Annotated in this window: 207 protein-coding genes, 9 tRNA genes and 1 other RNA gene (2 of these 217 only partly in view); 128 read left to right on the top strand and 89 right to left on the bottom strand. The window is 68.8% G+C overall.

The genetic code is table 11. From position 1 onward, the window contains the following. The 4 genes from LYSHEL_RS02230 to LYSHEL_RS02215 form a co-directional block, all read left to right on the top strand. Positions 1-824, top strand: the 3' portion of a protein-coding gene (locus LYSHEL_RS02230; protein WP_213435414.1) for a formimidoylglutamate deiminase. It extends 520 nt beyond the left edge of the window; the window shows 824 of its 1,344 coding nt (coding positions 521-1,344); its start codon lies off the left edge, out of view; the stop codon is at positions 822-824. Further along, positions 821-2,026 (top strand): App1 family protein phosphatidate phosphatase, encoded by a 1,206-nt coding sequence (locus tag LYSHEL_RS02225; RefSeq protein ID WP_213435413.1) that lies wholly within the window; start codon positions 821-823, stop codon positions 2,024-2,026. The genes LYSHEL_RS02230 and LYSHEL_RS02225 overlap by 4 nt, the downstream gene beginning before the upstream one ends. A 71-nt stretch (positions 2,027-2,097) precedes the next feature. Continuing rightward, complete coding sequence (locus LYSHEL_RS02220) at positions 2,098-2,754, top strand: dioxygenase family protein (RefSeq protein WP_213435412.1); 657 nt, start codon at positions 2,098-2,100, stop codon at positions 2,752-2,754. Positions 2,755-2,783: 29 nt separating this feature from the next. Continuing rightward, positions 2,784-3,008 carry a hypothetical protein gene (locus LYSHEL_RS02215; RefSeq protein WP_213435411.1) on the top strand — a complete coding sequence of 75 codons (225 nt, stop codon included), beginning with the start codon at positions 2,784-2,786 and terminating at the stop codon, positions 3,006-3,008. 7 nt (positions 3,009-3,015) lie between these two features. On the opposite strand, the gene LYSHEL_RS02210 is transcribed toward LYSHEL_RS02215, so the two are convergent. The 5 genes from LYSHEL_RS02210 to LYSHEL_RS02190 all read right to left on the bottom strand — a co-directional run bounded on the left by LYSHEL_RS02210 (position 3,016) and on the right by LYSHEL_RS02190 (position 7,975). Continuing rightward, positions 3,016-3,873, bottom strand: coding sequence for a PA4780 family RIO1-like protein kinase (locus LYSHEL_RS02210; protein WP_213435410.1), 858 nt, complete (start codon positions 3,871-3,873; stop codon positions 3,016-3,018). Positions 3,874-3,987: 114 nt separating this feature from the next. Next, positions 3,988-4,446 (bottom strand): YybH family protein, encoded by a 459-nt coding sequence (locus LYSHEL_RS02205; protein ID WP_213435409.1) that lies wholly within the window; start codon positions 4,444-4,446, stop codon positions 3,988-3,990. 97 nt (positions 4,447-4,543) lie between these two features. After that, on the bottom strand, positions 4,544-5,677 hold the full coding sequence (locus tag LYSHEL_RS02200; RefSeq protein WP_213435408.1) for an AAA family ATPase: 1,134 nt from the start codon (positions 5,675-5,677) through the stop codon (positions 4,544-4,546). Between the two features lie 14 nt (positions 5,678-5,691). Then, positions 5,692-7,356, bottom strand: coding sequence for a urocanate hydratase (gene hutU / locus LYSHEL_RS02195; RefSeq protein WP_213435407.1), 1,665 nt, complete (start codon positions 7,354-7,356; stop codon positions 5,692-5,694). A gap of 52 nt (positions 7,357-7,408) precedes the next feature. Beyond that, the gene (locus LYSHEL_RS02190; RefSeq protein ID WP_213435406.1) at positions 7,409-7,975 is read right to left on the bottom strand and encodes a DUF4440 domain-containing protein; all 567 of its coding nucleotides are present in this window, start codon (positions 7,973-7,975) and stop codon (positions 7,409-7,411) included. A 94-nt stretch (positions 7,976-8,069) separates the two neighbouring features. Between LYSHEL_RS02190 and LYSHEL_RS02185 the strand changes: the two genes are divergently transcribed. Beyond that, positions 8,070-9,308: an alkaline phosphatase family protein gene (locus LYSHEL_RS02185; RefSeq protein WP_213435405.1), complete on the top strand. Its 1,239-nt coding sequence runs from the start codon at positions 8,070-8,072 to the stop codon at positions 9,306-9,308. Between the two features lies 1 nt (position 9,309). Here the strand turns inward: LYSHEL_RS02185 and LYSHEL_RS02180 are convergent, their stop codons facing one another. Beyond that, positions 9,310-9,849 (bottom strand): EF-hand domain-containing protein, encoded by a 540-nt coding sequence (locus LYSHEL_RS02180; protein WP_213435404.1) that lies wholly within the window; start codon positions 9,847-9,849, stop codon positions 9,310-9,312. Positions 9,850-10,024: 175 nt separating this feature from the next. Between LYSHEL_RS02180 and LYSHEL_RS02175 the strand changes: the two genes are divergently transcribed. Both LYSHEL_RS02175 and LYSHEL_RS02170 read left to right on the top strand, forming a co-directional pair. Then, the gene (locus LYSHEL_RS02175; RefSeq protein WP_213435403.1) at positions 10,025-11,170 is read left to right on the top strand and encodes a serine hydrolase domain-containing protein; all 1,146 of its coding nucleotides are present in this window, start codon (positions 10,025-10,027) and stop codon (positions 11,168-11,170) included. Positions 11,171-11,366: 196 nt separating this feature from the next. Further along, entirely contained in the window at positions 11,367-11,597 is a 231-nt protein-coding gene (locus LYSHEL_RS02170; protein ID WP_213435402.1) for a hypothetical protein, read from the top strand. A gap of 3 nt (positions 11,598-11,600) precedes the next feature. On the opposite strand, the gene LYSHEL_RS02165 is transcribed toward LYSHEL_RS02170, so the two are convergent. Continuing rightward, entirely contained in the window at positions 11,601-12,911 is a 1,311-nt protein-coding gene (locus LYSHEL_RS02165) for an aminotransferase class V-fold PLP-dependent enzyme (protein WP_213435401.1), read from the bottom strand. A 154-nt stretch (positions 12,912-13,065) separates the two neighbouring features. On the opposite strand from LYSHEL_RS02165, the gene LYSHEL_RS02160 reads away from it, so the two are divergent. Together LYSHEL_RS02160 and LYSHEL_RS02155 are read left to right on the top strand one after the other, a co-directional pair. After that, positions 13,066-14,184, top strand: a complete 1,119-nt coding sequence (locus LYSHEL_RS02160; protein ID WP_213435400.1) for a COG3904 family protein — start codon at positions 13,066-13,068, stop codon at positions 14,182-14,184. A 104-nt stretch (positions 14,185-14,288) separates the two neighbouring features. After that, positions 14,289-15,758, top strand: a complete 1,470-nt coding sequence (locus tag LYSHEL_RS02155; RefSeq protein WP_213435399.1) for a hypothetical protein — start codon at positions 14,289-14,291, stop codon at positions 15,756-15,758. 1 nt (position 15,759) lies between these two features. Here the strand turns inward: LYSHEL_RS02155 and LYSHEL_RS02150 are convergent, their stop codons facing one another. Continuing rightward, the gene (locus LYSHEL_RS02150; protein ID WP_213435398.1) at positions 15,760-15,978 is read right to left on the bottom strand and encodes an RNA-binding S4 domain-containing protein; all 219 of its coding nucleotides are present in this window, start codon (positions 15,976-15,978) and stop codon (positions 15,760-15,762) included. Positions 15,979-16,068: 90 nt separating this feature from the next. Between LYSHEL_RS02150 and LYSHEL_RS02145 the strand changes: the two genes are divergently transcribed. After that, the gene (locus LYSHEL_RS02145) at positions 16,069-17,901 is read left to right on the top strand and encodes a DEAD/DEAH box helicase (protein ID WP_213435397.1); all 1,833 of its coding nucleotides are present in this window, start codon (positions 16,069-16,071) and stop codon (positions 17,899-17,901) included. A gap of 80 nt (positions 17,902-17,981) precedes the next feature. Here the strand turns inward: LYSHEL_RS02145 and LYSHEL_RS02140 are convergent, their stop codons facing one another. The 3 genes from LYSHEL_RS02140 to LYSHEL_RS02130 are packed head-to-tail and all read right to left on the bottom strand — an operon-like array spanning position 17,982 to position 21,575. Then, complete coding sequence (locus tag LYSHEL_RS02140; RefSeq protein WP_213435396.1) at positions 17,982-18,956, bottom strand: hypothetical protein; 975 nt, start codon at positions 18,954-18,956, stop codon at positions 17,982-17,984. Positions 18,957-18,964: 8 nt separating this feature from the next. Beyond that, positions 18,965-21,172 carry a M1 family metallopeptidase gene (locus tag LYSHEL_RS02135; RefSeq protein ID WP_213435395.1) on the bottom strand — a complete coding sequence of 736 codons (2,208 nt, stop codon included), beginning with the start codon at positions 21,170-21,172 and terminating at the stop codon, positions 18,965-18,967. 7 nt (positions 21,173-21,179) lie between these two features. Beyond that, positions 21,180-21,575 (bottom strand): DoxX family protein, encoded by a 396-nt coding sequence (locus LYSHEL_RS02130; RefSeq protein WP_213435394.1) that lies wholly within the window; start codon positions 21,573-21,575, stop codon positions 21,180-21,182. A 313-nt stretch (positions 21,576-21,888) separates the two neighbouring features. On the opposite strand from LYSHEL_RS02130, the gene LYSHEL_RS02125 reads away from it, so the two are divergent. Continuing rightward, positions 21,889-24,027 (top strand): M36 family metallopeptidase, encoded by a 2,139-nt coding sequence (locus tag LYSHEL_RS02125; RefSeq protein ID WP_213435393.1) that lies wholly within the window; start codon positions 21,889-21,891, stop codon positions 24,025-24,027. Between the two features lie 52 nt (positions 24,028-24,079). Here LYSHEL_RS02125 and LYSHEL_RS02120 read toward each other — a convergent pair whose 3' ends face one another. The 6 genes from LYSHEL_RS02120 to LYSHEL_RS02095 form a co-directional block, all read right to left on the bottom strand. Then, the gene (locus tag LYSHEL_RS02120) at positions 24,080-24,718 is read right to left on the bottom strand and encodes a dihydrofolate reductase family protein (protein ID WP_213435392.1); all 639 of its coding nucleotides are present in this window, start codon (positions 24,716-24,718) and stop codon (positions 24,080-24,082) included. A gap of 13 nt (positions 24,719-24,731) precedes the next feature. After that, positions 24,732-25,226 (bottom strand): nuclear transport factor 2 family protein, encoded by a 495-nt coding sequence (locus LYSHEL_RS02115; RefSeq protein ID WP_244858631.1) that lies wholly within the window; start codon positions 25,224-25,226, stop codon positions 24,732-24,734. An 85-nt stretch (positions 25,227-25,311) separates the two neighbouring features. Continuing rightward, complete coding sequence (locus tag LYSHEL_RS02110) at positions 25,312-25,644, bottom strand: hypothetical protein (RefSeq protein ID WP_213435391.1); 333 nt, start codon at positions 25,642-25,644, stop codon at positions 25,312-25,314. Next, on the bottom strand, positions 25,641-26,324 hold the full coding sequence (locus tag LYSHEL_RS02105; RefSeq protein WP_213435390.1) for a general secretion pathway protein GspB: 684 nt from the start codon (positions 26,322-26,324) through the stop codon (positions 25,641-25,643). The genes LYSHEL_RS02110 and LYSHEL_RS02105 overlap by 4 nt, the downstream gene beginning before the upstream one ends. A gap of 10 nt (positions 26,325-26,334) precedes the next feature. Next, positions 26,335-27,951, bottom strand: coding sequence for an ExeA family protein (locus LYSHEL_RS02100; protein ID WP_213435389.1), 1,617 nt, complete (start codon positions 27,949-27,951; stop codon positions 26,335-26,337). A 25-nt stretch (positions 27,952-27,976) separates the two neighbouring features. Further along, positions 27,977-28,915 carry a DMT family transporter gene (locus LYSHEL_RS02095; RefSeq protein ID WP_213435388.1) on the bottom strand — a complete coding sequence of 313 codons (939 nt, stop codon included), beginning with the start codon at positions 28,913-28,915 and terminating at the stop codon, positions 27,977-27,979. A 40-nt stretch (positions 28,916-28,955) separates the two neighbouring features. Between LYSHEL_RS02095 and LYSHEL_RS02090 the strand changes: the two genes are divergently transcribed. Further along, on the top strand, positions 28,956-29,324 hold the full coding sequence (locus tag LYSHEL_RS02090) for a TfoX/Sxy family protein (protein ID WP_213435387.1): 369 nt from the start codon (positions 28,956-28,958) through the stop codon (positions 29,322-29,324). Here LYSHEL_RS02090 and LYSHEL_RS02085 read toward each other — a convergent pair. Beyond that, positions 29,311-30,195, bottom strand: a complete 885-nt coding sequence (locus LYSHEL_RS02085; protein ID WP_213435386.1) for a LysR substrate-binding domain-containing protein — start codon at positions 30,193-30,195, stop codon at positions 29,311-29,313. The genes LYSHEL_RS02090 and LYSHEL_RS02085 overlap by 14 nt on opposite strands. 111 nt (positions 30,196-30,306) lie before the next feature. Between LYSHEL_RS02085 and LYSHEL_RS02080 the strand changes: the two genes are divergently transcribed. Beyond that, positions 30,307-31,200 (top strand): DMT family transporter, encoded by an 894-nt coding sequence (locus LYSHEL_RS02080; RefSeq protein ID WP_213435385.1) that lies wholly within the window; start codon positions 30,307-30,309, stop codon positions 31,198-31,200. Here the strand turns inward: LYSHEL_RS02080 and LYSHEL_RS02075 are convergent, their stop codons facing one another. The 3 genes from LYSHEL_RS02075 to LYSHEL_RS02065 all read right to left on the bottom strand — a co-directional run bounded on the left by LYSHEL_RS02075 (position 31,201) and on the right by LYSHEL_RS02065 (position 36,139). After that, positions 31,201-32,565 (bottom strand): DUF3999 domain-containing protein, encoded by a 1,365-nt coding sequence (locus LYSHEL_RS02075; RefSeq protein WP_213435384.1) that lies wholly within the window; start codon positions 32,563-32,565, stop codon positions 31,201-31,203. Next, positions 32,562-35,210, bottom strand: a complete 2,649-nt coding sequence (locus LYSHEL_RS02070) for a DUF2339 domain-containing protein (protein WP_213435383.1) — start codon at positions 35,208-35,210, stop codon at positions 32,562-32,564. Before LYSHEL_RS02070 ends, LYSHEL_RS02075 begins: the two co-directional genes overlap by 4 nt. Positions 35,211-35,290: 80 nt before the next feature. Then, on the bottom strand, positions 35,291-36,139 hold the full coding sequence (locus LYSHEL_RS02065; RefSeq protein ID WP_213435382.1) for a DUF72 domain-containing protein: 849 nt from the start codon (positions 36,137-36,139) through the stop codon (positions 35,291-35,293). A gap of 94 nt (positions 36,140-36,233) precedes the next feature. On the opposite strand from LYSHEL_RS02065, the gene LYSHEL_RS02060 reads away from it, so the two are divergent. Both LYSHEL_RS02060 and LYSHEL_RS02055 read left to right on the top strand, forming a co-directional pair. Continuing rightward, positions 36,234-37,847 (top strand): serine hydrolase, encoded by a 1,614-nt coding sequence (locus LYSHEL_RS02060; protein WP_213435381.1) that lies wholly within the window; start codon positions 36,234-36,236, stop codon positions 37,845-37,847. 18 nt (positions 37,848-37,865) lie between these two features. Beyond that, the gene (locus tag LYSHEL_RS02055) at positions 37,866-38,855 is read left to right on the top strand and encodes a polysaccharide deacetylase family protein (RefSeq protein ID WP_341868565.1); all 990 of its coding nucleotides are present in this window, start codon (positions 37,866-37,868) and stop codon (positions 38,853-38,855) included. 16 nt (positions 38,856-38,871) lie between these two features. On the opposite strand, the gene LYSHEL_RS02050 is transcribed toward LYSHEL_RS02055, so the two are convergent. After that, on the bottom strand, positions 38,872-40,704 hold the full coding sequence (locus tag LYSHEL_RS02050; protein ID WP_213435380.1) for a DUF885 domain-containing protein: 1,833 nt from the start codon (positions 40,702-40,704) through the stop codon (positions 38,872-38,874). 102 nt (positions 40,705-40,806) lie between these two features. Between LYSHEL_RS02050 and LYSHEL_RS02045 the strand changes: the two genes are divergently transcribed. Further along, positions 40,807-41,700 (top strand): DUF2785 domain-containing protein, encoded by an 894-nt coding sequence (locus tag LYSHEL_RS02045; RefSeq protein ID WP_213435379.1) that lies wholly within the window; start codon positions 40,807-40,809, stop codon positions 41,698-41,700. Between the two features lie 3 nt (positions 41,701-41,703). On the opposite strand, the gene LYSHEL_RS02040 is transcribed toward LYSHEL_RS02045, so the two are convergent. Both LYSHEL_RS02040 and LYSHEL_RS02035 read right to left on the bottom strand, forming a co-directional pair. Further along, positions 41,704-42,000 carry a hypothetical protein gene (locus LYSHEL_RS02040; protein WP_213435378.1) on the bottom strand — a complete coding sequence of 99 codons (297 nt, stop codon included), beginning with the start codon at positions 41,998-42,000 and terminating at the stop codon, positions 41,704-41,706. Between the two features lie 74 nt (positions 42,001-42,074). After that, positions 42,075-42,998, bottom strand: coding sequence for a peptidylprolyl isomerase (locus LYSHEL_RS02035; RefSeq protein WP_213435377.1), 924 nt, complete (start codon positions 42,996-42,998; stop codon positions 42,075-42,077). A 137-nt stretch (positions 42,999-43,135) separates the two neighbouring features. Here LYSHEL_RS02035 and LYSHEL_RS02030 point away from each other — a divergent pair, with 137 nt between their 5' ends. Together LYSHEL_RS02030 and LYSHEL_RS02025 are read left to right on the top strand one after the other, a co-directional pair. After that, entirely contained in the window at positions 43,136-43,507 is a 372-nt protein-coding gene (locus LYSHEL_RS02030; protein WP_213435376.1) for a PadR family transcriptional regulator, read from the top strand. Further along, entirely contained in the window at positions 43,504-44,415 is a 912-nt protein-coding gene (locus LYSHEL_RS02025; protein ID WP_213435375.1) for a sensor domain-containing protein, read from the top strand. Before LYSHEL_RS02030 ends, LYSHEL_RS02025 begins: the two co-directional genes overlap by 4 nt. A 21-nt stretch (positions 44,416-44,436) precedes the next feature. Here the strand turns inward: LYSHEL_RS02025 and LYSHEL_RS02020 are convergent, their stop codons facing one another. Continuing rightward, positions 44,437-44,856: a CopD family protein gene (locus LYSHEL_RS02020; protein ID WP_213435374.1), complete on the bottom strand. Its 420-nt coding sequence runs from the start codon at positions 44,854-44,856 to the stop codon at positions 44,437-44,439. 41 nt (positions 44,857-44,897) lie between these two features. Between LYSHEL_RS02020 and LYSHEL_RS02015 the strand changes: the two genes are divergently transcribed. Beyond that, a complete protein-coding gene (locus LYSHEL_RS02015) occupies positions 44,898-45,488 on the top strand; it encodes a class I SAM-dependent DNA methyltransferase (RefSeq protein WP_213435373.1) in 591 nt (196 codons plus the stop codon). Between the two features lies 1 nt (position 45,489). Here the strand turns inward: LYSHEL_RS02015 and LYSHEL_RS02010 are convergent, their stop codons facing one another. After that, positions 45,490-47,151: an alkaline phosphatase family protein gene (locus LYSHEL_RS02010; RefSeq protein WP_213435372.1), complete on the bottom strand. Its 1,662-nt coding sequence runs from the start codon at positions 47,149-47,151 to the stop codon at positions 45,490-45,492. A gap of 176 nt (positions 47,152-47,327) precedes the next feature. On the opposite strand from LYSHEL_RS02010, the gene LYSHEL_RS02005 reads away from it, so the two are divergent. Both LYSHEL_RS02005 and LYSHEL_RS02000 read left to right on the top strand, forming a co-directional pair. Continuing rightward, positions 47,328-48,653 carry a dicarboxylate/amino acid:cation symporter gene (locus LYSHEL_RS02005; RefSeq protein ID WP_213435371.1) on the top strand — a complete coding sequence of 442 codons (1,326 nt, stop codon included), beginning with the start codon at positions 47,328-47,330 and terminating at the stop codon, positions 48,651-48,653. 71 nt (positions 48,654-48,724) lie between these two features. Continuing rightward, positions 48,725-49,108: a GNAT family N-acetyltransferase gene (locus LYSHEL_RS02000; RefSeq protein ID WP_213437509.1), complete on the top strand. Its 384-nt coding sequence runs from the start codon at positions 48,725-48,727 to the stop codon at positions 49,106-49,108. On the opposite strand, the gene bla is transcribed toward LYSHEL_RS02000, so the two are convergent. The 3 genes from bla to LYSHEL_RS01985 all read right to left on the bottom strand — a co-directional run bounded on the left by bla (position 49,102) and on the right by LYSHEL_RS01985 (position 51,488). Continuing rightward, positions 49,102-49,986 carry a subclass B3 metallo-beta-lactamase gene (bla, locus tag LYSHEL_RS01995; RefSeq protein WP_213435370.1) on the bottom strand — a complete coding sequence of 295 codons (885 nt, stop codon included), beginning with the start codon at positions 49,984-49,986 and terminating at the stop codon, positions 49,102-49,104. The two genes, LYSHEL_RS02000 and bla, sit on opposite strands and share 7 nt — an antisense overlap. Before the next feature lie 120 nt (positions 49,987-50,106). Then, the gene (locus LYSHEL_RS15950) at positions 50,107-50,772 is read right to left on the bottom strand and encodes a C40 family peptidase (protein WP_244858629.1); all 666 of its coding nucleotides are present in this window, start codon (positions 50,770-50,772) and stop codon (positions 50,107-50,109) included. A gap of 155 nt (positions 50,773-50,927) precedes the next feature. Beyond that, on the bottom strand, positions 50,928-51,488 hold the full coding sequence (locus tag LYSHEL_RS01985; protein ID WP_213435369.1) for a C40 family peptidase: 561 nt from the start codon (positions 51,486-51,488) through the stop codon (positions 50,928-50,930). An 83-nt stretch (positions 51,489-51,571) separates the two neighbouring features. Here LYSHEL_RS01985 and LYSHEL_RS01980 point away from each other — a divergent pair, with 83 nt between their 5' ends. Together LYSHEL_RS01980 and LYSHEL_RS01975 are read left to right on the top strand one after the other, a co-directional pair. Beyond that, positions 51,572-52,066: an FKBP-type peptidyl-prolyl cis-trans isomerase gene (locus LYSHEL_RS01980; RefSeq protein WP_213435368.1), complete on the top strand. Its 495-nt coding sequence runs from the start codon at positions 51,572-51,574 to the stop codon at positions 52,064-52,066. 176 nt (positions 52,067-52,242) lie between these two features. After that, complete coding sequence (locus tag LYSHEL_RS01975; RefSeq protein WP_213435367.1) at positions 52,243-53,709, top strand: DUF418 domain-containing protein; 1,467 nt, start codon at positions 52,243-52,245, stop codon at positions 53,707-53,709. A 69-nt stretch (positions 53,710-53,778) separates the two neighbouring features. Here the strand turns inward: LYSHEL_RS01975 and LYSHEL_RS01970 are convergent, their stop codons facing one another. Next, positions 53,779-55,386 carry a M4 family metallopeptidase gene (locus tag LYSHEL_RS01970; protein ID WP_213435366.1) on the bottom strand — a complete coding sequence of 536 codons (1,608 nt, stop codon included), beginning with the start codon at positions 55,384-55,386 and terminating at the stop codon, positions 53,779-53,781. A 310-nt stretch (positions 55,387-55,696) separates the two neighbouring features. On the opposite strand from LYSHEL_RS01970, the gene LYSHEL_RS01965 reads away from it, so the two are divergent. Together LYSHEL_RS01965 and hutG are read left to right on the top strand one after the other, a co-directional pair. Continuing rightward, positions 55,697-56,968, top strand: a complete 1,272-nt coding sequence (locus LYSHEL_RS01965; RefSeq protein ID WP_213435365.1) for an NAD(P)/FAD-dependent oxidoreductase — start codon at positions 55,697-55,699, stop codon at positions 56,966-56,968. Between the two features lie 15 nt (positions 56,969-56,983). Further along, positions 56,984-57,766, top strand: coding sequence for an N-formylglutamate deformylase (gene hutG, locus LYSHEL_RS01960; RefSeq protein WP_213435364.1), 783 nt, complete (start codon positions 56,984-56,986; stop codon positions 57,764-57,766). Between the two features lie 72 nt (positions 57,767-57,838). Here hutG and LYSHEL_RS01955 read toward each other — a convergent pair whose 3' ends face one another. From LYSHEL_RS01955 to LYSHEL_RS01945, 3 genes are all read right to left on the bottom strand, one after another. Then, a complete protein-coding gene (locus tag LYSHEL_RS01955; protein ID WP_213435363.1) occupies positions 57,839-59,830 on the bottom strand; it encodes an alpha/beta hydrolase family protein in 1,992 nt (663 codons plus the stop codon). A 183-nt stretch (positions 59,831-60,013) separates the two neighbouring features. Further along, positions 60,014-61,912 (bottom strand): DNA topoisomerase IV subunit B, encoded by a 1,899-nt coding sequence (gene parE / locus LYSHEL_RS01950; RefSeq protein ID WP_213435362.1) that lies wholly within the window; start codon positions 61,910-61,912, stop codon positions 60,014-60,016. 75 nt (positions 61,913-61,987) lie between these two features. Continuing rightward, positions 61,988-62,725, bottom strand: coding sequence for a hypothetical protein (locus LYSHEL_RS01945; RefSeq protein ID WP_213435361.1), 738 nt, complete (start codon positions 62,723-62,725; stop codon positions 61,988-61,990). Positions 62,726-62,845: 120 nt separating this feature from the next. Between LYSHEL_RS01945 and pyrG the strand changes: the two genes are divergently transcribed. Genes pyrG through truD form a run of 7 tightly spaced genes read left to right on the top strand, consistent with a single transcriptional unit; the run spans position 62,846 to position 69,235 of the window. After that, positions 62,846-64,540 (top strand): CTP synthase, encoded by a 1,695-nt coding sequence (gene pyrG / locus LYSHEL_RS01940; protein WP_213435360.1) that lies wholly within the window; start codon positions 62,846-62,848, stop codon positions 64,538-64,540. Next, positions 64,537-65,376 (top strand): 3-deoxy-8-phosphooctulonate synthase, encoded by an 840-nt coding sequence (kdsA, locus tag LYSHEL_RS01935; protein WP_213435359.1) that lies wholly within the window; start codon positions 64,537-64,539, stop codon positions 65,374-65,376. Before pyrG ends, kdsA begins: the two co-directional genes overlap by 4 nt. After that, positions 65,373-66,656 (top strand): phosphopyruvate hydratase, encoded by a 1,284-nt coding sequence (gene eno, locus LYSHEL_RS01930; protein ID WP_213435358.1) that lies wholly within the window; start codon positions 65,373-65,375, stop codon positions 66,654-66,656. The genes kdsA and eno overlap by 4 nt, the downstream gene beginning before the upstream one ends. Before the next feature lie 17 nt (positions 66,657-66,673). Beyond that, the gene (gene ftsB / locus LYSHEL_RS01925; RefSeq protein ID WP_213437505.1) at positions 66,674-67,021 is read left to right on the top strand and encodes a cell division protein FtsB; all 348 of its coding nucleotides are present in this window, start codon (positions 66,674-66,676) and stop codon (positions 67,019-67,021) included. Then, complete coding sequence (gene ispD / locus LYSHEL_RS01920) at positions 67,018-67,731, top strand: 2-C-methyl-D-erythritol 4-phosphate cytidylyltransferase (RefSeq protein WP_244858627.1); 714 nt, start codon at positions 67,018-67,020, stop codon at positions 67,729-67,731. Before ftsB ends, ispD begins: the two co-directional genes overlap by 4 nt. Beyond that, positions 67,728-68,207, top strand: a complete 480-nt coding sequence (gene ispF / locus LYSHEL_RS01915; RefSeq protein WP_244858625.1) for a 2-C-methyl-D-erythritol 2,4-cyclodiphosphate synthase — start codon at positions 67,728-67,730, stop codon at positions 68,205-68,207. Before ispD ends, ispF begins: the two co-directional genes overlap by 4 nt. A gap of 14 nt (positions 68,208-68,221) precedes the next feature. Further along, complete coding sequence (gene truD / locus LYSHEL_RS01910) at positions 68,222-69,235, top strand: tRNA pseudouridine(13) synthase TruD (RefSeq protein WP_213437493.1); 1,014 nt, start codon at positions 68,222-68,224, stop codon at positions 69,233-69,235. On the opposite strand, the gene LYSHEL_RS01905 is transcribed toward truD, so the two are convergent. Then, positions 69,232-69,798, bottom strand: a complete 567-nt coding sequence (locus LYSHEL_RS01905; RefSeq protein WP_213435357.1) for a Smr/MutS family protein — start codon at positions 69,796-69,798, stop codon at positions 69,232-69,234. The two genes, truD and LYSHEL_RS01905, sit on opposite strands and share 4 nt — an antisense overlap. 113 nt (positions 69,799-69,911) lie before the next feature. Between LYSHEL_RS01905 and surE the strand changes: the two genes are divergently transcribed. The 4 genes from surE to LYSHEL_RS01885 are packed head-to-tail and all read left to right on the top strand — an operon-like array spanning position 69,912 to position 72,766. After that, the gene (surE, locus tag LYSHEL_RS01900; protein WP_213435356.1) at positions 69,912-70,691 is read left to right on the top strand and encodes a 5'/3'-nucleotidase SurE; all 780 of its coding nucleotides are present in this window, start codon (positions 69,912-69,914) and stop codon (positions 70,689-70,691) included. Then, positions 70,688-71,371, top strand: coding sequence for a protein-L-isoaspartate(D-aspartate) O-methyltransferase (locus LYSHEL_RS01895; protein ID WP_213435355.1), 684 nt, complete (start codon positions 70,688-70,690; stop codon positions 71,369-71,371). The genes surE and LYSHEL_RS01895 overlap by 4 nt, the downstream gene beginning before the upstream one ends. A 4-nt stretch (positions 71,372-71,375) precedes the next feature. Continuing rightward, a complete protein-coding gene (locus tag LYSHEL_RS01890; RefSeq protein ID WP_213435354.1) occupies positions 71,376-71,990 on the top strand; it encodes a YqaA family protein in 615 nt (204 codons plus the stop codon). Beyond that, positions 71,990-72,766 carry a peptidoglycan DD-metalloendopeptidase family protein gene (locus LYSHEL_RS01885; RefSeq protein ID WP_213435353.1) on the top strand — a complete coding sequence of 259 codons (777 nt, stop codon included), beginning with the start codon at positions 71,990-71,992 and terminating at the stop codon, positions 72,764-72,766. Before LYSHEL_RS01890 ends, LYSHEL_RS01885 begins: the two co-directional genes overlap by 1 nt. A 1-nt stretch (position 72,767) precedes the next feature. Here the strand turns inward: LYSHEL_RS01885 and LYSHEL_RS01880 are convergent, their stop codons facing one another. Both LYSHEL_RS01880 and yhbY read right to left on the bottom strand, forming a co-directional pair. After that, positions 72,768-73,145, bottom strand: coding sequence for an MTH938/NDUFAF3 family protein (locus tag LYSHEL_RS01880; protein WP_213435352.1), 378 nt, complete (start codon positions 73,143-73,145; stop codon positions 72,768-72,770). Between the two features lie 18 nt (positions 73,146-73,163). After that, positions 73,164-73,475 (bottom strand): ribosome assembly RNA-binding protein YhbY, encoded by a 312-nt coding sequence (gene yhbY / locus LYSHEL_RS01875; RefSeq protein WP_213435351.1) that lies wholly within the window; start codon positions 73,473-73,475, stop codon positions 73,164-73,166. A 77-nt stretch (positions 73,476-73,552) separates the two neighbouring features. Here yhbY and rlmE point away from each other — a divergent pair, with 77 nt between their 5' ends. From rlmE to uvrA, 16 genes are all read left to right on the top strand, one after another. Further along, the gene (gene rlmE, locus LYSHEL_RS01870; protein ID WP_213435350.1) at positions 73,553-74,197 is read left to right on the top strand and encodes a 23S rRNA (uridine(2552)-2'-O)-methyltransferase RlmE; all 645 of its coding nucleotides are present in this window, start codon (positions 73,553-73,555) and stop codon (positions 74,195-74,197) included. 22 nt (positions 74,198-74,219) lie between these two features. Next, positions 74,220-76,115: an ATP-dependent zinc metalloprotease FtsH gene (gene ftsH / locus LYSHEL_RS01865; protein ID WP_213435349.1), complete on the top strand. Its 1,896-nt coding sequence runs from the start codon at positions 74,220-74,222 to the stop codon at positions 76,113-76,115. 94 nt (positions 76,116-76,209) lie between these two features. Continuing rightward, positions 76,210-77,853, top strand: coding sequence for a tetratricopeptide repeat protein (locus LYSHEL_RS01860; protein ID WP_213435348.1), 1,644 nt, complete (start codon positions 76,210-76,212; stop codon positions 77,851-77,853). A 17-nt stretch (positions 77,854-77,870) separates the two neighbouring features. After that, complete coding sequence (locus LYSHEL_RS01855; RefSeq protein ID WP_213435347.1) at positions 77,871-78,524, top strand: HEAT repeat domain-containing protein; 654 nt, start codon at positions 77,871-77,873, stop codon at positions 78,522-78,524. A gap of 27 nt (positions 78,525-78,551) precedes the next feature. Beyond that, entirely contained in the window at positions 78,552-79,451 is a 900-nt protein-coding gene (gene folP, locus LYSHEL_RS01850) for a dihydropteroate synthase (protein ID WP_213435346.1), read from the top strand. A gap of 136 nt (positions 79,452-79,587) precedes the next feature. Next, positions 79,588-81,618, top strand: a complete 2,031-nt coding sequence (locus tag LYSHEL_RS01845) for a tetratricopeptide repeat-containing sulfotransferase family protein (RefSeq protein ID WP_213435345.1) — start codon at positions 79,588-79,590, stop codon at positions 81,616-81,618. Positions 81,619-81,651: 33 nt separating this feature from the next. After that, the gene (locus LYSHEL_RS01840; protein WP_213435344.1) at positions 81,652-84,189 is read left to right on the top strand and encodes a TonB-dependent receptor; all 2,538 of its coding nucleotides are present in this window, start codon (positions 81,652-81,654) and stop codon (positions 84,187-84,189) included. A gap of 99 nt (positions 84,190-84,288) precedes the next feature. Next, complete coding sequence (gene putP / locus LYSHEL_RS01835) at positions 84,289-85,782, top strand: sodium/proline symporter PutP (RefSeq protein ID WP_213435343.1); 1,494 nt, start codon at positions 84,289-84,291, stop codon at positions 85,780-85,782. Positions 85,783-85,789: 7 nt separating this feature from the next. Next, positions 85,790-86,746 (top strand): tRNA (adenosine(37)-N6)-dimethylallyltransferase MiaA, encoded by a 957-nt coding sequence (gene miaA / locus LYSHEL_RS01830; RefSeq protein ID WP_213435342.1) that lies wholly within the window; start codon positions 85,790-85,792, stop codon positions 86,744-86,746. Between the two features lie 156 nt (positions 86,747-86,902). After that, the gene (hfq, locus tag LYSHEL_RS01825) at positions 86,903-87,190 is read left to right on the top strand and encodes an RNA chaperone Hfq (protein WP_213435341.1); all 288 of its coding nucleotides are present in this window, start codon (positions 86,903-86,905) and stop codon (positions 87,188-87,190) included. 171 nt (positions 87,191-87,361) lie between these two features. After that, complete coding sequence (gene hflX, locus LYSHEL_RS01820) at positions 87,362-88,690, top strand: ribosome rescue GTPase HflX (protein WP_213435340.1); 1,329 nt, start codon at positions 87,362-87,364, stop codon at positions 88,688-88,690. A 73-nt stretch (positions 88,691-88,763) separates the two neighbouring features. Next, positions 88,764-89,855, top strand: coding sequence for an FtsH protease activity modulator HflK (hflK, locus tag LYSHEL_RS01815; RefSeq protein ID WP_213435339.1), 1,092 nt, complete (start codon positions 88,764-88,766; stop codon positions 89,853-89,855). Continuing rightward, on the top strand, positions 89,852-90,715 hold the full coding sequence (gene hflC, locus LYSHEL_RS01810; RefSeq protein WP_213435338.1) for a protease modulator HflC: 864 nt from the start codon (positions 89,852-89,854) through the stop codon (positions 90,713-90,715). The genes hflK and hflC overlap by 4 nt, the downstream gene beginning before the upstream one ends. Positions 90,716-90,839: 124 nt before the next feature. Continuing rightward, entirely contained in the window at positions 90,840-92,132 is a 1,293-nt protein-coding gene (locus LYSHEL_RS01805; protein WP_213435337.1) for an adenylosuccinate synthase, read from the top strand. A gap of 42 nt (positions 92,133-92,174) precedes the next feature. Then, positions 92,175-93,389 carry an NAD(P)/FAD-dependent oxidoreductase gene (locus LYSHEL_RS01800; RefSeq protein ID WP_213435336.1) on the top strand — a complete coding sequence of 405 codons (1,215 nt, stop codon included), beginning with the start codon at positions 92,175-92,177 and terminating at the stop codon, positions 93,387-93,389. A 10-nt stretch (positions 93,390-93,399) separates the two neighbouring features. After that, positions 93,400-95,913, top strand: a complete 2,514-nt coding sequence (gene uvrA / locus LYSHEL_RS01795) for an excinuclease ABC subunit UvrA (protein WP_213435335.1) — start codon at positions 93,400-93,402, stop codon at positions 95,911-95,913. Positions 95,914-95,917: 4 nt separating this feature from the next. Here the strand turns inward: uvrA and LYSHEL_RS01790 are convergent, their stop codons facing one another. Further along, positions 95,918-97,543 carry a hybrid sensor histidine kinase/response regulator gene (locus tag LYSHEL_RS01790; RefSeq protein ID WP_213435334.1) on the bottom strand — a complete coding sequence of 542 codons (1,626 nt, stop codon included), beginning with the start codon at positions 97,541-97,543 and terminating at the stop codon, positions 95,918-95,920. Then, positions 97,540-99,054, bottom strand: a complete 1,515-nt coding sequence (locus tag LYSHEL_RS01785; protein WP_213435333.1) for an ATPase domain-containing protein — start codon at positions 99,052-99,054, stop codon at positions 97,540-97,542. Before LYSHEL_RS01785 ends, LYSHEL_RS01790 begins: the two co-directional genes overlap by 4 nt. Before the next feature lie 170 nt (positions 99,055-99,224). Between LYSHEL_RS01785 and LYSHEL_RS01780 the strand changes: the two genes are divergently transcribed. The 3 genes from LYSHEL_RS01780 (at position 99,225) to LYSHEL_RS01770 (ending at position 107,381) form a co-directional block, all read left to right on the top strand. After that, positions 99,225-101,894, top strand: a complete 2,670-nt coding sequence (locus LYSHEL_RS01780; protein ID WP_213435332.1) for a M1 family metallopeptidase — start codon at positions 99,225-99,227, stop codon at positions 101,892-101,894. 169 nt (positions 101,895-102,063) lie between these two features. Further along, complete coding sequence (locus tag LYSHEL_RS01775) at positions 102,064-104,181, top strand: mechanosensitive ion channel domain-containing protein (RefSeq protein WP_213435331.1); 2,118 nt, start codon at positions 102,064-102,066, stop codon at positions 104,179-104,181. A 62-nt stretch (positions 104,182-104,243) separates the two neighbouring features. Next, positions 104,244-107,381: an AfsR/SARP family transcriptional regulator gene (locus tag LYSHEL_RS01770; protein WP_213435330.1), complete on the top strand. Its 3,138-nt coding sequence runs from the start codon at positions 104,244-104,246 to the stop codon at positions 107,379-107,381. 4 nt (positions 107,382-107,385) lie between these two features. Here LYSHEL_RS01770 and LYSHEL_RS01765 read toward each other — a convergent pair whose 3' ends face one another. Further along, entirely contained in the window at positions 107,386-108,732 is a 1,347-nt protein-coding gene (locus LYSHEL_RS01765; protein ID WP_213435329.1) for a choice-of-anchor Q domain-containing protein, read from the bottom strand. Between the two features lie 222 nt (positions 108,733-108,954). Between LYSHEL_RS01765 and LYSHEL_RS01760 the strand changes: the two genes are divergently transcribed. The 4 genes from LYSHEL_RS01760 (at position 108,955) to LYSHEL_RS01745 (ending at position 114,792) form a co-directional block, all read left to right on the top strand. Then, positions 108,955-109,152 (top strand): hypothetical protein, encoded by a 198-nt coding sequence (locus LYSHEL_RS01760; protein WP_213435328.1) that lies wholly within the window; start codon positions 108,955-108,957, stop codon positions 109,150-109,152. Between the two features lie 37 nt (positions 109,153-109,189). Beyond that, the gene (locus tag LYSHEL_RS01755) at positions 109,190-110,254 is read left to right on the top strand and encodes an efflux RND transporter periplasmic adaptor subunit (protein ID WP_213435327.1); all 1,065 of its coding nucleotides are present in this window, start codon (positions 109,190-109,192) and stop codon (positions 110,252-110,254) included. Continuing rightward, positions 110,251-113,391, top strand: a complete 3,141-nt coding sequence (locus tag LYSHEL_RS01750) for an efflux RND transporter permease subunit (RefSeq protein WP_279640400.1) — start codon at positions 110,251-110,253, stop codon at positions 113,389-113,391. The genes LYSHEL_RS01755 and LYSHEL_RS01750 overlap by 4 nt, the downstream gene beginning before the upstream one ends. Positions 113,392-113,520: 129 nt before the next feature. Next, complete coding sequence (locus LYSHEL_RS01745) at positions 113,521-114,792, top strand: multidrug effflux MFS transporter (RefSeq protein WP_213435326.1); 1,272 nt, start codon at positions 113,521-113,523, stop codon at positions 114,790-114,792. Here LYSHEL_RS01745 and LYSHEL_RS01740 read toward each other — a convergent pair. The 3 genes from LYSHEL_RS01740 to LYSHEL_RS01730 are packed head-to-tail and all read right to left on the bottom strand — an operon-like array spanning position 114,789 to position 117,531. Next, on the bottom strand, positions 114,789-115,076 hold the full coding sequence (locus LYSHEL_RS01740) for a hypothetical protein (protein WP_213435325.1): 288 nt from the start codon (positions 115,074-115,076) through the stop codon (positions 114,789-114,791). The two genes, LYSHEL_RS01745 and LYSHEL_RS01740, sit on opposite strands and share 4 nt — an antisense overlap. 50 nt (positions 115,077-115,126) lie before the next feature. Beyond that, entirely contained in the window at positions 115,127-116,428 is a 1,302-nt protein-coding gene (locus LYSHEL_RS01735; protein ID WP_244858623.1) for an amino acid permease, read from the bottom strand. Further along, on the bottom strand, positions 116,425-117,531 hold the full coding sequence (locus tag LYSHEL_RS01730) for an aromatic ring-hydroxylating oxygenase subunit alpha (protein WP_213435324.1): 1,107 nt from the start codon (positions 117,529-117,531) through the stop codon (positions 116,425-116,427). The genes LYSHEL_RS01735 and LYSHEL_RS01730 overlap by 4 nt, the downstream gene beginning before the upstream one ends. Positions 117,532-117,628: 97 nt before the next feature. On the opposite strand from LYSHEL_RS01730, the gene LYSHEL_RS01725 reads away from it, so the two are divergent. Beyond that, positions 117,629-118,291, top strand: a complete 663-nt coding sequence (locus tag LYSHEL_RS01725) for a protein-L-isoaspartate(D-aspartate) O-methyltransferase (RefSeq protein ID WP_213435323.1) — start codon at positions 117,629-117,631, stop codon at positions 118,289-118,291. 66 nt (positions 118,292-118,357) lie between these two features. Here LYSHEL_RS01725 and LYSHEL_RS01720 read toward each other — a convergent pair whose 3' ends face one another. From LYSHEL_RS01720 to LYSHEL_RS01695, 6 genes are all read right to left on the bottom strand, one after another. Further along, positions 118,358-120,358 carry a M2 family metallopeptidase gene (locus tag LYSHEL_RS01720; protein WP_213435322.1) on the bottom strand — a complete coding sequence of 667 codons (2,001 nt, stop codon included), beginning with the start codon at positions 120,356-120,358 and terminating at the stop codon, positions 118,358-118,360. A gap of 843 nt (positions 120,359-121,201) precedes the next feature. Next, on the bottom strand, positions 121,202-121,690 hold the full coding sequence (locus tag LYSHEL_RS01715; protein ID WP_244858621.1) for a hypothetical protein: 489 nt from the start codon (positions 121,688-121,690) through the stop codon (positions 121,202-121,204). 1 nt (position 121,691) lies between these two features. After that, entirely contained in the window at positions 121,692-121,955 is a 264-nt protein-coding gene (gene minE / locus LYSHEL_RS01710) for a cell division topological specificity factor MinE (RefSeq protein WP_213435321.1), read from the bottom strand. Between the two features lie 3 nt (positions 121,956-121,958). Continuing rightward, positions 121,959-122,768: a septum site-determining protein MinD gene (gene minD, locus LYSHEL_RS01705; protein ID WP_213435320.1), complete on the bottom strand. Its 810-nt coding sequence runs from the start codon at positions 122,766-122,768 to the stop codon at positions 121,959-121,961. A gap of 37 nt (positions 122,769-122,805) precedes the next feature. Next, positions 122,806-123,582: a septum site-determining protein MinC gene (gene minC, locus LYSHEL_RS01700; protein ID WP_213435319.1), complete on the bottom strand. Its 777-nt coding sequence runs from the start codon at positions 123,580-123,582 to the stop codon at positions 122,806-122,808. Continuing rightward, positions 123,579-124,178, bottom strand: a complete 600-nt coding sequence (locus LYSHEL_RS01695) for a GNAT family N-acetyltransferase (protein ID WP_213435318.1) — start codon at positions 124,176-124,178, stop codon at positions 123,579-123,581. Before LYSHEL_RS01695 ends, minC begins: the two co-directional genes overlap by 4 nt. Positions 124,179-124,331: 153 nt before the next feature. Between LYSHEL_RS01695 and LYSHEL_RS01690 the strand changes: the two genes are divergently transcribed. From LYSHEL_RS01690 to LYSHEL_RS01665, 6 genes are all read left to right on the top strand, one after another. Further along, complete coding sequence (locus LYSHEL_RS01690) at positions 124,332-125,597, top strand: sensor histidine kinase (protein ID WP_213435317.1); 1,266 nt, start codon at positions 124,332-124,334, stop codon at positions 125,595-125,597. After that, entirely contained in the window at positions 125,597-126,250 is a 654-nt protein-coding gene (locus LYSHEL_RS01685; protein WP_213435316.1) for a response regulator, read from the top strand. Before LYSHEL_RS01690 ends, LYSHEL_RS01685 begins: the two co-directional genes overlap by 1 nt. 112 nt (positions 126,251-126,362) lie before the next feature. Then, positions 126,363-127,436, top strand: a complete 1,074-nt coding sequence (locus tag LYSHEL_RS01680) for an SRPBCC family protein (RefSeq protein WP_213435315.1) — start codon at positions 126,363-126,365, stop codon at positions 127,434-127,436. Between the two features lie 9 nt (positions 127,437-127,445). After that, complete coding sequence (locus tag LYSHEL_RS01675; RefSeq protein ID WP_213435314.1) at positions 127,446-127,838, top strand: DUF423 domain-containing protein; 393 nt, start codon at positions 127,446-127,448, stop codon at positions 127,836-127,838. Positions 127,839-127,848: 10 nt separating this feature from the next. After that, positions 127,849-128,535 (top strand): DNA-3-methyladenine glycosylase family protein, encoded by a 687-nt coding sequence (locus tag LYSHEL_RS01670; RefSeq protein ID WP_213435313.1) that lies wholly within the window; start codon positions 127,849-127,851, stop codon positions 128,533-128,535. Next, complete coding sequence (locus LYSHEL_RS01665; protein WP_213435312.1) at positions 128,532-129,392, top strand: hypothetical protein; 861 nt, start codon at positions 128,532-128,534, stop codon at positions 129,390-129,392. Before LYSHEL_RS01670 ends, LYSHEL_RS01665 begins: the two co-directional genes overlap by 4 nt. A 3-nt stretch (positions 129,393-129,395) precedes the next feature. On the opposite strand, the gene LYSHEL_RS01660 is transcribed toward LYSHEL_RS01665, so the two are convergent. From LYSHEL_RS01660 to LYSHEL_RS01630, 7 genes are all read right to left on the bottom strand, one after another. Then, complete coding sequence (locus tag LYSHEL_RS01660; protein ID WP_213435311.1) at positions 129,396-130,457, bottom strand: acyltransferase family protein; 1,062 nt, start codon at positions 130,455-130,457, stop codon at positions 129,396-129,398. After that, positions 130,447-131,250, bottom strand: a complete 804-nt coding sequence (locus LYSHEL_RS01655; RefSeq protein ID WP_213435310.1) for a M15 family metallopeptidase — start codon at positions 131,248-131,250, stop codon at positions 130,447-130,449. Before LYSHEL_RS01655 ends, LYSHEL_RS01660 begins: the two co-directional genes overlap by 11 nt. A 21-nt stretch (positions 131,251-131,271) precedes the next feature. After that, complete coding sequence (locus LYSHEL_RS01650; RefSeq protein WP_213435309.1) at positions 131,272-131,466, bottom strand: hypothetical protein; 195 nt, start codon at positions 131,464-131,466, stop codon at positions 131,272-131,274. Between the two features lie 30 nt (positions 131,467-131,496). After that, positions 131,497-131,673: a DUF4177 domain-containing protein gene (locus LYSHEL_RS01645; RefSeq protein ID WP_213435308.1), complete on the bottom strand. Its 177-nt coding sequence runs from the start codon at positions 131,671-131,673 to the stop codon at positions 131,497-131,499. Then, the gene (locus LYSHEL_RS01640) at positions 131,663-131,848 is read right to left on the bottom strand and encodes a type II toxin-antitoxin system antitoxin (protein ID WP_213435307.1); all 186 of its coding nucleotides are present in this window, start codon (positions 131,846-131,848) and stop codon (positions 131,663-131,665) included. Before LYSHEL_RS01640 ends, LYSHEL_RS01645 begins: the two co-directional genes overlap by 11 nt. Positions 131,849-131,939: 91 nt before the next feature. Continuing rightward, entirely contained in the window at positions 131,940-132,803 is an 864-nt protein-coding gene (locus LYSHEL_RS01635; RefSeq protein WP_213435306.1) for an SPFH domain-containing protein, read from the bottom strand. 92 nt (positions 132,804-132,895) lie between these two features. Next, positions 132,896-133,801, bottom strand: a complete 906-nt coding sequence (locus LYSHEL_RS01630) for a hypothetical protein (RefSeq protein WP_213435305.1) — start codon at positions 133,799-133,801, stop codon at positions 132,896-132,898. Between the two features lie 65 nt (positions 133,802-133,866). Between LYSHEL_RS01630 and purT the strand changes: the two genes are divergently transcribed. Both purT and LYSHEL_RS01620 read left to right on the top strand, forming a co-directional pair. Continuing rightward, complete coding sequence (gene purT, locus LYSHEL_RS01625; RefSeq protein ID WP_213435304.1) at positions 133,867-135,066, top strand: formate-dependent phosphoribosylglycinamide formyltransferase; 1,200 nt, start codon at positions 133,867-133,869, stop codon at positions 135,064-135,066. Positions 135,067-135,073: 7 nt separating this feature from the next. Further along, the gene (locus LYSHEL_RS01620) at positions 135,074-135,499 is read left to right on the top strand and encodes a hypothetical protein (RefSeq protein WP_213435303.1); all 426 of its coding nucleotides are present in this window, start codon (positions 135,074-135,076) and stop codon (positions 135,497-135,499) included. Here the strand turns inward: LYSHEL_RS01620 and LYSHEL_RS01615 are convergent. From LYSHEL_RS01615 to LYSHEL_RS01595, 5 genes are all read right to left on the bottom strand, one after another. Further along, positions 135,496-136,245 (bottom strand): arginyltransferase, encoded by a 750-nt coding sequence (locus tag LYSHEL_RS01615; protein WP_213435302.1) that lies wholly within the window; start codon positions 136,243-136,245, stop codon positions 135,496-135,498. The two genes, LYSHEL_RS01620 and LYSHEL_RS01615, sit on opposite strands and share 4 nt — an antisense overlap. A gap of 71 nt (positions 136,246-136,316) precedes the next feature. Further along, positions 136,317-137,468 (bottom strand): RNA polymerase sigma factor, encoded by a 1,152-nt coding sequence (locus LYSHEL_RS01610; RefSeq protein ID WP_213435301.1) that lies wholly within the window; start codon positions 137,466-137,468, stop codon positions 136,317-136,319. A 35-nt stretch (positions 137,469-137,503) separates the two neighbouring features. Beyond that, entirely contained in the window at positions 137,504-138,376 is an 873-nt protein-coding gene (locus tag LYSHEL_RS01605; protein ID WP_213435300.1) for a hypothetical protein, read from the bottom strand. Position 138,377: 1 nt separating this feature from the next. After that, complete coding sequence (gene tesB, locus LYSHEL_RS01600) at positions 138,378-139,256, bottom strand: acyl-CoA thioesterase II (protein WP_213435299.1); 879 nt, start codon at positions 139,254-139,256, stop codon at positions 138,378-138,380. A gap of 10 nt (positions 139,257-139,266) precedes the next feature. Beyond that, positions 139,267-139,824, bottom strand: a complete 558-nt coding sequence (locus tag LYSHEL_RS01595) for an N-acetylmuramoyl-L-alanine amidase (RefSeq protein ID WP_244858619.1) — start codon at positions 139,822-139,824, stop codon at positions 139,267-139,269. An 89-nt stretch (positions 139,825-139,913) separates the two neighbouring features. On the opposite strand from LYSHEL_RS01595, the gene LYSHEL_RS01590 reads away from it, so the two are divergent. The 5 genes from LYSHEL_RS01590 (at position 139,914) to LYSHEL_RS01570 (ending at position 144,638) form a co-directional block, all read left to right on the top strand. Beyond that, entirely contained in the window at positions 139,914-140,432 is a 519-nt protein-coding gene (locus LYSHEL_RS01590) for an MOSC domain-containing protein (protein ID WP_213435297.1), read from the top strand. Beyond that, complete coding sequence (locus LYSHEL_RS01585) at positions 140,429-140,956, top strand: alpha/beta fold hydrolase (protein WP_213435296.1); 528 nt, start codon at positions 140,429-140,431, stop codon at positions 140,954-140,956. The genes LYSHEL_RS01590 and LYSHEL_RS01585 overlap by 4 nt, the downstream gene beginning before the upstream one ends. Before the next feature lies 1 nt (position 140,957). Continuing rightward, a complete protein-coding gene (gene rlmKL / locus LYSHEL_RS01580; RefSeq protein ID WP_213435295.1) occupies positions 140,958-143,105 on the top strand; it encodes a bifunctional 23S rRNA (guanine(2069)-N(7))-methyltransferase RlmK/23S rRNA (guanine(2445)-N(2))-methyltransferase RlmL in 2,148 nt (715 codons plus the stop codon). Further along, entirely contained in the window at positions 143,105-143,698 is a 594-nt protein-coding gene (locus tag LYSHEL_RS01575; protein ID WP_213435294.1) for a class I SAM-dependent methyltransferase, read from the top strand. Before rlmKL ends, LYSHEL_RS01575 begins: the two co-directional genes overlap by 1 nt. Before the next feature lie 79 nt (positions 143,699-143,777). Then, a complete protein-coding gene (locus LYSHEL_RS01570) occupies positions 143,778-144,638 on the top strand; it encodes a pirin family protein (protein ID WP_213435293.1) in 861 nt (286 codons plus the stop codon). On the opposite strand, the gene LYSHEL_RS01565 is transcribed toward LYSHEL_RS01570, so the two are convergent. The 6 genes from LYSHEL_RS01565 to LYSHEL_RS01540 all read right to left on the bottom strand — a co-directional run bounded on the left by LYSHEL_RS01565 (position 144,635) and on the right by LYSHEL_RS01540 (position 151,300). Beyond that, positions 144,635-145,495 (bottom strand): pirin family protein, encoded by an 861-nt coding sequence (locus LYSHEL_RS01565; protein ID WP_213435292.1) that lies wholly within the window; start codon positions 145,493-145,495, stop codon positions 144,635-144,637. The genes LYSHEL_RS01570 and LYSHEL_RS01565 overlap by 4 nt on opposite strands. After that, positions 145,492-145,797: a hypothetical protein gene (locus LYSHEL_RS01560; RefSeq protein WP_213435291.1), complete on the bottom strand. Its 306-nt coding sequence runs from the start codon at positions 145,795-145,797 to the stop codon at positions 145,492-145,494. The genes LYSHEL_RS01565 and LYSHEL_RS01560 overlap by 4 nt, the downstream gene beginning before the upstream one ends. 136 nt (positions 145,798-145,933) lie before the next feature. Further along, the gene (locus LYSHEL_RS01555) at positions 145,934-146,620 is read right to left on the bottom strand and encodes an endonuclease V (RefSeq protein ID WP_213435290.1); all 687 of its coding nucleotides are present in this window, start codon (positions 146,618-146,620) and stop codon (positions 145,934-145,936) included. 4 nt (positions 146,621-146,624) lie between these two features. Beyond that, complete coding sequence (locus LYSHEL_RS01550; protein ID WP_213435289.1) at positions 146,625-147,074, bottom strand: DUF3592 domain-containing protein; 450 nt, start codon at positions 147,072-147,074, stop codon at positions 146,625-146,627. A 79-nt stretch (positions 147,075-147,153) separates the two neighbouring features. Next, positions 147,154-150,630 carry a transcription-repair coupling factor gene (gene mfd / locus LYSHEL_RS01545; protein WP_213435288.1) on the bottom strand — a complete coding sequence of 1,159 codons (3,477 nt, stop codon included), beginning with the start codon at positions 150,628-150,630 and terminating at the stop codon, positions 147,154-147,156. A gap of 94 nt (positions 150,631-150,724) precedes the next feature. Further along, positions 150,725-151,300 (bottom strand): GNAT family N-acetyltransferase, encoded by a 576-nt coding sequence (locus LYSHEL_RS01540; RefSeq protein ID WP_213435287.1) that lies wholly within the window; start codon positions 151,298-151,300, stop codon positions 150,725-150,727. Positions 151,301-151,420: 120 nt separating this feature from the next. On the opposite strand from LYSHEL_RS01540, the gene LYSHEL_RS01535 reads away from it, so the two are divergent. Then, on the top strand, positions 151,421-152,374 hold the full coding sequence (locus LYSHEL_RS01535; RefSeq protein WP_213435286.1) for a cation diffusion facilitator family transporter: 954 nt from the start codon (positions 151,421-151,423) through the stop codon (positions 152,372-152,374). 4 nt (positions 152,375-152,378) lie between these two features. Here LYSHEL_RS01535 and LYSHEL_RS01530 read toward each other — a convergent pair whose 3' ends face one another. Next, positions 152,379-153,251, bottom strand: coding sequence for a 23S rRNA (adenine(2030)-N(6))-methyltransferase RlmJ (locus LYSHEL_RS01530; protein WP_213435285.1), 873 nt, complete (start codon positions 153,249-153,251; stop codon positions 152,379-152,381). A gap of 38 nt (positions 153,252-153,289) precedes the next feature. Here LYSHEL_RS01530 and creB point away from each other — a divergent pair, with 38 nt between their 5' ends. The 3 genes from creB (at position 153,290) to creD (ending at position 156,911) form a co-directional block, all read left to right on the top strand. Continuing rightward, on the top strand, positions 153,290-153,958 hold the full coding sequence (gene creB / locus LYSHEL_RS01525; RefSeq protein ID WP_213435284.1) for a two-component system response regulator CreB: 669 nt from the start codon (positions 153,290-153,292) through the stop codon (positions 153,956-153,958). 3 nt (positions 153,959-153,961) lie between these two features. Beyond that, positions 153,962-155,389, top strand: a complete 1,428-nt coding sequence (gene creC, locus LYSHEL_RS01520; protein WP_213435283.1) for a two-component system sensor histidine kinase CreC — start codon at positions 153,962-153,964, stop codon at positions 155,387-155,389. Positions 155,390-155,525: 136 nt separating this feature from the next. Beyond that, positions 155,526-156,911: a cell envelope integrity protein CreD gene (gene creD, locus LYSHEL_RS01515; RefSeq protein WP_213435282.1), complete on the top strand. Its 1,386-nt coding sequence runs from the start codon at positions 155,526-155,528 to the stop codon at positions 156,909-156,911. 55 nt (positions 156,912-156,966) lie between these two features. On the opposite strand, the gene LYSHEL_RS01510 is transcribed toward creD, so the two are convergent. Together LYSHEL_RS01510 and LYSHEL_RS01505 are read right to left on the bottom strand one after the other, a co-directional pair. Then, positions 156,967-157,509 carry a phosphatase PAP2 family protein gene (locus LYSHEL_RS01510; protein WP_213435281.1) on the bottom strand — a complete coding sequence of 181 codons (543 nt, stop codon included), beginning with the start codon at positions 157,507-157,509 and terminating at the stop codon, positions 156,967-156,969. Beyond that, positions 157,487-158,629, bottom strand: a complete 1,143-nt coding sequence (locus LYSHEL_RS01505) for a glycosyltransferase family 4 protein (protein ID WP_213435280.1) — start codon at positions 158,627-158,629, stop codon at positions 157,487-157,489. The genes LYSHEL_RS01510 and LYSHEL_RS01505 overlap by 23 nt, the downstream gene beginning before the upstream one ends. A 192-nt stretch (positions 158,630-158,821) precedes the next feature. On the opposite strand from LYSHEL_RS01505, the gene LYSHEL_RS01500 reads away from it, so the two are divergent. From LYSHEL_RS01500 to LYSHEL_RS01485, 4 genes are read left to right on the top strand one after another with little or no spacing between them, the layout of a single operon-like run. Beyond that, positions 158,822-159,232, top strand: a complete 411-nt coding sequence (locus tag LYSHEL_RS01500) for a GntR family transcriptional regulator (RefSeq protein ID WP_213435279.1) — start codon at positions 158,822-158,824, stop codon at positions 159,230-159,232. Between the two features lie 3 nt (positions 159,233-159,235). Next, entirely contained in the window at positions 159,236-160,156 is a 921-nt protein-coding gene (locus LYSHEL_RS01495) for an ABC transporter ATP-binding protein (protein WP_213435278.1), read from the top strand. A gap of 31 nt (positions 160,157-160,187) precedes the next feature. Further along, the gene (locus LYSHEL_RS01490) at positions 160,188-162,005 is read left to right on the top strand and encodes a hypothetical protein (protein ID WP_213435277.1); all 1,818 of its coding nucleotides are present in this window, start codon (positions 160,188-160,190) and stop codon (positions 162,003-162,005) included. Between the two features lie 27 nt (positions 162,006-162,032). Next, positions 162,033-164,117, top strand: coding sequence for a S9 family peptidase (locus LYSHEL_RS01485; RefSeq protein WP_213435276.1), 2,085 nt, complete (start codon positions 162,033-162,035; stop codon positions 164,115-164,117). Positions 164,118-164,738: 621 nt separating this feature from the next. On the opposite strand, the gene LYSHEL_RS01480 is transcribed toward LYSHEL_RS01485, so the two are convergent. The 5 genes from LYSHEL_RS01480 to LYSHEL_RS01460 form a co-directional block, all read right to left on the bottom strand. Beyond that, positions 164,739-166,181, bottom strand: coding sequence for a Ppx/GppA phosphatase family protein (locus LYSHEL_RS01480; protein WP_244858711.1), 1,443 nt, complete (start codon positions 166,179-166,181; stop codon positions 164,739-164,741). A gap of 107 nt (positions 166,182-166,288) precedes the next feature. Continuing rightward, on the bottom strand, positions 166,289-168,436 hold the full coding sequence (ppk1, locus tag LYSHEL_RS01475; RefSeq protein ID WP_213435275.1) for a polyphosphate kinase 1: 2,148 nt from the start codon (positions 168,434-168,436) through the stop codon (positions 166,289-166,291). Further along, on the bottom strand, positions 168,433-169,797 hold the full coding sequence (gene phoR / locus LYSHEL_RS01470; RefSeq protein WP_213435274.1) for a phosphate regulon sensor histidine kinase PhoR: 1,365 nt from the start codon (positions 169,795-169,797) through the stop codon (positions 168,433-168,435). Before phoR ends, ppk1 begins: the two co-directional genes overlap by 4 nt. Positions 169,798-169,807: 10 nt before the next feature. Next, a complete protein-coding gene (gene phoB / locus LYSHEL_RS01465) occupies positions 169,808-170,497 on the bottom strand; it encodes a phosphate regulon transcriptional regulator PhoB (protein WP_213435273.1) in 690 nt (229 codons plus the stop codon). An 81-nt stretch (positions 170,498-170,578) separates the two neighbouring features. Next, positions 170,579-172,153, bottom strand: coding sequence for a M48 family metalloprotease (locus LYSHEL_RS01460; RefSeq protein ID WP_244858710.1), 1,575 nt, complete (start codon positions 172,151-172,153; stop codon positions 170,579-170,581). 169 nt (positions 172,154-172,322) lie between these two features. Between LYSHEL_RS01460 and grxC the strand changes: the two genes are divergently transcribed. From grxC to LYSHEL_RS01445, 3 genes are all read left to right on the top strand, one after another. Beyond that, positions 172,323-172,643: a glutaredoxin 3 gene (gene grxC / locus LYSHEL_RS01455; RefSeq protein ID WP_213435272.1), complete on the top strand. Its 321-nt coding sequence runs from the start codon at positions 172,323-172,325 to the stop codon at positions 172,641-172,643. Then, on the top strand, positions 172,640-173,038 hold the full coding sequence (locus tag LYSHEL_RS01450) for a carboxymuconolactone decarboxylase family protein (protein ID WP_213435271.1): 399 nt from the start codon (positions 172,640-172,642) through the stop codon (positions 173,036-173,038). Before grxC ends, LYSHEL_RS01450 begins: the two co-directional genes overlap by 4 nt. A gap of 116 nt (positions 173,039-173,154) precedes the next feature. Beyond that, positions 173,155-174,177 (top strand): isocitrate dehydrogenase, encoded by a 1,023-nt coding sequence (locus LYSHEL_RS01445; RefSeq protein WP_213435270.1) that lies wholly within the window; start codon positions 173,155-173,157, stop codon positions 174,175-174,177. 66 nt (positions 174,178-174,243) lie between these two features. On the opposite strand, the gene LYSHEL_RS01440 is transcribed toward LYSHEL_RS01445, so the two are convergent. Continuing rightward, the gene (locus LYSHEL_RS01440; RefSeq protein WP_213435269.1) at positions 174,244-175,005 is read right to left on the bottom strand and encodes a Bax inhibitor-1/YccA family protein; all 762 of its coding nucleotides are present in this window, start codon (positions 175,003-175,005) and stop codon (positions 174,244-174,246) included. A 102-nt stretch (positions 175,006-175,107) separates the two neighbouring features. On the opposite strand from LYSHEL_RS01440, the gene LYSHEL_RS01435 reads away from it, so the two are divergent. The 3 genes from LYSHEL_RS01435 to LYSHEL_RS01425 all read left to right on the top strand — a co-directional run bounded on the left by LYSHEL_RS01435 (position 175,108) and on the right by LYSHEL_RS01425 (position 177,581). Beyond that, a tRNA-Pro gene (locus tag LYSHEL_RS01435) sits at positions 175,108-175,184 on the top strand. Positions 175,185-175,216: 32 nt separating this feature from the next. After that, positions 175,217-175,293: transfer RNA gene (locus LYSHEL_RS01430), tRNA-Arg, on the top strand. A 1,838-nt stretch (positions 175,294-177,131) separates the two neighbouring features. Next, the gene (locus LYSHEL_RS01425; protein ID WP_213435268.1) at positions 177,132-177,581 is read left to right on the top strand and encodes a hypothetical protein; all 450 of its coding nucleotides are present in this window, start codon (positions 177,132-177,134) and stop codon (positions 177,579-177,581) included. A 532-nt stretch (positions 177,582-178,113) separates the two neighbouring features. On the opposite strand, the gene LYSHEL_RS01420 is transcribed toward LYSHEL_RS01425, so the two are convergent. Continuing rightward, positions 178,114-178,383 carry a hypothetical protein gene (locus tag LYSHEL_RS01420; protein ID WP_213435267.1) on the bottom strand — a complete coding sequence of 90 codons (270 nt, stop codon included), beginning with the start codon at positions 178,381-178,383 and terminating at the stop codon, positions 178,114-178,116. 85 nt (positions 178,384-178,468) lie between these two features. Beyond that, positions 178,469-179,641 carry an alpha/beta hydrolase gene (locus LYSHEL_RS01415; RefSeq protein WP_213435266.1) on the bottom strand — a complete coding sequence of 391 codons (1,173 nt, stop codon included), beginning with the start codon at positions 179,639-179,641 and terminating at the stop codon, positions 178,469-178,471. 205 nt (positions 179,642-179,846) lie between these two features. Here LYSHEL_RS01415 and LYSHEL_RS01410 point away from each other — a divergent pair. The 11 genes from LYSHEL_RS01410 to LYSHEL_RS01360 all read left to right on the top strand — a co-directional run bounded on the left by LYSHEL_RS01410 (position 179,847) and on the right by LYSHEL_RS01360 (position 189,203). Beyond that, positions 179,847-179,923 (top strand) — tRNA-His (locus LYSHEL_RS01410). A 42-nt stretch (positions 179,924-179,965) separates the two neighbouring features. Next, positions 179,966-180,041: transfer RNA gene (locus LYSHEL_RS01405), tRNA-Lys, on the top strand. Positions 180,042-180,108: 67 nt separating this feature from the next. Further along, positions 180,109-180,190, top strand: a tRNA-Leu gene (locus tag LYSHEL_RS01400). Between the two features lie 131 nt (positions 180,191-180,321). Then, positions 180,322-181,617 (top strand): trigger factor, encoded by a 1,296-nt coding sequence (tig, locus tag LYSHEL_RS01395; RefSeq protein ID WP_213435265.1) that lies wholly within the window; start codon positions 180,322-180,324, stop codon positions 181,615-181,617. 34 nt (positions 181,618-181,651) lie between these two features. Beyond that, positions 181,652-182,278 carry an ATP-dependent Clp endopeptidase proteolytic subunit ClpP gene (gene clpP, locus LYSHEL_RS01390; protein ID WP_213435264.1) on the top strand — a complete coding sequence of 209 codons (627 nt, stop codon included), beginning with the start codon at positions 181,652-181,654 and terminating at the stop codon, positions 182,276-182,278. Between the two features lie 118 nt (positions 182,279-182,396). Next, complete coding sequence (gene clpX / locus LYSHEL_RS01385; RefSeq protein ID WP_213435263.1) at positions 182,397-183,683, top strand: ATP-dependent Clp protease ATP-binding subunit ClpX; 1,287 nt, start codon at positions 182,397-182,399, stop codon at positions 183,681-183,683. Positions 183,684-183,986: 303 nt separating this feature from the next. Further along, positions 183,987-186,407 (top strand): endopeptidase La, encoded by a 2,421-nt coding sequence (lon, locus tag LYSHEL_RS01380; RefSeq protein ID WP_213435262.1) that lies wholly within the window; start codon positions 183,987-183,989, stop codon positions 186,405-186,407. A 176-nt stretch (positions 186,408-186,583) separates the two neighbouring features. After that, a complete protein-coding gene (locus LYSHEL_RS01375) occupies positions 186,584-186,856 on the top strand; it encodes an HU family DNA-binding protein (RefSeq protein WP_213435261.1) in 273 nt (90 codons plus the stop codon). A 15-nt stretch (positions 186,857-186,871) separates the two neighbouring features. Continuing rightward, positions 186,872-186,946: transfer RNA gene (locus LYSHEL_RS01370), tRNA-Val, on the top strand. An 81-nt stretch (positions 186,947-187,027) separates the two neighbouring features. After that, positions 187,028-187,104 (top strand) — tRNA-Asp (locus LYSHEL_RS01365). Between the two features lie 128 nt (positions 187,105-187,232). Next, complete coding sequence (locus LYSHEL_RS01360) at positions 187,233-189,203, top strand: SurA N-terminal domain-containing protein (protein ID WP_213435260.1); 1,971 nt, start codon at positions 187,233-187,235, stop codon at positions 189,201-189,203. 72 nt (positions 189,204-189,275) lie between these two features. Here LYSHEL_RS01360 and LYSHEL_RS01355 read toward each other — a convergent pair whose 3' ends face one another. From LYSHEL_RS01355 to gloB, 3 genes are all read right to left on the bottom strand, one after another. Continuing rightward, positions 189,276-190,061: an enoyl-ACP reductase FabI gene (locus LYSHEL_RS01355; RefSeq protein ID WP_213435259.1), complete on the bottom strand. Its 786-nt coding sequence runs from the start codon at positions 190,059-190,061 to the stop codon at positions 189,276-189,278. A 64-nt stretch (positions 190,062-190,125) separates the two neighbouring features. Beyond that, a complete protein-coding gene (locus tag LYSHEL_RS01350; protein WP_213435258.1) occupies positions 190,126-191,328 on the bottom strand; it encodes a lytic transglycosylase domain-containing protein in 1,203 nt (400 codons plus the stop codon). Further along, a complete protein-coding gene (gene gloB / locus LYSHEL_RS01345) occupies positions 191,325-192,089 on the bottom strand; it encodes a hydroxyacylglutathione hydrolase (protein ID WP_213435257.1) in 765 nt (254 codons plus the stop codon). Before gloB ends, LYSHEL_RS01350 begins: the two co-directional genes overlap by 4 nt. An 80-nt stretch (positions 192,090-192,169) precedes the next feature. Between gloB and LYSHEL_RS01340 the strand changes: the two genes are divergently transcribed. From LYSHEL_RS01340 to dnaQ, 3 genes are read left to right on the top strand one after another with little or no spacing between them, the layout of a single operon-like run. Continuing rightward, positions 192,170-192,820 carry a hypothetical protein gene (locus LYSHEL_RS01340; protein ID WP_213435256.1) on the top strand — a complete coding sequence of 217 codons (651 nt, stop codon included), beginning with the start codon at positions 192,170-192,172 and terminating at the stop codon, positions 192,818-192,820. Next, entirely contained in the window at positions 192,817-193,287 is a 471-nt protein-coding gene (rnhA, locus tag LYSHEL_RS01335) for a ribonuclease HI (protein WP_213435255.1), read from the top strand. The genes LYSHEL_RS01340 and rnhA overlap by 4 nt, the downstream gene beginning before the upstream one ends. Next, complete coding sequence (gene dnaQ / locus LYSHEL_RS01330) at positions 193,284-194,018, top strand: DNA polymerase III subunit epsilon (RefSeq protein WP_213435254.1); 735 nt, start codon at positions 193,284-193,286, stop codon at positions 194,016-194,018. The genes rnhA and dnaQ overlap by 4 nt, the downstream gene beginning before the upstream one ends. Positions 194,019-194,033: 15 nt before the next feature. Here the strand turns inward: dnaQ and LYSHEL_RS01325 are convergent, their stop codons facing one another. Together LYSHEL_RS01325 and LYSHEL_RS01320 are read right to left on the bottom strand one after the other, a co-directional pair. Continuing rightward, a complete protein-coding gene (locus LYSHEL_RS01325) occupies positions 194,034-194,738 on the bottom strand; it encodes a PP2C family protein-serine/threonine phosphatase (protein WP_213437481.1) in 705 nt (234 codons plus the stop codon). Positions 194,739-194,824: 86 nt separating this feature from the next. Beyond that, a complete protein-coding gene (locus tag LYSHEL_RS01320) occupies positions 194,825-195,232 on the bottom strand; it encodes a DUF6165 family protein (protein ID WP_213435253.1) in 408 nt (135 codons plus the stop codon). Positions 195,233-195,333: 101 nt separating this feature from the next. Here LYSHEL_RS01320 and LYSHEL_RS01315 point away from each other — a divergent pair. Both LYSHEL_RS01315 and LYSHEL_RS01310 read left to right on the top strand, forming a co-directional pair. Beyond that, positions 195,334-195,424: transfer RNA gene (locus tag LYSHEL_RS01315), tRNA-Ser, on the top strand. A gap of 97 nt (positions 195,425-195,521) precedes the next feature. Beyond that, complete coding sequence (locus LYSHEL_RS01310) at positions 195,522-198,101, top strand: FG-GAP-like repeat-containing protein (RefSeq protein WP_213435252.1); 2,580 nt, start codon at positions 195,522-195,524, stop codon at positions 198,099-198,101. Between the two features lie 19 nt (positions 198,102-198,120). Here LYSHEL_RS01310 and LYSHEL_RS01305 read toward each other — a convergent pair whose 3' ends face one another. Continuing rightward, complete coding sequence (locus LYSHEL_RS01305; RefSeq protein ID WP_213435251.1) at positions 198,121-199,185, bottom strand: glycosyltransferase family 9 protein; 1,065 nt, start codon at positions 199,183-199,185, stop codon at positions 198,121-198,123. A 24-nt stretch (positions 199,186-199,209) separates the two neighbouring features. Here LYSHEL_RS01305 and LYSHEL_RS01300 point away from each other — a divergent pair, with 24 nt between their 5' ends. From LYSHEL_RS01300 to LYSHEL_RS01245, 12 genes are all read left to right on the top strand, one after another. Beyond that, complete coding sequence (locus LYSHEL_RS01300) at positions 199,210-199,959, top strand: 3-deoxy-D-manno-octulosonic acid kinase (protein WP_213435250.1); 750 nt, start codon at positions 199,210-199,212, stop codon at positions 199,957-199,959. Between the two features lies 1 nt (position 199,960). Beyond that, on the top strand, positions 199,961-200,734 hold the full coding sequence (locus LYSHEL_RS01295) for an MBL fold metallo-hydrolase (RefSeq protein WP_341868564.1): 774 nt from the start codon (positions 199,961-199,963) through the stop codon (positions 200,732-200,734). A gap of 14 nt (positions 200,735-200,748) precedes the next feature. Next, positions 200,749-201,762 carry a GTP 3',8-cyclase MoaA gene (gene moaA / locus LYSHEL_RS01290; protein ID WP_213437478.1) on the top strand — a complete coding sequence of 338 codons (1,014 nt, stop codon included), beginning with the start codon at positions 200,749-200,751 and terminating at the stop codon, positions 201,760-201,762. Position 201,763: 1 nt separating this feature from the next. Continuing rightward, positions 201,764-202,252, top strand: coding sequence for a cyclic pyranopterin monophosphate synthase MoaC (gene moaC / locus LYSHEL_RS01285; protein ID WP_213435248.1), 489 nt, complete (start codon positions 201,764-201,766; stop codon positions 202,250-202,252). Continuing rightward, positions 202,249-202,494 carry a MoaD/ThiS family protein gene (locus tag LYSHEL_RS01280; protein WP_213435247.1) on the top strand — a complete coding sequence of 82 codons (246 nt, stop codon included), beginning with the start codon at positions 202,249-202,251 and terminating at the stop codon, positions 202,492-202,494. The genes moaC and LYSHEL_RS01280 overlap by 4 nt, the downstream gene beginning before the upstream one ends. A 1-nt stretch (position 202,495) precedes the next feature. Continuing rightward, entirely contained in the window at positions 202,496-202,912 is a 417-nt protein-coding gene (locus LYSHEL_RS01275; RefSeq protein ID WP_213435246.1) for a molybdenum cofactor biosynthesis protein MoaE, read from the top strand. A 93-nt stretch (positions 202,913-203,005) separates the two neighbouring features. Beyond that, positions 203,006-203,098 (top strand) — tRNA-Ser (locus LYSHEL_RS01270). A gap of 37 nt (positions 203,099-203,135) precedes the next feature. Beyond that, an RNA gene (gene ffs / locus LYSHEL_RS01265) (signal recognition particle sRNA small type) lies at positions 203,136-203,232 on the top strand. A gap of 65 nt (positions 203,233-203,297) precedes the next feature. After that, complete coding sequence (gene dnaX / locus LYSHEL_RS01260; RefSeq protein WP_213435245.1) at positions 203,298-205,058, top strand: DNA polymerase III subunit gamma/tau; 1,761 nt, start codon at positions 203,298-203,300, stop codon at positions 205,056-205,058. Between the two features lie 33 nt (positions 205,059-205,091). Then, entirely contained in the window at positions 205,092-205,412 is a 321-nt protein-coding gene (locus tag LYSHEL_RS01255; protein WP_213435244.1) for a YbaB/EbfC family nucleoid-associated protein, read from the top strand. A gap of 10 nt (positions 205,413-205,422) precedes the next feature. Beyond that, complete coding sequence (gene recR / locus LYSHEL_RS01250) at positions 205,423-206,013, top strand: recombination mediator RecR (RefSeq protein ID WP_213435243.1); 591 nt, start codon at positions 205,423-205,425, stop codon at positions 206,011-206,013. Positions 206,014-206,024: 11 nt separating this feature from the next. Continuing rightward, the gene (locus tag LYSHEL_RS01245; RefSeq protein WP_213435242.1) at positions 206,025-206,387 is read left to right on the top strand and encodes a histidine triad nucleotide-binding protein; all 363 of its coding nucleotides are present in this window, start codon (positions 206,025-206,027) and stop codon (positions 206,385-206,387) included. Here LYSHEL_RS01245 and LYSHEL_RS01240 read toward each other — a convergent pair. The 4 genes from LYSHEL_RS01240 to LYSHEL_RS01225 form a co-directional block, all read right to left on the bottom strand. Beyond that, positions 206,378-206,863: a Slp family lipoprotein gene (locus tag LYSHEL_RS01240; RefSeq protein WP_213435241.1), complete on the bottom strand. Its 486-nt coding sequence runs from the start codon at positions 206,861-206,863 to the stop codon at positions 206,378-206,380. The genes LYSHEL_RS01245 and LYSHEL_RS01240 overlap by 10 nt on opposite strands. An 87-nt stretch (positions 206,864-206,950) precedes the next feature. Continuing rightward, positions 206,951-208,888, bottom strand: coding sequence for a transglutaminase TgpA family protein (locus tag LYSHEL_RS01235; protein WP_213437476.1), 1,938 nt, complete (start codon positions 208,886-208,888; stop codon positions 206,951-206,953). A gap of 50 nt (positions 208,889-208,938) precedes the next feature. After that, positions 208,939-209,907, bottom strand: a complete 969-nt coding sequence (locus tag LYSHEL_RS01230; protein ID WP_213435240.1) for a DUF58 domain-containing protein — start codon at positions 209,905-209,907, stop codon at positions 208,939-208,941. A gap of 1 nt (position 209,908) precedes the next feature. Further along, positions 209,909-210,859: an AAA family ATPase gene (locus tag LYSHEL_RS01225; protein WP_213435239.1), complete on the bottom strand. Its 951-nt coding sequence runs from the start codon at positions 210,857-210,859 to the stop codon at positions 209,909-209,911. 78 nt (positions 210,860-210,937) lie between these two features. On the opposite strand from LYSHEL_RS01225, the gene LYSHEL_RS01220 reads away from it, so the two are divergent. Further along, complete coding sequence (locus LYSHEL_RS01220; protein WP_213435238.1) at positions 210,938-212,884, top strand: ArnT family glycosyltransferase; 1,947 nt, start codon at positions 210,938-210,940, stop codon at positions 212,882-212,884. Between the two features lie 10 nt (positions 212,885-212,894). Here LYSHEL_RS01220 and LYSHEL_RS01215 read toward each other — a convergent pair whose 3' ends face one another. Together LYSHEL_RS01215 and LYSHEL_RS01210 are read right to left on the bottom strand one after the other, a co-directional pair. After that, entirely contained in the window at positions 212,895-213,464 is a 570-nt protein-coding gene (locus LYSHEL_RS01215) for a Maf family protein (RefSeq protein ID WP_213435237.1), read from the bottom strand. Beyond that, positions 213,461-213,823, bottom strand: coding sequence for a hypothetical protein (locus tag LYSHEL_RS01210; protein ID WP_213435236.1), 363 nt, complete (start codon positions 213,821-213,823; stop codon positions 213,461-213,463). The genes LYSHEL_RS01215 and LYSHEL_RS01210 overlap by 4 nt, the downstream gene beginning before the upstream one ends. Positions 213,824-213,941: 118 nt before the next feature. Between LYSHEL_RS01210 and LYSHEL_RS01205 the strand changes: the two genes are divergently transcribed. The 12 genes from LYSHEL_RS01205 to LYSHEL_RS01150 form a co-directional block, all read left to right on the top strand. Continuing rightward, positions 213,942-214,487, top strand: coding sequence for a YceD family protein (locus LYSHEL_RS01205; RefSeq protein ID WP_213435235.1), 546 nt, complete (start codon positions 213,942-213,944; stop codon positions 214,485-214,487). A 78-nt stretch (positions 214,488-214,565) separates the two neighbouring features. Then, positions 214,566-214,757 (top strand): 50S ribosomal protein L32, encoded by a 192-nt coding sequence (gene rpmF / locus LYSHEL_RS01200; protein ID WP_213435234.1) that lies wholly within the window; start codon positions 214,566-214,568, stop codon positions 214,755-214,757. 136 nt (positions 214,758-214,893) lie between these two features. After that, positions 214,894-215,874, top strand: a complete 981-nt coding sequence (locus LYSHEL_RS01195) for a beta-ketoacyl-ACP synthase III (RefSeq protein WP_213435233.1) — start codon at positions 214,894-214,896, stop codon at positions 215,872-215,874. A 129-nt stretch (positions 215,875-216,003) separates the two neighbouring features. Next, positions 216,004-216,951 (top strand): ACP S-malonyltransferase, encoded by a 948-nt coding sequence (gene fabD, locus LYSHEL_RS01190; protein WP_213435232.1) that lies wholly within the window; start codon positions 216,004-216,006, stop codon positions 216,949-216,951. Next, a complete protein-coding gene (fabG, locus tag LYSHEL_RS01185) occupies positions 216,948-217,694 on the top strand; it encodes a 3-oxoacyl-ACP reductase FabG (RefSeq protein ID WP_213435231.1) in 747 nt (248 codons plus the stop codon). Before fabD ends, fabG begins: the two co-directional genes overlap by 4 nt. Positions 217,695-217,796: 102 nt before the next feature. Then, positions 217,797-218,036 carry an acyl carrier protein gene (gene acpP, locus LYSHEL_RS01180; protein WP_036169052.1) on the top strand — a complete coding sequence of 80 codons (240 nt, stop codon included), beginning with the start codon at positions 217,797-217,799 and terminating at the stop codon, positions 218,034-218,036. Between the two features lie 80 nt (positions 218,037-218,116). Continuing rightward, positions 218,117-219,349, top strand: coding sequence for a beta-ketoacyl-ACP synthase II (gene fabF / locus LYSHEL_RS01175; protein ID WP_213435230.1), 1,233 nt, complete (start codon positions 218,117-218,119; stop codon positions 219,347-219,349). A 39-nt stretch (positions 219,350-219,388) separates the two neighbouring features. After that, positions 219,389-220,744 carry an aminodeoxychorismate synthase component I gene (locus tag LYSHEL_RS01170; protein ID WP_213435229.1) on the top strand — a complete coding sequence of 452 codons (1,356 nt, stop codon included), beginning with the start codon at positions 219,389-219,391 and terminating at the stop codon, positions 220,742-220,744. Further along, a complete protein-coding gene (gene pabC / locus LYSHEL_RS01165; RefSeq protein ID WP_213435228.1) occupies positions 220,741-221,574 on the top strand; it encodes an aminodeoxychorismate lyase in 834 nt (277 codons plus the stop codon). Before LYSHEL_RS01170 ends, pabC begins: the two co-directional genes overlap by 4 nt. Positions 221,575-221,639: 65 nt before the next feature. Then, positions 221,640-222,653: an endolytic transglycosylase MltG gene (mltG, locus tag LYSHEL_RS01160; protein WP_244858773.1), complete on the top strand. Its 1,014-nt coding sequence runs from the start codon at positions 221,640-221,642 to the stop codon at positions 222,651-222,653. After that, on the top strand, positions 222,650-223,294 hold the full coding sequence (tmk, locus tag LYSHEL_RS01155) for a dTMP kinase (RefSeq protein ID WP_213435226.1): 645 nt from the start codon (positions 222,650-222,652) through the stop codon (positions 223,292-223,294). The genes mltG and tmk overlap by 4 nt, the downstream gene beginning before the upstream one ends. Next, on the top strand, positions 223,291-224,242 hold the 5' portion of the coding sequence (locus tag LYSHEL_RS01150) for a DNA polymerase III subunit delta' (RefSeq protein WP_213435225.1). 20 nt of this gene lie beyond the right edge of the window; 952 of the gene's 972 nt are visible here — the first part of the coding sequence; the start codon lies at positions 223,291-223,293; the stop codon falls past the right edge of the window. The genes tmk and LYSHEL_RS01150 overlap by 4 nt, the downstream gene beginning before the upstream one ends.

Here is a 224,242-nt window from a genome sequence, read left to right as displayed (position 1 = left end):
ACGTCGATGCGTTCCTGCGCCTGTTCGAAACGCTGCGCGCGGACGACGACGACAGCGTGCGCACCGGCATCGCGCTGCACAGCCTGCGCGCCGTGCCGCACGAAGCGATGCGCACCGTGCTCGCTGCGTTGCCGTCGGACACACCGATCCACATCCACATCGCCGAGCAAGTGGGCGAAGTGCAGGACTGCCTCGCGTTGCGCGGCGCACGCCCGGTCGAATGGTTGCTCGCCAACGCCGATGTCGGCCGTGGCTGGACGCTCGTGCACGCCACGCACCTCGACGCGAAGGAAGTGCGCGCGCTCGCGGCCACCGGCGCCACCGTTGCGTTGTGCCCGACGACGGAAGCGAACCTCGGCGACGGCCTGTTCCCGCTGCGCGCGTTCCTGGAAGCGGGCGGCAGCTGGGGCATCGGATCGGATTCGCACATCTCCGTTTCGCCGGTCGAAGAACTGCGCTGGGCCGAATATGGCCAGCGACTGATCTCGCACCATCGCAACATCGCGGTGGGCACGGCGTCGGACAGCGTCGGCGAATCGCTGCTGCACGACGTGTGCGCGAGCGCGGAACCCGCGACCGGCCAGGCGATCGGCTGTTTCTACGCAGGCGCGGGCGCGGACTGGCTGGTGCTCGATCGCGACGCGCCGCAACTCACCGGCGCCACCGTTGCGGACACCGTCGATCGCTGGATCTTCAGCGGCAACCGCCCGCTGGTGCGCGAGGTGCATGTCGCGGGCGCGCAGGTCGTCAGCGATGGTCGCCATCGCGACGCCGAACGCATCGCCACCGGATTCCGCGCCGCGATGCAGGCGCTGATGGCTTGAGCGATCCCGCGCCGAAGCCGGGCTGGCGTGCGCGCCTCGCGCAACACCTCGCCCAGGGCGTGATCCGCGGCGACGACCTCGTCGATGCCGCGTTCAACAAATACAACACGCGCTTCAACCGGCACCAGCCGCAACACATCGCCGCGTATCGCACGTTCGCCGATGCGCATGGCGTCGAACTGCTGGGCCGCGTGCTCGCGCGCCCGCCGCTCGGCGGCCCCGGCGAACACGACGACTGGTGGGACAACCTCGCCAACACGTATCGCCGCTTCGATACCGACGAAGTGCCGAACGTCGCGATGCGCGCGCAATTCCAGGATGCGAGCGCCGAGTTCCATACCGACCACGAAGGCTATTACGCGGCGACGCTGGTGCCGCGCACGCCGCCGGTCGACGCGTTGTGGGCAGAGGCGCGCATCACGCTGGCCGATGGCACGCTCGAAACCCCGCAGCCGGTGCTGCAGGTGTTGCCCTCCGCGCGCATCGGCATCCTGTCGGATATCGACGACACGATCCTGCAAAGCAGCATCACCGACTGGAAGACCGCCGCGCAGCTCGTGTTCCTCGGCAACGCCCGCACGCGCAAGCCGTTGCTCGGCGTGGCGAAGCTGTACGCCGCGCTGCAGGCGGGCGTCGACAACGCGGGACGCAATCCGATCTTCTATGTCTCCAGTTCGCCCTGGAACCTGTACGACCTGCTGGAGGATTTCCTCGCGCTCAACGCGATCCCGCCGGGCCCGATGTTCCTGCGCGACCTCGGCACCGATGTCGGCAAGTTCCTCAAGACGCCGGGGCATGCGCACAAGCTCGAGCGTGCGCGGACGCTGTTCGATCGCATGCCGCACCTGCGCTGGGTGCTGCTGGGCGATTCCGGCCAGCAGGACGCCGAGTTGTATGCGGCCGCCGCGCAGGAGTTCGGCGAAGAGCGCATCGCGGCGATCTACATCCGCGACGTGGATCCGGATCGCGACAGCCTGCTCGACACCGGCGTGGACGCCTGGATCGGGAAAGTCGCCGGCACGAAGGTCCCGATGCTGCGCGTGTCCGACAGCGTGGCGATCGCCGAGCATGCAGCGACGCTGGGCTTGATCGATCCGGCGGCGATCCCCGGCATCGTCGCGGAAGTGCGCAAGGATGCCGCGCGGCCGACAGTCAACGCAGCCGCGGTCGACGAGACCGTCGATCAGGCGAAGGCGAAATAGCGCGCACGCCACGGCCGCTCGCCCGGGCCCGCAGCGTTGCTTCCCTTGCAGCCCACTGCGGGAGACCTCCGATGCCCACCCCCGACGCCATCGCGCGCCGCGCACTCCTCCAGCGCGCCGCCGGCCTGGGCGCGCTGGCCCTCGTCGCCCCGTGGCAGTCCGCGCTCGCGGCACTCACCGCCACGCCCGCGCAGACGCGCGGTCCGTTCTTCCCCGTGCAGCTGCCATCGGAATCCGATGCCGACCTCACACACGTGAAGGGCGCCGCGGGCCGGGCGCGCGGGCAGGTGATCGTGGTGTCCGGCCGCGTGCTCGATCGCGACGGCAAACCCATCAAGGGCGCAGTGCTCGAACTGTGGCAAGCCAATGCCGCGGGGCGCTACGACCATCCGCGCGACGTCAACCCCGCACCGCTGGACCCGAACTTCCAAGGCTACGCGCGCCTGGTGAGCGACGACCATGGCCGCTATCGCTTCACCACCATCAAGCCGGGCGCCTATCCGATCAACCCGGTGAATCCCGTCGCCGTGCGTCCGCCGCACATCCACTTCGACGTCGACGACAAGCACAAGCACCTCGTCACGCAGATGTATTTCCCCGGCGAGGCAGGCAACGCGAAGGACGCGATCTTCAATGCGCTCGGTGCGAGCAAGGAGGCCGCCGTTGCGCATGCGTTGGGCGAGGAGGACGACGACCTGCGCTTCGATTGGGACATCGTGCTGTCTTAGGGCTTGGCGTCCGGACAAGGGTTGCCGCCATGGAGCGCAAGCGCACGCCGCTGATCACGATCGCCCTCCGCGTCTTCAAGGTGCTGTTCGCTTCCTGGGCGATGACCTTCGCCGTCCTGCTCGCGGCCGGGATCGTGGCTTTGTTCGTTGCCGACGCGCCCACCGCCGAGACGATCTGGGATGGCGGCTGGTGGCAGTTCGCGGTGTGGCTCGTGTCGCTCGGCGTTTGCTGGCGATTCTTGAAGACGCGCTGACGATCGCTCAGTCCGCGTTCTCCGCTTCTTCCCGCCCCTGCTGCCGGATCAGCGCTTCCTGCCGCGCATCCTCGATGGAATCCAGCACGGCATCGACGTCGGCCTCGTGCGTCGCGAAATCGAACTTCCCCGTGAGCTCCGAATCCGGTTGCAGTTCACCGGCCTCGAACAACGCCCACATCTCTTCGCCGAAATGCAGCATGTCGAGCTCCGGCGCGAAGAAGGCGAGGGCGGAGCGCAGCTTGTTGACGTCGCGCAGCAGCATCGCGCGTGCATGGTTGTTGCCGGCCGCGCTCACCGCCTGCGGCAAGTCGATGATCACCGGACCGTGCGCATCGACCAACACGTTGTACTCGGACAGGTCGCCGTGGATCATGCCCACGCACAGCATGCGCACGACCTGGCGCACCAGGAAGACGAAGTATTCGCGCGCGGTCTCCGCATCGAGTTCCACTTCGCCGAGGCGCGGCGCACTGTGGCCTTCGCTGTCGGTCACCAGCTCCATCACCAGCACGCCGTTGAAATAGCCGTAGGGCTTCGGCACGCGCACGCCGGCGGCGCTCAGCTGGTAGAGCGCATCGACCTCGGTGTTCTTCCACGCTTCTTCCAGCGCCTTCTTGCCGTACTTGCTGGCCTTGCCCATCGCGCGCGCCTGGCGGCTGCCGCGCACCTTGCGGCCTTCCTGGTACTGCGAGCGCGCCTGGAAACTGCGCTGGGCCATGTCCTTGTAGACCTTGGCGCAGCGCAATTCGTCGTCGCTGCGCACGACATACACAGACGCTTCCTTGCCGCTCTTGAGCTGGCGGACGACGGCGTGGATCACGCCATCGTCGAGCAGGGCTTGCAGGCCGGCGGGGGTTTTCATGGGCGCGCGACCTGGAACGGGCACGCATTATCGCCCGGCGGTGATGACGACGATGCCGCGCAACGGCGGCGCTGTGCCTGCCGCCCGCGCACGGACGGCAGGCAGCGGGAACCGTTACTTCGCAGCCGGCGCCGGATCGTCGGACGGATGGTCGACGATGTAGACCCAGCGCCCGTCGATCTTCTTCTGCACATCGGTATAGCGTCCGCGTTCCACCGACGCGGCCTGCGTCTTCTTGTCGACCAGGTTCACCACGTAGGTGCCCCAGGTCACCCGCGTGTCGCCCATCGCTTCTTCGCCGAGCTGCGTCAGCGTGGCGTCCTTGACCGTCGCGCCCGCGAAGTAGCCCGCGAACCCGTCGCGGATCGCCGTGCGCCCCTTCGCCATCGGCCCGCCGGGGAACCACATGACCGCGTCCTCGGCGTAGCAAGGCGCCAGCGCATCGGCGTTGCTGGCCCGGAAGCCGGCCAGGAAGCAATCGGTGGCGGATTGCGGTTCGGCCGCCGCGGCCGTTCCGGCCAGGGCCAGGCCACACGTCAACAGCGCCGCGCCAAAACGGTTTCGTGCCTGCATTGCGGTTCTCCCGGGAAGGGGCCCCCACGGCCCGTAACAGGCTGTACGCCATCTCATCCGCGGATCGGCCATCCGGATCGGGAGCCGGGGTGCGCCGTCACCGCTCCGGCCAATGCCACGCCGGCGTATCCAGCAGCCCCTGTCCCGCAACGCGCGTTTCGCTGTCGCGCTTCTCGAGATGCACGCTGTTGCAGCCCTCGTCTTCCTCCAGCGCCGCAATCAACCGCGACGCATGCGACACCACCCACACCTGGCAGCGCTGGGCAGCGGCACGAATCAACCGCGCGAGCGGCGGCAGCAAGTCGGGATGCAAACTCGTCTCGGGTTCGTTGAGCACCATCAGCGCCGGCGGCCGCGGCGTATGCAACGCCGCGATCCACAACAGGTAACGCAAGGTGCCATCGGAGAGCTCCGCCGCATCGAGCGGGCGCAGCAATCCCACCTGGTCGAAGCGCAACCGGAAGCGCCCCGCTTCTTCCATCACCGAGACGCTTGCGCCAGGAAACGCATCGTCCACCGCCGCATCCAGCGCTTCCACGTCGCCGATCTCCACGATCGTCTGCCACGCGGCCGCGAGGTCGCTGCCGTCGTGGCTCAGCACCGGCGTGCGCGTGCCGGGTTGCGACTGGCGCGCGGGCGCGTCGCGGTCGGAGCGGAAGTGGTCATAGAAGCGCCAGCCGCGGATGCGTTCGCGCAGCACGAGCACTTCGGGCGAGGGCGCGGGATCGACGACGTGGTCGAACAGGCTGTCGAACGCCGGCAGGTGCTGCTGCGCCACGCGCCAGCTGCGCCCGTCGCGCACGCGCACCATCGGGCCGCTGCGATCGACGAGCAGGTTGGACGCGCGCAGGAATGGGCCGCTCCAGATCGCCTCGCGCTTGATCTCCGGATCCAGGCGGAATTGCGAGGAGGAGGGCGTCGGCAACCCGAGATCGATCGCGTATCCGAAATCCTCGCCCGCGAACCCGAGCCGCAACGCGATCGGTTGCGTGCGCACGGTGCCTTGCGACCCACCGCCTTCGGGCCCGGCCCACAACGTCGACTGCAAACCGCCTTCGCGCGCGAGCGCGGGGACCACGCCGCCGCGCGAGGTTTCCGCGAGCAGGCGCAATGCGCGGTAGAGGTTCGACTTGCCGCTGCCGTTGGCGCCGGTGACGAGGTTGAGGCGCGACATCGGGACGACGATGTCGCGCAGCGATCGGTAACTCGAGACGGCCAGGGTGGTGAGCATGGCCGTCGTCTCCGTCAAAGCATGGGCAACTTGAGGCCCTGTTCCTTCGCGCAGGCCTTCGCGATCTCGTACCCCGCATCCGCATGCCGCATCACGCCGGTGCCCGGGTCGTTCCACAACACGCGCGCGATGCGCTTGTCGGCTGCCTCGGTGCCGTCGCACACGATCACGACGCCGCTGTGCTGCGAATACCCCATGCCCACGCCGCCGCCGTGGTGCAGGCTCACCCACGTCGCGCCGCCGGCGACGTTGAGCATCGCGTTGAGCAGCGGCCAGTCGCTCACGGCGTCGCTGCCGTCGCGCATCGCTTCGGTTTCGCGGTTGGGCGAGGCGACGCTGCCGCTGTCCAGATGATCGCGGCCGATGACGACCGGCGCCTTCAATTCCCCGTTGCGCACCATCTCGTTGAACGCCAGGCCCAGCTTGTGGCGCAGGCCCAGGCCCACCCAGCAGATGCGCGCGGGCAAGCCCTGGAAGCTGATGCGTTCGCGCGCCATGTCGAGCCAGCGGTGCAGGTGCGCGTCGTCGGGAATGAGTTCCTTGACCTTCGCATCCGTCCTGTAGATGTCTTCCGGGTCGCCGCTCAGCGCCACCCAGCGGAACGGGCCCACGCCGCGGCAGAACAGCGGCCGCACGTACGCCGGCACGAAGCCGGGGAAGTCGAATGCGTTCGTGCAGCCTTCGTCCTTCGCCATCTGGCGGATGTTGTTGCCGTAGTCGAACACGGGGATGCCCATGTCCTCGAACGCGAGCATCGCTTCGACGTGCACGCGCATGGATTTCTTCGCGGCATCGCGCACGCGCACCGGGTCTTCGGTCTGCATGCGCAGCCACTGGTCCACCGTCCAGCCGATCGGCAGGTAGCCGTGCACGGGGTCGTGCGCGGACGTCTGGTCGGTGACGGCATCGGGGCGCACGCCGCGGCGCACGAGTTCGGGCAGGATTTCCGCGGCGTTGCCGAGCAACGCGATCGACTTCGCTTCGCCGGCCGCGCAGTACTTCTCGATGCGGGCGAGGGCGTCATCGAGGTCGGTGGCCTGTTCGTCGACGTAGCGCGTGCGCAGGCGCATGTCGATGCGCGACTGCTGGCATTCGATGTTGAGCGAGCACGCACCGGCGAGCGACGCGGCCAGCGGCTGCGCGCCACCCATGCCGCCGAGGCCCGCGGTGAGGATCCACTTGCCGGTGAGGTTGCCGTCGTAATGCTGGCGGCCCATCTCGACGAAGGTTTCGTACGTGCCCTGCACGATGCCCTGCGAGCCGATGTAGATCCACGAGCCGGCCGTCATCTGGCCGTACATCATCAGACCCTTCCGATCGAGCTCGTTGAAGTGTTCCCACGTCGCCCAGTGCGGCACGAGGTTGGAATTGGCGAGCAGCACGCGCGGTGCGTCGGCGTGCGTGGGAAAGATGCCGACGGGCTTGCCGGACTGGATCAGCAGCGTTTCGTCGTCGCGCAATTCCTTGAGCGACTTGATGATCGCGTCGTAACACTCCCAGTCGCGCGCCGCGCGGCCGATGCCGCCATAGACCACCAGCTCCGCGGGATTCTCGGCGACCTCCGGATCGAGGTTGTTCTGCAGCATCCGGAACGGCGCTTCGGACAACCAGGACTTGCAGCTGAGCTGGTTGCCGCGCGGTGCGCGGATGGTGCGGCTGGGATCCTTGCGGGTGGACATCGGCGACTCCGGCGCGGGGAAGCGGGATTATCGCTCCGATGCGGCCCCGCGTTCAGCCCGCGCGCTGCGGGCAGGCCATGCGCCCGGCGTGGAAGGCGGCCACGTCCGCGTCGGTGGCGGGCTTCGGCGCCGCGCCGCCATCCAGCAGCACGCGCCAGGTGCCGTCGCGGTCGCGGTGCCAGGTGGAGACGAAGGTCGACGTCGAGATGCGCTTCGGGGTCTTCCCGGCGGGCGATTGCAGCAGGGCGCGGCCGGTCGAATACGCGATGTCGGGTTCGCCGCCGATGGCCACGGCCGTCGGGTACCACGACAACACCAGGGCCGAGCCGTCGATGATCCCGACCCAGTCTTCCAGGATCGCCGCGCGGCCGTGCTTCGGATCGCCCGAGCCCACGCCGAACACCGCATCGGCGGCGACGAAATCGGCGAAGGCCTTCGCGTCGTGCGCCTTCACGCTGTCGGCGAACGCGAGCTCGCGCGACCACACCGCGCATTCGGCCGCGCTGAAGGTGGGCGAGGGCGGCGACGGTTTCGGCGCCTCCTTCGACTGCGCGAACGCGAGCGTGCACAGGGCCAGTGCCGAAGCCCCCGCGATCCGGACGAACGTGCGTTGCGACATGGCCGTGCTCCAGCGAGGCGGAGCGCCGACTATCGACCCCCGCGCGCGCCGCGGCCAGCGACGAAAGTCACGGCGCGCCGCTAAGATCGGCCGCATGACGCCTTCCCTGCGGGCCGCCGCGGCCCTGTTGCTGTGCACCATGCTCGCGGCCTGCGCCGGGGCGCCGACGCCGTCGCCCGCGCCCGCGCCTGCGATGGCCACGCCGCCGGTGCCCGTCGTGCTGGTGTCGATCGACGGCTTCCGCGCGGATTACCTCGATCGCGGCATCACGCCCACGCTCTCGCGCATCGCACGCGAAGGCGTGCGCGGCGACGGCATGACGCCGTCGTATCCCTCGCTCACGTTTCCCAACCACTACACGCTGGTGACGGGCTTGCGTCCCGACCGCCACGGCGTCGTGCAGAACACGATGCGCGATGCGGTGCTCGGCCCGTTCAAGTCGAGCAACGAAGCCAACGCGGGCGATGCGCGCTGGTGGAATGGTGGCGAACCGCTGTGGGTCACCGCCGAACGCGCGGGCGTGCGCACCGCGACGATGTTCTGGCCCGGATCGCAGGCGCCCATCCATGGCGTGCATCCGCGCGAGTGGGTGCGTTACGACAAGACGCTCGGCAACGACGCCCGCGTGGACCAGGTGGTCACGTGGCTGCGTGCGCCGGAAGCGGAGCGCCCGCGACTGGTGACGCTGTATTTCGAAACGCTCGACGTGGTCGGGCACGACTTCGGGCCGGACAGCCCGGAGATGGCGCGTGCCATTGCATCGGTGGATGCGAGCATTGCGCGGCTGGTGGATGCGCTCGGGCCGCAGGTGAACCTGGTCATCGTGTCGGACCACGGCATGGCGGCGGTGCCGCCGGGTCAGCTCATCGCGGTGGAAGACATGGTCGATCCGGCCGATGCGGAGGTCATCGCGACGGGGCAATCGGTGGGGTTTGCGCCGCGTCCCGGCCGCACGCGCGCCGCGGAAGCGCAACTGCTCGGCGCGCATCCGCATTACGAATGCTGGAAGAAGTCCGGCCTGCCCGCGCGCTGGCACTACGGAACCAATCCCCGCGTGCCGCCGATCGTCTGCCAGGTGGAAGCGGGGTGGGATGCGATCCACCGCGCCGATTTCGTGAAGCGCCCCGCGCATGCGCGCGGATCGCATGGCTACGATCCGGCGCTGCCGGTGATGCGTGCGTTGTTCGTGGCACGCGGGCCCGCGTTCCGTGCGGGCGCGCGCTTGCCGGTGTTCGACAACGTCGACGTCTATCCGTTGCTCGCCAGGTTGATCGACGTACCGCCGTTGCCGAACGATGGAACGATCGCGCCGTTGTTGCCGGCGTTGAAATGACTCAGCGGTGGCGGTCTTCGCGACCGGCCTGCAACTCCGCCTTGCTCAGGAACCCGTCGCGGTTCTCGTCGATCCACTGGAAGCGATCGGCGAGCTGCGGCATTTTTTCCTGCACTTCCACGCGGCCCAGCTTGCCGTCGCGGTTGAGGTCGGCCTGCGCGAAGCGTTCGTTGAAGCGCGCGGCGCGTTCGGCCTCGCGCTGCGGGCGCATGCGCTCGTGGTAGGCGCGCAGTTCGGAGCGCACGAGGTAACCGTCGCGGTTGGTGTCCATCGCGGCGAAGTCGACGGGCTTGTGGTCCTTCATGTGCGCCTGCATGCGGGCCTGGCGTTCGGGATCCTTCGCCATGCGCGCTTCGCGTTCCGCGCGGCCAGCGTCGAATTCGGCCCGGCTGATGCGGCCGTCGTTGTCGGTGTCGAGGCGTTCGATGCCGCCGCCGCGATGCATGCCGCGATGCATGCCCTCGGGCTTGGCGGCCTGGGTCTGCGCCAGCACGGGCGCGGACGCGAGCAGCAGGGCGGCGGTGAGCAGCTGGATTTTCATGGTGTCTCCGTTCGGCGGCACCGTTGCCGCGCGTGGCGAAGGAAACGCAGGCGGTGCGGTCGAGTTGACACGCGGCCCGCCGGATTCAGCCAGCGGACGTGAACGTGAGTGCCTGCGACGGTCCGGCGCCGGGCGGCATCCATGGCCCTCGACGCCCACCGCTCCCGGAGTTCGCATGTTCCGTCTCGCCCCGCTGGCCCTGTCGTGCCTGCTCGCCACCGCTGCCGTCGCCAGCGCCGCCATGGCCGCCCCGGTATCCACCGCGCCCGCCGCCGCGCGATTCGATGCGAAGGCGCTCGCGACCGCGCTCGACGCGCGCATCGACGACGCCGCGCGCGCCGGCTTCAGCGGCACCGTGCTCGTCGCCGATGGCACGCACGTGGTGTACGAACGCAGCGTCGGCCTCGCCGATCCCGCGGGCGCGAAGATCGGGCCGGACACGCGCTTCAACATGGCGTCCACCGGCAAGCTGTTCACCACGGTGTCCATCCTGCAACTCGTGCAGCAGGGGAAGCTCGACCTCGACGCCCCCATCCGCCGCTATCTCCCGAAGTGGCCGGTTGCCAGCGTGCGCGACCACGTCACCGTGCGCGAACTGCTGATGCACACCTCCGGCCTCGGCCTGTACTGGGGCGAGGATTTCCAGGCACGCCGCGCATCGCTGCACACGTTGTCCGATTACATCCCGCTGCTCGCGAAGGAACCCGAGTTCACGCCCGGCACCGCGTGGCGTTACAGCAACAGCGGTTTCATGGTGCTGGGCCTCATCGTCGAAGCGGTGTCGAAGCAGGACTACTACGCGTACGTCGCCGAGCACATCTTCCAGCCCGCCGGCATGCACGACACCGGTTACTTCGAGGTCGACGGCAAGGCCACGAACGTCGCGACGCCGATGCCCGGCGGCACCGGTGCGGATGCGCACACCGCGTTGCGCATGCCGGAACCGCGCGGCGGCGCCGCAGGCGGCGGTTATTCCACGCCGCGCGATCTGCTGAAGTTCCATCGCGCGCTCACCGTCGGCAAGCTGCTCGATGCGAAGACGCGCGCGTTGTTGTTCGCGCCGGTGACGTTGCCCGCGGGATCGCATGCGCCGCCGCACGGCCTCGGCCTGTTGCGCTTCGCGGTCGGGAACGATGTCGGCTACGGCCATCCGGGCGGCGCGCCCGGCGTGGGCGTGGATTTCCGCGCCACGCGCGACAGCGGTTGGTCGGTGATCGTGATGAGCAACAGCGGATCCCCGCGCACGATGCCGTTCGCCGACGCACTGCTGGGCGACGTGGCCGCCGCAGGTGCGCCGGATCTGCGCTTCCCGATGCCGTAGCGCCAAGCGCAGCGGGCTTCCCGATCCAATTCAGGAAGCCCGTTTTCCGCGCAGTCATGTTCGGATCGACCATCTGCGCACGCTGCGCGCAAGCGGCCATAACTGAAGAATTCAGTCATTTACACGGCTTTTTTCTCACTCCCCTGTCACTGCGCGGAACCTAGGATTGCGCTCAATCCGATGGCCACCCGCCCTTATGTCGCCGAGTGAATACGAGTACCTCTTCATCCTGGACGCCCTCGAACGGAAGGAGCCCATCTTTCCGTTCATCGTGACCGCGTTGAAGGAATCGGGTCTCGTCGACGTGAGCGACGAGGGCATCTGCCTGACTGCCGCGGGCGAATCGCTGATGCATTCCATCAGCGAACACCAGCATCCGGATGCGCAGGCCGCCAATGACGACGGCCATCGCTTCGGCAGGCAGTAACGTTCAGCCCGCGAGCGCCAATACCGCGCGCGCTGCACGATCCACTTCGTCCGGCGTATTCACCAGGCTCGGTGCAAGCCGCGCGTACGAGATCGCGTAAGGACTCGTGCTCGCCACGATCTTGCGCTCGCCCAGCCGCTTCACGATCTCCTCCGGCTTCAGCCCGTCGATCTCGAACGCGACGAGGCCTGCGGACAACGCGGCCGACCGCGGCGTGTGCACCTTGATCTTCTTGTTCTCGGCGAGCTGCGCCTTCAGGCGTTCGTTGAGTTCGCTGATGCGCGCGGCGACGCGTGCGCGGCCCATCGCCTCGTGCATCTGGAAGGCCGCCGACATCGCCCACTGGTGTTCGAACGCGTGGAATCCGCCGGGCGCGATGCGTGATGCCGTCGTCGGCCCCTTGATCGGACGGTTCTCCGCCCACGCGTTGTAGCTCTCCAGGTCGGTGAAGTTCGGCACCGTCGGCCGCAGCCGCGCCCAGCCGTCCGCGGTGGACCACGCGATGCCGGTACCGCGCGGCGCGAAGATCCACTTGTGCGTCCCGGCGGCGATGTAATCGGCGCCGAGCGAGGTGAGCACCGGTTCGGCCGCGCCGATGCCATGCACGCCATCCAGCACCACCAGGATGTCGGGATGCCTGGCCTTCAGCGCTTGCGTGAGTTCGCGGACCGGCAAGCGCATGCCGGTGCTCGAATGCACCCACGTCATGCCGACCACGCGCGTCTTCGGCCCGATGCCGGCGAGCAGGCGCTGCACGAGGCTGTCCACCGTCGCCTCGCTGGCCTCGTCGTACAACGCCACGCGCCGCGTCGTCGCGCCCGCGCGTTCGGTGGCGAAGCGGATCGCTTCGTGGTGCGAGTAGTGATCGTGCGTGGTCGCGAGCACTTCGTCGCCGGCCTTCAGCGGCAGGCCGTGGTAGATCAGCGCGAGGCCTTCGGTCGTCGCGCGCACCAACGCGATGTCGTCGCGCCTGGCGCCGATGTAACCCGCGACCACCTGCTGCACCTGCAGCGGGATGTTGTGCGATTCCTCTTCGAACATCCCTTGCTCGATCACGCGGAAGGGATTGCGGTCCATCGTGCGCCGCCAGGTTTCGATCGCATTGCGCACCGGCGTGGGATGGCTGGCGATGAAGAAGCTCGCGAAATGCAGCAGCTCAGGGTCCAGCGCGAACTGCGCGCGCACGTTGGCCCAGTTCGTGAGGTCGGGCAGCGGTGCGGTCTCGGCCGCCAGCGCGCTCAGCAGCGCACCACTGGCGGCCACGCCGCCGAGGGCGACGGGCGCGGCGAGGAACTGACGGCGGGTGACAGCCATGCGGAGGCTCCTGGCGGGGGACCCTCATGGCAACGCGCGGTCCACGGCGGAACGGACACCGCGCGTCGGCGGGACCACGATTCACCTTCGATTCGATCCCCGCGCGAGCCCAGCGCCTACACTGGCGCACCCCCGTCCGGAACCCGATCGCACGATGCGCATGCGCTGGTGGCCCGCGTCTTCCATGTTGCTCGCCGCCGTGTTGTGCGTGGCGTGCAATCGCGCGCCCGCACCCGTGGCGGGCCCCGCGCCGGCCGCCTCCACGCAGGCCGACGCCGACAGCGGCACGGACTTCGGCGCGGTTTCCGTGGATGCCCCGAAGCCCAAGCGGCACAAGGTCAACATCGCGAAGACCACCGAGTGGCCGGATTCCACGCTCGAGTCGGGCACGGCCACCATCACGTGCGATACCGACGCGAAAGTCGACGGCGAAGGCATCACGTTCTCCGACCTCGCATTCTTCTCCGTGCTCGACGCGATGCTGCCGTGCAAGGACGCCGGCGTGCTGCGCCTGCGCTACCGCGGCCGCATCGCCGGCGACTTCACCAACCTGGTCGAACGCGTCGGCAACATGTCGGTGCGCATGGGCATCAAGCAGCGCATCCTCGACATCGATTCCAGCGGCGGCCAGGTCGAGGACGCCATCCGCGCGGGCGACATCATCGCCGACGGCAACTGGACGATCTGGGTGCGCGAACACGCGGTCTGCCACAGCGCCTGCGTGCTGCTGCTGGCCGGCGGCGACGATCGCGTCATCTCCGGCGCGGTCGGCATCCACCGCATCATCCGCATCCAGTCCGATGCGACTTCGCGCGCGGAACTCAGCGCCGAACTGCACGAAGTGCACGACGAAATGAAGGCCTACCTCGAGCGCAACGGCGCGGGCGTGGCGGTCGCCGACTTCATGATGACCGTGCCCAACCGCAGCCTGCGCCTGCTCACGCCGGCCGAACTCGTGGGGTTCGGCCTCACCGGGCGCAACGCCGCGCAGGAAGACCTGGAACGCATCCGGCTGGTGCGCCGCTGCGGCCTGGACTTCGTGCGTCGCGAAGACGCGTTCTATCGCGCGTACGACCAGCAATGCACGCAGGTCGCCGAAGGCGTGGCCTCCATCAACGCGTGCGGCCTGGCGTTGCGTCCCGAATACGGCTTCCCGGACAAGACGTGCCCGGAAGAAAGCCCGCTGGCCGAACTCGACGTGCCCGCCACGCCGGCCGAAGCACCGGCCGCGCCCGAAGCCGACGCCGGGCCGCAGCAGACCGCCGCGCACTGATCACCGACGAGCGGCGGGGCGCCGCAAAAAAAGCGAGAAGTGCGACGCGGTTCCCAATTGCGTGCGCGTGATAGCGTCCGTTCCACTGCAAGGGGGCTTCGCAAATGGGTCGGAAGGTGGCGTATGCGCCGCGTCGGGGACGCGCGCGCTGGTTCGTGTTGGTCGGTCTGGCGCTCGTGGGCGGCGTGGGCTACGTGGCCCACCAGCAGGCGAATGCGCTCGCGGGGCAGGTGCTCAACGTGGCCTTCGCCAATTCGGACACCGAGATCCGGGGCCTCGTCTATCCGGACTGGAACGGCGACGTCGTCGCCAGCGACGTGTCGCTCTATCTCGCCTCGCCCGCGGGCTCGGCGCCCGCCGCCGAAGCCGCCGCGGCCGTCGCGCCGGATTCGGCGGACGAAGCCGCCCGCCTGCATTTCGAACGCCTGCGCATCACCGTGCCGGGCGGCTGGTCGTTCTTCCTGGCCAACCTGGTCGACATGCGCCTGGAAAAGGCCAACCTCGACGGCTTCAAGCTCGCCATCGATGGTTTCGATTCCAAGGCCGGCGTGGATCCCACGCTCGGCGTACTCGGCCCGATCGGCGCGATCAGCGCCTCGCCCTTCGAGAGCGAAGGCTGCATGCAGCACGCGTACTTCGTGCGCGACGAACTCGTCGCGATGGGCCTGAAGCCCGGCAAGACCTCGCTGAGCTACGACGTGCGCGAAGCCAACGACCGCGTCACCACGCAGATCGTGCTGATGACGCCGGGCGTGTCGCGCACGCAGTACAACCGCGAAGAAACCCTGGCGAAGGACATCAGCGTGCTGCACCTGGCCGACGTGGCCACCGCCACGCATGCCGAAAGCTGGGACGTGAGCGACCAGGGCTTCGTCGACGCGCGCAACGCGTGGTGCGCGAAGCAGGATGGCGTGGACAAGGAAACCTTCGTCGGCCGGCATCTTGCATCGGTGCTGCGCCTGCTCGAAGTGCGCGGCCTCGTGCCCGATGCCGGCACCGTCACGTCGTATCGCGATTTCGCCTGGAAGGGCGGGCAGTTCGCCTTCGGCGGCACCTACGCCTCGCCGTTGCACAGCAGCGAGCGCACGGCCGCGCGTCGCGACGGTGCGGCGATGCTGCGCCTGCAGGCCAAGGTCGAACATGGCGCGCACAACGATCCGGTGCAGTGGCGCGGCACGATGCCCAAACCGCTGGCCGAGCGCGGTGCCACCTTCGCCGCGATCGTGAAGGAACACGGCGGCGTCGCGCCCGCGACCGGCGCGCCGGATCCGATCGAGCCGCCGGCGCCCGTCGTCGTGCACACCGCCAACAACGGCGTGCGCACCGCGAGCTCGGAATACGCCTCGTCGTTCGACGCGCCCACCGCGCCGCCGGGCGGTCGCCTGGCGTGGGAGCAGCTGGCGCAATACCAGGGCCACACGCTGCAGTTCTTCACGATGCATGCCGAGCCGCGCACCGCCACGCTGGTGTCGGTGGACGGCCGCGAAGCGCACGTGCGCGCCAGGATGGAAGGCGGGCACGCAGATTACCGGATTTCGCGCGAGGCGTTCGAGCGGGCCCTGCTGATCCAGTGAGTCAGGCGACGACGTCGATCGCGACGTCGTCCACCGCCACGCGCTGGCCCGCATGGATCTTGCAGGTCTTCCGCAGCTCCACCTGGCCGTCCACGGTCACCACGCCGCTGGCCACCAGGTGCTTGCCGGCACCGCCGCTGTCGACGACACCGACGAGCTTGAGCAGCTGGTGGAGTTCGACGTGATCGTGCCCGTCCAGGGCGAATTCGAGGCGTTGCATTCGGGGCGGGGACCTGGGGTTTGGGGGGAATCGGGCGGCGTCACGGCCGGAGGCGCACAATACCGCCCCCCACGAGTGGCCGGAGTGCCCATGTCGACCCCTGACGGCGAGCCCGCCGCGTCCCTGCGATTCGCCGACCTCGGCCTGCCCCCGGCCATCATGGCCGCGGTCGAGGCCGTGGGTTACGAGACCCCATCCCCCATCCAGGCCGCGACCATCCCCGCGCTGCTGGAGAACCGCGACGTCCTGGGCCAGGCCCAGACGGGCACCGGCAAGACGGCCGCGTTCGCGCTGCCGATCCTGGCGCGCATCGACCTCACCAAGACCAAGCCGCAGGCCCTGGTGCTCGCGCCCACGCGCGAACTGGCCATCCAGGTCGCCGAGGCCTTCCAGAAGTACGCCGCGCACATGCCCGGCTTCCACGTGCTGCCGATCTACGGCGGCCAGAGCTACCAGCCGCAGCTCTCCGCGCTCAAGCGCGGCGTGCACGTGGTGGTGGGCACGCCCGGTCGCGTGATCGATCACCTCGAACGCGGCTCGCTGGATCTCTCCGGCCTGACCTCGCTGGTGCTCGACGAAGCCGACGAGATGCTGCGCATGGGTTTCATCGACGACGTCGAGACCGTGCTGAAGAAGACGCCGGAAGGTCGTCGCGTCGCGCTGTTCTCCGCCACGATGCCCTCGCAGGTGCGCCGCATCGCGCAGACCTACTTGCGCAATCCGGTCGAAGTGACCATCCAGGCGAAGACCACCACGGCGACCAACATCCGCCAGCGCTACTGGTTCGTCGCCGGCATGCACAAGCTCGATGCGTTGACGCGCATCCTGGAAGCCGAGCCGTACGAGGCGATGATCGTGTTCGCGCGCACCAAGCTGGGCACCGACGAACTCGCGCAGAAGCTGCAGGCGCGGGGGCTCGCCGCCGCCGCGATCAACGGCGACGTCGAACAGAAACTGCGCGAACGCACCATCCAGCGCCTGAAGGACGGCGAGCTCGACATCCTCGTGGCCACCGACGTCGCCGCGCGCGGCCTGGACGTGGAACGCATCAGCCACGTGCTGAACTACGACATCCCGTACGACACCGAAAGCTACGTGCACCGCATCGGCCGTACCGGCCGCGCGGGCCGCAGCGGCGAGGCGATCCTGTTCGTGACGCCGCGCGAGAAGGGCATGCTGCGCGCGATCGAGCGCGCCACGCGCCAGCCGATCACCGAAATGCAGTTGCCCAGCGTCGAAGCCGTCAACGACCGTCGCGTCGCGAAGTTCCTTTCGCGCATCGGCGAAGCGCTGCAGACCGAAGGCGAACTCGACACGTATCGCGACCTCGTGCTGCGCTACCAGCGCGAACACGACGTGCCGCTGCACGACATCGCCGCCGCGCTCGCCAAGCTGGTGCAGGGCAAGACGCCGTTGCTGCTGGAACCGGAGAAGCCGCGTCCCGCGTTCGAACGCACCGAGCGGCCCGACCGCGCGCCGCGCCAGGACCGCGCGAGCTTCGACCGTCCGGAACGCCCGGCCTTCGATCGCGGCGACCGTGGTGAACGCCCGGGCGCCCCGCGTCCGCCGCGCAAGGATGTCGGCCCGCGTTCGGCGCCCGACGCCGGCATGGAGACGTACCGCATCGAAGTGGGCCACCGCCACGGCGTGAAGCCCGGCAACATCGTCGGCGCGATCGCGAACGAAGCGGACCTGGAGAGCAAGTACATCGGCCGCATCGACATCCACGACGACTTCTCGCTGCTCGATTTGCCCGAAGGCATGCCGCCGGAACTGATGACGCACCTGAAGAAAGTGCGCGTGGCCGGCCAGCCGTTGCGGATCAGCCGGATGGGCGAGGGCGGCAACACGTTGCCGGCGCACACGCCGCGCAGTGCGCCGCCGCGGGCGCCGCATCGGAAGGGGCCACCGCCCCGTCGCTGAGCAAAGAAAAAGCCGCGCACCGAAATGCGCGGCTTTTTTGTTTTCCCCGGTCCTTGGTCCCAGGTCCCCGGTCCCGGCGATCAAGCCACCGCAGGCGACTCCATCGATTCGTCGGCCACCGGCGTGGCAGCCTCGACGGCCTTCACCTTCTTCTGCTTCACCGGCTTCAGCGATTCGCGGTACTGCGCATCGCTCGCCAGCGCAGCCATGCCGTACAGGCGCGCCGCGCGGCCCCAGGCGATCGCCATCACCACCAGCTGCACGAGTAGCAGGCCGGCGATGAACCCGCCGACGCTCGCCGCGCCCACCTGCGTGCGCGCGAAGCCGAACACCAGCGCCAGGCCTTCGCCGAGCAACAGCGTGCCGAGGTACACGATCAGCACGGCGAGCGGACGCCGGAAGAACAGCTTCGTGCCGCGCCACCAGGCCTTCACCACCGAACGGCGCGCCGGTTCCGCGGCGAGCATGCCGCGGCCGGCTTCCACCGTGGCGTGCGCGATGACGAACAGCACGCCGAACACGATCAACCCGAGGCGATGCGCGTTGTCGCCGACGCTCGCGAGGATCGCGGTTTCCGCCTGCGTGTCGGCCCACTTGCCCATCCCGGCGAACACCGCGAACGCGATGCCCAGCGGCACCAGCGCCCACAGCAGCATGCGGAACATGCGGCCGTATTCGCGCAGGCCGAACTGCAGCAGGTTGGCGAAGCGGAGCGTCTGCCCCGCGCGGATCGACGCGACGACCATGCCCGTCAGCCACGGGGCGATCAGCAACGCGAGCAACGCGCTGCCCATGCCCGCGCCGGCGATGAGGTCGCCGCCCTGGTTGTCGAACATCGGCTTGAAGACTTCGAACATCTGCGCCATGTCGAAGCGCTGCGCGATGTCGCCCGCGTTGATGGCGTGGTCCAGCCGCGACGACAACGCCTGCCACACGGGCAGCGTCACGACGAGCGCCGGCAGCGCCAGGCCCACGGCCCACAGCACCAGCAGGCGCCACTGGAATGCGCGCGCGACGCCGCTGACCAGCGCGCCGACGCCGCCTTGCTTGCTCACGGATGCGTTCACAGGGTCACCATCACGGAATAGAGGGATTGCAGGGCGGCGAACACGTCGGCGGTCCAGCGACGCGACGCAGCCGTGTTGGCTTCGCGCGTCTGGCCGTCGTCGAGCTTGTCGCGGTCGAGGTTGATGCGGCGTTCCGGATCCAGCTGCACCGACACCGCGCGGCTGCGCGTCACGAGCTGCCAGCGGGCCCAGCGTTCGCCGCTGGCGTCATCCCAGCGGAACGCCTTCGAGCTGCCGTCCTCGAAGCGCACCAGCACGGTCTGCGGCACCGACGCGCCTTCGCGCTTGACCACCACGTGCGTGTGGTACGGGAACGGACCTTCGCCGTCCTTCGCCTTGGGATGCGCCTTCTTCCAGGTCTCGCGCAGCTTGTCGACGGTCTTGTCGATCTGGGCCTGCGTGAGTTCGACCGGCTTGCCCTTCCACTCCACCAGGCCCGGCGCCGGCAGCACTTCCTCGCTTTCGAACTTCGCGATGCGGTCGTCGACCTTCTGCGTGCCGTACACCTGCTGCGCGAACACGCGCTCGACCAGCGCGCGCTGGCCCGTCGACTCGGCGAGGGTCTGCTGCAGGTCGGCGATGCTCGGGTGGCGGAACTTCCACGTCGCGTAGTACTGCTTGAACGCGCGCTCCAGCGCATCGTGCCCGACCATTTCCTCCAGGTCGTGCATCGTCGTCGCCGTGCGCGAGTACACCGTGCCGTAGCTGCCGCTGGAATAGCGGTCCCACGAATTGCCGCCCAGCGGATCGGCCGGGTTGTCGAGCATCGCGCCGAGGCGCTGCTCGTCGAACGGGTTCATCGACACGTCGAACTTCAGCGCCTTCGTCAGCCACGTGTTCGCGGTGATGCGCGTCTTCGCGGCGCGCTCCATGCGGTGGTCCCAGTACTCGTTCAGGCCTTCGTCGAGCATGGGCTCTTCGAATTCGTTCGAGCCGAGGATGCCGTAGAAGTAGCCGTGGCCGAATTCGTGGATGGTCACGAAGTCGAGCATGTAGCGGTCGAGCGTGCCGGGACGCGGGTCGTCCACGTAGTCGGCGGTGAAGAGCGTCGGGTATTCCATGCCGCCGGCTTCGCGCGCGTTGTACGGCGGGACGACGGCGGTGACCGTCTTGTACGGGTAGTCGCCGAGCGTCTTGGAGAAATACGCCAGCGACGCGATCGTCGCATCCAGCACCGGCTTGGCGTTCGATTCGTATTCCGGGTGGTACAGCACGCGCACCTGCACCGGGCCGTTCGCGCCGTGGTACACGCCGTCGAGCGGCTTGGCGAAACGCTTGTCGGCGGTCCACGCGAAGTCGTGCACGTCGCCCTGCACGAAGTGGTGCGTCACCGTGTCCTTGCTGGTCACCGGCGCGCCTTGCTCTTCGCCCGTGGCGCCGACGGTCCAGCCCTTCGGCACCGTCAGCGACACGTCGTACAGGCCGTAGTCGGCGTAGAACTCGCTGTGCATGTGGAACTCGTGCACGTTCCAGCGCGGGGCGGTGGCGCCGCGTTCGCCGGGCAGTTCGAGCACGCCGATCTTCGGGAACCACTGGCCCACGAGATGGAACGTGCCGTAGTAGCCCGTGCGTGCGCTGACGCGCGGCAGCTTGTTGAAGAAGTCGATGTCGAGCGTCGTGCTGCCGCCCGGCGCCACGGCTTCCGGCAGGTCCAGGCGCACCACGGTGCGATCGGTCGACGGGCCGTTGTCGGGATGCACGTACGACCAGTTCACCTTCGCGCCGCCCTGTTCGACGCGCTGCAGGCGCGTGTAGCCCCAGCCGCCCTTGTCCACTTTCACGCCGCTGCGGAACCCGAAGCTGTTCTGCTTCTGCTCGGTGTAGAACGTGCTGCCCGGACCCTCGAACGCATTGAGGTACAGGTGCAGGTACACGCTGCGCACCGGCACGGCGCTGCGGTTGCGCCAGGTCAGTTGCTGCTTGCCGTCGATCGTGTGCTTGTCCGGATCGAGCGTCGCGGCGATCTTGTAGGTGACCACGCGATCGGACAGCGTGCCTTCGCTGCCGGTGCGTGCGCCGCCCCAGGCCTCCGGTGCGCTCGGCACCGACACGGCCGCGGCATGCGGCGATGCAAACGGAATGTCGTCGGCCACCGGGGGTGCGGTGGCGGGAACGACGGCCTTCGGTGCGGTGGCGGCGAGCGCGCACGTACCGACGAGCGCAAGGCCGATGGCCCAGCGCGGGAACTTGATGGAATTGGTCATGGTGTCCTCAGCGTCCGTTGACGCTGTAGCGCCCCGGCCCGAGCAGCGCCAGTGCGATTGCGGTGAACAGGTACATGCCCTGCAGTTCGAGCGCCCAACCACCTTGCTCGTTGATGTGCGTCAGGTCGGCCATGTGCACGAGCGCGAAGGCGAACAGCATGTTGATCGCGACGAGCAACGCACCGATGCGCGCGTAGAAGCCCGCGATGAGCATCAGCGGTCCGAGCACTTCGCCGGCGAGCACGCCGTAGCCGAGCACGCCGGGCAGCCCGTGCGCTTCGACCATGCCGACGATGCCGCCCATGCCGCCGCGCAGTTTCGCGATGCCGTGCAAAAGCACGAGTGCGCCCAGGATGACGCGCAGGATCAGGCGTCCCAGGTCGTTCTGTGTGTTCTGGTTCATTGCTCCCCCAAGGATGATGAAACGGCCACCCGCACCCCCCGTGCAGGCCACCGGCGGAGCATATGCGGCGCGGCGGCCGCTGTCGCGTCCATCCATTGGCTGCCACGGTGCGGCGGCACGGGGTAGGGAGAGACGGGACGGGCGAGGGCGGTTGCATGCACCGCGGGCGCGTCGTCCGCGGGGCGCGCGGAGCTCGGCGGTAGAGCGGGCTTCACCTGCAACGAACAACGCCGGTCGCCCAATCGGCAGCGCGGGCAGGGGGAACGCGTTCGCGTCCGTTCCGCAGTCCCTCCACATTCCGGGAGTTCCCCGCATGAAAGTCATCGCAACGACCTGCGCGGTCGGCCTGCTGTCGGCTGCCGTCGCCCTTGCCGTCCAGGCCGCCGCCGCCGCTCCGGGCGCGCGCGACGATCGCGCCGCCACCCATGTCACCCGCGGCTCGAACGGACAGGCGCTGACTGTGCCCTCGCAGGCGGCGCCTTCGACGGTCGTCGCGAACTTCCTGCGCGGGAAGGGGGTCGGCGCCGGCGCCCTCAGTGCCTTGCGCGTGCGGTCCGATGCGCCCGGCATCAAGGGCGTCCGGCAGCTGCGCATGCAGCAGGAAGTCGGCGGCCTCGTGGTGCATGGCGCCTACGTCAAGGCCGCGGTTGGCCGCAATGGCGCACTGCTGAGCGTCATCGAGAACCTCGCGCCTGTGCCCGCCACCGGCCTGCAGGCGGCGAAGATCGACGAAACCGGCGCACTGCGCGTGGCGCTGTCCGCGCGCAGGATCGCCGGCGCTGCCCCCGCACGCGTGCTGAAGGCGGGCGCCGCCACGAAGTTCGCGAAAGCCCGCGGCTTCCACGAAGGCCCGATCGTGACCCGCGTCGCCGTGCCGATGGCCGATGGCGGAATGCAGGTGGGGTTCGTCGTCGAAACCTGGCGCGAAGCGGGCAACGACCTTGTCGAAACGCTGGTGTCCGGCGATGGCCGCGTGCTCGACACGAGCCACCGCACGGCGCGCGACGACTATCGCGTCTTCACCGTGGATCCGGACAAGACGCCGCAGGCGATCGTCAGCGGGCCGGTGGGCTGGCTGTTCAACGGCAGCAACCTGAGCGACAACATCGCCGGCAACAACGTGCACGCCTACCTGGACACCGACAACAACGGACTCCCGGACGCCGGCGGCACGCGCGTTGCGAACCGCCGTTTCCTCGCCACTTTCGACCCGAACGTGCAGCCCTCCGACGGCAGCAACCCGGATGTCGCGGTGCAGAACCTGTTCTACCTCAACAACGTCATCCACGATCGCCTGTATGCCGCGGGCTTCGACGAAGCCGCGGGCAACTTCCAGGAAAACAACTTCGGCCTGGGCGGCAACGCCAAGGGCAGCGATTCGGTGAACGCCGAAGCGCAGGATGGCGGCAGCACGGACAACGCCAACTTCGCCACGCCGAACGACGGGCGCAATCCGCGCATGCAGATGTACCTGTGGTCGTCGCCGGAACCGGACCATCAGGTGCTCGCCGGCGGCAATACGTTCGCAGCGCGCCGCGCGGAGTTCTCGCCGCCGTTCACCCCGTCGGGCCTGCAGGGGACGGTCGTCGCCGCCCTCGACGGGGGTGGGGCGAGCAACGCCGACGGTTGCGAGGCCATCACCACCAACGTCAGCGGGCGGATCGCGCTGGTCGATCGCGGCACGTGCACCTTCGTCGTCAAGGCGGCCAACGCGCAGGCGGCGGGCGCGGTCGCCATGATCGTGGCGAACAACCAGGCCGGCGATCCGATCGTCATGGGTGGCACGGACCCGCAGATTCCCGCGGTGATGGTGACGCAGGCCGCGGGCGCCACGCTCCGCGCGTCCTCGCCGATCGCGGCCACGATCCGCGTGATCGATCCGCCGCTGATCCGGCGCGACGGCGACGTCGACTCCGACATCGTCTGGCACGAATACGGCCACGGCCTGACGTGGCGCATGATCGATCGCATGGACGGCCCGCTGGGCGGCGCGATCGGCGAAGGCATGGGCGACACGCTGGCGATCATCGTCAACGACGACGACAGCGTCGCCGAATACGCCACGGGCCTGCCGAACGGCCTGCGCACGGAGCGTTACGCGAATTACTCGCGCACCTACGGCGACATCCAGGGCACCGAAGTGCACTTCGACGGCGAGGTGTATGGCGCGATCGGCTGGCAGGTCTGGAAGAACTTCCAGGCGGCGGGATTCACGGCCGACCAGACGTTGGCGGTCCTCGTCGATGGCATGAACTACACGCCGGCCGAACCGACGTTCGAGGACATGCGCGATGGCATCCTCGCCCCGCTGACCGACGTGGGCCGGCAATGCCTCGTGTGGCGTGCGTTCGCGAAGTACGGCGTGGGTGTCGGCGCGCATGGTTCGGCGCGCGGCACGAAGGTGGTGATCCGCGAGTCGTTCGCGGTGCCCGCGGCTTGCGGCGCACCCTGACCGAGCGGGAAGCAATCAGCGGCGGCCTGCGGGTCGCCGCTGACGCCCGGGCTTACGTGCGCACGTAGCGCACGTGCGTCGCGTCCGGTCCCGCCAGCACGTGGTCGACCTTGAACTGCGGCAACGGCTCGCGCACGTTTTCGAACAGGCGCCGCCCGCCGCCGAACATCACCGGCGCCAGCGCGATCTCGAGCGCATCGACGACGCCCAGGTTCAGGTATTGCTGCACCACGTCCGCGCCGCCCGAGATGCGGACGTCGCGATCGCCGGCCGCCGCCCGAGCCTGCGCCAGCGCGCTTTCGGCGCCGTCGTTGACGAAGAAGAACGTCGTGCCGCCCGGGCGCACCCACGGCTCGCGCTTTTCGTGCGTCAGCACGAAGACCGGCGTGTGGAACGGCGCCTCCTCGGGCCACGACGCCTCGCCCTGCTCGAACATCCGCTTGCCCATGATGTTGGCGCCCGTGCGCTCCATCGTGCGGCGCACCATGTCGTTGACCGCACCGATCTCGCCGCCGGCGCCGAAACCGTGGTTCTCGCGGAAGTACCGCTGCTTGAGCAGCCAGCCCATCATGGCGCCCCACTTCGCGCCCCAGTCCTTGTAATCGGCGGTGTCCCAGTGCGCGAGCGTCATGCCCTCCGGGGCCATGTAGCCGTCGAGGCTGAGGGCGATGTTGACGAAAACCTGGCTCATTGGAATTCCTCGATCAGTGCTTGGGCAGGATGACGGAATACACCAGCGTCGTGATTTTCCAACCCGCGTCGGTGCGCACCAGCAGCCAGCATTCCTTGCCCCAGTTGGTCGTCTTGCCGTTGGACAGGAACTTGTAATCGAACGCCACCGTGGCCACGTCGCCATCGGTATCGATCCTGACGTTGTCGAAGGTTTCTTCGCTGCTGTTCTTGCTGGCGACGATGCCGTCGATGAACTGCGTCGGATTGTTGGACGGTGCGAACTTGGCCTTCATGGCGTCCGGCCGGTCGCGTTTTACCTGCGCGAGGCTCACGTCCGACAGCACGCTCTGCCACGGCGCCTCCGCCTGCACGAACAGCGCGAGGAATCGCGGCTTGTCCCGCTGGAGGATCGACGTGCGGAACGATTCGACGACGGCGCGGATGTCCGGATGGTCGGTGTCCGCGTCTTTGGCGGGAAGTGCTGCGGCGAACAACACCAGCAGGCAGGCGCTTGCGATGGCTTTCATGGATCTCGATTCGATGAGGGGCGGGCCCGAAGCGGGCCCGGGGCGAATGGTAGACGCAGGGTGGCCATGCGATCGCATCCTGACGCTACTGGCCAGGGTGAATGGTGGCCTTGCCGGATGTTCTATCGACTACGACCATGAAACTGCACCCCGGCGGCGACGGCACCGGTTTGCACACATAGACGAACAGCCATTCCTTGTCGCTGCCACCGCCCCGGTCACCGAACGTGTCCAGCTGGTATCGCGCAAGGTCGTAGCCTTGCGCCTGCGCAACGTTGCGACTGATCTCGAGTGCCTGGCGCTCGCCGATCAACGTGGCTGAAGCATCCACGTGTTGGGCGGTTGGCGTGCAGCCCGCAATCGACAAGCCCGCCAGCAGCAGCGCGGCGACGCTCGACGATGGCGGTCGTGGACTCACCGCAACGGCAACTTCAACGCACGCCCGTTCCAGTCGAGCAGCACGCCATCGGACAGGATGTCGGCGACCACCAGCGGGCCGAGATGGTCGCCGACGACCAGGCGCGTGCCGTCGATGATGACGAAGCGCTGCGCGGGGACGTCGTTCCACATGTGCATGCTGAATTTCAGCGGCGGCAGCGCCTTGCGTTCGTCGGGGCCGAGGTCGGTGACGCGTTCGTAATTGTCCTGCACGACGGGCGACGGGGCGGGCGTGGGCGGTGCGGGCAATGCGCGCGGTGGCGGCGGTGGCGGCGTTGCGACCGCGGCGACCGTGGGTGCGGCGGTGTGCGTCGTCGGCGCGGCGGGTGCGGGCGGTGCGATCACGAGCGGGCGCTTGATCGCAGGCGCGGGGCGCGGGGCAGGGCGATCGATCGCGGCCACATCGCTCGATATCGCGACATCCTGCACGGGCACGGACGCCTTGGTCCCGAGGCCATCGACGGGTTGGGCGGGTTCGTTGCGCAGCATCACCAGGATCGGGACCAATGCGACGAGCGCCGCTGCGATCCACAACGGCCAGCGCGGCGCAGCCCGTCGCGCGACGGGCGCCGCCGGCTGCGGTTCCGCCAGCAGGTCCGGCACCTGCGCGCGGCGACGCTCGGCTTCCGATTTGCGCAGGGCTTCGAGGATCAGCGACATGCGTTCGTCCTCAGTCCAGCTGCGTGCGAAGACGCGGGCCCGCGTCGCGCGCGGCCAATGCCATCAAGGTTGCGGGACCAATCACGCCGTCGCTCGTCAAGCCGCGCGAGGCCTGGAACTCGCGTACTGCGCTGCGCATCGCGCTGTCGAGCACGGCGGGGCCGGTGTATGCAGGGTCGAGATGCGCGTGCACCCAATCGACGGCGGGGCCGCGGCCATCGGGCGTCAAGGATTCGGTCAACGCGTCGGGCCCGCGCCACAACGCGATGGATTCGCCATTCCATGCGCGCACCAGCGCGAGGCGATCGACATCGAACGTCTGCGTATCGATCTGCACGCGCGCACGCACCGCATCGGCGCCGAGCAGCAACGCCCACGTCGACGCACCGTCCTTCGCGCGCAGGTGCAGCAACACGGGCCGCCCCTGCGCGAACACCTTGTCGAGCGTGCCGTTGCGAGCGCGCAGGCAATACAGGCCCGCTTCGATCGCCGGCGGGCACGTGGACGCGACGCTCGGGTCCGCGCCGGATTTCCATTCGTGCAGCAACGCAGACCACGCGGGCAAGCCCGACGCGTCGACGCCTTCGAGGCGCGCAGGCAACGCCGCCGCCGCGACGAACGGGATCACCGGCTTCACGGGTTTCACCGGCTTCAGCGCCGCCACCGACGAACGCGTGGCCGCCTGTGCGACGGAGGGTTGCGCCGGCATCGTCGACGACGGCGTCGCACGCGGCCACCACATCCACGCGAGGATCGACGCCAGCACCGCGCCCGCCGCGATCGCCCACTTCCACGCCGGCGTTTCGCGACGCGCGGGCGCCAGCGCTTCACGCGCCGCGCGGTCGATGTCCGATGCTTCGATCTTCGTCGCATCGTGCGCATAACCGCCGAGCAACGCGCGTTCGGCGATCACGTTGATCAAGCGCGGCACGCCGCCCGAATGCTTGTGCACGCGCTGCACCGCGCTCGCGGAAAACGGCGAATGCAAGCCGCCCGCGACGCGGAAGCGATGGCGCAGGTACGCGCCCGTTTCGTTCGCATCGAGCGGCATCAAGTGGTAACGCGCGGTGATGCGTTGCGCGAGCTGGCGCATGTCGCTGCGGGCGAGGATCTCGCGCAGTTCCGGCTGCCCGAGCAGGATGATCTGCAGCAGCTTCTGCGTATCGGTTTCAAGGTTGGTGAGCAGGCGCACCTGTTCCAGTGCATCGACGGAGAGGTTCTGCGCTTCGTCGATGATCAGCACGACGTGCAGGCCCTTGGCGTACGCATCGAGCAGGTAGGTGTTGAGCGTGTCGACCAGCGCCTTGGTGCTGCCGTGCGTCCGGCCGATGTCGAGGTGCAGTTCCTCGCACAGGGTTTCGAGCAGTTCGATCGCGGTCAGGCGCGGGTTGAGCACCAGCGCGACCCGGGTGTTCTCCGGGAGTTGTTCCAGCAACAGGCGGCACAGCGTGGTCTTGCCGGTGCCCACCTCGCCGGTGAGCTGCACGAAGCCACCGCCGCCGCCCTGGCCCACGCCGAACAGCAGGTGCGCGAGCGCGTCGCGGTGGCGCTCGCTGAGGAACACGAAGCGCGGATCCGGCGTGATCGAGAACGGCGGTTCCTTGAGGCCCCAATGTTCCAGGTACATGCGCAAACCCGAAAGACGGTGGCGGCTAGGGTGCCACGATTGACGGCGGCCGGGGCCGCGCCAGCAGCGGGTGCAGGAACACCGCCCCCAGCAGGATCGCCACGCCCAGGTAGAAGGCCGGGGTGAGTTCGCGCTGCTCGCCGAACAGCAGCGCCGCCAGCACGATCGCGTACACCGGCTCCAGGTTGACCGCCAGCTGCTGCGCGAACGCGCTCATGTGCCGCAGCGCCGCCAGCGACAGGGCGAACGGCAACAGCGTGCAGGCCAGCGCCAGCACGACCAGCAGGACGGCGTCGCGCGCACCGGGCACCACGAACACCGCGCCGGGGAAGGCCTGCGCCATGCCGGGCAGGTGCGGCATCAGCGGCGCCAGCAGGGTGAGGGCGACGGTGCCGGCGCCCAGTTCGATCGCGGTGACGGTGAGCGGGTCGCCGTGGTGCACGTAGCGCTTGTTCAGCGAACCGAAGATCGCGACGAGCAGGGCTGAGATCGCGCCCACCAGGATCCCGAGCCGGTAGCCCGAGGGCACGCCGCCCACCACCAGCGCGACGCCCGGGAGCACGAGGACGCCGAGCAACACATCGCGCTTCGAAAAACGCGCGTGCGCCAGCACCGGTTCGAGCAGCGCGACGAACACGGTACCGAGCGCGATGCACGTCGCCCCCACCGACGCATTCGACAACTTGATCGCGCCATAGAACGTGAGCCAGTGCAGCGCGACCAGCACGCCGATGCCCGCGTACTTGCCGATCAACTGCAGCGGCATCGCGCGCAGCCCGCGCCACACGCGCGGGATCAGCGCGAGCGCGCCGACCACGAACACCATGCGCCACCACACCAGCGGCAACGCGGGCAGGGAGATCATCTTCCCGAGGATCGCGGTGAACCCCCACAGGAACACGCACAGGTGGATCTGCAGCCAGGCGCGGTGGGTGGCCTTGGGGTCGGTGGGCAGGTTCGGCATGCGGCTATTATCGCCACGGGCCGACAGCACGAACCGCGGGATGAGCCACGACTTCCTCGAATACCTGCGCGAACTGTTCTCCGACCTCGGGCCCATCACCACGCGCGCCATGTTCGGCGGGCACGGCGTCTACTTCGACGGCCGCATCGTGGGGATCGTGATCGACGAGGCGGTGTACCTGAAGACGGACGACGCCACGCGCGACGCCTTCGAAGCGGCCGGCTGCGCGCCCTTCGTCTACGAATCCAGCGGGAAGTCGGTGGCGATGTCGTACTGGTCGGTGCCGGAGGAAGCGATGGATTCGTCCGAGGCATTCCTCCCCTGGGCCCGCCGGGCTCACGAGGCCGCGTTGCGGAAACCCGTCGGGCGGGTGCGCAAGCGGCGGAGCGACGCGGCTAGGCGGCGCTGACCGACAACACCCAGTCGACGAAGGCCTGCGCCGCGGGCCGCAACCGGCGATGCGCCGGATAGACCACGTGGTAGCCCCAGCGCGCGGGCAATCGTGGCCCCGGCAACGGCACCAACCGGCCATCCGCGAGATACGGCACGACCACGCGTTCGCGCGCCAGCGCCGCGCCGATCCCGAACACCGCCGCATTCAACGCATCGGTCGTATCGCTGAAGCTGTGGCGCTCGTCCAGCCGAACGTTATGCACGTCGGCGGCACGGAACCAATCGAGCCAGCCTTGTCGCGCGTGATCCAGGATCAGCGGCACGCGCGCGATGTCGGCCGGCGTGCGGATCGCGTCGAAACCGGGCATGCGTGGCGAGGCCACCGGGAACAAGGTTTCGTCCATCAACGCGTGGCCCGTCAGCCCCGGCCAGTGCCCGGGCCCGTGGCGGATGCCGAGGTCCGGCCCGCCTTCATCGAAGCGCGCCAGCGCGGTCTCGGTGTCGAAGGACAGGCGGATCTCCGGATGCGCATCGGTGAAGGCATGCAGCCGCGGGATCAGCCACGTGTAGGCCAGCGAATGCAGCGTGGTGATGCGCACGCGGTGCGTGTCGTCGCGTTCGCCGCCCAGCGTGTGCAGCACGCCTTCCATGTCGGCGAGCGCGCTGCCGGACGCATCGGCGAGGCGCCGGCCTTCGCTGGTCAGCGTGACCCCGCGCGCGTGGCGCTGGAACAGGGCCACGCCCAGGCGCGACTCCAGCTTGCGCACGTGGTGGCTCACGGCGCTGGCGGTGAGGTTCAGTTCCTCGGCGGCGTGCGCGAAGTTCTGGTGCCGGGCCGCCGACTCGAAGGCGGAGAGGGCCGGGAGCCAATCGGGGCGAAGGACCATGGCGAGCCTCAAATCTGGCTTGTGGCTGACCCGGAAAGTATGCGCTTGTCACGCTCTGCGCGTCCCGGACAATGGCACCTCCGACACGCGTCGGATTACAGGCTGCCCCGGATGAACACCGTTGCCGCGTCTCCCCTCCCCGTCGCGAGCGGGGCCCGAAGCTGGGTCACGCCCGTCGAGATCGTGGTGCTCGGTGCCATCTGGGGCGCCTCTTTCCTCTTCATGCGCATGGCCGCGCCGGTGTTCGGCGCCGCGCCGCTGGTCGATGTGCGCCTCGCGCTCGGCTGCGCGGTGCTGCTGCCGTTCCTGTTCCGGCATCGCGCGCAGTTCCCGCTGAAACTGTGGCCGAAGCTCGCGCTGATCGGCGCGATCAATTCGGCGGTGCCGTTCGTGCTGTTCGCCTGGGCCGCGCAGCGTGCGCCGGCGGGCATCGGCGCGATCTGCAATTCGATGACGGTGTTGTTCACCGCGCTGGTCGGGTTCCTGTTCTTCGGCGAACGCATCAGCCTGCGGCGATCGATCGCGCTGGTCGTGGGCTTCGCGGGCGTGATCGTGCTCGCCAGCGGCAAGACCGCGGGTGCGAGCGTCGGCTGGGCCGTCGCCGCCGGTGCGAGTGCGGCGTTCCTCTACGGCATCGGGTTGAATCTCGTGCGTCGCCATCTCACCGGCTTGCCCCCGGCGGCGGTCGCTGCGGCGACGCTCGGCACCTCGACGTTGCTGCTGCTGCCGTTCGCGATCGCGCAGTGGCCGTCGCATGCGATTCCGATGCAGGCCTGGCTCGCCACCGGGATGCTCGGCGTGTTGTGCACCGGCATCGCGTTCGTCATGTATTACCGGCTGATCGCGCGCGTCGGCGCGGGCCGTGCGTCGACGGTGACGTACCTCGTGCCGCTGTTCGGCGTGGCGTGGGCGTGGATGCTGCTCGGCGAAGCGGTGACCGGGACGATGGTCGTCGCCGGCCTGCTCATCGTCGGCAGCGTGGCCTTCAGCCAGCGCGCGAAGTGATCAGCGCGCCTCGGGCGGCTTGCGCAGCAGGCTGACCGCGAACCCGGCGACCAGCACCGCGCCACCGATCAGCAACGCCCACAGCAACCACTGCTTCCAGTCGCGCGGCGTCGTCGGGCGTTGCAGCGCGCTGGCGCCGGCGAGTTCCACCGGCGCACCGAGCGTCGCATCCGCCGGATGCCAGCCGTCGCCACGTTCGGCGCGCAAGGCTTGCAGCAAGCGCGGCAACGGCGCATCGGTGCGCGCGGCCACCGCGCTGCCGGCAACGAGCGCATACGGTGCACGTCCCTGCGCGAGGAACACGATGACTTCCGGTCGGTAGCCCAGCCGCAATGCCGGCGCGTGCGCCGGCGCGCCGCTCGTCGCGGTGAGGCGCCACTGCCGGTCGCGCACGGGCGCATCGAGCACCGACGTCGGCGGCGACGCACTCGTGCGGCCCGCGGTGCCCACGCGATACGCGACCCACGGGCCCGCGCGCCAGCGCCACGCGCCGTCGTCGTCGCGGCTTTCCAGTCGCCATTCCACCGCCACGTTGCCCACGCCCTGCACGTCCGCGCGTTCGATCGGGAAGCGGCCGTCGAGCGTGTAGACGAACGTCGTCGCGTCGTTCTCGCGCACCATGCGGCCCTGCAGCATTTCCCACTGCAGCGGCGTGTCGACGGCTTGCGAGGACAGGCGGGCCTTCGCGTGCTGCAACGGCAGCGCGGGCGCATCGTCGAGCGGCACCAGGCGCAGGTAGCGGCTCGCTTCGCGCAACTCGATCGTGTGTTTTTCCAGACGGCGACTGCCTTGTTGCAGCGCGAGCAACTGCACGCGCGGGGAAATCGTGCGCCAGTCCTCCAGGTCGTCGCTCGCTTCGACGCGATACGCGGCATCGATCGCCGCGCCCTGCGGCCAATCGAGTTCGAGCGCATCCACGCCCGGCGGTGCCTGGCTCAGGTCGAACAGGAACGCGCGCGCGCCGCCTTCGTCCTGCGCCACGCCCGTCTGCGCATGCAGCGACAGGATGCGGCCGGACGTATCGCGTTCGGCGATCAAGGCCAGCGACGCCGCGCCTTCTCCCTTGCGCGGCTGCAACGCGAACCACGGCACATCGATGCGCCGCGGCGGTTCGGCGAGCGGCGCATCGGGGCCGAACACATCGGCCGCCACCGGTTGCCCGTCCGCATCGACCACGGTCACGTCGCGCAAGGATGGCGTTGCGATCGTGCGATACACCGCGCGATCCAGCACCACGCGATACGCGCCGCCATCGCCCGGCGCGGAGACGGGCCACTGCCGCACGTAGTCGTCGCGCGTTGCGGCGCAGGCGAGGACGGGCAGCAGGCACGACCAGGCCAGGGAATACCAGGCGATGCGTTTCATGCGGAGCCTTCCGGAACGGGCGCACGCGGCGGTGCGGGGGCGAGGTAACCGACGACCGTGCACAACAGGCCGAACGCGATGAACGACGCGATGCCGAGCGCGTTGCCGAGGTTGCTGCGATCCACGATCACCAGCTTCACCAGCACCACCGCCATCAGCACCGCGCCTGCGAGCCACAATACGCGTTGCCCGCGGCGCGAACCGAGCACCCAGCCGACGACACCGAGGATGCTCCACACGACGGTGAGGCTGGTCTGCGCCAGGCTCGTTCCGATGAGGCCGTCGTTCCAGGCGATGCCGCCCCAGTGATGCACGGCGTGCAGCACGACCGACGTGATGTAGACGAAGCCCAGCACCGACACCATCGGCACGCGCTGCGCCTGCACCGCTTGCGGCGCTTGCGTCGAATACGCCCAGCGGGCCGCGAGCACCAGCGCGGCGAGCTGCGCGAGTTCCATCGGATTGGCGACGGGAATCCACGGCAGCGGCGCACTGCCGCCGGCTTCGACGAGCGTCAGCAGGAAGCCCACGCCGAGGATCGCGAAGAACGTGGCCTGCAACGTCATGCGCAGGCGATCGAAGCGTTCGTGCATCGGCGCCGACAGCCACGGCCACCGGAACATGCCGATCGCGGCGATCGCCAGCCAGGGCAGCGCGACACCCGCGATGCGCCAGCCGTCGGCGAGCTGGAAGCGTTCGCCCAGCCACGACACGCCCAGCGACAACGCGAACGGCCACACCAGCCACCACGCGAATTGCGCCCACGCGGCGACGCGATGTTCGCCTTCGCGCAGGCAGACGAGGCTGCGCACGCCGAGCACCGCGAACAGCACCCAGGCCCACAGGCCGTAGCCCGCGAAGGGTTGCTGGTGCGCATCGGCCTGCGCGAGCGCGATGGGTGCCGCGACAGCCAACGCCGCGAGCGTGGTGCCCGCAAGGCCGCTGGCGGGGCGCCGGCGATGCACTTCCGCCGCGAGCCAGCCGGTGAGCGCGGTGAACGCGAGCCACGCATCCGCGCGTGCGACGGACGCGACGAACGCATCGATTTCCAGCAAGGCGTTGCCGACCCACCACGCCAGTCCCCACGCGTAGGCCAGCGCGCCCGACACCCGACGCCCGGCGTTGCGATACACCCACGCCGACGCGAGCGCACCGGCGCAGATCATCAGCGCGCTCATGAAGATCGCATTGGCGATCGGTGCGTCACTGGGCCCGCGATAGTTGCCCGCATCGAGGAACGCGAACGCCGCGAGCGCCTGCAACGCGAGGCCCGACCATTCCGGCCAGCGCCGCGACTGCCGCACGCCGAGCCACACGAGGCCCGCGCCTTCCAGCGCGAACACGCTGGCGGTTGCGCGCGCCGACAAGGCCAGCGGCACCGCCAGCGTGGCGAAGCCCGCGGCCAGCAGCACGTACGCGTCCGACAACATCGCGTAGCCACCGCGACGCCGCAACAGCGCCCCGAGCACCGCGTAGATCACCGCGAGCCCCAGTGCACAGAACGCGAGCGGCATGCGATCGCCGCGCAGCAACCCGGCCTGCAATGCGAACGCGACCAGCGGCGTGCCGAACACCAGGCATCCGTCGATGAAGTCGCGCCGTCCCTCGGGCCGCTTGCGCGCGAACAACAGCGGGATGAAGAGATAGAACGCGAAGAACAGCACGAGGAAGGGTTCGGTCGTCGCGAACTTGTCCGGGTTGTACTGCAGCACGCCCCACGCCGTGCCGATGCCGAAGGTGAACACGAACCCGAGCAGGTTGAGCACGCGCCACGCCTTCCACCACGCGATCGCGAAGATCGCCGCGTTGAGCACCGCGTAGTACGAGAACAACGCGACGTGGTTGCCGCTGTTGGTGGACAGCCAGATCGGCGCGAGGAAACCGGCGAGTACGGCGAAGAACGCCAGCGCCTTCGCATCCTGCAATACCGCGAGCATGCCGGCGCCCGCGATCAGCACGACGCTCAACCCGAACGCGACGCCCGCCGGCATCAGGCCGTACAACTTGAACGCCGCGAACACCGTCATCAGCAGGATGCCGATCGCGCCGCCCTGCAGGCTCAACGCGAAGATGCGGTTGCGTTCGCGCTGGCACCACGCGAACACGAGCGCCGCGAGCGCGGCCGCGGCGATGCCGGCCAGTCGCACTTCGATGGGCGCGTGCAGCCAGCCCTGGTCGGCCGCGAACTTCAGCAACGCCGCCACGCCCGCGAACAGCACGAGGATGCCGACCTTGACCGGCACGTTGCCGACGGTGAACCAGTGTTTGATGTATTCGATCGCGCGTTCGGGGAGGCCGGGCGGACGCGGTTCGCGCACGTGCGGGCTCGGGACGCGCAGGGGCACGGGCGCGGGTGTGGCTTGCGGAGCGGGCTGCGGCGGTGCGGCCTGCGTCGGCGCGACGGGTTGCGGCGGGACCGGCGCGGGGCGCGGCGGGGGCGGTGCCGGCGCGACGGCTTCGGCGCGCGGTCGCGCCGCGGGCGCGGTCGCGGTCGCAGGCATCGCGCCTTCGGCACGCAGTTGCGCCAGGTCGCGTTCCAGCGTGCCGACGCGGCCCCGCAGTTCGCGCAGGGACAGCAGCGCAACGATCAGCAGCACCGGCACGGCAAGGACGGCCAGGAGCAGCAGCACGATCAGGCTTTCCACGTCGGATCCATCCCCTTGTCACCGGCAGACCGCATTGGGCCGGCGATCGTCGCCAAATGCAAACGGGGACGGGCGGGGCCTCAGGCCGGCTTGCGCAACAGGTCGATCAACGTCGTCGCCGCGGCGGGATTGCGTTCCTTGTCCGCGTTGATGAAGAACACGAAGACGTCGCGATGCGGCAGCTTCGGTGCGTCGCCGGTGAGGCGCGGGAGTTTCGCGGGTTCGCCGCCCTGCGCCCACGTGCGGGCGCGTTCGGCCCACGCCTTCAACTCCGGGCCGGTGTAACCGGTCTTGATCGCGCTGCGTGCGCGCATCAGGCGGGCATAGACGAAATCGGCGGTCACGTCGGCGAACGACGGCCATTCCTCCGAATCGGTGTAGACGAGCGCGGCGTTCTTCTTGCGCGCGAGTGCGACGAGCGTTGCATCGACACTCTCGGCATCGCGCACTTCCAGCGCGTGCCGCAATCGCCGGCCACCGGCTTCGACCGGCAAGCGATCGACGAACGCCGCGAAGTCCTCGCGATCGAGCTTGCGTTCGAACTGCCACAGGATCGCGCCGAGCTTCTCGCCCATGGTCGACAGCCCATCGACGAAGGCATCGACCTGGCCCGCCGTGTTGGCCAGCACCTTGGCCTGCACGATGCGCATCGGCGCCTTGGCCGTGAAGACGAAGCCCGGCGGCGTCTCGTCGCGCCAGCGGGCGTAGGTGTCGGGCTTCTGCGCGCTGTAGTAGGTGCCATTCACCTCGATGGCGCTGAGCTTCCGGCTGGCGTACTCGAGCTCGCGGCGCTGCACCAGGCCTTCGGGATAGAAGGTTTCGCGCCAGGGGGCGAAGGTCCAGCCACCCACGCCCACGCGGATGCCGTCGATCGCGCCGGGGGCGGTCGCGGTGCCGAGGTCGGCTTCGGGGGCTTTGGCGCGGGCCATGGGCGCAGCGTAGCGCGGCATGACGTGCGGGGCATCGACGCGGCGTGCACGGGCCCGCGATACTCGGCGCCTCGGTCTCCAGGGGAACGCCGCCATGATCCGCACCGCCTTGTCCTTCGCGCTGGCCTGCGCGCTGCTCTCGCCCGTCGCCGCGCATGCGCAGGCCGCGCCTGCCGCCGCCGCGACGGCGCAGGACGCGCGCCTTGCCGGCTTCGACGACTACGTCAACGCCGTGCGCAAGCAGTTCGACGTGCCGGGCATCGCGGTGGCGATCGTGCAGGACGGCCGCATCGTGTTCGAGCGCGGCTGCGGCCCGCGCGAAGTCGGCAAGCCGCAACAGATCGACGAGCACACGCTGTTCGCCATCGCGTCGAACACCAAGGCCTTCACCGCCGCGTCGCTGTCGATGCTCGCCGACGAAGGCAAGCTCTCGCTCGACGATCGCGTGATCGACCACCTGCCGTGGTTCCGCATGAGCGATCCCTACGTCACGCGCGAGATGCGCATCAAGGACCTGCTCGCGCATCGCAGCGGCCTGACGCTCGGCGCCGGCGACCTGCTGTACTGGCCGACCACCACGTACACGACGGAAGAAGTCGCGCATCGCCTGAAGGACGTGCCGCTGGGCGGGGCGTTCCGCAACCAGTACGCCTACGACAACATCCTGTTCGGCGTGGCGCAGCTGGTGGTGGAGCAGGCGAGCGGGATGTCGTACGAACAGTTCCTGCGCACGCGCATCTTCAAGCCGCTGGGCATGGACGAGACGCGCTTCAACAGCGATCGCCTGACGAAGAACGACAACGTCGCCACCGGTTACGCCAAGGCCGATTTCAAGGACCTGCAGCCCGCGCCGCGGATGACGTGGGGCAACGTGTCGGGCGCCGGCGGCATCTATTCCAGCGTGCACGACATGAGCAAGTGGATGCGCATGCAGCTCGCCGGCGGCGTGTACACCGACGCGCAGGGCAAGGAGCAGCGCCTGTTCAGCGCGAAGCGCCAGCAGGGGATGTGGTCGATCGTCACGCCGATCCCCGTCAGCGAACCGTCGGTGCCGGAACTGCGCGCGGCGAAGCCCAACTTCCTCGGCTACGGCGAAGGCTGGCAGCTGTCGGATTACCGCGGCAACAAGCTCGTGTGGCACACCGGCGGCTGGCCGGGCATGGTGTCGCGCCTGACGCTGGTGCCGGACAGGAACATCGGCGTGATCGTGTTGACCAGCCAGGAAGTCGGCGTAGCGTTCAACGCCGTGACGATGCAGGCGCTCGACCTGATGCTCGATGCGCCGAAGACCGATTGGCTCGCCGGTTACGCGAAGGCCTTCGCGAAGTCGCAGGACAACGCGGACGCCGATTGGCAGAAGCACCTCGCCGCGCGCGCGTCGAATGCGCCGCCGTCGTTGCCGCTGGCGTCGTATGCCGGCACGTATCGCGATCCGTGGTACGGCGACATCGCGATCGCGAACGAAGGCGGCAAGCTGGTGGTGCGCTTCACGAAGACGCCGGACCTCGTCGGCGACATCGAACCGTGGCAGCACGACACGTTCGTCATCCGCTGGCGCCAGCGCTGGTTGAACGCCGATGCCTTCCTCAATTTCGCGCTGACGCCGGACGGCAAGATCCGCGAAGCGCGGATGGAGCCGATTTCGCCGCTGACGGATTTCAGCTTCGATTTCCAGGACCTGCGGCTGGTGCCGGTCGAGAAGCAGTAGCACGTGCGGAGTGCCCGGGTGGGTCGCTTCATCGCCAGCGTGTTGTGGGCTGCGCTGGCGGTGTTCCCTGCGTGGGCGGGCGATCCGGTCCCGGCCGTTCCGGCGCCCACCGTCGATCGCCGCATCGCCATCACCTTCGACGACGTGCCGTGGGTGATGTTGCGCAACGCGCCGCCCGCGGACATGGCCGCCGAGCACGCGCGCCTGATCGCCGCGCTCAGGCAGGCCGACATCCCGGTCATCGGCTTCGTCAACGAAGGCCTGCTGTATTCGGACAACACGCTGCGGCCCGAGCGCGTGCGCATGCTGAAGGACTGGCTCGACGCCGGCTTCGCGCTCGGCAACCACACGCGCTGGCACAGCGACCTCAACGCCGTCGGCCCGCGCCGGTTCAAGCACGACATCCTGGATGGCGAACGCCTGCTGCGGCCGATGCTCGCCAAGCGCGGCCTGAAGCTGGAATGGTTCCGCTATCCGCTCCTGCGCACGGGCGCCACACTCGAAGCGAAGCACGACGTGGACGCGTTCCTCGCGAAGCACGGCTATCGCGTCGCACCGGTGACGGTGAACAGTTCGGAGTGGGTGTTCGCGCTGGCCTATCGCAACGCGATCGCCGCGCACGCGCCGGAGGACACGCTGCAACGCTTGCGCGCGGACTACATCGCCTACATGCAGGCCAAGTTCGTGTACTACGAGCAGCGGTCGGTCGACCTGCTCGGGTACGAGGTGCCGCAGGTGTTGCTGGTGCACGCCAACGAACTCAACGCCGACACCTGCACCACGCTGGTCGCAGCGCTCCGCGCACGGGGCTATCGGTTCGTCACGCTGGCCGAGGCGACGCGCGATCCCGCGTACCAGCGGCCCGACACCTACACCGGCGCCCTCGGCACCAGCTGGATCCATCGCTGGGCCAAGACCGAAGGCCGCCCGGACAGTTTCTACTTCGGCGAGCCGCGCACGCCGAAGTGGATCATCGAACTCGCCGGCGTCTCCCCGTCCTTCGAGTAGACGCGGGCGATCGCGCTTACTGGATCGGTTCGTCCAGCATCAGCTCGCGCACGAAGCGCACCGGCGGCGCGCCGTACGACAGCACCTTGTCGTGGTAGGCCTTGAGGTTGAACTTGTCGCCTTCCTTCGCTTCCACGGCCTTGCGCATGTCGAAGTGTTCCTGCACGCCGACGAAGTACGTCGGCAGCTGCGCGGACGTCAGGCGCGCGCGCGTCCACTTGCCCTCGGCTTCGCGCTCCTGCTGGAACGCCAGGCGCGTCATCAGGTCCATGGCCTGCTCGTGCGTCCAGTTGTCGACATGCACGCCTTGGTCGAGGATCGCGTTGGCGATGGTGCGCAGGTAGAACTTCAGCTGCACCAGGCGGAACAGCGGATCGTTGTTCATGTAGCCCGCATCGGCCATCAGGTCTTCGGTGTAGACGGCCCAGCCTTCGGCGAACAGGCCGGAACGCAGCACCGCGCGCAGCGTCGACTTGTTCTCCGCCGAATGCGCGCCTTCCAGGTAATGGCCCGGCATCGCCTCGTGGATGGACAGCAGATGGATCATGCGCGAGTTGTATTCGCGCAGGAACGAGTCGACCTGCGCCTGCGACCAGTCGTCCGGGATCGGCGAGATGGCGTAGTAGGTGTCGAGGCCCTTGTCGAGCGGGCCGGGCGAATCGCAGTACGCGACCGACACGCCGCGCTGGAATTCCGGCATCAGGATCACCTTTACCGGCGTGGTCGGCACGGTGACCAGGTCCTTCTCGCGCGTGAACGCGGTGGCCTGCGCGAGCGCGGCCTTCGCGGCCTCGACGACGTCCTCGCGTTTCGGACGATCGGCGTACGCGAGTTCCAGCGCGGCTTCGATCGCCTTCTGCTTCTGGTCTTCGCTCGGCTGCGCGGGCAGGGCGGGCGCGTTCGGCTTGTCCTTCAGCACGGTCTGCGCGATGCCGTACATCTCATTGCGCACGCGCGTCATCTCCGACTCGGCGCGCTGCTTGATGTCGGCGCGCGTCAGCGAGGACATCAGCGCCATCTGCAGCTTTTCGTCGTACAGCTTGGCGCCGATGCGGAAGTCGCCCTTCGCATTCGGGACCAGCGTCTTGTCGAGCCAGGTTTGATTCTCCGCGACGGCTTTCTTCAGGCCTTCGACCGCGGCATCCAGCGCCTTGCGGTCTTCGCCCTGCAACTGGCCGGCGTTCGGCGTGATGAAGGTATCGACCAGGCTCAGCACGCCGGCGTTCTGCTTCGACACGGTCTCGGCATGGATGGCCGGCACGCGCGCGGGATCCAGGTTGGCGCGCATCTGCGCGAAGATCGCGGGGATCTGCTGCATGCGCAGCGTGGCGTGCTTGAGGCGTTCGGGCATTGGCGCGAACTCGCGCGCCATCAGGCTGTAGATCGCGCCGCCGGCGAGGCTGTTGTAGACCTGCGGATCCCACGCCCACGACTGCTGCGTCTCCATGCCCCAGATGTCGGACTTCAGCTGGTTGCGCAGCAGCAGCGCGTCGACCTGGTTTTCGCGCGACAGCGTCTTCGCATCGATCGCATCGAGTTCGGCGAGCATGCCCTTGCTGAAATCGACCACGCGCTTGCGGCCTTCGGCGCTCAGGTCATCGACCTTGTCGTCGAAGCGATGGTCGCCCACTTGCGTGGCGGTGACCGGATTGAGCGCGAACCAGCCATCGAGCCAACGCTTGGAGAGATCGGCGAACTTCGCATCGGCCTGCGCGGTGGACGCGGTGGCGGCCGGTGCGTTGGCGGTCGGCGCGGTGGGCGCCTGGCCCTGGCACGCGGCGAGCGTGGCGGCGAGCAGGGCGGCGGCGCACAGGGTTTGCAGGGTCGGGCGTTTGGGCGGCAGGCGCATCGGTCGGATTCCCGGGCAAAGAGGCGCCGAGCATAAGCGGGCACGCGCCGGCGCGCATGGGCCTGCGGTAGGCTGCGGCGTCCCCGGGGAGGAATCGCACGCATGCTTCGTTCGTTCGCTGCCGTTTCGTTGATTGCGCTCGCGTTGGTGGCCATACCGGCCCAGGCCGCGTGTCCGCCCGAGGGCCAGACGAAGGAGTCGTTGCTCGCGTTGAAGGCCCTGCAGTTCACGCTGCCCGATGCTGCGGCGCGACAGGCGCTGGCCGAAGGCCTCGTCGATTGCCTCGGCGACCCCGATCCTGCGATCCGCGATGGCGTGGCGTACGAAGCGCTCGCGCATTGGATGCGTGCGAAGGAGATCGATGCCGCCGGCCTGCGCAGCCTGCGCGACAAGTTGTACGTCGCGTTGCAGGGCGATGATCCCGAAGGCTTCCGCCGTCCGTTCGCCGCGCTCGTGTTGTCGGAAGTCGCGCGCACCGATCGCATCGCGCCGTGGATGACGCCGGAAGAACGCAACGCGATGATCGATGCTGCGGTGCGCTTCATGCCGTCGGTCACCGACTATCGCGGCTTCGACGAGAAGGAAGGCTGGCGCCACGGCGTCGCGCACGGCAGCGACTGGCTGCTGCAGCTCGCGCTCAATCCGGCGCTGGATCGCAAGCAGGCGGACCGCATCCTCGAAGGCGTGTCGTCGCAGGTCGTGCCACCGGCGACGCATGCGTACGTGTTCGGCGAACCGGGACGCCTCGGAAGGCCCGTGCTCGCGATCGCGCATCGCGGATTGCTGACGCCGGCCGAATGGGAAACGTGGCTGTCCGCGTTCGCGCCGCGCCTGGGTGCGGAAGAGAAGCGCTATCTCGACGCGGGCTGGCTGGCGAAACGCCACGACCTGCTCGCGTTCCTCACCGGCCTGTACCTGGAAGCAGACCAGAGCACCGATCCGCAATTGCAGGCGCTGGAGCCGCCGATCGTGGCGGCATTGAAGACGGTGCCCTGAACTTCAGTCGTCGTCGCTGCTGAATTCCGCCAGCACGTCCAGGTCGAACGCCAGCGCTTCCACCGTCTCGCGCACCTTGCGGGCGGTCGAGTCGTTGGGCGCTTCGATCTCCACCTCGTGCACGTCGCCGCCCGAATGCAGTTCGCTCAACCCGGCCGAGCTGGAATCGGCGTCGTCCATGTGCGGCATGAGGTCGGCGACCTCTTCCACGTGTTCGATGCCGTCCAGGCTTTGCAGCAGGTTGATGATCGCGCGCGCATCGTCGTCGCTACCGGTGATACGCAGTCGCAGGTTGGGCATCGCGGCATCTCGAAAGCGGAAGATGCCGCGAGGCTAGGCAGCGGAAAGCTAAGCGGGCGTGATGGCCCGCGCCCTCACGACTTCGGCGTGCGCACCGGGAGCGGTACGTTGCACAGGTCGATGTGGCCGGCGGGGCGCTTGTACCAGTCGTCGCGGCGGTTGCGGCGCGACTCGACGATGGTCGCGAACGTCTTGCTGTCCGTGCGCAGCAACTGCAGTTGCGTGCGGTCCTTTTCCGGCACGTCGCGCGCCAGCCTGGAGGACACGATCGGCACGTACTGTTCCGGCTTCTCGTAGAAGCCCAGCGGCCCGGTGCCGCGCGGCAGCACGCTGAGCAACTCGATGCCCTGCACGACGCGCCCCACCAGCGTGATGTTGCGATCGAGCATGCGCGGCGACTGGCCCGTCACGACGTACAACGAGGTGCCGTCGCTGCTGTCGGCGGCGACGTCGCGGCCTGCGCCCACCATGCCGTAGCAATGCGTGAGCCAGGCGGTGTCGGTCTTCGGATCGCGCGCGGCGGGGAAGCCATCGACGAACCCGACCTGCGGCGCCCAGCCATCGGAATCCTTCAATTGCACGAAGGGCAGGCCCGTGGCCTTGCGTTCGAACTCGGCGGGCAGGTGTGGTTTCGCCGAGCCGATCGGCTTCTTCTGCTGCGACTTGTCGTCGTCGGTGGGATCGCCCCATTGCACGACGTAGTTGTCCTGCGAACGGATGACGGACAGGCCGTCCCAGTATTTCTCCGTCGCGAGCGTGCTGATGTTGGCGACGTGGTTGGGGGCGAAGGCCTTCGCCAGTTCGATCACGACGCGGCCGGTGGGCAACTGGAGATAGAGCGTGCGGTCGGGGTCGAGCGTGCGCCAGTCGCTGGCCGGGGAGGCGTCGAGGATCTCCTGCATCGACGGCACCTTGGCGGGCTTCGCGGGTTCGGCGGCGGAGACCGTGCCGATGGCGAGGGACAGCGACAAGGCGAAGGCCAGGGGCTTGCAGCGCATGCGGCGACTCCATTCGAAGGATGCGGCCGAGTCTACCGAGGGGCCCCGCATGCGGAAGTGCGCAGTCATGACTACCGGCACATCCGCTATACCGAATTGACCACTAGTCTCCACTTCAACCTAGTGGACCCACCCCCATGGACCGCGACCTCCTCGACCAATCCCTCCGCAAGTTCCAGCGCGAGCTGAGCGCCGGCACGGTGTCGCTGGCGCTGCTCGCGGTGCTGGCGGCGTCCCCCGGCCCGATGTACGGCTACCAGATCGCCAAGACCCTCGAGCGCAGCGGGGAGGGCGTGCTGAGCGGCAAGCAGAGCGCGCTGTACCCGGTGCTGCGCAACCTGGAATCGGCGGGGTTCCTGCAAAGCCACGTCGAACCCTCCGTCAGCGGCCCGCCGCGCCGCTACTACGGCATCACCGCGGACGGCCGCACCGCCCTCACCGAATGGGCCGCCGCCTGGCGCGCCACCCGCACCTCCGTCGATTCCGTGCTCGAAGGACTCCTTCCATGAACGCCGCGCTCCCGCATTCCATCCCCGAATACCTCGACCAGCTGCGCGCCGCGCTCGCGGGTGCGGATCCTGCGCTGGTGCAGGACGCGCTGTACGACGCGGAGGAATACCTGCGCGCCGAACTCGCGGAAAACCCGTCGCGCACGGAAGCCGAAGTGATCGCGTCGGTCGCCGGCAGCTACGGCGCGCCGAACGAAGTCGCCGACATCTATCGCGACACCGAAGTGAAAGTGCAGAGCGCGCTGCGTCCGCCGCAGCCCGTGCGCCGCGAGACCGCGCTCGGCCGGTTCTTCGGCGTCGCCGCCGATCCGCGCACGTACGGCGCGTTGTTCTACTCGGTGCTCGCGCTGGCGACCGGCACGTTCTATTTCACCTGGGTCACGACGGGCATCTCGCTGTCGGTGGGCCTGGCGGTGCTGATCATCGGCATCCCGTTCGCCGTGCTGTTCCTCGGCTCGGTGCGCGTGCTGTCGCTGGTGGAAGGCCGCATCGTCGAAGTGATGCTGGGCGAACGCATGCCGCGCCGCCCGCTGTACTCGGCGCGCGGGCGCACCGTGTGGGAAGGCATCAAGGACATGTTCACCGACCCGCGCACGTGGTCCACGCTGCTCTACATGTTCGCGATGCTGCCGCTGGGCATCACGTACTTCACGCTGATCGTGACCCTGCTGAGCACGGCGCTGGCCTGCATCGCGGTGCCCCTGCTGCTCGGGTTCGGCGCGTTCGACAACTGGTACATCGACCACTGGGACGTGGGCGGCGACTGGTTGCACCCGTGGCAGATGCCGCTCGTGTTCATCGCCGGCGTGGCGCTGCTGTTCGGCACGCTGCACCTGGCGCGCGGCATCGGCAGGATGCACGGCGCGATCGCGAAGAACCTGCTGGTCAAGAGCGCGCAGTTCGCCTGACGCACGTGGGTGCTGGCGGAATCAGAACGGTTTCGCCAGCACCAGGAACACGATGCCGACCAGGAGCAACACCGGCAGCTCGTTGAACCAGCGCAGCGCGCGCGAAGACGGCAACGGACGCCCGCGTTCCACGCCCTTCAGCCAGCGGCCCGCGATGGTGTAGTGCACGAGCATCAACGCAACGAGCAACAACTTGGCGTGCAGCCAGCCGCCCGACATGTGGAAGCCGAACCACAACGCCAGCCCGAACGCGAAGGCGAGCCCGAACATCACGTGGCCGAAGCGATACAGGCGCCGGCCCATGAGCACCAGGCGGTCGCGCACCGCGGGCACGTCGCCGGCTTCGGCGAGGTTGACGAGGATGCGCGGCAGGTAGAACACGCCGCCCATCCAGGCCATCACGAACACGAGGTGGGCGGTCTTGGTCCAGAAGTAGGCCATGGCGTGGCTCGGTCGGGGCGAATGCGCGATAGCATCGCACGATGCAGAAACGATACGACCAGGCTTACTTCGACCTTTGGTACCGAAACGGCGGCATCGGCGACCGCGCACGCCTCGCGCGCAAGGTGGCACTGGCGGTGTCGGTGGCCGAGTACCACCTCGAACGCCCGATCCGCACGGTGCTGGATGTCGGCTGCGGCGAAGGCGCGTGGCGCGCGCCGCTGCGCAAGCTGCGGCCCGACGCAACGTACCTGGGCTTCGATGCCAGCGAGTACGCGATCGCGCGCTACGGGCGCGCGCGCAACCTGCGGCTGGCGAAGTTCGGCGACTTCGACATGTTGCGCCCGTGCGCGCCGGTCGACCTGCTGGTGTGCAGCGACGTGCTGCATTACCTGTCGGTGAAGGAACTGGATCGCGGCTTGCCGGGTCTCGCCGAATTGTGCGGCGGCGTGGCGTTCCTCGAAACCTTCGCGCGCGAAGACCAGGCGATCGGCGACGAGCACGACTTCCAGCAGCGCTCGGCGGCGTTCTATCGCAAGCGCTTCGCGGCGCTGGGATTCGCGCAGGTGGGGTCGCATTGCTGGCTGTCGCCCGCGCTCGTGGAGCGGGCGACAGCGCTGGAAATCGGCTGACTCAGGGGCGGGCGAAGTCTTCGGGCTTCGGGAGTTCGACCGGCACACCGTCTGCGTTGCACGTGCCCGCTGCGCACAACCGCGCACGCAACGCCGGCGTGGCCTGCACGAGGAAGTGATACAGCACGTTTTCCTCGACGCTGCCGCGCACCGCCTCCGACCCCGGACCGCGCGCCCACACACCGACATCGTCGCCGCCGTGCGTCTCCGCGCCCATCGGGACCTGCGCTTCCTGCAGGTAATCGAGCGCTTCGGTGTCGACGTCCGACAGGTCCGGTCGCGCATGGCCCGGCGTCGGTGCGACATGCCCGGGGCCATTCGCGTAACCGAGCGTCGTGTACGGCAGGCCTTGCTTGTCGACGGCCCACGGGCCCGCGCCGGCGTCTTCGCCGCTGATGCCTTTCACCTTGCCGAGGATGGGATTGCCGCGCTGCGGATAGCCCGCGAAATACATCGTGTGCGCGTGGTCGGCGGTGACGAGGATCAGCGTGTCGTCGGCCGAGGTCATCTTCGCCGCCGTGCGCACCGCTTCGGAGAACGCCACGGTGTCTTCCAGCGCGCGACGCGCGTTGCCGTCGTGGTGCGCGTGGTCGATGCGGCCGCCTTCGACGAGCAACACGAAGCCCTTGTCGTTGCGCTGCAGGACGCGCAACGCGGCGGCGGTGAGTTCGGCGAGCGTGGGTTCGCCCGCGGCGTCCTTCGCGCGATCGGCGTCGTAATGCATGTGCGAGGGTTCGAACAGGCCGAGCAGGCGCGGGGCATCGGCGGCGTCGGCAAGTTGCCTGGCGCTCCACACGTAACGGCCATCGGGATGCGCGCGCGTCCATTCGGCGATGAGGTCGCGGCCGTCGCGGCGCAGGCCGTGTTGCTGCGGATATTCCGGGTCGGCCGCGGTGTTGGGCAGGAAGCGCGCGCGGCCGCCGGCCAGCGCGACTTCCGGACCATCGCCGAAGCGCGTTTCGATGAACTGGCGCGCGAGGTCGCGACAGCCCGCGGCCGCAGCGGCGGCCGGCAAGGTGCTGTCGTCTTCCCAGTTGCGATCCGGGCCATGCGCGTACACCGACGCCGGCGTGGCATGCGTGAGGCGCGTCGTGGTGACCACGCCGGTCGACAGGCCTGCGCTCTCGCCGAGTTCGAGGAAACTCAACAGCGTGTTCGCGGCCACGTCCTGGCACTGGCCGCGCTTCGTGCCTTGCCCGATGCCGATCACGCCCAGGCGCGTCTTCGCGCCGGTGGCGATCGCGGTCATCGTGCCGGCCGAATCGGGTGTCTGGTAATCGGTGTTGTAGGTGCGGCTGAGCGCGGTGTGCGGGAATTCCTCGAACGCGAGCAACGTCTCTTCGCCCGGCTGCCCCGCGCGCTGGCCCGCGAGCACGCGCGCGGCGGCGACGGTGGGCAGGCTCATGCCGTCGCCGAGGAACACGATGACGTTGCGCGCATGGCCCGACATGGCCCCATTGGCCGCGGCGCGCGCGGCGCCCGCGCGGTACCACCAGGCGGCGGATTCGCCGGCGGGACGCTGGATGGCGGGGACGTCGATGGCGTGCGGCGTCGTCGCGGGCGTGGCCGGTGCGGCGCTGCCGCTGCGCTCGATGCGCGCCACGGGCGTCGTGCTGCAAGCGGCGGCCAGCGTGGTGCACAACGCAATCAGGATCGGGCGCATCACGGGGTCCGCGGGCAAGGGCCGCCGATCATACGAGACCCGCGCGACCACACGAATCCCGACCCCCGCCATTTGGCACACCAGCGTTCCAGAGATGCACTCGCCGCGCCCACGCGGCCTCGGCTAAGGTCGCTTCCTCGAGTTCCGCCCTGGAACGTCCCCCGGTTGGTTTCGCGATGGCTCTGGTCTCGGCGTGGTTCCGCATTCCCTTCTGGCAGCGCGTGCTTGCCGGTTTCGCGCTGGGCGCACTGGCGGGCTGGCTGTTCGGCGCGGATGCGGAGCGCTGGTTCCAGCCGCTCGGCGACGTGTACGTCAACCTGATCAAGATGATCGCGATCCCGCTGGTGTTCTTCGCGGTGATCAACGCGGTGGGCGCGTTGCACGGACAGAAATCGATCGCCGCGCTCGCGGGGCGCACGTTCCTCTGGTTCGCGGCGACGGCGATCCTCGCGGTCGGCGTGGGCCTGGCGGTGGGGTGGGTGATCAAGCCGGGGCTGGGGGTCGGTGCGTTGTCGATCGCGTCCGATTACACCCCGAAGGACGTGCCCGGCCCGCTCGACGTGTTGTTCAACATCGTGCCGCAGAATCCGTTCCGCGCATTGTCCGCGACGGCGGCGGGCAAGACGGCCGACGGCACCAGCGTGATCATCCCGAGCAACGGCACCGTGCTGCAGGTGATCTTCTTCGCGGGGCTGATCGGGTTCGCCTTCGTGAAGCTCGGCGACAAGGTGACGTCGCTGCGCACGCTGGCGCGCGAATGCAACGAGACGATGATCCAGGTCACGCGCTTCGTGCTGGAGTTCACGCCGCTCGGCACGTTCGGGCTGATCGCGGGGCTGGTGGGCGCGTACGGTTTCGAGAAGCTGCTGCCGCTCGGCAACTTCGTGATCGCGCTGTACGTGGCGTGCCTGATCCAGATCGTGGTCGTGTACACCGGGTTGCTGCTGGCGCACGGGCTCAATCCGCTGAAGTTCTTCCGCGGCGCGGCGCCGGGCATGCAGGTGGGCTTCGTCGCGTCGAGCAGCTTCGCCGCGATGCCGGTGTCGCTGCGCGCGGTCACGCACAACCACGGCGTCGACAAGGATTACGCGGCCTTCGCCGTGCCGCTGGGCGCGACGATCAAGATGGACGGGTGCGGCGCGATCTATCCGGCGCTGGCGGCGGTGTTCATCGCGCAGTACTCGGGCATCGAGCTCAGCACGGGGCAGTACCTCACGATCGCGCTCGCGTCGGTGATCGGCAGCTTCGGCACCGCGGGCGTGCCGGGCACGGCGGTGATCATGGCCACGGTGGTGCTGAGCGCGGCGAGCTTGCCGCTGGAAACCATCGGCTACCTCTACGCGATCGACCGCGTGCTCGACATGATGCGCACGATGACCAATGTCACCGGGCAGATGCTGGTGCCGGTGCTGGTCGCGAAGGAAACCGGGTTGCTGGACCAGGCGGTGTACGACGCCGCGTCGAGCAACGTGGGCCTGGACGAGGCGAAGGAGGGCGCGTGAGCGACGACATCGTGTTGGTCGAGCGTTTCCCCGGCATCGACGATTACATGCGCACGCGCATCGCCGCGGGCATGCATCCGATGTCGCGCGAAGCGGCGACGCGCGCATTGCCGAACACCTTGTATGGCGTGCACCTGGCGCGCGACGGGCAGGTCGTCGGCATGGGCCGCATCATCGGCGACAACGGGTGTTTCTTCACCGTGGTGGACATCGCGATCGTGCCGGAACTGCAGGGTCGCGGCCTGGGCAAGCGCGTCATGACGGCGCTGGATGCGTGGCTGCAGCGCAACGTGCCGCCGTCGGCGTACGTCACGCTGATCGCCGACGGCGACGCCAAGTATCTCTATGCCCAATTCGGCTTCGTCGAAAGCGCGCCGGTCGCCGTCAACATGGAATACGTGATGGAGGCCGGCGGGGTGCGCAGCCACGCGCACCTGCACCTGTCGGATCACTGAGCGGCGCGCTGCTTCGCAAGCTCGGCGTCGAACTTCGCTTCCGCGGCATCGGCGTACGCCTTGCACGTCATCGGCTGTGGATGCGGCGCCTTGGTGTTTTCCGGCGTCCAGCCGCTGGCGTCGGCGTGCGGCGTCAGCAACAGGTCGCACGGCAACGCGCGGATCGTCGCGAACGTGCCCTTGTACATCTCGACGATGCGCGGGATGCGCGGATTGTCGATGAGCTTGTAGCCGGGCGCCGATACGCTGTCGACATACGCGATGCGCAGCGGCTTGCCGTCGCGCGTGTCGGTCCACGTCCAACTGGTGCTGCCCGGCGTGTGGCCCGGCGTGAAGTGCGCGGTGAGGCGCATCCCGCCGATCGACACGACTTCCAGGTCCTGCAGCAGGCGATCGGCCTGCGCGGGCGGATAGGCGATGTCGTCGCCGAAGTGGATGTCGTCGGTGCCGCCGCGCGCGAGCATCGTCGCGGTCTCGGCATTGGCGGCGATCTGCGCGCCGGTCGCGCGCTTCAGGCCCGCAATGGGGCCCGCGTGGTCGCCGTGCGCGTGCGAGGTGAGCAACCAGCGCACGTCGGACGGATCCACGCCGGCCGCGCGGATGTGCGCGAGCAGCATGTCCTTTGCCTGCGGCAGGCCGCCGTCGATGACGATCGCGCCTTCGGGCGTGGCGACCAGCAGCGCGGAAATGCGCGCGGTGCCGATGTACCAGGTGTGGTCGGCGATGCGGAACGGGGCGACGGGCTGGCGCCAGCTGTCGTCGGTTTCGTAGCGGCCCGATTGGGGGAGCAGGGCGTTCGGATCGGCCGCGGACGCAGCGAGCGTGGTGGACAGCAGCGACAGCGCGCACGCGCGCGCCGCGAAGGCGATGGGGGTCATGCGGGCTCCGGCAAGGTGCCGCGCAGCATGCGCCCGCGTGCGCGAACCCGGCAATAAGCGCGGAGCCCGGAACGAAGAAGGCCGCCTTGCGGCGGCCTTCGGACATCGTTGCAGCGTCTGTTACATCGCGACGCGGCGGCCCTGCATGAAGCGGCCGGCCCAGTAGGCATTGGCGAGGTTGTCCACGCGGACGACCTTGCCGCGGCTCGGCGCGTGCAGGAAGCGGCCTTCGCCGACATAGATGCCGACGTGGTTGACGCGACCGCGCAGGCCGAAGAACACCAGGTCGCCGGGGACGAGTGCGGTGCGCTCGACCTGTTCGCCGCTCTGCGCCATCTGGCGCGAGACGCGCGGCAGGTCCATGCCGAGCACCGAGCGATAGACGTAACCGACCAGGCCGCTGCAGTCGAAGCCGCCCTGTTCGGATTCGCCGCCCCAGCGATAGGGCGTGCCGAGCAGGGTCATCGCCTTGGACAGGACGCCCTGGATGCGATCGGTCAGGCCGGGGGTCTTGCTGGTGGCCTGGAGGACGGCGGCGGTGTCGAGGCCGTTGGCTTCGGCGAGGTCGCCGAACACCGGGCGCACGCGGGTCGACGGGACCGACGCGTTCGCCGAGGAGGCCACGAGGGTGGAACCACCCGCGATCGCCGCCGGCGCACCGGAGGTGCTGTCCTGGGCGAAGGCGGAAAGGCTGGTCGCGCACAGCGCGGCGCAGCAGAGAAGTTGGAAAGCACGCGTCCGGAGGAAGCGGGTGGCGGCTTGTGCTGTGGTCAGCTGGGTCGTCACTTGGTCATCACGGTTTCGAAGTCCGGGGGGACCTTAACCTTTGAAGACCATGTGAAGGTTTAATTTCCGTTAGGGCGCCGTGAACAAGTACCGGATTCTGCTCACATTTCGGGAAATGGCCGCTAACAAATCCAGCCGCTTTCACATGAATGCGGTCAACGCAGGACCCGTCGGGCGCCGGTGTAGTGGTCCCGCCACCACGGTCCGTCGAGGTGGTCCAGGCGCACCGTGCCGCCGGTGCGCGGAGCGTGCACGAAGCGCCCTTCGCCGACATAGATGCCGACGTGGCTGACCGTCCCGCCGCTGCCGAAGAAGACCAGGTCGGCCGCGGCCAGGCGTTCCGGTGCGATCCGCGGACCCTGCATGCCGTCCAGGGCGGACGAGGTGCGGGGCAGCTGCACGTGGGCCATGTCGCGGAACACGTAGCCGACCAGGCCGCTGCAGTCGAACCCGCCCTCGGGCGAATTGCCGCCGTACCGGTAGGGCGTGCCGACCAACGAGATGGCCCGCATCAGGACTTCGTTCGCGCGTTCCGGGTCGTCGGGCGTGACCACCGGCCAGGTGCGGGGCATCGCGACCGCGTGCGACGGCGCGGACGGGCGCACGGCCTCGCCCCCGCCGCAGCCGGCGAGCAGTGCGATCGAGACAAAGAGGAGAGGAGCGAGCCCGCGCGCTGGCGCGAGGGTGGGCTTGCCCGGATAATGCGCGGCCTTCATCGCGGCCGAATATGGCCGCTTCCACCCGGCGCTGACAAGCGCCCGCGGCCTGCGCGCCGCCCCGCACCGGAATCCCGAACCCCATGAAGATCGAGAAAGACCGCGTCGTCCGTTTCCATTACGCCGTCAACGAAGCCGCCGCGCACGCCAATGGCGAAACGGCCATCGAGACCTCGAAGGACCGCGAACCGCTGGCCATCCTGTTCGGCCACGGCAACATCATCCCGGGCCTGGAAAAGGCGATGGAAGGCAAACAAGCCGGCGACAGCTTCGGCGCCGACGTCGTGGCCGCCGATGCCTACGGCGAACTGCGCGAAGGCCTGAGCCAGCGCGTGCCGAAGAAGCATTTCGGCAACCAGCGCCTGGAGCCGGGCATGCAGGTCGTGCTGAACACCAACTTCGGCCCGCGCGCGGTGACGATCCAGAAGGTCGGCATGAGCGTGGTGGACATCGACCTCAACCACCCGATGGCCGGCAAGGACCTGCATTTCGACGTCGACATCGTCGAAGTGCGCGAAGCCACCGCGGAAGAGCTCGAGCACGGCCACGTGCACGGCGATGGTGGCCACGAGCACTGATACGCGTCTGCGATAGCGACATTCGAAACGGCCTGCATCTGCGGGCCGTTTCGTTTTTCGGGACAGGGGACCAGGGACCGGGGATCAGGCCCTGGTCCCACTTTTGTCCCGATGACTTCCGGCCCTGATCCACGGCGTCGCCGCGTGCGCTAATGCCGCTACATCCGGAGATGTCCATGTCGACCACCACCTTCTCGCCGGTCGCCGCCAACGAGCGCATCGTGACGCTCGACGTGATCCGCGGCGTCGCGCTGCTCGGCATCTTCCTGATGAACGTCGAGTTCTTCAATCGGCCGATCGCCGACCTCGACGCGGGCCTGCCGCTCGGCGTCACCGGCATCGATCACTGGGCGGGCTGGTTCGTGCACGTGTTCGTGCGCGGCAAGTTCTGGACGATGTTCTCGCTGCTGTTCGGCATGGGCTTCGCGGTGATGCTCACGCGCGCCGAACTCGCCGGGCGCGATTTCTTCAAGCCCTACGTGCGCCGCACGCTCGCGCTGGCGGTGTTCGGTGCGCTGCACTACATCCTGTTGTGGGCGGGCGACATCCTCTTTGCGTATTCGATCGGCGCGGCGTTCCTGCTGGTGATCTTCCACGCGCGGCCGAAGGTGATGGTGTTCATCGGCGTCGCCGCCATCGCGTGCGGCGCGGTGCTAGGCGGATTGACGGCCGCCGGCGTTGCCAAACTGCCGTGGCCACCGTTCCTTGCGCTGGGCGTGCCCGTGCTGCTGCTGGGCGTGTGCGCATGGGCGCTGCGTCGCCAGCCGCTGAAGGCGCTGCGCAACCTGGGATTGATGCTGTACCTGGTGCCGTGCCTGGGCCTGATGGTCGTCGGCGCGCTGTCGCCACAGGTGCCGCAGGCGGAACGCGATCGCGTCGCGCTGTCGGAAGCCGCCACGCCCGCGAAGCAGGCCGAAGTGCGCAAGGACATCGCCGAAACGCAGAAGGCGCGCAAGGAACACGTCGACGAGATCGCCAACGAAGCGCGCGTGATGTCGAAGGGCAGCTACGCCGAAGCGCTGGCGTGGCGCGTTGAACATTTCCCGAAGCAGGCGTCGCAGGACGTGGGCTTCGCGTTGTTCTTCGTCACCGGCATGTTCCTGCTTGGCGCGTGGTTCGTGCGCAGCGGGCTGATGGCCAACCCGGGCGCGCACCTGGATGTGTTCCGCAAGCTCGCCTTGTTCGGCTTGCCGATGGGCCTGGGCATCAGCGTGATCGCGGCCGCCATCGCCACCACGCACCTGCCGGGTCAGAACGACGCGTTGTTCCAGTTCTCGATGGGCTTGTCGCTGCTCGGCAACCTAGCCGCGTGCCTGGGGTACGTCGGCGTCGTGGTGCTGCTGTTCCATTCGCGCTGGCGCGCGTGGGTGGCGCCGTTCGCGCCGGCCGGGCGCATGGCGCTCACCAATTACCTCACGCAGTCACTCGTCGGCACGCTGTTCTTCTACGGCTACGGGCTCGGCCATTACGGCACGGGGCGCGCGTGGCAGGTGTTGTTCGTCGTGGTGGTGTTCGCGGTGCAGCTGGTGGTGAGCCGCTGGTGGTTGTCGCGCTTCCGCTACGGGCCGATGGAATGGCTGTGGCGCAGCTTCACCTACCTGCGCTTGCCGTCGATGCGGCAGCAGCGGTTGCAGCCGGCGTAACGCACGCATCCGCACCAACGAAAACGGCCCGCTTGCGCGGGCCGTTCCGTTCCGACGTGTCGCGATGGATCAGTTCACCGACACCGCGCTCCACGCACGCGCGACGGCGTTGTACTGCGCCGAACCGCTGCCGTAGAGATCCGTGGCCGCCTGCAACGTGGCGGCGCGCGCCTGCGGATACGTGGTGCTCGAGGTGAAGTACAGGTCGAGCGCGCGATACCAGATGCGCTGGGCGGCGTCGCGGCCGATGCCGGTCACGCCGGTGTCGCCGTTGCAGACCAGCTGCGAGGCCGTGTAGCTGAAACCGGCCGGCGAGACCGCGCCTTCCGCGAGCAGGTAGAAGAAGTGGTTGGCCGGGCCCGACGAGTAATGCGGATCCACGCCGCCCAGTCCACCGGCCGGATAGCAGTCATACGAGGCACCGTTGTCCGCCGCGCTCGGCTTGAACATGTAGCGCAGCGCCTTGGTTTCGCCCGGGTTCGACGCGTACAGCTCTTCGCCGATCTTGTAGTCCGGGGTGTCGTTGGCGTTGTTGGCGTAGAACTCCACCATCGTGCCGAAGATGTCGGATGTGGCTTCGTTGAGACCGCCCGAATCGTTCGAGTACGACAAGCCCGACGTTGCCTGCGTCACGCCGTGGCTCATTTCATGGCCCGCCACGTCGATCGCCACGAGCGGCAGGATGCTGCCGCCGCCGTCGCCGTAATACATCGCGTTGGCGTACCACGCCGCGTTGCCCCAGCTGCGGCCGACGTGCACGTAGCTCTTCACGCCCTTGCCGTCGTTGAAGATGCCGTTCCGGCCGAAGGTGTTCTTGTAGTAGTCCCACGTGGTGGCGACACCGAAGTGCGCATCGCCCGCCGCGCTGGCGCGGTCGGCGTTGGTGTTGTTGCCCCAGGTGTTGTCGGCGTCGGTGAACAGCGTCGCGCGGCTGGCGGCCGTGGTGTAGGCGACGTTGTTGGCGTCGTACGTGGCACCGTTGCCGCGCGTGGTGTCGGTCATGTTGAACGTGCCGCCGGAGCTGGCGGTGTTGATGGAGAGGTTGCCGTACAGCAGCGTGCGCGCGGTGCCCACGGCCGGCGTGCCGCCGCCCGAACCGCCGCCGCCCGGCTTGGCGGTATGCACCATGTCCCACTTGTCGAGGATCTTGCCGCTGTTGGCGTCGACGAAGTAATGCATCTCGGTCGGCGTCTGGTCGCGCTTGGTGCCGGAGAAGACCACTTCGTACGCCAGGCGCGGCGCGACGTTGCGCGCGTAGATCACCTTGGTGGCGTTGCGCATGCCGTCGAAGCCCGTGCCGAAGTCGGCGCCGGCCACGATGGTGGCTTCGTCGCCGCCGATGCGCGCGGTCATGTCCGGGCGCGCCGAGGACTTCAGCGACTGGCTGGCCGACTTGAACTGGCCGTTGCGCGAATGCACGACGAAGTCGCCGCCGATCACGGGCAGGCCGCGGAAGGTGCGTTCGAAGCGGACGTGTTCGGTGCCGTCGCGGTCGACGACGACATCCTTCACCGCGAACGCGTCGGCCGCGTTGCGATGGATGGCCGCTCCGGCGGTGCCATCGATCATGCCGACGGCACGGCCGACGGCGGGGTGGTTGGTGTTGGCCGCGTCGGCGGCGCCGGCGGACAGCGCGAGGACGACGGCGACGGCCAGCAGGCGTGGCGTGGACTGCATCTGTAGTACCCCCGAGGAATGGAATGGAAACCGCGCATGCCGTGGCATGCGAAGGCGCCTCTGTGGGCGCCTTCGGCCACGACCGTCGCGGGGCCGGCCGGGGCAAGTCACGCTGCATTGCGCAATCCGCGGAATTTGGCGGCGAACGGTCGCCTGCGGTCGATGAGCGGTCGCATCGCTGCCGGCGAGCGCGTGAAAGCGGGCTTCACGTCACGCAATTTGCGCAAGTCTGTCCCGCCGCGAAGCGGGCTGGCATCCTGCGCGGCGGGCGACCGACGGGGTCCGCGCCATCCAGGGGGAACCACAGCCAGTGCAATCGACGCCGAACCTGACGCCGGTGGATGTCCTCGTGGTCGGGGGCGGGGCGATCGGCCTGGCCTGCGCGCTCGCGCTGCGCGATGCCGGGCGGTCCGTGCGGCTGATCGAGGCCGCGCACGTCGGCGCCGGGGCCTCGCACGGCAACTGCGGCACGATCACGCCGAGCCACGCGCCCCCGCTGGCCTCGCCGGGGATGGTCGGCACCGCGCTGCGTTTCATGCTGCAGCCCGACGCACCGCTGTACATCAAGCCGCGCTTCGATCCGCGCCTGTGGGCGTGGCTGCTGCACTTCGCCGGGCGCTGCAACGTGCGCGACTGGGAAGCCAGCGCGCGGTCGAAGTCGGCGTTGCTCAACCATTCGCGCGCGCGGCTCGCCGACTGGGTGCACGCGAAGCAACTCGATTGCGAATTCGTCGAAGCCGGCGAGGACTACATCTTCCGCGATGCGCGGCGGATGGCGCACGACCTCGCGGAAGTGCCGCTGCTGCGCGAACTGGGCGTGGCGGTCGAGGAATTCGACGGCCCCGCGTACGAAGCGCGCGAGCCCGCGTTGAAGCCGGGCCTGGCGGGCGCGCTGCGCTTTTCCGGCGATGCGTCGCTGCGGCCGGATCGCTACGTGGATGAACTCGCGCGCGTGTTCGTCGCGGGTGGCGGCGAACTGATCGAACAGTGCGCGCTGCAGGACCTGGAAGAAGCCATCAACGGCGTGCGCGTGCAGACGTCGCGCGGCACGTTCGACGCCGGGCAGGTCGTGTGCGCGCTGGGTGCGTGGTCGCCGCGCATGGCGGACGCGATTGGCATGCGCGGCTTGCGGCGCGCGATGCAACCCGGCAAGGGCTACTCGATCACCTACGATCCGCCGGCGCGCGTGCCGAAGCATCCGCTGGTGCTGCGCGAACGCCAGGTGTGCGTGACGGCGTGGGAGCGCGGCTATCGCCTGGGCAGCACGATGGAATTCTCGGGCTACGACGACACGCTCAATGCGCGTCGCCTCGGCGCGCTCGAACGCGGCGCGGCGGAATACCTGCACGAACCGGTCGGCCGCCTCGTGCGCGAACGCTGGTTCGGCTGGCGCCCGATGTGCGCCGACGACGTGCCGCTGATCGGTCGCGTGCCCGGCCGTTCGCGCACGTGGCTGGCGACGGCCCACGGGATGATGGGCATCGGCATGAGCGTGGCCACCGGCGAACTCATCGCGGACCTGGTCACCGGCCGTGCGCCGACGCTCGATCCGAAGCCTTACGACCCCGTGCGATTCGCGTGACTTAGACTCGGCGCCATGGCCGATACCTTCACCCTCGAACGCGGCACCGCGCCGCTGCTGGTCAGCGTGCCGCACGACGGCAGCGAAATCCCCGCCGCGCTCGCCGCGCGCATGACCGAACGCGCGCGCACCGCGCCGGATACCGACTGGCACGTGGCGCGGCTGTACGACGTCGCGCGCGCGCTGGGTGCGTCGATCCTGCGCCCGCGTTTCTCGCGCTACGTGGTCGACCTCAACCGCCCGCGGGACGACACCTCGCTGTACCCGGGGCAGAACACGACCGGCCTGTGCCCGGCGGTGCAGTTCACGGGCGCGCCGGTGTATCTCGACGGACAGGCGCCGGACGAAACGGAAATCGCCGCGCGCGTCGCGACGTACTGGGCGCCGTACCACGCCGCGTTGCAGGCAGAACTGCAGCGCCTGCGCACCGCGCACGGTCGCGTCGTGTTGTGGGAAGGGCACACGATCCGCGGCAGCGACCTGGCGTTCCTGTTCGAAGGCCGGTTGCCCGACCTCAACCTCGGCACCGCGGGCGGCGCGAGTTGTTCGCCTGCGTTGCAGCAACGATTGGAATCGGTACTTGCCGCGCAGCCGGACCACGACTGGGTCGCGAACGGGCGCTTCAAGGGCGGCTACATCACGCGCCACTACGCCGCGCCGGAAAACGGCATCGACGCCGTGCAGCTCGAAATGAGCCAGCGCCTGTACATGGACGAAGACACGTTCGCATGGGACGCCGTGCGTGCGCCGAAGGCACAGGCGATCATCCGCGCGTTGCTGGAAGCGGCGATCGCGTAAAGCAACATCGCGACGTGCAACGGAAAAGGGCGGCCCGAAGGCCGCCCTTTTTTGTTTGCTGCGCCGCTGCGATTACTGCGTCGCGGCCGTGGTCGCGTTCGGACCGATGTACTTGTCGAGGAACGTGGCCATGCGGTTGTACAACTCGGTGATGTTGTCCGGGTTGGAGAAGCCGTGGCCTTCGCCCGGGGCGAGGAAGGTTTCCGGCGGCTGGCCGATGTCGCGCAGCGCCTTGTCCATCGCGCGGAACTGGCCCATGCGCACGTTGGAGTCGGCCTTGCCGTGCACCAGCATCACCGGCACCTTGACCTCCTTCGCGCGGAAGGCCGGCGACGCCTTGGCCAGCGCCGCGGTGTCCTCGCCGAGCGAGCGGACGAAGAAGCGCTCGGTGTCTTCGCTCTCCGATTCCTTGTTGCGCACCAGCATCGTCAGGTCGTACACGCCGACGTAGCCGATCGCGCACTTGTACATGCCGGGGTTGAGGATGGGCTGCATCAGCGCGGAGTAACCGCCGAAGCTGCCGCCGAACATGCAGATCCTCGAAGGGTCGGCCAGCTTCTGGTCGATCGCGTACTTCACGCCGTCGGTGATGTCGTTCTGGATCATCCCGCCCCACTCGCGCATCGCCTGGTTCATGAAGTTGTCGCCGCGACCGCCCGAACCGCGGTAGTTCACCTGCAGCACGCCGTAACCGCGGCTGGCGAGGAACTGCGCGTAGGCATCGAAGCCCCAGTCGTCCGACGGGCCGTACGGGCCACCGTGCGGCATGACGACCATCGGGCGCGGGCCCGTGCCGCCGCCGACCGGTGCGGTGTAGAAGCCGAACAGCTTCACGCCGTCGCGCGTCTTGAATTCGATCGGGCGCACCTGGGCGAGCGTCTTGCCGTCGAACCACGGCTTGCGCGAACCGACCTGCACGATCTTGTTGTTGTTGCCGCGATCGAGCAGGTAGTAGTTGCCCGGCTGGCGGTCGCCGCTGGTCCAGAACAGCACCTTGCTGTCGTCGCGCGTGAACTCCAGGAAGTACACCATCTGGCCCTTGAAGCGCTGCATCAGCGCCGCGTGCAGCTGCGCCCACTTCGAGGCCGGATCCAGGTACTGCACGGACGGCTTCGGCGAGGTGGTGGACACGCCGAAGGGTTCGCCGGCGCGGCCACCCAGCAGGATCGTGCCGACGCTGGCGTCGTCGCGGCCGAACAGCTTGGTGCGCGTGCCGGCCGCCATGTCGATCTTGTACAGCTGGGTCGCTTCGCCCTTGTCGGAGACGCGGCCGTAGAACGTGTTGTTGTCCTGCGCGAACACGCCGCCGGAGATTTCGTACCCGGCGATGGAGGCGGGCAGCGGCATCCACGGCGAGGTCGGCGTCGGGCGGTACGACATGTGCGGCGTGCCGTCCTCGTTGTCGGAATACGCCACGCGCGCGATGCCGTCGTGGTCGAACACGAGGCTGCTTTCGGAGTCGCCGTCCTTGATGCGCTCGACTTCCTTGCGGGTGCCGGTGCGCGAGTCGACCTTGAACACGATCGTGTCCGCCTTCTCGCCGCATTCCTTGATCGTCTGCCAGCAGTAGTAGCTGACCAGGATCTTGCCGGGTTCCTTGTCGAGCACTTCTTCCAGGTACGCCGAGCCTGCGTCCTTGTTGCGGCCGCGCTGGGTGAGTTCGTCCAGCGTGTAGGCGAACAGCGTGCGCTGCTTGTCGCCGGTGAGGTTGGTCGACATCAGCTCGCCCATGTGCGACTTGTATTCGACCATCGGGAAGCGCTTGGCGCGCGCGACGGTGATCTCGTCGTCGTCTGTCCACGTCACGTCCATCACGTGCGACTCGCGGCCGAAGCGCAACGTCTTCACGGTGCTGCCGTCGGACAGCTTGACGATCTGCAGGTTGGTCTCGTGGCCATCGACCGACGGCACGGCGAGCGCGAGGTATTCGCCGGTGGGCGACAGCGCGACTTCGTCGAGGTCGGCGTAGCGGGCGAAATCGGAAGCGGGAATCTGTTGCGCCATCGCCGGCGCGGCGACGAAGGCGAGCGCGCACGTCCAGCGCGCGAGAAGGGTGCGGGTCATGCAATCGTCCTGATGGTGAGCCTCTCCCCGAGGCGCCCGCAGGTTACCGGCTCGCCGCGCGCCGACCAATAGGCCGGAAGGCCCCTTGCCTGAACGGTCGCGGGCCTGCGTCGCGAATCGGACCGCGGGCGGCCCGAAGCGAGAAAAATTCGCATGGCGACGCGGGCCGCGACCCGCGTGGCGTCAGACCTCCAGCGTGGCCAGGTCGCCCTTGAGTTCGAGCCACGACTTGCGATCGCCGGCGCGCTTCTTCGCCAGCAGCATGTCCATCAGCGCGCGGGTCTCGTCGCCGTCGTCCACCGTGAGCTGCACCAGGCGGCGCGTGTCGGGATGGATGGTGGATTCGCGCAACTGCTGCGGGTTCATTTCGCCCAGGCCCTTGAAGCGCGTGACGTGCACGGCGCCCTTGAGCTTCTCGCGTTCGATGCGTTCCAGCAGCAACCGCTTTTCTTCTTCGTCCAGCGCGTAGAACACCTGCTTGCCCACGTCGACGCGGAACAGCGGCGGCATCGCGACGAACACGTTGCCGGCCGTGACCAGCGCGGGGAAATGCCTGAGGAACAACGCCGTGAGCAGCGTGGCGATGTGCAGGCCGTCGGAGTCGGCGTCGGCGAGGATGATCACCTTGCCGTAGCGCAGGCCGGTGATGTCGTCCTTGCCCGGATCGCAGCCGATGGCCACCGCGAGGTCGTGCACTTCGGTCGATGCGAGCACGCTGCCGGAGGCGACTTCCCACGTGTTGAGGATCTTGCCGCGCAACGGAAGGATGGCCTGGAAGTCCTTGTCGCGCGCCTGGCGCGCGCTGCCGCCGGCCGAGTCGCCTTCGACGAGGAAGAGTTCGGTGCGCGAGAGGTCCTGCGAAATGCAGTCGGCGAGCTTGCCGGGCAGGGCGGGGCCTTGCGTGACTTTCTTGCGGACGATCTGCTTTTCGGTCTTCAGGCGCGCGCTGGCGCGTTCGATGGCGAGCTGCGCGATGCGCGTGCCCATCTCGGTGTGCTGGTTGAGCCACAGCGAGAACGCATCGTGCGCGGCGCCTTCGACGAAGCCGGCGGCCTGGCGCGACGACAAGCGTTCCTTCGTCTGCCCGCTGAACTGCGGGTCGGTCATCTTCACCGACAGCACGAACGCGACGCGGTCCCACACGTCTTCCGGCGCCAGCTTCACGCCGCGCGGCAGGAGGTTGCGGAAATCGCAGAACTCGCGCAGCGCATCGGTGAAGCCCGTGCGCAGGCCGTTGACGTGCGTGCCGTGCTGCGCGGTGGGGATGAGGTTGACGTAGCTTTCCTGCACGAGGTCGCCTTCCGGCACCCAGGCCACGGCCCAGTCGACGATCTCGGTGTCCTTCTTCAGCGCGCCCACGAACAGATCCGGCGGCAGCACTTCGCGCGGGCCGTCGGCGTTGAGTTCGCCGCGCAGGTAATCGCGCAGGCCATCCTCGTAGCACCAGTGGACGCGCTCGCCGCTGGCTTCGTCGAACAGGCTCACCGCCAGGCCCGGGCACAGCACGGCCTTGGCGCGCAGCAGGTGCTTGAGCGAGCGCAGGTTGAACTTCGGCGTGTCGAAATATTTCGGATCGGGCCAGAAGCGCAGGCGCGTGCCGGTGTTCTTCTTGCCGACGCTGCCGACGATGTCGAGCGCGGAGGCGCGGTCGCCGTCGGCGAAGGACATGCGGTATTCGTTGCCGTCGCGCTTGATGTACACGTCGACGTGCTTCGACAGCGCGTTCACCACGCTCACGCCCACGCCGTGCAGGCCGCCGGAGAAGGTGTAGTTCTTGTTGCTGAACTTTCCGCCCGCGTGCAGGCGCGTGAGGATCAGTTCGACGCCGGGGATCTTCTGTTCCGGGTGGATGTCCACCGGCATGCCGCGGCCGTTGTCGGACACCTCGCAGCTGCCGTCGGCGTGCAGCACCACTTCGATGCTGTCGGCGTGGCCGGCGAGGGCTTCGTCCACCGCGTTGTCGACGACTTCCTGCGCCAGGTGGTTCGGGCGCGTGGTGTCGGTGTACATGCCCGGGCGGCGCTTGACGGGATCCAGGCCGGACAGGACTTCGATGTCGGCGGCGTTGTAGCGCGAATTCATGCGATGCGATCGATGCGGCGACGTGGGCGCGCAGGATAGCGCGGACGCCGCCGGGCGCCCGCGCTCGTTTTCGGATTACTGCGAGCCGGAAGGCGCCGCCCTGGTGTTGAGCTGCGCGCCCGTGAAGGGATTGAAGCGGTAGCTGCCCGGGAAGCGCTCGCCGGTCGCCGGGTCGAAGCGCGCGGGCAACACGCTGCCCAGCGGCAGCCGGAAGGGATAGGTCTCGTCGAACAGTTTCACGACCAGCTTGCCCTCGGCCAGCGGATCGGCCGTGCGCTTGCCGTCCTTCGCCTTGCCCGGGAAGACGTAGAAGTTGAGGTTGTTGCCCATCTCGCCGACCACGCTCGCCAGCATCGGCTTGAGGATCTGCAGCATCAGCGCGAGTTGCTTGTCGACCTGGTCGGGGGGCAGGGCGGTGTATTCACGGCCGGCGGGATCGACCAGGTGCAGGTCGGCGCGCACTTCGGCTTCGCTGCGGAACTTCTGGACGCCGATGGTGCCCATGTCGCCCACCACGACGCCCACGACCGTGTACTCGCGGAACAGCTCGATGATCGCCTGCTTCTCGGAGTCGGCGACCTTCTTGTCCGCCGCGGTGGCCGCCATCCAGAACTCGGCGGGAAGCCACCACACCAGGTCGATCTTCTGCGGCGAGGCGCTGCTGCGCTGCGTGTCGCGGATGATCTCGTCGAGCTGGTAGGCGACCGCCGGGCTGGCGGTGGCGTGGTTGGCGGCGGGTTCGGCGGCCCGGGCGGCGGGCGAGGCCAGCACGGCCAGCAGCAAGCCGGCCGCGCAAGTGCGGAGTCGCGACATCGTGTGTTTTTCCCCTGGTTGGTGCGCGCGAGCATGGGGAAACGGCGCCGGATCGGTCAAGCCGGTCGCGGTCCCGGGCCGCTCCCGGTAGACTACGGCTTTCCGGAAGCCTGCTTTCCCATGCGCCCTCCTGGTTCCCAGACACCGCTCGTGTTCGTCACCGGCGGCGTCGTCTCCTCGCTCGGCAAGGGCATCGCGGCGGCCTCGCTCGCGGCCATCCTCGAAACGCGCGGCCTGCGCGTGACGCTGATGAAGCTCGACCCGTACATCAACGTCGATCCCGGCACGATGAGCCCGTTCCAGCACGGCGAGGTGTACGTCACCGACGACGGCGCCGAGACCGACCTGGACCTGGGCCACTACGAGCGCTACGTCCGCACCCGCCTGTCGCGCAAGAACTCCATCACGACCGGCCGCATCTACGAGAACGTGATCCGCAAGGAGCGCCGCGGCGACTACCTCGGCGGCACCGTGCAGGTCATCCCGCACATCACCGACGAGATCAAGCGCTGCATCGACGAGGCCACCACCGGCTTCGACGTGGGGCTGGTGGAGATCGGCGGCACGGTGGGCGACATCGAGTCGCTGCCGTTCCTCGAGGCCATCCGCCAGATCCGCACCGAGCGCGGCCCCGAGCACGCGTTGTTCATGCACCTCACGCTGGTGCCGTTCATCGCGGCCGCGGGCGAGCTGAAGACCAAGCCGACGCAGCACTCGGTGAAGGAACTGCGTTCGATCGGCATCCAGCCGGACATCCTGTTGTGCCGCAGCGAGCAACCGCTGCCGGACGGCGAGCGCCGCAAGATCGCGCTGTTCACCAACGTGCCGGAAAAGGCGGTGATCTCGGCCGTCGACCTGGACAACATCTACAAGATCCCGATGTGGCTGCACGCGCAGGGCCTGGACCAGATCGTGGTCGAGCGCCTGCAACTCGATTGCAAGCCCGAAGCCGACCTGTCGGAATGGAACGCGGTGGTCGACGCGACCGAACACCCGGTCGACGAAGTCACCATCGCCGTCGTCGGCAAGTACGTCGACCACCAGGACGCGTACAAGTCGCTCGCCGAGGCGCTGAAGCACGGTGGCCTGCGCCAGCGCACGCGCGTGCGCCTGAAGTGGCTCGAATCGCAGGACGTGGAGAAGGACGGCGGCAAGGCGCTGGAAGGCGTCGACGGCATCCTGGTGCCCGGCGGCTTCGGCGATCGCGGTTTCGAAGGCAAGGTGCTCACCGCCAAGTTCGCGCGCGAACACCACGTGCCGTACTTCGGCATCTGCTACGGCATGCAGGCCGCGGTGGTCGATTACGCGCGCCACGTGCTCATGCTCGACGACGCCAACAGCACCGAGAACGACAAGCAGTCGAAGCACCCCGTCATCGGCCTGATCACCGAGTGGCGCACCGCCACCGGCGATGTCGAACGCCGCAGCGAAGAAAGCGACCTCGGCGGCACGATGCGCCTGGGCCTGCAGGACCAGCGCATCAAGCCCGGCACGCTCGCGCACGCGGTGTACGGCAAGGACGTGGTGGGCGAGCGTCATCGCCATCGTTACGAATTCAACAACCGCTATCGCACGCAGCTCGAAGACGCGGGCCTGGTCTTCAGCGCCAAGTCGATGGACGACCTGCTGGTCGAGATGATCGAACTGCCGCAGTCGCAGCATCCGTGGTTCCTGGCCTGCCAGGCGCACCCGGAGTTCCTGTCCACGCCGCGCGACGGGCATCCGCTGTTCATCGGCTTCATTCGCGCCGCGCGCGAACATAAAGCCAATGCAGGCCAGGCCGTCGGCCGCCTGCTCAAGGAGGCGAGCGCATGAACCTCGCGGGATTCGAGGTCGGCCTCGACAAGCCCTTCTTCCTCATCGCCGGCCCCTGCGTCATCGAGTCGATGGAGCTGCAACTGCAGACCGCCGGCACGCTGAAGGAAATCACCAGCGAACTCGGCATCCCCTTCATCTTCAAGTCGAGCTTCGACAAGGCCAACCGCACGTCGGGCACCAGCTTCCGCGGCCCCGGCCTGGAGGAAGGTCTCAAGGTGCTGGCCGAAGTGAAGCGCCAGCTCGGCGTGCCGGTGCTCACCGACGTGCACGAATACACGCCGATGAACGAAGTGGCCGAGGTCTGCGACGTGCTGCAGACGCCCGCGTTCCTGTGCCGCCAGACCGATTTCATCCGCAACGTCGCCAGCGCCGGCCGCCCGGTCAACATCAAGAAGGGCCAGTTCCTGTCGCCGTGGGAAATGAAGCACGTGGCGAACAAGGCGAAGGAAACCGGCAACGAGCAGATCATGGTCTGCGAGCGCGGCGCGAGCTTCGGCTACAACAACCTCGTCAGCGACATGCGTTCGCTGAGCGTGATGCGCGATACCAACTGCCCGGTGGTGTTCGACGCGACGCATTCGGTGCAGCTGCCGGGCGGCGCCGACGGCAAGAGCGGCGGCCAGCGCGAATTCGTGCCGGTGCTCTCGCGCGCCGCGATGGCGGTGGGCATCGCCGGCATCTTCATGGAAACGCACCCCGATCCCGACAAGGCCTTGAGCGACGGCCCCAACGCGTGGCCGCTGCCGAAGATGCGCGCGCTGCTCGAGACGCTGCTCGAGATCGACCGCATCACGAAGAAGAACGGATTCCTGGAAGACACACTGACCCGATGATGACCATCTCGAAGATCCACGCGCGCGAAATCCTCGACAGCCGCGGCAATCCCACCCTCGAAGCCGACGTCACGCTGTCCGACGGCAGCTTCGGCCGCGCGATGGTGCCGTCCGGCGCCTCCACCGGCACGAAGGAAGCGGTCGAGCTGCGCGACGGCGACAAGACGCGCTACCTCGGCAAGGGCGTGCGCAAGGCGGTGGGCAACGTCAACACGACGATCGCCACCGCGCTGCACGCCTTCGACGGCGACCAGGAAGCGCTCGACCGCCGCCTGATCGACCTCGACGGCACCGAGAACAAGGGTCGCCTGGGCGCCAACGCGCTGCTCGGCGTGTCGCTGGCCTTCGCGCATGCCGTCGCGGCCTCGCGCAAGTTGCCGCTGTGGCGTTCGCTCGCCACCTCGGACAACGTCACGCTGCCCGTGCCGATGATGAACATCATCAACGGCGGCGCGCATGCCGACAACAACGTCGACCTGCAGGAATTCATGGTGCTGCCGGTCGGCTTCGATTCGTTCGCCGAATCCCTGCGCGCCGGCACCGAGATCTTCCACGCGCTCAAGTCCGTGCTGAAGGGCCGCGGCCTGAGCAGCGCGGTGGGCGACGAAGGCGGCTTCGCGCCGGACCTGCGTTCGAACGAGGAAGCGCTGGAAACCATCCTCGAAGCGATCGGCAAGGCCGGCTACAAGGCCGGCGAAGACGTGCTGCTGGGCCTGGACGTCGCGTCGAGCGAATTCTTCGACAACGGCAAGTACAACCTCACCGGCGAAGGCAAGCGCCTGACGTCGGAACAGTTCGTCGACTTCCTCGCCGGCTGGGCCGCGCAGTACCCGATCATCACCATCGAAGACGGCATGGCCGAACACGACTGGGCCGGCTGGAAGCTGCTCACGCAGCGCCTCGGCGATCGCGTGCAGCTGGTCGGCGACGACCTGTTCGTCACCAACCCGCGCATCTTCAAGGAAGGCATCGAGCAGGGCGTGGCCAACGCGATCCTGATCAAGGTCAACCAGATCGGCACGCTCACCGAAACGCTGGAAGCCATCGCGATGGCCGACCACGCGCGCTATGCGGCGATCGTCTCGCACCGCTCCGGCGAAACCGAGGACACCACCATCGCCGACATCGCGGTGGCCACCACGGCGACGCAGATCAAGACCGGCTCGCTGTGCCGGTCCGACCGCGTGGCCAAGTACAACCAGTTGCTGCGCATCGAAGAACAGCTGGGCACGGCCGCGCGTTACGCCGGTCGCGATGCCTTCGTGTCGCTGAAGCGCTGAACGTCGCCATGCCCGCCCTGCGCTCCATGCGTTGGCTCGGCGCGATCGTGCTCGTGCTCGCCGTCCTGCTGGCGTGGCTGCAGTACCGGCTGTGGGTCGGGCACGGCGGCGCGCGCGAAGTGCAGGACCTGGCCGAACAGGTGCACCAGCAGCAGCGCGACAACGGCGGGCTGAAGCAGCGCAACGCGGAAGTCGCGGCGGAAGTGGAAGACCTCAAGTCGGGCGAAGCGGCGGTCGAAGAACGCGCGCGCAGCGAGCTGGGCATGATCAAGCCGGGCGAAACGTTCTATCGCGTGGTGGAACCGGCATCGACGGCGACCGCCGACGAGGCGCCCGCCGCCGATCCTGCGGAGACCCCGCAGTGATCTGGGCCATCGTGCCCGCCGCCGGTCGCGGTTCGCGCTATGGCGGCGCCATCCCGAAGCAATACCTCGACATCGCCGGCCTGCCGCTGATCGCGTATTCGCTGCGCGCGGTGCTCGCGCATCCATCGGTGGGCGGCGCGATGGTCGTGCTCGCGCAGGACGATGCGCTGTGGCCGGGCTGGACCGAAGTGGAAGGCAAGCCGGTGCGCACGTGCATCGGCGGCGATGCGCGCGCCGACTCGGTGCTCGCGGGCTTGTCCGCGTTGCCGGACGACGTACGCCCCGATGATTTCGTCCTCGTGCACGATGCAGCGCGTCCGCACCTGCGCGCGTCGGACCTCGAACGCCTGCTCGACCTCGGCCGCGGCGATCCCGTCGGCGCCATCCTCGCCACGCCCGTGCGCGACACGCTCAAGCTGGCGGGCGACGACGGCGGCATCGACGGCACGCAGTCGCGCGATCGCCTGTGGCGCGCGCTGACGCCGCAGTTGTTCCGCCGCTTCCAGCTCACGCGCGCGCTCGAAGCCGCGCGCGACGCGGGCATCGCCGTCACGGACGAAGCGATGGCGATGGAGCGCCAGGGCCATCGTCCGCTGCTGGTCGAAGGCAGCGACGACAACCTGAAAGTCACCACGCCCGCGGACCTGCCGCTGGCCGAATTCCTCCTGCGCCTGTCGCGCGAAGTGTCGATGCCGGAGCGTCGCCCATGAACATGCGCATCGGCCAGGGGTTCGACGTGCATGCCTTCGGGCCCGGCGACTTCGTGATGCTGGGCGGCGTGCGCATCCCGCACGATCGCGGCGTGGTCGCGCATTCCGACGGCGACGTGGTGCTGCACGCCCTGTGCGATGCGTTGCTCGGCGCGCTCGCGCTGGGCGACATCGGCCGGCACTTCCCGCCGAGCGATCCGCGCTGGGCCGGCGCCGACAGCCGCATGTTCGTGCGCCATTGCAACGCGATGCTCGCCGAACACGGCTGGGCACTCGGCAACGCCGACATCACCGTGATCTGCGAACGCCCGCGCATCGGGCCGCACGCGGGTGCGATGCGCGGCCTGATCGCCGCCGACCTCGGCGTGGCCGTGGATGCGATCTCGGTCAAGGCGACCACCACCGAACAACTGGGCTTCACCGGCCGCGGCGAAGGCATCGCCGCGCAGGCCGTGTGCCTGCTTATCCCGAAGTGAACGCAAGCCCCGCGATGCGTGCGCACGGCCCCGCCGTGTTGTCTGCGCGCCTGCGCGCGACGCCGGAGGATTTCCGCGTCGACGAGCTCGACGCGTTCGAGGCGAGCGGGCAGGGCGAGCACCTGCTGCTGACGATCGACAAGCGCGGGATGAACACCGCGTTCGCCGCGAAGCGCCTCGCGCAATGGGCGGGCATTCCCGAGATGGGCGTGAGCTACGCGGGCATGAAGGATCGCCACGCGGTGACGCGGCAGCGCTTCACCGTGCACTTGCCGAAGAAGGTCGCGCCCGACCTGGCCTTGCTGGAGTCGGACGACATGCACGTCGTCGACGCGCACTGGCATGCGCGCAAGTTGCCGCGCGGTGCGCTGGCGGGGAACGCGTTCGTGCTGGTGTTGCGCGATGTCGTGGGCGAGCGCGATGCGATCGATGCGCGCCTGCAGGCGATCGCGGCGCGCGGCGTGCCGAATGCGTTCGGCGTGCAGCGCTTCGGTCGCACCGGCGACAACGTGGCGCAGGCGCTGGCGATGTTCGGCGGGCGGCGCGTGAAGCGCGACCAGCGTTCGGTGCTGCTGTCCGCGGCGCGCTCGGCATTGTTCAACCGCGTGCTCGATGCGCGCGTTGCGGCCGGGACGTGGGACCAGGCGATCGATGGCGACGTGTGGATGCTCGATGGATCGCGCAGCGTGTTCGGGCCCGAACCCTTGGACGCGGCGTTGGCGGAACGCCTGCGCACGTTCGACATCCATCCGACCGGCCCGCTGTGGGGCCGCGGCGAATTGCGCACGACGGGCGCGGCGCAGGCGCTGGAGTTGCAGGCGCTGGACGACGCGACCTCGCTGGCGTTGCGCACCGGCCTGGAGTCGGAAGGCATGAAGCAGGAACGCCGAGCGCTGCGCTTGCTGCCGGCGAAGCTGCAGTGGGAATGGCAAGCGGACGACGTGTTGCAGCTCGCGTTCGAACTGCCGCCGGGCAGTTACGCGACGACGGTGCTGGCGGAAATCGGCGATTTCGGCGCGATCGACTAGCGTTTCGCCGCCAGCAACACCAGCACCGCGCCCGTCCCGCCCTGGTTGGCCGGCGCCGAATGGAACGCCAGCACGTCCGCGCGGTGGCGCAGCACGCGATCGACGAGGTTCTTCAGCACCGGCGCGCTGCTGTCGCCGTGCAGGCCCTTGCCGTGGATGATGCGCACGCAGCCATGGCCCTGCGCCCGCGCGTGCGCCAGGAATTCGCGCAGCATCGCTTCGGCCTGGCGCATGTCGGCCCAGTGCAGGTCGATCTCGTCCTGTGCGGCGAACTCGCCGCGCCGCAGCCGCTGCAACATCCGCGGCGGCACGTTGTCGCGCCGGTAGGAGAGCGCATCGCCCGCTTCCAGCGCATCGGCCGTCAGTGCGCGGCGGAACTCGCTCGCCGCGTCCGCCTCGTCCCGTTGCGCCATGCGCGGCACGGGGCGGGGGCGCGGGCGTTCGGGCGGCGGCGGTTGCTCGGGCAACGGGCGCACGAAGCCGATCGCATCGCGGAACAACGCGGCGTCGTCCACCGGTGGTTCGGGCGGTGCATCGTCACGCGGAGGCTTGGACCTGGCCATTCCCCACAGATTAGCGCGCGCGATGCACGCGCGAGGTCGCCATGCCCTGCGACGCGAGGCTATGATGCCCGCGTCAGGCCGCTGCCTTTGTCGCGGCATTCAAGGACAGGGCATTGCGCGTACTGGTCAGCAACGACGACGGCGTCGACGCCCCCGGCATCCGGATCCTCGCCGAGGGGCTGCGGGAAGCGGGGCATGAAGTGATCGTGGTCGCCCCCGACCGCGACCGCAGCGGCGCGAGCAATTCGCTCACCCTCGATGGCCCCGTGCGCGTGGTGGAACTGGAACCCGGCCGCTTCAAGGTGTACGGCACGCCCACCGACTGCGTGCACGTGGCGATCACCGGCATGCTGGAGGCCGAGCCCGACATCGTCGTGTCCGGCATCAACACCACCGCCAACCTCGGCGACGACGTCATCTATTCCGGCACCGTGGCCGCCGCGATGGAAGGCCGCTTCCTCGGCCTGCCCGCGGTCGCGGTGTCGCTGGCCACGCCGGACCACGTGGGCCGCCATTACGAAACCGCGGCGCGCGCGGCGGTGGAAATCACCGCGCGGCTGAAGACCGACCCGCTGCCGGCCGACACCATCCTCAACGTCAACGTGCCCGATCTTGCGTGGGCCGACATCGCCGGTTTCGAAGTCACGCGCCTGGGCCATCGCCATCGCGCCGAACCGTGCGTGCCGCAGCTGGATCCGCGCGGCCGCAACTGGTGGTGGATCGGCGCGGCCGGCCCGGAACAGGACGCCGGCCCCGGCACCGACTTCCACGCCGTGCGCACCGGGCACATTTCGATCACGCCGATCCACGTCGACCTCACGCGCTACCAGGCGCTGGAACAGGTCGCCAGCTGGGTCGGTGGGCTCGCTTCCTCGCTGGGGACGAAGGCATGACGGCGCGCATCCACTTGCAGCCCGAAGCGATCGGCATGGGCATGACCTCGCAGCGCGTGCGCGATCGCCTGATCGAACGCCTGCGCGGCAACGGCATCAGCGACGAGCGCGTGCTGAATGCGCTGCGCGCGGTGCCGCGGCATCTGTTCGTCGATGAAGCGCTCGCCACGCGTGCGTACGAAGACACCGCGCTGCCGATCGGCCACGGCCAGACGATTTCGCAACCGTGGGTCGTGGCGAAGATGACGCAGACGTTGCTCGACGCACCGACGCAGCCCAGGCGCGTGCTCGAGATCGGCACCGGCTCCGGCTACCAGGCCGCGATCCTCGCCGCGCTGGGGCTGGAAGTGTTCACGGTGGAACGCATCGGCGAACTGCTGCGCGTCGCGCGCAAGCGCTTCCGCACGCTCGGCTTCAACATCCGCACCAAGCACGACGACGGCCGCATCGGCTGGCCGGAACTCGCACCGTTCGACGCGATCATCGTCACCGCCGCGGCACCGGCGCTCGTGGATGCGCTGACCGAACAACTCGCGCCGGGCGGCACGCTCGTCGCACCGGTGGGCGCGAGCAGCGGGCAATCGCTGGTGCGCCTGCGCAAGGATGCCGACGGCACGATCGACGAGACGCAACTGGTGCCCGTCGTGTTCGTGCCGCTGCTGCCAGGGATGGTGGATTGACCGCATGAAACTGTTCGGACCGCTCTACGACCGCACGATCGGCTGGGCCAAGCACCCGCGCGCGCCGCTGTACCTGGTGATCCTGAGTTTCTTCGAAGCGATCATCTTCCCGGTGATGCCCGAAGTGATGCTGGTGCCGATGAGCGTGGCGAAGCCGCGCCGCGCGTTCTGGTTCGCCACGATCAGCCTCGCCGGCTCGATGGTGGGCGCGCTGGTCGGGTATTTCCTCGGGCATTACGCGTTCGAAGCGCTCAAGCCGATGTTCGCGGCGCTCGGGATGCTGCACGGCATCGAGTCGGGCATCGCGATCGTGCAGGCGAAGATGGCGCAGTCGCCGTGGGCGGTGTTCACGTTCCTCGTGCTCGGCGGCTTCATGCCGATCCCGATGAAGATCTTCACCTGGGCGTCGGGCATCGTCGGCGTGCCGATGCTGCCGTACATGGCCAGCATGCTGATCGGGCGCGGCAAGCGCGTGTTCCTGCTGGCGCTGTTGATCCGCCTCGGCGGCGAGCGCGCGGAGCAGACGCTGCGCAAGTACATCGAACCGGTGGGTTGGGTGGCGATGGTATTGCTGGTCGGCCTGGTCGGCTGGCTCGTCGTGCGGGCGAACGGCGCGTGATGCGCCTGCGCGCCCGCCTCGTGTTGCAGGCCGCGTGCGTGGCGGTGCTGGCCGCGTGCGGCAGCAGCCATGTCGTGCGGCGCGCGCCGACGTCGTCGCCGCCGCCGCGCGTGGCCGTGGCGAAGCCCGGGGAAGTCGCGGTGGTGAATCGCGGCGACACGCTGTACGGCATCGCATTCCGCAACGGCATCGACGTGCGCGACCTCGCCCGGTGGAACGGCATCGGTCCGCCGTACACGATCCATCCGGGGCAGCAGTTGCGCTTGTATCCGGGGTCGCGGCCTTCGTCGCGGCCGGCGACTGCGACGGCGGGTACCGCGTCGCGTCCGCCTGCGACATCGACGCAAACCCCGCGTCCCGCACCGCCGCCGCGTCCGGTCGCGCCGCCGCCACCGGCGGTGAGCCCGATCACGTGGACGTGGCCCGCGAGCGGCGGCGTGCTGTCCTCGTACGTGGCCGGCGAACCGACGAAGCAGGGCATCGACATCGCCGGCGACAACGGCGCGCCGGTGCGCGCGGCGGGCGATGGCGTGGTCGTGTATTCCGGCGCGGGCCTGGTCGGTTACGGCGAGCTGATCATCGTCAAGCACAACGACGCGTGGCTGTCCGCGTACGGCCACAACCGCCGCCGCCTGGTCAACGAAGGCCAGCTGGTGCAGGCGGGGCAGCAGATCGCCGAGATGGGCCACAGCGGCGCCGCGCGCGACATGCTGCACTTCGAGATCCGCTACAACGGCAAGCCGGTGGATCCGCTGGTCTATCTGCCGAAGCGCTGATTCAGGCGCGCGGAAACACGAACGCCACCACCACGCGGCGTCCTTCACCCGCGAGCACGCTGTACGTGCGCGCCGCCGCCGCGTTGTCCATCGTTTCCAGGCCGATGCCGCGCGACAGGCAGGCGTGCATGACGGCCGCGGGCGGGAAGCGCTGCGTCGGGCCGGTGCCGAGGACGATCAGTTCGGGTTCGAGCGCGAGCAGCGGCAGGAGGTCGTCGGGCGCCAGCGCCGAGGCGTCGGTGACCGGCCAGTCTTCGATCATCGAATCCGGCGACATCGCGAAGCCGCGGTCGAAGGTTCGGTCGTTGACGAGGGCGTGCGCCCCGTCGGCGCCGCGCAGGAACCAGGTGTAGTCGGGGCGTTCGAGGTTCAGCTGCATGGCGATGGCGGCCCGGGATCAGCCGCGCGGCAGCACGATGTGCCGGTGGTCCTTGCTGGGGCGGTACAGCACGGCGGTGTGGCCGATCCGCTGCACCAGCGCCGCGCCGGAGCGCTCGGCGAGCGTGGCGATCATCGCGTCGCGGGCCTCGCGGTCCTCGGCGGCGATCTTGATCTTGATGAGTTCGTGGTGCTCCAGGGCGTTGTCGACCTCGGAGATGAGGGAATCGGTGATCCCCTTGCCCCCCACCTGGAGGATGGCGCTCAGGTCGTGGGCCTGGCCCCGGAGGAAGCGCGTCTGCGCACTGGTCAATGAAACTGCGGGCGACATCGGATATCGGCGCGGGTCGCGCGCGGCCTGAACGGGGGAGGCGCAGGGTATCATGGCGACCCCGCTGGACCCCCACCATGGCCACCCGCAGCAAGTCCAGCCAGCGTTGGTTGAAGGAACACTTCTCCGATCCCTTCGTGAAGAAGGCACAGGCCGAGGGCCTGCGCTCGCGCGCCGCGTACAAGCTGGAGGAGCTGGTCGACCGCGACAAGCTGCTCAAGCCGGGCATGGTGGTGGTGGACCTGGGCGCCGCCCCGGGCGGCTGGTCCCAGTGGGTCCGGGCCGAGCTGGACCGCATGGCGAAGGGCCAGGATGCGGCGGGCCGCGTGATCGCGCTCGACATCCTGGAGATGCCCACCCTGGCCGGGGTGGAGTTCCTTCATGGCGATTTCAGGGACGATGACGTGTTATCGGCGCTGGAATTCGCGCTGGGCGGGAAGCCCGTGGACCTTGTTCTGTCCGACATGGCCCCCAACAAGAGTGGTGTGGACGCGGTGGACCAGCCGCGTGCGATGCACCTTGCAGAACTGGCGATGGAGTTCGCCGACCGCCATCTGAAGCCCGGCGGTACGTTCCTGATCAAGCTGTTCCAGGGCGTGGGTTTCGACGATTACGTGCGGTCGCTCCGGCAGCGGTATGCCAGGGTGGCCATCCGCAAGCCCGCGGCGTCGCGCAAGCGTTCGCCCGAGGTTTACGCCCTCGCGCAGGGCAGACTTTCGTGACTCCCGGGTGGAGTACAACAGGATGAACGACTTGGCCAAGAATCTGATGTTGTGGGTGGTGGTCGCCGTCGTGCTGATGGTGGTCTTCCAGAGCTTCAGCCCGAAGATGGGCGAGGGGAAGGAAGTCGTGTATTCGCAGTTCCAGCAGGACGTCGTCAACGACCGCATCAAGAAGGTCGAATTCGGCGCCGACGAACGCACGATCACCTTCGAGCGCAAGGACAACAGCGCGCAGGGCACCACCATCGCCCCGGCCCGCGACGAACACCTGATCGACGACCTGCTCAAGCACAACGTCGAGATCAAGCAGGTTCCGCAGTCCAGCAGCCCGTCGCTCTGGCAGATCCTCATCAACTTCCTGCCGATCCTGCTGATCATCGGGTTCTGGCTGTTCGTCATGCGGCAGATGCAGCAGGGCGGCGGCAAGGGCGCGATGTCCTTCGGCCGTTCGCGCGCCAAGCTGCTCAACGAAGACCAGACCAAGGCCACCTTCGCGGACGTCGCCGGTTGCGACGAGGCGAAGGAAGAAGTCAGCGAACTCGTCGAGTTCCTGCGCGACCCCGGCAAGTTCCAGAAGCTGGGCGGCAAGATCCCGCGCGGCGTGCTGATGGTGGGCCCGCCCGGCACCGGCAAGACGCTGCTCGCGCGTGCGATCGCCGGCGAAGCCAAGGTGCCATTCTTCTCGATCTCCGGTTCCGACTTCGTCGAGATGTTCGTCGGCGTCGGCGCCAGCCGCGTGCGCGACATGTTCGAGCAGGCGAAGAAGCACGCGCCGTGCATCATCTTCATCGACGAAATCGATGCCGTCGGCCGCCATCGCGGCGCCGGCCTCGGTGGCGGGCACGACGAGCGCGAGCAGACCCTCAACCAGCTGCTGGTCGAGATGGACGGTTTCGAAGGCGGCGAAGGCGTGATCGTGATCGCCGCGACCAACCGCCCCGACGTGCTCGATCCCGCGCTGCTGCGCCCGGGCCGCTTCGACCGCCAGGTCACCGTGGGCCTGCCGGACGTGAAGGGCCGCGAACAGATCCTGCGCGTGCACATGCGCCGCGTGCCGCTGGCCGACGACGTCGTGGCGATGACCATCGCGCGCGGCACGCCGGGCTTCAGCGGCGCCGACCTCGCCAACCTCGTCAACGAGGCGGCGCTGTTCGCCGCGCGCGAGAACGCCAAGGACGTGCGCATGGAGCACTTCGACCGCGCGCGCGACAAGATCCTGATGGGCACCGAGCGTCGCTCGATGGCCATGAGCGAACAGGAAAAGACGCTCACCGCGTACCACGAAGCCGGCCACGCGATCGTCGGCCGCCTGGTGCCGGAGCACGACCCCGTCTACAAGGTCACGATCATCCCGCGCGGCCGCGCGCTGGGCGTCACGATGTACCTGCCGGAAGGCGACAAGTACTCGTACAACCGCACCGCGATCGAATCGATGCTGTGCTCGCTGTACGGCGGCCGCGTCGCCGAGGAACTCATCTTTGGCAACGACAAGGTCACCACGGGCGCGTCCAACGACATCGAGCGCGCGACCAAGATGGCGCGCAACATGGCCACCAAGTGGGGCCTGTCGGACGAACTTGGTCCCATCGCGTACGGCGAGGAAGAAGACGAAGTGTTCCTGGGTCGCTCGGTCACGCAGCACAAGAACGTCTCCGACGACACCGCGCGCAAGATCGACGAAGTCGTGCACGGCATCCTCGACAAGGCCTACAACCGCACCAAGGCGATCCTCACGGCCAACCTCGACAAGCTGCACGTGATGGCGAAGACGCTGCTGGAGTACGAGACCATCGACGTCCCGCAGATCGACGCGATCATGGAAGGCCGCGAACCGCCGCCGCCGATGGGCTGGGCGAAGAACGGCAAGGGCGAAGCACGCCCGCTGCCCCCGATCGGCGGACCCGCCGCGCAGACCTGACCGCGCGGCACGCCGGCACGGCCGTTGCGTGCCGGCCACCCCGTTGGATCGACTGGGCCTCCCGCGTGGAGGCCTCGTCGTTTTCCGGAGGCCCATGCGCGACCTCGCCGCCAGCATCCGCAACTCGATCGCCGAGCTCCGCCGGCGCCGCGTGTTCCGCGTGGCCGCCGTGTACCTGGTGGTGGGCTGGATCCTCGTGCAGGTCGCCGATGCGACGTTCCAGCCGCTGGGCTTCCCTGGCTGGGCGCCGCGCCTGCTGATCGTGCTGCTGGCGCTGGGCTTCGTGCTGGCGTGCGCGCTGGCGTGGATCTACGACGTGCAGCCCGGCGGGATCGAACGCACGCCGCCGCGCGATGCGGCGTCGCCGGTCACGGCCTTGCCGGACGCCGCCCCCGCGCGCCGCGCCTCCGACGCCGACCCCATCGTTGCGCCGCCGCCCGATGCCTCCGTCGCCATCCTGCCTTTCAGCGACCTCAGCGAAGCGCGCGACCAGGATTACTTCTGCGATGGCCTGGCCGAGGAAATCCTCAACGCGCTTGCGAAAGTGCGCGGCCTGCATGTCGCCTCGCGCACCGCGTCGTTCCGATTCCGCGACGGCACCGTCTCGCCGTCCGACATCGGCCGCCAGTTGCAGGTGGCCGCGATCATGGAAGGCAGCGTGCGCAAGGCCGGCGATCGCGTGCGCGTGACGGCGCAATTGGTCGACGCGTCCAACGGCTACCACCTGTGGTCGGAGAACTTCGACCGCAACATCGCCGACATCTTCGCCATCCAGGAGGAAATCGCGCGCAACGTGGTCGCTGCCGTGCGGCCTGCGCTGAAGACGCCACTCGCATTCGACCTGCAGAAGCACGCACCCCACGACATGCGCGCGTACGAGTTCTACCTGCGCGGCCGCCAGCAGGGCGCGCGCATGACCGAGATCTGGATGAAGCAGGCGCCGGAGATGTTCCGTCGCGCGATCGTCATCGATCCCGACTACGCGCAGGCGCACGCGGGCCTGGCCGATTCGTTGTGCGAACTGATGCTGTGGCGCATGGTGAACCGCGACGGCGGCGCGCTCGATGAAGCCCAGGCGGCCGCGCACCGCGCGCTGGAACTGGATCCCGACCTCGCCGAAGCGCACGTCGCGCGCGGCCACGCGCTGATGATCGCCGGCGACCGCGACGGCGCCACCGAAGCGTTCGAACACGCACTCAAGCTCGACCCCGAACTCTACGTCGCGCACTACTACTACGCGCGCCACTGCTACACGCAGGGCCACTACGCGCGCGCGGTGGACCTGTTCGTCGCCGCGCACCGCGTGCAGCCCGACGAATTCCAGGCGCTCGCGCTGGCCGTCAACGCCGCCGATGCCGCGGGCGACGAGACGCGCAAGGTGAAGCTCGCGATCGAAGGTCTCGCGTGCGCCAGCCACCAGGCGCGCATCGATCCCGAGAACGCCCGCGCGCACTACATGACCGCGGGATTGATGCAGCACCTCGGCGTCGGCGATCGCGGCCAGGAAGAAATGGATTACGCGCTGCGCATCCGCCCCGACGACTTCGACGTGCTCTACAACGCCGCCTGCTTCTACGCGCTCGGCGGCGACGCGGACCGCGCGCTCGACGTGCTGGAGCGCGCGATCATGCGCGGCGAAGGCTCGCTGGAATGGATCGAGCACGATTCGGACTTCCGCTCGTTGCACGACGACCCGCGGTTCGAGCGGATCAAGGCGACGCTGCGGGCGAAGGGGTGATCCTTTAGCATCGGCCCATGCCACCCGACCTCAAGCAACGCGAGCACGACGGTCGTGTCGTCGACGCCGCGCTCGCGGCCTTCGACAAGCCCAACCTGTACGCGCTGTGCGAAGCCGACATGACGCCGGACTTCATCGCCTGGATGCTGCAGCTGTTCGAAACCGTGCGCGACCCGATCGTGAAATTGCACGTCGGCGGGAAGCTGGTGGGCCCCTGGACGCGGCGCCATCCGGAAATCGAAGCGGCGCTCGTGCACGCCTTCCTGCGCGAGGCGGAAAACCCGGACCCGTTGACCGGGCACGATTCGATGCTGTGGGGCTTCGGCAGCGACCTGCAGCGCTTCGTGCGCCGCAAGTCGCCATTCCTGTCGACCTACCTCGCCATCGCATCGAATCCGCGCTACGGCGCCGCGCGCCAGATGTTCGTGGTGCTGCTGGGCCGATTCGACGCCGCGGCCGTGGAAGACACGCTCGTTCCGTTGCTGGAGGACCAGGACGTGCAGGGCCACGCCGCCCTGGCCCTGCGTCGCGCACCGTCGCCGCGCGCCTTGCCCGCGCTCACGGCGCTGGCGCGCAATGCGCCGCACAAGTGGATGCGGAAGCACGCCGAGGGTGCGATCCAGGCCATCGAGAAGCTGGCCGCGAAGCAGGCCGCATCCCGACCGGGATAATCTGCGGCCTGCGACAGGAGCCCCCGCATGTTCGACACCACCCCCACCCTGGATTGCGCCGGCCGCGCGCTGAAGCTCGACCGGCCGCGCGTCATCGGCATCGTCAACGTCACGCCGGATTCGTTTTCCGACGGCGGTGAACACGCGACCACCGACGCGGCCATCGCCCACGGCCTGCGCCTGGCAGGGGAGGGCGCCGACGCGCTGGACATCGGCGGCGAAAGCACGCGGCCCGGTGCCGACGACGTGCCGCTGGAAGAAGAACTCCGCCGAGTCATCCCGGTGATCGAAGCCCTCGCGCGCGCCACCACGCTGCCGATCTCCATCGACACGTCGAAACCCGAGGTCATGCGCGCCGCCATCGCCGCCGGTGCCGGCATGATCAACGATGTCTACGCACTCCGTCGCGAAGGCGCGCTCGATGCGGCCGCTTCGCTCAACGTCCCCGTGATCCTGATGCACATGCTCGGCGAGCCGCGGTCGATGCAGGACGCGCCGCAGTACGACGATGTGGTCGGCGACGTGCACCGCTTCCTCGCCGAACGCATCTTCGCCGCGGAGATGGCGGGCATCCCGAAGGCGCGCATCGTGGTCGATCCCGGCTTCGGCTTCGGCAAGACCACCGCGCACAACATCGCGCTGCTCGCGCGCCTGGACACGATCGCCGACCTCGGCGTGCCCGTGCTCGCCGGCCTGTCGCGCAAGCGCACGATCGGCCAGCTCACCGGGCGCGACGATCCGCACGCGCGCGTGCACGGCTCGGTGGCCGCGCACCTGATCGCGGCCCAGCGCGGGGCGAAGCTGCTGCGCGTCCACGACGTCGCGGCCACGGTCGATGCCTTGAAGATCTGGGCCGCCGTGGATGCGGTGCCCGCGCCCCGCGCCCGTGACGCAGCCCCTGCGATCCGCTGGCCCGACGACGACTGACCTGCCGGCGTGCCCGGCAACTTGCGCATCCGATGCGTGCAAAAGCCGCGTGTAACCGCTTCCGACCCTTGCACCGCGCGCCTTGCGCAGCCTAGTCTCGGCCCACGTCCCGAGCCGGTGCAGTCCTGGTGGCCGAATGACCCACGCACCCGAGCCCACGGCCTCCGTCGAAAGCGCGCTGGCGCACGCGTCGCAGCTGCTGTCCACGGACCCCGCGCTCGCCGGCCGCCAGGCCGAGGAAGTCCTCCGCGTCGTCCACGGCCACCCCGTCGCCCGCCTGCTGCTGGCCGCCTCGCACACCGCGTGCGGCGATCCGCGCAGCGCCACCGACATCCTCGTTCCCCTCGCGCTCGAGCAACCCCGGTCGCCGGCCGTCCAGCTGGAACTGGGCATCGCGCTGGGCCGCAGCGGCCGCGGCGACGATGCAGTGGCCGCGCTCCAGCGCGCCGTCGCGCTGAAACCCGAACTCCCGCGCGCCTGGCTCGCGCTGGCCGACCACTTCTCCGCCGTCGGCGACCAGGCCGCCGCCGACGCCGCCTACGCCGCCCACCTGGTGCACTCCGTGCGCGAACCGGCGCTGCTGCAGGCCGCCAGCGCCTTGCAGGCCAACCGCATCCCGGAAGCCGAAGCCACGCTGCGCACCCACCTGCGCCGCTCGCCCACCGACACCGCCGCGCTGCGCATGCTGGCCGAGACGCAGGCGCGCATGGGCCGCATCGAAGACGCCGAGTCGCTGCTCGCGCGCTGCGTGGAGCTGGCGCCGCAGTTCGAAGCCGCGCGCCACCACTACGCGATGGTCCTGCATCGCGCCAACAAGCCCGCCGAAGCGCTGGCCGAAATCGAAACGCTGCTCGCGAAGGATCCGGGCAACGCCGGCTATCGCACGCTGAAAGCGGTCGTGCAGTGCCGCACGGGCGACTACGACTCTGCGATCGCGCTGTACGAAGGCCTGTCGAAGGAATATCCGCGCCACGCGCGCCTGTGGCTCAGCTACGGCCATGCGCTGAAGACCGCGGGCCGTACCACCGACGCCATCGACGCCTACCGGCGCGCCGCCGCGCTCGAGCCCTGGTTCGGCGATGCGTGGTGGAGCCTGGCTAACCTCAAGACGTTCCGCTTCACCGCCGAGGACATCGCCACGCTGCGCGCGCAGTTCGCGCGCACCAACCTCTCGCCGGAAGACCGCCTGCACCTGGATTTCGCGCTGGGCAAGGCGCTGGAAGACGCAGAGGAATTCGCCGCGTCGTTCGAACACTACCGCCGCGGCAACGCGCAGCGCGTCGCGCTGGTGCCCTACGAAGCGCGCGACACCACGCTGCGCGTGCGCAAGGCGATGGCGCTGTACACGCAGGACTTCTTCCGCGAACGCGCCGGCATGGGCTGCGACGCGCGCGATCCGATCTTCATCGTCGGCATGCCGCGCGCGGGCTCCACGCTCATCGAGCAGATCCTCTCCAGCCATCCGTCCGTCGAAGGGACGATGGAATTGCCGGAGCTGCTGTCGCTCACGCGCGACCTGCGCCGCCGCGCGGAAGGCGAGGGCGGCACGCACTACCACGATGTGCTCGCGTCGCTCGACGCCGGTGCCATCGCCGACCTCGGCGCGCAATACCTCGAACACACGCGCATCCACCGCAAGTCCGACGCGCCGCTGTTCATCGACAAGATGCCGAACAACTGGCTGCACGTCGGCCTGATCATGCTCGCGCTGCCCAACGCGAAGATCATCGACGCGCGCCGGCATCCGCTCGCGTGCGGCTTCTCGCTGTTCAAGCAGCAGTTCGCGCGCGGGCAGAACTTCAGCTACCGGCTGGAGGACATCGGCCGCTACTACCGCGATTACGTCGCGCTGATGGCGCACTTCGACCGCGTGCAGCCCGGCCGCGTGCATCGCGTGGTCTACGAATCGATGGTCGATGACACCGAAGCCGAAACGCGCCGCCTGCTGGCGTTCTGCGGCCTGGATTTCGACCCGCAATGCCTGCGCTTCTTCGAGAACACGCGCCCCGTGCGGACCGCGAGTTCCGAACAGGTGCGCCAACCGATCTACCGCGACGGCCTGGACCAGTGGCGCAACTACGCGCCGTGGCTCGGGCCGCTGGAGGAACACCTGGGTCCGGTGCTCACGGCGTATCCCGCCGTGCCCGCCGACCCGTCGTTGCACTGACGTTCGCTCACCAACCAAGGGAAGGAGTCGGGAATGGGGACCTCGAAACACCAGCGGCGCGCCCCCGCGCGCCACGCAGCGTTGCGACCGTTGTCGAAGGGGACGCTCGCCGCGGCCATCTACGTCGCGTTCCAGTCGATGGCGTTCGCGCAAGCCGCGCCACAGGACCCGGCGCAGCAGCAGCCGGCACCGGCGCCCACCACGCAGCAGCGCCAGGCCACGCTCGACACGGTCACCGTGACCGCGTTGAAGCGCGAGCAGGACCTGCAGAAGGTGCCGATCAGCGTGCAGGCCGTCGGCGAACAGGAACTCGAACGCCATGACGTTGCGTCCTTCCAGGACTACGCCAAGCTGATCCCCAGCGTCTCCTTCGGCACCGCCGGCGGCGGCGTGTTCTCCGGCCCGGGCTTCCTGCAGGTCTACATGCGCGGCGTGGCCAGCGGCGGCGACGGCAACCATTCCGGTTCGCAGCCCAGCGTGGGCGTGTACCTGGACGAACAGCCGATCACCACGATCACCGGCGCGCTCGATGTCCACATGTACGACATCAACCGCGTCGAAGCGCTGCCGGGCCCGCAGGGCACGCTGTACGGCGCCAGCTCGCAGGCGGGCACGCTGCGCATCATCACCAACAAGCCGGATGCGTCGGCGTTCGCCGCGAGTGCCGCGGCGGAAGTCAACGTGATCGAGAACGGCGGCATCGGCCACGTCTTCGAAGGCATGGTCAACGTGCCGATCAACGATCGCACCGCGGTGCGCATCGTGGGCTGGAACAAGCACGACGCCGGCTACGTGGACAACGTGGCGGGCACGCGCGTGTTCCCGACCTCGGGCATCGTGCAGAACAACGACCTCCTGGCGAAGGGCAACTACAACGAAGCCAACGCCACGGGCGCGCGCGTTGCGTTGAAGTTCGACCTCAACGACGCCTGGTCGATCACGCCGATGATCATGGGCCAGAAGCAGACGGCCACCGGCAGCACCGGCTGGGATCCGAGCGTCGGCGAGTTCAAGGTCAACCACGCGTACCCGGAATCCTCGAAGGACACCTGGACGCAGGCCGCGCTGACCATCCAGGGCAAGATCGGCAACTTCGACCTCACGTACGCCTTCGGTCACCTCAAGCGCGACGTGGACTCCGAAGCCGACTACAGCGACTACGGCTTCTGGTACGACACGATCTCCGGCTACGGCGCGTACTTCTACGACGACGACTTCAACCTGGTGAATCCTTCGCAGTACATCCAGGCGAAGGATGCGTACACGATGACCAGCCACGAGCTGCGCATCGCCTCGCCGGCGGAAGATCGCCTGCGCTTCGTCGGCGGCGTGTTCTGGCAGGAACACAAGCACGACATCGAGCAGCGCTACCGCGTCGACGGCCTGGCCGATTCGCTGAGCGTGCAGGGCTGGCCCGACACCATCTGGCTGACCGAGCAGGACCGCAACGACAAGGACGAAGCGGTGTTCGGCGAACTCACCTTCGACATCAACGATGCGTGGAGCGTCACGGCCGGTGGTCGCTGGTTCCGTTCGACCAACGGGCTGCAGGGCTACTTCGGTTTCGCCGACGGCTATTCCTCGCTCGAAAGCGCGCAGTCCAACGGCGTGCCGCCGTACGGCGAAGCCGCGTGCCGCCTGCAGTTCGGCGACAACCGCGCCAACTGGCCCGGTTACGAAGGCGCGCCGTGCTCGGTGTTCAACAAGCGTGTCAAGGAAAGCGGCTCGCTGGGCCGCTTCAACGTCAACTGGAAGCTGACCGACGACGCGCTGCTGTACGCCACGTATTCGGAAGGCTATCGCCCGGGCGGCATCAACCGCCGCGGCACGCTGCCGCCATACCTGTCGGATTACCTGAAGAACTACGAGATGGGCTGGAAGACCTCGTGGCTCGACAAGCGCCTGACGTTCAACGGTGCCGTGTTCCGCCAGGACTGGGACGACTTCCAGTATTCGTACCTGGGCCAGAACGGCCTGACGGAAATCCGCAACGCCGCCAAGGCGCGCATCGACGGCCTGGAAGCCGAACTGCAGTGGGCGGTGAACTACAACTTCCTGCTGACCGGCGGCTTTGCGTACTACGACGCCAAGCTCACGGAAACCTACTGCGGCTTCACCGACCTGCTCGGCAACCCGGTCACGGTGTGCCCGGCGGGCACGATCAATCCGCAGACCGGCGAGGCGGTGGACGGCCCGCAGGCGCTGAGCGGCGCACGCCTGCCGATCACCGCGCGCTTCAAGGGCAACCTGACGGGCCGCTACACCTGGGACATCGGCGAGTACGAAGCGCACGTGCAGGGGGCGGTCTTCCACCAGGGCGACCGTCGCACCGACCTGCGCGATGCGGAATCGGCATTGCTCGGCACGCTCGACGCGTACACCACGCTGGATCTGTCCGCGGGCTGGCGCCGCGGCGCCTGGTCGATGGACATCTTCATCAAGAACGCGACGAACGAAACGACGGAGCTCTCCAAGTTCGCCGAATGCGCGGTGCTGACCTGCGGCAACCAGCCGTACACGGTGAGCACCCCGCCGCGCACCTTCGGGGTGCGGTGGTCGCGCGATTTCTGATGCGATAAGCGACGTGGATCGAAGGGCCGGCGCAAGCCGGCCCTTTTTTTGCGGCCCGGCTCTGCGGCTACACTCGCCCATCGCGCACGGAACCCGCCCATGACCGCCAGCACGCCGCTCCTGATCACCTTCGCCATCTACCTGCTCGCCATGGTGGGCATCGGCATCGCGGCGTACCGGTCGACGAACAGCTTCGACGACTACATCCTCGGCGGGCGATCGCTCGGGAGCTACGTCACCGCGCTGTCCGCCGGTGCCTCCGACATGAGCGGCTGGCTGCTCCTCGGCTTGCCCGGCGCGCTGTACCTCGGCGGCTTGTCGGAAGCATGGATCGCGATCGGCCTGATCCTCGGTGCGTGGTGCAACTGGAAATTCGTCGCGGGCCCCTTGCGCGTCTACACCGAGAAGACACGCAACGCGCTCACGTTGCCCGACTACTTCACGCATCGCTTCGACGATCGCAGCCGCGTGCTGCGCGTGTTGTCGGCGCTGGTGATCCTGGTGTTCTTCGCCGTGTATTGCGCGAGCGGCATCGTCGCGGGCGCGCGCCTGTTCGAGAGCGTGTTCGGCGTGCCGTACGCGCAGGCGCTGTGGTGGGGCGCGGCGGCGACGATCCTCTACACGCTGATCGGCGGGTTCCTCGCGGTGAGCTGGACCGACACGGTGCAGGCCTCGCTGATGCTGTTCGCGCTGGTGCTCACGCCGGTGATCGTGATCGTGGGCTCGGGCGGGTTCGACACCAGCATGGCGGCGATCCGCGCGGTGGATCCGGCGCGGCTGGATCCGTTCAAGGGCGGCACGCTCGGCGTCGTCGGCATCGTGTCGCTGCTCGCCTGGGGGCTCGGGTATTTCGGGCAGCCGCACATCCTGGCGCGCTTCATGGCCGCCGACGACCTGGCCACCATTCCCAAGGCGCGCCGCATCGGCATGACGTGGATGGTGCTGTGCCTGTTCGGCGCGATGGCGGTGGGGTTCTTCGGCATCGCGTACTTCGGCGAGCACCCGGGCCAGTCCGGCATGGTGCGCGACAACCCGGAACGCGTGTTCATCGCGCTCGCCGAACTGCTGTTCAATCCGTGGATCGCGGGCGTGCTGTTGTCGGCGATCCTCGCCGCGATCATGAGCACGCTGTCGTGCCAGTTGCTGGTGTGTTCCAGCGCGCTGACGGAAGACTTCTACAAGGGCTTCCTGCGCCCGCGCGCAGGGCAGCGCGAACTGGTGTGGTTCGGCCGCGCGATGGTGCTGTCGGTGGCGTTGCTCGCGATGTGGATCGCGCGCGATCCCGACAGCCGCGTGCTGGGACTGGTGAGCTACGCATGGGCGGGCTTCGGTGCGGCGTTCGGCCCGGTGGTGCTGTTCTCGCTGTTCTGGTCGCGCATGACGCGCAACGGCGCGCTGGCCGGCATGGTGGTCGGCGCCGTCACGGTGATCCTGTGGAAGCAGACCGGCAGCCCGCTGTACGAAATGGTGCCGGGCTTCATCGCTGCGTCGGTCGCGATCGTGCTGGGCAGCGTGCTTGATCGCGTGCCGGTGGCGCAGGTGCGCGAAACGCACGCGCAGGTGCACGCCGCGCTCGCCGAGAACGGGTACTGAGGCCACGATGGATCCGCGCGAGGACCAACGCCCGCGCGCGCTCGCCATCGCGGGGCCCACCGCATCCGGCAAGACCGCCTTCGCGCTCGCGTGCGCACGGCAGTACGACGGGGAAATCATCAGCGTCGATTCGGCGCTGGTGTATCGCGGACTCGACATCGGCGCGGCCAAGCCGACGCGGGAAGAACGCGCGGGCATCCCGCATCACCTGATCGACGTGCGCGAGTCGTGGGAACCGTACTCGGCCGCGGACTTCGCGCGCGATGCGCGCGCGGCGCTGGACGACATCGTCGCGCGCGGCAAGCTGCCGATCCTCGCCGGCGGCACCGGTCTGTATTTCCAGGCGTTGCTGCAGGGCCTGGCGCCGATGCCCGAAGCCGATCCGTCCCTGCGCGCGCAACTTGCCGACGAAGCCACGCGCCTCGGCTGGCCCGCGTTGCATGCCGAATTGGCGCGCGTGGATCCCGACGCCGCCCGCCGCATCCACGCGACCGATCCGCAACGCATCCAGCGCGCGCTGGAGGTGTATCGCGCGAGCGGGCGCCCGATTTCCGACTGGCAACGCGCGCATGCCGCGCAGCGATTGCCGGTGCGCGTGCTGAAACTCGTCCTCGCCCCGCGCGAGCGCAGCGTGCTGCATGCGCGCATCGAGGCGCGCTTCGACGCGATGCTCGCGGCCGGTTTCCTCGACGAAGTGCGCGCGTTGCGGATCTTGCCCGCCCTGCAGGCGCACCCCGCGCCGCGCGACCTGCCGGCGATCCGCGCGGTCGGTTACCGGCAGGCGTGGGAATTCCTCGATGGCGAAGGCGACGCGGCCGCGTTCCGCGAACGCGCCATCGCGGCCACCCGCCAGCTCGCGAAACGACAATGGACGTGGCTGCGCGGCGAGCGCGACGCGGTCTGGTGCGAGCCGGGCCGCGACGATCGCAGGCTGGCGTCGACGGTCGCCGCCTTCCTCGACTAGCCTCCGGTGGTACCGCCGGACCCTGCCGGCGTGCACGCGCCCGGGGCAGGGCGGGCCGTGTACCATCGGCCGGTCGCCGCCGCGGGGAGTGCGGGTCGGGCGATGGCGGAGCGCGCTCCGTGTCCCAACATCGAACAACAACTTGGGGAAACACCCATGTCGAAGGGCCAATCCTTGCAGGACCCGTTCCTGAACGCGCTGCGCCGCGAACGCGTGCCGGTCTCGATCTACCTCGTCAACGGCATCAAGCTCCAGGGCACGATCGAATCGTTCGACCAGTTCGTCGTCCTGCTCCGCAACACCGTCAGCCAGATGGTCTACAAGCACGCGATCTCCACCGTGGTGCCGGCGCGCAACGTGCGCGTGGGCCCGGGCGGCGGCTACGTGCAGGCCGCCGACGGGTCGGAGAGCGGGCCGGGCGACGAGGGCGACGAGGTCGAGTAACGGCCGGGACGAGGGACCGGGGACCAGGGACCGGGGTCTCGTCGGTCCCATTTGCGTCGCATTGCTTGAACGGTCCTTCTGCAATCGTGCGCGTGCATTGCGATTGCTGATCGCACGCCCCATCTCCCTTGTCCCCAGTCCCTGGTCCCCGGTCCCGAATTGACTTCCTCGATGTTCGAACGCAGCAAGAAGGGCGAAATCGCCCTCCTCATCCAGCCCCACGCCGGCGGTCCGCCGGATGACGGCGCGGTGGAGGAGTTCGCCGACCTCGCCCGTTCCGCGGGCGCGCGCGTCGCGCACATGCTCACCGCGCGCATCGACAAGCCCAATCCGGCCACGCTCATCGGCACCGGCAAGCTGGAGGAAGTGAAGGCCGCGGCCGACGCCAGCGGCGCGGACCTGATCCTGGTCAACCATCCGCTCTCGCCCGGCCAGGAACGCAACCTCGAGAAACTGCTCGAGCGCCGCGTGGTCGATCGCACGGGCCTGATCCTCGACATCTTCGCGCAGCGCGCGCGCAGCCACGAAGGCAAGCTGCAGGTCGAACTGGCGCAGCTGCGGCACATGGCCACGCGCCTCGTGCGCGGGTGGACGCACCTGGAGCGCCAGCGCGGTGGTTCCATCGGCCTGCGCGGCCCGGGTGAAACGCAGCTGGAAACCGACCGTCGCCTGCTGCAGAAGCGCGTCGAACAATTGCAGCGCCGCCTCGAAAAAGTGGAAGTGCAGCGCACGCAGATGCGCCGCGCGCGCGTGCGCAGCGAACTGCCGCGCGTCGCCCTCGTCGGCTACACCAACGCCGGCAAGTCCACGCTGTTCAACGCATTGACCGGGGCGGATGCGTACGCCGCCGACCTGCTGTTCGCCACGCTCGATCCCACCGTGCGCCGCATCGCGTTGCCGGGCGGCAGCGTGGTGCTGGCCGACACCGTCGGCTTCGTGCGCGACCTGCCGCACGAACTCGTCGCGGCGTTCCGTTCCACCCTCGCCGAAGCGCGCGAAGCCGACCTGCTGCTGCACATCATCGACGCCGCCGATCCGCTGCGCGAAGAACGCATCGCGCAAGTGGACGCCGTGCTCGAAGAAATCGGTGCGGGACAGATCCCGCAACTGCTCGTCTACAACAAGATCGATCGCATCGAAGGGGCGCAAGCGCGCCACGATGCCACCGGCGATGCGCACGACCCGGTGCATGCGCGCGCCGCGCGTGAACGCGTCTGGCTCTCCGCGCGCGACGGCAACGGCCTGGACCTGCTGCGCGACGCCCTCGGCGCACGCCTGGGCCTGCGCCGCGTGGCCGGCGAAGTGAGCCTGCCGCCGGGCGCGGGCCGCCTACGCGCCCGCCTGCACGAACTCGGCGCCGTGCTGGCCGAACACCACGACGAACACGGCTGGACCCTCAGCCTGGACCTCGCCGAGGCCGACGCCGAGCGCATCGTCGCCCATGCCTACGGTGAACCGCTCCGGCCGCTCTTGGTTGAGGCGGCGGGCACCCCCACCTAGAATCGCTCGTCGTCCCGCCGCTGGCGGTGGCGCAAAGCCGTCGGGACTTCGCCCGCGGCGCACAGGAGCAGGCATGGCCTGGAACACCCCCGGCGGTTCCTCCAACAAGGATGGCCGCAACCCGTGGCAGAAGCGTGGCGGTGGCGGAGGCCTCGACCGGTTCCTCGACCCGTTGCGCGGCCTGTTCGGCAATGGCGGCGGCGGCATCGGCCGCTGGATCGCCGTGCTGGCCGTGCTGTGGCTTGCCTTCAATACCTTCGTGCTGATCACCGCGCAGCAGCGCGGCGTGGTCCTGCGCTTCGGCCACTTCGACCGCGTGCTGCAGCCCGGCCCGCACTTCAAGCTGCCCTGGCCCATCGAGACCGTCGCCAAGGTCGAGACCACGCAGATCAAGACGTTCTCCGACTCCGTGCCGGTCCTCACGCGCGACGAGAACATCGTGCGCGTGGAGATCAACGTGCAGTACCGCGTGGGCGATGCGAAGCAATACCTCTTCAGCAGCCGCGACGCCGATGCCGTGCTGCAGCAGGCGGCGCTGAGCACCGTGCGCGAACAGGTGGGCCGCTCCACGCTCGACACCGTGCTCGGCGCACGCAGTGCGTTGTCGGTCACCGCGCGCCAGCGCCTGCAGGCCTCGCTCGATGCCTATCGCACCGGCCTGATCGTCACCGAACTCAACCTGCCCAACGCCCGTCCGCCGGAAGAAGTGAAGCCCGCCTTCGACGACGTCAACAGCGCGCAGCAGGACAAGGACCGCCTGATCAGCGAATCGCAGGCATACGCGGCGGAAGTCGTGCCGGTGGCGCGCGGCCAGGCCGCGCAGATCCGCACCGAGGCCTCGGGTTACAAGACGTCCAACATCGCGAAGGCGACCGGTGACGCGGACCGATTCACGCTGCTGCTCGACCAGTACCACGGCGCGCCGGAAGTCACGCGCAAGCGCCTGTGGCTGGAAACCGTGCAGGACGTGCTGCGCCGCAACCGCAAGATCGTCGGCGGCGACAGCCGCCAGTTGCTGTACGTCCCGCTGCCGGGCGCGCCCGCGCAGACGACCCCGCCGGTCGTCCCGATCGAGATGGCCTCGCCGGCCGTCGAAGCCACCCCCAGCAGCGACACGCGCCCGGATCGCGGTGATCGCGCCGGTCGCGCGGAGGACAGCCGATGAGAGTTTCCGCCTGGATCGCCACCGCCGTCACGGCGCTGCTGTTGCTGCTCGGTTCGGTCTACACCGTCAAGGAAGGCGAGGGCGCCATCGTCCTCAACCTCGGGCGCGTGGTGCGCACCGACAGCGGCCCCGGCCTGCACTTCAAGTGGCCGCTGGTCGAAAGCGCGTTGATCTACGACCGCCGCCTCAAAGTCATCAGCACCGACCCGGAGCGCTACCTCACCTCCGAGCGCAAGGACGTCAGCGTCGACTTCTTCGCCATCGGGCGCATCGAAGACCTGCGCGCGTTCTACCTGGCCACCGGCGGCAGCGAAGAAACCGCCGAGGCGCGCCTGGCCCCGATCATCAAGGACTCGCTGCGCAACGAGATCAACTCGCGCACGTTGTCGCAGGTGGTCTCGGGCGATCGCGCGCTGATCGTCAACAAGCAGCTCGCCGCGATCAACAAGGGTGCGGCCACGCTCGGCGTGCGCATCGTCGACCTGCGCATCAAGCAGATCGACCTGCCCACCGACAGCAAGGTCATCGCCGACGTCTACAGCCGCATGCGCGCCCAGCGCCAGCAGGTGGCCAGCCGCCTGCGCGCCGAGGGCAAGGAGAAGGCCGCGCAGATCCGCGCCAATGCCGACCGCGACAAGGTCGTCATCGTGGCCGACGCCGAGCGCGACGCACAGAAGCTGCGCGGTGAAGGCGACGCCGAAGCCGCGCGCATCTACGGCACGGCGGCCAGCCGGGATCCGGCCTTCTATGCCTTCCAGCGCAGCCTGGAGGCCTACAGCCAGTCCTTCGCCGACGGCGGCACGACCATCGTGCTCGACAAGGACGACCCGTTCCTGCAGTACATGAAGAGCGACCGCTGAGCAAAAAACCCCGCGCCTTCACGCGCGCGGGGTTCCGGCGGGGGCCGGAAACCCGGATAATCCGCAAAAGCCGGACGGGCCCTTCGCCCTCCGGCTTTTCCTTTGCGCGCAGCAGGAGCCAGCCATGGGCCAGTCAGTCGTCGTTCTCGGTGCCCAGTGGGGCGATGAAGGCAAGGGCAAGATCGTCGACCTGCTCACCGAGGAAATCGGGGCGGTCGTGCGTTTCCAGGGCGGCCACAACGCCGGCCACACGCTGGTCATCAACGGCAAGAAGACCGTGCTGCACCTCATCCCGTCCGGCATCCTGCGCCCCGATGCGCTGTGCCTGATCGGCAACGGCGTGGTGCTGCACCCGGGCGCGCTGCGCAAGGAAATCGGCGAACTCGAAGCCACCGGCGTCGACGTGCGCTCGCGCCTGAAGATCAGCCCGGCCACGCCGATCATCATGCCGTACCACATCGCGCTGGATCAGGCGCGCGAGAAGGCCGCCGGCGGCAAGGCCATCGGCACCACCGGGCGCGGCATCGGCCCGGCGTACGAAGACAAAGTCGCCCGTCGTGGCATTCGTGTCGCCGACCTGAGCTATCCGAAGGAACTCGCCGAAAAACTGCGCGAGACGCTGGATTACCACAACTTCGTGCTCACGCAGTACCTGAAGACCGACGCCGTCGATTTCCAGAAGACGCTCGATGAAGCGCTGGAGTTCGGCCAGTACATCGAACCGATGAAGTCCGACGTTGCCGGCATCCTCCACGAGCTGCGCAAGCAGGGGAAGAAGGTCCTGTACGAAGGCGCGCAGGGCTCGCTGCTCGACATCGACCACGGCACGTATCCGTACGTCACCTCGTCCAACACCACGGTGGGCGGCGCGCTCGCCGGCACCGGCGTCGGCGCCGATGCGATCGACTACGTGCTCGGCATCGCGAAGGCCTACGCCACGCGCGTCGGCGGTGGCCCGTTCCCGACCGAACTCGACGACGACGTCGGCCAGGGCATCCGCGACCGCGGCCAGGAATACGGCGCCACCACGGGCCGCCCGCGCCGCTGCGGCTGGATGGACATCGTGGCGCTCAAGCGCGCGGTCGCCATCAACGGCATCACCGGCCTGTGCATCACCAAGCTCGACATCCTCGACGGGATGAAGACGCTGAAGATCTGCATTGCCTACGAATACCGCGGCAAGCGCACCGAATACGCGCCGCTGGACGCCGCCGGCTGGGAAGAGTGCACGCCCGTGTACCTCGAATTCCCGGGCTGGGACGACAGCACCCACGGCATCACCGAATGGGACAAGCTGCCGGCCGCCGCGCGCGCCTACCTGCGCGCGCTGGAAGAACTGGCGGGCTGCCCGCTGGCGATCGTCTCCACGGGCCCCGACCGCGACGCCAATATCGTGCTGCGCGATCCCTTCGCGTAACGACTCACGTCGCCTGCACCGGGTCCGCGGCCAAGCTCGGCCGTGGACCTCAAATCCGGTTATCCCTTCTGGGCCGTCAAGAACGGCCTCATGACCGCGTTCCCGCCGTTGCGCGGGGACGTGCGTTGCGACGTCGCCATCGTGGGCGGCGGCATCACGTCCGCGCTGATCGCGCGTGAACTGGCCGCGCACGGGCACGAGGTGTGCGTGGTCGAACAACGCGACATCGCGTGGGGCAGCACCGCGGCCAGCACGGCGTTGCTGCAGTACGAGATCGACGAGCACCTGGTCGACATCTCGAAACAGTACGGCGACGACAACGGCGCGCTCGCGTATCGCGCGTGCGCCTCGGCGATCGATCAATTGCAGGACGTCTCACGCGCGGTGCGCGACGTCGGATTCGCGCGCTGCGACAGCCTGTATTACGCGAGCCGGCCCTGGCACGTGCGGCGCTTGCGCGCGGAAGGCGAGGCGCGCCGGCGCATCGGGCTGGATTCGCGCTGGTTGGAAGCGGACGACATCCGCGACCGCTACGGCATCGAAGCCCCGGCCGCGTTGTTGACGTCGCAGGCTGCGTCGGTGGATCCGTACCGCCTGGCCTCGCGCATCTTCCAGCAACTCGAGAAACAAGGCGTGGCCGTCCACGACCGCACGACGGTGACGGACATCGCGTCCACGTCGCGCCGCGTGGTCCTGCGCACCGAGGCCGGCCCGTCGATCACCGCCTCGCACGCCATCCTCGCCGCCGGTTACGCCACGCAGCAGTGGCTCGACCAGCGCGTCGCGCGCAACCGCAGCAGCTACGCCTTCATCAGCGATCCGCTCGAAGCCGGCGCGCTGGGCGCGATCGAAAACACCTGCGCGTGGGAAACCGCGCGCCCCTATCTCTACCTGCGCACGACGCCGGACCAGCGCCTGCTCGTCGGCGGCGACGACGATCGCATCGATGTGCCGGCGCGTCGCGATGCGCGCGTCGAGAAGAAAGCGACGAAGCTGCGCGATCGCGCGCAGGCGCTGCTGCCGCGCTTGCCGACGCTGGCGCCGGGCTTCTCCTGGGCGGGCACGTTCGCCGAAACCGCGGATGGATTGCCGTTCTTCGGCGCGCATGCGCAGCGCGGGCCGCGCGTGCACTACGCGATGGCGTACGGCGGCAACGGCATCACGTACTCGATGCTGGGGGCAGGTTTGTTGCGTGCGCAGATCGAGCGGCGCGCGCATCCCTTGGCGAAGCTGTTCGGCTTCGCACGCCTCGGATAGAGTGCACCGAATGCGCGCGCAACGCCCCACCGCCACGCCCGACACCCACGTCCGCGTCCGCGGCGCGCGCGAACACAACCTCAAGGACGTGGACCTCGACATCCCGCGCGACGCGCTCGTCGTGTTCTCGGGCGTCTCGGGCTCCGGCAAATCGTCGCTCGCCTTCGGCACGATCTACGCGGAAGCACAACGCCGTTACCTCGAATCCGTCGCGCCCTACGCGCGCCGCCTGATCGACCAGGCCGGCGTGCCCGATGTCGATTCGATCGAAGGCCTGCCGCCCGCGGTCGCCCTGCAGCAACAACGCGGCACGCCGAGCGTGCGCTCGTCGGTGGGCAGCGTCACCACGCTGTCGAGCCTCGTGCGCATGCTGTATTCGCGCGCCGGCACGTATCCGGCGAAGCAGCCGATGCTGTACGCGGAGGACTTCTCGCCGAACACCGCGCAGGGCGCGTGCACGCACTGCCACGGCCTCGGCCACGTGTTCGAAGTCACCGAAGCCTCGATGGTGCCCGACCCGTCGCTGAGCATCCGCGGCAAGGCGATCGCGGCGTGGCCGCCGGCGTGGCACGGGCAGAACCTGCGCGACATCCTGGTGACGCTCGGCTACGACGTCGACGTGCCCTGGCGCGACCTGCCGAAAAAGGACCGCGACTGGATCCTGTTCACCGACGAACAACCCGTCGCGCCGGTCTATCCCGGCTTCACGCCGAAGGAAACGCGCGCCGCGCTGCGCCGCAAGGAGGAGCCCGCGTACATGGGCACTTTCATGGGGGCGCGCAAATACGTGCTGCACACCTTCGCCACCACGCAGAGCGCGACGATGAAGAAGCGCGTCGCGCGCTACATGGTGGGCAGCGTGTGCCCGGTGTGCGAGGGCAAGCGCCTGAAGCGCGAGGCCCTGTCGGTGACGTTCGCGGGCCTGGACATCGCCGAACTCACCGCGTTGTCGCTGGATCGCATGGCGGAGACGCTGCAGCCTGCGGTCGATGGCCGATCGCGCAAGTTGTCGGACGACAAGCGCCTCGCCGCGCAACGCCTCGCGCAGGATCTCGTCGAACGCATCGGCACGTTGCAGGCGCTCGGGCTCGGGTACCTCGCGATGGATCGCGCGACGCCGACGCTGTCGCCCGGTGAGTTGCAACGGCTGCGGCTGGCCACGCAACTCCGTTCGCACCTGTTCGGCGTGATCTACGTGCTGGACGAACCCACCGCCGGCCTGCATCCGGCCGACAGCGAAGCCTTGCACCACGCGCTCGATCAATTGCGCGCGGCGGGCAATTCGATCTTCGTCGTCGAACACGATCTCGAGATGATGCGCCGCGCCGATTGGCTGGTGGACGTCGGCCCGGATGCGGGGCAGCACGGCGGCCGCGTGCTCTACAGCGGACCCCCGGCGGGATTGCGCGAGGTGACGCAATCGCGCACCGCGCGCTATCTCTTCGATCGGGAAACGCAGGCACCGCGCACGCGCCGCAAGCCGACGCAGTGGCTCGCCCTCGAACACGTCTCGCGCAACAACCTGCACGCGCTCGATGCACGCTTCCCGCTCGGCGCGTTCACCGCCGTCACCGGCGTGTCCGGCTCCGGGAAGTCGAGCCTCGTCAGCCAGGCGCTCGTCGACCTGGTGTGCGCACACCTCGGCACCGCACCGGAAGCCGACGAACAGGAAAGCGACGTTCCCACCGTCGTCGTGCAGACCTCGGGACGCATCGCCTCCGGCGCCGACGCGATCCGTCGCCTGGTGAACGTCGACCAGAAACCCATCGGCCGCACCCCGCGTTCCAACCTCGCCACCTACACCGGCCTGTTCGACCACGTGCGCAAGCTCTTCGCCGCGACGAAGGCCGCGAAGGCGCGCCACTACGACGCGGGCCGCTTCTCCTTCAATGTCGCCAAGGGCCGCTGCGAAACCTGCGAAGGCGAAGGCTTCGTCATGGTCGAACTGTTGTTCCTGCCCAGCGTGTTCACCCCGTGCCCCACGTGCCACGGCGCGCGCTACAACGCGAAGACGCTCGAGATCCAATGGCAGGGGAAGAACATCGCGGACGTGCTCGGCATGACGGTCGAGGAAGCGCTCGCGTTCTTCGCCGACGAAGCCGCGCTGCAACGCCCGCTGCACCTGTTGCACGCGATCGGCCTGGGCTACCTGCGCCTCGGCCAGCCCGCCACCGAACTCTCCGGCGGCGAAGCGCAACGCATCAAGCTCGCCACCGAACTGCAGCGCAGCCATCGCGGCGACACGCTGTACGTGCTCGACGAACCGACCACGGGATTGCATCCGGCCGACGTCGATCGCCTGATGGTGCAGCTGCACGAACTGGTCGACGCCGGCAACACCGTCATCGTCGTCGAACACGAAATGCGCGTCGTCGCCGATGCCGATTGGGTCATCGACGTGGGGCCCGGGGCAGGGGATGCGGGCGGGAAGATCGTCGCGGCGGGCACGCCGGAGCAAGTGGCCAGGACCAAGGGCAGCCGGACTTCGTCCTATCTGCGCAAGACGATGGACGCACGCGCCTGACGCGTCAGGCGGCGGAACTCTCCGCGCCGGCCCGCCGCTGGAGATTGGACCGCGTCGCTTCCAGCAACGCCGACAACCGCGTGATGTCCGCCGGCTTGCGGAAGTGGTCCGCGAAGCCCAGCGCACGCGTCTTCTGCTGGTCCTGCGCGCCGGCCCAGCCGGTGATCGCGATCAGCACCGTGCCGGCGTGGCGCGGATCGTTGCGCAGGCGGCGCGCGAGTTCGTAGCCATCCATGCCCGGCAAGCCGATGTCCAGCAAGCCGACCTGCGGGGAGAAGCGCGCGGCTTCCTCCAGCGCGGTCTCGCCGTCGCACGCGATGCGGTATTCCATGCCGAGCAGTTCGACCATCAGGGCCAGCGTGCGGGCGGCGTCTTCGTTGTCATCGACGATCAGCACGCGCAGCGCTTCGCTTTCGAGCGGGCGCGACACCGGGGCGAGGTCCTGCGCTTCTTCCGCCTCGGGCGTGGCCTGCACGAGGCGCGGCAGGCGCACCAGCACGCGCGTGCCCTGGTCCAGGCCGTCGCTGTTCACTTCCACGCGCCCGTCGTGCTGTTCGACCAGCTGCTTCACCAGCGCCAGGCCGATGCCCAGGCCGTCCTGCAGCCGATGGCGGTCTCGGCGGCCCTGCGTGAACAACTCGAACACGTGCGGCAACACGCTGGATTCGATGCCGATGCCGTCGTCGGCCACTTCGACCACGACCGCATCGCCCACCGCCGACGCGCGCACCCAGATGCGACCGCCCGGACGTCCGTACTTCGCGGCGTTGTTCAACAGGTTGCCGAACACCTGCGACAGGCGCACCGGGTCGGCGTGCACGCTCAGCGGCACGTCGGGCATGTCCACGCGCAGCGTGTAGCAGCCCGCGTCGACCAGGGGTTTGCTCAGCTCCACCGCGTTGCGCAAGACCTCGCGCAGGTCGATCACGGCGCGGCGCAGGTCGATGCGCCCGTGCGAGACGCGCGAGGCTTCGAGCAGGTCGTCGACCAGGCGCACCATGTGGTCCACTTGGCGGCCCATCGTGGCGCGCAACGCGGCGCGGCGTTCGGGATCGGCATCGTCCATCGAGAGCACGTGCAGCGCGTTGCGGATCGGGGCGAGCGGATTGCGCAGTTCGTGCGCGAGCATCGCGAGGAATTCATCCTTGCGGCGCACGGCCTGCGCTTCGGCGTCGCGCGCGCGTTCCAGCGCCATCAAGTGATCGCGGATCTCGTATTGCCGCGCCCGCGCGCGCAATGCCGTGCGCAGCGCACTCAGCAGCGCGGTCACGCGCATCGGCCGCTCCAGCAACGTGACGTTGCCGAGCATCGCCACCGCGTCGCCGACCGCGAGCGAATCCGCGCCGCGCCCGGTGAGGATCAGCACGGGCAGGTCCGACCACGCCCCCTGCGAATCCAGCGCTTCGGCCACCGCCGCATGCACGCCTTCGCCCTGCAGGAGTTCTTCGCCGACCAGGACCGCGCCGGCGCCGAGCGCCAGTTCGGCGCGCAGTTCGCCCGCGTCGCGGCACACGTGGCCCACCAGCCCGTTGTCTTCCAGGATCGTGCGGGTGATGTCGGCGTCGCGCGCGGTCGGAAGCAACAGCAGGACGCGGGCGCGCAGGCCCGGTCCGGGCAGGGGATGGTTCACGACACCCCGGGCGCCATGCCCACGCGCATGCTGACTTCCCGGTGGCCGTCGTCTTCCTGCGGCACGCCGGTCAGCACGCCGCGGAAGTTGCGCAGCGGTTCGCCGATGTGCAGGCCGTCGGACGAAATGCGCAGTTCGCGGATGGTGCGTTCGTGCGGCCCGGTGCGCTTCTTGAGCACCGAGATCGCCTGCTTCACCTCGCCGCGGCTCTCGAAGTAGCGCAGCAGCACCACGGTGTCGGCGAGGTAGCTGACATCCAGCGTGGTGTGCATGTGCCCGATCAGGCCCGCCTGCGAGGCGATGAGGATGGTGGTGACGTCCAGCGCCGCGAGGTACGACAGCAGTTCGTGCAGCTGGATCAGCACGTGGTGTTCTTCGGCCATCGCGTTGAGGAAGCCGTTGAGGCTGTCGATCACCACGACGCGCGCTTCGTCGACTTCCACCGCGTGGCGGATGCGCTGGATGAATTCGCCGGGCGACAGTTCCGCCGGATCGATCGGTTGCACGTCCACCGACCCATCCGCCATGCGCGCTTCGATATCGAAGCCGATGCCCTTCGATCGCGTGGTCAGGGCCCGCATGCTTTCGTCGAAGAGGAACATCGCCGAATGTTCGCCGCGGGCGCACGCCGCGCGCACGAAGTGCGAGGCCAGCGACGACTTGCCCGCGCCCGCGGCGCCGATCAGCAGCGTGCTGGTGCCGCGGTCCAGGCCGCCGCCCAGCAGGTCATCGAGCGCGGGCAGGTCGCTGGCCACGGGCGCATTGGCGCCGCTGCGGCGGAAGTGCGCCGCGATCAGGCGCGGATACACGCGCACGCCGCCGGTCTCGATCTTGTAGTCGTGGAAGCCGGACCGGAACGCGCGCCCGCGCATCTTGCTCACGCGCAGGCGCCGGCGATCGCCGCCGAAGTCCGGCAACAGGTGGTCCAGCTGGATCGCGCCGTGCACGATCGTGTGCACGTGCAGGCCCTGGTCGGCCACCTGGCTCTGGTCGATCATCAGCACGGTCGTGCCCTTGCCGCCGAAGTACTGCTTCAGCGCCAGGACCTGCCGGCGGAAGCGCAGCATCGAGCCGGCCAGCAGCCGGAGCTCGGCCAGCGAGTCGAAGACCACGCGATCGGGCTTCAGCCGTTCCACCTCGTCCAGTACGCGGCGGGTGGTCTCGGCCAGCTCCACCTCGGAGGGGTGGAACATCGTGTACTGCGATTCCGGGTCCAGCTGGTCGCCGGTGGGGAACAGCTCATGCACGTGGATCCCGTCGAGCGTCCAGCCGTGCGCGTGGGCCACCTCGCGCAGTTCGCGCTCGGATTCGGACAGGGTCACGTACAGGACGCGCTCGCCCGCTTCCACGCCCGCGCGCAGGAACTGCAGGGCCATGGTGGTCTTGCCCGAGCCCGGGACTCCCTCGATGAGGTAGAGCCGGTGCGGGGTCAGGCCGCCATCGAGGACAACATCGAGGCCTTCCACGCCGGTACGGATCGGCGCGGGGAGCGCGAGGGATTGGGAGGGCATGGACGGATTTTCCGTAAACGCGGTGTCAACGCCACGTGCACGGGCCGTCACGCGTCACGGTTCCCTTCAGGCGATGCCATGACTTCCGGCGGTGGGGCTGGCGGGCGCCACCCCTCACCATCGGCCAGTTCCGCCCAACGGGGCGGATTTTTCCTCCATAGGACTCCCACATGCGTCGCACCCTGGTCACCGCCATCACGCTCGCCCTGGCCGGCGCCGCCCTCGATGTTGCTGCGTTCGATGCGGCCGCCCAGGCGCCCGACATGAATTCCGCACCGGCGGTCACCAACGCCACCACGCAGTTGCCGCGCACCGTGCGCCCGACGAACTACACGATCGCCGTCACGCCGCACGCCGACAAGATGACGTTCGACGGCAAGGTCTCCATCGCCATCGACGTGCTGGAGCCGACCGACAAGATCGTGCTCAACGCCGTGGACATGACGTTCGCCAACGTGGTGCTGAACCCGGCGAACGGCCGCGTGCAGAAGCCGAAGGTGGCCGTCGATGCCGAGGCGCAGACCGCCACGTTCACCGTCGACAAGCCGCTGCCCGCCGGCAAGTACCTGCTCTCGATGGACTACACCGGCAAGATCGGCACGCAGGCCAACGGCCTGTTCGCGATCGACTACGACACCAAGGCCGGCAAGAAGCGCGCGCTGTACACGCAGTTCGAAAACTCCGACGCGCGCAAGTTCGTGCCGTCGTGGGACGAACCGAACTACAAGGCGATCTTCGACCTGTCCGCCGACGTGCCGGCCAAGCAGATGGCCGTGAGCAACATGCCGGCCGCCGACACGAAGGACCTGGGCAACGGCATGAAGCGCGTGCGCTTCCAGACCTCGCCGAAGATGTCCACCTACCTGCTGTTCTTCGGCCTCGGAGATTTCGAGCGCGCGACGATGCAGGCCGGCGCCACCGAAGTGGGCGTGGTCGCGCAGACCGGTTCGGTCGACCAGGCCAAGTTCGCGCTGCAGTCGTCGGCCGATGTGCTGCGCGAATACAACGATTACTTCGGCACGCCGTACCCGCTGCCCAAGCTCGACAACGTGGCCTCGCCGGGCCGCAGCCAGTTCTTCGGCGCGATGGAGAACTGGGGCGCGATCTACACGTTCGAGTACGCGCTGCTGCTCGATCCCACGATTTCCACGCAGTCCGACAAGCAGGGCGTGTTCTCCATCGCCGCGCACGAGATCGCGCACCAGTGGTTCGGCGACCTCGTCACGATGAGCTGGTGGGACGACCTGTGGCTCAACGAAGGCTTCGCCACGTGGATGGCCGCGCGCACCACGCAGAAGCTGCACCCGGAATGGAACACCGGCCTGTACGCCGTGGGGTCGCGCGAGCAGGCGATGAACCGCGACGCCGTGGCGACGACGCACCCGGTGGTGCAGCACGTCGAGACGGTGGAGCAGGCGAGCCAGGCGTTCGATGCGATCACCTACCAGAAGGGCGGTGCGGTCATCTCGATGCTCGAAGGCTACGTCGGCGCCGATGCGTGGCGCGAAGGCGTGCGCCGTTACATCAAGAAGCACGCGTACGGCAACACGGTGTCCGACGACTTGTGGATGGCCGTGCAGGAAGCGGCGGGGAAGCCGATCGTCGACATCGCGCATGACTTCACGCTGCAGCCGGGCATCCCGCTGATCACCGTCACCTCGTCCACCTGCACCGGCGGCAAGACCACGCTGCAGCTGAAGCAGGGCGAGTTCACGCGCGATCGTCCCGACAAGCAGTCGCTCACCTGGCGCGTGCCGGTGATCGCGCAGGGCGTCGGCGGCAAGCCGGTGCGCACGCTGGTCGAAAACGGATCGGGCTCCATCGAAGTCCCGGGTTGCGCGCCGGTGATCCTCAACGCGGGCCAGAGCGGCTACTACCGCACGCTGTACGCGCCGACGCAGTTCGCCGCGATCCGCGACCAGTTCGGCAACCTCGCGCCGATCGACCAGCTGGGCCTGATGAACGACATCTGGTCGCTGGGCATGGCGGGCCTGCAGCCTTCGTCGGATTACCTGGACCTGGCGATGCGTGCCAAGCCCGACGCCGATCCGGCGATCTGGGCGGACATCGCCGACAGCTTCACCAGCATCGATCGTTATTACGACGGCGATGCGCAGGGCCAGGCGCGCTTCCGCAAGTTCGCGATCAAGACGCTGCAGCCGGCGTTCGCGCGCATCGGCTGGGAAGCGAAGGCGAACGAAAGCGATCCGGTCGCGATCCTGCGCACGCAGCTGATCGGTGCGTTGTCGGATCTCGGCGATGCGCAGGTGATCGCCGAAGCGCGTCGCCGCTTCGACGCCTCGGCCACCGACGAGAAGGCGATGCCGACCGCGCTGCGCCGCACGATCCTGGGCGTGGTCGCGCAGCATGCCGACGCCGCCACGTGGGACAAGCTGCACGAGATGGCAAAGGCGGAGAAGACCGCGCTGGTGAAGGACCAGTACTACACGATGCTGTCGATCCCGGAAGACAAGGCGCTGGCGCAGAAGGCGCTCGACCTTGCGCTGACGGACGAACCGGGCGAGACCAACAGCGCGAGCATGATCTCGGTGGTGTCCGGGCAGCATCCGGACCTGGCGTTCGACTACGCGGTGGCGCACCAGAAGCAGCTGGAATCGAAGATCGACTCGACCTCCCGCAGCCGCTACTACCCGGGCCTGGCACGCAACTCGCTGGATCCGGCGATGATCGGCAAGCTGAAGGCGTACGCGGACAAGAACATCGTGGCCTCGTCGCGCCGCGAGACCGATACCGCGGTCGCCAACATCACGTACCGCTCGAAGGTGAAGAAGGAACGCCTGCCCGCGATCGGCGCGTGGCTGGGCAAGCACGGGAGCTGATTCCGCCCGTCGTTGAAGACGCGAAACGCCGGGCAGTTGCCCGGCGTTTTTCGTTGCGCGGCCAAAAAATAGTCCATCCGTACCCACGCCCGCCGAGACTTCCGCCAACGCCCATGGCCGCCCCCCGGCCACCGCTCCCGTTCCTCCATTGCCCCTCCACGCCATGCCCATGCGCGACCACGCCCGCCCTCCCGCCGCGCCCGCCGACCGCCCACGCCGATGGCTTGCGGTCGCGGCGGTCGCGTTGTGCCTCGCGTGCGCGGGCGCGGCGATCGCGCAGGAGGCCAGCAAGGGCGATCTCGACAAGCGGGTGGAAACGTTGCGCGCCGAACTCGGGCCGCCCTCCGATTCGCTCACCGAGGATCGCCCCGAATTTCTGCGCCGCCTGCTGCTGGCCTCGCTCGAACGTCGCCGCGACGTGCAGGGCGCGATCAAGGATGTCGCGCGCCTGGGCGCGGCGCCGATCACCGTGCCGGTGCCCGACGGCGTGCTCGCGCTCGACGACCTGCGCCGCGAACTGCAACGCCTCGACGCCGACATCGCCGGCAACACGCGGCGTCGCGCCATCCTGGTCGAAGAGCGCGCCGCGCTCGCCACGCAACTCGCCGATCGCGTCGCGCGGCTGCGCACGCTCACCGAAACGGGGGCGGATGCGCAGTCGCGCACCATCGCCGCGCTCGAAGCGCAATTGAACGAATCGGCGACCGCCGAGACCGACCTGATGCTGCGCCTGCTCGACGTGCAGCAATCGCTCGCGCGCCGCCAGCGGGATGCGTATGCCGCACGATTGCGCGAGACGAGCACGCGCACGCTGCCCGCGAGTGCGCGCGATGCGGCCACCATCGATGCGCGCCTGGGCGCCCGCGGCGATGCCTTGCGCCAGCGCATGTCGGCCGCCGCGAAAGCGCGCGAGCGCACGCGCGCCGACTGGCTCGCGATCGCCAGCACCGCCACGCCGCTGCAGGCGGAGGCCGCGAAGGAGCGTATCGCCAACGCCGACATCGACCTGGAGCTCGCGCGCGAAGCGCTCACCAACCTCGCCACCGAACAACTGGCCTGGCAATTCGCGCTGCGCTTCTACCGCGACCACGATGCGGCCGCGCTGATCGAAGCGCGCCGCAACGGGCCGGTGCTGCTCGCGCGCCTGCAACGGCGCCATGATTTCCTGCAGGCCTTCCGCGACCAGATCCTCGCGCGCAGCGGCGCGCTGGGCAACGAGCTTGCGCAGGCCCCCGGCGCGCCCGACGCGGCCGACAAGCACGCATTGCGCGATGTGTTCGATGCGCGCCTGCAGATGGTGGATCGCGCGATCTTCGACGAACGCCAGCTCGGGCAATTGATCGATCGCCTGCGCACCGACTTCGACGCGCGCGCCGGCCAGACCGACTGGCGCGAACGCGTGCGCATCGGTTGGGCGATCGTGCGCGACGGCATCGCGCGCGCCTGGAACTTCGAATTGTTCAGCGTCGACCAGACCATCGAAGTCGAGGGCCGCAAGACCGTCGTGCCACGCGGCGTCACCGTCGGCAAGGTGATCAAGGCGCCATTGCTGTTGGTGCTCGGCATCTGGCTGGCGACGATCTCCACCGGCTGGGCCGAACGCTGGCTGCATCGTCGTCGCCACGTCGATGAAGGCCGCGCGCGCCTGATGCGGCGCTGGGCCTTGGCGATCCTGATCGCGGCGTGCGTGCTGGCGAGCCTGGCGATCGCGGGTATTCCGTTCGCGGCGTTCGCGTTCATCGGCGGTGCGGTGGCGATCGGCATCGGCTTCGGGATGCAGTCGCTCTTCAAGAACCTGATCAGCGGCGTGCTGGTGCTGGTGGAGCGGCCGTTCCGCCTCGGCGATGTCATCGAAGTCGGCGGCTTGCAGGGCACCGTGGTCGACATCGACCTGCGCACGTCCGTGGTGCGCGACGGCGATGGCGCGGAAACGCTGATCCCGAATTCGGTGCTGATGGAGGAGAACGTCAAGAACGTGACGTTCCGGACCCGTCGCCATCGGCAATCTCTTGCAGTCGTCGTGGATGGCGATTCCGATCCGCGCGCGGTCGCCGATGCGATGCGCGCGGCGGCCTCGCGCCACGGCCAGCTGGCGGACGATCCGGAACCGGTGGTCCTGCTGGAAGACTTCGCCGACAACGGCCTGCGTTTCGCGTTGCATTACTGGATCGACCTGGTGCCCGCCGTCGACCGCCGCCGCATCGCCAGCGACCTGCGGCTGATGGTGCTGGGGGCGTTCGAGGATGCCGGCATCCGCTTGGCGCCGCCGCCCCGCACGGTGGCTTGAAGCACGGGAACACCGCCGGATCGCGGGGGTATGATCGCGGCGTCCTGACGAGAGGGCGTGTCGTGGCGCACGCGAAACTCACGCGGCCGAAACTGCACCAGGTCCTCCCGCGCGAGCGCCTGTTCGCGCGGCTCGACGAATGTCGCAGTCGCCCGCTGGTGTGGGTGGTCGGTCCGCCCGGCGCAGGCAAGACCGCGCTGGTCGCAAGCTGGCTCGATGCGCACCGCGTCGGCGGCCTGTGGTACCAGGTGGACCCGGGCGATCGCGACCTCGCCACGTTCTTCCATTACCTCGGACGCGCCGCGCCCGCGCCGCGCAAGCGCGATGCGCCGCTGCCCACGTTCACCGCCGAACACGCCGCCGATCCCGCGGGCTTCGCGCGCCTGTATTTCCGCGCGCTGTTCGAACGCATGAAGCCGCCCGCGGCGATCGTGCTCGACAACTATCACGAGCTGCCCGCCGGCGCGCCGCTGCACGCGATGCTGGAGGCGATCGCGCGAGAAGTACCCGAACGCCTCGTCATCGTCGCGACCAGCCGCGGCGAACCCCCACCGGAGTGCGCCGCGTTGCGCGCGACCGACCGCATCGCGCTGCTGGACTGGGACGAACTGCGCCTCACCTTCGACGAAACCTGCGGCATCGCCAACCTGCGCCAGCACCTCGACGAATCCACGTTGCGCAGCGTGCACGCGCAGGCCGACGGCTGGCCGGTGGGCCTGGTGCTCACGCTGGAACAGGTGAAGCGCCGCGGCGCCGATGCCGCGATGCCGGATACGCAGGGACGCGAGGTGTTGTTCGCGTATTTCGCCGCGCAGATCGTCGGTGCGTTGCCGGAGCGCGTGCGCGGACACCTGATGCGCATCGCGCTGCTGCCGCGCGCCACGCCCGACCAGGCGGCGGCGATCGCCGGTGATGCGCACGCGGGTGCGGTGCTCGACCAGTTGTATCGCAAGCGCCTGTTCGTCGAGCGGCGTGGCGATGCGTACCAGTTCCATGACCTGTTCCGCGCCTACCTGGTGCAGGAACTCGAACGCACGCTGGATGCGGAGACGGTGGCGTCCGCACGCCGCACGGCCGTCGAGTTGCTGCTGCAATCCGAACAACTGGAAGCGGCCTTCGATTGCGCCGCTGCCGCGCAGGACTGGGCGGTCGCGGCCTCGATCGTCGTGCGCTTCGCGCCGAAGCTGCTCGAGCTCGGGCGCCTGGCCACCTTGCGCGCGTGGTGCGAGGCGTTGCCCGAGCGCGTGCTGGCTGCGTCGCCGTGGCTGGGCTTGTGGAAAGGCATCTCGCTGTCGGCGTTCGCGCCGCTGGAGTCGCGTGCGATCTTCGAGGCCGCGTACGCCGGCTTCGGCGACGACACGCTGGGGCGCGTGCTGAGTTGCGCGGCGATCCTCGCCACGCATTACCTGGAGTTCGACCACGGGCAGGTCGACCACTGGATCGATGCGTTGCTTTCGCACCTCGCCGAGGCGCCCGCGTTCCCGGCGCTTGCGGCGGAGCTGCGCGTGCATGCCGCGTTGTTGTTCGCCCTGAGTTACCAGCGCCCGCGCGCGGACCTGGTGGAAGCGTGCCTGGCGCGGATGCGCGTGCTGCTGCAGACGCCGGGCGTGCCGGTCAATCCGCGCGTGGACGCCGCGACGCTGATGCTGGCGCACGCGCAGGTCGTCGCGGATTTCGACGAAGCCGACCGCATCGCCGCGATGGTCGCGCCGTGGCTCGCGGATCCGGAACTCACGGCCAACTACCGCGCGATGTGGACGCTGCAGTACGCGCACGCACTCAACAAGATGGGCCGCGACGAGGAAGCGCTGAAGGCCTACGACATCGCACGCCGCGTTGCCGACGAGAACGCGCTGGTGCTGCCGCCGTTGCGCGTGTACGGCCATCTCGGGCGCGCGAGCGTGGCGCTGTGCCTGGGCGATCCCGAAGAGGCCGAGCGCGAGCGCGCCCTCGGCGCGGCGTACTGGAATTTCGGGCGCAAGCTGGATCGCGCGATCGATACCAGCGTGCGCGGCTCGATCGCGGTGCATCGCGGCGCGCTCGCCGAAGCGGTGGGCTGCTACCGCGCGATGATTTCGCAGATGGACGACTACGGGCCGGTGTGGCTGCGGCTTGCGGCACGCATGCAGTTGGCGCTGGCGGAATTCGAGGTCGACCCCCACGCCGATGTCGCGCCGTTGCTGGCGCAGGCGCGCGCGCTGCTCGCAGGTTCGTGCCTGACGCGCCATGCCCCGGCGATCGACACGGTGGAAGCCTGGATGCAACTGCGCACGCAGGGCGCGGAGGCGGCGCGCGCGGCGATCGAACGGTGCGTGGCCGGGCGCGAATCGCGGCACGGCCAATGCCTGCTGCGCCTGCATCCGCGCGTCCTGCCGGAGATGCATGCGGCGGCGTTGCGACTGGGCATCGGCGGCGGCGACGTGCGCGATGCGATCCGCCAGTACCACATGCGCGCGCCGGAAGCCGATCCGCCCGGTTGGCCGTGGCCGTTCGAAGTACGGATGCTCGGCCGCTTCGAAGTGCTGCGCGATGGCCAGCCGCTCGCGTTCTCGCGCAAGGTGCCGAAGAAGACGCTCGCCCTGTTGAAGGCCGTCGTCGCGCTGGGCGGGCGCAGCGTGTCGGAGCAGCGCCTGATCGATGCGCTGTGGCCGGACGAAGAAGGCGACGCCGCGGCGCGCGCGCTCGACGCCACGGTGTTGCGCCTGCGAACGTTGCTCGGTGATCCGCGCGCGATCGCGCAACGCGGCGGGCGCGTGGCGATCGATGCCGAACGCGTGTGGGTGGATGTATTCGCGTTCGAGCAGGCGCTGGCATCGGACGGGCAGGGCAGCGGGCCTGCCCTGCAGCGCGCGCTCGAGCTGTACGGCGGCGCGTTCCTGGCCGAGGACGAAGGCGAAGCCTGGCCCGTCGCCGCGCGCGAACGCCTGCGCGGCCGCTTCATCCACGCCCTCGCACGCCAGGCCGAAGCCTTCGAAGCGGCCGGCGACGACGATCGCGCGATCGCCGCCTACCTGCGCGGCATCGATGCGGATCCGGCGATCGAGTCGTTCTACCAGGGCCTGATGCGGTGCTACGACCGCCTGGGGCGCCGCGGGGAGGCGATCGCGGCCTACCAGCGGATGCGGCAGATCCTGTCGATCACGCTGGGCCTGCAGCCCTCGGCGGGCAGCGAGCGGATGTACCAGCAGTTGCGGCAGTAGGCGCTCAGCGTTCGAACGCCCCGATATCCGGCGCCGCGCCGCGCACCCGCGCGAACGGCGTGCCGCGCTGGTCGAAGCTGCGCAGCAGCAGATTGTTGCCGCGATCGATCAACGGGCTGCCCGCCAGCACTGCGTGCGTGCGCGTCGGTCCGCCGTTCGAGGCGAGCGGTCCGAGACCATGGGTGGCGGAAAAGATCGTGTCCGGAGGCAACGACACGGAGGCACTGCCGACCAGGTTGTGGCTGCCGGTCACTTGGGCATTCTGTGCCGGGAGGTCGCCGATGTCCCGCGTGAAGCCGGCATCGCACGTGTTGCCGGTCACCACCGTGCTTTCCATGGACATGCCGAAGGTGAACACCGCGCCCCAGCATTCGTCGGTGGTCGCTTCATGGTTGTCCACGATCGTGCTGTTGAAGATCCTGCCCTCTGCGGACACGAACGCAATCGCACTGACGCGGTCGTCCGCGCTGTTGCCGGAGATGGTGCTCTCGGCGATCACCGCCTCTGTATTGGCGGGACCGGCGTTGAACTGCAAGCCACCGGCCGCCTCGTTCGAATGGTTGCCGGAAACCGTCGACTTGTTGATCTCCGCATTGCCTGTCACGTTGGCGCCGCCTCCGAATTCGTTCGCGAGATTGTCCTGCAGGAGCGAATACGTCATGCGGAAGCCGTCCTCGGGGGCGACGCCGCCGCCCCAGTCCGCGCTGTTGTCGTAGACCTGGCTCTGCAGCATCGTCGTCTTGCCCAGCGACGACACACCGCCGCCCAGCGATTCCACGAGCGCCATCGCGTGGCTCTCGAACACGCTGCTGCGATCGAGCAGCACGGCGCCGTCGGCGTGGATCGCACCACCGCGCGCGATGGCCTGGTCGCCGCTGTCCGCGTCGGCAAGGCAATGGTGCGCACGCGATTGCCGCAGCGTGACGTTGCCGGTGGATTCGATGCAGCCGCCGAACGCGGTGGCGCCGTGGACGAAGCCATACGACACGCTCAATCGTTCGACAGTCAGCGTGCCGGTGCCCGTGTGGTGCAGCACGCGCGTCACGCGGTTTCCGTGCAGCGTCATCGCGAGGCGATCGCGTCCCAGCAGCCGGAGGTTGGTTTGCGGCAGCAGGATCTCGCTTGCGAGCGTGATGCGCGTGCAGGACAGCCCCGAAAGGTCGAGGGTGTCGCCGCTGGCCGCGGTCGATGCCACGGCGCGCAAGCTGCCGGCGCCGCTGTTGTTGCAGTTGGTCACGACGCGCGTCGCCGCATGGACATCACCGACGGGCAGGGCGGCCGCACCGCACAAAGCCAGCGCTGCGACGAGGGAGGTGCGACGAATGCCGCCGCACGCGATCGACATGGACATGGGTTCCTCCTTGGGCGCGCATTCGTGGGGCGCGTACTGCCACTACGCGCGCGCATGCGAAGAACCGGTCAAGCGCGACCGACGCGCAACCAGCGTGCGCATTCATGCAGGCGACGGGGAGTAGCTCAGCCGTGGGGCACGTGGTCCCGACCTTCGGCAATCCGTACCCAATAAGTAGCCCCCCTCCGGCGAGGCTCTCCGCATCAGATCGGAGAGGCCCCCGTGACCCCCATCCGCGCCTACGTCGTGCGCATCTACCGGCAGGAACGCACCGGCATCGACGGCGTCGTCGAGGACGTGAAGACCGGCCGTGCGCGGCCGTTCCACTCCATCGTCGAGCTGTGGGATGCGCTGCGCACGACACGGCGTGGCGGCGCGCGCAAGGACGCACCGCCCCCCGCGCCACCCCTCGAAGACTGACGTCCCCCACCGCCCCCACGCCCCCTCGGATCCCGCCATGTCCCGTTCCGCCTTGCTCGTCCCCGCCGCTTTGGCCGTGTGCCTCCTGGGCGCCTGCAACGACGCACCGCAAACCGCCGAAGCCGCGCGGCCCGTGCGCGTCCTGCGCGTCGGCGCCCAGGCCGATGCCGTGGGCGCCACGTACTCGGGCGAAATCAGCGCGCGCCGCGACGCCGCGCTCGGTTTCCTCGTCGGCGGCCGCATCCAGCAGCGGCTCGTCGAAGTCGGCGATACGGTCGCCGCCGGCACGCCGCTGTTCCGGCTGGATCCCACCGACGCCACGCTCAACGCCAACGCCTCGCGCAGCCAGGTGGCCTCCGCGCGCAGCCAGTACGAACAGGCGAAGGCCGACTACGCGCGCTATTCGCAGCTCGCCGGCGCGCAATACGTGTCGCGTTCCGAACTCGACAAGGCGCGCATGAGTTTGCAGACCGCGCAGGAAGCGCTGCGCGCGGCGCAGGCCAGCTACGGCGTGGTCGCCAACCAGGCGACGTACACGACGTTGCGCGCCACCACCGCGGGCGTGGTCACCAGCCTCGAAGCGGAAGCGGGCCAAGTGGTGTCGGCGGGCCAGGTGGTCGTGCGCATCGCCGAACGCGGCGAACGCGAACTCGTCGTCAGCGTGCCCGAGTCGCGCGTCGATGAACTGCGCAACGCGCGCGCGCTCACCGTCGACCTGTGGGCCGACCCGCGCCATCGCTACACCGGCCGCCTGCGCGAACTCGCGCCCGACGCCGATGCGGTGACGCGCACCTACACCGCGAAGATCTCCGTGCTCGGCGCCGACGACGCGCTGCGCCTGGGCATGACCGCGAAGCTGCACGTCGCGCTGCCGGTCAACGGCACGCTGCGCCGCGTGCCGCTGACGGCGATCTACGACCCGCGCGGCAAGCCGCACGTGTGGATCGTCGACGAGAAGACCTCGCGCGTGCGCCTGCAGCCGGTGGACCTGGCGCAAGCGCAGAACGATGGCGTGCTGGTGCGCAGCGGCCTGCGCGACGGGCAGGTCGTCGTCACCGCTGGCGTCAACCTGCTGCATGCCGGCCAGAAGGTGCAGCTGTGAAGGACCACGAGACGAAGTTCAACCTCTCGCGCTGGGCCATCGCGCATCCGCAGTTCGTGCTGTTCCTGATGCTGCTGTTCGCGCTGGGCGGCGTGTATTCGTGGCGGCACCTCGGGCAGATGGAAGACCCGGCCTTCACCGTCAAGGCGATGGTCGTGCAGGCGCAGTGGCCCGGCGCCACCGCCGACCAGGTGGCGCAGCAGGTCACCGACCGCATCGAACGCAAGCTGCAGGAAGTGGCCGAAGTCGACTACCTCAGCAGCTTCTCCAAGCCCGGCGTGTCGCAGATCACCGTGGTGCTGCGCGAGTCCGTGCCCGCGAAGAAGGTGCCGGACGTCTGGTACCAGGTGCGCAAGAAGATCGCCGACATCCAGGGCACGCTGCCCGAAGGCGTGCGCGGCCCGGCGTTCAACGATGAATTCGGCGATACGTTCGGCAACCTTTACGCATTCACCGCCGACGGGTTCACCTACGCCGAGCTGCGCAAGTTCGTGGACCAGGCGCGCGACGAATTCCTGCGCGTGCCCGACGTCAGCAAGGTGCAATACATCGGCGTGCAGGACGAGAAGATCTTCGTCGAAGCCTCTTCGGCCAAGCTCGCCTCGATTGGCCTGGATCCGCGCCTGATCGCCGACGCGCTGCAGAAGACCAACGCGCTCGTGCCCGCCGGCGTGGTGCAGGCCGGCGCGCAGCGCGTGGCGATCAAGGCCACCGGCGAGTTCGATTCGGTGGCGTCGATCGCCAACATCGGCGTGGACGCGAACGGCCGCACGCTGCGCCTGGGCGACATCGCGCGCGTGTACCGCGGCTACACCGATCCGGTCGAAAGCAAGATGCACTTCGACGGGCACGATGCGATTGGCCTGGCGATCGCGATGCGCGACGGCGGCGACGTGATCCGCATGGGCCACGACCTCGACGCGGCGGTGGCGCGCGTGCAGGCGGCGATGCCGGTGGGCGTGGAAATCCACGCCGTTTCCAACCAGCCCGAGGTCGTGCACGAATCGGTGCACGAGTTCACCAAGAGCCTGGGCGAGGCGATCATCATCGTGCTGGCCGTGAGTTTCCTGTCGCTGGGCTGGCGTACGGGCATCGTGGTCGCGCTGTCGATCCCGCTCGTGCTCGCGATGACGTTCCTCGTGATGTACGCCTTCGGCATCGACCTGCAGCGCATTTCGCTCGGCGCGCTGATCATCGCGCTCGGCCTGCTGGTCGACGACGCGATCATCGCGGTGGAAATGATGGCGCTGAAGCTGGAACAAGGCTGGGATCGCGCGCGCGCCGCCAGCTTCGCGTACACCGCCACCGCGTTCCCGATGCTCACCGGCACGCTGATCACCGCGGCGGGCTTCCTGCCGGTGGGCCTGGCGAAGTCGGGCGCGGGCGAATACACGATCTCGATCTTCCAGGTCGTCGGCATCGCGCTGATGCTGTCGTGGCTGGTGGCGGTGCTGTTCACGCCGTACCTCGGTTACAAGCTGCTGCCCGAATCGAAGGGCGGGCATGCGCACGATGCGCACGCGGTGGACGGCACGCGCGGCTTCTACGGGATCTTCCGCCGCCTGCTGGAGTGGTGCCTGCGTCGTCGCGGCCTGGTGCTGGGCTGGACGGTCGCGGTGTTCATCGGTGCGCTCGCGCTGTTCCAGGCGGTGCCGCAGCAGTTCTTCCCGGCGTCGAGCCGTCCCGAGCTGATGGTCGATCTGTGGTTGCCGGAAGCCGCGAGCATCGCCGCGACCGACGACGCCGTGTCGCGCTTCGAAAAGCAGGTCCAGCGTGACCCCGACGTCGTCGCCGTCACCGGCTACATCGGCATGGGCAGCCCGCGCTTCTACCTGCCGCTCGACGTGCAGTTGCCCAACACCAACTTCGGCCAGGTCATGGTGATGACCAAGGGCGAGCACGAGCGCGAAAAAGTGTTGAAGCGCATCGAAGCGATGTTCGCGAAGGATTTCCCGAACGTGCGCGGCCGCGTGCAGCGCCTGGAGAACGGCCCGCCGGTGGGGTATCCGATCAAGCTGCGCGTGTCCGGCCCCGATCCGCTGAAGCTGCCGGCGATCGTCGACCAGGTGCAGGGCGTGCTGCGCGCCGATCCGGCGATCCGCGATGTCAACTCCGACATGGGCGAGCGCCTGCAGACGATGCGGCTGGTGATCGACCAGGACAAGGCGCGCGCGCTGGGCGTGACGTCGCAGCAGATCGCCGACACGACGCAGAACTCGCTCTCGGGCGTGGGCATCACCCAGTTCCGCGAGAACGACCAGCTGATCGACGTGGTCACGCGCCTGGAAGGGCAGGAGCGCACCGACCTCGACAACCTCAAGGACGTGAAGCTGTACGTGCGCGATGGCCAATATGTCGCGCTGTCGCAGGTCGCGCACATCGAACTGGGCAGCGAGCAGAGCATCGTGTGGCGTCGCAATCGCATGCCCACCGTCACGGTGCGGGCGGACGTGTCGGGCGCCGAAGCGGTGGATGTCACGCAGCGCACGTGGCCGGCGATCCAGGCGATCGCGGCGAAGCTGCCGCTCGGCTATCGCATCGAGGTCGGTGGCGCGGCGGAATCGAGCAAGACCAGCCAGGATTCCATCGCCGCCGTCGTGCCGTTCGCCGTCGCCGTGATCCTGGTGCTGCTGATGGTGCAGTTGCAGGACATGAAGAAGATGCTGCTGGTGCTGGGCACCGCGCCGCTCGGGATGATCGGCGTGTCGCTGGTGCTCGCGGTGTTCCGCGTGCCGTTCGGGTTCGTGGCGATGCTGGGAACGATCGCGCTGGCGGGCATGATCATGCGCAACTCGGTGATCCTGATCGACCAGATCGACCAGGACCTCGCGCAGGGCGCGACGCCGTGGGATGCGATCGTCGGCGCCACGCTGCGTCGCTTCCGCCCGATCGTGCTGACCGCGCTCGCCGCGATCCTGGCGATGATCCCGCTCACGCGCTCCACGTTCTGGGGCCCGATGGCGTGGGCGATCATGGGCGGCCTCACCGTCGCCACGCTGCTGACGCTGATCGTGCTGCCCACGTTGTATGCCTGGGCCTATCGCGTGAAGCGCGAGACGCCGGCGCAGGTGCCGACGCCTGCGACGGTGGCGACGCACGACGACATCGCGCCTCGCGGATTGCCGCAAACGGCCTGACCTTCCCCCCGTTCGTCGTCGGTCGCGCGTGCTCCCTCCCCCCGAAGCGCGCGGCCGGCGGCGATCGTTTCTTTCGAAGCGAGTGCTCCATTCCCGTCTTTCACCCGCAACGTCGCTACCATCGCCCCAATGGACGCCACCTCCCGAACGGACGCCAAGCCCGGCCTGTCGACCAAGCGCCTCGCCGTGCTGCTCGGCGGCCTGGCGATGTTCGGGCCGTTCTCGATCGACACGATCTTCCCGGCCTTCCCGCAGATGGGCGCGCAGCTCGGTGCGGACAAGCTGGCGATGCAGCAGACGATCAGCGTCTACTTGATCGCGTATGCGCTCACGAGCCTGGTGCACGGGCCGCTGTCGGATGCGATCGGGCGGCGGCGCGTGATCCTCGGCGGGCTGGCGATCTTCGCCGCGGCGTCGGCCGGGTGCGCGCTGTCGACGGACCTGACGACGCTGCTGCTGTTCCGCGCGCTGCAGGGCCTCAGTGCGGGCGTGGGCCTGATCGTGGGACGCGCGGTGATCCGCGACGTGCTGCATGGCCACGATGCGCAACGCTTGATGAGCCAGGTGTCGATGATCTTCGGCATCGCGCCGGCGATCGCGCCGGTGATCGGCGGCTGGATGCTGGGCTGGAGCGCGTGGCCGACGATCTTCTGGTTCCTCGTCGCGTTCTCCGCGCTGCTGTGGATCGCAACGCTGCTCGCGCTTCCGGAAACGCATCCGCCGCAGGCGCGCCTGAAGCTGCGCGGCAAGGCCTTGTTGCGCGACTACGTGGCGATCTTCCTCAACCCGCGGTTCCAGCGGCTCGCGGCGGCGGGCACGTTCAACTTCGGTGCGTTGTTCCTGTACATCGCATCGGCGCCGGCGTTCGTGCTGGACCTGCTGAAGCTCGACCAGCGCAGCTTCGCGTGGTTCTTCGTGCCGATGATCGGCGGGATGATGCTCGGGGCGTTCACGTCGGGCCGCATCGCGGGCAAAGTGGCCGCGACGCAGCAGGTGCGCCTGGGCTTTGCGTGCTGCGGGGCGGCGGCGGTGGCCAACCTGGCCTACAACGTGTTCGTGCCGGTGCCGACGGTGCCTTGGGCGGTGTTGCCGATGATGTTGAATTCGTTCGGCATCGCGCTGGTGTTCCCGATCCTGACGCTCGCGATCCTCGACATGTATCCGCGCCAGCGCGGCAGTGCGTCGTCGCTGCAGGCCTTCACCGGCCTGGTCAGCAATGCGTTCATCGCCGGCGTGCTGTCGCCGCTGCTCAGCCAGTCGCCGCTGCGCCTGGCGATCGGCGCGGCGTGCTTCACCACGCTGGGCTGGGCGTTCTGGAAGTGGGAATCGCGGTCGAACGTGCCGATGGCGGCATGCGCGCCGTCGGAAGCGGCGGCGCTGGAACCGACGGAGCGGCTTTAACCTTCTTCTTCGGCTTCGTACTGCGCATCCGTCACGCGCGCATCGAGCTTGCACGACTGCGTGGCGCCCTGCGCGGTGCAGGTGCACTGGCCGGCTTCGACGAGCGTGCGCGTGCGGCCTTCGGACTTGCCGCGCTTGACCCAGTCGCGCGCCTGCTTGTTGGCGGCGTCGCAGGCCTGCGCTTCGCTGCTGCCGGTGGCGGTGAAGGTCTTCGTCGCTTCCTGCGCATGCACGGCGGGTGCAAGGGCGAGCGCGAAGGCGAGGGCGATCAGGGTGATGCGCATCGGAATCCCCAGGGGGCTTTGAACGGCGCCGGTTTTGACGCGGCGCGATTCTACGCAGTCGCGGCCCTGTACCGCATGAACGCAAATACCGGCAGGCCCGCCAGCAGCAAGGCGCCGCCCCACAACAGGGATTCGCTGCCCGTGCCCACCAGCGCATACAGGCTGTAAAGCAGCGCCAGCGCGGCCAGGATGCGGCCGTTGCGCTCGCCGGTGCGTAGCCACGCTGCGCTGCTGACCACGTAGGGCAGCAACGTCGCCGCCGTGGACAGCAGGATGGAGAACGTGAACAGTTCCACCAGCGAGTGGCTGAAGTTGGCCATCACCAGCAACGACGCCAGCACGCTGCTGGCGACGACGCCGAACACCGGCGTGCCGTTCGCATGCAGGCGCGCGAAGGGTTTCGGCAACATGCCGTCCTGCGCGGCCGCCAGCGGCACCTGGCCGGAGACCAGCACCCAGCCGTTGAGCGCGCCGAACGTGGAGATCGTGGCGACCACCGCGAGCGCGATGCCCGCACCCGGACCCCACAAGCTGCTCGCGGCATCCGCCATCGGCGCCTGCGAATCCTTCAGCACGTCGCCCGGCAACAGGCCCAACACCACGGTGCACGCGAGGATCGTCGCGACGCCCGCGAGCAGCGTGCCGAAGATCGTGGCGCGCGGAATGGTGCGCGACGCATCGGTGATCGCGCCGGCGGGGATCGTCGCCGCTTCCAGGCCGAGGAACGCCCACAACGTCAGCGCGACCGTGGCCTGCACGACGTGGCCCATCGGCTCGCCGCTGCGGTTGAACGGCACGTAGTGCGTGGTGTCGACGAACCACAGCGCGACCACGGCGAACAACAGCAGCGGGACCAGCTTCAATACCGTGGTGAGCAATTGCACGCGGCCCGCTTCGCGCACGCCGGCGAGGTTGACCGCGGTGCAGATCCACAACGCACCGAGCGCGCACATCGCCGAACGCAGCGGCGTGGCGGTGAGCGGCGGGAACACCGCGCCGATGCTGCCGGCGAAGGCGACCGCGATCGCCGCGTTGGCGCACCACACCGAGATCCAGTAACTCCACGCGATCACGAAGCCCGCGACATCACCGAACCCGTTGCGCGCATACACGTACGGCCCGCCGGTCTGCGGCCAGCGCGCGGACAACTTGCAGAACGTGAGCGCCAGGAGGATCGCGCCGCACAAGGTGATGCCCCAGCCGAGCAGGCTCGCGGCGCCGTACGGCGCGAGCGACGCAGGCAGCAGGAACACGCCGCTGCCGATCATGCTGCCGACGACGAGCGCGATCGCCGACCACAGGCCGAGCGGCCGGGCCGATGAGGTTTGCGGTTCCGCTTCGAGCGACGTCACGCGCCGGTCCGGTACAGCCGGCGCAGCAGTTCGTGGAAATGGTGGACGGCGTTCTCGCGCAACGGATTCAGGCGCCCGGGCACGTACGAACCCGACGACAACCCGCGCTGCACGTCTTCGCAGATGGTGAGGTCTTCCACCTGCACCTCGTCGCTGAAGCTCAGGTCCGCGGCGCGGCGCGCGACGCCGGCTTCGGACTCGTCCATCGCGTAGTAGAAATCGAACTCCACGCGGCAGCGATCGATGCCCAGCGGGATGATGCGGTTGGTCTGCAGGCGGCCGGGCAGGATGTTGAGCATCGTGTTCGGCCACATCCAGTAATAGAGCGCATCGCCCGCGCCGTACAGGGCGTCGCCGCTTTCCAGCGGGCTGAACTGGTAGGAGTACCACTCCGCCGTCTCGGTGATGTAGCTGCGGTAATCCAGCAGCTTGTTCAGGCCGGGATGGATGTGCGGGACGTGGTAGCCCTCGAGGTAGTTGTCGACGTACACCTTCCAGTTGCACGCGACTTCGTAACCGACGCGGTGGTGGTGGCCGTAGTGTTCGAGCCCGCGGTCGGGGCCCAGGCGTGCATCGATTCCGGCGACGAATGCATCGAAGTCCGGCGCATGCGCACTATCCACGCACGCGAATACCATGCCCTGCCACACGCGCACCGACAGTTGCGGCAGGCGGATGTCGGACGGTACGAAGTCCGGCGCGCCGCCCATTTCCGGCGCCGAACGCAGCACGCCTTCGAGCGTGTAGGTCCAGCCGTGGTAGCGGCAGCGCAGCGCCTTGGCGCCCAGGCCATCGCACTGCGCGATCGGGCCGGCGCGATGGCGGCACACGTTGTGGAAGACGCGGATTTCGTTGTCGGCGCCGCGCACCGCGATCACCGGCAGGCCGGCGAAATTGGCGATGGCGTGGTCGCCCGCGTTGCGCAACTGGCACACGTGCGCGATGAGTTGCCAGCCGCGATCGAAGATCAGCGCGCGGTCGACGGCGACGTACGCAGGATCTGCGTAGAAGCGCGCGGGCAGGGCGGTGGCGTGGTCGAGCGGCTGCGGATCCAGGTCGGACGGCGGCGGCGGAACCTGCGGGCGGGTGGCGGTCTGCGTCATGCGCCCGAGTATGCCGCGCGCGCGCGCGCCGCGCATGCCCGGCAGGTCACGCGGGGCCAACCCTCGCAGGATTACGGTCGCCGGCAGGAGGGCGCCCGTGGCGGATTTCAGCCAGCAACGCGATGCGATGGTCCGGCACCAGCTCGCCGCGCGCGGGCTGCACGATCCGCGCGTGCTCGACGCGATGGGCCGGGTGCCGCGCGAGCCCTTCGTCGGCGCGTCGATGCAGGCGTTCGCCTACGACGACGGGCCGTTGCCGATCGATGCCGGGCAGACGATCTCGCAGCCCTACATCGTCGCGCGCATGGTCGAGCTTGCCCGCATCGCGCCGGGCGACCGGGTGCTGGAGATCGGCGCGGGGTCGGGCTACGCCGCGGCGGTGATGGCGGCGATCGCGGCGCGCGTGTTCACGATCGACCGCATCGAACGGCTGGCGGCGCTGGCGCGCGGGCGCTTCGAATCGCTGGGCTACGACAACATCGACGTGCGCACGGGCGATGGCACGCAGGGATGGCCGGAGGCGGCGCCGTTCGATGCGATCGTGGCGTCCGCCGGCGGGCCGGGCGTGCCGGACGTGTTGAAGGGACAGCTGGCGATCGGCGGGCGGCTGGTGATGCCGGTGGGCGCTTCGCTGCATGCCCAGCAGCTGGTGCGGGTGACGCGCGTGGAGGCGGCGCGCTTCGAGACCGAAGCGAAGGATCACGTGGCGTTCGTGCCGTTGATCGGGGTGTTCGGGTGGGGCGACGAGGCGGCGTACTGAATTGCGCGGCGATCGGGGCGTTCCCTCCCCGGCCCTCCCCGCGGAGCGGGGAGGGAGGGGTGCGCGTCAGTTGCGCTTCGTCGTCGTCGCGGGTGCGGTGGCCACCGGGCCCGAACTCCAGCCGCAGGTCTGGCCTTCGTTCTGCTTCTTCAGCCATTCCTGCAGCGGGGCGAAGTATTCGAGCACCGCGCTCGCGTCCATCTTGTCGCTGCCCGTCATTTCCTTGAGCGTCGCCTGCCACGGCTGGCTCGCGCCGCGCGACAGCATCGTCTGCAGTTTCTTCCCGGCGTCCTTGTTGCCGTAGAAGCTGCATTCGTACAGCGGGCCCTTGTAGCCGGCCGTGTCGCACAGCGCCTTGTAGAACTGGAACTGCAGGATGTGCGAGAGGAAATAGCGCGTGTACGGCGTGTTGCCCGGTACGTGGTACTTCGCGCCCGGATCGAAGAACTCCTCGCCGCGCGGCGTCACCGGGGCCACGCCCTGGTACTTCGCCTTCAGGTCCCACCACGCCTTGTTGTACTGGTCGGGCTTGATCGAACCGTCGAACACGCCCCAGCGCCAGCGATCGATCATCAACCCGAACGGCAGGAACGACACCTTCGCCAGCGCCATGCGCATCTGCGCGTTGATCAGCGCCTGGTCGCCCTGCTGCTGTTCGCCGACCAGGCCGATCGACTGCAGGTACTTCGGCGTCATCGCCAGCACGATCGTGTCGCCGATCGCTTCGTGGAAGCCATCGTGCGCGCCGGTCTGGAACAGCGGCGGCAGGTTGTTGTACGACAGGTAGTAATAGACGTGGCCGAGCTCGTGGTAGATCGTGGTGAAGTCTTCCTCGGTCGGCTTGATGCACATCTTCGTGCGCACGTCGCCGGCCATGTTCATGTCCCACGCGCTGGCGTGGCAGACCACGTCGCGGTCGCGCGGCTTGATGAACTGCGTCTTCTCCCAGTAGCTCGCGGGCAGCTTGGGCATGCCGAGCGAGGTGTAGAAATCCTGCGCGCGTTCGGTCATGCGCTTGGCGGTGGACAGCGCGGCGACCTGGTGCAGGTCGGCGAGCTGTTCGGGGTTCGGGAGATCCGGGCCCGAGAGCTTGGACATCTCTTCGGCTTCGTCGGCCTTGGCGAGCTGGTCCAGCTTCTGGTTGATGTCGAGGTCGCCGGCGTCCTTGTACGGCTGCAGCATGTCCCAAAGGTTGCTCCAGTCCTGCTGCCACATGTTGCCCATCAGGTGCGCGGGCAGCAGGCCGCCGGCCACTTCGCCGCGCTCGCCGTATTTCGCCTTCAGTTGCGTGCGCGCGTAGCAGTGCAGCTGTTCGTACAGCGGCTTGACCTGCGTCCACAGGCGATCGGTTTCCGCGGCGATCTGCGCGGGCGTCATGTCGTAGCCGGCGCGCCACAGCTCGCCCGTGTCGGCGTAGCCCATGTCGCGTGCACCGGTGTTCACCAGTTCGACGAAGCGCGTGTAGTCCTTGCGCATCGGGATCGCGGTGGCGTGCCAGCCTTGCCAGGCGTCCAGCTGCGCGTCGTAGTCGTGGTCCTTGCTGGCCAGCACGGCTTCCAGGTCGCCGAGCTGGCGGCACACCTTCGCCGAGCCCTCGCCCTTGCAGTACGTGCCCTTGCCGTACATGCCTTCCATCTTCGAGGCGATCTGGGTGAGCTCTTCGAGCTGCTTGGGATCGTTCGGCGGCGGCATCGGGGTCTGCAGCTTCAGCAGCGTGATGGCGCGCGCGGTGGCCGGCGACATCGGCTGGCCTTCGAACTTGCGCGACTGTTCGATCCAGCCCTTGAGCTGGATGGAGAAGCGTTCGTTGGCCTTCGACGAGAGGCGTTCGCTGTCGTCGTTGATGTAGGTGGACGAGACCCACTGCGCGGCGGTGAGGTCGGGATAGCCCTTGCGCAGTTCGTCGTTGACGCGCGCGATGAACTGGTCGGCCGTCTCGCCTTCCGGCGGCGGCGTGGTGGCGATGCCGCCAGGTGCGACGGGCGCTTCGGGGGTCTTCTTGCAGCCGGCGATCGTGAGCAGGCCGGCGGAGATGGCGAGCGCGAGCAGGAAAGGACGTGCGGTCACGGGTCGGTCCCTGGAGGCGCCGGGCGGCGCGAGGACCCGCAGGCTATGGGGTGGGGGCGATGGCGCGCAAGTTCCGTCCGTACCCGCCGGGCCCGCGAAGGCTCCAAAAGCAGGATTCGGTTCCTGGCGTCGTCCCCGCGAAGGCGGGGACACCCATCAGGGCGCTCCGCCACGCCCCATCCGGCAGCACTTTGTCGCGTGCGCGCCAAAGCGCTCCCAAAATTTTGCTGCGCAAAACTTTGGGCCCCGGCCCAATGCACCCACATTCCCCCGCGCTGTCGCGCCGCCCCCTTTGACTCAAAGGGGGCTCTTCATCGATGGGAAGCGCCGAAACGTTTTTTTCGCAAATTCTGTTGCGCAAGCAAAGCGCCAGCCAAACAAGTTTCAGAAGCAGCGCGCTGCTTTCGCAAACCGAAGCTGCAGGCCGCAACGTTGCGGTGAGGCGCACCGCACGCCGAGCCAATCCCGCGCAGCCGTCCATGGATGGACGGCGCCGATGCTCGCAGCCAGGGATGGCGAGGCAGCGGAGCGGGATTGGCTGGGCGTGCAGTGCGCCGTCCGTCCGAAGCGGATGTGTTCGCCAGCGACTCACCGATCCGGTGCGAGGCACTACTCCTACGCAGCGTCGCAACGCTCCGGTTGCGAAGCGCTTCGACGTGATGAGGGCTTATAGGTCCGTACAGTGCGCCATGGATGGCGCACGGCCGGCGTCTTGCGGCTGGACGCATCGCAAAACGACGGGGGAGGACCTATGAGCCCTCATCGCGGCGGAGCGCCGTGCCGGAGGAGGTTGATGCGATTTTGCGTTTGGATCGCCGGCTGAGCGGGGATCACGAGCAAAGATCAGGGAACAACGAGTTCGCGGGTCTCTGCATCCGCCAATCCGCGATCGTGCAGCCATCGCCATGCGTCGCTGGCGTCCTGCTCCACGTATTCGCGGGCCGAGCCGAGCCGGAACGTGTAACCCCACGCATCCATGTCGGCGAACACGCGGGCCGCGCCCACGCCCGGGATCGCATCGCCGAGCAGCGATTGCAGCACGCACACCGCGTCTTCTTCCGCGACCGAATCCGTCGCGTCCGTGTGCACCGTCGCACGCTTCTCCGGCGGCAGCACGATCAGGTGCGCCGCCTCGTGCAACAACGAATGCACCGGCGTGTCGGCGCGCGCGAAGACCGTGGCGCCGACCAGTCCCGCTTCCGGCTCGCCCCAGTAGCTGCCGGGGATCGCCGCGCCATCGTCGACGTGCACCAGTTGCAGCCCGTAGCGGCCCAGCAGGGCCGCCACGTGGGTGCGGTCGATGTCCGCCAGCGTGAGCACGGCGCAGGTCACGTCACACCGCCGCCGCGCGCTCCTCGGGAAGCGCGACCGAGATGTCGAGCACGTCGTGCTCGCCGTCCTTCACCACGTCGACCTTCACCGCATCGACGTCGACGTTGACGTACTTGCGGATCACTTCCAGCAGCTCGCGACGCAGCAGCGGCAGGTAATCCGGGCCGCCGTGCGCCGAGCGTTCCTGCGCGATGATGATGCGCAGGCGATCCTTCGCGACCGCGGCGGTGTTCTTCTTGGGCTTGAGGAAATCGAAGATCGACATGGCTCAGCCCCCGAACAACTTGGTGAAGAATCCCTTCTTCTCGGGTTGCGTGAAGCGCATGGGCCGCTCCTGGCCCATCAGGCGCGCGACGGCATCGTCGTAGGCCTGGCCTGCGTTGGATTCCATGTCGAGGATCACCGGCTCGCCCTTGTTGGACGCGTTGAGCACGTCGCCCGATTCGGGGATCACGCCGATGGTCTTCAGGCCCAGCACTTCTTCCACGTCGGTGATCGACAGCATTTCGCCGGTCTCCACGCGCGAGGGGCTGTAGCGGGTGAGCAGCAGGTGTTCCTTCACGCGCTCGCCGTTCTCGGCCTTGCGCGTCTTGGACGCGAGCAGGCCGAGGATGCGGTCGGAGTCGCGCACCGAGGAGACTTCCGGGTTGACCACGACGATCGCCTGGTCGGCGAAGTACATCGCGAGGAACGCGCCCTTCTCGATGCCGGCGGGCGAGTCGCACACGATGTAGTCGAAGCCGTCCTCGGCCAGGTCGTTGAGCACCTTCTCCACGCCTTCCTTCGCCAGCGCGTCCTTGTCGCGCGTCTGCGAAGCGGCCAGCACGTGCAGGTTGTCGAAACGCTTGTCCTTGATCAGCGACTGCTTGAGCGTCGCCTCGCCGTGGATCACGTTGACGAAGTCGTACACCACGCGACGCTCGCAGCCCATGATCAGGTCGAGGTTGCGCAGGCCGACGTCGAAGTCGATGACGGCGACCTTCTTGCCCTGGCGGGCCAGGCCGCACGCGATGCTGGCACTGGTGGTGGTCTTGCCGACGCCGCCCTTGCCGGACGTGACTACGATGATTTCGGCCAAGTGTTGTCCTCCCTCTCGAATGCTTGCTGTTGTTGTATCAGTCCAGCGCCGCGATGCGGAGCTGCCCCTGTTCGAGCCAGACCTGCACGGCCTTGCCGCGCAGTTCCTTCGGAATGTCTTCCAGCACCTTGTAGTGCCCCGCCACCGCGACGAGCTCCGCGTGGAACTCGCGGCAGAAGATGCGCGCCTTCTCGTTGCCCTGCGCACCTGCGAGCGCACGGCCGCGCAAGGCGCCGTAGATGTGGATGGAGCCGTCGGCGATCGCCTCGGCGCCGGCGCCCACGGTGGTCAGCACGGTGAGGTCGCTGTTTTCGGCATACACCTGCTGGCCGGACCGCACGGGCGAGGCCTGCATCATGCCCGGCGCGGAGCCGCCCGGCGCGTTCGCGGCCGGTGCGGGTTTCGGTTCCGGTGCGGCGGCGGGCTTCGCGCTGGCGCGCGGCGGCGGTGGGGGTTCGGGTGCGGCGTCGGCGCGTTCGTACTGCGCGCGGAACTTGGCGAGCAGCGGCAGGCCGAGGGCGACCGAGAGTTCTTCGATCTCGCGCGTGCCGTAGGCCAGCGCGACCGGCAGCACGCCGGCTTCGCGCAGGCCGTCGACCAGCGCGCGGGCGGTGGCGACGTCCGGCGTGCGCGTCAGGCCGCCGAAGTCCAGGACCACGGCGGCGCGTTCGAACAGCTTGGGCGCGCGCTGCACGCGGTCGCGCATTTCGGCGGCCAGCTGCGCGACGTCGAGCGTACGCACGCGCAGGTTGGCGATGCCGACCTGGCCGATCTTGAGTTCGCCTGCCTGTTCGTAATCGACGGCCGTGCTCACGCGCACGTCCCGGTGGGGCGGTGGGCGGGGGGCGCGTGCAGGCGCGGCTGCAGCAGCCACGGGGCGTCGGGCAGGGCGTCGCCGTAGGTGTCGCGCACCCAGGCGTAGCTGCAGAGGTCCTTCATCAGCATCGCGGCGCGATGGCCGCCGTGCATGACGTTCTGGCCCACTTCGCGGAAGCCGAAGCTGCCGTGGAAGAGCAGGGCGTGGTCGGCGCCACCTTCCAGCAGCACTTCGCAGAACAGCTGCGGGTAGCGCAGTTCCGCGTAGCTCTGCACGTCGGCGTACAACGCGCGGCCGACGCCACCGCCGCGGCGGCGGCTCGCCACCACGATGCGGTCGATGTAGAAGAAATGCTCGTGGCGCGCACGGAACCAGGCGAAGTTGTCGCTGTCGTGCGCGGCCGTGGACCCGAAACCGACGAGGAAGCCAGCCAGCGTGCCGTCGCGCTCGGCGACGCGGAAATATTCGGCGGTATCGAAGAAGCTGCGGAGCTTGGCCGCGTCGAGCGGCAGGATCGCGGGGCCGGCGGCGTTGTTGAGGGCTAGGACGGAATCCAGCTCGTGCTCGCGCACGTCGCGGACGACGATCGACATTGAAGACTCCGTGCTTGCGTGCGGCCTGGGACCATTGCGTGTGGTGCGCGCCCGGCATCCCCGGCGCGGCGCGGATTATCGCACGCGCGCCCCGGCCGGGGGCATGACTTTCGGCTCGGCGCCGATCGTGGGCGATGGGGCTAGGATGCCGGCATGTTCACCCGCTTCGGCCACGATCGCCTGTTGCGCTACGCCGGCCTGTTCACCTGGGCGGTCGTCAGCGTGCCCCTGCTGTATTCGTGGCTGGTGCCCCTGTTCGGCGACGGCGCGGACGACCAGCTGGCGCTGCGGCCGATGCCCTGGCCGGGCTGGGTCTCGTATTTCGCCTTCGGCCTGAGCTACGCGTGGCTGACCCGCGGGCTCGGCGTGCGCCGCCGCACGCTGGGGGACTTCGCCCTGCTGGTGGTGCTCACCCTGGCCGCGGTGGGCGTGAGCTACTACAACGAAAGCGGCCTCGGCAGCGTGCTGCTGATGGTCGCCGCCTGCGTGCTGCCGTGGCTGCTGCCCCTGCCGCTGGGCGTGGCGTGGCTGGTCCTGAGCCAGCTGGCGGTGGTGCCGGTGTTCGTGCACGGCCTGAACTTCCCGCTGCTCGAAGCGCTGATGCAGTCGGTGCTTTACGCGGGCTTCTCCGGGTTCGTGTTCGTCACCAGCCTGGTCGCGCGGCAACAGGCCCAGGCGCGCGACGAACAACGGCGGTTGAACTCCGAATTGCGCGCCACCCGCGCGCTGCTCGCCGAAAGCGCGCGCGTCAACGAACGCACGCGCATCTCGCGCGAACTGCACGACCTGCTGGGCCACCACCTCACCGCGCTGAGCCTCAACCTCGAAGTGGCGGGGCACCTGTCGGAAGGCCGCGTCAAGGAACACGTGCAGCAGGCCCACACGCTCGCGCGCCTGCTGCTGACCGACGTGCGCGAAGCGGTGAGCCAGTTGCGCGAAGGCGGGGCGATCGACCTTGCCGCCGCGCTGCGCCCGCTCGCCGAGAACGTCCCGTCGCTGGCGATCCACATGGACATCGAAGAGCCGCTCGCGATCGACGATCCCGAGCGCGCGCACGTGCTGCTGCGCTGCACGCAGGAAATCATCACCAACGCGGTGCGCCACGCCGGCGCGCGCAACCTCTGGATCCATGCCCGCCGCGTCGACGGCGGCATCGGCATCGATGCGCGCGACGACGGCACCGGCGCCGACGCGGTCGTGCCCGGCCACGGCCTGCGCGGCATGCGCGAGCGCCTGGCCCAGCACGGCGGCGCGCTCGAGGTCGATTGCCGGCCGGGCGAAGGCTTCCACCTGCGCCTGGTCCTGCCGCTGGCCACCGGCCCCCTCTGCGTGCCCGTGGCCACCGTGTCGGCGGGCGCGGCCCCGATCGAACCTTCCCCCACCACCGATGGCACCACCCCGCGAGGAGCAGTGGCCTGATGAACAACGGCACGATCCGCATATTGCTGGTCGACGACCAGACCCTGGTGCGCCAGGGCATCCGATCCCTGCTGGCGCTCGCCGAGGGGATGGAAGTCATCGCCGAAGCGGCGGACGGGCGCCAGGCGGTGGACCTGATCCCGCAGGCCAAGCCCGACGTGGTCCTGATGGACATGCGCATGCCGGTGATGTCGGGCCTGGAAGCCCTGCAGGCGCTGGCCCGCATGAATGCGCTGCCCCCCACGATCATCCTCACGACCTTCGACGACGACCAGCTGGTGCTGGCGGGGCTGAAGGCGGGGGCGAAGGGCTACCTGCTGAAGGACGTGACGCTCGAACAACTGGTCGGCGCGATCAAGACCGTGGCCGCGGGCGGCTCGCTGGTCCAGCCGGCCGTCACGCAGCGGCTGCTGTCGGGCCTGGAGCACATGCGCAACGATTTCGTCAGCCTGGACCGGCCCGATCCGCTGACCGACCGCGAAACCGAAATCCTGCGCCTGATGGCGAGCGGCTTTTCGAACAAGGAAATCGCCAATTCGCTGGGCGTGGCCGAGGGCACGATCAAGAACCACGTGTCCAACATCCTTTCCAAGCTCGGCGTTCGCGACCGCACCCGGGCGGTGCTCAAGGCCTTCGAACTCCAGCTTGTGTGACGGCGGGGGCCAATCTCCGCCGTAAACAAGGCTCCCTCCGGCCACCGCCGTTTGTTAGCATGCCCGGTCTGTGCGGCCCGCCCGGCGGCGGCCCGGTCTGGAGACTTACCGAATGACCCGTTTGATCGAGATCCTGATTTCCCTGGCGATCGTCGCCGTGCTGTTCCTCGTGGTGGGCCTGGTGTTGCCGTCTTCGCGGCATGTCACCGAGAGCATCGAGACGAACCGCAAGATGACGATCGTGCGCGACACGCTCAACAGCCCGAAGCGGTTGAAGGACTGGAACGTCCTGGCGCTGCGCGACCCGCGCATGCAGTGGACCTTCAGCGGTCCCGAGACCGGCGTCGGCGCCACCGCGAGCTACAGCTCCACCAATGCACAGATCGGCAAGGGCAGCTGGAAGATCGTCAAGAGCGAGCCCACGCGCATCGAGTACGAAATCGTCGACCCCGCGCGCGGCGCCGGCAAGCACACGGTGTTCAACCTCAAGCCGACCGGCCGCAACAACCGCAACGTCGAAATCGTGCAGACGTACGACGTCGACTACGGCTTCGACCTGCTCGGCCGCTACTCGGGCATGTACATCCGCAGCGTCGGCGACGACATCAAGCTGGGCCTGGGCAAGCTGACCAACATGCTGGCCGGCGTGCCCAACTACGACTACGCCGCCGACTTCGGCCGCAAGGACCCGGCCAACCTGCCGAAGGTCGTCGAGCTGCAGGGCGAGAACCTGCTGACGGCGCCGGCCTCGGTCGAACGCGATCCGGAGAAGATCCAGACCGCGATGAGCAACAACCTGCAGTGGATCCGCAAGGTGATGGACGCCAACGGCCTGGAAGCCACCGGCCCGGTGCGCGTGATCACCACCGAGTTCGCGGCCGACAGCTACTCCTTCGACACCGTGCTGCCCGTGCGCAAGAAGGGCGAAACCGGCCCGTCGATGCCGCTGTCCGCGCCGAAGCTGGAGCAGAACGTGCAGTACGTGCGCACCGAACCGGGCCGCTACGTGTCGGCCGGGTTCCAGGGCCACATGCTCAGCCTGCCGAAGATGCGCGACTCGCTGCGCGCCTGGACGATGACGCGCGGCCTCGAAACCACCGACCGTCCGTTCGAGGTCTGGAACGCGGGCGTGGATGCGGGCTTCACCGACGAAGGCCAGTTCACGCTGTTCTGGAAGCTCAAGTAAGACACGCACATGCGCGATCGCGCACTGCACGAAGAACGCCGCGCTCGCGGCGTTTTTCGTTTGCGGCGGGGGTTGGCGGCGTGCGGTGCGTTCGCGTGCGCGCTGGCGGTGGGCCTTGCGGCCTACGCCTCGCACGGCGTGGAAGGCGATGCACGTGCGCGCCTTTCGCTCGCCGCGGCCTTCGCGTTCGCGCATGGCCTGGCGCTGGCGACGCTCGCGCCGCGCTGCGAACGCAGGCTCGGCCTCGTCGCGGCGTGCGCCCTGTTCGCGGGCATGCTGCTGTTCTCCGGCAGCCTGGCGGGCGCGGCGCTGTGGCAATGGCCCACGACGTTCGCGCCATTCGGCGGTACGCTGCTCATCGCGGGGTGGTGCGCCATGGCCATCGACCTCGCGCGCCGCTGAAGGGGACCGCATGCCACGCCGTGCCAGGGGATTCGATGTCGACGCCGCGCACGCGCATCTCGCCAGGCGCGATCGCAAATTGGCGAAGTGGATGGACCGCATCGGCCCGATCGACGCCGACCCGCGGTGGCGCAAACCCTTCGATCCCGTCGACGCGCTCGCGCGGGCGATCCTCTACCAGCAACTGAGCGGCAAGGCCGCCGCGACGATCGTCGGCCGCGTGGAAACCGCGATCGCCAGCGACCGCTTCCATTGCGACACGCTCGCGCGCATCGACGACGCCGCGCTGCGCGTGTGCGGCGTGTCGGGCAACAAGACGCTCGCGCTTCGCGACCTCGCCCTGCGCGAAGAACGCGGCGAAATCCCGACGCTCAAGCAGATGGCGATGATGGATGAAGGCGCGATCATCGATGCGCTCGTCCCGATCCGCGGCATCGGCCGCTGGACGGTGGAGATGATGCTGATGTTCCGCCTCGGCCGCCCCGACGTGTTGCCGGTGGATGACCTCGGCATCCGCAAGGGCGCGCAGGCCGTGGACAAGCTCGACGCGATGCCCGCGCCGAAGGGGTTGCTGGAACGCGGAGAGAAGTGGGGGCCGTATCGAACCTACGCCAGCTTGTATCTGTGGCGCATCGCGGATGCGGCGAATGCGCCGAAGGCGAAGGATGCAAAACCGGTGAAGCGCTCGCAGGGATGACCATGCGGCACGCAAGGACGTGGTTGTTGATTGCAGCGGCGCTCGGCTTGTCGTGCGTGGTGGCCTGGTGGCAGCGCCCCGCACCGCAGGTCCTGCCGTCGCGGGTGGATGCGGCCGTGGCATCTGACGCGCCCCTGCCTCGCCGCGCCGCGATGATCGGCAGCACGTTGCCCGACGCGTTTTCATCGATGGACGCGCTGCCCGTGGCCGTCGTGGATGGCGGCGGGTTGGGTGGCCGCGACTTGCGCCTTACCGAGAGCCTCGACGCGGCGATCGCCGCACACGGCGCCGACGCCTGGCTCGTGTACGACATGGAGGCATACGCATTCATGGCGTGCGGCATTGCCAAGCGACTCGCCGACCAGCCGGAACGACTCGATCACAATCGTGCCTGGGCGATCGATTACGTCCTCCGCGCGTGCACGGGATACGACGAAAAGAAGTACACGCCATTCCTCCGCGGGATGGCGCCCGACGTGATGTTCGCGCGCGAGATGGGCGAGCCGATCGCGGATGCGCTCGCATTGGATGACCTGCGCACTGCGGTCACGTCGGCCCAGTTGACGCCGGCCAGCAACCAACTGTTCCGGAGCGGCAAGTTCCCCGTCGCGATCCCGCAACACCTGAGCGACGGCGAGCGCATGGAGGCGTTCGAGCTCGCCGTTGTGCCGATCCGTTGCCGCGCGCTCAACGCCTGCGGAAACCAATCGTTGTTGACCGCGATGCTTTGCATGCAAGGCTGCGCACGCGGCGTGACCCTGGAGCAGGCGATGCGAAGCCGCATGTCCCCCGCCGCGATTGCCGCTGCCATGGAAATGCGACGCGGCCTCGTGCGCTTTCGCAGCGCGCCGCGCTGAGGATCAGGCGTTCGCCCCCACCGGCGACGCCACCGGCGTCCGTGTCCCGAAGCGTCGCTTCAGGTGCAACGCCGGCCGTTCGACCAGGAACCACGACGCCGCCGCGCACGCGAACGCCAGCAGGCTGCCGAACACGACGTTGTGCAACGGTCCGCCCGGCGATACATGCTGCACCACCTGCGCCGCGGGCCATCCGTAGAGATACAAGCCGTACGACAGATCGTGGTGCGCGATGCGCGGCCCGCGCGGCACGAACGCCAGCCACAACGTCCCGTACGTCACGAGCCCGAAGTAGGGCGCGACGAACCACGGCGTCCCGCGCAGCACCGCCGCGAGCACCAGCAACACGACGACCGGGATCCACGACACGCGCACGCGATCGCGCAACAACCACAACACGGTGCCGGTGGTGAAGCACGCCAAGCACCACAGGTCGTTCGCGAGCCATTCCGGCAGCGGCGCGCGCCAGAGCGCGAAGGCCACGATCGCCGCGAGCAACGCCACCCAGGCAACGACGTAGCGCCGCACCACGAGCATTCCGCACAACGACGCGCCCAGCAGCGCCAGGTACAGGCGCGCTTCGATCGGCAACGTCCACAGCGAGCCGTTCACCACGTCCGAAGGCTGGCCCGCGAACACGCCGGGCAACTGGTATTCCGCGCGCCACAGGCTCGCGTTCGACCACGCGTAACGCCACGTCTGTGCGGACCAGTACTCGTGCGAGGTCGTCAGCAGCGGCCCGAGCACGAACACCGTCACCGCCACGCACACCACCAGCGCCGGCAGGATGCGCAACGCGCGCGAGCCGAGGTAACCGCGCACGGTGTTGCGCTGCAGGCTGGCGGCGATCAGGAAGCCGCTGATCACGAAGAACATGTCCACGGCCAGCGCGCCGGCGAACTTGACCTGCGTCAGTTGCGCGACGACATCGCCGCCGGGCGCACCGGTGATCGCCCACGCATGGCCGTAGATGACCAGCCACGCCGCGACGAGGCGGATCAGGTTGAAATGGTTTTTCCCGCCCTCCCACGCCTGCCCGAGCGTGCGCGTCGACTCAAGCCCCACGCCAGCACCAATGCCAGGGCTCGTAGACGATGCCGTGCGGGTTGTCGCGCGGATAGCTCATCGTGAACCCGTGTCCGCCGGCGTTGTCCTGCAACCACGCGAACGCGCGCGTGGTTTCGAACGATTCCTCCGCCGGAGGCTCGCCGGGCGTGCCGATGTCGAGCGCGCGGCCGCCGTGGTGTTCGCTGTAGCCGGGCGCGGCGTTGACGGTGAGGATCTCGTCCACCGTCTGCCCGCGCGCGCGTTTCCGTTCGAAGATGCCGAGCTGGTAATCGTGGCTGCGATACCCGCTGATCGCCTCGAGCACGATGTCGTTGCGCATCGCGTCGGCCTGCATGTGCTGCCACGCGCGCGCGGCGCCGGGCAGCAGCCACAACGGGCGGCGATACCGATCGAAGCCGGCGAAGCCGAGCAATTCCGGTTCGGCGACGAGGGGCAGGCCGGTGCGTTCGCCGTACGCATCATCCAGGCCGAGCGCATCGAGGTGCTCGCGCAAGCGGGACAGCGGCAACGTGTGCACGCGATCCACGCCGGGATGCGCGTGCGAGGCGGCGTGGGTGTCGAGTGCGTCGAGCGCGTCGTCCAGGCCCGGTTCGCGATGCAGCGCGTGCACCAGCGGCATCAGGCCTTCGGGCACCTCGGCGGCGAGATAGCGGCCGTCGGACTTGCGGCGCAACACGCGCGTGGCGCGCGACAGGATCCGCTGGTCGTGGTTGCTGCGCGCACGCAGCAACCCGCCGGGCCAGAGCTCGATGTCGGGCGTGTTGATCAGGACCCTGGCGACGCTGCGCATGCGCCAAGGGTACCGATGCGCTCAGCGTGAGCGCCAGCCCCAGACGGCCAATGCAGCCGCAAGCACGGCAACGACCCACGATGCGACGACCGGGACGGCACGGCCATCGATCGAGACGGGCAGGGCGGCGACGGCGCGAAAGGCCTGGAACAGCGCCACCAGCGCGAAGATGGTGGCCGAAGCGGTGGCGTAGGTGCGATGCGAGGCGTTCATCATGGCGATGGGCTCCGGCTTGTAATGGGCGCGTTACAGCGGTTTCTTGAGATACAGCTGCACGGGCTTGAACGGGTGCGTCTGCAACACCGCCACCAGTTCCCAGCCCTGCAGGCCCAGTTGGGTGAGGCGTTCCTGCACCATCTCCGGCTTCGTGCCGAAGAAGGCCTTCACCTCCACCACCTGGTAACTCCAGCGATCACTCGCCATCTTCGTTCTCCGGTTCCGGCGGCGGCGCCGGGAGGCGCCCCGCCTTGCGCAAGGCATCGCGCAGCACGTATTCGATCTGCGCGTTCAACGATCGCAACTCATCGTCCGCCCACCGCTGCGCGGCGCCGAGCACGTCGGCGTTGATGCGCAGCGGATAGGCTTTCTTCTCCGCCATCTCAGCCGCGACGCTTGCGGCGCAGGTAGTACGTGCCGGCGGCGGCGACGACCACGATGATCAGGATTGCAGTCATTTCAGTGTCCTTCGATTAGTACAACGTGCCGGCATTGACGATCGGCTGCGTCGAGCGCTCGCCGCACAGCACGACCAGCAGGTTGCTGACCATCTGCGCCTTGCGCTCTTCGTCCAGGTGCACCACGCCGTTCTTCTGCAGCTCGGCGAGCGCCATTTCGACCATGCCCACGGCGCCGGCGACGATGCGCGTGCGCGCGGCGATGATCGCGTTGGCCTGCTGGCGCTGCAGCATCGCCTGTGCGATTTCCGGCGCGTAGGCCAGGTGGCTGATGCGTGCGTCGAGCACGGCGACGCCGGCGTCGGCGAGGCGTTCGGTGAGTTCCTGCGCCAGGTGCTTGCTGATTTCCGCGGCGTGGCTGCGCAGCGCGAGCTGGCCTTCTTCGTGCTGGTCGTAGGGATAGCTGGTGGCCATCGCGCGCAGGGCCGATTCGGTCTGGATGTGCACGAAGGTTTCGTAGTCGTCGACGTTGTACACGGCTTCGGCCGAATCGACGACCTGCCACACGATGACGGCGGCGATCTCGATCGGGCTGCCGTCCAGTTCGTTGACCTTGAGCTTGCCGCTCTCGAAGTTGCGCACGCGCCCGCTGACTTTCTTCTTGGCGAAGAAGGGGTTGTTCCAGCGCAGGCCGTTGTCGCGCACCGTGCCCACGTACTTGCCGAACAGGCTCAGCACCGCGGTCTGGTTGGGCTCGACCATGTACAGGCCGAACAGCGACACGAACGCGACCACGTTGATCAGCAGCCCGCCGACGATGAAGGTCGGGGCGCCCATGCGGATGCCGTTGAGGATCAGGTAAGCGCCGAACAGCAGGACCAGGAACAAGCCGAGGAGCATCGGGATGCCGGGGGCCGAACGGATGGGGTTCTCTTTCATCGAAGGTCTCTCCGCCCCGGGATGGGGCGCGAGCGATGTGATATCACTCTGATATCAACCTCGCAAGCGGAGGCCGACGAGCGGCAGCGGGATCAGGGATCCGCGGGCAGGTAGACCAGGGGCGCCGGGCTGAACTCGCCGGTCGCCAGCAGGCCCTTGCCGTCGGGCATCCACGCCAGCGCTTCGGCCTGGTGCAGCCACGGCAGCGGCTCGGTGCGCGGCGCATGCCCCACGGCCTGCGCCCACGATTGATGGGCGGCGCGGGGATAGAGCCAGAGGCGGTCGTAGGTGAGGATCGCGAGCGTGCGGTCGTCGGGCGAGAGATCCGCCGCGGTGACCTGGCGGCCGAGGGCCGTGCGACGTTTGTCGGCGTCGGTGGCTTTGGGGCCGTCCGGCGCGGCGGGCGGCGGCGTGAGCAATGCGATGCGACGCGCCACGACGAGGCCGCGGCCGGGGCGCAGTGGCAACGCGAACAGTTCGGGCGGATTGCGCTTCTTCGACACCAGCAACACCGTGCCGGTCGCCGCGTCGACGGTCACCGCTTCGCAATCGCGCGGGCCGTCGGGCCACTTGAACGCGATGGACCACGCGGGCTTGAGCGTCGCGCCGTCGACGAGGCGATCGGGCTCGGGCACCACGTGCAACTGCAGTGAGCGGCGCAGGCCGCCGTTGTCGCCGGTGTCGGCGATCAGCAGGTAGCGCTTGCCTTCCCAGGCGAACGCGGCGAGGTCTTCCCAATCGGTGTTGTGCACGCCGCTGATCGTGACGGTGGCCTTGCGCGTGCCGCGCCGCGACACCGCGTGCAGTTGCGCCGGATTGCCGCCGTCCTGCAACAGCCAGAACGTGTCCTTGAACCGCCCCGATGCGGCAAGACCGCTGGTTTCATCCAGCGTGCCGTCGAGCAGCACGCCGGACAGCCGCGGTTGCTTCGCGTCGCCCCCGCAGGCGGCGAGCATGCACGTCAATGCGAAGGCGGACAGGGCAGGCAGCAGGCGCATGCGCCACAGGATCGCACGGGCCGCGCGGGTACACTACGCGCCCTGCCGATCGCCGAGAGTTGTGCATGCGCCTGGGAACGCCGTTGTCGCCATCCGCCACGCGCGTGTTGCTCCTGGGCTCGGGCGAGCTGGGCAAGGAAGTCGCGCTGGAACTGCAACGCTTCGGCGTGGAAGTGATCGCCGCCGATCGCTACGCCAACGCCCCGGCGATGCAGGTCTCGCATCGCGCCCACGTGCTCGACATGCTCGACGGCGCCGCGATCCGCGCGCTGATCGAAAAAGAGCAACCGCACATCGTGGTGCCCGAGATCGAAGCGATCCACACCGCCACGCTGGTGGAGATCGAACGCGAAGCCGCGAACGGTGCGCGTGGTGGGCTGCGGGTCATTCCCACCGCACGCGCCGCGCGATTGACGATGGATCGCGAAGGCATCCGCCGCCTAGCCGCGGAAACGCTCGGATTGCCGACGTCGCCGTATCGCTTCGTCGATACGTTCGAGGATTACGCCGACGCCGTGCGCGCCGTCGGTTTGCCGTGCGTGGTGAAGCCGGTGATGTCGTCGTCCGGCAAGGGGCAGAGCACGTTGCGCAGCGACGCCGACATCCGGCCGGCGTGGGACTACGCGCAGACGGGCGGCCGTGCAGGCGCCGGCCGCGTGATCGTCGAAGGCTTCATCGATTTCGAATACGAGATCACGCTGCTCACCGTGCGCCACGCCGCGGGCACCGCGTTCTGCGAACCCATCGGGCACCTGCAGCGCGATGGCGACTATCGCGAAAGCTGGCAGCCGCAGGCGATGTCGCAGCGTGCACTCGAGCGCGCGCAGGACATCGCACGCGCGGTCACCGACGACCTCGGCGGCTGGGGCGTGTTCGGCGTCGAGCTGTTCGTGCGCGGCGACGAGGTGTGGTTCTCCGAAGTCTCGCCGCGTCCGCACGACACCGGCCTGGTCACGCTCGCCTCGCAGGATCTCAGCCAGTTCGCCCTGCATGCGCGCGCCATCCTCGGCCTGCCGATCCCCGCCATCCGCCAGCTTGGCCCCACCGCGTCGTGCGCGATGCTGGCCGTCGGGCATGGCGTGCCCGTGTTCGATGGCGTGGAGAACGCGTTGAAACAAGCCGATACCGCGCTGCGCCTGTTCGGCAAGCCGCGGGTCGAAGGCCACCGCCGCGTGGGCGTCACCCTCGCGCGCGGCACCGACATCGAGGATGCCCGCAGCCGCGCGCGCGACGCTGCCGCCGCGATCACGATCTCACTGGAATAATCGGCCCATGAACGAATCCGAAGGCTACGTCGTGTACCTGTTCCCCGCCGCGCTCGAAGCGCTGGGCGAGGCGATCAAGCCCTACCTGCGCGAAGGCCCGGGCGGCGAACACATCCTGTGCCACGAGATCGACACCGCCGGTTCCCTGATCGAGATGACGATCCAGGCCGCGACCAACGAAGGGAATTCGGTCGCGCTGGAACTGATGGTGCCGCAGCAGATGGTGCGGATGATCGTGTCCGCGCGCAGCGACGCCGCATTCGGGTTCAGTCCGCGCGTCGCGCCGGCGTTGATGACGTTGCCGCCGATGCCGCGTTCGGCGCCGAAGACCGACGCGCCTGCGCAAGCGGCGCCGCCTCCGGCGGAAGCGCCCGCGGCGAAGACCGAAGCGCCGGCCGCCACGTCGCAAGCCAACCTGCCGCCCGAAGGCTAGGCCGCGTCCTCGCGCATCGGTTGCCAGGTGCGCCCGTCGAAAGCCTCGAGCGGACGGAAGCGCCGCTTGTAATCCATCTTGTCGTGGCCATCGATCCAGTAGCCGAGATACAGATGGTCGCGGCCATCGCGCTTCGCCCATTCGATCTGGCGCAGCAACGACAGCGTGCCGAGGCTGCGTTCCGGCAGGTCCGGGTCGAAGAAGGTGTACACGGCCGACAACGCATGGTCGACCACATCGGTGATCGCCACCGACAACAGCCGACCGGGGCCGGGCCCGTCGTATTCGCGCAATTCCATGAAGCGCCCGTGCGACCAGCTGCCGATCAGGAACTGGTCGAACTCGATGCCGCCGTGTTCGTCCATGCCGCCGCCGCGATGGCGGGCGCGCAGGTAGCGCTGGTAGAGCGCGAGTTGTTCGTCGGTGCGCTCGGCCGCGACGATGCGCGCCTGCACGTGCGCGTTGCGCGCCAGGCATTTGCGCTGCGTGCGGTTTGGATGGAATTCGGCGATGGGGATGCGCACCGCGACGCACGCGCGGCAGCCCTGGCAATGCGGGCGATACACGATGTCGCCGGAACGGCGGAAGCCCCAGCCCAGCGCCATCGGATACAGCTGGGGCATGCGCGGGTCGCGCGGATCGAGCACGAGGTCGCGCGCGATGCGCGTGGGCCAGTACCCGCACGCGTGGTCGCCGGTATGGAAGACGCGGAGCTCGTCCTGTTCCGGGGAAGTGTTGGCACCCATGGGGCGAGCATAGCGCCTGCGCGCGTGCGTTTTTGTCGCGCGTTCGTCACGCGCGAGTGCCAAAACGGCGTCTAGAAGGCAATCCGGCCCGACGCCATCAGACCGCCGATCAGCCCGCCGAAACCGCCCAGCGCACCGACCACCATCCCGAGGTGGCACTGCCACCGTTCGCGGCGCCGGCGCTTCGCCGCGAGGACCGGATCGCGCTGTGCTTCCAGCGCATGCCGGCGCGCCATCGCGCGGCGCTGCACCACGGCGGTCTGCCAGAAGATGATCGCCATGAACACGGCGGTGACCAGCACCGGCAGCACCCAGCCGCGCGTCCCCGCGGCCAGGGCCAGCAGCGCCAGCACGTAACCGATGGACGCGCCGACGTTGACCATCGCCGAGCGCACCAGCGCCGTGCGTTCTTCGTCGTCGATCGCTTCGCGCAACTGGCGGCGCAGGCCCCAGGCGATCGAGGCGAGCGCGGCGAACGCGGCGATGCCGATCGACCCCGCGGCGCCCAGCAACACCTGGCCGAGCGTCTTCGCACCCACGGCCGTCGCGCCCGCGCCCAGCATGCCCGCCGCCGCGGCCGGCGGGCTGGCGGTCATCAATGCGCCGGTCACGATCGTCGCGAACGCCGCCGCCGGCGCCGAGCCCTGCGCGAATTCGCCGAAGCGCGCGAGCAGGTCGGTGCGCAGCGCTTCCCGCGCGCGCGACAGGCGCTTGCGCACCGCCGCATCCGACAAGCCCAGCAGCGCGGCGACCTGCTGCGATCGCTGGCCTTCGCGGTAATAGAGCAGCAAGGTTTCACGACTCTCGGCCGGCAACGCGGAGATCAGGTCCGCCGCGGCGGCCGCGCGTTCGGCATCGATGAGCGCATGCATCGGCGACGGGCCGGGATCGGCGGCCGCGGCGATCGCGGCGTCGGCATCGTCCACCGGGCGCGGGCCGCGGCCGTTCGCACGCAGGTGGTCGCGCGCGAGGTTGCGCGTGATCTGGCGCAGCCACGGCAGGAAGCTGTCGGGGTTGTGCAGGCGGCGCAGTTGCTGCCAGCCGCTGAGGAAGGCGTCCTGCGCGATGTCCTCGCTCGCCTGCACGTCGCGCACGATCGCCAGCGCGATCGCGGTGACGGTGTTCTGGCAGGCCGCGACGATGCGGCCGTAGGCATCACGGTCGCCCTGGCTGGCGGCGGGCAGGTCGCGGCGGATGACGAAATCGGCAGTGGTGGCGTTCATGGCCACAAGGACGTCGCCGGGCGCCGGATGTGACATCACTGCACCGACAGGATCCGCACCACGTGCCAGTCCGCTTCCTGGCGGCGCACCAGCAGGCTGCGGACCTGCGTGCTCGCGCGGCCCTGGCCGTCGGCGCTGGTGACCGCGAGGTCGACCGTGCCGGTGCCCGACCCGTCGGTGCGGTAGCCGCGCACGTCGAGGGTGAGCGTCGCCGCGTCGGCGGTGCGCGTGCAGTCGAACGCCAGGCCGGTGCGCTTCAGCGGTGCGAGCATCTCGTCGCTCGCGGCCACGCCATCGATGCGCAGGCAGGCGACGTGCGTGTCGTGGATGGCGAGTTCGGTGGCGGCCAGCGTGGTGGCGAGGACGGGCGGGGTGTCGACGGGGTAGGCGCCGGGGACCGGCTCGGCGGGTTTCGCCGTGACGGTGGTCGCCGGCGCTGTGCGCTCCGCGGGCAGGAACAACCCGTGTCCGTCGACCAGTTTCGGCGGCGTCGCCGTCGAAACCTTTGCATTGCGAGTCGCCGTCCACGCCAGCGCCACCGCCGCCACGATCGCGATCAGCAACGCCACCTTGTAACGGAACGCGCGCTTCGTCGGCGCGGCCTTGGCGGCGAATTCGAGGGAATCCCCATGCACGGACGGCGCGAGGAAACTGTCCGTGCCCGTGCGCGTGGAGCCCAGCAATCCGGCTTCGCGCAGCAACTGGCGCGCGCGCGGCTGGTCTTCCGACTTCACCACCCACACCGCGGGGATCGGGCCGCTCTCGTCGTCGCGGTACGTGCGGCGTCCGCCCCAGCCGCCCTTGTAGGAACGGCCGTGCGTGATGCGCACTTCGATGTCGTGTTCTTCGAGGAACTGCGCGATGCCCTCGACGTTTTCCATGCGCGCGCTGGCGAAGACCTGCCGCATCTCAGCCCTTCGCCTCGACGACGCGGATCAGGCCTTCCTGCGCGGTGCTCGCCACGAGCTTGCCGTCGCGATCGAAGATCTGCCCGCGCGCCAGGCCGCGGCCGTCCTGCGCACTCGGGCTGTCGATGGAATACAGCAGCCATTCGTCCGCGCGGAACGGGCGGTGGAACCACAACGCATGGTCGAGTGAGGCCATCAGCACGTTCGGCTGGTAGTAGCTGATGCCGTGCGGGAACGTGGCCGTGCCGAGCAGGTGGAAATCCGACGCGTACGCAAGCAGCGCGCGATGCAGTTCCGGCGCATCGCCCACGCGTTCGGACAGGCGGAACCACACGTGCTGGTAGGGCGGGCGCTTCGGCGGATTGAGTTCATCGCGCGGATACACGTGGCGGAATTCGAACGGCCCGCGGCGCGAGAGCCAGCGCTGCACCTTCGAAGGCAGCTTCGAGAGCTGGTCCTGCGGCAGGTCGGGCGTGGGCACGATGTCTTCGGGCTTGGGGACCTCGGGCATCGACAACTGGTGTTCGCCGCCGCGCTCTTCCTTCTGGAACGAGGCGGCGAGGAAGAAGATCGGCTGCCCGTGCTGGACCGCGGTGACGCGCCGCACGGAGAAGCTGCCGCCGTCGCGCGTGCGGTCCACCAGGTACACGATCGGCGCGTCGATGTCGCCGGCGCGCAGGAAATACGCGTGCAGCGAATGCGCGTTGCGCGGGTCGTCGGCCGACGCCATCGTGGCCTGCGCGGCCGACAGCGCCTGGCCGAGCACCTGCCCGCCGAAGACGTACTTGGTGCCGATGTCGCGGCTCTGGCCGCGGAAGAGGTTGTCCTCGAGGCGTTCGAGGGACAGCAGTTCGATGAGTTCGGAAACGGGGGCGGTCATGCGGGGAAGTCTACGGACTTTCGGCGTGCAACCGCTCCAGCGGGACCTGCTGCAGCACCCGCGCCCACGGGAACAAAGGGCCCGGATCGCGCTTGCGCCGCACCTGCCGTGAAGGGTCGTCTTCCGCAGCGACCTCGGTGGTGTCCAGGTCTTCGTGCCCGGCGATGAACTTCAGCGACGGGTGCTCGCGCTGCAGTTGCTGCAGCAGGCGCACGAGCGCGGCGATCTGCGCTTCGGTGTATGGCTCGTCCATCCCCTGGTGCGCCGCATCCAGCCAGCGCGGATATCGCCCCGTGTTCACCAGTTCGATCCCGATCGAGCGCGGGTTGTATCCGCGCGTGTGGTTGGCCACGCGCAGCGGTTCCACCCAGCGTTGCACCGTGCCATCGCGATCGATGTAGTAATGGCCGCTGTTGCCGGTGCCCGAGCCCGCGTACAGCACGCGCTCGCCGTATTCGCGCGCGGTGGCCAGGTCCGGCAGTTCCGTGCAATGCACCACCACCAGGTCCAGTTGCGCATCGCTGCGCGCGTCCAGGCGTGCTTCGTAGGGCAGGGGACGGGTCTGCATCGTCTGGTCCGGGTCGGGTGGAGGCATGGCCCACATGCCCGCGATGCTAGCATCGGCCGCTTTCCCGCCACGGCGCCGGAGTTGACGCAATGGCCACGCTGCCCCCACCGGGTTCGGAACTCGGAAAACTGATGGCCACCCTGCCGCGCGCCGGTCGCGTGGAATGGATCGGCCTGCGCCCGAAGCGCGCCGTCCCGATGCACGAGACCGACCACGCGCAGGCCAACACCGGCCAGGGCCTGGTCGGCGACCGCTACGCCAGCGGCAGCGGCAAGCGCGGCGTCACGCTGATCCAGGCCGAGCATTTGCCGGTGATCGCGGCGTTGTCCGGCCACGACGCCGTGTCGCCCGCGACGCTGCGCCGCAACCTCGTCGTCTCCGGCATCCCGCTGGTCGCGCTGAAGGGCCGCCGGTTCCGCGTCGGCGACGTGGTGCTGGAAGGCACCGACAGCTGCGATCCGTGTTCGAACATGGAAAAGGCGCTCGGCCCCGGCGGTTACAACGCGATGCGCGGCATGGGCGGCTTGTGCGCGCGCATCGTCGAAGGCGGCACGCTGCGCGTCGGCGATGCGGTGGAAGCGCTGCCGCAACCCGGCGAGGACGCGTGATGCCGGGCCACTGCATCCTGTCGCACGGGTTCGAAAGCGGGCCGGACGCCACCAAGGTCACCGCGCTCGCCGTCGTCGCCGAACGCTTCGGCTGGACCTGCGAACGCCCCGATTTCACCGACCTCGATGCGCGCCGCGACGTCAGCGACCTCGGCGACGTGGCCGCGCGCGTGCAGCGGTTGCTCGCGCTCACGCGCAGTGCCGCGTCGAAAGGGCGCGTCGTGCTCGCCGGCTCCAGCCTCGGTGCGTGGATTTCCGGGCGCGTGTCGTTGCAGGTGCCGGTCGCGGGCCTGTTCCTGATGGCGCCGCCGATCCTGCTCGATCCCGCGCATCCCTTCGATGCGGCCGACGTGCCCACCTCGATCCTGCACGGCTGGGACGACGAACTCATCCCCGCCGCCGAAGTCGTCGCGTGGGCGCGCGAACGCCGCGCCACGCTGCAACTGGTCGACGACACGCACCGGTTGTCCGCGCACGTCACGGCCAGCGCCGAGGCGTTCGGCGCCCTGCTGGCGAAACTTTGAGATGAAATTCTTCGCAAGCTGCGGCAAGGGCCTGGAATACCTGCTCGCCGACGAACTGGTCGCCCTCGGCGCCACGCGCGCCACGGCGACGATGGCCGGCGCCAACGTCGAAGGCACGCTCGAAGACGCGCAACGCGCCGTGCTGTGGTCGCGCCTGGCGAGCCGCGTGTCGTGGCCGATCGCCGAATTCGCGTGCGCCGACGAACACGCGCTGTACGCGGGCGTGGCCGCCATCGATTGGGAAACGCACCTCGGCCCCGGCCACACGATCGCGGTGGATGCGCATGTGTCCGGCGAAGCGCTCACGCATGCGCGCTATGCCGCGCAACGCGTGAAGGACGGCATCGTCGACGTGCTGCGCGAGCGCACCGGCGCGCGGCCGGACGTGGACGTGGAATCGCCCGACGTGCGCGTCAACCTGGTCGTGCGCAAGGGCAGGGCGATCGTGTCGATCGACCTCGGCGGCGGCCCGATGCATCGCCGCGGTTGGCGTCGCGCGCAGGGCGAAGCGCCGCTGAAGGAAAACCTCGCGGCCGCCGTGCTGCTGCGCGGCGGCTGGCCGCAGGCGTACCACGACGGCGGCGCGTTGCTGGACCCGATGTGCGGCAGCGGCACGCTGCTGATCGAAGGCGCGCTGATGGCGGCGGATGTCGCGCCCGGCTTGCAGCGCCATGGCGGGTCGTTGCCGACGCGCTGGCGCGGGTTCGATCCCGAGGCCTGGGCGCGCTTGCGCGACGAGGCGATCGCACGTCGCGACGCAGGCCTGTCGGGCTTGCCTCGCGCGATCTCCGGCCGCGACATCGATCCGCGCATCCTGCGTGTCGCGGAAGACAACGCGGAGGCCGCAGGCGTCGCGCACGCGATCGACTGGGCCGTGTCGTCGATCGAAGCTTTGACGCTCGGCGACGCGCCCGAACGCGGCGTCGTCGTCTGCAACCCGCCGTACGACGCGCGCCTGGCCGCCGATCCCGCGCTGTACCGCGCGCTCGGCGATGCGTTGCGCCGCACCGTCCCGCAATGGCGCGGTGCGTTGTTGTGCGGCGACGACGAACTCGCGCGCGCCACCGGCCTGCGCGCCGCGAAGCGCTACCAGCTGTTCAACGGCGCCATCGAGTGCACGCTGATCGTGTGCGATCCGGTCGCACCGCCGCAGCGCGCGGCGGATGCACCGGCGCCGGTGTTGTCGGAAGGCGCGCAGATGGTCGCCAACCGCCTGCGCAAGAACCTGAAGAAGCTGAAGGCCTGGCGCGAGCGCGAGAACGTCGATTGCTATCGCGCCTACGACGCCGACCTGCCCGAGTACGCGGCCGCGATCGACGTCTACACCGAAGCCGATTCGCGCAACGCGTGGCTGCACGTGCAGGAATACGCCGCGCCCGCCGAGATCCCGGAAGCCACCACGCGCAAGCGCCTCAACGACCTGCTGGCCGCGGCGCGCGAGGTGTTCGGGATCCCGAAGGACCGCATCGCGCTGAAGACGCGCAGCATCGGCAAGGGCGGCAGCAAGTACGGGCGGTTCGATCGTCGCGGCGAAGTGCTCGTCGTGCGCGAAGGCGACGCGCGCCTGCGCGTGAACCTGTTCGATTACCTCGACACGGGCATGTTCCTCGACCACCGCCCGCTGCGCCTGGAGTTCGCGCGCATCGCGCAGGGCAAGCGGTTCCTCAATCTGTTCTGCTACACGGGCGTGGCCACGGTGCAGGCCGCGCGCGGCGGCGCCGACAGCACGACCAGCGTCGATCTGTCCGGCACCTACCTGCAATGGTTGTCCGACAACCTGCAGGAAAACGGCATCGGCGGCGGTCGCCATCGCCTGGTGCAGGCCGATGCGATGCAGTGGCTGCTGTCCGATCGCGGGCACTACGACGTGATCTTCTGCGACCCGCCCACGTTCTCCAATTCCGCGCGCGCCGCCGACTTCGACGTGCAGAAGGAACACGTGCGCATGCTGCGCGCCGCGATCGCGCGGCTGGCGCCGGGCGGCGCGTTGTACTTCTCGAACAACTACCGCCGCTTCAAGCTCGACACCGAAGCGCTGGCCGACGTGGCGGAGATCGAAGACATCTCGCCCGCCACGATCCCACCGGACTTCGCGCGCGACGCGCGCATCCATCGCTGCTGGCGCCTGCGCCGCTGGGGCGCGTACTGATGAACGCCGCGCACGCGAGCTGGTGGGCGCTGTTCCGGCAATGGCTGCGCAATCCGTTGCGCACCGCGGCCGTGGTGCCCTCCAGCCGCGAACTCGCCGCGGCGATGGTCGCCGAACTCCCACCGGGCACCGCGCGCGTGATCGAACTGGGCGGCGGCACGGGCGCGTTGACGCGCGCGTTGCTCGCGCACGGCGTGCATGGCGACGCGCTGCTGGTGCTCGAACTCAACGAGGAACTGCACGCGCACCTGCACGCGCGCTTCCCGGCCGTGCGTGTCGAACTCGGCGATGCCCGCGACCTGCCCGGCATCGCGGAGCGCACCGGTTACCTGGCCGCGGGCCCGGCGGACGCGATCATTTCCGGCCTGGGCCTGCTGACGATGCCGGCCGAGCTGCAGCGCGCGATCGTGGCCGCGGCCTTCCAGTGCCTGCGCCCGGACGGCCGCTTCATCCAGTTCACCTACGGCCCGCAGGCGCCCATCGGCGATGCCGTGGCCGCGGAACTGGGCCTGCAGGTGCGGCGCGGCACCTTCATCCTGCGCAACGTGCCGCCCGCCACCGTGTACGTCTACGAGCAGGCGCGTCGCGGCTGACACCCTGCGTTCCAGCGGTGCGGCTGGTCCCGGCCGCCCGCCGCCACCATCGTTCCGGCTTCGCAACGAAGGAGGTCCCATGTCGACCACGACCGCTCCCACCCACGCCCGCGTCGCCCGCAAGCTGCGCGGCCGCCCCGCGTCCGACGGCGCCGGCGTCAAGCTCACGCGCGTCATCGGCTCGCCCGAACTCGACATGCTCGATCCGTTCCTGCTGCTCGACGAATTCGGCACCGACAAGGCCGAGGATTACCTCGCCGGCTTCCCCGACCATCCGCATCGCGGCTTCGAGACCGTCACCTACATGCTCGATGGCCGCATGCGCCACCGCGACAACCACGGCAACGAAGGCCTGCTGGTGCCCGGCAGCGTGCAGTGGATGACCGCGGGCCGCGGCCTGGTGCACAGCGAGATGCCCGAACAGCAGGAAGGCCGCATGCGCGGCTTCCAGCTGTGGGTCAACTTGCCGAAGGCCAACAAGATGGATGCGCCGCAGTACCAGGAGTTCGCGCCGGACCACATTCCGCAGGTGCAGCCGGCCGCGGGTGTCAGCGTGAAAGTGATCGCCGGCGACGTCGATGGCACGCGCGGTCCGATCGCGCAGCCGGCGACGGATCCGGTGTACCTCGACATCGCGCTCGATGCAGGCGTCGCCTGGACGCACGCGTTGCCCGAAGGCCACAACGCGTTCGCGTACGTGTTCGAAGGCGACGCGACGGTGGGCGAGGGCGAGGATGCGCGTGCGCTGGCGTCGCAGGAACTCGCGGTGCTGGGCGGCGGCGATGTGTTCGCCGTGCGCGCCGGTGCGCAGGGTGCGCGGTTGATCCTGGTGGCGGGGCGCCCGCTGCGCGAACCGGTGGCGCGTTACGGCCCGTTCGTGATGAACACGAAGGAAGAGATCATGCAGGCGTTCGTGGACTTCCAGGAAGGGAAGTTCTAGCGCTCAGGCAACGGAATGAATTCCGTCTCCCCGTCGATCTTCCCGAAGCGATCCTCGAGCCAGTCCTGCTTCGCCTGCTCGATCCGCTCCTTCGAGCTGCTGACGAAGTTCCACCACATGTGGCGCGGCGCATCCAGCGGTTCGCCGCCGAAGAGCATCGCCTTCAGCGGCGTCGTCGCGCGCAGGCGATGTCGCACGCCCGGATCCAGCAGCACCAGGTGCTGCACGGGGATGTCCGCGCCATCCAGTTGCGCGTTGCCGTCGAGCACGTAGAGCGCGCGCTCGGCGGCACGCGCGTCGATTTCCAGTTCCGCGTCGGGTGCGAGATCGACCGCGACGTTGAACGTATCGGCGAACACCTGCACCGGCGATTCCTCGCCGAACGCACGGCCCGCGATCACGCGCAACGTGGTGCCCGGGGTTTCGATGCGCGGCAACGCTTCCGCCGCATGGTGGAAGAACGCCGGATCGGTTTCTTCATGGCTGCGCGGCAACGCGACCCACGTCTGCATGCCATGCACGGGATGCGGCGCGCCGCGCACGTCGAGCGGCGTGCGCTCCGAATGCGCGATGCCGCGGCCGGCCGTCATCCAGTTGACGTCGCCGGGCGCGATGTCCTGCACGTTGCCCAGCGTGTCGCGATGGCGGATCGTGCCGGCCCACAGGAACGTCACCGTCGCCAGGCCGATGTGCGGGTGCGGGCGCACGTCGATGCCGCGGCCCGGTTCGAACAGCGCGGGCCCCATGTGGTCGACGAACACGAACGGCCCGACGCTGCGCGCCTGGATCGACGGCACCGCGCGGCGCACCTGGAAGCCGCCCAGGTCGTGCACGCGCGGGGCGACGATCGTGGTCATCGGTCGATGCGCACCGTCACCTTGGGCGCGTCGCCGAAGGTGAGCTGTTCCACCGTGAGCTTCCACGCGCCGATCGGCTTCGTCGGCGCTTCCGGCAGGTTGGGCGTGACGGTCGTGGCGGTGCCGCCCGCGGGCGTGAACGCGAATTCGATGTCGGCGTCGCCGGCGCGGATGCACTGCACCTTCGGCGGGCAACGCGAATCCTGCGGCACGGAGACGAACTGCAGCGTCGCACCATCGGACAGGCGCACGCTTTCGCCCTGCGCCATCGCCGTGGATTGGCCCGAAGCAACGGTGCGCATGCTGGATTCCTCCGGAGGCGTGGTCGTTCCCGCCGTGCTCGCGCAGGCGCTCATCGCAGTGGCAATCAGGACGGCGGCAGTGAGGGAACGCAGCATCGGGTGACTCCGTGTCGGGATGTACGGCCGAGTCTAGCGCTCACTCGTGTGAAGCCGTGTCGGGGTGCCCGGCGCGGCGCGAGGCCAGGCGCATGGCCAGCCGGATGGGTTCCGGCAGGCGGTGCGCGCGCGTGTAGCGCATCACCAGGTCCGCGGTGGAGGCCATCGCGATGCGGTGCCCGGGCGAGACCGTCACCGGCTGGCAATGCAGCTTGCTGCGCAGCATCCAGCCGATCTGTTCGCCGCGCTCGCGCAGGGGCGTGTAGGCGCCGCGCACCTGTTGCAGCGCCGCCGAATTGCCGGTCGGCGCCTTCGTCGCCACGCCGAGCGCGGGCACGCCCGTCGCGACGCCGAAGTGCGAGGCGATGCCGAAGCGCTGCGCATGCGCGATGCCGGCGCCGGAGACCATCGCCACGTCCGGCAATTGCGACAGGCGTTCCAGCACGTCGAGCAACGGCGGCAGTTCGCGGAAACTCAGCAGGCCCGGCACGTAACGCATCACCGCCGGCATCTCCACGACCTGCGCATCCAGCACGTCGAGGTTTTCCGAATCGATGAGCACGCCGGCCGCGTGCGCGATCGCACCGTCGCCGGAAAACCCGACCGCGAACCCGCCGATCACGCGCAACGGCTTGGTGAAGCCATCGCGCAGCACGACCTGCGGCGCGAGCATCGCCTGCAGCGCGCGTGCGCCTTCGATGGTGCCGTCCCAGGCCGGTGCGGTCATGGGTTCAGCGCATCCAGAAGAACAGGGCGAACGCGGCGATGCCGAGGTAAAGCAGGAGGTTGAGCAGGTTGCCCGTGCTGCTGCCGGGCACGAGCACGGCGCGCGCCGGGTTGCGCGGATCGTAGTGGACGTCCACGTCCTCGCCGGCCTCCAGGCCCGCGAGCAATTCGCTCGCTTCCTCCAGCGGGATCCAGAGCGTGCCGCGGTAACTCAGGCGAGAGGATTTGTACCAGCGCGCGCCCACCTTGTAGTGGTAGCGCACGTTGGCCGAGTGACGATCGCCTTCTTCTTCGTCGAATTCGATCGGCAGCGTCGCTTCGTCGATCCACGCCTGCGTGAGCTTGCCGGTCGTGCGCTGCCAGCGCATCGCCTCGATGCCCAGGTGGATGCGCCAGGCTTCGTACGCGGCCAGCGCCAGCCCGACGAGGGTGACCATCAGGTAGAAATTCTGCATCCCGGGCATGCGGCGCGCTCAACGGCTGGACCGGGCCGCATCATGCGACGCGGCGCCGCGTGGCGCAAAGGCGCGCGCGTCAGGCCGCACGGCGCAGCGCCACCAGCAACCCGCGCGCGGCCTGCACGCGCGCGGCGGCGTCGGGCAGGTCGAGCTTCAGGCGCAGCTTGTCGGGCCCATCCATCGCGTAGTGCTGCGGTTGCTTCTGGATCATCTGGATGACGGTCATCGGGTCGACGTCGGGCTTCGACTCGAACTGCAGGCGGCCGCCGGTGGGGCCGAGGTCGAGCTTGCGGATGCCGATGCGCGTAGCGTCGAGCTTGAGCTCGGCGATCGCGAACAGGTGCTTGGCCGCATCGGGCAGCAGGCCGAAGCGATCGATCATCTCCACCTGCAGGTCGCGCAGCTCGTCCGCGTTGCGCGCGCTGCTGATGCGCTTGTACAGCGTCAGGCGCGCGTGCACGTCCGGCAAATAATCGTCGGGGATCAGCGCGGGCACGTTGAGCACCACGTCGGCGCCGCGATGTTCGAAGTTCGGATCCTCGTCCGGCAGCTTGCCTTGCTTGATCGAACGCACCGCGCGCTCCAGCAGCTCGGTGTAGAGGCTGAATCCGACTTCGGCCATCTGGCCGCTCTGGTCTTCGCCGAGCAGTTCGCCGGCGCCGCGGATCTCGAGGTCATGCGTGGCGAGCGTGAAGCCCGCGCCCAGCTCGTCCATCGAGGCGATCGCTTCCAGGCGCTTGCGCGCATCGCTGGTGATGCTGCGGTTGTCCGGCACCACCAGGTACGCATACGCGCGATGGTGCGAACGCCCGACGCGGCCGCGCAGCTGGTGCAGCTGCGCCAGGCCGAACTTGTCGGCGCGGTTCATCACGATGGTGTTGGCGTTGGGGATGTCGATGCCGGATTCGATGATCGTCGTGCACAGCAGCACGTTGAAGCGCTGCTTGTGGAAGTCGAGCATCACGCGTTCCAGTTCGCGCTCGGGCATCTGGCCGTGGGCGATGCCGATGCGGGCCTCGGGCACGAGTTCCTGCAAATCGCGCTGCATGCGGCCGATGGTCTCGACGTCGTTGTGCAGGAAGTACACCTGGCCGCCGCGCGCGAGTTCGCGCTGGTGCGCTTCGCGCAGCATCGCGCCGTCCCACGGCGTCACGAAGGTCTGCACCGCGAGGCGATGCGCCGGCGGCGTGGCGATGATGGAGAGATCCCGCAGGCCGGCCATCGCCATGTTGAGCGTGCGCGGGATGGGCGTGGCGGTCAGCGTGAGCAGGTGCACGTTGGCGCGCAGCGCCTTCAGTGCTTCCTTCTGGCGCACGCCGAAGCGCTGTTCTTCGTCGACGATGACCAGGCCGAGGTCCTTGAACCGCACGTCGCCCTGCAGCAGGCGATGCGTGCCCACGATGACGTCGATCTTGCCTTCGGCCAGCTTCTCCAGCTCGCCCTTGATTTCCTTCGTGCTCTTGAAGCGCGACAGCACTTCCACGCGCAGCGGCCAGTCGGCGAAGCGGTCGCGGAAATTGCGGTAGTGCTGTTCGGCGAGCAGCGTGGTCGGCACCAGCACCGCGACCTGCTTGCCCGCGGCAGCGGCGACGAACGCGGCGCGCACGGCGACTTCCGTCTTGCCGAAGCCCACGTCGCCGCACACCACGCGGTCCATCGGTTGAGAAGAACCGAGGTCGCGGATGACGGCTTCGATCGCGGCGTGCTGGTCCGGCGTTTCCTCGAACGGGAACGTCGCCGCGAACGGTTCGTACATCGCGCGATCCACCTGCAGGGCCAGCCCAGCGCGCGCTTGGCGCTTGGCCTGGATCTCCAGGAGTTCGGCGGCGACGTCGCGCACTTTTTCCGCGGCCTTGCGCTTGGCCTTCGTCCATTGCTCGCCGCCGAGCGAATGCAGCGGCGCGGTTTCCGGCGAAGCGCCGGAGTAGCGCGAGATGCGGTCCAGCTGCGCGACGGGGACATAGAGGCGGTCGCCCTTCGCGTATTCGATCTCGAGGTATTCGCCGGGCGTGCCGCCGGCTTCCAGCGTGACCAGGCCGCGGTACCGGCCGACGCCGTGGTCTTCGTGGACGATCGGTGCGCCTTCGGTGAGTTCGCCGAGGTCGCGGATGATCTGTTCGGGTTCGCGGCCGGCGCGCTTGCGGCGGCGCGGTTGCGATGCGCGATCGGGGAAGAGCTGGCGTTCGGTGAGGACGACGAGTGGGGCACCGCCGGTGACATCGGCGTCCAGGGCGAAGCCGTCCTCGAACGGCGCGACGGCGATGGCGAACTTCGCGCCGTCGCCGTTGAACGTGGCCCAATCCGGGATGACATCCGGATGCAGGTTCGCCGCGTGCAACACATCGAGCAACGCTTCGCGCCGGCCCGCAGAATCGGCGGCGATCAGCACGCGCCCCGGATAGGTCGACAGGAACGACTTCAGCGCGGCCGCGGCTTCACTGTCGCGGCCGACCAGCGGGACGTCCGGCGCGGGTTGCGTGCCGAGCGACTGCGCCTGCGCGGCCTTCGCTTCTTCGCCGCCCACCACGTCGACGCGCGGGATCGCGTTCAAGGCTTCGCGCAAAGCCTGCGGCGAGAGGTACAGCTCGGCCGGCGGCAGCAGCGGGCGTTCGATGTCGTGGCGGCGTTGTTCGTAGCGCTCCGCGGTCTGCGCCCAGAACGCTTCGGCACACGCGAGCGCGCCATCGGTGACGATCGGCAAGGCGGTCTTGCCGAGGTAATCGAACAGCGTCGCGGTGGCGTCGAAGAACAGCGGCAGGTAGTACTCGATGCCGGCCGGCGCCGCGCCCGCCTTCAGGTCCTGGAACAGCGCACTGCGCCGCGTGTCGATGTCGAAGCGGTCGCGCAAGGCCTGCATCGCGCGCTTGGTGGCGACCTCGTCGAGCGGGACTTCGCGACCGGGCAACAGCTGCACGGCATCGACCTTGTCGAGCGAGCGCTGGGATTCCGGATCGAACGCGCGGATCGAATCGATCGCATCGTCGAACAGTTCGACGCGATACGGTTCGTCGGCGCCCATCGGATACACGTCGAGCAAACCGCCGCGCACGGCGAAATCGCCGGGATCGAACACCTGTGGCACGTTGCGGTAGCCGGCGGCAATCAGGCGCTGCTTTTCGGCATCGAGATCGAGCGTCTGGCCCACGCGCACGTCGAACGTATTGCCCACCACGTAGCGCAGCGGCGCGAGGCGTTGCTGCAGCGTCTGCACCGGCACGACGAGGATGCCGCGCTTGAGCGTGGGCAGGCGGTGCAACGCGGCGAGGCGCTGCGACACGATGTCCGGGTGCGGGCTGAACTGGTCGTACGGCAGCGTTTCCCAATCGGGGAAGGGCAGCACGGGAATCGACGTGTCCTGCGCGAGGAGCGTGCGCAGGTCGGATTCCAGCTGGTGCGCGCCGTGGTTGTCCTTCGCGATCGCCAGCACCAGGCCGTCGTGCACGCGTGCCGCCTGCGCAATCGCCCAAGCCAGGCCCGACGGAGACGCGGGCGCGCGCCACCAGGCGCGTGCGTGGCCGGAACGGGGCAGGGGCGGCGAAATCGATTCGGTCATTGGGTCTCACGGAATGCAGTGCACCGCCGGACGCGCGTTCGCGCCCAGCGGAAAGGTCGGCAAGTCTAATCCCCCCGAATCGCGAATCCTGCGATCAGGCGGCCTGCGGCTGATCGTGCAGGTGCGAATCGCGGCCCGTCAGGTCCAGCACCACGCGCACGAGGCCGGGCTGGTCGGTGGGTTCGCGGTGGAAGCCCAGCGACTGCGCCAGCGCGAGCATCGGCAGGTTGTGCTCGAGCACGTCGCCGCACAGGCGTTCGAGCTTGCGGCCCTTCGCCCAGCGCACGAGGCGGCGCATCAGGTGGCGCCCCAGGCCCATGCCGGCGATGTAGTGGCTGACGAGGATCGCGAATTCGGCCTCGCGGCCGTTCTCCGAGATCGCCGCGCGCGCCACCGCGCCCACCAGGGCTTCGCCCGGCGGCAACGGCTCGGCCGCGACCAGCGCGAACTCGCGCTTCGCGTCCGGGCGTGCAAGCTTCTCCGCCATCTCGGGCGTGAGCTCGTTCACCGCGGCGAGGAAGCGCTGCCGGATTTCATCGGGCTCCAGCAAGCCGAAGCCTTGTCGCAAGGGCGCTGCGTCCGCCGGCCGGATGGGCCGGATCAGGACCTCGCGCCCATTGCTGAGCCGGAGTTGTTCGTGCCACGGGGGGAGTCTGTTTCTGGCCGCCATTCAGGGAGCCTGCCATCACACAGGTGACGGGAAGCTCTAGACGCCCCGTCGAAATGTGAAGACTTAAGGATGTGAAGGCGCTTGCTAGACTGCGCGCCCCCACGTTCGGACGGACCCACGATGGCTGGCAGCGGCGATTCCTCCCGCGCGATCCTGTTTGCGCTCGGCGCCAACTTCGCGATCGCCTGCGCCAAGGGCGTGGCGGCGTTCTTCACCGGCTCCAGCGCGATGCTGGCCGAGACAGTGCACTCGCTCGCTGATTGCGGCAACCAGCTGTTGCTGCTGCTGGGCATGAAGCAGGCGCGGCGCCCGGCCTCGCCGGACTATCCGCTCGGCTACGGCAAGGCCATCTATTTCTGGTCGTTCCTGGTCGCGCTGATGCTGTTCTCGGTGGGCGGCATGTTTTCCGTCTACGAGGGCTGGCACAAGCTGCACGCGCCCGAACCGCTGAAGCAGTGGTGGTGGGCGGTCGGCGTGCTGGTGTTCGGCATCGTGGCCGAAAGCGTTTCGATGCGTGCGTGCCTGGTGGAAGTGGACAAGGCGCGCGGCGACCGCAACCTGTGGACGTGGTTCCGCGAGAGCAGGCAGGCGGAACTGGTGGTGATCTTCGGCGAAGACCTGGCGGCGCTGTTCGGCCTGGTGTTCGCGTTGATCGCGGTGGTGTTGTCGGTCGTGACCGGCAATCCGATCTGGGATGCGATCGGCACGATCGCCATCGGCGTGCTGCTCATCGTGGTGGCGGTGTTCGTCGCCATCGAGGTCAAGGCGCTGCTGATCGGGCAGAGCGTGGATGCCGCGGTGCAGGCCGAACTGCGCGCGTGGCTCGAGAGCCAGCCGCAGGTGCGCAAGGTGATCAGCCTGATCACGCTGCAACTGGGCAACGACGTGATGGTGTCGGTGCAGGCCGAGATGCTGGAACGGCCGTCGTCGCGGGAACTGATCGAAGACATCAACGCGATCGAAGCGGCGATGAAGGCGAAGTACCCGGCGGTGCGCTGGAGCTTCTTCGAACCCGAGTTCGGCGACGCGCGCGGGCACGACGACCAGGATTACGCGGCGCGACAGCCGGGCTGAGGCGTCAGGCGGGTTCGCGCAGCCATTCCACGCGCCACCCGCCACGGCCTTCCTCGCCGAGCGCATCGGCGAGTTCGTGCAACGCCGGCTTCAGCGCGGCATCGAGTTTCCACGGCGGGTTGAGCACCAGCAGGCCGCTGCCGTTCATGCGCAGCGGCGAGTCTTCGTCGCGCACGCGCAGTTCGGCGATCAGCGCGGACTTGGCGGGCAACAGGCCCGCCGCGCGATGGAACGCGTGCAATGCACGACGCACCTTGATCGGATACCACAGCACGTACGTGGCCTGCGGCCAGCGCGCGATGGCATCGCGCAACGCGGCCAGCGCGGTGTCGAATTCCTCCATCTGCGATTCGTACGGCGGATCGATCAGCACCAGCCCGCGCGCGATGCGCGTGCCGTCGCCGCCGCGCGGAGGCAGCAGCGCCTTCATCGCGGCATAGCCGTCGCGCTGCTGCACGGTGACTTCGGTGTGCTGCTCGGGCGTGCGGTCGAGGAAGTTGGTCTTGAGCCACGCGAACTCGTCGGGCTGGATCTCGCAGCACACCAGGCGGTCCTGTTCGCGCAGTGCGTTGGCGAGCAGCCAGGGCGAGCCCGGGTAGCTGTTGGCGCCGTGGGCGGCGCGGCAGGCATCGATGGCCGCCAGGTACCGTGCGATCGCCGGGGCCCGTGCCGCGCGCAGGCGCCCGATGCCGCCTTCGGCCTCGCCGGTGCGCTTGGCGGCCTCGGCATCGAGCTTGTAGCGCCCGCGACCGGCATGCGTGTCCAGCGCGAAGCAGGGCGCCGGCTTGGCGACCAGGGCATCGCACAGCGCCAGCAACACGACGTGCTTGAGGACGTCGGCGTGGTTGCCGGCGTGGAATCCGTGGCGGTAGTTCATGGCTCGCAGCATACCGGGCGGGCCGCTATCCTCCCCGCATGCATGTCCTATTGGCCGAAGACGAGACCGCCATCGCCGACACCGTGGCCTACGCGCTGCGCGCGGACGGCTTCGAGGTGCGCCACTGCCTGACCGCCGGCGATGCCCTGCGCGCGCACCGCGCCTCGCCGTTCGCGCTGGCGATCCTGGACGTCGGGCTGCCCGATCTCGACGGATTCGCCCTGTGCCGCGAACTGCGCCGCGACGCCGACCTGCCCGTGATCTTCCTCACCGCGCACGCGGCCGAGGCCGAGCGCGTGCTCGGGTTCGAACTCGGCGCGGACGATTACGTGACCAAGCCGTTCTCGCCGCGCGAACTCGTCGCGCGCGTGCGCGCGGTGCTGCGGCGTGCGCAGGCCGCACCCGCGGCGGCGGCCCCCGATGCCACCTTCGAACACGACGCCGAAGGCCATCGCATCCGCTATCGCAGCGCGTGGCTCGACCTCACGCGCTACGAATATGGCTTGCTGGCCGCGCTGCTGCAACGGCCCGGCGCCGTGCTCACGCGCGCGCAGCTGATGGATCGCGTGTGGGGCGATGCGCTGGAAAGCGGCGACCGCACGGTGGACACGCACATCAAGACGTTGCGCGCCAAGTTGCACGCGGTGACGCCCGACGACGATCCCATCCGCACCCACCGCGGCCTCGGTTACTCGCTGGCGCCCTGACGCATGCGCATCGGGCTGCGGATCTTCCTCGGCTACTTCGCGATCGTGGCACTGGCCGCGTTGTTGCTGGCACGGGTGTTCGTCGCGGAAGTGAAGCCGGGCGTGCGGCAGGCGATGGAAGACACGCTGGTCGATACGTCCAACGTGCTCGCGGAGCTGGCCACCGATGATTTCCTCGCCGGCCACATCGCCGACGGGCGCTTCGCGCAGCGCGTGCAGGAATTGCACGGCCGCGATTTCGGCGCGGGCATCTGGGGCTTCGACAAGCGCGCGAGCAGCTATCGCATCTACGTGACGGATGCGCGCGGGATCGTGGTGTTCGACAGCGCCGGGCGCGATGTCGGCAAGGATTTCTCGAAGTGGAACGACGTGTACCTGACGTTGCGCGGGAAGTACGGCGCACGCTCGACGCGCAGCGATCCGAACGACGATGCGTCCACGGTGATGCACGTCGCCGCGCCGATGCGCGATGCGAACGGCCGCATCGTCGGCGTGCTCACGGTGGCCAAGCCCAACCAGGCGCTCGCGCCGTTCATCGCGCGCAGCCAGGCCACGGTGATGCGCTGGGGCTGGGTGCTGATGGGCGTGGCGCTGGTGATCGGCGTGCTGATGGCGTGGTGGTTTTCATCGCAGCTCGGTCGCCTGCGCCGCTACGCGCACGCGGTGACGGCGGGCGAGCGCGCGACGGCGCCGAAGGCGGCGGGAGAATTCGGCGAACTCGGCCAGGCGCTGGAAACGATGCGCACGCGCCTGGAGGGCAAGCAGTACGTCGAGCAGTACGTGCACAGCCTGACGCATGAAATGAAGAGCCCGCTCGCGGCGATCCGCGGCAGCGCGGAGTTGCTGGAGCAGCCGATGTCCGATGCGGACCGCGCGCGCTTCGCGACGAGCGTGCGCGTGCAGAGCGAACGCCTGGCGCAGATGATCGACAAGTTGCTGGCGCTGGCGGCGGTGGAGCATCGGCAGCACCTGGAGACGAAGGAACGCGTGGACGTGGTGGCGATCGCCGGGGAAGCCATCGCGCATTGCGAGTCGACGCTCGCGCAGGCCGGGGTGACGGTGCTGCGCGAAGGCGACCCGGAGGCCTGGATCGACGGCGATGCGTTCCTGCTGCGCCAGGCGCTGGTGAACCTGGTGGAGAACGCGGCGGATTTCGCGCCGGCGGGCAGCGCGATCGTGGTGCGCATCGTGCGCGAAAGCGATCGCGTGCGCGTGGAAGTCGCCGATCGCGGGGAAGGCGTGCCCGAGTACGCGTTGCCGCGGGTGTTCGAGCGGTTCTATTCGCTGCCGCGGCCGGCGGGCGGGAGCCGGAGCAGCGGGTTGGGGTTGTGTTTCGTGGCGGAGGTGGCGGGGTTGCATGGGGGGGCGGCGACGTTGGCCAATCGCGAAGGCGGCGGGGCGATCGCTTCGTTGGAAATTCCGGCGAGCTGAGCGTCCCCCTCCCGGCCTCCTCCGCGAGCGGGGGAGGAGAAAGCAAGCGACTTCACCTTCGCCTCACCGTCGCGCCATCGGCGGCGCACGCGCGCAGCGGACCCTGCAGGCCTCGACCACCGGCCAGGGAACCGCCATGCAGCTCAACCTCCCCTCGGGCGCGCGCTTGTTCTTCAAGATCGCGCTCATCTTCGTGCTCACCTTGTTGCTGCTCATTCCGCTGGCGATGACGCGGGGCGTCATCCAGGACCGGCAGGCCTACCGCGAACAGGCGGTGCAGACGATCGCGCGCAGTTCCGCCGGCGAGCAGGCGTTGCTCGGGCCCGTGCTCGTCGTGCCGTATGTCGAAACCGTCGAAGTCGAAGAGGCGGGCCAGAGCGGCGTGCGCACGTTGCTGCAGCGACGCGCCGGACAATGGGTGTTCTTCCCGTCCACGCTGAAACTCGACGGCACGGTGCTGCCGCGCACGCGGCAACTCGGGTTGCACAAGGTGCGCGTGTACACGCTGCAGGCGAAGGCGCTCGCGACGCTGCGCGCCGAAATCCCCGCCGACACGAATCCCGCGCATCCGCGCACGATCGGGCGGCCGTACCTGAGCTGGGGCATTTCCGACGTGCGCGGCATCGTTGGTTCGCCGCGGCTCACGGTGAACGGTCGCGCGATGCCGGTGGCCGATGGGTTCGGCAGCCGGCCGGCCGGCGGCTTGCACGTGCGGTTCGATGCGCCGACGGCGGGCCAGGTACTCGCGTTCGACACGACGCTGGACGTCGCGCTGGACGGCACCGAATCGCTCGCGCTGGTGCCGATCGCCGGCGACAACCAGTTCTCGCTCGCCTCGGCGTGGCCGCATCCGCGCTTCGGCGGCAGCTTCGCGCCGCTGTCGCACACGATCGACGGCCACGGCTTCCGCGCGAAGTGGGCCGTCTCGAAACTCGCCAGCAGCGCGCAGCGCCAGTTCCTCGCGGGCGCGACGCTGCCGACCATCGCCACCGATGCCAACCCGCGCGCCACGGGCAACAACGTGGACACGGCGGGCGTGGATGCGATCGGCGTGTCGCTGGTGGATCCGGTGAACGTCTACTCGCAGGCCGATCGCGCGACGAAGTACGGCGTGTTGTTCGTCGTGCTGACGTTCGTCGGGTTCTTCATGTTCGAGCTGATCAAGCAGTTGCGCATCCACCCGATCCAGTACGGCCTGGTGGGCCTGGCGCTGGCGGTCTTCTTCCTGCTGCTGGTGAGCCTGAGCGAACGCATCGCCTTCGGCATCGCCTACATCGTGTCGGCGGCGGCGTGCATCGGGTTGCTGGGGTTCTACCTGAGCGCGGTGTTGCGCAGCGCGGCGCGCGGCATCGGCTTCGCCGCGATGCTCACCACGTTGTACGCCGCGCTGTACGGCTTGCTGGTGTCGGAGGACAACGCGCTGGTGATGGGCGCGGGCCTGCTGTTCGCGATCCTGGCCGGCATCATGGTCGTGACGCGCAAGATCGACTGGTACGCGCTGCAGGGCGGCACCACGGAGTAACAAGTTCTGCTCCCTCCCCTGCGCCAGCAGGGGAGGGTTGGGGAGGGGGCGCCTCTCAGAACAACGTCGCCCCCGGCACCACCCACAACGACACCGACGCCAGCGCACTCCCGATCGCCGTCGCCGCCAGCACGTCGCTCGGGTAGTGCAACCCGAGCACGACACGCGACACGCCCACGCTCGCGGCGAACGGCACCAGCACCCATGCCAGCATCGGGTAATGCGCCAGCGCCACCAGCGTGAACGCGACCGCATGCAGCGTGTGGCCCGACGGGAAACTGAACTCGTCGAGCGGCGCCACCCACGCCCGGATGCGCCGATCGCTCGCGAACGGACGCGGTCGCCGCGTCCATCGCTTCAGCACCGAATACATCGCCAGCGCGATCGCGCCGGTCACCGCAAGATGCGCGGCCGCGAACAGGCCCGCGCGTCCATCGAACACCACCATCGCGCCCATCAGCACGTACCAGGCGATGCCGTCGCCCAGGCGACTGATGCCGGAGAAGACGATCCTCGCCAGCTTGTTGGCGCACACGTTGTTGGCGCGCAGGCACCACTGGGTGTCGCGCGAGCGTTCAGGCCACGGCAGCGGTCGCATGTCGGCTCCTTTCGAGGGCGAGGCCCTGCAGCAAGGCATCGAATTCGGCGGCGACGCGCTCGGGATGCAAGTGCGCGACCGCGTTGCGCGCCGCATTGCGCGCGTGGTGCAGGGCAGTGGTGTCGCAGCCCAGGCGCAGGGCCGCGGCGATGAACCCGGCGGCATCGCCGTCGGGGGCGAGGACGCCACCTTCGCGCACGTGTTCGCGCGCGGCGCCGTAGTCGAAGGCGACCGTCGGCACGCCGCTGGCGAGCGCCTCGAGCACGACGTTGCCGAAGGTTTCGCTGCGGCTCGGGAACAGGAACAGGTCGCCGCTGGCGAAGTGGCGCGCGAGCGCTTCCCCGCGCTGCACGCCGCAGAACACGAAGTCGGGATACGCACGCTGCAAGGGCTCGCGCATCGGCCCGTCGCCGACGAACACGCAGCGCGCATCGGGGCGCAAGGCCTGCAGCGTGCGGAACGCATCGATCGCCAGCGCGAGGTTCTTTTCCGCCGCGATGCGCCCGACGTGGATCGCGACCAGCGTGCCGTCGATCGCGCCCCATTGCGCGCGCAGTTCGCGGTCGCGCTTGCCGGGATGGAACAGCGCGCCGTCCACCGCGCGCGCCACGCACACGGGGTTGGTGAAGCGCGCATGCGCGAGGAAGTCGCGCAATTCGCGTGTCGCCACGATCGTCGCATCGCCCGCGTTGTGGAAGCGCCGCATCCAGGCCAGCGCGAGCGGCTCGAGCCAGCCTGCGCCGTAATCGCGCATGTAGCGATCGAAGCGCGTGTGGAAGCCGGTGGCGACCGCGATGCGCAGGCGTCGCGCCACGCGGCGCGCGGCCCAGCCGAGCGGGCCTTCGGTGGCGATGTAGATCGCATCCGGACGCTGCATGCGCCAATGCGCGGCGAGCGTGCGCAGCGCGGGCGCGCCGAAGCGCAAGCCCGGATAGCGCGGCAAGGGAAAGCCGCGCACGAGCACCGTGTCGTCTTCGCGCCTGGCGTCGGCGGCCTGGCGCGGCCGCACCACTTCCACCGAATGCCCGCGCCCGCGCAATCCGACGACGAGGCCTTCGACGGTCAGCGCGACGCCGTTGATTTCGGGCGGGTAGGTCTCGGTGACGAGGGCATAGCGCATGGGCGGCAGGCTGGCCGCTTGCGATGACTGGCCCGTGTCGCGCCCGTGTCGGGCGGATGACGCAATCCGGCTTTTGCCAGGAAATCCCGGGGCTTGCCGTTCGTCGGGGCCGGCCCTTCCGGCGCTTGACAGGGCAGGGGTGTGCGGACTGTACTAATCATCACAGTACAGCTGGTACACACAGGACAGCCCATGCCCCGCACCCAGGCCTTGATGCTGCAGATCGCCACCGGCGACCCGCGGCCCATCAGCAAGCAGATCGTCGACGCGGTCCGCATGAAGATCGCCACCGCCGAGCTCGCCCCCGGCGACCAGCTCCCCAGCGTGCGGGGCCTGGCGCAGCAGCTCACGGTCAATCCGAACACCGTCGCGAAGGCCTACGCCGAGCTGACCACCGAAGGGTGGGTGGAATCGCGCCAGGGTCTCGGGCTGTACGTAGCCACGCCGCGCCAGCGCCTGAGCGACACCGAGCGGTCGCGCCGCCTCGACGAAGCCATCCAGCGGCTCCTGCACGACGTCATCGCGCTCGACTTCGCGCCTGACGAGGTGCAGGCGCGCCTCCACCACGAATTTCTCGCGCTTGCGCCCCGCAAGTCCGCCTGAGCCATGAGCACGCATTCCATGCACGACGATTACGTCATCGAGACGCAGGCGCTGAGCAAGCGCTACGGCCGCAAGCTCGCCCTGGATCACCTCGACCTGAAGATCCCGCGCGGCCGCATCCACGCGGTGGTCGGCGCGAACGGCGCAGGCAAGTCCACGTTGTTCCGCATCCTCCTCGGCTTCCTGCCGCCGACCGCGGGCAGCGCGCGCATCCTAGGGCGCGATTCGCAACGGCTCACGCCGGAGGATCGCGGCCGCATCGGCTTCGTCAACGAAGAGCACACGCTGCCGACCTGGATGCGCGTGAACGCGGTGACCGCGATGCATCGCCGCCAGTACCCGCGCTGGAACGAAGACGCGTTCCAGCAGGTGCTCGGCCACTACCACGTGCTGCCGGAACAGAAGATCGCGCAGCTCTCGCGCGGCGAACGCGCGGGCTTCAACCTCGCGCTCGCACTGGCGCAGGGGCCGGAGCTGCTGGTGCTCGACGAACCCACGCTCGGCCTGGACGTCGTCGCCAAGCGCGCGTTCCTCGAATCGCTGATGTACAGCAACGCCGCCGATGCGTGCACGGTCATCTACTGCTCGCACCAGATGGAAGAGATCGAACGCGTCGCCGACAACCTGGTGATCCTGGAACGCGGCAGGTTGATGCACATGTCGGCGCCGGATGAATTCTGCGCGCGCGTCACGCACTGGGTGGCCGACATCCCGTTCAAGGGACCCGATCCGAGCCTGGTGCCGGGCCTGCTGCAACTGCAACGCCTGGATGGCCTGCACCACTACCTGGTGCTGGACCAGGACGACGACTTCGCCGAATTCCTGCGCGCCAGCGGCGCGCGCTCGGTGCAGAGCATGCCCGTGAGCCTGGACCGCGCGGTCAATGGCTTCCTGGCGAAGAACCACGCGGCGCCCACGGCCTGATCGCGCGCACGATTTCTCGAGGAATACGACGATGTGGGATCTGCTCAAGGCCGAACTGCTGCGCTTCCGCCCGTGGGCGCTGGGCTACGCGGCGGTGCACGTGGTGTGGCTGGGCTTTTTGACGCGCGTGGTGGACCTGGCGCAGCAACCGCTGACCGTCTACCAGGCCGTCGGCGCGGTGTACGGCGCGACGGGATTGTTGCTGGGCCTCTACCAGATGGGCGGCTATCGACGCCCGAACACGTGGCTCAACCTGCTGCATCGCCCGATGCCGCCGTGGCAGGTCGCCGCGGCGTTGTGCGCGGCGGGTGCGGTGATCCTCGCCGTCGGCGTGCTGTTGCCGACGCTGGTGATCGGCGTGTGGCAGGACACGTTGACGGCGCGCGTGGTCGACATGCGCCACTGGTTCCTGTGCCTGTCGGGCTGGTTGCTCGCGTGCTGCGGCTACCTCGCCGGCGCGTACGCGATGCTTGCCAACAAGCGCTACGGATTCGCGGCGGCCGCGGTGTTGTTGTTCCTCGCGCTGTCGCAGGCGACCGGCTTCGGCGCGCTGGCGGTGCAGGGCCTGTCGCTCGCGTTGCTCGCCGCGCTGGTGCTGGTGGCGTTCAGGCCGGACCTCGGGCAGCCGCCGCGCGGCGTGGCGGGCACGGTGCTGGCGTCGGGCGTGCTGATGTTCTCGATGTTCTTCGCGCTGGTGCTGCTGGGCTTCGGCGTGGAAGCGGTGTGGATCGCGCAGGGCTCGCATCCCAACAACATGGCCGTGCCGTACGCGGGCGGCGAGAAGGAATCGGAAGTCGCCGAAGGCAAGGCGCTGATGGCGATGGGGTTGCGCGATGCGCGCGATCCGGAAGCGCGCTTGTGGCGCGAACAGGCGGGGATCTCGGAGATCTTCCAGATCGGCCCCGGCATGACCAGCATGCCCGTGCGCAATGAATTGACGAACGTCGTGCCGATGGAATTCGACGACGACGAGCGCCGCGTGCGCTGGGTCTTCAGCCACGACACGATGCGCTTCCAGGGCTACAGCCTGGTCGATGGCCGTAGCGCGGGCACGATGGGCGTGGACGGCGACCATCCGTTCCCGTCGCCGACGATGCCGGGCCCCGATGGCGTGCTGGTCAACGCGAGCACCGTGTACCAGTTCGATCCCGATGCGGGCCTGGTGCTGCCGCGCGCCACCTTGCCGAAGGGCGAGACCCTCACCGGCTATGCGACCGTCGGCGACGACATCGCCTTGCTCAGCGACCGCGCGCTGTACTTCTACGATGCGCGCGCGCTGGCCGACGACGACGCGATGCTGCAGCCGCGGCTGCGCGTGCCGGTGCCGGGCAAGATGGGCGACGTGCAGCGCATCGACATCATGGAACTGCTCGACGGTTACCTGATCTCGGTGCTCGACGCGCGCTCGTCGTACAACGCCGAAGGCACCGCGCCGTTCCAGCAGATGCTGCGCGTGACGGACGAGGGGAGGGTCACCGATGTCGGGCGCCGCGTGCTGCGCTTCGACTATCCGGTCGCCTGGCGTTTCCAGAACTGGTATCCCTCGCCGTTGCTCTACAACGCGCAGCGCGCGGCGAAGCGCGCGCTGTCCGGTCCGACGCCCGCCACCGACAAGGCGACGCCGCCGGTGCCGCGCGGCGCGCAACTGACCGCGCTCGTTTTGCTCGCGCTCTCCGCGTTGCTGGCCGCGTGGCGCGTGCGGCGCCTGGCGCTGTCGAAGGCAGCGAAGGCCGCGTGGGTGATCGCGTGCGCCGTGCTCGGCGTGCCGGCGGTGCTGGCGCTGTGGCTCCTGTATCCGCCGCGCGAAACGCTGGACGAGGCTCCGCTCACGCAACCGGCGCTCGCGTAAGCGCGCCCTTCATTGCAGGAATTCCCCATGACGACGTTCCCTTCCATCCGGGGTGCGCTGGCCTCGTGCGCCCTCGCGCTCTGCGCGCTGCTGCCGGCGACGGCACGCGCGGCGACCGACGATGCGGCGCTGGTGCGCGCCTTCGCGAAGACCGAAAGCGCGCGGCCGACGGCGCCGCGGTTCGAACGCGGTGCGTTCCTGTCGCGGCCCACGCTGGCCGGTGGTTGGCTGTCGCCCGATGGCAAGCAAGTCGCCGTGTTGCGCGACGACGGCAAGGTGCGCAGCGTGTGGCGCGCGCCGACGTCGGGCGGCGCGCCGGTGCGCGTGCTCGCGCAGACCGAGGCGACGTCGCTGTCGTGGTCGCACGACGGACGCTGGGTGTTCCTGGCGTCGCCGCGGCAGCTGTTCGCGGTGGCGATGGCGGGGCAGGCGGGGTCGCGCGCGATCGCGAAACTCGGCGGGCGTTGGGAGCGCACGTTCGAAGCGGTGGATCCGGTGCTGCCCGCGGCGGCGATCGTGCTGGAGAGTCCGCCGCGTGCGTCGCGGCTCGCCAAGCAATGGCGCCTGTTCCGCGTGGATGCGGCCGGGCGCGAGACGCTGTTGCACGCGAATGCGAAGCAGGTGTCCGATTTTGCGATCGACGGGCGCGGGCGGTTGGCGTTCGTGTCCATCGTGGAGGGCGATGGATACACGGTGCTGCGCAAGCGCGGGACACGATGGGTGCCGGCCTTGCGCTGCACGGCGCTGACGCGGTGCGGGCTGTTGTCGGCGAGTGCGGATGGGAATGAGGCCCTGCTGCGCACGGATATCGGCAGCGATCGCCTGCGCGTCGCATGGCTGGGCGCGGACGACAAGTTGCGCACCGTGCACGAGGATCCGCGCGGCGTTGCGGACCTCGCCGATGTCGTGCTCGATCCCGCCACGCGCGCGCCGATCATCGCGAGCTATCGCGCCACCGAGGCGACGAACCATGCCATCGCGCCCCAATGGCGCACGGCCATCACCGCGCTGCAAGCGCAATTCCCCGGCCGCAACCTGCGCATCGAAGCCGGCACCACCGCGTGGCTCGTGCACGACCGCGCGGCGACGATGAAGGGCGAGCGCCTGTTCGTGTTCGATCCCGTGCGCGGGACGTCGCGTGCGTTCCTTGCGAGCGATACGTATCGCTATCGCGGCCAGGTCGTGCCGCGGCTGCCGGAGGCGGCGATGGCGCGGAAACTCGCCTTCACCTATCGCGCCTCCGACGGCATGCCGATCCACGGCTTCCTGATGCTCCCGCCCGGCGTGGATCCCGCGCACGCGCCGCTGCTGGCCAACGTGCACGGCGGTCCGTTCGCGGCGATGCGGCCGGAGTTCAACGGCGTCGCCCAGCTGCTCACGAATCGCGGCTACATCGTATTCGAGCCGAACTTCCGCGGCTCGGTAGGTTTTGGCCGCGCGTACATGCGCGCGGGGAAGGGCGACTTCGGCAACGGTCGCGTGCAGCAGGACATCGTCGATGGCGTGCGCTGGCTGCTCGCGCACGGGATCGGCGATGCGGACCGCGTCGGCATCACCGGCGTGTCGTTCGGCGGGTATTCGACGCTGCAGGGGATCACGTTCCAGCCCGACCTGTTCAAGGTGGGCATCGCGGCCGTGCCGCCGGCGGACCTGGGCTGGGTGCTGCGCTGGTATTCGCGCAGCGTGGACCAGATGGCGCGCGGCATCCCGATGGCGACGAGCATGCGCCTGCTCGACCTGGATCCGGAGGACAACAACGTACTGACGCGCCTGCGCGTGCAGTCGCCGATCGCGAACGCGTCGCGCGTGCAGCGCCCGGTGTTGTTGCTGGCGGGCGGCGACGACGAACGCGTGCCGATCCGCAGCGTGACGCACTACGCGGCCGCGCTGCGGTCGCTGGACAAGGACGTGAGCCTGTTCGTCGATCCGGATGCACGCCATCGCCTCGAGGATCCGCGCACGCGCGAGGCCTACCTGTTCCTGATGGAACGCATGCTGCACCAGCGCCTGGGTGGCGCACCGCCGGATCCGCCGGGGCGCGCGCTGCGGGGGTACGTGAAGAAGAACCTGCTGTTGACCGGCAGCGACTTCGTCGGCGTTGGAGCGCGGTGACGCTGCGTCGTGATTGCTGAAGCAGGGATTCACTGGTTGCCTGCGTCGTCCCCGCGGAGGCGGGGACACCCAGAGGGGCGCTCCGCCACGCCCCATCGCACAGTCTTTTCTGCCGCAAGAGCAACGCGGCAGAAAAGACTGTGCGACGTGACGCGTCGGATCTCGTCGCGGTTTTGTTTTCGCCAACACGCCTGCGTAGACCCGTGCACCGCTTCGGATGGCCGCTGGCGAACACATCTTCTCCGGATGGACGGCGCGCCGCCCACCTCGAGCCCTCGCATCTGAAATGCCTCACTGCTCTCTGGCAGGCGGGGCGCCTGTCCAAGTCTGTGCCTTCCACACATTAGGCAGCAAAGCCGCGGCACCGCGCTCTTGATTGCCGCGAAAGCAATGATTGGGTTGCGCGTGCGTCACACGCACGCCAGCGAACTCAACTTGCGGTCTGCCCCTTGATCGAAAAGGCGCGCAAGGTGATGCCCCAGCCCGTGGTGGGGTGAGAATTTTCGCCGCCACGTCGGCGAGAAATTCTTACCACGCCGCGGGTTCGGGCGACGCGCTCTTCACCCCAGGCGGGCTTCTGCAGCAAACCATGGCTCCCCGCCTTCGCGGAGACGACGGCGGTCAGTCGGTTTCGACGCGCAAGGTGACGCCGAGCCCGGCGATGTAATCCGGTTCGCCGGCGAGGTCGGCGCGCAGCAGCGGGCGCGCTTCGACCCAACGCTTGTCGAGCACCAGGACCAGCGCATCGCCCTCGGCGCGCACGTCCAGCCGCGGGATGTCGCCGGCCTCGTGCGAGCGATGCAGCAGCACGGCGATGCGCAGCAACGCGGCCGAGCGCTTCGCCGCGACGAGCAAACGATCCGGGATCGCTTCGAACGCCGACTTCGGGATGTTGCGCCGATGCGTGCGCACCAGCGCCGCCAGCACGCGCTGTTCCTGCTGCGAGAAGCCCGCGATGTCCGAATGCTCCAGCACGTACGCGCCATGCACGTGGTACTGGCTGTGTGCGATGGCCAGGCCCAGTTCGTGCACGCGCGCGGCGCGGGCGAGCATCGCGCGGTCGTCGTCGTTGAGCTTCCACGCGCGGGCGAGCTGGTCGAACAGGTGCAGCGCGGTGCCGGTGACGCGCGCGGACTGCGCGACGTCGATGCCGTAGCGCTGCATCAGCGCGGTGATCGAGGCTTCGCGCGGATCGTCCGCGCCGCCGCGGCCGAGCATGTCGTACAGCACGCCTTCGCGCAGGGCGGCCTTGCTCACCGCCATGCGTTCCAGGCCCAGCGTTTCGAACGCGGCTTCGAGGATGAGGATGCCGCCGGCGATGATCGGCTTGCGTTCTTCCGACAGGCCGGGCAGGTCGATCGCGGCGATCGTGTCGGCCTGCAGCAAGCGATCGCGCACTTGCGGCAGCGCGACGTTCGTCACCGCGCCCTTGGTGAGTTTCATCGCCGCGCAGATTTCGCCGATCGCCTTGTTGGTGCCCGACGAGCCCAGCGCTTCGTTCCAGCCGAGGGCGCGATACGTGCCGGCGAACTGCTGGAATTCCGCGGAGACTTCCGTCAGCGCCTGCTTCCAGCGCTTCCGCGAGAGCTTGCCGTCGGCGAAGAAGCGGCGCGTGCTCGCGACGCACCCGGCCTGCAGGCTTTCGCGTTCGATCGCTTCCAGGCCCGAGCCGATGATGAATTCCGTCGAGCCGCCACCGATGTCGATCACCAGCCGCAGTTCGCCGGGTTTCGGCGGTTGCGCGTGCGCGACGCCGAGGTACACCAGGCGCGCTTCTTCGCGGCCGGAGACGACTTCGATCGCGTGGCCGAGCGCGGTTTCGGCCGGCAGCAGGAAGGCCTGCGGCACGGCGAGCTGGCGCACGGTGTTGGTCGCGATGGCACGCACGCGCTGCGGCGGGATGTCGCGCAGGCGCTGGCCGAAGCGTTGCAGGCTTTCGAGCGCGCGGTTGCGCACGTCCGGATCGAGCCCGCCCTTGCCGTCGAGGCCTTCGGCCAGCCGCACCATGTCGCGCAGGCGATCGACGATGCGCAGCTGCCCGAGCACGTAGCGCGCGACCACCATGTGGAAACTGTTGGAGCCGAGGTCGACCGCGGCCAGGAGATCACCGTCCTGCAAGGGCAGGGCGGTGGCGACGGGGCGGGCGTAAATATTGTTCAAGAGCGTGTCGTTCACGTGCACAACTTCGCGAGCAGCGAGAGCTGCGCCGAATGCGGCATGTGGTGTTCGGTGGGCGCGATGCGCTCGTAACGGCCGTCGGGTTGCAGCGCCCAGGCGTTGGTGTTGTCGGCGAGGTAGTTGGCCAGCGCTTCGTCGTAGACGCGCGCGGCGAGGTCGGGATCCAGGATCGGGAAGCCCGTTTCGATGCGGCGCAACAGGTTGCGTTCGAGCCAGTCGGCGCTGGAGCAGAACAGGTCGGGCGCACCGTCGTTGCCGAACCAGTACACGCGATGGTGTTCGAGGAAGCGACCCACGATCGAACGCACGCGGATGTTGTCGGAGACGCCCGGCACGCCGGGGCGCAGCGTGCACGCGCCACGCACGATGAGGTCGATCTGCACGCCCGCCTGCGAGGCGGTGTAGAGCGCGCGCACGACTTGCGGTTCGTTGAGCGCGTTCATCTTGGCGATGATGCGCGCCGGCCGTCCGGCACGTGCGTGCTTGGTTTCGCGATCGATGCGCGCCAGCACGCCGGCATGCAGCGTGAAGGGCGACTGCAGCAGGCGCTTGAGCTTGATCGCCGGCGCCAGGCCCGAGAGCTGGCGGAAGATCAGGTCGACGTCGTTGCCGATGTCGGGATCGGCGGTGATCAGGCCGAAATCCGTGTAGTTGCGCGTGGTGCCGGAGTGGTAGTTGCCCGTGCCCAGGTGCACGTAGCGGCGCAACTTGCGGCCTTCGCGGCGCACGATGAGCAGCATCTTGGCGTGCGTCTTGTAGCCGACCACGCCGTACACCACTTGCACGCCGGCATCCTGCAAACGGTCGCCCACGCCGAGGTTGGCTTCTTCGTCGAAGCGCGCGCGCAGCTCGACGACGACGGTGACATCCTTGCCGTTGCGCGCGGCCTGCACCAGTTGTTCGACGATCGGCGAATCCTTGCCGGTGCGGTAGAGCGTCTGCTTGATCGCCAGCACGTTCGGGTCTTCGGCGGCCTGCTTGATCAGCTCCAGCACCGGCGCGAAGGAATCGAAGGGGTGGTGCAGCAACACGTCGCCTTCGGCGACGCGTTCGAACATCGCGTCCGCATCGCGCAATGCGCGCGGCTGGAACGCGGGGTATTTCAGGTCGGGGCGCTGCACCAGGTCGTACACCTGGATCACGCGGTTGAGGTTGACCGGGCCGTTGATGCGGTAGACCGCGTTCTCCGGCAGGTCGAAATTCACCAGCAGCGTGCGCACGATGTCGGTCGGGCACTGCTCCGCGATTTCCAGGCGCATGGCGCGCAGGTAACCGCGGCCGATGAGTTCGTCGCGCAGCGCGAGCGCGAGGTTCTCGACTTCCTCCTCGTCGACGATCAGCTCGGAATTGCGCGTGACCCGGAACTGGTACGCGCCCTTCACCTGCATGCCCGGGAACAGTTCGTCGACGAACGCCGAGAGCATCGCGGACAGGAACACGAAGTCGCTCGGCCCGCCCGAGACTTCCTGCGGGATCTGGATGATGCGCGGCAGCGAACGTGGTGCGCGCACGATCGCCAGGTGCCCGGTGCGCCCGAACGCATCCTTGCCCTTCAGCACGACGACGATGTTGAGCGACTTGTTGAGGATCTTCGGGAAGGGATGCGCGGGATCCAGGCCCAGCGGCGAAAGCACCGGCAGGATCTGTTCGCAGAAGTGGTCGCGCAGCCAGCGCGTCTGCTTCGCGTTCCACGCATCGCGCGGGAGGATGCGCACGCCGGCGTCGTTGAGCTGCGGGCGCAGTTCTTCGTTCCAGCACCGGTATTGCGCGTCCACCAGTTCGGCGGCGCGGTCGTGGATCTGCTTGAGCACTTCGGCCGGCGCCACGCCGTCGGGGCCCGGCGGGATGCCGAAGTCCTGCGAATGGCGCACGGTGGCGGCGCGGATCTCGAAGAACTCGTCGAGGTTGGTGCACGAGATGCAGAGGTATCGCAGGCGTTCGAGCAGCGGCACCTGCGCATCGCGCGCCTGCGCGAGCACGCGGAAGTTGAAATCCAGTTGCGACAGTTCGCGGTTGAAGTACAGCGCGGGATCGCGCAGCGGGTCGACGTCCTGGCCTTGCGCGGCCTGGTCGTGCGGCACGTGCCGGGCATTGCGCGGATCGGAGGCGCGGGACTGCGAAGGCTTGGGTGTTGCGTTCATGGACTGGATTCTGCCTCAGCGGGGGCGGGGGCATCGTCGAGGCCGTCGCGCGGGAGCGTGCGCTCGGCCAGGAAATGGCACGCGAACGTGCTGCCACGGCCCACTTCGCTGTCGATCGACAGGCGCGCCTGGTGCAGGTTGAGCACGTGCTTGACGATGGCCAGGCCGAGCCCGGTGCCGCCGCTTTCGCGCGAACGGCTGGTGGAAACGCGGTAGAAGCGTTCGGTGATGCGCGGCAGGTGCGCCGCGGGGATGCCGTAACCGCTGTCGGTGACGGCCAGCACCACGCCGCCGTGGTCTTCGCGCGCGAACCGCACGCGGAGGGTGCCGCCCGCGGGCGTGTAGCGCACGGCGTTGCTGACGAGGTTGGAGAACGCGCTGTGCAGTTCCTTGGTCGAGCCCCACAGGTCGAGCGGGGCGCCTTCGGCGAGCGTGGCGTCCTCGACGACCACGCGATGGCGGCCCTGGCTCAGCGCTTCGGCTTCGCGCTTGAGCGTGTTGAGCATCGGCGCCATGCCCACGTGTTCTTCGGCCACGCCTTCCTGCGCTTCCAGGCGCGAGAGCGTGAGCAGGTCTTCGACGAGCTGCGTCATGCGCTGCGACTGGCGCTGCATTTCGGCGAGCATCGGCGCCCATTCGGGTTGGTCGGCCGGATCGAGCAGGTCGAGGTAACCGTGCACGACGGTCAGCGGCGTGCGCAATTCGTGCGAGACGTTGGCGACGAAATCGCGGCGCATCTGTTCCAGGCGCATGAGCTTGCTGACGTCGCGCGCGACGAGCAGCCACAGTTCGTCCGAATAGGGGATCAGGCGCAGGCTCAGGCGCAGGTCGGGATCGACCGGAGATGGCGTGTCCATCAACGGTTCGGCGTTGCGGCCGGCGGCGAGCCAGCGCGCGAGCGACAGCGGCTGCAGGCGTTCGCTCAGCGGGGCGCCGAGGTCGCGCGGATAGTGCAGGCCGAGCAGCGTGGCGGCGGCGGGATTGCACCACTGCACGCGCTGGCTGTTGCGATCGAGCACCACGACGGCGTCCGGCAACGCCATCGCCGCGGCGCGGTAGGCGCGCAGCATTTCGACGAGGCGGCGCTTGCGCGTGCGCATCTCGGCCTGGCTGCGGTGGAGCAGGCGGTCGAGTTCGTTCCACACGCCGTTGCCCTGCGGCGGTTGCAGGCGCGTGCGGTCGGTGAGGCGGCGCAGGACGCCGTGCAGTTTCCAGTAATGCCACGCGACGATGCCGAGCGCGGCGACCGTGATGACGGGCCACGGATGGCGGACCAGCACGCCCACGACCGCAGCGATCGCCAGGACCAACAGGAGTTGGCCCAGCGTGCGGGTCCAGGCGGAGCGTGCGCGCGGCGGCATGCGCGCCAGTCTAGACGGCGGCGGAGAAGCGGTAACCCGCGCCGCGCACCGTCTGGACCATGGGATCGAGGGCGTGCGGCTCCAGCGTCTTGCGCAGGCGGCGGATGTGGACGTCGACGGTGCGCTCTTCCACGTACACGCTGCCGCCCCACACGTGGTCGAGCAACTGGGCGCGGGTGTACACGCGCTCGGGGTGGGTCATGAAGAAATGCAGCAGGCGGTATTCGGTGGGGCCGATCTGCACCGGGGCGTCCTCGGCGAACACGCGGTGCGCGGCGCCATCGATGCGCAGGGCGCCGACCTTGACGCTGCCGTCCTCGTCGTCTTCGCGCGAGCGGCGCATGACGGCGCGGATGCGGGCGAGCAGTTCGCGGGCGGAGAAGGGCTTGACCACGTAGTCGTCGACGCCGGCCTCCAGGCCGCCGACGCGGTCGTTCTCCTCGCCGCGCGCGGTGAGCATGATGATCGGCACTTCGCGGGTGAGGGCGTCCTTGCGCCAGCGGCGGGCGAGTTCCAGGCCGCTGGTGCCTGGCAGCATCCAGTCGAGCAGGATCAGGTCCGGCACTTTGTCCGCGATGGACGACTGCGCTTCGCGGGCGTCGCCGGCATGGATGGGTTCGTATTCGCCCTTGCGCAGGGCGAAGGCGACCATGTCCCGGATCGCGGGTTCGTCATCGACGATGAGGATGCGCTTCTGCATGGGCGGCAGTAGACGACGGTTTTGTGACCGAAGGGTGACACGGTACGCCCGGGGCGCGGTGATCGGCGCTCTTGCCGCGGATTACTGCCGATCGATCTTGTCGTCGCGCACGCCCTGGCGGCGCAGTTCGAGCACCGTGGGGGTGATGGCGGCGATGCGGGCGTCGATGCGCGCGCGGGCGTAGTAGTCCAGTTCCGGGCGCTTCTTCAGGTTCTGCAGCTGGGCCAGGGCGCGTTCGGGGCGGCCGTTGAGGTATTCGACCTCGGCGTAGGCCTCGCCGGCGCGGATGGGGTCGCCGGCCAGTTCGCTGGCGCGGGCGAAGGTTTCCTGGAAGATCGGGTCGTCGGCGCTGCTGCCCGCCAGCGGGCGAAGGATCGCCTGGGCGCGCTTGCCGGAGGCGGCGTCGCCGCGTTCGCCGAGGACCTTGGCGTAGGTGAGGACCACGGCGCGGTTGCGCGGCATGCGCGCGACCATGCCCTGGAAGCGGGCGTCGGCCGCGGCGGTCTTGCCGCCGCGCGCTTCGGCTTCGCCCATGGCAAGGTCGAGCCACAGGTCGCCGGGGTGGGCGGCCAGCAGCGGGGTGAGTTCTTCCGTCGCCGCAGCGGCGTGGTTGGCCAGCAGGTGGGCGAGGGCGAGGCCGTAGCGCTGCGCATCGTCGAGCGGGGCGCGCGTGCGCATCTGTTCGTATTCGCGGATCGCGGCGGCCGGGGTGTCGGCGCTGAGCACGCGCAGGCGTTCCTTCGCCCAGCCGAACTGGCCGGTGCCGGCGACGGGCTGCAAGGCTGCGCTCGGCAACTGCATGTTGCCCGGCAGCAGCGGGTTGTGGGTGGCGGCCGGCGCGGAGAACGTGGGGCGCGTCTTCAATTGCGCGGCGCGTTGCTTGGCTTCGCTGATGCGCGTGACCGTGACCGGGTGCGTCTGCAGGTAATCGGGCGTGCGTTCGCGTTCGCCGCCCTGGTTGGCGCGCACCCAGGATTGCAGCGTGGTGAAGAATTCGGCCATCGCCATCGGGTCGTAGCCGCTGCGCGACAGCGTCTGCATGCCGACGCGGTCGGCTTCGGCTTCGTTGTCGCGCGTGTAGTCGATCTGGCGCTGGTAGAGCAGCGATTGCGCGCCGGTGACGGCGGCCAGCGTGGCGTCGTCGCTGGAATTGCCGCCGGACTTCTGCGCGACGACGATCGCGCCGAGCATCGCGAGCAGGATCGGCACGCTGTCGCGTTGCGCGCGTTCCACTGCCCGCAGCACGTGGTCCTGCGTGACGTGCGCGATTTCATGCGAGAGCACGCTGGCCACCTGGTCCTCGCGTTGCGCGGCGAGCACCAGGCCCGCGTTGGTGGCGACGTAACCGCCGAGCGTGGCGAAGGCGTTGATCTGGCGATCGCGCAGCAGGAAGAAGGTGAACTGCTGGCGCGGCTTGTCGCTCGCGGCGGCCAGGCGGTTGCCGACGCCCTGCAGCCAGCCTTCGAGCAACGGATCGTCCAGCACGTAGCCGTAGTGGCGCAGCTGGCTGAGCGTCATCGCGCCGTATTCGGACTGCTGCGCGGGGCCGAGGACTTCGCCCGCCGAGGAGCCGATGTCCGGCAGTTTGGTGTTCTGCGCCGCGATGGGCGCGGCGATCGCCAGGGCGAGGCCGGCGGAGAGCAGCGTGGTGCGGATCAGCGGATGGACGGATCGGGGCACGCGGTTCTCCATCGAATCGGGGGTCAAGCGGCAGCGCGGGGAGCATGCGTCCCGTGCGGGGCACGGGCGTGAATCGGGAGTTAATCCACAGTGTTGCACGCACATTCCGGCCAAAGGGTGGAATTGGAGAAAGGCCGCACCCATCATGCGTGCCAATGTCCGACCGCATCCGTCGGCGAGCGTTCCAGGAGCCAGCGTGACCCACCCCGTCATCACCATCTACAGCACCGCGATCTGCCCTTACTGCGTGGCCGCGAAGAACTTCCTCAAGAGCAAGGGCCTGGCCTGGACCGAGGTCCGGATCGACACCGCGCCCGGCGAACGCGAAGCGATGGTGCAGAAGACGCGCCGCACGAGCGTGCCGCAGATCTTCGTGGGCGAGACGCACGTGGGCGGCTACGACGACCTGATGGCGCTGCACCGCGCCGGCCGCTTCGAGCCGCTGCTGGCGGGGGCGGGCGCATGAGCGGTACCGGCGGCAACGAGGCCGACCGCGTCCGCCAGTTCACCGACTTCCGCAAGCGCATGAACGAGCGGATCCTGGCCGAACCGAACCAGGTGGTCCGGCGCTTCTTCGCGCTCGACACGCAGACCTACCAGGCCGGCGCGCTGGACGTGAAGACCAAGGAGCTGCTCGGGCTGGTCGCCTCCATGGTGCTGCGTTGCGACGACTGCATCAGCTACCACGTGGCCCAGTGCCGCGAGGCCGGGGTGAACCGCGACGAGATGTTCGAAGCGTTCTCGGTGGGGCTGGTGGTGGGCGGATCGATCGTGATCCCGCACCTGCGGCGCGCGGTGGATTTCCTCGACACGCTCGAATCCGGCGACGCTTCGGCGCCCGCCGCGCACGACCACGGCTGAGTCCGGGACCTTCGGCACGGCCGGTCCCTACGCTGGCGTCTGGCATAATCGCGGCCCCTTGAAACCCGCCCCGGCGCGCCTGTGATCGCGCGCCGTTGGCACGTCCGGACCCGCGAATGACCCCCACGAACACGCAACACACCATCACCGTCCTCCGCGGCGACGGCATCGGCCCCGAAATCATGGACGCCACGCTGCACGTCCTGGATTCGATGAACCTCGGGCTGGCCTGGGAATTCGCCGAAGCGGGCATGACGGCGCTGGAGAAGACCGGCGAACTGCTGCCGGCGGCGACGATGGATTCGATCCGCAAGAACCGCATCGCGCTGAAGAGCCCGCTCACCACGCCGGTAGGCGAGGGCTTCAGCTCGATCAACGTGGAACTGCGCAAGCGCTTCGACCTGTACGCCAACGTGCGCCCGGCCAAGAGCTTCCCGAACACCAAGTCGCGCTTCCCGACCGGCGTTGACCTCATCACCGTCCGCGAGAACACCGAGGGCGCGTACATCGGCGAAGGCCAGTCCGTGTCCGAAGACGGCGAGACCGCGCTGCTCACGCAGAAGGTCACGCGCCGCGGTTCGGAGCGCATCGTGCGCTACGCGTTCGAACTCGCGCGCCGCACCGGTCGCAAGAAAGTCACCGTGGTGCACAAGGCGAACATCCTGAAGTCCACCTCGGGCCTCTTCCTCAAGACCGCGCGCGCCGTGGCCGCGGAATATCCCGACATCCAGTGCAACGAGATGATCGTGGACAACACCTGCATGCAGCTGGTGATGCGCCCGGAACAGTTCGACATCATCGTGACGACCAACCTGTTCGGCGACATCATCTCCGACCTGTGCGCCGGCCTCGTCGGCGGCCTGGGCCTGGCGCCGGGCGCGAACATCGGCACGGATGCGGCGATCTTCGAAGCGGTGCACGGCTCGGCGCCGGACATCGCGGGCAAGGGCATCGCCAATCCGTGTGCGCTGCTGCTCGCCGCGGGCCAGATGCTCGACCACCTCGGCATGACCGACAAGGCGACGCGCCTGCGCGAAGCGATCATCGCCACGCTGGAAGCGAAGGATTCGATGACGCCGGACCTGGGCGGCACGGGCAACACGATGTCGTTCGCGAAGGCGATCGCCAGCCGCATCTGACGGTTTGCTTCAGGCAACAAAAAACGGGGCCTTTCGGCCCCGTTTTCGTTTGCGATGCGTGCGTGCTCAGCGCGACTGCAGCTTCGACAGCAGGCGCAGGAATTCCAGGTACAGCCACACCAGCGTGACCATCAGGCCGAACGCGGCGTACCACTCCATGTGCTTCGGCGCGCCCTGTTCGACGCCGGTTTCGATGAAGTCGAAATCCAGCACGAGGTTGAGCGAGGCGATCACCACGACCGCGAGGCTGAAGCCGATGCCGATCAGGCCGGACTGGTGGATGTACGGGATGTTGATGCCGAACATGCCGAGCACGATGGTCGCCAGGTAGATCAACGCCACGCCGCCCGTGGCCGCGACCACGCCGAGCTTGAAGTTCTCGGTCACCTTGATCATGCCGCTGCGATACGCGAACAGCAGCGCGAACAGCGTGCCCGCGGTCAGCATCACCGCCTGCAGCACGATGCCGTGGAAGCGGTAGTCGTAGATCGCCGAGATGGTGCCGAGGAACAGGCCTTCGAACAGCGCATACAACGGCGCGGTGACCGGCGACCACGTGGGCTTGAAGATCGTGGCCATGGCGAACGCCAGGCCGCCGAGCAGGCCGCCCCACAGGAAGATCGTGGCGTTGGACGACAGGCCGTCCGGGCCGATGTCGATGCTGCGCCACGCGAACGCTGCGGTGAGGATCGCCAGGAACAGCAGCAGGCCGGTCTTGTTGACCGTGCCGTTCAACGTCATCGCGTCGCCGTCGCGCGCGACGACCTGGCCGCTGCGCAGGTCGAGGAAGGTGGTGTCCTTGAGGGCCGGGTTGCCGCTGCGAAGCATGGAGGCGTCCTGCGAATGTGAAGAAGCCCGGAGCATAGCGCGGCGATCGCGCGTTGACAGTGCCGCCCCCGGTTCCCAGAATCGCCAACGTTCCGGCTCGACCGGGGTATAGCGCAGTCTGGTAGCGCGCCTGCTTTGGGAGCAGGATGTCGGGGGTTCGAATCCCTCTACCCCGACCACTCGATCATTTCGACGCACATCGCCGTTCGAAGCGCCCGTAGCTCAACCGGATAGAGCACCGGCCTTCTAAGCCGGCGGTTACAGGTTCGAGTCCTGTCGGGCGCGCCATTTAAATCAGTGGCTTAGCTTGGTTTAGGCCGAGAGTGTGTACCGGCCTCCTGAAAATTCGCCAAAAATTTCGAATTGCATTTCGTCGTGAGTGTTTCACGGCGCTCCGAGTCGTCGATAACGCAACCTCAAAATGTCCGCTTTCGACCCAAAGCGGACATCAGACCAACCCCATTCGACTAGTCTCAGCGTTCGACGTGATCAGTCCCGGGCTGGAGGCAATCTAGGCTATGAGAACGACGATTTCGTCCTTGCCTTTCATAGCGCTGCTCGCGGCGTCTCAGTCCGTCGCAGCGCGGCCGCCTGAGTGTAGACCGGTGCAAGATTGGAACGAGGTGCCGATTGATGTCCGGGTGGCACTGGAGCGCATCGTTGGTCCTGTAGCGGCGAAGGGTCAGGATTTCAACGCAACAGACGTAGTGCGAACGAGCCTTTCGCCTAATCGATTACTGTCTGCTTGCGAACGGACTGACCTGGTTGCGGTTGCATTGGAGCGCGGTGGGCGTGGATACCGCATTGAAGTATTCCACTACGGTTCGGAGAGGGTCATTCGGCGATGGACCCTTTCCAAAGCCGAGGCGGCTTCGGTCAACCTCCTGGAACCGCCAGTCGGCCGCTAGCAATGGCTAAGCTCCCATCGGAGGGAGTGTCCGCTTAAGCGGACACCCGCCGCGCCTGCCCACCACGCGACACCAGGTGACCGGTTTCGACCCAAAGCTGACACTTCATTTCGGGCAGAATTGCGAGCGTCTAGCCGTTAGTCAGTGCACAGAATGATTCGTCGGATTGTCCAAATTGCATCCAGCGCAGTGATCGTGCTTTGGGCCTGCGCTTGGCTGCCGCGAGAAGCGCTTCCTGAGGTGCTGTATTGGTTCCTCTTCTGGTTCGGAGGAGTTCTCACCTTGCTACTGGTGCCAGCTCTTATCAGTTTCGTCTGGGCAGTCTGGCCGTCCGGTATCCGCGAAAGACCGCTTCTGGCCGATAGCGGACGTCAGTCTGATGCACGGTCCACTGAGAAAAATCGATGTCGATATTCACGATTGCCGCGCTTGTCTTGCTTATCGCATGCGGTTTGGTGCACATCATTTCCAGCGAGCAGGCTGCGATTTCGCTTGGGGACAAATCCGCGACCCGTGACGAACTATTTGTGCGTGGGGCAAATCGCCACTTTGGACTGCGGACAAGATTTCTGTTCCCGTGGGTTCATCCAAAGACGATGAGCGACCAGCCTGAGGGAATACGCCGGACTGTCGCGGTGGCCAGGCACAGCGCAGCGGCCACACTGGCAGCCATGGTGTTGTTCGTGGTGGCCCTGGAGCACGATACGAACACGCACACTGGAAAAGGCCTCGACCGAGCGACGCGCGGAGTCTCGACAAGCTCTGACTCCGGGCGTTAGCGAATGTCCGCTTCTGGCCGAAAGCGGACACTTGTGAATTGCTACTCTGACCCCTGTTTTTCTATGGGCTCGTGTCTCAATGTGGTATTTCGATCAAACTCCAGATACGGCAGCTCTCGTTTCCAAGTCAGTCGTGTATGACGGACATCCCATCCTTTTTGTCGCTCACGATGAGGACGATCATGGCTGGCAATTCCTGGACGGTGCGGACCCGCCGTCGGACGTTGTGGTCGTCGAAATGAGTCATCCCGTCGATATGGACCCATCGCTTCTGGACCTGGCGGACCTTCCTCCTGGCTGGTGCGCTTGGCGGGACAGCATTGACGGTCCTTGGACTCGCGAGGCATTGCCGGCTGACTAAACCTTGTAGGCCCCCAAGAGTCCGCTTCTGGCCGAAAGCCGACTTCGGCCTCCAATTGCTTCGGCACTGCGGCCTAGAATGCGCGCCACAACTCGACTCGTATCGGACGTCGAGTTCATTGGGGATGACACCGTGTTGAATTGGCGCAAGATCGCAAAGTACGCCGCCCTGTTGTTCGTCGTGCAGTGCGTGATCGGATTCATCGAGGGCTTCCTCGCGCCTGAGGTTTCGGCCAGCGTTCGCACGCACGTCGTCTCCATGATGGGCTGGAACCTGGTCTTGTTCGCCGCATGCGCAGCGGTCTTCGCGCATCTCGCCGCGCACCAGCCGCTGCGGCCCTATGTGCATGCTGGCCTCGTGTTTCTGGTCCAGGCGTGTGGCGCGATCTTGTTTTCGATGGTCATGCCGGACTGGCTCCGCGCAAGTGACCCGACAATCCTGGTGCTCCTGGCGTGGCTCGTCCTGGTGTGCGCCCTGTTGGCGGGCACAGGCATAGGCCGGAAGCTCCAGCGGCAAGCGTCTGATTGAATGTCCGCTTCTGGCCGATAGCGGACAGTCAGCAGGGCGACCGCTTCGGCCCAACGCGGACAGTTCCGTTTCCCCAGAGATCCAAGACGAGAACGGGCATATGGATGAGCACAAAAAAGTGAGCTCAGAAGCTTCGAAGCGAATACTGACAGAGTCGGATAAGGCGCTTTTCCTGTCAGCGTGGGGCGAGTTCGGCAGAACCGGTCAAAGTTCAGTCGTCTGTGACTCGTGCCGATACAGAATTGAGTTCACTCGGCATGGGACGTCGCTTTCTCACTCGTGCAAATGCGGCAAGTTCTCCGGCACGCTTCGAGGGCTGTGAAAGTCCGCTTCTGGCCGATAGCGGACACTCGTTTCGGCCCAGGCGCTGCTGAGCCTCCTGAAAATTCAGTGGCCCACCGCGCAGTGGTGCGAGTTTCACGAGGCCGGCTCCTGAAAAATAACTGCACTAAGTTATTGATTCAGCGCCAGAGTTTTTCTGCCTTCTAAGCCGGCGGTTACAGGTTCGAGTCCTGTCGGGCGCGCCAGCCTCTCAGCCCACCTTGCGTCCCAGCACGCGCTTGCTCGCGCGCCAGCCATGGAAGATGGCGGGACGGGCTTCTTCCCACGACAGTTCGCCTTCGCCGCCCACCCACAGGTCCTGGAAGATCGGCTGGACCTCGATCCACGTGTCGGAGCTGATGGGCGCCGAGGCCTCGCCCAGGCGTCGCGCGAAGGCGTAGCGCGATCCGCTGTAGTCGCCCGTGAGTTCGGCGGCCGAAAACGAACCTGTGGTGCGTACGCGTAGCGAAGCTTCCTGCATATCCGGTCGATCCTCGGGCTGTGGGGTCCTTGTGCAGGGTCAACGGCAAGCCACGGCGGAAGCGGCAATCTCCCGCGTTTTCCGGTCAATTTGATTTCGCGGGGGCGACAGTCGTGGCCGGGGCCGGCATCGAGGTGGCCGCGGATGCAGGCGCGCCTGCCTCGAACGCCTTCCGCAACTCCGCGCCCGCCAGTTGCTGCGCCTGTTTCGCCTTGTCCACCACCGCGCCCATGCCGAAGAACTCGTGCGCCACGCCGTCGTAGCGCTGCACGGTCACCGGCACGCCGGCGGCCTGCAGTTTTTCGGCCAGCTTCTCGCCGCCGCTGCGCAGCGGGTCGATCTGCGCAAGGATGATGGTGGCCGGCGGCAGGCCGGCGAGGTTGGGCTGGTCGACGAGCGAAATGCGCGGATCGGCCGCCTTGGCCGGGTCGCCGAGGTAGTTCTTCGCGAACCATTCCATCATCGGCTTGTTCAGCGGCTTGGCGTTCGCGTTCTCGAGGTAGGAGGGCGAATCCATGGCCTTGTCCGCCACCGGGTACACGAGGACCTGGTGGAGCGGGGCCTGGAGGCCCTTGTCGCGCGCGGCGATGGCGATGTCGGCGGCCATGTTGCCGCCGGCGCTTTCGCCGACCAGCGCGATGCGCTTCGGGTCGCCGCCGAGTTTCGCGGCGTTCTTCAGCAGCCATTCGTAGGCGGCGAGGGTGTCGTCGTGCGCGGCGGGGAACAGGTGCTCCGGGCCCTGGCGGTAGTGCGTGGACACGACGATCGCCTTGGCTGCGTTGGCGATTGCGCGCGGGCTTGCGTCGTAGGTGTCGAGGTCGGCAATCACCCAGCCACCCCCGTGGATGTAGAGCACTACAGGCATCGGGCCCTTGCCTTCGGGCGTGTAGATGCGGATCGGCACGGCGCCGCCCGGGCCGGGGAACGTGCGGTTTTCGACCTTCGCCACCGCTTCGGGCGTGGTCGGCTTGCCTTGCGATTCAAGCAAAGCTTTCACCGCGTCGGCGGGCGAGGGTTGCTTGCGCGCCTCCACGGCGGTGAGCGTTTCGACCGGCTTTCCGCCGAGCTTCGCGAGTTGGTCGAGGACCGCCTGCATCTGCGGATCTGCCTGCGCCTGCGTCGGAACCGCGCCGACCGTGGTCGCCGGTGCGGGTGCCGCGGTGGGTGCGGTCGTGGCGGCTTCGTCCGATCGATGGCATGCGGTGGTCGCAAGCAATGCAGCAATGACGAGCGACAGCGGATGCGGGCGAACGGACATGGGCGGCTCCGGGGGATTGGCGTCGCCCGAAGTTAGTGACGAGGTGATCGCAGCGACGTGAGAAGCGCCTGATCCCTCGCATTTGCCGCGTTTCACGCCTGCTGGCGTTCATCGGGGCGCATCCGGCGCGCGCGGCGCTTGCATCGCGGGGTGGAGTCCTGAAAAATAGCCGGCCGTTCGCGCGCTTGCGTCCGGTGCTTCAATGGTGGCTGTAGCTCAGTTGGTTAGAGTCCTGGATTGTGATTCCAGTTGTCGGGGGTTCGAGTCCCCTCAGCCACCCCACTTTCGTTTTATCGGCTGCATTGATTACAATGCGCGCCGCTCGGGCCGTTAGCTCAGTTGGTAGAGCAGTTGACTCTTAATCAATAGGTCCAAGGTTCGAATCCTTGACGGCCCACCAATCCGAGGGGCCCCTGGCGGAAACGCCAGGGGCCTTTTTCTTTCCGGAAGGGCACAATGCCGCCCACGCGAAAGTGGCGGAACTGGTAGACGCACTGGATTTAGGTTCCAGCGCCGCAAGGCGTGCGGGTTCGAGTCCCGCCTTTCGCATTCACGCGGGCCCGGTGCCCGTTGCCCGACGCGCCGGTGGCGGGCGGTCCCGACTTCGGCCAAACTACCGCGTTCCGCCGGGGGCCTCGCAGCCCCGGGCCTTCTCCCTTCAGATAAAGAGTTCCCAGCAGATGCAAGTCTCGGTCGAAACCCTTGGCAACCTCGAGCGCCGCATGACCTTCCGCCTGCCGGCGGAACGGATCGACACCCAGGTCGGCGGCCGCCTGCGCGAGATCGCGCGCACCGCACGCATCAAGGGCTTCCGCCCCGGCAAGGTGCCCACCAAGGTGATCGAGCAGCGCTACGGCACGCAGGTGCGCGCCGAGATCCTCGACGGCATGCTGCGCGAAAGCTTCGACAGCGCCATCCGCGAAAACGCGCTGCGCCTGGCGGGCAACCCGCAGATCGAGCAGAGCGCCGACGCTGCGGGCGAGGGCGAGCTGGCCTACGTCGCCACGTTCGAAGTGGTGCCGGACTTCGGCGACATCGAGGTCGAGAAGCTGCAGGTGGTGCGCAACACCGCCGAAGTGGGCGATGAAGACATCGACAAGATGATCGACAACCTGCGCATGCAGCGCCAGAGCTGGACGCGCGTGGAGCGCGGCGCCAAGGCGAACGACCTGGTCACGATGGAAAACTATTCCGAGGTCGACGGCGTGCGCCGCCCGGCCGAGGGCGCCGAGAAGGGCAGCACCGTCGTGGGTTCCAACGCGATGCTGCAGCAGCTCGAGGAAGCCGTCATCGGCATGGCGCCGGGCGACGAGAAGGACGTGGAGGTCGCGTTCCCGGAAGACTGGCGCATCACGGAATTCGCCGGCAAGACGGTGAAGGTCCACATGCACGTGCTCGAGGTGTCCGAGCCGGTGCTGCCGGAAGTCGACGGTGCGTTCATCCGCAGCTTCGGCGTCAAGTCGGGTGATCCGGACCAGTTCCGCACCGAGATCCGCAGCAACCTGGAGCGCGAGCTCAAGGGCGCGCTGATGCAGCGCCTGCGCAAGGAAGTGGGCGAGCAGCTCATCGCCGCCTACAGCCACGTCGAGATGCCGCCGCGCCTGGTCGAGAACGAAGCCCGTTCGATGGCCGCCGGCATGGTCGAGCAGGCCCGCCGCCAGGGCCAGAACTTCGACCCGGCGCCGGGCCCGTTCATGGACGCCGCGCGCAAGCGCGTGCTGGTGGCCCTGCTGGTCGGCGAGATCGCGCGCCGCAACGAGCTCAAGCTCGAGCCCAAGCGACTGAACGAGACGATGCGCCTCATCGCCAGCACGTACGAAGAGCCGGAGCAGGTCATTGAGTTGTATCGCAACGATCCCCAGCTCATGTCCGGACTGCAGAACCGCGTGATGGAAGAGCAGGTGATCGACTGGATCGCCGAGCGCGCCCAGCACACGGAGCAGGGGCTATCCTTCCAGGACGCGATCCGGCAGTAAGCTGGTCGCGCCCCTACCGAACAACAGAGACGACATGAGCCACGAAACGAAAGCCCTGAACCTCGTGCCGATGGTGGTCGAACAGACCAGCCGCGGCGAGCGCGCGTACGACATCTATTCGCGGTTGCTCAAGGAGCGGGTGATCTTCCTCGTGGGCGGCATCGACGACCACGTGGCCAACGTGATCGTCGCGCAGATGCTCTTCCTCGAGGCCGAAAACCCCGAAAAGGACATCAGCCTGTACATCAACTCGCCGGGCGGCATCGTCACGGCGGGCATGGCCATCTACGACACCATGCAGTACATCAAGCCCGACGTGAGCACGATCTGCGTCGGCCAGGCTGCCTCGATGGGCGCCCTGCTGCTCGCCTCGGGCGCCAAGGGCAAGCGGTATGCGCTGCCCAACTCGCGCGTGATGATCCACCAGCCGCTCGGCGGCTTCCAGGGCCAGGCCACGGACATCGACATCCATGCCCGTGAAATCCTGACCCTGCGCCAGCGCCTCAACGAGATCCTGTCCAAGCACACCGGCCAGGCCCTCGAAACCATCGCCCGGGACACCGAGCGCGACAACTTCAAGAGCGCCGAAGCTGCACGTGAATACGGCCTCGTGGACTCCGTCCTCGAGCGGCGCCCCGAAGACTCGATCCAGGCCGCCTGAGCCCCCTGGCCAGACAGCACTTGGAACCTATTTTGTCCGGCATGACCGGCTCGGTGGCAATCCGGGCCGCGAATGCTATTCTCGGGCCGCTTCCGAGTGGCCGCAGCAGGTGTGGGGAATGAGCGAAGACCGTCAGGGCCGATCCGGCGACAGCAACAAGATCCTGTATTGCTCGTTCTGCGGGAAGAGCCAGCACGAAGTCCGCAAGCTGATTGCGGGCCCGAGCGTGTTCATCTGCGATGAATGCGTCGAGCTGTGCAACGACATCATCCGCGAGGAACTCGAGGAGAAGGCGCAGTCGGCCCGCAGCCACCTGCCCAAGCCCCGCGAGATCCTGGACGTGCTCGACCAGTACGTCATCGGCCAGCAGCGTGCGAAGAAGACGCTCGCGGTCGCGGTGTACAACCACTACAAGCGCATCGAGAGCCGCCAGAAGAACGACGACGTCGAACTGGCGAAGTCGAACATCCTGCTCGTGGGCCCCACCGGCTCCGGCAAGACGCTGCTCGCCGAAACGCTGGCGCGCCTGCTCAACGTGCCGTTCACCATCGCCGATGCGACGACGCTGACCGAAGCCGGCTATGTCGGCGAGGACGTCGAGAACATCATCCAGAAGCTCCTGCAGAAGTGCGACTACGACGTCGAGAAGGCGCAGCAGGGCATCGTGTACATCGACGAGATCGACAAGATCTCGCGCAAGAGCGAAAACCCCTCGATCACGCGCGACGTGTCGGGCGAAGGCGTGCAGCAGGCGCTGCTCAAGCTCATCGAAGGCACCATCGCCAGCGTGCCGCCGCAGGGCGGTCGCAAGCATCCGCAGCAGGAATTCCTGCAGGTCGACACGCGCAACATCCTCTTCATCGTGGGTGGTGCGTTCGCGGGCCTGGACAAGATCATCCAGCAGCGTTCGACGGAAGCCGGCGGCATCGGCTTCGGCGCGAAGGTCAAGAGCTCCGAGCGCAAGCAGGACGTCGGCAAGATCCTGTCCGATGTCGAGCCGGAAGATTTGATCAAGTTCGGCCTGATCCCCGAGTTCGTCGGCCGCCTGCCGGTCGTGGCGACGCTCGAGGAACTCGACGAAGCCGCGCTGATGAAGATCCTCACCGAGCCCAAGAACGCGATCAGCAAGCAGTTCCGCAAGCTGTTCGAGATGGAAGGCGTCGAGCTTGAACTGCGTCCCGATGCGCTCAGCGCCATCGCGCGCAAGGCGCTCAAGCGCAAGACCGGTGCACGCGGCCTGCGCACGATCGTCGAGTCGGTGCTGCTCGACACGATGTACGAACTGCCGTCGCTCGAGAACGTCAGCAAGGTCGTCGTGGACGAGTCGGTGATCGAGCACAAGTCCGAGCCGTACCTGATCTACCAGACGCCCGCCGCCACGCCGAAGGCCGCTGGCGCCGAGTAAGCGCAACCGCCGGGCACCACCGCCCGGCGCAGCCGCCGCCCGCCCGTCGGCGGGCCCCCGGCCACGGCCGCCCGCATGGGTCGGCCGCCCCGAGCACGTTCGCCGAAGATCGCCGCCATCCGCGCGGCAAGCCGCTGTTTCACATAGCTGGCTTCGCGCGCCATCACGCTTGCACGTGCGGGCGCTTGCATCCCTTGGGCCCACGCCCCATAACCGTGGCTGCGGTCGCCCTGCGCATCGCATTGACCCGCCGGCCCGTAAGGTCTGGCACGTGCCGCACCCCTCGAACCACCTGGAGAACCCATGACCGCAACCGCCGAAACCTTCGACCTGCCGGTGCTGCCGCTGCGCGATGTCGTGGTGTTTCCGCACATGGTCATTCCGTTGTTCGTCGGGCGCGATAAGTCGATTCGCGCGCTCGACATGGCGATGGAAGCCGACAAGCGCATCCTGCTGGTCGCGCAGAAGTCCGCCGACACCGACGCGCCGGGTGCGAAGGATCTGCACGAGATCGGCACGCTCGCGCAGGTGCTGCAGTTGCTGAAGCTTCCCGACGGCACGATCAAGGTCCTCGTCGAAGGCTTGTCGCGTTCGCGCGTCACCGATGTCGAAGAGAAGGACGGCGCGTTGTCCGGCAAGGGCACCGTCGTCGATTCCGAATCCGCGCGCGAAACGCGCGAAGTCGAAGCGGTCGCGCGTTCGCTGATGTCGTTGTTCGAGCAGTACGTCAAGACGAATCGCAAGCTGCCGCCGGAACTGCTGCAGACGCTCAGCGGCATCGATGATCCCAGCCGCCTGGCCGACACCATCGCCGCGCACCTCGGCGTGCGCATGGCCGACAAGCAGAAGCTGCTCGAAACGCTGGACATCGGCGGCCGCCTCGAACTCCTCGTCGGCCTGGTCGACGGCGAGATCGACGTGCAGCAGCTCGAGAAGCGCATCCGCGGCCGCGTGAAGTCGCAGATGGAGAAGAGCCAGCGCGAGTACTACCTCAACGAACAGATGAAGGCGATCCAGAAGGAACTCGGCGAGATCGACGACGCGCCGAACGACCTGGACGAACTCGCGCGCAAGATCGCCGAAGCCGGCATGCCCAAGGCCGTGGAGGCCAAGGCGCGCGCGGAGATGGGCAAGCTCAAGCAGATGTCGCCGATGTCGGCCGAAGCCGCCGTCGTGCGCAATTACCTGGACTGGCTGCTGGGCGTGCCGTGGAAGAAGCGCACCAAGGTCCGCAAGGACCTGAAGGTGGCGCAGGACGTGCTCGACGCCGATCACTACGGCCTGGAGCGCGTCAAGGAACGCATCCTCGAATACCTCGCCGTGCAGGCGCGCGTGCAGAAGCTCAAGGGCCCGATCCTGTGCCTCGTCGGCCCGCCGGGCGTGGGCAAGACCTCGCTGGGCCAGTCGATCGCCAAGGCGACGAATCGCAAGTTCGTGCGCATGTCGCTCGGCGGCGTGCGCGACGAAGCCGAGATCCGCGGCCATCGCCGCACGTACGTCGGTTCGATGCCGGGCCGCATCGTGCAGAACCTCAACAAGGTCGGCAGCAAGAACCCGCTGTTCGTGCTCGACGAAATCGACAAGATGTCGATGGACTTCCGCGGCGATCCCTCGTCCGCGCTGCTCGAAGTGCTGGACCCGGAGCAGAACCACTCCTTCAACGACCACTACCTCGAAGTCGACCTCGACCTGAGCGAAGTGATGTTCGTGGCGACGTCCAACTCGCTCAACATCCCGGGCCCGTTGCTGGACCGCATGGAAGTCATCCGCATCCCCGGTTACACCGAGGAAGAAAAGCTCAACATCGCGATGCGCTACCTCGTGCCCAAGCAGCTCAAGGCCAATGGCCTGAAGCCCGAGGAGCTCAAGATTTCCGAGAGCGCCATCCGCGACATCGTGCGCTACTACACGCGCGAATCCGGCGTGCGCAACCTCGAGCGCGAACTGGCGAAGATCTCGCGCAAGGTCGTCAAGGAACTCGCGCTCGCCGGCCCGACCAAGAAGAAGGCCGGCGCGGTCAACGTCAGCGGCAAGAACCTCGACAAGTTCCTCGGCGTGCGCCGCTTCGACTACGGCCGCGCGGAAGCGGAAAACGAAATCGGCCTGGTCACGGGCTTGGCGTGGACGGAAGTCGGCGGCGACCTGCTGCAGATCGAATCCACGCTGGTGCCGGGCAAGGGCCAGCTGATCCTCACCGGCCAGCTGGGCGACGTCATGAAGGAATCGGCGTCGGCCGCGCTGTCGGTCGTGCGCGCGCGCACCGAGCGCTTCGGCATCGACCTGGATTTCCTGACGCGTTTCGACGTCCACCTGCACGTGCCCGAAGGCGCGACACCGAAGGACGGTCCGTCGGCCGGCATCGCGATGGCCACGGCGCTCGTGTCCACGCTCACGAAGATCCCGGTCAAGAACGACGTCGCCATGACGGGCGAGATCACGCTGCGCGGCAAGGTGCTGGGCATCGGCGGCCTCAAGGAGAAATTGCTGGCGGCCATGCGCGGCGGCATCCGCACCGTGATCATCCCGGAGGAGAACCGGAAGGACCTGGCGGACCTCCCCAAGTCGGTCACGCAGGCCATGAAGCTGGTCCCGGTGCGCTGGATCGACGAGGTCCTGGACATCGCGCTCGAACGTCCGCTGGCCCCCAGCACGGCCGGCAGCGTGGGTGGGGTGCCGGTCGTGGAGCCGGAACCGCCGGCCGCACAGCCGGACATCACGCACTGATTCTTCGTTGCCACTGAAAAACCCCGCTGGTATAACGACCCGCGTCCGCCGAAGCCGCGTCTCGCGCCAAGGCATCGTCGACCGGGGACCTTCATCGATGCGATGCGCGAAATCCGCGCATCGCACCGGGCTGTCCCGGTCCCGCAATCCAAGCGTTTCCATCCGGGAGTCAAGCAATGAACAAAGCCGAATTGATCGATGCCATCGCTGAAGGCGCCGAACTGACGAAGGCCGATGCCGGCCGCGCCGTCGACGCGGTCATCGCCGCGATCACCAAGGCCCTGAAGAAGGGCGATACCGTCACCGTCGTGGGCTTCGGCACGTTCGCCGTGCGCCAGCGCGCTGCACGCGAAGGCCGCAATCCGCGCACGGGCGAGACGATCAAGGTCGCCGCCTCGATGAACCCGGCGTTCAAAGCCGGCAAGGCGCTGAAGGATGCGGTCAACTGACGGATCCGCGCGGCCGGGTGCTTAGCTCAGCGGTAGAGCGTCTCCTTTACACGGAGAGGGTCGGGGGTTCGATCCCCTCAGCACCCACCACCTCGTCGCAGGTTTCGTTGGAAAGTTTTCACCGAAGTGTTGCATCGCGCAAAACGCGTCCTGTATGATTTCGGGCTCCGCGGAGTGGTAGTTCAGTCGGTTAGAATGCTGGCCTGTCACGCCGGAGGTCGCGGGTTCGAGTCCCGTCCACTCCGCCACTAGTTCCAGGAAAAAGCGCCCGCAAGGGCGTTTTTTTTTGCCCCGGGCCACGGGCCCGCCCACTGCCGCGCACCGCGCCGGAAGCGGCTAAACTGCGCGGCTCGCACCCAAGGCGACACCCGCAAAGATGCTGCAGAAACTCCGCGAAAAGACCTCCGGCTGGATCGCCTCCGTGATCCTGGGCCTGCTGACCATCCCGTTCGCGTTCTTCGGCGTCGAGCAGTACATGCAGGGCCGCACCGAAACCTGGGCCGCGAAAGTCGAAGCCCCGCCCACGTGGTGGGAAGGCGCGCCGACGTTCTGGCCGGCGTCCACGCTGTGGCAGCGCGAAGAAATCAGCACGCAGGATTTCCGCACGGCGTTCGAGAACGCCCGCTTGCGCCAGCGCCAGCAGATGGGCGACCAGTACGACGCGCGCGCATTCGACACGCCCGAGAACAAGCGCGCACTGCTCGACCAGCTGATCGACCGCAAGGTCCTGGAGATGGCCGCCGACCGCGCGGGCATCGCCGTGTCGAACGACCGCGTGGCGCAGGCCATCGCGACGGCGCCGGCCTACCAGGTCGACGGCAAGTTCAGCCGCGAGCGGTACCTCTTCGAACTCTCGCGCAGCGGCCAGACCGCAGCGCAGATCGAGAACGAAACGCGTCGCGAAGAGAAGGTCGCGCTGCTGCCCGAAAGCCTCGCCGAGTCCGCATTCGCGACGAAGAGCGAAGTCGATCGCCTGATCACGCTCACCGGCGAACAGCGTTCGGTCACCTACGTGCAGCTGCCGCCGGCCGCGCCCGACACCGGCCCGGTCGCCGGCAAGGAAATCGATGCGTTCTACCGCGCGCACCGCGGCGCCTACCGCGCGCCGGAACAGGTGACCATCGAATACGTCGAACTCGACGCCGCGTCCATGCCGGTGCCGCCGGCCGACGAAGCGACGCTGCGCCAGCGCTACGCCGACGAAAAGGCGCGCCTGGCCGGCCAGGAACAGCGCCTGGTCTCGCACATCCTCGTCGCCGTGCCGGCCAACGCCGATGCCGCCACGCAGAAGGCCGCCGAAGCGAAGGCCGCGAAGATCGCCGCCGACGCGAAGGTGCCGGGTGCGGATTTCGCCGCGCTCGCGCGCGCCGATTCCGACGACAACATCAGCAAGGCGCAGGGCGGCGACCTCGGTTGGGTCGGCAAGGGCGGCATGCCGTCCAAGGCGTTCGAAGACGCCGTGTACGCGATGCAGCCCGGCGAAGTGCGCGGCCCGGTCAAGACCGAGTTCGGCTACCACGTGATCCTGGTGCGCGAAGCCAAGGCAGGTTCGCAGGCTTCGTTCGAAGACATGCGCGACCAGCTCGCGCGCGAACAGGCCGACGCCGACCGCGAACACGCGTTCACCGACCTCGGCACGAAGTTCATCGATGCGGTCTACAAGAATCCCACCGCGCTGCGCGCCGCCGCCGACAGCATGAAGCTGCCGGTCAAGACGCTCGGTCCGTTCTCGCGCGGTGGCGGCGCCGGCATCGCCGGCAATGCGGCCGTGCAGCGCGCCGCGTTCCAGGAATCGGCCATCCAGGACGGCACCGCGAGCGACCTCATCGAAATCGGCCCGAACCACAGCGTCGTCCTGCGCGTCACGCAGCACCTGCCGGAGCACGACCTGCCGGTCGCGCAGGTGCGTGCGCAGATCGTGGCCGCCATCCGCAGCGAACGCGCGGCGAAGGCCGTGCAGGCCCGCGCCGACGCGATGATCGCGAAGGTGCGCGCGGGCACGCCGCTCGCGCAGGTCGCCACGGCGGAACAACTCGTCGCCGTCAACGCGCCGGAGCTCAAGCGCGGTGCGCCGATGCCGGATCCGGCGACGACCGAAGCGATGTTCAGCGTGCCGGCGCCCGCCATGGGCAAGGCCACGCCGGGCAAGACCACGCTGCGCAACGGCAGCACCGTGGTGTTCGCGGTGACGGCCGTGGTGCCGGGCCGCGCGAACGAAGCGTCGTTGCAGGATCGCCTGTTGTGGCAGCAGCAGCTGTCGCAGTGGGCGGGCACGGGCGATGCGAAGGCCTTCATCGACGACATGCGCAAGAGCATGCAGGTCGACATCGCGGAAGACCGCCTCTGATCGGTGCGGAACTTCGCGCATGAAAAAGCCCGGCGATGCCGGGCTTTTTTTTGCCGCATCGAACGCAGCGCGTTACTCGATCCCGGTCATCCCGAGGATGTTGTAACCCGCGTCGACGTACGTCACTTCGCCCGTCACGCCCGCCGCGAGGTCCGAGCACAGGAACGCGGCGACGTTGCCCACGTCGTCGATCGTCACGCTGCGGCGCATCGGCGCGTAGCTTTCGACATGGCCCAGCATCTTGCGGAAGTTGGCGATGCCCGCGGCCGCGAGCGTCTTGATCGGGCCGGCGGAGATCGCGTTGACGCGCGTGCCTTCCGGGCCGAGGTTGAGCGCGAGGTAGCGCACCGTCGCTTCCAGGCTCGCCTTCGCCACGCCCATCACGTTGTAGTTGGCCAGCGCGCGTTCGGCGCCCAGGTAGCTCAGCGTGACGATCGCGCCGTTGCGGTTGGCCATCATCGGGCGCGCGGCCTTGGCCATCGCGGCGAGCGAGTAGGCGGAGATGTCGTGCGCGATCGCGAAGTTCTCGCGCGTCAGGCCGTCGAGGAACTCGCCCTCGATCGCCTCGCGCGGCGCGTACGCCACCGCATGCACCAGGATGTCGAAGTGGTCCCAGCGCTTGCCCAGCGCTTCGAAGCACGCCGCGATCTGCGCGTCGTCGGCGACGTCCAGCGGGATCACGATGTCGCTGCCGAATTCCTTCGCCGCGTCTTCCACGCGCGATTTCAGCTTCTCGTTCTGGTAGGTGAAAGCGAGTTCGGCGCCTTCGCGGTGCATCGCTTCGGCGATGCCGCTGGCGATCGAACGCTGGCTCGCGATGCCCGTGATGAGCGCGCGTTTGCCCTGCAGGAAACCCATGGACCCTCCGGAACGTGGCACGCCGGTCGCGCCGGCGGGGGCGCTAGTGTGCCTGCGCCGCGCCTCAGGGGCCAGCCGCGGCGGCCGTGGTGGTGGGTTCGGCGTCGATCTTCAGCACCATCCCGGGTTTCAGGCGCGCGCCCTTGTCGAGCTTGTTGCGCGCGATGAGTTCGCGGGTCTCCACGCCGTAGCGCTTGGCGATCGACCACAGCGAGTCGCCGCGGCCGACGGTGTGCGAGCGCGGCGTGGCCGCCACCACGGCATTCGCAACGGGGAGCGCGACCGGCGCGGACTCGGCCGTCGGCGTCGGTACCGATGCGATCACCGTGTCGTTTGCGCGTTCCATCGGCGCCAGCACGCGCAGCGCGCGATCCGCGCGCACGATGCGACCGCCTTCGAATGCCGGATTCATGCGCCGCACGCTCGCCGCTTCCAGGCCATGCGCGCGCGACCAGTCGTCGAGCGAATGCGCATCGGCCGGCAACACCTGTGCATCGAGCAGCACGACGGGGCGATCGAGCGCATGCAACCATTCCTCGCGATCGTCGGCCTGTTCGAGCAGGCACGACAGCGCGCGGAGTTTCTGCACGTAGGCCTGCGTGATCGGCGACAGGCCGACGAGGGCTTCGGGCTTCGCGTTGCGCGCGTTCTGCCCGCTGCGGCGCAACGCACCGAGCACGCGGTATTCGCCCGCGTTGTACGCCATCACCGCCAGGCGCCAATCGCCCGCGAACATCCCGTGCAACGTCTTGAGGTAACGCACCGCGGCCTGCGTGGCATCCACCGGCGACAGGCGTCCGTCGTAACCCGCGCGCACCGGCACGTTGTGGTTGCGCGCGGTGAGCGCGATGAACTGCCACAGGCCCGCCGGCCCGCCGGGACTGCGCGCGCCGGGCTTGTAGCCGCTCTCCACGAAGGGGATCAGCGCGTATTCGGTGGGCAGGTGGGCTTCGCGCACCTTGTCGACGACGTAACCGAACAACGGCAACACGTCGTCGCGCTCGCTCGCCATGCGGCCCGGGGCGCCGGCGAAATGCGCGCGCCAGCGAGTGCTGCCGCCGCCGGCCGGGCATTGCGGATCGGCCAGGCCTTCGCGGAACAGGCGGTAGATCTCGCGGCCGCTGCGGGTGGTGGGCGTGGTGTCGGCCGCATCGAGGACGACGTCTTCGCGCGGCGGGGTTTTCGGGATCTCTTGCGCCGCACGTGCGGCGGGCGCCGCGACGAGCGCGCACGACAGGGCCAGCATTGCGCGCAAGCGCAACGTCATGCGCGGAACCCGTCTTTCCAGCGCCGCAGCCCGGCGAAGGCGTCCACGCGATCGCGCGGTGACTGCCCCACGTGGCGCGCGACGGCCGACTGCACCGCCGGCGCATCCACGCGCAGGAACGGATTGCAGGCGCGTTCGTCCGCCAGCGTGGAGGGCAGGGTGGGACGCCCGGCGAGCCACGCATCGCGTGCCGCGACGGCGCGGGCCCGCAGGGCCATGTTGTCCGGGTCGACCACCAGCGCGAACGCCGCGTTGCCCACCGTGTACTCGTGGCCGCAGCACACGCGCGTGTCGCCCGGCAGGCGGGCGAGGCGGTCCAGCGAATCCAGCATCTGCATGGGCGTTCCTTCGAACAGGCGGCCGCAGCCGAGGCTGAAGAGGGTGTCCCCGCAAAACAAGACTTGATGGCCGTGGAATGCGATGTGGCTCACGGTGTGGCCGGGAATCTCATGGACCTCGAAGACCCAGTCGTCCACCCGTGCCACGTCGCCCTGGCCCACGCGCTGCGTGGCGGTGGTGATGCGTTCGTCGTGGGGCCCAATGACCGGGATGCCGGGCACGCGCGCCCGCAATTCCGCCACGCCGCCGATGTGGTCGTTGTGGTGGTGAGTGAGCAGGATGCCGCGCAATTGCAGGCCCGCATCGATCGCCGCAAGCACCGGCGCGGCCTGCCCCGGGTCGACGACGAGCCCCGCGCCCGATGCGTCCTGGAGCATCCAGACGTAGTTGTCCTCGAACGCCGACAGCGGCCGCAATTGCATCGTGTTGAATCCGTTGCGCTTCCAGCAGAATAGGGACCATGCCGCTGCCCGGATTCCGACGTCAACCTGAACAAGTCTCGATGGCGCCCGGGCAAGGCCCGCTGGCGGGCGACTGGTTCGCGTCCCTTGCCGGGCGCGCCGTCCTCGACAGCGAAGGCGAAATCGTCCGCCAGGCCGCCCGCGAGCGCGCCGGCCAGCCGTGGCTGCGCCTGATGCCCACCGGCGGCCTGGATGCCGGCGGCGAGCGCGAGCTGGCCCTGTTCGTGGAACGCGGCGCCTTTGCCGGCCCGGTGCGGTGCGGCTTCCCGCTGCCGCTGGCCTCCGAATCCATCGGCACCGTCGTCCTCCAGCACGTCGCGGACGGCCCGGTCCTGCCGGCCGCCGCGCTGGAAGAAGCCGCGCGCGTCCTCGTCCCCGGCGGCCGCCTCTGGCTGCTGGCGCTCAATCCCCTGGCCCCGTACCGCTTCCGCTGGATGCGGCAGGGCCCGGTGGCTTCCGAACCCGTCCGCTGGCGCCGTCGCCTGCGCACCGCCGGCCTCGTGCCCGAAGCGGTGTCGCAGGGCGTGGGACCGCGCTGGGACATCCTTCCGAACGCGACCCTCCAGCAGGGCGCAGGTTTGCGTGCCGCCTATCTGTTGCGCGCGGAGAAACGCTTGTACCCACTCACCCCGATCCGCCACCGCCCCAGCATGCGCCTGCAGACCGGCGCCACCGGCGCGTCCGGCGCATGACCGCCGCCACCCCCGACCCGAAGCTGGTCGAAGTCCACACCGACGGCGCGTGCCTCGGCAATCCCGGCCCCGGCGGCTGGGCCGCGCTGCTGCGTTGCCGCGGCAAGGAACGCGAAGTCTCCGGCGGCGAGGCGCACACCACCAACAACCGCATGGAGTTGATGGCCGCGATCGTCGGCCTGGAAACCCTCAGCGAACCGTGCAACGTCGTGCTGACGACCGACTCCCAATACGTGCGCCAGGGCATCTGCGACTGGATGCCGAACTGGGTGCGTCGAAACTGGAAGACAGCGGGCGGCGATCCGGTCAAGAATCGCGACCTGTGGGAACGCCTGCACGCGGCCGCTTCGCGCCATCGCATCGACTGGCGCTGGGTGAAGGGGCACAGCGGCCATCCCTACAACGAACGCGTCGACCAGCTGGCGCGCGAGCAGGCCATCAAGTTCAAAGAGATGACACCGCAATGAGGCAAGTCGTCCTCGATACCGAAACCACCGGCCTGTCCTGGGACAAGGGCAACCGCGTCGTGGAAATCGGGTGCGTCGAACTGGTGGAACGCCGCCCCACGGGCCGCACGTTCCAGCGTTACCTCAAGCCCGATTGCATGTTCGAACCCGGCGCGCAGGAAGTCACCGGGCTCACGCTCGAGTTCCTCGCCGACAAGCCGGCGTTCGAGGACGTCGTCGAGGAATTCCTCGCCTTCATCGACGGCGCGGAACTCGTGATCCACAACGCGGCGTTCGACCTGGGCTTCCTCGACTACGAACTCTCGCGCATCGGCGCGCACCTGGGGCGCGTGCGCGATCGCTGCAACGTCGAGGATTCGCTCGAACTCGCGCGCCAGCGCTTCCCGGGCCAGCGCAATTCGCTCGACGCGTTGTGCCGGCGGCTGGGCGTGGACAACTCGCACCGCCAGTTGCACGGCGCGTTGCTCGATGCGCAGCTGCTGGCCGAGGCCTACCTCGCGCTGACGTCGGGGCAGGGCGAGATCGTGCTGGCCGCGGTGGAAGACGCCTCGCGCGCCGCGATGGTCGCCGAGTTCGCCGCCACCGGCGGGCCGCGTCCGCGCATCACCGCGACCGCCGAAGACCTGGCCGCGCACGACGCGCGCCTGGCGCAGCTGCGCAAGAAGGCCGGCCGCACGGTGTGGGATGCCTTGCTGGAAGAGGCCTCGCCGGCGGAAGCGCTGCCGGCCTGAGGCCAGGGTCCGGCGTCAGTTGCGCCGGACCAGGACCACGGTGACGTTGTCCGAACCGCCGCCATCGAGCGCGGCGGCGACCAGCGTGTCCACGCATTCCTGCGCGCTGCAGTCGTCGTGCCCGAGCACGTGGGCGATGTTGCGGTCGTCGACTTCCTCGGTGAGGCCGTCGCTGCACAGCAGCAGCTGCATGCCCGGGCGCAGTTCGCCGGTCATGGTTTCCACGTTGAGCTGGGTGGGATCGGTGACGCCCAGTGCCTGCGTCACCACGTTGCGATGCGGATGGCTGCGCGCCTGCTCGGTGGTGATGGCGCCCTGCGCGATCAGTTCCTGCACGTAGCTGTGGTCCTGCGACAACTGGGCCAGCTGGCCTTCGCGCCACAGGTACACGCGGCTGTCGCCGACCCACGCCACTTCGAAGCGGTTGCCGTTGACGCGCGCGGCCACCACGGTAGTGCCCATCGGCAGCGCATCGTTGCGGCGGCGCGAGGCGCGGATGATTTCCTCGTCGGCGATCCGGATGGCCTGCGCCAGCGGAGTGCCGTCGCGGACTTCGCGGACGATGGTCTCGCGGGCCAGCGCGCTGGCGACCTCGCCGTATTCGTGGCCGCCCATGCCGTCGGCCACCAGCCAGAGCCCGAGCTCGCTGTCGCCGTAATACGTGTCCTCATTGAGCTCGCGGCGGAGACCGACGTGCGTGAGGTGGCCGAATTCGATCATGGACATGCGATGTCAGCGCCGGACCGGAGTGGACTTCCCGGGGGATAACGGCACGATCGTTGCGAACCGGCCGTGAGCGGGGGCGGTCAGGGGGCTGCCCCGGTGCGGTAGTCGGCGTAGGACTTCTCCTCGACGTAGGCCGAGCCCAGCGCCAGGTTGATGTCCTTCTTGATGCGCGCGCGCTCGTCGTTCTCGAAATAGACGGCGCGTGCGAGCCGGATGAATTCCTCGTCGAAGGCCTGCCGGCTTTCCTTGACCCGGATCTCGTCCTCGATGTCCCAGAGCCGCTCGTTGACGGCCTTCAGGTCGGCCCGGAGCTTGGCCACGTCGCCGCCGGCGGCGGGGTGGACCATCCAGGTCTGTTCCAGCGCCGACAGCTCGTTGCGCACGTTGGCCAGCTTGGCCGGATCGCGCATGCGTTCGGACTTGATCTGCAGGATGGCGATCTTGTCGAGCAGCTCGCCGTAGGACACCGGGACCAGGAGTTCGGACATGGCGCGACCGTGTGGGAGGGGGCCGACAGTGTAGCCGCGCCTTGTCCCGCCGCGCGTGCCCCCGTATCATTCGCGGCCCCGCTGTTCGAACGAACACACCCGGAGAGGTGGCAGAGCGGTTGAATGTACCTGACTCGAAATCAGGCGTGCGTTTATAGCGCACCGAGGGTTCGAATCCCTCCCTCTCCGCCAGTTGCATGCACGAAGGCCCGCCGATGCGCGGGCCTTCGTGTTTTCGGTGCCTTATGATGCGCGCGCGCCGGCGAGCGGTCCGGTTCAGGGGATTTTGATGCGATTTCTGGCGGCGGCGATCCTGGCGATCGCTTCGATGGGCTGCGCGCACGCGGCCGAACCGATCATCACCACGTTCGCGGGCGGCGGCACGGGCCCTGCGATCGGCGACGGCGGTCCTGCAACGCAGGCCGTGCTCACCGGACCCGTTGCGCTCGCGGTCGATGCCGCCGGCAACGTGTATGTCGCCGATTCCGGCTTCGCCGCGCGCGTGCGCAGGATCGATGCGGTCACCGGCATCATCACCACCGTGGCCGGCAACGGGCAGCCGGACAACACCGGGGCCACGAAGGAAAACGTGGCCGCCACCAGCGTCGCGGTGTCCGCGAATGCGCTGGCGTTCGACGCGGCGGGCAACCTCTATCTCTCCAGCTACAGCCGCGTCCGCAAGGTCACGCCCGCCGGCATCATCACGACGGTCGCAGGCACGGGCGTGGGCGGGTTCAGCGGCGACGGCGGCAAGGCCACTGTCGCGAAGATCGGCAAGGTCGTCTCGATCGCATTCGACCGCCAGGGCGCGATGTACCTGGCCGACGGCAACTACCGGATCCGCAAGGTCGACCTCAACGGCAACATCAGCACCATCGCCGGCACGGGCGCCTTCGCCTATCCGCCGATCGGCAACGGCGGCCCGGCGATCGCCGCGACGGTCACGCCCGACGACATCGCCTTCGACCGCTACGGCAACCTGCTGGTCATCGACGACAAGGCGCAGATCCGTCGCATCGGCAAGGACGACGGCATCATCCGCGCGGTCGCGCCGCGCGACGCACGCGATGGCTACGTTTTCCGCAACGATCCGATTGCCTGGCAGTCGGACCAGTTGCTTCCGAGCGCCATCGCGGTCGACGCCGCCAACAACCTCCTCGTCGCCAATTACGCCAACTTCGTGCGCATCATCGGTGCCGACGGCGCGCAGGCGACGTTGGCCGGCGTGTTCAACGATTCCACCTTCGAACCCTTCGGCGCCAGCAGGGGGTTCGGCGGCGACGGTGGTCCGGCGTCGCAGGCCCTGTTCAATGACCTGGTGGACATCGCGATCGATCCGTCCGGCAACGTCTACGTGCTCGACCAGAGCAACAACCGCATCCGGAAGATCACGCCCGGCTACGCGGCGCCGCACAAGCCGGCGGGCGTCGACGCCTTTGCGACGTACTGGCGCATGGATCTCGGCACGTGGGTTGCATCGGCGGCGATCGCGGACATCGACGGCGACCGCCGGCTGGACGTGGTCTTGCGGACGGAGTCCTGGGCGACGCCGGGCATCGAACCCACCCAGCCGAACGACAACAAGCTGCTGTGGTTCCAGCAGGGCGCGGACGGTCGGCTGGTGTACCGGCAGTCGGTGGCGCTGCCGGAGCCGCGGACCTTTTCGGATGGCCCGATCGCCACCGACCTGGACCACGACGGCAACGCCGACCTGCTGGTGGTGACCAACTACGGGATCGCGGTGTACCGCGGCACCATCGCGGGCATCGCGTCGCAATCGACGACCTGGACCGGGTTCCCCAATGCCACCGTCCCGAACGGCGTCGCGGCCGCGGACATGGATCGCGACGGGCACATGGACGTGGTCGCTTTCCTGTACGGCGATCCGGAAGGCGGCAGCTCGCCGTTCTATCGCTGGGCGATCGCCGTGTTCCATGGCGACGGAAAGGGCGGCTACTCGAGCAAGGGCGAATTTCCCTATCAGGCGAGTGGCAGGCCGCGCGTGCGCGACGTCAACCATGACGGCTGGCCCGACATCGTCTCGATGTTCCAGGACGTGGGCCAAGCCAACGGCATTGCCCAATACGACAGCGGCCTGCGCATCTTCCTCAACGACGGCACGGGCGGGTTGCGTCCTCCCTTCGAAGTCCGCACGGGGCGGCCGTATTTCCGGGATGACCTCGCCATCGGGGACTTCGACGGCGACGGGCTCCTGGATTTCTACGTCGCCCGCGACGCGAACAGCAATGGCCTGTCCGGCGGTGAGTTCGGCGCGGAGTACGCGCATTTCCGTGAACTGCCTGGCGGCGCGATCGTGTACGACGGGTCGCGTCGTGCCTTCGACTCCCCGACGAACATGGAGGTCGGGGATTTCAACAACGACGGCATGGACGACATCGTCGTGCTCCACGACGGGTGGGAATCGATCGGACTGATGCAGCAAGCCTTCCGGGCCGACGGTTCGCGTTTCCTCGACGAAGAGGTCAAGTACTGGATCGGTTCGCGCAACATGCCGTCGGACTACGCCATGGACACCGGCGACATCAACAGCGATGGCTGCCGCGACGTTGCGCTGGCCGACAGCGTGTTCAACTTCGAAGTGCTGTACGGCACCTGTCGCCATGTCGTCGAAGGGGCGAAACCCAAGCGACCGCCGCAGGTGCGCCGCAAGTCCGCGCCGTTGTTGCCGGGGCAGATGGACGACGCCACCGTCGATGCATCGCCGGCATCCACGGTCGATGCCGTGTGGGCCGCGTCGCAGAAGGTCGCGCGCATGGCATGGCAAAGCACGATGGGGACGGTGCGCGCAATGCTCGCTTCGCCGGTCCCGTGGCCGCTCGCGCTGGGTTGGACGGCGACGCAGCGGTAAGACGCCGCGTCCGGGCGGCTCACACCCGCCCGGCGCGCCGGTCGGCGAGCAGCCGTTCGAACGCCGCGATCGCGTCGTCCACCGTCACCAGGTCCATCACCCCGGGGTGTTCGATCTTCGTGCCCCAGCGCAACGCCTCGGCCGGCTTGCCGAGGAAGCGCTGCGCCGCGTCGTCGTAGCGATCCACGCAATAGCGCTTGTCCGAATACGGACCACTGCGCTTCGGGTTGCTCGCCGCATGCAGGCCGAGCACCTTCGTGCCCATCGCGTTGGCGATGTGCATCGGGCCGGAATCGGGCGTCACCACCAGGTCGGCGCGCGCGAGCAACGCGGGCAATTGCTTCAGCGTGTCCCTGCCCACCAGGTCCAGCGCGGGCGAACGCATCGTCGCCAGGATTTCATCGGCGGTCGCGCGTTCCAGTGCACTGCGCCCGCCGCACAACACCACGCGCCAGCCACGCGAGACTGCATGGTCGGCGAGCGCGGCATGGCGATCGGCGCGCCAGTTGCGCAACACGTGGCTCGAACACGGCGAGATCACCAGCGTCGGCGTGCCGTCGTCGGGCCATTGCGCGCGCGCCCAGTCGTGCGCCGCGTGCGGCACGGGCAGGTGCCAGGCCACTTCGTCCTGCACGATCCCCAGCGGTTCGCAGAAGCTGCCCATCGCATCGAGCACGTGGATGCCGGGGCGGTCGGGGATGCGTTCGTTGACGAAGTAGCCGTGCAGGTCCTTCGATCGCGATTCGTCGTAGCCGATGCGCCGCGTGGCCGGCACGAAGGCCGACAGCACGTTCGCGCGCAACGCCACCTGCATCTGCAGCAACGCATCGAAGGTGCGGCCACGCAGCGCGCGCCGCAGCTTCAGCATGCCGGGCAGGCCGCTGCGCTTGTCATAGACGATGAACTCCACCCCCGGCAGCCCTTCGAGCAGCTTGTATTCGCCGCCGCCGATCACCCAGGTCAGCGCCGCGTCGGGCCAGGCCCGCTGCAGGGTGCGCACCAGCGGGACCACGTGCGTCACGTCGCCGAGCGCCGACAGGCGCAGCAGGCAGAGCGATCGTGGCGGGGTGGGTGGCGTGGGCACGTTGCTTGCTAGACTCGGCCGGACATGGTCGCGTTCGACGCCAACGAAAACCTGACGCCGTTCCGCGAAGGAATGGGATACGGGGCGATTCTGTTCGACCGCACGCAACTGCGGCAAGTCGAACCGGATTGGTTCGACCCCGGGCACTGGGGCGACCAGGCGCGCGCGGTCAGTTCCGGCGGCCGTGGCGCCGCCTGGTTCGTCGACGGACCCTTCGGGGGCGCGGTGCTGCGCCATTACCTGCGCGGCGGGCTGGCCGCGCGGGTGAGCCGCGACCGCCACCTGTGGCGCGGCACGCACCGCGTGCGCAGCTTCGCCGAATTCCGCCTGCTGCGCGCCCTGCTCGAACGCAAGCTGCCGGTTCCGCGCCCCATCGCCGCCTCTTACGTGCGCAAGGGCCACCGCTACCGGGCGGCGATCCTGCTCGAACGCATCGACCACGTGCACTCGCTGGCCCACCGCGCCAACATGCCCGGGGAAGACGCCCCCTGGGAATCGGCCGGCCGCCTCATCGCGCGCTTCCACCGCGCCGGCCTCGACCATGCCGACCTCAACGCGCACAATCTGTTGTTCGACGACGCAGGGAAGGGCTGGATGATCGACCTGGACCGCAGCGTCATGCGCATCCCCGCCACGCGCTGGCGCGAAGGCAACCTGGCGCGGCTGCGCCGGTCGCTGCTCAAGGATCGCGGCGCGCGCGAGATCGCGCAGGTCGACGCCGAATTCGCACGCCTGCGCGCAGCCTACGACGCCCAATGGGACAAGGGGTACTGACGTGCCCGCACCTGCTTCCCCCTGGACCTTGCGCCTGCAGGGCGTTGGCAACGCCTTTGCGACGTCGCTTGGTTCTGCCATGGCCACGATCGAGCGCGACGGCGCGCCGTGGCTCACGATCGATTGCGGCAACGACAGCCTGACGACGTACCTCGCGCACTACGAAGCGCCGCCGCGCGCACTGTTCGTCACGCACGCGCACCTGGACCACATCGGCGGCTTCGAACGCCTGTTCGGCGCGCTGTACTGGAACGACGCCCTGCGCGGCCGCATGCCACTGTTCGTGCCCGCGCCGCTGGTGCCGCTGCTGCAACAGCGCCTCGCGTCGTATCCCAACACCCTGGCCGAAGGCGGCGCGAATTTCTGGGACGCGTTCCATCTTGTCCCGGTCGGCGACCATTTCTGGCACGACGGCGTGCGCCTGGAAGTGTTCCCCACGCGCCACCACTGGCCCGACACGAGCTTCGGCCTGCGCCTGCGCGGCGCGATGGCGTGGACCGGCGACACGCGCCCGATCCCCGAACAGCTCGCGCGCTACGCCGATGCCGGCGAACTGGTCTTCCACGATTGCGCGCTGCACGGCAATCCGTCGCACAGCGGCATCGAGGATCTCGAACGCGAATATCCGCCCGCGTTGCTCGCGCGTTGCCGCCTGTACCACTACGCGAGCGAAACCGACGGCGTGCACCTCGAACTGCGCGGCCATCGCATCGTGCGCGCCGGCGACGTCATACCGCTGGCAGCACCCACGGCCGAACGGGCCCCGATGTCGTGAGCACGCCGTACCCCATCGTGCCGCCGCACGCCGCGCCGCTGGACCGCCTCGGTCGCCCGTTGCGCGACCTGCGCCTGTCGGTGATCGATGCGTGCAACTTCCGTTGCCCGTATTGCATGCCGGCCGATCGCATCCCGGACGACCACGGCCTCGATGCGGCGTCGCGCCTGGACTTCGATGAAATCGAAACGCTGGTGCGCGGCTTCGTGCGCCTGGGCACGCGCAAGCTGCGCCTGACCGGCGGCGAGCCGCTGCTGCGCAAGGGCCTGCCGGACCTCGTGCGGCGGCTGGCCGCGATCGATGGCATCGAAGACCTGGCGCTCACCACCAACGGCAGCCTGCTCGCGAAGCACGCGCAGGCCTTGCGCGAGGCGGGGTTGCATCGCCTCACCGTGAGCCTGGACGCGCTGGACCCGGCGTTGTTTTCGCAACTCTCGGGCGGGCGCGGGCGCATCGACGACGTCCTCGCCGGCCTCGATGCCGCGCGCGACGCCGGCTTCGACCGCATCAAGCTCAACTGCGTCGTGCAGCGCGGCGTCAACGAACCGCAAGTGCTGCCGCTCGTGCAGTTCGCGCGCGACCGCGGCCACGTGCTGCGCTTCATCGAATACATGGACGTCGGCACGTGCAACGGCTGGCGTCGCGAAGGCGTGGTGCCGTCGGCGGAACTGCGCGATCGCATCGCGGCGCAGTGGCCGTTGCGCGCGCTGGATCCGCAATATCGCGGCGAAGTCGCGTCGCGCTACGCCTTCGTCGACGGCGGCGGTGAGATCGGCTTCGTCAGTTCCGTCAGCGCACCGTTCTGCGGCGATTGCCATCGCGCGCGCATTTCCGCCGACGGCACGCTCTACACGTGCCTGTTCGCCTCCGAAGGCCGCAACCTGCGCGCTGCGGCGCGACAGGGCGAAGACGCGGTGGTCGCGCAGGTTGCCGCCACGTGGACGCGCCGCGCCGATCGCTACAGCGAAATCCGCGGCGAAGCGGGCGCCTCGCGCCGGCATGTCGAGATGTACCTGGTGGGTGGCTGAGATGGCGAAGCAGAAGACGCTCACGCACCTCGATCCCGCCGGCCGCCCGGCGATGGTCGATGTCTCCGCCAAAGCCGTGACCGCGCGCGCCGCGAGCGCGGAATGCCGCGTGCGCTTTCCCGCCGAGGTTGCGTCGCAGTTGCGCGCCAGCGGCTTGCGCAGCGCGAAGGGCGCGATCGTCGACACCGCGATCATCGCCGGCACGATGGCGGTCAAGCGCACGCACGAACTCATCCCGTTCTGCCATCCGCTGCCGATCGATGGCTGCCGGTTCGCCATCGACTGGCAGGGCGAACGCGAACTCAACATCACCTGCACCGTGCGCACCACGCATCGCACCGGCGTGGAAATGGAAGCGCTGACCGGCGCCACCATCGCCGCGCTCACCGTCTACGACATGTGCAAGGCGCTGTCGCACCGCATCGTGCTGGGCCCGGCGAAACTGACGGGCAAGCGCGGCGGCAGGCGCGACGTCGGAGACGCACCATGACTGCGCGCGTGAAGGTGCTGTACTTCGCGTCCCTGCGCGACGTGGCCGGCATCGCGAGCGAAACCTTCGACACCGCCGCGCCCGACCTGCGCGTGCTCTACATCGAACTGCGCGCACGCCACGGCTTCGCGCTGCCGGTGGAAAAACTGCGCGTCGCGGTCGATGGCGCGTTCGCGCGCTGGGAAGACAAGCCGCGCGCGGGCAGCGAGATCGCGTTCATCCCGCCGGTGTCGGGAGGCTGAGATGGCGCGCTTCGCCCTCAGCGACACCCCGTTCGACGTCGCGTCCCTGCGCGCGGAACTGCTGGACGCGCGCGTCGGCGCCTACGCCAGCTTCGAAGGCTGGGTGCGCGACCACAACGACGGCCGCGCGGTCGACGGCCTGCGCTACGAAGCCTACGCCGCGCTGGCCGAGCGCGAGGGCGAAGCGATCCTCACCGAAGCGATGGCCCGCTTCCCGCTGCTGGATGCCCGCTGCGTGCACCGCACCGGCGACCTGGCCCTGGGCGAACTGGCCGTGTGGGTGGGCGCCACCGCCGCGCACCGCGATGCCGCCTTCGCCGCCTGCCGGTTCATCATCGACGAGGTGAAGGCGCGCGTTCCCATCTGGAAACACGAGCGTTACCGGGACGGCGCGGCCGACTGGCTGCATCCCGGTTAGGCGGGCGCGGGCGCGGCGCCTTGTCCCGCCTGCCGCCCGGGGCTAGAATTCGCGGCCCGAACGCCGGCCTGATGCGCGTCCTTCGGTTCCAGCGGAGAGGTGTCCGAGCGGTTGAAGGAGCACGCCTGGAAAGTGTGTAAGCGTCTAAACAGCGCTTCGCGGGTTCGAATCCCGCTCTCTCCGCCATCGCTTCAAACAGCAAGTGTTCCTGTCCATGGTGGCCCCGTCGGCCCCTCGCGACGCTAGGTCGAAAATCCCGCCAGGGCCGGAAGGCAGCAACGGTATTGATCAACGCGGGCGCCGAGGCCAGTCGGCGGGGTTACCACTCGGGTTGCAGGCAACCTGCAACGCGAAAGGCGGACCGCGCATGGCATCATGCGCCCCTATGTCCTATCTCGTCCTTGCGCGGAAATGGCGACCGAAGAAGTTCGCTGAACTGGTCGGCCAGGAGCACGTCGTCCGTGCGCTCACCAATGCGCTGGAAAGCGGGCGCGTCCACCATGCGTTCCTGTTCACCGGCACGCGCGGGGTGGGCAAGACCACGATCGCGCGCATCTTCGCCAAGTCGCTGAACTGCGAACGCGGCACGTCGGCCGAACCCTGCGGCGAATGCAATTCGTGCCGCGACATCGACGCCGGCCGCTTCATCGACCTGCTGGAAATCGACGCCGCCAGCAACACCGGCGTGGACGACGTGCGCGAGGTCATCGACAACGCGCAGTACATGCCCAGCCGCGGCCGCGTGAAGGTCTACCTGATCGACGAAGTCCACATGCTCTCGAAGTCGGCGTTCAACGCGCTGCTCAAGACGCTGGAGGAACCGCCGGGCCACGTGAAGTTCCTGCTCGCCACCACCGACCCGCAGAAGCTGCCGGTCACCGTGCTGTCGCGCTGCCTGCAGTTCAACCTCAAGCGCCTCGACGAAGCGCAGATCTCCGGCCAGATCAGCAAGATCCTCGACGCCGAAGGCATCGCGGTGGAGCCGGGCGCCGTGCGCCTGCTCGCGCGCGCCGCCGACGGCAGCCTGCGCGATGGCCTGTCGCTGCTCGACCAGGCGATCGCCTACACCGGCGGCCAGCTCAACGATGCGGGCGTGGCGACGATGCTCGGCACGGTCGATCGCACGCAGGTCGCGGGCATGCTCGATGCGCTCGCCGCGGGCGACGGCGCGCGCCTGCTCGATACGGTGGCCGCGCTCGCGGATTTCTCGCCCGACTGGAACGGCGTGCTCGACGCCCTCGCCGATGCCTTGCATCGCGTGCAGGTGCGCCAGCTCGTGCCGGGCGCGAACGTGGAAGACGACGGCATCGCGGTCGACGTGCTCGCCGAACGGCTGCGTCCCGAACTCGTGCAGCTCTGGTACCAGATGGCGCTCAACGGACGTCGCGATTTGCCGCTGGCGCCGAGCCCGCGCGCAGGCTTCGAAATGTGCGTGTTGCGGATGCTGGCGTTCCGGCCCGGAGAGCAGGGACCGGGGACCGGGGACCAGGGACCGGGGAAGGGTGAAAGCGTGAAGGGACCGGCTGCCGCGCGTGCGGCGTTGGCGGCTGCGCCGACGGCGCGCAAGGAAAGTGCGGCTGCGATCGTGATGCCGCAGGTGTCGGCGCCGCCCGTTGCCCCCGTTCCTGTTGCACCGTCTCCCGTTGCATCGACACCAGTCGCAGCGTCACCTGTTTCCGCGCCGGCACCCGCCGCTGTTCCTGGTCCCCGGTCCCCGGTCCCCGGTCCCGCTGCATCCGCCGCCACCGACGCAAACCTCGACGCCGACACCTGGCCAGACTACGTCGCCCGCTGCCCCCTCGGTGGCCCTGCGCGCGAACTCGCCGCGCATGCCGGCTTCGTGTCCTACGACGATGGCGTGCTGCGCCTGTCGCTGCCCGCCGCCGACGATCACCTGAAGGCCCCGGGCCTGGTGAAACGTTTCGCCGATGCATTGGGCGCCTTGCTCGGCCGCACGCCCGACATCAAGTTCGAAGCCGCGCCTGCCGCGGGCGAAACCCTGCACCAGCGCAGCGCGCGCGAACGCGATGCGCGCCAGGTCGCGGCGGAAACCGCGTTCCTCGCCGATCCCGGCGTGCAGCGCCTGATGACCGGTCGCGGCGCGACGCTCGTGCCCGATTCCATCCGTCCCTTCGACGACGCCTGACGTCGTCGCGTCCCCCAACGAGAGACCCGAGCCATGCGTGGAAACATCGCCCAATTGATGCAACAGGCGCAGAAGATGCAGGAAAACGTGCAGCGCGCCCAGGAAGAAGTCGCGAAGATCGAAGTCACCGGCAGCGCCGGCGGCGGCATGGTCAACGTCACGATCACCGGCCGGATGGAGTGCCGCAAGGTGCGCATCGATCCGAGCGTGCTCACCGATCCGGAGATGGCCGAAGACCTTGTCGTCGCGGCCTTCAACGACGCCGTCAACAAGGTCAACGCCGAATCGCAGGCGCGCATGAGCGTCGCCACCGCGGGCATGCAGTTGCCGCCGGGCATGAAGATGCCGTTCTGACGGCGATCGCGTGAGCCTGCTCGACGACCTCATCGAAGCGTTCCGCGTGCTGCCCGGCGTCGGCCCCAAGTCCGCGCAGCGCATGGCCTACCACGTGCTCGAACGCGAACGCGCCGGCGGCCAGCGCCTGGCCGACGTGCTCGCGCATGCGGTCGAAACCATCCGCCATTGCGAACGCTGCCGCGACTTCAGCGAAACCGATGTCTGCACGATCTGCGCCAGCGCCTCGCGCGACCAGCAACTGCTGTGCGCCGTGGAATCGCCCGCCGATCGCCTCGCGATCGAGCAGGCCACCGGCTATCGCGGCCTGTACTTCGTGCTGCAGGGCCGGCTGAGCCCGCTCGACGGCATCGGCCCGCGCGAACTCGGCCTCGACCTGCTCGACCGGCGCCTCGGCGAAGGCCTGGTGCAGGAACTGATCATCGCCACCAACCCCACCGTCGAAGGCGAAGCGACCGCGCATTACCTCGCGCAGCTCGCGCGCGCGCACCGCGTGCGGCCGAGTCGCCTCGCGCATGGCGTTCCGCTGGGTGGGGAACTGGAATACGTGGACCGCGGCACGCTGTCGCATGCGTTCGGTTCGCGCGGCGAGATGCCCTGAACGGAGGTGCCATGAGCGACGACACGATCTTCCACCGCATCGCGCGCCGCGAGATCCCCGCGGACATCGTCTACGAAGACGACCACGTGTTCGCGTTCCGCGACATCGCGCCGCAGGCGCCGGTGCACGTGCTGTTCGTGCCGAAGGCCACGGTGCCGACGCTGGATGCGGCGACCGCCGACCAGGCCGAACTCGTCGGCCGCCTCGCATTGGCGGCCGCGGCGTACGCGCGCAAGGAAGGCTTCGCCGACGACGGCTACCGCGTGGTGATCAACTGCAACGGCCACGGCGGGCAGACCGTGTTCCAGCTGCACCTGCACTTGCTGGCAGGTGCGCCCCTGGGGCGGTTCGGAACGCCCTCAACTCACCAATAGCCCCACCACGGCCACGGCGCGGGGTAGGTAAGCACGTCCACGCGCTCGCGCACCGGCCACAGGTACACGACCTCGGCGGCCAGGCGCGGGAAGCGATAGTCGTAGCCGCCGATCTTGCGCTGGTCGTAGCCCTCGACGCGGCCGGTGAAGGTGACTTCGCGGTTCACTTCGAACACCGCCGGATCGTAGAAGCCCGTGCGGCACGCGATGAAGCGGCCGCCCACGTCGTCGGTGGCCCAGTAGGGACGGCCGTAGACGTCGAGCCGGGTGGAGATCATTTCGAAGCACGTGCGGTTCTCGTGCGGCTCGGTCTTCACGATGCGGCCGCCCCAGCGCACGACCACGCCGGTGTTGTCCTGCTCGGCGGCCTGGCGCGGGCTGACGTCGGTGAATTCGCCCTGCAGGGGCTGCGGCTGGGTGGCGCAGGCCACCAGCAAGGCGGCGGCCAAGCCCGGGATGAGGGTGCGGAATCTCATGACGCGTCTCCAGGAAAGGAATGCGGTTGGACGGGCTGGCGGTTCACGGTCGCTTGCGATTGCACACGATACGCCGCGCAGGCGGCGTCACGGGCGGTGTTTGTCGAGGTCGCGGAGCAGGGCGTTCAGCCGTTCGCCGGCTTCACGGGCCGGACCATAGCGCCGGCGGCTGAAGCGGGCGCCCAGCGCCACCAGCGCGTCGTCGCCGCCCGCCCGCGCGCGATGCACGCGCTGCGTCCATTCGCTGGCGGGTTCGTGCGGCGCGCGGGCCAGGCCGAGTTTCGCGTAGCGCCTGCCGACGCGATGCCAGGCGCGCAACAGCGGATCGCGTTCGCGCACATCGCGGCTGAGCAGCCAGACCGTGGCGGCGAGGGCGGCGATCGCCACCAGCGAGAACAACAGCAGCAGGCGTTCCGGATCGACCGCATCGAAACCCAGCGGCTGCAGCAGGCGGCGCTGCCGGTCGGCGTTGAAGCCGAGTACGAAGTCGTTCCACGTGCTCACCATCCAGTCGCCCGTGTCGAACATGGGCTGCAGGTTGGCCAGCAGGTCGCCGCTGGCGCGCGCGCGGTCCTGGATGGTGTCGAACACGCGTTCGGGCGCGACCGCGGCGGTCGGATCGATGCGCACCCAGCCGCGTCCCGCCAGCCACACCTCCGCCCACGCGTGCGCATCGGAGCGGCGCACGAGCCAGTAGCCGCCCAGCGTGTTCAATTCGGCGCCGGCGTAACCGGCGACCACGCGCGCAGGAATGCCCGCCGCGCGCATCAGCACGACGAACGACGAACTGAACTGTTCGCAGTAGCCCTTCTTGTCGCGGAACAGGAACTGGTCGATCGCATCGCGCCCGGTGATCGGCACTTCGAGCGTGTAACCGAAGTCGCGCCGGATCCACGACAGCGCGCGGTTCACGATCGCGGCATCGTTCGCGCCCGCGTCCTGGCGCCATTGCCGCGCCAGCGCGATGGTGCGCGGATTGAAGCCTTGCGGCAGTTGCAGCGCCGCGAGTTGCAACGTGCGCGGCAGGTCGGCTTCGAACGTGGCCACCGGTGCAGATTGCATGCGCCAGCGCGTCACCGAATCGAGCGGGCGTTCGACGCGCAAGGCGCGGTCGGACCAGAAGTGCGCGTTGGGCGGGGGCGACAACGGCACGTCGAGCGCGATGAGCTGGCGGCGGTCGGTGGGTTCGAATTCCAGTTCGTAATCCCACGCGGTGCCGGAAGCCCGGACCGGTTGCGCGGTGTAGCTCGACTGCAGCGGCGCGCGCGACCACGTGCGCCCGTCGTACTGCATGAACACCGGGCCGCGGAAATACATGCGGTCGCGCGGCGGCACCGGGCCGAAGAAGCGCACGCGCGCGGCGGGCGTGTCGTCCAGCAGCAAGTCGCTCCAGCGGCCGGGCGTCATGCTGTCGGCCAGGCCCGGGCGCACGTGCGCGCGATCGGGCACGCCCCACAAGGGCGAGGCCAGGCGCGGGAACAACCAGAACGCCGCGAGCGCGAGCGGCAAGCCGAGCAACAGCATCCAGCCGACCGAACGCAGGCGGCGCCACGCCGTGCGCGGCCGGCGCGCGTCGTCCGATTCCACGTCCGACAAGCGTTGCATCGCCGCGAGCACCAGCACGACGGCGAGCAGGCCGAGCACCAGCGACAGCGGTCCCTGGTCGAGCAGGAAGGTGGCGAACGGTGCGAACAACGCAAAGCCGAGCAAACTGCGTGCGTCGCGCAACGTGTTGGTTTCCAGCGGCTTGACCGCCAGCATCGCGGCGAGCATCGCGCAGCCGGTGTCGCGGCCGAAGTTCACGCCCATGGTCGAGAACACGAACGCGCCCAGGCCCAGCGCCGGCACCATGCGCAACCAGCCCGGCAACGGCGGGCGCTGCGACAGGAACGCCATCGCGATCGCGACACCGGTGATCACCAGGGCGAGCGTGGTCGGCACCTGCAGCAACAGCGGTGCGACGCATGCGCCTGCTGCCAGCAGCACGCCCAGGCGCGTGCGCGCATCCAGTCGCGTGCCTGCCATCGCCGGCGTGTTGGCGCGTGCGATCGGTGCGAGGTCGGCCACCGTCGCGTTCATCGGGCCCCCATCCCGCCGGGCAGCAGCGCGAGTGCGCGCAGGCACGCGTGGCGATGCGCGGCACCCTGCGCGGGACCGATCGGCGGATGGCCGGGGACGACGAGGCGATAGCGCCGGCCGTCGCGCTCGGCTTCGTCCACCCAGCGCGCGAGGCGGCGGATGCGCGCTTCCATGTCCAGGCCCGTGATGCGGAACCAATCGAGCACGATGTCCGCCGACAACGGTTGTTCGTATTCGCGCACGAGCAGGCTGCCCAGGCGCGCCGTGGGTTTCCACGCGATCGTGCGCGGCGGGTCGCCGCGGCGGTATGCGCGCAGGTGGTGCACGTCGTCGCCGAGCGGATGCAGGCGAGCAAGCGCGGCTTCGCCGGCGCCGTCGGGCAGGGGCGGGCCGTTGGGTTCGGGCGCGGGATACACGAGCAGCGGTTGTTCGGGCCACACCCACGACCACGCGCGCACCAGGCCCAGCGGACGCGTGGTGGAAATGCGCAGGCGCGGGACGTCGAGCCAGCCGCGGCGCTGCGTGGGCAGCGCGAGTTCGGCTTCGCCCACGCCGTCGTCGAGCGACAGCGTGCCGGTGGCATCGGGGCAATCCACGCGCAGGCCGCGGCGTTCTCGGCCGCGCGAGGGTGCGCGCGCATGCAGGCGCAACAGGATCGGCGCGCCGGCGGGCACGGGATCGGCGCTCACCGCGACGAGGCGCAGGCCGCTCAGCTGCAGGTGCGCGCCGAGCAGGCTGGTCTGCGCCGCGCCGGCGAGCAGCAACATCAGCAGCAGCGCGGGGTTGTTGTTGTAGTTCAGCGCGCCGACGCCCATCGCCACCAGCATCACGCCGAAGAACAGGCCGAAGCGGGTGGGCAGCACGTAGATGCGGCGGCGGTGCAGCTCGACCGGGAAGGGTTCCGGCGTGCGCGGGCGCACGAAGCGCTCCAGGCGTCCGCGCAGCGCGCGCAGGGTTTCGCGCATCTCAGTCGACGGGCACGGCGTGCAGGATGGCGCGCGCGAGCGCGGCGCCGTCGCCGGCATCGGCGTCCGCCACGAGGCGATGCGCGGCGACCGCGGCGAACAACGCCTGCACGTCTTCGGGCACCGCGTGTTCGCGGCCGAGCAGCAACGCGTACGCCCGCGCCGCGCGCAGCAAGGCCAGGCCCGCGCGCGGCGACAGGCCGACGCGCACGCCCGGATGGCGGCGGCTGCGTCCCAGCAGCGCCTGCACGTAGGCGACCAGCGCATCGCCCGCGGGCACGGACGCGGCGGCGGTGCGCAAGGCAAGCACGTCGCCGGTGCCGAGGATCGATTGCGATTGCGCGATCATCGCGCGGCGATCGGTGCCGGCGAGCAGCGCGCGTTCGGCGTCTTCGTTCGGATAGCCGAGGTTGAGGCGCAGCAGGAACCGATCGAGTTGCGAATCCGGCAACGGGTAGGTGCCGGCGAGATCGACGGGATTCTGCGTGGCGATCACGAAGAAGGGATTGGGCAACGCGTGCGTGGTGCCGTCGACGGTGACCTGGTGTTCGGCCATCGCTTCGAGCAGCGCGCTCTGCGTGCGCGGCGGCGCGCGGTTGATTTCGTCGGCCAGCAGCACGTGCGCGAAGATCGGTCCGGGGTGGAACTCGAAGCGTCGGGCTTGTGCATCGAACACCGAGACGCCGAGGATGTCGGCCGGCAACAGATCCGAGGTGAACTGCACGCGCTGGAAGCCCAACCCCAGCGTCGCGGCCATCGCGTGCGCCAGCGTGGTCTTGCCGAGGCCGGGCAGGTCCTCGATCAGCAAATGGCCGTCGGACAGCAACGCGACGAAGGCCAGCCGCACCTCGTGGTTCTTGCCCAGCAGCAGCGTGTTGACCTGGTCCTGCGCATTCGCGAGGGCCTGGCGGAGCGCATCGGGTAGCATCTTCGCGGCCGGGAGTGCGGACATCGGCTTCCTGTCGATCGTGCGGGGCGGGAATGGCAAGGCGGTCTTGCGGTTCGACGGAGTGTACGAGGGCCCGGGTGCATGCGGAACGAAACTGGCGAACAGCCTGCCGGCGGACGGCGGGCCGAGGATCACCTCGCGGGCGACCTGGCGCAGGCGCAGGCGCGCCGGGTGTTCCTGGCGTGTTGGGGGATCGTGGTCCTGCTCAAGCTCGCGATCGTCGCGCGGCTTCCCTTGTTCGTGGACGAAGCCTTCTACTGGCAGGAAGGCCGCCACCTCGCGCTTGCCTATTCCGACCTGCCGGGCCTGACTGCGTGGCTCACGCGGCTGGGCACGGAAGTCGTCGGGTCGAATGCCTTCGGGGTGCGCTGGCCGTTCCTCGTGCTGGCCGCCGCGTTGCCGTGGCTCGTCGTGCGCGTGGCGCGCCTGGGCGCGCGCGTTGGCGATGACGCCGCCGATGCCACGCTGTCCGTGCGCGCGTGGCAGGCCGGCACGCTCGCGGTGCTGCTGCCGCTCGCCGGCACGCTGGGCATGCTCGCGTTGCCGGACGTGCCGCTGGCGTTCGCCACGTTGCTGTGCCTGCATGCGGGTGCGCGCCTGCTGCGCCGCGTGGATGCCGGCGCCGCGCTGGAACTCGCCATCGGCCTGGCGATCGGCGCGCTCAGCCATTACCGCTTCATCGCGGTGATCGGCGTCGGCGCAGTCGCGTTGCTCGCGTTGCCCGCGGGGCGCGTCGTGTTGCGCGACGCCCGCGTGTGGGTCGCGCTCGTGCTCGGTGCGCTCGCATGGGCGCCGCTGCTGCTCTGGAACCTCGGCCACGGCGATGCCGGCCTGCGCTTCCAGCTGGTCGATCGCCATCCCTGGCATTTCCACCTCGACGGCCTGTGGTTCGTCGTCGTGCAGGCGGTGATCACCACGCCGTTGCTGTTCGCCGCGCTCGCACACGCCGGGTGGCGTGGATGGAACGGGCACGGCGCGCCGTCGCCGGTGTTCGCGCGCTACTGCGCGTTGCTCGGTGCGGTGCTGGTGCTCGGGTTCTGCGCGCTCGGCTTCTTCGCCGACGACGAACGCGTGAGTTTCCACTGGCCGCTCGCGGGGTATTTCGCATTGCTGCCGCTGGTGCCGGCGACGCTCGCGCAGTGGCCGCGCGCATGGCGCCGCGCCACGTGGCTGCTGGCGGGCGCGGGGCTGGCGGCGTTGCTCGCGTATTACATCGTGGTGTCGAGCGCGGACATGCGCGCGCGTTTCGCCGCGGCCAAGTGGTATCCGTCGAATTTCGCGGGCTGGGACACGCTGGCCGATGCCGTGCGTTCGAAACGCGCCGGCATGCCGGGCAACACGCGCATCGTCGCGGACAACTTCAAGATCGGTGCGGAACTCGGCTTTGCGCTCGACGATCCGCGCATCGCGGTGCTGCCGCATCCGCTCAACGGCCACCACGGGCGCGCGCCGCAGCTGTCCGTGTGGAACCTGCTGGCGGAAGACCGGAAGCAACTCGGCGCGCAGCCGTTGCTGCTGGTGGTCGGCGCGTCGGAAGTGCGCTATCGCGACCTGCTGTCGCGCTATCACGCGCTCTGCGACCTGGTGGGGCCGTTGCCGAAACCACAGGGCGTGTCGATCGACCACGGGCGGCAACGCTTCCTGCTGTTCGCGATGCCGGCGCAACGCGCGGAAGGGCCGTGCACCACGCCGGCGATGGCCTGGATCGACACGCCGAAGTCCGGGGTGCGCGTGTCGCGCGATTTCGAAGTCGCCGGCTGGGCGTTCAAGGACGGCGTGGGGCTGGCGCGCGTGGAAGTCACGCTCGACGGCCAGGTGATCGGCGTCGCCGACTACGGCCAGGCCGATCCGGGCATCGCTGCGTTCTGGGGCGTGTCGAACGATCCCGCGCATCCCTATGTCGCCTACACCGCGCAGGTGCGCGCGGGTGCGGTGTCGCCCGGCCTGCATTGGCTGGGGCTGCGGTTGATCGGGCGCGACGGCAGCGTCGAGGAATGGCCGCAGCAACCGCTGCGCATCGTCGACTGATCGCGCGGGGCTAGGGCAGCTGGAATCCCGCCGCGCGCAACAGGCGCGCGGTCGCGATCAGCGGCAAGCCGATCAACGCGGTGGGATCCGACGTTTCGATCGCATCGAACAACGTGATGCCGAGGCCTTCGGACTTGAAACTGCCCGCGCAATCGAATGGTTGCTCGGCTGCCACGTAACGTTCGATCTCCGCGCGCGACAGCGGACGGAAGCGCACGCGCGTGGCGTCCACCGCGTCGTGCGCGATGTCGCCGCAACGCACGCTCACCGCGGTGCGGAACACCACGGCGCGCGCGGACATCGCTTCGAGCTGCGCGATCGCGGCATCGCGTCCGCCGGATTTCCCGAGCGGCTGGCCGTCCAGGTCGGCCACCTGGTCCGATCCGATCACCCACGCGCCCGGATGCGCCTGTGCCACGGCGGCCGCCTTCGCCCGTGCCAGGCGCAAGGCCAGGTGGGCGGGGGTTTCGCCGGGGGCGGGGGATTCGTCGACCTCGGGGCGGGCCACGTCGAACGGCAGGCCCAGCCGCGCGAGCAATTCGCGCCGGTACGGCGAGGTGGAGCCGAGGACCAGCTTCACGCCAGCGGCATCGCGCGGGCGCGTTCGATGCGGGCCAGTTGGTCCTCGATGCGGGTGCGGGCGGCGTCGATGGAGGTCCGGACCGTGTCCAGCTCCTCCAGCGTGGCCCGGCTGCCGTGCTGCTGGAGCCACAGCCGCTGGCGGAGCATGGTGCGCAGGGCGTCGCGGACCGGGTCGTCCTCGTCGCCGGCCACGGCCTCGATTTCGGCCCGGGCCGTGCGCAGGCGGGCTTCCAGGGCGTCGGCCGAATCCAGCAGTTCGCGGACCGCCCGCTGGCGGCGGCCGGACTTGCGGCGGACCATGAAGGCGAGGGCCGCCACGACCACCGCAGCGAGGACAAGCAGGAGAGTGGTGGTCACGCAGGATTCCGACGAAAGGTGCGGGGCCAAGTCTGCCGTTGGTTTCCCTGCCGGATCAAGGAGTTCGTCCTCCGCGGGTTTGACAGGCCCCGGGGCCGCGCCTACCATTCCGCGGCTCATGTCCGACGATTCCCCCGAACCCGGGTCTTCAAAGCAGCCCCGGCTTCCGGAGCAGCTGGATGCCTGGCGCATGGTCGCGGCGCGGCGCACCTTCGAAGGCGTGCTGCCGCTGGCGTCCATGCAACGGTTGCGAGGCAGCCTCGCGGACACCGAAGGAAATGCGCACGTCGAGATCGAATTCGACCACGACGCGCTGCGCATTCCCTACATGGAATTGCGGATCGAGGCGAAGTTGCCGCTGACATGCCAGCGCAGCCTGCAGCGGTTCGTGTATCCGGTGCAGATGGTGCAACGGCTCGGGCTGATCCGGGACGAAGCCGAGGAAGAAGCGTTGCCGGAAGGCTACGAGGCGCTGCTGGTCGGGGACGACGGCATGCTGCGGCCCGCGGACGTGGTGGAGGACGAACTCATCCTCGCCGTGCCGGTGGTGCCCGTGTCGCCCGACACCGACCTGGTCGACAGCGACTGGGGCGCGCCGGAAGAAGAAGTGGAGCGCGCCAACCCGTTCGCGGCGTTGTCCGCGCTGAAAGACAAACAGAAGTAAGCAACACCGCAAGACCAACGAACAACTTAGAACCGGAAGCCGGGCAAGCCGCCCGCCTCCGTCCACCGGAGCAAGACCATGGCTGTGCAGAAGTCCCGCGTTTCCCCGTCGAAGAAAGGCATGCGCCGCTCGCACGACGCCCTCACCGCCAAGCAGCTGGCCACCGACCCGACCACGGGCGAAACGCACCTGCGCCACCACGTGACGGCCGACGGTTACTACCGCGGCAAGAAGGTCGTGCCGTCGAAGAACCGCGTCGTCGAAGAGTGACGATCGCGTCCGGCGCGCTTGCGCCGGACATCCGCCGCCGCGCCGGCACCCGGCGCGCCGCGGCCCAGGCAATCAACCAGCTGTCCCCATGCGTGGCCGCGTCGGCCACCGGCCAGGACATTGGCAGGACATCGGCATGACCCAGCAAGTGTTCGCGCGCATCGCCGGTACCGGCAGTTACCTGCCGGAAAAAGTGCTGACCAACGCCGACCTGGCGAAGATCGTCGATACCAGCGATGAGTGGATCGCCACGCGCACCGGCATCCGCGAGCGGCACATCGCCGCGGACGGCCAGACCACGGGCGACCTCGCGTACCACGCCGCCGTGCGCGCGATGGAAGCCGCGGGCGTGCAGGCCTCCGAACTCGATCTCATCGTGCTCGGCACCACCACGCCGGACCTGATCTTCCCGTCCACCGCGTGCCTGGTGCAGAACCGCCTCGGCGCCAACGGCTGCCCGGCGTTCGACGTCAACGCCGCGTGCTGCGGCTTCGTCTACGCGCTCACCATCGCCGACAAGTTCATCCGCTCCGGCGCTGCGCGCACCGTGCTGGTGATCGGTGCGGAAACGCTGACGCGCATGGTCGACTGGACCGATCGCACGACGTGCGTGCTGTTCGGCGACGGCGCGGGTGCGGTGGTGCTGAAGGCCGACACCGAGACCGGCATCCTCAGCACGCACATGCATGCCGACGGCAGCAAGAAGGAATTGCTGTGGGGCCCGGTCGGCGTGTCGGTCGGCTTCAAGCCGGACGAACCCAACTGCGGCGTCAAGATCCACATGAGCGGCAACGACGTGTTCAAGCACGCCGTCAAGGCGCTGGATTCGGTCGTGGAAGAAACGCTCGAGCACAACGGCCTGGATCGCCACGACATCGACTGGCTGATCCCGCACCAGGCCAACCTGCGCATCATCGAAGCCACGGCCAAGCGCCTGGACATGCCGATGGACCGCGTGATCGTCACCGTCGACAAGCACGGCAATACCTCGTCGGGCTCCGTGCCGCTGGCGCTGGACGAAGCCGTGCGCGCCGGGCGCGTGCAGCGCGGCCAGCTGGTGCTGCTGGAAGCCTTCGGCGGCGGTTTCACCTGGGGCTCGGCGCTGCTGCGCTACTGATCCCGCATTCCAGCCTGCAGCGGCGCGCCGGAATCCGCGCGCTACTGCCGAGCTTGCATACGCAGTCGTACAGACGTTGCGCCGCGAACACTCGTATCATCCCGCTCCTTTCGACACGGGCTTGACCGCGTGACCGACCCCCAACTCGCCTTCGTTTTCCCCGGCCAGGGCTCGCAATCGGTGGGCATGCTCGCCGACCTCGCGCAGCGCCATGCCGGCGTGCAGTCGGCGTTCGCCGAAGCGTCCGATGGCGCAGGCGTCGACCTGTGGGCGCTCTCGCAGCAGGGTCCGGAAGACCAGCTCAACAAGACCGAGTTCACGCAGCCCGCGCTGCTCGCCGCGGGCGTCGCCGCATGGCGCGCGTGGAAGGCCGAAGGCGGTGCGCAGCCCGCGTTGTTCGCCGGCCACAGCCTCGGCGAATACGCCGCGCTCGTCGCCGCCGGCGCGCTGTCGCTGCACGACGGCGCGAAGCTCGTGCGCTTGCGCGGCCAGCTCATGCAGGACGCCGCACCCGCCGGCACCGGTGCGATGGCCGCCGTGCTCGGTGCCGAAGACGCGCTGGTGCTCGACGTCTGCAAGGAAGCCTCGGGCGACGAGATCGTCGTGCCCGCCAATTTCAATTCGCCGGGCCAGATCGTCATCGGCGGCCATGCCGCCGCGGTGGATCGCGCGCTCGCGCTGCTCGCCGAACGCGGCGTGCGCAAGGCGGTGAAGCTCGCCGTCAGCGTGCCGTCGCACACGCCGCTGATGCGCGAAGCCGCCAATCGCCTCGCCGAAGCGATGCACGACCTCGCATGGTCCGCGCCCGATCGCCCGGTGGTGCAGAACGTCGACGCCGAAGTGCACGACAGCGTGCAATCGATCCGCGACGCGCTCGTGCGCCAGTTGTACCTGCCCGTGCAGTGGACCGGCTGCGTGCAGGCGCTGTCCGCGCGCGGCGCCACGCGCATCGCCGAATGCGGCCCGGGCAAGGTGCTCACGGGCCTGGTGAAGCGCATCGACAAGTCCCTGGATGCGCGCGCCCTCGGCACGCAGGCCGACATGGAATCCGCGCGCACCGAATGGAGCCACGCATGAGCGAACAGATCCTCAAGGGCGAAGTCGCCCTCGTCACCGGCGCCAGCCGCGGCATCGGCGCGGCGATCGCGGACGAGCTTGCGTCGCTCGGCGCCACCGTGATCGGCACGGCCACCACCGACGCCGGCGCGCAGGCGATCGGCGAACGCCTGGCAGCGCACGGCGGCCACGGCCGCATGCTCAACGTCACCGACGGCGCGGCGATCGAAACGCTGATCGACGGCATCGCGAAAGAGTTCGGCGGCGTCTCCATCCTCGTCAACAACGCCGGCATCACGCGCGACAACCTGCTGATGCGGATGAAGGAAGAAGACTGGCAGGCCATCCTCGACACCAACCTGTCGAGCGTGTTCCGCACGTCCAAGGCCGTGATGCGCGGGATGATGAAGGCGCGCAAGGGCCGCATCATCAACATCGCCTCGGTCATCGGCGTCACCGGCAATGCGGGGCAGGCCAACTACGCCGCCGCCAAGGCCGGCATCATCGCTTTCAGCAAGTCGCTGGCGAAGGAAATCGGCAGCCGCGGCATCACCGTGAACGTGGTGGCCCCGGGCTTCATCGCCACCGACATGACCCGCGACCTGCCCGAGGACGCCAAGGCCGCCCTGGTCGGCCAGATCGCGCTGGGCCGCCTCGGCGAACCGGCCGACATCGCCCGCGCCGTGGCCTTCCTGGCCGGCCCGGCCGCTGCCTACATCACCGGCGAAACCCTGCACGTCAACGGCGGCATGTACATGCCTTGACCACCCGGCGCCCCGGGCCTTCACGCCCTGGCCGCCGATGCCCCGCCACCCCTGTTTCCACTACACTACCCGCCTGAACAGACTCCGGGAGGAGCGCAATCCATGAGCAGCATCGAAGAACGCGTCAAGAAGATCGTGATCGAACAGCTTGGCGTCAAGGAAGAAGAAGTGACCAACAGCGCTTCGTTCGTCGACGATCTCGGCGCCGACTCGCTCGACACCGTCGAACTGGTGATGGCCCTCGAAGAAGAGTTCGAGTGCGAGATCCCGGACGAAGAGGCCGAGAAGATCACCTCGGTGCAGCAGGCGATCGACTACATCAAGGCGCACGTCAAGGCCTGATCCGGCCAAGGCGTCGCAAACCACGGGGCCGCACATGCGGCCCTGTGCGTTTACGGCAAAGCAATCAGTAAGGAGCGTCTATGCGTCGCGTCGTCGTAACGGGAATGGGCATCGTCTCGCCGCTGGGCAACGACCTGGCGAGCACGTGGGACGGCATCGTCAACGGGCGTTCGGGCATCGGCCCGATCACGCATTTCGATGCGTCCACCCTCACCACGCGCATCGCCGGTGAAGTGCGCGACTTCGACATCTCCCGCTGGGTGGGGCCGAAGGACGCGCGCAAAATGGATGAGTTCATCCACTACGGCGTGGCCGCCTCGCTGATGGCGCTGGAAGACTCCGGCATCGTCGTCGACGATTCGAACGCCGAACGCATCGGCGCGCTGATCGGCTCCGGCATCGGCGGCCTGCTCGGCATCGAAGAACAGACGATCAAGGCGCACGAAACCAGCCTGCGCAAGATCTCGCCGTTCTACGTGCCCAGCACGATCATCAACATGGTCCCGGGCCAGGTGTCGCTGATCACCGGCGCGAAGGGCCCCAATTTCTCCGCGGTCTCCGCCTGCGCCACGTCCAACCATTCCATCGGCATGGCGATGCGGCTCATCCAGTACGGCGACGCCGACATGATGTTCGCCGGCGGCGCCGAACGCGGCAGCACCCCCACGTCCGTCGGCGGCTTCTGCTCGATGAAGGCGATGTCAACGCGCAACGACGACCCGACGCGCGCCTCGCGCCCGTGGGACGCCGCGCGCGACGGCTTCGTGCTCGGCGACGGCGCGGGCATCCTGATGCTCGAGGAATACGAACACGCGAAGAAGCGCGGCGCGCGCATCTATTGCGAGCTCGCCGGCTTCGGCGCCAGTTCCGATGCGTTCCACATGACGGCCCCGAGCGAGGACGGCGACGGCCCCGCGCGCTGCATGGCGGCGGCGTTCAAGGACGCGAAGATCAACGCCGACCAGATCGGTTACCTCAACGCGCACGGCACCTCCACGCCGCTGGGCGACGTCGCCGAAACGCTGGCGATCAAGCGCGCGCTGGGCGACCACGCGTACAAGACGATGGTCAGCTCCACCAAGTCGATGACGGGCCATCTGCTCGGCGCGGCGGGCGGCGCGGAAGCGATCTTCTCCGTGCTCGCGCTGCACCACGGCATCATCCCGCCGACGATCAACCTGGAAAACCCGGGCGAAGGCTGCGACCTGGACTACGTGCCCAACACGGCGCGCCAGCACCAGGTGGACGTCGCCGTGTCGAACGGCTTCGGTTTCGGCGGCACCAACGGGACGCTCGTGTTCCGTCGGATCTGATCGACATTTGCTGATCCCAACTCGCTGAGAGGCGGCTGCGTGCTCGTCACCCGACCGCTGGATCCCGCGCTCGACCTGCTCGCGCTGCACCGGCTGGCGCCCACGCGCTATCCGGTGCTGCTCGAATCCAGCGCGCACGGCACGGCGCAAGGGCGCTGGGACCTGTTGCTCGCGACCGATGGCGGCGTGTTGCGCCTGGATCCCGACGGCGTCGTGCGCGACGAGCACGGACAGGCCCATCCCGGCGGTTTCCTCGACGCGCTCGATCGCGCCTGGTCCGCGTTGCACCTGCCGCGCGAAGAACCGCGCTGGCCGTTCCGCGGCGGCTGGGCCTTGTGCCTGGCGTACGAACTGGCGGGCGAAGTCGAACAGGTGCTCCACTTGCCGACGGCGCCGGGCGCCATGCCCGTCGCATGCGCGTTGCGTTGCCCCGCCGCGATCCTGCGCGACCACGCCACCGGCGAATGCGTGGCGATCGCCGAATCCGGCCACGCCGCGTGGCTCGACCAGATTGCCGACGACATCGCGGCGACCAGCGCGTTGCCGCCGTTGCCCGAATGGCGCGCGCCGACGTCGCTCGACGAAGACGCCGCCGAACGCTTCACCGATGGTGTCGTGCGCGTGCTCGGGCACCTCGCCGCCGGCGACGTCTTCCAGGCGAACCTGTCGCGCGGTTGGCGCGCCACGTTCGATGCACCGCTCGCGCCCGCCGCGTTGCATGCACGGTTGCGCGCGGCCAATCCCGCACCGTTCGCCGGCCTGTTCGCGGGCGACGGCTGGGCGGTGGTGAGTTCCTCGCCCGAACGCCTCGTCTCGATCCGCGGCGACGCCGTTGAAACGCGCCCCATCGCCGGCACGCGCCCGCGCACGCCGGGCGACGACGATGCCGAACGCATCCGCGAACTCGTCGGCCACCCGAAGGAACGCGCCGAGCACGTGATGCTGATCGACCTCGAACGCAACGACCTCGGCCGCGTGTGCGTGGCGGGCAGCGTGGAAGTCGACGAACTGATGACGGTGGAAAGCTACGCGCACGTGCACCACATCGTGAGCAACGTGCGCGGGCGCCTGACGCCCGACGCCACGCCCGGCGCCGTGATCCGCGCGGTGTTCCCCGGCGGCACGATCACCGGCTGCCCGAAAGTGCGCTGCATGCAGATCATCGCCGCGCTGGAAGGGCAGGGGCGCGGCGCGTACACCGGTGCGTTCGGCTGGCTCAACCGCGACGGCGACCTCGACCTCAACATCCTGATCCGCAGCGCGGCGCTGGAAGGCGACACGCTGCGCTTCCGCACCGGGGCGGGCATCGTGATCGACTCCGATCCGCAGCGCGAACTCGACGAAACGCGCGCGAAGGCCCGCGGCCTGCTGCGCGCGCTGGGCGCGGGCGAATGAGCGCGACGCGCGAAGCGCTGTTCGAAGGCGCAACGCGCATCGACGCGTGGCCCGGCGACGCGCGCGCCACCGCGTACGGCGACGGCCTGTTCGAAACGATGCGCGTGCATCGCGGCGTCGTGCCGTGGGCCGACGCGCATCGCGCGCGTCTCGAAGCGGGTGCGAAACGGCTCGGCCTCTCGCTGCCTGCGCGCGAATCGGTGGACGCTGCCGCTGCCGGATTGTTCGACGACGGCGGGGACGGTGTCCTGAAACTGCTCGTCTCGCGCGGCGGCGGCGGACGCGGCTATGCGCCGATCGCGGACACCGCGCCGTTGTGGCGCCTCTCGCGCCATGCATTGCCGGCGCCCGCGCGGGCCGGGGGACTCGTCCTGCGTTGGTGCGACCTGCGCCTGTCGGCGCAGCCGGCGCTGGCGGGAATGAAGCACTGCAATCGCCTGGAGCAGGTACTCGCGCGCGCCGAATGGCAGGACGCCGGCATCGACGAAGGCCTGCTGTGCGATGTGGACGGCCACGTGATCGGTGCGACGTCGGCCAACGTGTTCGTGCTGCACGGGACGCGCTGGACCACGCCGGCCCTGGACCGCTGCGGCGTGGCGGGCGTGTGCCGCGCGTTCGTGCTCGGCGCCACCGGCGCGGTGGAGGCCCGGGTGTCGCCGGAGGATATCGGGACTGCCGACGCCGTCCTGCTGTGCAACGCGGTGCGCGGTATTCTCCCGGTCGCCCGGCTGGACGCGCGCGCATGGGCGATGCACCCCGCGGTCGCGGGCCTGCAACGCGACCTGGCGCGCGCGCATCCGGCCTTCCCGTTGCCACAGGAGCTTGCGTGAGCACATCGCGTCGACGATCGCGCCGCGGTCGCAACAAGGTGTCCGGACTGTCGAAGGTGTTCCTCCTGCTGGTCCTCGTCGCGCTGGTCGCCGGCGGCGCCTGGCTGTGGCAGCGCTACACCGGCTTCGCCGACACGCCGCTGGCGGGCCTGGAAACCGGCGACACGCTGGTGGTCGAACGCGGTGATTCGCTGGCCACGGTGGTCGCGCACCTGCGCGCGTCCGGGGTGCAGGCGGGCCATCGCCTGGAATGGCAGGCGCTGGCCGGGCAACTGGGCGCGGCCAACAAGATCCAGGTCGGCGAATACGCGCTCGAGCCCGGCACCACGCCGCGCGCGCTGCTGCTGGCGATGCGCGACGGCAAGGTGATCAGCAAGCGCTTCACGATCGTGGAGGGCTGGAACATCCGCGAGCTGCGCGCCGCGCTCGCGCGCAACCAGGACCTCGCGCACGAAACGAAGGACATGACCGACGCCGCGCTGATGTCCGCGCTCGGCCACGCGGGCCAGCATCCGGAAGGCCGCTTCCTGCCGGAGACCTACCAGTTCGTGCGCGGCGACAGCGACCTCGATGTGTTGCGTCGCGCCTACGCCGCGATGGAACGTGCGCTCGCGCAAGCCTGGGACGCGCGCGCACCGGACACCGTGCTGCGCTCGGCCGACGAGGCGTTGATCCTCGCGTCCATCGTCGAAAAGGAAACGGGCGTGGCGGACGAACGCCCGCAGATCGCCGGCGTGTTCGCGCGTCGCTTGAAGATGGGCATGCGCCTGCAGACCGATCCCACCGTCATCTACGGCATGGGCGCGACGTACGCCGGCAACATCCGGCGCGCGGACCTGCTCGCCGACACGCCGTACAACACCTACGTGCGCGCGGGCCTGCCGCCCACGCCGATCGCGATGCCCGGCATGCAAGCGCTGCAGGCGGCGACCAACCCGGCGGCGGGCGAGGCGATCTACTTCGTCGCGGTGGGCGATGGCAGCGGGCGCCACGTGTTCACGCGTTCGCTGGCCGACCACCAGGCCGCGGTGCGCGCCTACCTCGCGCGGTATCGCGCGCAACGGCAGCAGGCGCGATGAGCGACCTGCGCACGCATCCGCGGTTCGTGACCGTCGAGGGCGGCGAGGGCGCCGGCAAGACCACCGTGCTCAACGCGCTGCGCAAGGTGCTGGAAGAAAGCGGCGCGGAAGTCGTCTGCACGCGCGAGCCGGGCGGCACGCCGCTCGCCGAACGCATCCGCGCGCTGCTGCTGGATCCGCACCACGAAGCGCCCGCGCCGGAAACCGAACTCCTGCTGATGTTCGCCGCGCGCGTGCAGCACGTGCGCGAACTCATCCTGCCGGCGCTGGAGCGCGGCGCATGGGTGCTGAGCGATCGGTTCACCGATTCCAGTTACGCCTACCAGGGGGGCGGGCGCGGACTGGACGTGGCGCTGATCGCCGACCTGGAACGTCGCGTCGTCGGCCTGCGCCCCGGACTGACGCTGCTGCTCGATCTCGGTGTGCACCAGGGCCGCGAACGCATGCAGGTGCGCGACGCCGCGCCCGATCGCATCGAGCGCGAGCGGGACGAGTTCTTCGAGACGGTGCGTGCCGCGTACCTGGCGCGGGCGCAGGCCGAACCGCAGCGCATCCGCGTTGTCGATGCGTCATCGAGCGCGGCGGACGTTGCGTATCGCGCGAGCGCATTGCTGCAGCACTACCTCGGCGTCGCGCCATGAACCCGTTGCCGCCGCTCGCGCCCTGGCAAGCCCGCGCGTATGCGCATCTCGTATCGATCCTGGAAGCAGGGCGGCTCGGGCACGGCGTGCTGTTCTGCGGTCCGGCGGGCCTGGGCAAGCGCGCGGTCGCCGAGCGCCTGGCGCAGCGCGCGTTGTGCCGCGCGCCATTGCCGAACGGCGATCCATGCAACGCCTGCCGGTCGTGCCAGTTGTTCGCCGCCGGCACGCACCCGGACTTCGGCCTGGTGTCCTTCATCTTCAACAAGGAAGGGACGAAGCTGCGCACGGAGATCGTGATCGAGCAGATCCGTTCGCTGTCGGAACGCCTCGCGCTCACGCCGCAATATGGCGGCGCCCAGGTCGCGATCCTCGACCCGGCTGACGCGATCAACCACGCGGCCGCCAACGCTTTGCTCAAGACGCTCGAAGAACCGCAACCCGATCGTTATCTCTGGCTGGTCAGCGCGCATCCGCAACGCTTGTCGGCGACGATCCGCAGTCGCTGCCAGCGCGTGGAATTCCGGTTGCCGCCGATCGAGGAAGCGCAGGCCTGGCTCGCCACGCAAGGGCACAGCGTCGCACTGGCTGCCGAAGCGCTGGAAGCGGCGCGCGGCCATCCGGGCCTCGCCGATGCGTGGCTGCGGGGCGAGGGGCTGGCGGTGCGTCGCCAGGTCGCGGCCGACCTGGACAAGCTCGCGCGCGGGACCGCCGGCGCGGTGGAGACCGCGCAAGCCTGGGTGGCCGATGAATACGCCGCGCTGCGTTTGAGCCATGCGGCGGACCTCGCGCTGGCGCAGGCCGCGCGCTTGACCGATCCAAGGGGAACCCGCAGGCTGGCTGCGTGGTTCGACGCCGCGAACCGCACGCGCGACCTGTTGCGGACCACCGTGCGCGCGGACCTCGCGGTCACGGAATTGCTGATGGCGTGGCGCGGCGATGCGCCCGTTT

The sequence above is a fragment of the Lysobacter helvus genome (genome assembly GCF_018406645.1).
Classification (GTDB): domain Bacteria; phylum Pseudomonadota; class Gammaproteobacteria; order Xanthomonadales; family Xanthomonadaceae; genus Noviluteimonas; species Noviluteimonas caseinilytica.
This window is presented reverse-complemented; position numbering and strand designations above follow the sequence as displayed.

What these genes read in the sequence shown, in the direction of transcription:
- LYSHEL_RS02220 (WP_213435412.1), top strand. Translation starts at nt 2,098, where the DNA reads ATGCCCACCCCCGACGCCATCGCGCGCCGCGCACTCCTCCAGCGCGCC.
- LYSHEL_RS02215 (WP_213435411.1), top strand. Translation starts at nt 2,784, where the DNA reads ATGGAGCGCAAGCGCACGCCGCTGATCACGATCGCCCTCCGCGTCTTC.
- LYSHEL_RS02210 (WP_213435410.1), bottom strand. Translation starts at nt 3,873, where the DNA reads ATGAAAACCCCCGCCGGCCTGCAAGCCCTGCTCGACGATGGCGTGATC.
- LYSHEL_RS02205 (WP_213435409.1), bottom strand. Translation starts at nt 4,446, where the DNA reads ATGCAGGCACGAAACCGTTTTGGCGCGGCGCTGTTGACGTGTGGCCTG.
- LYSHEL_RS02200 (WP_213435408.1), bottom strand. Translation starts at nt 5,677, where the DNA reads ATGCTCACCACCCTGGCCGTCTCGAGTTACCGATCGCTGCGCGACATC.
- hutU (WP_213435407.1), bottom strand. Translation starts at nt 7,356, where the DNA reads ATGTCCACCCGCAAGGATCCCAGCCGCACCATCCGCGCACCGCGCGGC.
- LYSHEL_RS02190 (WP_213435406.1), bottom strand. Translation starts at nt 7,975, where the DNA reads ATGTCGCAACGCACGTTCGTCCGGATCGCGGGGGCTTCGGCACTGGCC.
- LYSHEL_RS02185 (WP_213435405.1), top strand. Translation starts at nt 8,070, where the DNA reads ATGACGCCTTCCCTGCGGGCCGCCGCGGCCCTGTTGCTGTGCACCATG.
- LYSHEL_RS02180 (WP_213435404.1), bottom strand. Translation starts at nt 9,849, where the DNA reads ATGAAAATCCAGCTGCTCACCGCCGCCCTGCTGCTCGCGTCCGCGCCC.
- LYSHEL_RS02175 (WP_213435403.1), top strand. Translation starts at nt 10,025, where the DNA reads ATGTTCCGTCTCGCCCCGCTGGCCCTGTCGTGCCTGCTCGCCACCGCT.
- LYSHEL_RS02170 (WP_213435402.1), top strand. Translation starts at nt 11,367, where the DNA reads ATGTCGCCGAGTGAATACGAGTACCTCTTCATCCTGGACGCCCTCGAA.
- LYSHEL_RS02165 (WP_213435401.1), bottom strand. Translation starts at nt 12,911, where the DNA reads ATGGCTGTCACCCGCCGTCAGTTCCTCGCCGCGCCCGTCGCCCTCGGC.
- LYSHEL_RS02160 (WP_213435400.1), top strand. Translation starts at nt 13,066, where the DNA reads ATGCGCATGCGCTGGTGGCCCGCGTCTTCCATGTTGCTCGCCGCCGTG.
- LYSHEL_RS02155 (WP_213435399.1), top strand. Translation starts at nt 14,289, where the DNA reads ATGGGTCGGAAGGTGGCGTATGCGCCGCGTCGGGGACGCGCGCGCTGG.
- LYSHEL_RS02150 (WP_213435398.1), bottom strand. Translation starts at nt 15,978, where the DNA reads ATGCAACGCCTCGAATTCGCCCTGGACGGGCACGATCACGTCGAACTC.
- LYSHEL_RS02145 (WP_213435397.1), top strand. Translation starts at nt 16,069, where the DNA reads ATGTCGACCCCTGACGGCGAGCCCGCCGCGTCCCTGCGATTCGCCGAC.
- LYSHEL_RS02135 (WP_213435395.1), bottom strand. Translation starts at nt 21,172, where the DNA reads ATGACCAATTCCATCAAGTTCCCGCGCTGGGCCATCGGCCTTGCGCTC.
- LYSHEL_RS02130 (WP_213435394.1), bottom strand. Translation starts at nt 21,575, where the DNA reads ATGAACCAGAACACACAGAACGACCTGGGACGCCTGATCCTGCGCGTC.
- LYSHEL_RS02125 (WP_213435393.1), top strand. Translation starts at nt 21,889, where the DNA reads ATGAAAGTCATCGCAACGACCTGCGCGGTCGGCCTGCTGTCGGCTGCC.
- LYSHEL_RS02120 (WP_213435392.1), bottom strand. Translation starts at nt 24,718, where the DNA reads ATGAGCCAGGTTTTCGTCAACATCGCCCTCAGCCTCGACGGCTACATG.
- LYSHEL_RS02115 (WP_244858631.1), bottom strand. Translation starts at nt 25,226, where the DNA reads ATGAAAGCCATCGCAAGCGCCTGCCTGCTGGTGTTGTTCGCCGCAGCA.
- LYSHEL_RS02105 (WP_213435390.1), bottom strand. Translation starts at nt 26,324, where the DNA reads ATGTCGCTGATCCTCGAAGCCCTGCGCAAATCGGAAGCCGAGCGTCGC.
- LYSHEL_RS02100 (WP_213435389.1), bottom strand. Translation starts at nt 27,951, where the DNA reads ATGTACCTGGAACATTGGGGCCTCAAGGAACCGCCGTTCTCGATCACG.
- LYSHEL_RS02095 (WP_213435388.1), bottom strand. Translation starts at nt 28,915, where the DNA reads ATGCCGAACCTGCCCACCGACCCCAAGGCCACCCACCGCGCCTGGCTG.
- LYSHEL_RS02090 (WP_213435387.1), top strand. Translation starts at nt 28,956, where the DNA reads ATGAGCCACGACTTCCTCGAATACCTGCGCGAACTGTTCTCCGACCTC.
- LYSHEL_RS02085 (WP_213435386.1), bottom strand. Translation starts at nt 30,195, where the DNA reads ATGGTCCTTCGCCCCGATTGGCTCCCGGCCCTCTCCGCCTTCGAGTCG.
- LYSHEL_RS02080 (WP_213435385.1), top strand. Translation starts at nt 30,307, where the DNA reads ATGAACACCGTTGCCGCGTCTCCCCTCCCCGTCGCGAGCGGGGCCCGA.
- LYSHEL_RS02075 (WP_213435384.1), bottom strand. Translation starts at nt 32,565, where the DNA reads ATGAAACGCATCGCCTGGTATTCCCTGGCCTGGTCGTGCCTGCTGCCC.
- LYSHEL_RS02065 (WP_213435382.1), bottom strand. Translation starts at nt 36,139, where the DNA reads ATGGCCCGCGCCAAAGCCCCCGAAGCCGACCTCGGCACCGCGACCGCC.
- LYSHEL_RS02060 (WP_213435381.1), top strand. Translation starts at nt 36,234, where the DNA reads ATGATCCGCACCGCCTTGTCCTTCGCGCTGGCCTGCGCGCTGCTCTCG.
- LYSHEL_RS02050 (WP_213435380.1), bottom strand. Translation starts at nt 40,704, where the DNA reads ATGCGCCTGCCGCCCAAACGCCCGACCCTGCAAACCCTGTGCGCCGCC.
- LYSHEL_RS02045 (WP_213435379.1), top strand. Translation starts at nt 40,807, where the DNA reads ATGCTTCGTTCGTTCGCTGCCGTTTCGTTGATTGCGCTCGCGTTGGTG.
- LYSHEL_RS02040 (WP_213435378.1), bottom strand. Translation starts at nt 42,000, where the DNA reads ATGCCCAACCTGCGACTGCGTATCACCGGTAGCGACGACGATGCGCGC.
- LYSHEL_RS02035 (WP_213435377.1), bottom strand. Translation starts at nt 42,998, where the DNA reads ATGCGCTGCAAGCCCCTGGCCTTCGCCTTGTCGCTGTCCCTCGCCATC.
- LYSHEL_RS02030 (WP_213435376.1), top strand. Translation starts at nt 43,136, where the DNA reads ATGGACCGCGACCTCCTCGACCAATCCCTCCGCAAGTTCCAGCGCGAG.
- LYSHEL_RS02025 (WP_213435375.1), top strand. Translation starts at nt 43,504, where the DNA reads ATGAACGCCGCGCTCCCGCATTCCATCCCCGAATACCTCGACCAGCTG.
- LYSHEL_RS02020 (WP_213435374.1), bottom strand. Translation starts at nt 44,856, where the DNA reads ATGGCCTACTTCTGGACCAAGACCGCCCACCTCGTGTTCGTGATGGCC.
- LYSHEL_RS02015 (WP_213435373.1), top strand. Translation starts at nt 44,898, where the DNA reads ATGCAGAAACGATACGACCAGGCTTACTTCGACCTTTGGTACCGAAAC.
- LYSHEL_RS02010 (WP_213435372.1), bottom strand. Translation starts at nt 47,151, where the DNA reads ATGCGCCCGATCCTGATTGCGTTGTGCACCACGCTGGCCGCCGCTTGC.
- LYSHEL_RS02005 (WP_213435371.1), top strand. Translation starts at nt 47,328, where the DNA reads ATGGCTCTGGTCTCGGCGTGGTTCCGCATTCCCTTCTGGCAGCGCGTG.
- LYSHEL_RS02000 (WP_213437509.1), top strand. Translation starts at nt 48,725, where the DNA reads ATGCATCCGATGTCGCGCGAAGCGGCGACGCGCGCATTGCCGAACACC.
- bla (WP_213435370.1), bottom strand. Translation starts at nt 49,986, where the DNA reads ATGACCCCCATCGCCTTCGCGGCGCGCGCGTGCGCGCTGTCGCTGCTG.
- LYSHEL_RS01985 (WP_213435369.1), bottom strand. Translation starts at nt 51,488, where the DNA reads ATGAAGGCCGCGCATTATCCGGGCAAGCCCACCCTCGCGCCAGCGCGC.
- LYSHEL_RS01980 (WP_213435368.1), top strand. Translation starts at nt 51,572, where the DNA reads ATGAAGATCGAGAAAGACCGCGTCGTCCGTTTCCATTACGCCGTCAAC.
- LYSHEL_RS01975 (WP_213435367.1), top strand. Translation starts at nt 52,243, where the DNA reads ATGTCGACCACCACCTTCTCGCCGGTCGCCGCCAACGAGCGCATCGTG.
- LYSHEL_RS01970 (WP_213435366.1), bottom strand. Translation starts at nt 55,386, where the DNA reads ATGCAGTCCACGCCACGCCTGCTGGCCGTCGCCGTCGTCCTCGCGCTG.
- hutG (WP_213435364.1), top strand. Translation starts at nt 56,984, where the DNA reads ATGGCCGATACCTTCACCCTCGAACGCGGCACCGCGCCGCTGCTGGTC.
- LYSHEL_RS01955 (WP_213435363.1), bottom strand. Translation starts at nt 59,830, where the DNA reads ATGACCCGCACCCTTCTCGCGCGCTGGACGTGCGCGCTCGCCTTCGTC.
- parE (WP_213435362.1), bottom strand. Translation starts at nt 61,912, where the DNA reads ATGAATTCGCGCTACAACGCCGCCGACATCGAAGTCCTGTCCGGCCTG.
- LYSHEL_RS01945 (WP_213435361.1), bottom strand. Translation starts at nt 62,725, where the DNA reads ATGTCGCGACTCCGCACTTGCGCGGCCGGCTTGCTGCTGGCCGTGCTG.
- pyrG (WP_213435360.1), top strand. Translation starts at nt 62,846, where the DNA reads ATGCGCCCTCCTGGTTCCCAGACACCGCTCGTGTTCGTCACCGGCGGC.
- kdsA (WP_213435359.1), top strand. Translation starts at nt 64,537, where the DNA reads ATGAACCTCGCGGGATTCGAGGTCGGCCTCGACAAGCCCTTCTTCCTC.
- eno (WP_213435358.1), top strand. Translation starts at nt 65,373, where the DNA reads ATGATGACCATCTCGAAGATCCACGCGCGCGAAATCCTCGACAGCCGC.
- ispF (WP_244858625.1), top strand. Translation starts at nt 67,728, where the DNA reads ATGAACATGCGCATCGGCCAGGGGTTCGACGTGCATGCCTTCGGGCCC.
- truD (WP_213437493.1), top strand. Translation starts at nt 68,222, where the DNA reads ATGCGTGCGCACGGCCCCGCCGTGTTGTCTGCGCGCCTGCGCGCGACG.
- LYSHEL_RS01905 (WP_213435357.1), bottom strand. Translation starts at nt 69,798, where the DNA reads ATGGCCAGGTCCAAGCCTCCGCGTGACGATGCACCGCCCGAACCACCG.
- LYSHEL_RS01895 (WP_213435355.1), top strand. Translation starts at nt 70,688, where the DNA reads ATGACGGCGCGCATCCACTTGCAGCCCGAAGCGATCGGCATGGGCATG.
- LYSHEL_RS01890 (WP_213435354.1), top strand. Translation starts at nt 71,376, where the DNA reads ATGAAACTGTTCGGACCGCTCTACGACCGCACGATCGGCTGGGCCAAG.
- LYSHEL_RS01885 (WP_213435353.1), top strand. Translation starts at nt 71,990, where the DNA reads ATGCGCCTGCGCGCCCGCCTCGTGTTGCAGGCCGCGTGCGTGGCGGTG.
- LYSHEL_RS01880 (WP_213435352.1), bottom strand. Translation starts at nt 73,145, where the DNA reads ATGCAGCTGAACCTCGAACGCCCCGACTACACCTGGTTCCTGCGCGGC.
- yhbY (WP_213435351.1), bottom strand. Translation starts at nt 73,475, where the DNA reads ATGTCGCCCGCAGTTTCATTGACCAGTGCGCAGACGCGCTTCCTCCGG.
- rlmE (WP_213435350.1), top strand. Translation starts at nt 73,553, where the DNA reads ATGGCCACCCGCAGCAAGTCCAGCCAGCGTTGGTTGAAGGAACACTTC.
- ftsH (WP_213435349.1), top strand. Translation starts at nt 74,220, where the DNA reads ATGAACGACTTGGCCAAGAATCTGATGTTGTGGGTGGTGGTCGCCGTC.
- LYSHEL_RS01860 (WP_213435348.1), top strand. Translation starts at nt 76,210, where the DNA reads ATGCGCGACCTCGCCGCCAGCATCCGCAACTCGATCGCCGAGCTCCGC.
- LYSHEL_RS01855 (WP_213435347.1), top strand. Translation starts at nt 77,871, where the DNA reads ATGCCACCCGACCTCAAGCAACGCGAGCACGACGGTCGTGTCGTCGAC.
- folP (WP_213435346.1), top strand. Translation starts at nt 78,552, where the DNA reads ATGTTCGACACCACCCCCACCCTGGATTGCGCCGGCCGCGCGCTGAAG.
- LYSHEL_RS01845 (WP_213435345.1), top strand. Translation starts at nt 79,588, where the DNA reads ATGACCCACGCACCCGAGCCCACGGCCTCCGTCGAAAGCGCGCTGGCG.
- LYSHEL_RS01840 (WP_213435344.1), top strand. Translation starts at nt 81,652, where the DNA reads ATGGGGACCTCGAAACACCAGCGGCGCGCCCCCGCGCGCCACGCAGCG.
- putP (WP_213435343.1), top strand. Translation starts at nt 84,289, where the DNA reads ATGACCGCCAGCACGCCGCTCCTGATCACCTTCGCCATCTACCTGCTC.
- miaA (WP_213435342.1), top strand. Translation starts at nt 85,790, where the DNA reads ATGGATCCGCGCGAGGACCAACGCCCGCGCGCGCTCGCCATCGCGGGG.
- hfq (WP_213435341.1), top strand. Translation starts at nt 86,903, where the DNA reads ATGTCGAAGGGCCAATCCTTGCAGGACCCGTTCCTGAACGCGCTGCGC.
- hflX (WP_213435340.1), top strand. Translation starts at nt 87,362, where the DNA reads ATGTTCGAACGCAGCAAGAAGGGCGAAATCGCCCTCCTCATCCAGCCC.
- hflK (WP_213435339.1), top strand. Translation starts at nt 88,764, where the DNA reads ATGGCCTGGAACACCCCCGGCGGTTCCTCCAACAAGGATGGCCGCAAC.
- hflC (WP_213435338.1), top strand. Translation starts at nt 89,852, where the DNA reads ATGAGAGTTTCCGCCTGGATCGCCACCGCCGTCACGGCGCTGCTGTTG.
- LYSHEL_RS01805 (WP_213435337.1), top strand. Translation starts at nt 90,840, where the DNA reads ATGGGCCAGTCAGTCGTCGTTCTCGGTGCCCAGTGGGGCGATGAAGGC.
- uvrA (WP_213435335.1), top strand. Translation starts at nt 93,400, where the DNA reads ATGCGCGCGCAACGCCCCACCGCCACGCCCGACACCCACGTCCGCGTC.
- LYSHEL_RS01785 (WP_213435333.1), bottom strand. Translation starts at nt 99,054, where the DNA reads ATGCCCTCCCAATCCCTCGCGCTCCCCGCGCCGATCCGTACCGGCGTG.
- LYSHEL_RS01780 (WP_213435332.1), top strand. Translation starts at nt 99,225, where the DNA reads ATGCGTCGCACCCTGGTCACCGCCATCACGCTCGCCCTGGCCGGCGCC.
- LYSHEL_RS01775 (WP_213435331.1), top strand. Translation starts at nt 102,064, where the DNA reads ATGCGCGACCACGCCCGCCCTCCCGCCGCGCCCGCCGACCGCCCACGC.
- LYSHEL_RS01765 (WP_213435329.1), bottom strand. Translation starts at nt 108,732, where the DNA reads ATGTCCATGTCGATCGCGTGCGGCGGCATTCGTCGCACCTCCCTCGTC.
- LYSHEL_RS01755 (WP_213435327.1), top strand. Translation starts at nt 109,190, where the DNA reads ATGTCCCGTTCCGCCTTGCTCGTCCCCGCCGCTTTGGCCGTGTGCCTC.
- LYSHEL_RS01745 (WP_213435326.1), top strand. Translation starts at nt 113,521, where the DNA reads ATGGACGCCACCTCCCGAACGGACGCCAAGCCCGGCCTGTCGACCAAG.
- LYSHEL_RS01740 (WP_213435325.1), bottom strand. Translation starts at nt 115,076, where the DNA reads ATGCGCATCACCCTGATCGCCCTCGCCTTCGCGCTCGCCCTTGCACCC.
- LYSHEL_RS01730 (WP_213435324.1), bottom strand. Translation starts at nt 117,531, where the DNA reads ATGACGCAGACCGCCACCCGCCCGCAGGTTCCGCCGCCGCCGTCCGAC.
- minE (WP_213435321.1), bottom strand. Translation starts at nt 121,955, where the DNA reads ATGTCGATCTTCGATTTCCTCAAGCCCAAGAAGAACACCGCCGCGGTC.
- LYSHEL_RS01695 (WP_213435318.1), bottom strand. Translation starts at nt 124,178, where the DNA reads ATGTCGATCGTCGTCCGCGACGTGCGCGAGCACGAGCTGGATTCCGTC.
- LYSHEL_RS01690 (WP_213435317.1), top strand. Translation starts at nt 124,332, where the DNA reads ATGTTCACCCGCTTCGGCCACGATCGCCTGTTGCGCTACGCCGGCCTG.
- LYSHEL_RS01685 (WP_213435316.1), top strand. Translation starts at nt 125,597, where the DNA reads ATGAACAACGGCACGATCCGCATATTGCTGGTCGACGACCAGACCCTG.
- LYSHEL_RS01680 (WP_213435315.1), top strand. Translation starts at nt 126,363, where the DNA reads ATGACCCGTTTGATCGAGATCCTGATTTCCCTGGCGATCGTCGCCGTG.
- LYSHEL_RS01675 (WP_213435314.1), top strand. Translation starts at nt 127,446, where the DNA reads ATGCGCGATCGCGCACTGCACGAAGAACGCCGCGCTCGCGGCGTTTTT.
- LYSHEL_RS01670 (WP_213435313.1), top strand. Translation starts at nt 127,849, where the DNA reads ATGCCACGCCGTGCCAGGGGATTCGATGTCGACGCCGCGCACGCGCAT.
- LYSHEL_RS01665 (WP_213435312.1), top strand. Translation starts at nt 128,532, where the DNA reads ATGACCATGCGGCACGCAAGGACGTGGTTGTTGATTGCAGCGGCGCTC.
- LYSHEL_RS01655 (WP_213435310.1), bottom strand. Translation starts at nt 131,250, where the DNA reads ATGCGCAGCGTCGCCAGGGTCCTGATCAACACGCCCGACATCGAGCTC.
- LYSHEL_RS01650 (WP_213435309.1), bottom strand. Translation starts at nt 131,466, where the DNA reads ATGATGAACGCCTCGCATCGCACCTACGCCACCGCTTCGGCCACCATC.
- LYSHEL_RS01645 (WP_213435308.1), bottom strand. Translation starts at nt 131,673, where the DNA reads ATGGCGAGTGATCGCTGGAGTTACCAGGTGGTGGAGGTGAAGGCCTTC.
- LYSHEL_RS01640 (WP_213435307.1), bottom strand. Translation starts at nt 131,848, where the DNA reads ATGGCGGAGAAGAAAGCCTATCCGCTGCGCATCAACGCCGACGTGCTC.
- LYSHEL_RS01635 (WP_213435306.1), bottom strand. Translation starts at nt 132,803, where the DNA reads ATGAAAGAGAACCCCATCCGTTCGGCCCCCGGCATCCCGATGCTCCTC.
- LYSHEL_RS01630 (WP_213435305.1), bottom strand. Translation starts at nt 133,801, where the DNA reads ATGCGCCTGCTGCCTGCCCTGTCCGCCTTCGCATTGACGTGCATGCTC.
- purT (WP_213435304.1), top strand. Translation starts at nt 133,867, where the DNA reads ATGCGCCTGGGAACGCCGTTGTCGCCATCCGCCACGCGCGTGTTGCTC.
- LYSHEL_RS01620 (WP_213435303.1), top strand. Translation starts at nt 135,074, where the DNA reads ATGAACGAATCCGAAGGCTACGTCGTGTACCTGTTCCCCGCCGCGCTC.
- LYSHEL_RS01615 (WP_213435302.1), bottom strand. Translation starts at nt 136,245, where the DNA reads ATGGGTGCCAACACTTCCCCGGAACAGGACGAGCTCCGCGTCTTCCAT.
- LYSHEL_RS01610 (WP_213435301.1), bottom strand. Translation starts at nt 137,468, where the DNA reads ATGAACGCCACCACTGCCGATTTCGTCATCCGCCGCGACCTGCCCGCC.
- LYSHEL_RS01605 (WP_213435300.1), bottom strand. Translation starts at nt 138,376, where the DNA reads ATGCGGCAGGTCTTCGCCAGCGCGCGCATGGAAAACGTCGAGGGCATC.
- tesB (WP_213435299.1), bottom strand. Translation starts at nt 139,256, where the DNA reads ATGACCGCCCCCGTTTCCGAACTCATCGAACTGCTGTCCCTCGAACGC.
- LYSHEL_RS01595 (WP_244858619.1), bottom strand. Translation starts at nt 139,824, where the DNA reads ATGCAGACCCGTCCCCTGCCCTACGAAGCACGCCTGGACGCGCGCAGC.
- LYSHEL_RS01590 (WP_213435297.1), top strand. Translation starts at nt 139,914, where the DNA reads ATGGCCACGCTGCCCCCACCGGGTTCGGAACTCGGAAAACTGATGGCC.
- rlmKL (WP_213435295.1), top strand. Translation starts at nt 140,958, where the DNA reads ATGAAATTCTTCGCAAGCTGCGGCAAGGGCCTGGAATACCTGCTCGCC.
- LYSHEL_RS01575 (WP_213435294.1), top strand. Translation starts at nt 143,105, where the DNA reads ATGAACGCCGCGCACGCGAGCTGGTGGGCGCTGTTCCGGCAATGGCTG.
- LYSHEL_RS01570 (WP_213435293.1), top strand. Translation starts at nt 143,778, where the DNA reads ATGTCGACCACGACCGCTCCCACCCACGCCCGCGTCGCCCGCAAGCTG.
- LYSHEL_RS01565 (WP_213435292.1), bottom strand. Translation starts at nt 145,495, where the DNA reads ATGACCACGATCGTCGCCCCGCGCGTGCACGACCTGGGCGGCTTCCAG.
- LYSHEL_RS01560 (WP_213435291.1), bottom strand. Translation starts at nt 145,797, where the DNA reads ATGCGCACCGTTGCTTCGGGCCAATCCACGGCGATGGCGCAGGGCGAA.
- LYSHEL_RS01555 (WP_213435290.1), bottom strand. Translation starts at nt 146,620, where the DNA reads ATGACCGCACCGGCCTGGGACGGCACCATCGAAGGCGCACGCGCGCTG.
- LYSHEL_RS01550 (WP_213435289.1), bottom strand. Translation starts at nt 147,074, where the DNA reads ATGCAGAATTTCTACCTGATGGTCACCCTCGTCGGGCTGGCGCTGGCC.
- mfd (WP_213435288.1), bottom strand. Translation starts at nt 150,630, where the DNA reads ATGACCGAATCGATTTCGCCGCCCCTGCCCCGTTCCGGCCACGCACGC.
- LYSHEL_RS01540 (WP_213435287.1), bottom strand. Translation starts at nt 151,300, where the DNA reads ATGGCGGCCAGAAACAGACTCCCCCCGTGGCACGAACAACTCCGGCTC.
- LYSHEL_RS01535 (WP_213435286.1), top strand. Translation starts at nt 151,421, where the DNA reads ATGGCTGGCAGCGGCGATTCCTCCCGCGCGATCCTGTTTGCGCTCGGC.
- LYSHEL_RS01530 (WP_213435285.1), bottom strand. Translation starts at nt 153,251, where the DNA reads ATGAACTACCGCCACGGATTCCACGCCGGCAACCACGCCGACGTCCTC.
- creB (WP_213435284.1), top strand. Translation starts at nt 153,290, where the DNA reads ATGCATGTCCTATTGGCCGAAGACGAGACCGCCATCGCCGACACCGTG.
- creC (WP_213435283.1), top strand. Translation starts at nt 153,962, where the DNA reads ATGCGCATCGGGCTGCGGATCTTCCTCGGCTACTTCGCGATCGTGGCA.
- creD (WP_213435282.1), top strand. Translation starts at nt 155,526, where the DNA reads ATGCAGCTCAACCTCCCCTCGGGCGCGCGCTTGTTCTTCAAGATCGCG.
- LYSHEL_RS01510 (WP_213435281.1), bottom strand. Translation starts at nt 157,509, where the DNA reads ATGCGACCGCTGCCGTGGCCTGAACGCTCGCGCGACACCCAGTGGTGC.
- LYSHEL_RS01505 (WP_213435280.1), bottom strand. Translation starts at nt 158,629, where the DNA reads ATGCGCTATGCCCTCGTCACCGAGACCTACCCGCCCGAAATCAACGGC.
- LYSHEL_RS01500 (WP_213435279.1), top strand. Translation starts at nt 158,822, where the DNA reads ATGCCCCGCACCCAGGCCTTGATGCTGCAGATCGCCACCGGCGACCCG.
- LYSHEL_RS01495 (WP_213435278.1), top strand. Translation starts at nt 159,236, where the DNA reads ATGAGCACGCATTCCATGCACGACGATTACGTCATCGAGACGCAGGCG.
- LYSHEL_RS01490 (WP_213435277.1), top strand. Translation starts at nt 160,188, where the DNA reads ATGTGGGATCTGCTCAAGGCCGAACTGCTGCGCTTCCGCCCGTGGGCG.
- LYSHEL_RS01485 (WP_213435276.1), top strand. Translation starts at nt 162,033, where the DNA reads ATGACGACGTTCCCTTCCATCCGGGGTGCGCTGGCCTCGTGCGCCCTC.
- LYSHEL_RS01480 (WP_244858711.1), bottom strand. Translation starts at nt 166,181, where the DNA reads ATGGTGGTCGCGCGCTACGTGCTCGGGCAGCTGCGCATCGTCGATCGC.
- ppk1 (WP_213435275.1), bottom strand. Translation starts at nt 168,436, where the DNA reads ATGAACGCAACACCCAAGCCTTCGCAGTCCCGCGCCTCCGATCCGCGC.
- phoR (WP_213435274.1), bottom strand. Translation starts at nt 169,797, where the DNA reads ATGCCGCCGCGCGCACGCTCCGCCTGGACCCGCACGCTGGGCCAACTC.
- phoB (WP_213435273.1), bottom strand. Translation starts at nt 170,497, where the DNA reads ATGCAGAAGCGCATCCTCATCGTCGATGACGAACCCGCGATCCGGGAC.
- grxC (WP_213435272.1), top strand. Translation starts at nt 172,323, where the DNA reads ATGCGTGCCAATGTCCGACCGCATCCGTCGGCGAGCGTTCCAGGAGCC.
- LYSHEL_RS01450 (WP_213435271.1), top strand. Translation starts at nt 172,640, where the DNA reads ATGAGCGGTACCGGCGGCAACGAGGCCGACCGCGTCCGCCAGTTCACC.
- LYSHEL_RS01445 (WP_213435270.1), top strand. Translation starts at nt 173,155, where the DNA reads ATGACCCCCACGAACACGCAACACACCATCACCGTCCTCCGCGGCGAC.
- LYSHEL_RS01440 (WP_213435269.1), bottom strand. Translation starts at nt 175,005, where the DNA reads ATGCTTCGCAGCGGCAACCCGGCCCTCAAGGACACCACCTTCCTCGAC.
- LYSHEL_RS01425 (WP_213435268.1), top strand. Translation starts at nt 177,132, where the DNA reads ATGCGCGCCACAACTCGACTCGTATCGGACGTCGAGTTCATTGGGGAT.
- LYSHEL_RS01420 (WP_213435267.1), bottom strand. Translation starts at nt 178,383, where the DNA reads ATGCAGGAAGCTTCGCTACGCGTACGCACCACAGGTTCGTTTTCGGCC.
- LYSHEL_RS01415 (WP_213435266.1), bottom strand. Translation starts at nt 179,641, where the DNA reads ATGTCCGTTCGCCCGCATCCGCTGTCGCTCGTCATTGCTGCATTGCTT.
- tig (WP_213435265.1), top strand. Translation starts at nt 180,322, where the DNA reads ATGCAAGTCTCGGTCGAAACCCTTGGCAACCTCGAGCGCCGCATGACC.
- clpP (WP_213435264.1), top strand. Translation starts at nt 181,652, where the DNA reads ATGAGCCACGAAACGAAAGCCCTGAACCTCGTGCCGATGGTGGTCGAA.
- clpX (WP_213435263.1), top strand. Translation starts at nt 182,397, where the DNA reads ATGAGCGAAGACCGTCAGGGCCGATCCGGCGACAGCAACAAGATCCTG.
- lon (WP_213435262.1), top strand. Translation starts at nt 183,987, where the DNA reads ATGACCGCAACCGCCGAAACCTTCGACCTGCCGGTGCTGCCGCTGCGC.
- LYSHEL_RS01375 (WP_213435261.1), top strand. Translation starts at nt 186,584, where the DNA reads ATGAACAAAGCCGAATTGATCGATGCCATCGCTGAAGGCGCCGAACTG.
- LYSHEL_RS01360 (WP_213435260.1), top strand. Translation starts at nt 187,233, where the DNA reads ATGCTGCAGAAACTCCGCGAAAAGACCTCCGGCTGGATCGCCTCCGTG.
- LYSHEL_RS01355 (WP_213435259.1), bottom strand. Translation starts at nt 190,061, where the DNA reads ATGGGTTTCCTGCAGGGCAAACGCGCGCTCATCACGGGCATCGCGAGC.
- LYSHEL_RS01350 (WP_213435258.1), bottom strand. Translation starts at nt 191,328, where the DNA reads ATGACGTTGCGCTTGCGCGCAATGCTGGCCCTGTCGTGCGCGCTCGTC.
- gloB (WP_213435257.1), bottom strand. Translation starts at nt 192,089, where the DNA reads ATGCAATTGCGGCCGCTGTCGGCGTTCGAGGACAACTACGTCTGGATG.
- LYSHEL_RS01340 (WP_213435256.1), top strand. Translation starts at nt 192,170, where the DNA reads ATGGCGCCCGGGCAAGGCCCGCTGGCGGGCGACTGGTTCGCGTCCCTT.
- rnhA (WP_213435255.1), top strand. Translation starts at nt 192,817, where the DNA reads ATGACCGCCGCCACCCCCGACCCGAAGCTGGTCGAAGTCCACACCGAC.
- dnaQ (WP_213435254.1), top strand. Translation starts at nt 193,284, where the DNA reads ATGAGGCAAGTCGTCCTCGATACCGAAACCACCGGCCTGTCCTGGGAC.
- LYSHEL_RS01325 (WP_213437481.1), bottom strand. Translation starts at nt 194,738, where the DNA reads ATGATCGAATTCGGCCACCTCACGCACGTCGGTCTCCGCCGCGAGCTC.
- LYSHEL_RS01320 (WP_213435253.1), bottom strand. Translation starts at nt 195,232, where the DNA reads ATGTCCGAACTCCTGGTCCCGGTGTCCTACGGCGAGCTGCTCGACAAG.
- LYSHEL_RS01310 (WP_213435252.1), top strand. Translation starts at nt 195,522, where the DNA reads ATGCGATTTCTGGCGGCGGCGATCCTGGCGATCGCTTCGATGGGCTGC.
- LYSHEL_RS01300 (WP_213435250.1), top strand. Translation starts at nt 199,210, where the DNA reads ATGGTCGCGTTCGACGCCAACGAAAACCTGACGCCGTTCCGCGAAGGA.
- moaC (WP_213435248.1), top strand. Translation starts at nt 201,764, where the DNA reads ATGGCGAAGCAGAAGACGCTCACGCACCTCGATCCCGCCGGCCGCCCG.
- LYSHEL_RS01280 (WP_213435247.1), top strand. Translation starts at nt 202,249, where the DNA reads ATGACTGCGCGCGTGAAGGTGCTGTACTTCGCGTCCCTGCGCGACGTG.
- LYSHEL_RS01275 (WP_213435246.1), top strand. Translation starts at nt 202,496, where the DNA reads ATGGCGCGCTTCGCCCTCAGCGACACCCCGTTCGACGTCGCGTCCCTG.
- dnaX (WP_213435245.1), top strand. Translation starts at nt 203,298, where the DNA reads ATGTCCTATCTCGTCCTTGCGCGGAAATGGCGACCGAAGAAGTTCGCT.
- LYSHEL_RS01255 (WP_213435244.1), top strand. Translation starts at nt 205,092, where the DNA reads ATGCGTGGAAACATCGCCCAATTGATGCAACAGGCGCAGAAGATGCAG.
- LYSHEL_RS01245 (WP_213435242.1), top strand. Translation starts at nt 206,025, where the DNA reads ATGAGCGACGACACGATCTTCCACCGCATCGCGCGCCGCGAGATCCCC.
- LYSHEL_RS01240 (WP_213435241.1), bottom strand. Translation starts at nt 206,863, where the DNA reads ATGAGATTCCGCACCCTCATCCCGGGCTTGGCCGCCGCCTTGCTGGTG.
- LYSHEL_RS01235 (WP_213437476.1), bottom strand. Translation starts at nt 208,888, where the DNA reads ATGGCAGGCACGCGACTGGATGCGCGCACGCGCCTGGGCGTGCTGCTG.
- LYSHEL_RS01230 (WP_213435240.1), bottom strand. Translation starts at nt 209,907, where the DNA reads ATGCGCGAAACCCTGCGCGCGCTGCGCGGACGCCTGGAGCGCTTCGTG.
- LYSHEL_RS01225 (WP_213435239.1), bottom strand. Translation starts at nt 210,859, where the DNA reads ATGTCCGCACTCCCGGCCGCGAAGATGCTACCCGATGCGCTCCGCCAG.
- LYSHEL_RS01220 (WP_213435238.1), top strand. Translation starts at nt 210,938, where the DNA reads ATGCGGAACGAAACTGGCGAACAGCCTGCCGGCGGACGGCGGGCCGAG.
- LYSHEL_RS01205 (WP_213435235.1), top strand. Translation starts at nt 213,942, where the DNA reads ATGTCCGACGATTCCCCCGAACCCGGGTCTTCAAAGCAGCCCCGGCTT.
- rpmF (WP_213435234.1), top strand. Translation starts at nt 214,566, where the DNA reads ATGGCTGTGCAGAAGTCCCGCGTTTCCCCGTCGAAGAAAGGCATGCGC.
- LYSHEL_RS01195 (WP_213435233.1), top strand. Translation starts at nt 214,894, where the DNA reads ATGACCCAGCAAGTGTTCGCGCGCATCGCCGGTACCGGCAGTTACCTG.
- fabG (WP_213435231.1), top strand. Translation starts at nt 216,948, where the DNA reads ATGAGCGAACAGATCCTCAAGGGCGAAGTCGCCCTCGTCACCGGCGCC.
- acpP (WP_036169052.1), top strand. Translation starts at nt 217,797, where the DNA reads ATGAGCAGCATCGAAGAACGCGTCAAGAAGATCGTGATCGAACAGCTT.
- fabF (WP_213435230.1), top strand. Translation starts at nt 218,117, where the DNA reads ATGCGTCGCGTCGTCGTAACGGGAATGGGCATCGTCTCGCCGCTGGGC.
- pabC (WP_213435228.1), top strand. Translation starts at nt 220,741, where the DNA reads ATGAGCGCGACGCGCGAAGCGCTGTTCGAAGGCGCAACGCGCATCGAC.
- tmk (WP_213435226.1), top strand. Translation starts at nt 222,650, where the DNA reads ATGAGCGACCTGCGCACGCATCCGCGGTTCGTGACCGTCGAGGGCGGC.